We start from the raw sequence: 230,686 nt of genomic DNA, 5'->3' as shown, positions 1-230,686 counted from the left end.
TATCATATCGTACAGACCAGTCAGCTGTGGAAGCGAGGAGCGGTCGAGGCAGCTTTCATCCGCACAAAGTGGGACGAGCCTTGGCAGAGAAGACAATCCATCCTCCAAGGCTGCCGGGACCGGTTGTTCTATGGACGAAACGTCAAGTCGACGGGCGACGGGGAGGATGTCGGCCAGCTGCTTTATGGACCAGCCCTCGTTTGCGTCGACAGTCAGTTGATGACCTGGAACTGCGGACCTGACGGCTTCAAGTCGCTCGCAATCAAGGCCATCCGCACTTCCCAGCTTCAGCTTCAGTCCGGGCGCATCAGCTGCTTCGCGTGCAAACGCAGCCATTCTCTCGGGTGTATCCAGTGCGATGGTTTCAAATACAGCGAAGCTGTCTTCGGTAGCGAGTTCGAGTTCGAGAACATCCCAGATTCGGCGTCCGTCCCTCTTGGCTTTGAGATCCCACAGGGCGCAGTCAATGGCATTGCGCCAAGCCGATCGGGGCAGGATGGCGTTCAAGACAAGCGGATCAAGATGGGACCATGTAGCGTGATCGAGCGACAACACCGAATTCTCCGCGGACCGCGTTATCTCTTCATCAAACTCGTGAGGTTCGCACTCCCCCCGCCCCTTGAAGCCGTCGACTTCAATTGTGACCTCAAGGACGAGATTGTCCGTAAACACATGACGAGAAATCGCGAACGGACGTTTGAGCGGCCACCGGCGGATTTCAGTTTTGATAATGGGGACACTCAAAGCAACTTCCTTTCCAGAATGATTTTTGACCTCCGGGTTTCCGGAGCAAATAGGAGAACCCATCATGTCATCCGCGCAGAATCCTCAATTTCCAATCGGCGCATTAGCAAATCTACTCAAAGGAGAGATCGCTGTCGTAACGGGAGCGGGCAGAGGTAATGGTGCTGCCATTGCCAAAGGTATGGCGCTTGCAGGGGCGCGGGTCTGTATAGTCGATATCGACCGTGAGGCGGCCGACCGGATAGCGCGCGAAATCGATCCAGCGGGCGAGGGTGCAATCGCGATAGGCTGGAACATCGTCGACCCAGCCCAGGGTGAAGAAGCAGCCGATCGCATTCGACGGTCCTTTGGCGCAGCGACCATCCTCGTCAACAACGCCGGGGTCGAGGCTGGCGGCAGGATCGGCGATGATGATTTCGAAGCCTCATGGTCCAGGGTCATGAACGTCAACCTGAACGGTACCCTGCGGGCGGTCGCAGCTCTGCTGCCTGATCTGCGTACAAATCGCGGGAGCATCGTAAATGTCGCCTCCATCCAATCGTTTGTTTCCTACCAGGCAGGCACCAGCGCCTACGCTACTTCCAAGGGCGCTTTGGCCCAGTTGACGCGATCCCTTGCCGCAGATCTTGCGCAAGACGGAATCCGCGTGAATGCAGTCGCTCCTGGTTTCTTCGAAACAGCGATGACCGAGGGCACACGTAGCGATCCTGAGCGCATGTCCCGCTTTCTGGCGCGCACCCCGCTGCAGCGCATGGGGCATCCCAACGAACTGGTCGGACCGGTGGTCTTTCTCAGCTCGAAGCTCTCTACTTATGTGACTGGGACGATTCTGCCAGTGGATGGAGGACTCCTATCCTGCTGAAATGTGATCACCGGTGCTTGCCCGCCTCCCAATCTGTATGAGCCAGGTTTCGCGTGGCCGACTCCATTGGCAGATCTTCCAGGGCGGTGCCCATCGAGTCGTTCCATCGATTCAGGAAACCAAACAATGCGATGACCCCCATTAGTTCCACAACCTCGCCCTCGCTCCAGTGCTTGACCAGTTCGTCACCGAGTTCAGGCGTCACCGAGTTCGGCACCGTAGAAGCAGCATGCGCAAACGACAGGGCGACTTTCTCCGCTTCGGAAAAGTGCGGACTGTCCTCGTAGTTCCAAGCATCTGTCATGCGGGGCGCGGTGGAACCGAACCGCTCTGATGCGAGGATCGTATGGGCTTGGCAGTACCTGCAGCCGGATGCGAAACTGGTTATGTAACCGATCAGTCTCTTGAACTCGGGCGTCAATGCGCCATCGCACTTCATCACTGCAGCGTTCAGCTCGGTGAATGCACGCGCAATTGCAGGACGGCGGGCCATGGTGCGGACGCTGTTCGGGATTACACCCAGCGGACCTTTAAAAAACTGGCACTCCTCTAGCAGCGCCGGCTCGAACTCCTCGTCCGTTAGTGGTTTCAATACGGACATGATATTCTCTTCTGAATTACGTAAAAATGACATGGCCAAGCATCTCGGCGAAGCGGCGATGATGTGAGACATCCCAGTGGATGCCATCCACCGTTTCCAGTTCACCGACATGGGCCGCGTCGAGGAAGCGCCATCCATTGAGGCGCGCTTGTTCGGCAAGAACGGGCGCAAGCTGGCGAGAGCGCGTCAATGCCTCTTCCGTAATGCCAAGTTCGACAACCCGGTGACCCAGAGGAATCGGACTGACCAAGGTGACCACTGGCAATTTACCACCAACCCATCTGTGGCTCTCCAGAGCCGCCAGTACGGTCGCCGCAATCTTCGGCGCAATGATTTCTGGTTGAGACAATGAAGGATATGCAAGATCATTGGTCCCGAGCATCACGACCAGTTCGTCGACAGGCCAGTTGGCAAGGATGACTCCGCGGATATGGTCAATCGCCGCCCGCGAGGTTCCGTCGTCAAATCTCGCGACGCCACTCTCCAACCCACCTACCAGACCGCAGATGCCGTGTTCAACAACGCGAAAGCGGCCAAGCCCAGCCCGTTGGAGAACCATGGGCCAGCGGACGGAGGGGTCGTAGCGCGAATACCGTGTGAGCCCTTCGTCACGTTGCGGGACATACCCCCAGGTGTTGGAGTCGCCGAAAGCCAAGAGAGTCGGCACTTTTGCGCCTGCCTGTCGGCTCGCCTTGCTTCGTTCTTGCGCCTGCGCTTCAGCAGATTCTGTCATCATCGCAGCGCCTCCCGCGATTGCCGCGACAGACGAAAGGAAGTGGCGGCGGGAAGGATGCGAGCGCGGTTGCTTTGCCACAAGCAGGGCGACTTCGTTTATCTCTTCAGGTTTATAATTTCTGGAGTGATCAGGCTGTAACATCAGCTCGCCAGTCATCGCCTACAACCACTCTGGCATAATCGGCCATTTCATCGACATAGACTCGCATTGGTCCCTCGCTGACGCCGCGATCCAGCTCCTTTAGGGGAACGAGTCTTGTAATCTCTTTGCCGCTCGCCCGCTCGGCAACTAGTGCCACAGGGACAAGCTCCAGCTTTGCAACTCGTACGGCTGGTTTTCCGCGATACAAGCCCTTGGCAAAGCCAATGCGGGCGACAAGGCTCAAAGCCATTGCGGGGTGGGACATCAAGGTGGAAAGATTGCCAAGGCTGTACAAGATCGGAACCGCTCGATCCGGATCGTTTGCGGGGCGGTAGATTTCCACAGGCTGAGGGACGTGCGGGTGATGCCCGATCACGAGATCGGCACCCAAGTCCGCAAAGCGATGCGCCCAGCCGACCTGTTGCGGATGGGGGTAGAGTTCGAATTCGAGCCCCCAATGAAGGGCAACAATAACAATCTCGCAGCCATCCTCGCGACAAGCCCGGATCTGCCTTTCGATGAGGCTGATGTCCGGCTGTGACTCAAGATGGAAGGGTGTCATGTTCACGATCCACGGCTTGTCTTCCGGGAAAGGCTTGAAGTTGACACTGAAAGTGTGAGCCACCCAACCGATCCGCAGACCTGCGACTTCGGTAACGCGGGGTTTGTTAGCGTCGCCCTTGGTTCGATTGACGCCTACTTGAGCGATCCCATCCTTATCCAATCTCGCCAGAGTGGTCAGAATACCTTCTTCGCCACAATCAAGAATGTGGTTGTTGGCCAAGTGAACAATATCGAAGCGACGGCCTTTGTGGGAAATGACCGTCTCATATTGCATCGGTGTGAGATTGATCTTGGGCGTGCTTTCCTCTGTGAATTCAGTCGGCCCAACTTCGTCAGTGGTAAGAGTCGATTCAAGATTGGCGTATGAAACATCCGCTCCAAAGATCAGATCATCAACAGACTCGAACAGCCTGTCCTTGGCCCCGTCGAGTCCCGGTGTACACATCAGGTCGCCGGAGGCGCTCATAGTGATTTCGGCTTCAACCGCGAAATCCTCAGGAAGCATCTCGAAGCGGGTCTTCTTGTAGGGTTCAAGTAAAGCCTCGATATCGATCTCCGGCCGTCGCATGCCCTTGGTGACCGGATTGATCGACTTGTAGAGCCAGTGCGCAAGAGATTCGGGGTTCCGAGGGTCAAGCTTTACATCGACCGGCGTGTCCCATCTTCCGTCCGCGGCATTACGCAGCTGTCCCTCGATAGCATCGGCGAGTTCGCCCGAAAACTTCATGATTGGTCGGGCATCGCGTGGCATGCTGACAGGACGAAGCTTTCCGGAGGTGATATCACTCACGATAGACTTCCCTTTATCTTGAGGACCAAATCCATGAACCGCGTGGTAACGGCGAGCTTCCAGTCTGGCTCATCTATGAAGAAGGCATCCTTGAGCGACTGTTTGATCCTGGACGCCTGCTCGCTTGCAGCATCCCCCCGTGCGACAAGCCATGTCTCGGCTCGCAAGGCCTCGAGTGTTTCCGGTATGGGGTAGGTTCCATACTCAAGAGCAATCATCACCAGCCTTTCGGTGCCGACCTCCTCGTGCGCGGCATGAAGCAATGAGCCGCCCACTTGCGCAGACACAGCCTCGCCCCCTCCGGTCCACGTCACTTCCTCTCCGAATAGCGCCTTGGCCTTCATATATTCAGCTTCGGATGTGACACAGATGGCTTCTCCGACTCCTCTTGGTCCGAGCCCTGTATGAATATCGATGCCGATCACCTGCTCGGCGTTTACGCAGTGTTTCCGAAGCAGCTTGCGCCATATCAGGTTGGACCAGGCGGGCGCCTTGCCACCATAGAACAACCCGTCCGGGTGATTGTATTGACCTCCGGTCATTGCAACCTGAAAGGCTCGCAGCCCGCGGTCCGCAATATAAGCGTCTATCGATGCGTCTGCCTCGGTTCGTGCAGGACCGCTCCAATCCCGCGGCACAAGCCAGTCGTGGATTTCGTCGTACCCAGGATTCAAATGTGGGACTGAGTGGTCGACGAAGTTCCGGTTGAGGTCGATGTTGTCTTCGTTGGTCCTGCGAAGCCATGCGAAGCCATAAGGATTCACTGCGTGGACCAATACTACTGCAGTATCGCCCGGTAATCCGTGCAACAAACCGGAGGCAAGCAGCTCAGCCTGACAACCGGATCCGCAAAAGCCCTCGACCCCGTGGGTTCCTGAACTGATCAGGATAACCCGCTTGGCATCCATAGCCCCCAAACGGGCAATATCGCACGCCAAGTTTTCGCCATTTGGCCCTTTCTTCGTCGGATGCGCATGACTTTCAAGCGAGAAGTCAGCGCAGCTCACAAGCTCGCGGAAGCGCTCCCGGGCATCTGCATAGTCAGTGGGGAAAAGCATGCGCCAGATATCTCCGTCCCGGTCCCTCAAATATTGCCGACATAGTGTATACAAAAAGTGCGACCATATCTAGATGAATCTTCCCCGCTAGCTCGGCGAGAGAGTCGTGTCTGCAGATGCCAAAAGAGTTCATGTCGCCTTGGGGCAAGCCGGCAGAGCTCCATCGTCGGTGTGTGCTTCGTCGCTTTCCAACGAAGAAGGCAGAGCGTCTCCCTCGGCATTGCCGCGAACCGCGGTCAGATCTGCACGCGCCTTTGCGTAAAGCGCCTGGCCCGCGTCACGATCGACAGGGATCACCTGATCAAGCGTTGTGCCCCCGGCCGGTTGTAGCTCGGGCGGGAAGATCGCCAGCTTTTGCAGTTTGGCGAGCTTTTCCTCACGCCCTAGACTCAGGTCACGCGCGTTCGTACCAGCACGGGGATGCAGTGCGATGCCGTCGACCACCTCAAGATCGAACCACCATTTCTTCACCGGATTGCGCGCACCATTGCCTTGCAGGTCATCCTCCAGTGCAATTGCTTGCGCCAATTCCGGGTAGTCGATGGACCGCCAAATCATCTCCTGGGCCATCGCCGTGTCCTCACGGTTCCACGGGCAGGTCTTCATGCACCGGCCGCATGCCGAACCCTTTTGCTGGGTGATGCGGTACTTTGCGCACTTTTCAACGTCGGCTTTCCATATCTCATAGCCATTGAACAGGATCTTCGGACCGAATGTGATCGCATTGCACGGACACTCACGCGCGCACTTCCGACAGCTTTCACAGAAGGACTGCAGATTGAAGTCGATCGGCTTATCGACTGCCATCGGAAGGTCAGTGGTTAAGACCACGGATTTGGAGCGTGGACCGATGAAGGGGTTGATCAATGTATCGCCGATCCTGCTCACTTCCCCCAATCCGGACATTAAAATAACCGGGTTGTGAATGACATCCGAATCTGCATTTGTATGCGAACGTGCGGGATAGCCCAGTGTTCGACAATGCGCAGCCATGATCCCGGCAATCTCGGCGCCCCGCATGTAAGCACGCATGGACTGGGAGGCGGAGATCCAGTCATCACCGGACGCCCCCTCCATGGTCTCGTAACCTTGGTCAATCAGCATGCAAACTGCGTACTTGTGATAAGCCTCTATAGGCTGGCCATCCACCGCATCATGCGAATAGTACATCCAAGGCTCCGCTTCGCAGATACCAACAAAGTCGGCCCCAAGGTAGTATCCCAACGCTTTAATGGAATCTGCGTTCCATTGAGAGTCAGAAAGCTCCTCGGCTTTGGCTTCAGTCGCAATCGGCCTTCTGGTACCCTGCAGCGGCACCATGCCCCTGATGAGCGGTGCCATGCCCAACGCATAAGGATGCTTCATCGGAAATCTGGACATTTCCTCCTTGGCTTTCGCACCAAGGTCACCAGCCGCGGCCCGATAGAAGAAATCGCCGCGTTTAGGCACGCGCTGGATGCGGTCGCGCATAACCAGCGTAGTGGGCTCATTGACCCTTGCGATCCGCTCCATGGGATATCGTCCGAGGTGCAGCGGTCGCTTGTCCTGCTCACTTGACCACCAAGCAGGTCGGGTGCCAACTTTTCCCAGTTGGAGGGATGGATCATCGGGCTCGAGTGACCCGTTGCTGGCCAGTGGCAGATCTTCGGCTAATTCATAATCGCAGGTTACCGCGCCAATTCTGAATCCCCGGTGTAAGAATGGAGCGACCAGTTGCCCCAGTTCGGCACGTGCCAGCCCCGCCCGGATCGAGAGTGCTTCAAGGCAGACAGAAGTTGCGCCATGCACATGGCCCATGGCATCGAAGCCCATCCATCGCACATAACCCGCCAGCACAGCCGCGATTTCCGCAGCACGCATGTCCGTGCGGATTGCATTGCTTCCGGCGATCCAAGGTTCGCCCGGATCCCCTGGCCATGGCTCTCGGCCGAATTCAACGAGATAGACCAGCGCATGAGTGTGATTGGGTGGAATGCCCGCACCGACCTCTGGGGTGATGCGGCAAACACCAACAAGTGAGGCATCAAGAAAATAGGCTGAAGCCTTGAGATTGTTCGCTCTCTCCAAAGGGTCGGCACTGATGGGTGCCAGCTCGGACGCGATGGGACCGCGAAGGAGGCTGCGGAACAGATCCAGATACTCACTGATCGCCGGCAGTGCCGAAGTGCTAGGCGCAATTCGCGAATCAGATGGCTGCCGCACCTCCAGATCGGCAGAAACCGATATTGGCTCTTCCGTCCGACGAAGATGCTCCAAGGGATAGGGGCCCAAGTGAACTGGGCGGTCTTTGTGGCTGTAGAGGCGCAAGTTTCAAGCCCTTCGCATTGGCGAATCTGTGAATTCGCAGTCTTATCCGGCCATTCCCGATGCCAGATAGCCGCCGTCGACATAGACTGTCTGACCATTGACCCAGGTTGCCCTAGTCAAAAACAAGGCAACCTCGGCAATCTCGTGCGGTGCGGCAAGACGGCGACCTGGTGTTCTACGGATGATGTCCGCCATCACCTGGCCTTCGCTGCGGCTAGATACCATTTCGCGTGACGTCACGTCCACAGGCCCCGGGCCCACAGCGTTGACGCGGACACCATCTGGCCCCAGCTCAACTGCCAACGCTTGCACCAGGGCTGCTTGTGCCGCCTTTGTTACACAATAGAACGACTCGTTAAGCCAGGCTTGAGCCGCTGCAATCGAAGTGATCACAACAATAGCACCCGCCCCGGCAGCCCGCATCCGACGGCCCGCCGCCTGAGCGACCAGGGCGGTGCCAAGAACGTTCACGTTCAAAAGCTCGGTAATCGCCGCAGGGTTGGCATCGAGAACACTATGCCGACGACTTATGGAAGCCGCAGCGACCATCCAGTCAGGAGCGGCGCCCCCAAAAGCCTCGTCCAACAGTGCGAAAGCCTTTTCGACGCTCGCTGGATCGCTTTGATCACATTGGATGAAATTCGCACCCGGATCCGCCCCGCGGTCTAGAACAAAGACCTCATCGCCGGCCTGCCGAGCTGCTTCCACGATTGCCTGACCGATGCCGCCGGCACCGCCCACTACGATGCCCTTACGCGCCAAGCGCCTTCTCCCGCCTGATGCTGCACACCCTTTGTGGGAGAAGTTCCCGAAAGACGAATGCCGTCAAGCTCCAAAGCATCAACGCAGCCTCGTCTCATCGACGACCAAGCGCGAGAAGCGGCTGGTATGAGCCAACGTATCGGCACGGGTAGCGCTAGAAGGATTGCTGTAGGCTGCTTCGAACGCGGCGCGATCGGCAAACCACTGCTCTGCTATGCCATCCCATTCACAGTCATCGCTGGTTGCGCCCGGTGCACTGTCATCATCGTCTGCTCGGATGTTGACGACATAACCGGAGAGATGAGCCTGTTGGCTGTTGAGCACATCTTGAGCGTGACCCAGCCACCATTCGCGAAACTCTGCCAGCGGCAAGCCTTCTGCCCGCTTTAGAAACCATACGACTTTAATCATTGACCACCTCTTTGCGCCGCAATCGGCACCTGAATCCACTAGTTGCCGACCATTTTAGCCACCACAGCACCATGTATACATGTTGCATACAGGAAGGCAATCTGCAATTGTCGCCGAAACAATCTGCAAAAGGCAGGGATTTGGTCATAGATTGTAGTCATTGTTGTTCTGTCGGCGCGCGACGTATCTACAGGCGCCGATGCTCGGCAACGCGCTACCTACCCGTTGCCAAAGGCAGAAAAGGCCGTTTAACAATGAATACTCAAGACGCTGGGATGGCAGGACGACGACACGGAACAAGCCGGTTCGCGAACGCAGGGCAATGCTCGCGGGGATGAAGCCTGCCCCGTGCGCCGGAAGTTACGTTTTCAGTTCCTCTACAGACCAGACGGTTATCGCTGCCGCAAAGGAAAGGGCTCTTGCTGTTTTTCACGAACAGGAAGGAGTCTCATTCGTGCTTGCAAAGGACCATGCGGTAGAGCTTGGATTCGACGCCTCGATGCCGTTGTCTTGCATTGTCCTCGGTGTCTATTCCGCCCTGGACGGTGTTGGCCTTACCGCAGGTGTTGCAATCGCACTGGCGGAACAAGGCATACCGTGCAACATGATCGCAGCTTACCATCACGACAATGTTTTCGTCCCTGAAGAAATGAAGGAACTAGCCTTGTCGGTCCTCGAAGCACTGCAGGAAGCTTCACGTTCGAGTGAGGACTAAGAACCAGGTCCCAACGAACACCCGGATCGTGTAGCCTATGAACTGTCTTGTTTTTCGCGTGGGCCTTGAGAGCAAATAATGCAGCGATGCTGCGCCGCCGAGCATTATGCATACTCTTTGTCGACAAATATTGCGTGCCGATGACAATGAGGATATCTCAGCTGCATTCGTCTAATTCTCCGGACGCCATGTGACACATTGGAGCTATGTTTGATTGTGACTTTCTATGATGGACAGCTGGTCCGCAACAGCGGCCGAATCGACCTCGGACAAGGCTATGACCTCTACTATGAGGAAAGCGGCAATCCGAATGGATCGCCCGTGCTTTACCTGCACGGCGGACCGGGCGGAGGCATGGAAGCCTCGGCGCGACGCTTCCACGACCCCGCAGCCTTCAATCTCATCATGTATGATCAGAGGGGTGCCGGGTTGTCGCGGCCGACCGGAGGCGTCGAACGCAATAATACGGCACTGCTGATCGAAGATATTGAACGCCTGCGCGAACACCTCGGGATCCGGCAATGGATCGTTTCAGGTGGCTCATGGGGATCTACGCTAGGGCTTGCCTATGCCCAGGCCCACCCTTCTCGGTGCAAGGCACTTGTGCTGCGAGGTATCTTCCTTGGCACGCGCGACGAGATGCATTGGGTCAACCAAGGTATGCGCAAGTTGTTTCCTCTCGAGTGGCTCGAATGTGTCGAGGGTATGAGCGAGGCAGAACAGGATCACCTTCACTCGACTATCCGGGCTCGTTTGTCCGGACAAGACCGAGAAGTGGCGGTCCGGGCCGCCATCGCACTTGCAAAGTTCGAGTGGATAGCGGCAACGGTAAACCCGGACCTGAAGGAGATCGAGGCTGAGCTGACTCCCGAATTCTCGCTCCAGTACTCGCAGATCGTCTGCCACTATGTCATGAATGATTTCTTCATCGATCCGGACCAACTGATCCGGAAGATAGGCAAGATCCATGGAATCCCCGGATACATCGTCCAGGGGACGTGCGATTGGGTCTGCCCGCCATGGTCGGCAGTCAGGCTCCATCGCGCTTGGCCCGGCTCCAAGCTTGAGCTCCTCAAAGGCGCTGGCCATTCATCGGCTGAGCCAGCCGTCGCAAACGCAATACTGGCCATAATGGAGGACCTGAAGGGGCGTGGGCAGTGAATAAGATCGACCGGGTAAGAGAGGCTTTGGCAGGTCGACCTGTCGATCGCGTCCCTGCAAGCTTCTGGACACATTTCGAGCCCGAAGCTGCAAACGGCAAGGAAATGGCGCGGGCCCATATTGAGTTCTATCGATCAACAAACCCAGATTTCCTCAAGGTGATGAACGATAACCCGTTCGAGCTTGTCGGTATAGAGCGCGTTTCCACTCCGTCCGACTGGCTACGCCTGAAACCCAACTCCCGAAAGTCACGAGTTCGACAGGACTATCTGGATGGTCTAAAGGAAATCCTAGACGCCGTAGGGCAGGAGTGCATGGTCATCGTGACCATGTTCAATCCATTCGCGACGGCGAACGACAACATGTCTGGCACTTTGGACTTCAGCGATGCGGGTTTCCAGGCGATCACAAACCATCTTCGCGAAGACTCCCGTTCGACATGTGCAGGGCTTCGGACAATAGCGGAAAGCTTGACCGAGTTCACATCCGACTGCATTGAGCTGGGGGCATCCGGGCTGTTCCTTTCTGCCAACGGTGGTGAGCGCGACAGGTTCAATGCAAGTCAATTCAGCGAATACATTGCGCCGGACGATTGCCAGATACTGCAGGCCGCAATTGATGCGGGGTCCGAATTCAATCTCCTGCATATCTGCGGAAGCAGTTTGAGACTTGAGTCATATGCAAAATACCCCGCGCATGCGGTGAACTGGGCAACTCAGGCGAGCAATCCTAGCTTGAAACAAGGTCGCGAGCTCTTCTCGCAGACCTTGGTCGGAGGTCTAGATCAAGCTGGAGCAATAACTTCGGGTTCATTCGATAATATCGCTTACGAAGTCAGCGTAGCCATCGCCGAAGCTGGCCGTCTCAACTTCATTCTTGGCGCGGGCTGCGCATTGGAGAGCCATGTTCCAGCCGCCAACCTTATTGCCGCCCGTCAGGCGGTCTTGCACGCAGGGTGACGTCCCCGGGACGGCTGACTTTCATCAACGATTTGCCGGCCAGTCGAGAATGCAATCTTCGGTCACTACCATGCGTGACATTGCACTCACATGCTCCATTACATCCGCGCGAGTTTCAGGCGCTGAAGGCAACGAGAAGGCTTGCCTGGCATCTTCCATGGAATCGAACCACTCCTCGGCCACACCATCCCAACCCGGCTCAACGCCAGTGCCGCCCGGTAGTTCATCCGGCGCAGCTACGTTTACGACGTAGCGTGAAATGAGGTGCCCTTGTTTTGCCGCAATCATTGGCGCGTGACCCTGCAGCCACCAGCGTCGAAACTCCTCCATCGACAAATGATCTGCCTTCCGCAGCAACCACATCACCTTCACCATCAGAAGCCTCCTCGAATCCACTACCCGCAACAGGCTCAATCACGTTGACATGTTGTCGACATGCTGCATACAATAGATCTAGACACTCGTGACCTTCAAGTCAATTCGCGTGCGATGGGGGATCTGGAATTTCGGTATGCAGGATGAGATTTTCGAGTGTGACGTCCTGGTTATCGGATCGGGTGCCGCGGGAATGGCGACAGCGGTAACCGCTTCAGTGCTCGGGCTTGATGTCATCCTGACAGAACATGCACCTTATCTCGGTGGAGCCAGCGCGATCTCTGGAGGCGAGATATGGGTCCCGCTCAGCCGTCAGGCAGGCAAAGCACCGAATGATAGCGAAGAAGAAGCCATCCAATATCTTAGAGATGTGATTGGACAAAGCTTCGATCATTCGAGAGGCACAGCTTATGTCAGAAATGCCGCCGCAGCTCTGGCGTTCCTCGAAGACAACAGCCACCTCGAATACGAGCTTCTCGAGACTGTGGTCGACTACTTCACCGACGTCAAAGGCTCGACTCATGGGCTTCGGTCTCTGGGCGCAGTGCCTTTCGATGGTCGTAAGTTAGGCAAGTACTTCAAGACGATACGCTCACCACTTCCCGCATCCATGATCTTTGGCGGAATGTCGTTGGGACGTCTGGATATTCCCCATTTCTCACGGTTCACCCGATCGCTGCCTTCCTTGATCCATGTGTGCAAAATGCTTGCAAATCATCTCCGCGACCGATTGCTCGGCTATCATCGCGGTACCCGCATGGTCATGGGCAACGCCCTCGTCGGGAGGTTGGCTCTCACGCTCGTTGAGCGAAAGGTTACACTTTGGACGAACACGTCAACTATCGAACTGACAAGAAATGATACCAGAGTGACTGGAGCGCTGGTCGCACACCCGAGCGGTTGCAGATTGATACGCGCCCGTCGTGCGGTCGTACTGGCGACCGGCAGTTTCTCAGGTAGCCGGCAAAAGCAATTGGAGTTTTTACCGCATGTCAGAGCTGGTCAGCAGCATCGGTCTCACTTGCCGACCACAAATGACGGGTCTGGACTTGATCTTGTCCGGAAGATGGGCGGAAAGATTGACACAGGCCTTCGGCAACCCGCAGCCTTCACGCCAGTTTCCGTGGTTCCCAGACCCAATGGTTCGGAATGGCTGACTCCTCACTTTGGCGACAGGGCAAAGCCAGGAGTCATCGTTGTAAATACCAGCGGCGAGCGCATTGCCAATGAAGCGATCAACTATCACGATTTTATCGCCGAAATGCTTCGAGACAGCTCAGGCAGAGCCAGTGCTGAGTTCTACCTAGTTACGAGCCACAAACACTTGCGCTGCTATGGTTTGGGACGGGTCCCGGCTGCCCCCGGCCGTATCACTCCGTTCCTTCGCAATGGCTATCTCCTGAAGGGCGAGACGCTGGCTGAACTTGCCGACAAACTGAATATCGATGCGCGTGGCTTGATTGCAACCGTCGAGGCTCATGATGCACACGCGCATTTCGGAAGCGATCCGGTGTTCAAAAAAGGAGGAACAGCATTTGAACGAGCGGCGGGCGACCCAGCGATCAAGCCAAACCCATGCGTCGCCCCTCTCGGTACAGGGCCATTCTATGCCATCCGGATCATCCCTGGCGACATCGGTACGTTTGCGGGGGTGAGCGTAGATGAAATGGGCCGAGTTCTAACTGAGGACGGCACCGTGATACAAGGTTTGTTCGCCGTCGGCACTGTTGCATCGAGCATAATGGGGGGAACATACCCCGCAGCAGGTGCGATGTTAGGTCCGGCGCTCACTTTCGGCTGTTTGGCCGCCAAGACAATTTATGAAGAACAAGAGGGTGAGAGAGCGGACGAGAAACAGCAGAATTTCGAACGGCTGGGCGGTACCCACTTGTCATAAAGCGAAGAAAGGGGAGGAGGCATTGCCCACTGTTAGCCGCCAAATGCAGTTATGCAGTCGCTGCAAACGCATAGCTTGCAATGGTTTGTGACCGACAAGGAATGGCGATGAGAAATTTATTCCCCCCGATTGTGCTTGGAATCCTCGTACCTGCACCAAAAAGCGACAGCAAAAGCCCCACACGAAAGTGTTCCGAAAAACTCCTAAAAAAAAATGCGCGTACTAAAGGCGTGATCGTTCTTCCCGGTATCCAATACCGCATCATAAAAAGTGGCGCTCGTTCAGGCGTCTCGCCAAAATCCGGCGACAAGGTTCTACTTAATTATGAGGGCAAGTTGCCGTCGGGAACGGTCTTCGATTCTTCGTATCAGCGAGGTCGACCAACAAGCTTTTTAGTGCGGGAAGTCATCCCTGGTTGGCAAGTTGTGCTCAAATTGATGCGACCCGGTGACGTTTGGGAGGTCGTTATCCCCTCGGAAATGGCATATGGAAGTGACGTTTCCGGTCCAATCCCGCCGGACAGCGCGCTGATTTTCAAAATTGCGTTGATAGAGATCGAAGTCGACCTTAGCCTGACTTCTGTATAATTCGCGGTCCGCATAAAATCGTGATTTTAGTAAAATACCCAAATTTTCAGTCGACTTAGATCGAATTCCAAGCATTGCTGTCGGGCATGGACCGCAGGCCCTGATATTGCGCACCGCCCCGACTGGCTTAATAAGAGGAGCTGTGGTTGATGGGAGCAGCATAGTGCTGCTGGATATGGCGAAGCACTCACGACAAAGATGTCAACCAGCAAAGCCAAAGCCAGCAACGCATCAAATCCCAAGTCAACCCAGACGTGATCCCCAGCTTTCCAATGAATGTTCGAGGCGCGTCTGACCGTTGCGCTATCCATTTGCGCATCGCCGCGAGCATGCGGACATGCTCTTCGATGCCTTGTTCGCCAAAGCCAACGTAGAGAAAAGCAACATAGACGCTAGACGCACGATAGCATTGAAGCTGCGGCAGAAAACTATCGTCCAGAGGACGCGGCGGCATGCAGGCATGATTGTTCCAAACCAGCGCACATGCGATCAACTGCACCGCGCGGGCTGAGAGCTCATCGCGCGGAGGACATATGACGCCGGACTAAGTAGATAGGGGATTGCGCACTGCAATATCCATTCAATAGCGTCTCGGCGTAGTCGATTATTGGTTTGCCTTCGGACGTCATGCGCGGGCAGCGCGGGCGATTATGGTGCTAACAGTATTTCGTTATGCGCCGCACCTGCTGGCATCATTGGATAACAATTCTCGACTTCCGCAACATGACAATCAACCAGAACGGGATCCGGTGTCGCGCATTGCTTCGAATATTTCCTGCATGGTCGGGGCGCGCGACGCTTCAGCCCTGAAGTTGTTGCAAACCGTGTGCGCTTGAGTAAGGAATTCGGCGTCGCGCTGCAAACCACGCTCCAGACAGCGCGCGTTTACGAATATGATTCTGGGTTGATCCCAGCCTCTGGAGTAAATTTTTCGGATACTCTGGATCCAATTATTCGAATGGCCATGCGCAAAGATTCGGCCTTCATAGAATCCTAGCGCGCCAATGCCGTGCTCATGGCAAGTACCTAAAATGTCTTCAAATATTCATTAGAAATCTGTCAAGCGCTTCATGCTGAAAGAGTGACCCTTTTGCCGGGTCTGACATGTCGGCAAGCGCAATAACTGGAGACTTAAGCTCGCATCGCGAGTACCGAGCCCTCGTGGAATATGGCGTGACGACACCAGTTGACGTTCTAAATGCAGCAATTGTTCGGTCTGCCGAGTACCAATGAGAGGTGACGACTGCTGGAACGATCGAAGAAGGCAAGCTCGTCGATCTGGTGCTGCTCGACGCTGACCCGATGGCCGATATCAACATCACTACCACGATCGACACCGCCATTTGTGTTACCGACAACAGAGTCGTTACGGATTAGTCAGCAGTCGACATTGTCCTCGAAGTTGGGCTCGTGACGTCTGAACTGGTAAAACGGCGATGATCGTCGGCGGCGATCGCGATGAGCTTTGAAGTTCGTCATCTTCGGGCGGCCGAGGTCACGGCCGGTACACTGAGCTTCTCGCAAGCCGCGAAAATACTTTGCGTCAAGCAGTCCGCGCTCAGTCGTCGAGTTCAAGCACTCGAACAGATGCTTGGCGTTCAATTATTCGAGCGAACCAAACGCGGAACGTTCGCAACCGAATTTGACCAAGCCTTCCTGACCGTTCCGAAGCGGATTCTCACCGATATTGACAACCTCCTGACCGCAGCCAAAAATGAGAGCTATGGTAAGCAGGGTTGGCTTGCCATTGGTTTTAGCTCTTCGCTGATGACTGGCAATCTGCGGTTTGCGATCTGCGATTATATTGCGCGCTATCTCGAAGTGCGGTTCGATGGGATCGAAGGCGGCACGGAAAAACCGTTCTCGGGCCAGCAGGCGCGGATGGTCGATGCGGCGATCACGCCCGCGCTGATTGTAGGACCCGGAATTACACGGCACAATCTGTGGACCGATCCACTGTTGGTTGCAGCGCCGCAAGATCATCGCCTGTACTTCGTTCATTTTAACTGTGTGAGTATGCAACTCCCACTCCAACTCTAAGTCCGAGCCATCGCTATCGATTTGAGAATTTGGCTGAAGATCGAGACTATCAATGCGCCGATATGGCACTTATTTCTGTTAGCCTTAAGAACGTACCGTTGGGCGTGGTTTGCGATATTTTTCCTAGATGGGCCACTCATACGGTATACTAAAGAGCGAAAGAAGGCCAAAAATGCTGAATTGTCTTGTGAAATACGATAGTATGGTATACCAGAATGATGTGAGCGTTAAACACGCAACGTCCAACTGGGAAAAAACCAAATGTGCCCCGCCATCTCTGCGGCAAATGCTAACTTTAGAGTTCACTCGGCGGGGGATGCTGTGATGAACGATTCAGAAATCAATGGTGGAAGGGGTGCGGCAACCAATTCCGAACTGCCCAAGGCAGTAGACGTAGCTTACCGGACACTGCGGGAGTGGATATTGCAAGGCCAGCTCGTAGCGGGCCAAAGCCTGCCGGAAGCCGAGCTTGCTGTAAAAATTGGTGTTAGTCGTACTCCAGTAAGAGAAGCTATCGGACGACTTAGCGCTGAGGGCCTAGTTGTCATGGAGCGCTACCGCAAGCATGTTGTAGCCGAATTTAACGAAGCCGACCGTGTGGAAATCATGGAATTGAAAGCAGTAATCGAAGGGCGCGCGGCTGCTCGGGCTGCGACACGGCTTTCTGACTCGCAGGTTTCCTACCTCCGAGACCTTTCAGATCGCATGGAGAGAGCAGTACGTGAGCAAGGCGACGCGGCTCATCCGCTATTCGACGAACTTAACCGTGAATTTCACGCGCTGATCTGGAGGGCCGCCGATAGCCCGCGCGGAGAGCGTATTTTAGAAACGGCCTTGAGCTCGCCATTCAATGTGTTGGGGAGGCTTGATGCAACGCTCGCTCAGTCGATGGAGCGCGCTTGCTGGTATCATCATGAAATAGTTAGCGCATTTGAATCGCGAGATCCCGAAAGGGCGCGAACGCAAATGGTTGCGCATGAACTTTCGCTAATAACAACCCATTTCCCGGAGCGATGATGACCGAACGAAAACTCGAAGGCCTAAAAGTAATTTTGACCGGTGGATCAAAGGGAATTGGCGTCCATTATGCCGGGGCTCTGATAGACGCTGGGGCGCAGGTAGCAATACTGGATGTTGCAGACGGTGCGGAATTGGCATCGCAACTCAATGCGTCACAGCAGCGCGACGCAGCGCGCGCGTTTCACGTCGACGTAAGCGACGAAGCGCAGGTTAAGACGGTTGTCGACGATGTGATATCCTGGATTGGTGATGTAGATGTACTGATAAACAACGCAGCCGTTTTTGCGACTCTAGGCGATGCAAAGGTGACAGACATCGAATCCGCGCTTTGGGATAAGGTCATGGCAGTAAACGTGCGCGGACCGTTCCTCATGGTAAAGCATGTCGCGCCACTCATGATTGCCAAAGGTCGGGGTAAGATTGTCAATATCTCGTCAGGAAGTGCCTATAAAGGCCTTCCATTTATGTCGCACTATGTGACCTCTAAAGGGGCGATGCTTGGTTTCACGAGAGCACTGGCCCGAGAGCTTGGCGCGCATAACATTAACGTGAACACACTAGCTCCAGGTTTGATTCTTTCGGACTCAATTAGTGCCAATCAGGAGCATCTCGATACCAATAGAGACCGAGTAGTCGCTAGTAGAGCGTTGAAACGTGACGGTTTTCCTGAAGATCTTCTTGGAGGTCTGATCTTTCTTTGTTCGTCGGAAAGCGATTTCATGACCGGCCAAACTTTGCTGATTGATGGCGGATCGGTGAATATATGATAGCCGGATTAGAAGGAAGGGTCGCAGTTGTTACCGGAGGTGCTGCCGGGATTGGGCGAGCCATCGCCGACAAATTTTTGGAATCGGGCGCGACTGTTTTGACAGCAGATGTAGCTGGCGCAGCTGACATTCTTTGCGATGTAGCGAACGAACCTCAGGTCGAAGCAATGATCTCGACAGTGATTGGCCGTTACGGCCGTCTAGATATCGCAGTAAACAATGCGGGCATTTTGGGGCCGTTTGGCAAGCTGCTCGAGCAGGTTGAAGAAGCCGAGTGGGACAAAGCGATTGGCGTGAACCTGAAGGGCGTCTTTCTTTGCATGAAGCATGAACTCGCCGCGATGTCCGGGCAACGCCGTGGAGTCATTATCAATCTTTCTTCGGTGATGGGTTTTTTAGCAGCCCCGAAAAATCCAGCCTATTCCGCTGCAAAACATGGCGTACTTGGACTGACAAAGTCCGCTGCAGTTCAATATGCCGGCAAGGGTATACGCATCAATGCGATATGCCCTGGCTTTGTTGAAACGGATATGGGGACCACAATTGGAGCGGACAATTCACTTAGTGATTTTCCGAAACCGTTCATACCCATGGGCCGAAAAGCCAACCCGGTTGAAATAGCGGAAATCGCGGCCTGGTTGGCATCGGACAGCTCTTCCTATCTCACCGGAGAGGCGATTGGTGCCGACGGCGGTTGGCGCATAATATGAGGAAAAAATGAAATTCGATCTGGCGCAAAATTACGTCGCGGGGCAGTGGCACAATGGTCCCGAAACTCTGGAAACGATAAATCCGTCCAATGGAAAACCAGCCAGCGTTTATGAGGTCGGAGATGTCGACATTGCAGATGCAGCCGTTTTAGCCGCGCGGCGAGCGTTCGAAAAAGGTGGTTGGGCCAACAATCCTAGAAGGCGCTCTGCAGTTCTGCTGTCGATGGCTGATGCAATCGAAAAAATCAGGGCTCCATTGGTCGCGTTGGCAGTGGCGGAATGCGGCAAGCGGACACCAGAAATCCAGGGAGAGGTTAATGCAGCAGTCTCCGAATTGCGATACTATGCGGGAGTCGCGAGGACAATTTTCGGGCGCACGCAAGAGGTTGGCGAAGGTCAGCTCTCGATTTTCAGCAGAGAACCGATCGGAGTTGCAGCGATAATCGTTCCTTGGAACGCGCCCATTACTTTACTTATTCGTAGTCTGGGGCCTGCTTTGGCTGCGGGTTGCGCAGTCGTCGTCAAGCCTGCGCCTCAAACCTCCGCAACAAACGCGATGATGATCAAAGCGCTGGTCTCAGTTCCTGAGTTGCCAAACGGTGTTTTAAACTCTGTAAACGAGCGCGGAAATGAAGTTGGCCAGGCATTGGTTGCGCATCGCGAAGTCGACGCGATCAGCTTTACCGGATCGAGACATACAGCTGGGCGAATTTTCGAGGCATCGGCTCCGACATTGAAGCGTCTCAATCTAGAACTGGGAGGCAAAGCGCCCGCGATCGTGTTTGCCGATGCAGACATTGAGCGGGCTTTACCTGAAATCGTCCAAGGCGCGACTGCCGCCGCCGGTCAAATGTGTACCGCTGTGACGCGGGTACTTGTCGAAGAGTCGGCTTACAACCAATTTGCAGATCGGCTGGCTGAGCGCCTAAGAACTCTGAAAGTTCTTCCAGCCGATCACTCGAACTCGGAAATGGGGCCAGTAATCGACCGAAGCAACCGCGATCGGTTGTGTAAAATCCTGCAAGGCGCATCGAATGTGCTGGTCGAAGGTTGCCATCCTGATGATGCACCCTCCTCGGGTTTCTATTTAAGCCCTTGTTTGATCGCGGTCGATGACATCGCTAATCCGCTTGCGCGTGAGGAGTTGTTCGGACCGATAGTAACAATCGAACGATTCCGCAGCGAGGAAGAAGCTGTTCACAGCTCTAATGCCACAGATTATGGCCTCGCTGCCAGTGTCTGGACACAAGACGGTGCCCGCGCACAAAGGATTGCAAGGTCAATCAAGGCTGGAACCGTTTGGATCAATTCCCACAACCGCCTTTTTGCTGAAGCTGAGACAGGGGGATACAAGCAAAGCGGTATCGGTCGACTGCACGGAATGATGGGTCTCGATGTTTTCATGGAGACCAAGCATATCTTTTCGGACGTGGGCTTTGTTCCAGCAACGGTCTTTTGAAGATGGCCTGCAAACCCAACATTCTCTTTATCATGGCTGATCAGCTGCGTGCTGACTATCTATCATGTTATGGCCATCCGGCATTGAAAACGCCTAATCTTGACTGGCTGGCGTCAAGAGGTGTCCGGTTCAGTCGCGCCTATGCCCAGTCGGCTGTATGTGGGCCGGCGCGGATGAGCGTATACACTGGTCGTTACGTCCTATCCCATGGCGCAAGCCTCAATGATACACCTCTGCGGCAAGACGAATGGACTATCGGAGACCATTTGCGTCCATTAGGATATCGTACCGTGTTGGTTGGAAAGACGCATATGCGCGCCGACCTGGAGGGTATGGGAAAGCGCAAAATCGATCCAGCTTCGGTTGAGGGTTCGCTTGTAGCCGAAGCAGGTTTCGAGACATATTCGCGCGAAGAGGGTATTTATCTCGATCATTGGCCTGCCGAGAAACGATTTGGCGCCGACTATAACCGTTACTTGCGTGACCGCGGTTATAGCGGCGCAAATCCTTGGCACGAATGGGTGAATTCGGTTGAGATTGATGGGGAAGTCGTTTCTGGCTGGATGCTTGAGGCATCGCCTTATCCCGCTCGTGTGCGTGAAGAGGACAGCGAAACACCCTATCTAACACACCGCGCCATTGAGTGTATTGATGCAATGGGTGATCAGCCATGGTGCATCCATCTCAGTTACATTAAGCCCCATTGGCCCTACGTTGCACCTGCACCCTATCACGCATTGTTTAATGCAAACGATGTTCTGCCCGCAGTTCGAAGTGCGGACGAACGAATTACACAAAACCCTGTGTTTGCCGGTTTCCAGCGGCGCCGGGTCAGCCGTAGTTTTTCGGACGAGAAAGTCAGAGTTCCGGTTGTTGCTGCATATATGGGTTTGGTTAAACAGCTTGATGACCAATTGGGAGTTCTGTTCGCTGCCTTGAAGGCCCGAGGGCTCTTCGAAAACACTTTGATAGTGTTTACATCGGATCATGGCGATTATCTTGGAGACCATTGGCTTGGTGAAAAAGAGTTTCTCCACGAGCCGGCTATTCGTGTTCCGTTGATTATCGTCGATCCTCGCGAACAATCGGATGCTTCTCGTGGATCGGTAAGTCACGCACTTGTCGAGTCAATTGATCTTTTGCCGACATTTGTCGAACTAGGCGAAGGTGATCCTGCGCATCCTCGTCTCGAAGGCATATCTCTGCTGCCGTTACTGAGCGGCGGCACGATCGAGCGCCGCTACAGTTTTTGCGAATATGATTATGCAACGATGCGGTTTCGCAGGGAACTTGGACAGCCTATCGACAAGACAGGCATAGTTGCTGTTGTAGGCGCGCGTTGGAAGATGATAGCGTGCCCGGGTTTCGAGCCGCTGTTGTTCGATCTCGAAAACGATCCTGGCGAACTTGAAAATCGTTCCCTCGATCCACAATACGCCGCGATCAGGAACGAACTCGAAGCGGCATTGATTGATTGGGCTCTAAGGCCTCGCCGCGTTACCGAAAGTGATGAAAATGTTGAGCGACGGACTGACACCCAGGTGACGCGAGGGATCAAGCTGGGTATCCGCAACGCCAATGAACTCGCGGTCGCTCTGGCTGAAGAGGCCGGGCAGTGAAGGAGATATTCTCATATGTTGGGGGACAATTTTTGCCTGGACCCCGTACTTTTTCTAAGCGCTCACCCGTTGACAACAGCCTTGTCGCTTTAGTTCATGAAGCTGACGAACACGTCGTCAATTTGGCCGTTTCCGCTGCCCGCGAAGCACGACAGGACTGGGAGGAATGGGACCGCATTGATCGCGCGGATCTGCTTGATCGGCTGGCTAGTGCAATCTTAGAACGTGCGGATGATCTTGCACTGGCTGAGGTCGCAGATATTGGTCGCTCGAAGTCAGAGGTTCTCGCCGCGCATGTGGCGCGAACTGTCGAAACCTTTCGACTCTATGCGACGCTTTTGCGAACAGAGAGCAATGACGCATGGCAGGGCAGGGCTTTGTCTCCCAACATTCCCCGAAATCAGGCGCCCCAAACTTTAGCCTATACAAGCCGTCGACCGCTCGGTGTAGTAGCAATAATTGCTCCATGGAACGTTCCGCTTCTTTTGTTGGCGCTCAACTTGGCTCCAGCTTTAGCTGCCGGAAACTGTGTTATAGCCAAACCATCCGAACATTCGCCGTCTTCAGCAGCCTTGCTGGCTGAGATTCTTCATGAAGCCGGGCTTCCGCTAGGTGTATTCAACGTCGTTCACGGATTTGGGGCGAACTCGACTGGAGCCATTCTTGCAGCGCATCCAGGTATCGACGGTTTCGGATTTACCGGTGAAGGCCGAAGCGCAACGGCGATCATGAAATCTGCGGCAGAAGGCCTCCGGCCTGTACTCTTCGAGCTAGGCGGCAAGAATGCAGGATTGGTTTTTGCCGACGCTGATTTGGATAAGGCTGCTCAAGCCTGTGCCACAGCTGCATTTGCGAATAGCGGCCAAGTCTGTTTGTCGATGGAACGTTTGTTTGTCGAGCGATCGGTGTTTGATGCTTTTGTATCGAAACTTGTAGAAAATGCTAACCGACATACGCTCGGTCCTCTCATTTCCCAAGACCATAGGTCGCATGTTCACGAGGCGGTTAAACGCGCCCGTCAGGCCGGCGGTCAGTGCATCATTGGCGGCGAGATACCGGAAGGAGATGGTGCCTATTATCCGGCAACGATCCTAACTGGATTGCCGGATGATGCCGAACTGTCGCGCAAAGAAACATTTGGGCCCATCGTCCATGTGGCACCTTTCGATTCAGAAGCTGAGGCGATCGCACGAGCAAACGACACCGAATTCGGGCTCGCTTCGATGGTGTGGACAAACGATCTGTCACGCGCACATCGAACAGCAGCTGCGCTGAAAGCAGGTATTAACTGGGTCAACTGCTGGCAGGTCCGAGATTTTATAACTCCGTTACAAGGACATGGACGTTCGGGGGTCGGTGTTCAGGGTGGGCGTGAATCTTTGGAATTTTATTCTCAGGTTACAACAACGGTGGTGAGCTTGTGAAACACGACAATCTAAGGCCAAGTCAGGAAAAACTGCTGGCAATGTATGAACGGATGATCCTCATTCGTGAAACCGAAGAATATCTAGGTGCACAATTTCGAGCAGGGGAGTTGCCAGCCGGTGTTCATCTTTACGTCGGTCAGGAAGCTTCGGCTGTTGGCGTTTGCGCACATCTCGGAGACGACGACTGGATCACTAGTACCCACAGGGGGCACGGGCACTTTCTTGCCAAAGGAGGTGACCCATACGCCATGATCGCGGAAATTCACGCTAAGGCTGATGGTGTCTGCGGTGGTTTTGGCGGTACTATGCATGTTGCTGACATTTCGCGCGGGATTTTGGGAGCAAACGGAATCGTTGGCGGTGGACTTGCAATCGCCACCGGTGCTGCATTTGCAGCGAAGCTGGAGCGCAAAGGTAAGGTAGCCGTGTGCTTCTTTGGCGACGGTGCCGCCAATCAGGGAACATTGATGGAGGCGATGAATGTCGCTTCTCTCTGGAAGCTGCCTTTATTGTTAGTGTGCGAACATAATGGCTGGTCAGAATTCACAAGGTCGGAAGTCGCAACCAGCGGTAACATTCTTGATCGAGCCAAGCCCTTTGGAATCCCGGCTCATGAGGTCGATGGAAACGATGTCAGCGCTGTTTGGTGTGTCGCCGGCGAAATGCTCGAGGCGATGCGGGCCGGAGGTGGACCGGGTCTCTTGGTAACGCATACCTACCGCACACGCGGGCATGTTGAAGCCGAGATCAATTTTCTCTCGCAGCCATACCGAAGTGACGAAGAAGTCGCGAGTTGGGTTGCACGTGATCCGCTGGATCGCGCCGCCGCATTGTTAATCGATATCGGATCGACGGCGGACGAGATTGTCGAAATTCGCAAGCGTGTCAGGGCGGCGGTTGACGAAGCGTCAGCGCGCGCGAGGTCAGCACCTGACCCCGATCCCAAATTGGTAAAATCAATGATGTTTTCAGAAGTGGATGCATGGTGATGGCAAAGCGAAGGCTGATCCAAGCCATAAATGAAGCCATGTTTGAGGAAATGGAACGTGATCCTCGTATCATTCTCTTTGGCGAGGATGTCGAAATTTCGATGTTCGGAGACACTAAGGGACTTAGGGATCGTTTTGGGCCGGATCGGGTGCGCGATACACCGATCTGTGAGGCTTTGCTTACGGGTATGGCTGTTGGAATGGCCGCAGCGGGCTGGCGACCGGTGCTGCACATGATGTTTTCCAACTTTATGTATACGGGCTTTGATGCGATTGCCAACCAGATGTCGAAACTGCATCTGATGACTGGCGGTCAAATGAGGCTGCCTATCACGGTGATGGCAGGTTTTGGGGGAGGCCGGTCCACCGCTGCACAACATTCGGATTGTCCATATCCGTTGTTCATGAACCTCGGCGGTATTAACGTTGCTGTCCCATCTAATGCAGGTGATGCAAAGGGGCTGTTTAAAACAGCAGTGCGCAGCAATGATCCAGCAATCTTTCTCGAACCTGGCGGTCGTGGTGGAGAACTGGGAGACGTTCCGGAAGGGGATCACATCGTCCCGTTCGGCAAAGCTGCAATCCGACGCGAAGGACATGATGTTACTATCGTCGCGATTGGTGCGATGGTGAAACTCGCCGATCAAGCTGCGAAGTCACTTGCTGCCCAAGGCATTGAGGCTGAGATTATTGATCCGCGAACGCTGGTGCCGCTTGACGAGGAATCGGTTCTCGCCTCGCTTGCAAAAACCGGAAGATTAGTCGTTGTCGACGAAGCTCGCGATCGTTGCAGTGCGGCAAGCCACATCGCCGCGGTAGCGGCTGACGAGGGATTTGCCTTGCTGAAAGCACCCGTAAAACGCGTGACCGTTCCAAATGTCTGTATGCCTTACGCACCCGTTCTCGAGCACAGCGTCTATCCGAGCGCTGATCGGATCACTTCAGCGGTTACGGCCCTTTTATCAAATTAGGAAAAAGCATGAAGATACAACTTAAGCTGCCGCGTGTTGGCATGAACATGGAAGAGGCGACAATTGTCACATGGCATAAATCGCCCGGTGAAACATTTGCCAGTGGAGACGCACTTTACGATTTTGAGACCGAAAAGGTTACACAATCCTTCGAAGCTAGTGCTGACGGGACTCTTCTCGAAATCCGGATTCCGGAGGGCGAAGAGGCTCAAGTTGGCGATATTGTTTGCGTGGTTGAGGTCGCGCAATGATTGCCGATGAGCGACTGGTTCATGTCGGTATCACTGTCTCTGACATGGACCGTGCGCTCACTTTCCTGTCAAAACTGGGCTTTGTAATTCACTCCCGCTTCGCTCCCTTTGATCCGAATGCGGTCGAAGGGATAACGCGACTTCAAGGAGCTGTCGTGCGCGAGTTGGCATATGTCGAACGCGACGGCTTTCAATTCGAGTTATTAGAATATGTTCAACCTGAGCGCTCGAAAATCGAAAGGCGAGTTTGCGATACCGGCTATTTCCATTTTGCCTTGCAAGTGGACGATATCAGCGCTGTCCAAGCCCAACTTGATGCGGATGCCCCCCCGTATACCGTTCGTCGGGGCCCTGCATCGGGTCAAAGAGCAACTTACATTTACGGACCTGATGGCCTGACAGTTGAACTGATCGAAAAGCGAAAGGACGATCATGCACATCACGATCGGCGTTAACGTAACTGTCGGGAATCGACGTGGGCGAACTTCGGGGCTTGCGCAGCGGAGTAGCGTTTGGTTGTGTATGGTCGTCGGCTTGTTACTCGCATGTGCCCAACCGGCATTTGCCCAGCCGACTTTTGAACGGGAACCCGAACTACAGGCCAATCCAAACCCGCGCGCGCCGCTTGCTGCGGTTCTGTCGTTTAAAGCTTCCGGGCCCGTCACTACAGCAGTCAAAATTGATGACGGTGTAACGCAGAGAATTGTCCATTTCTCACAACGTCATGACCCCGAAAAGGGACTTGCGATCATCGACTTACCAGCCGACCGTTCGGTGACAGTAACCGTCGAAATCTCTGACCCATCAGGCACAACCAAATCGCCCGCAATCCTGTCGATAAAGACTCCAGCTTTGCCCAAAGCCGGTCTGGAATGGCCCACGCTGACGACCAAAATTGCCGATGGCGCAGTGCTGGAACCTGGCTTGCGTTTTTTAAGTATAAGGCGGCGCGCACCGGGGCGGCAAAGCTTCCAGACAAAGTCTCAGCAGGAGTTTTCGAGGGGCTGGGGGCTGATCCTTGCTCTGGACAGTAAGGGAGAGGTGCGCTGGTATTACATCAGCGAGCGTCGTGTCGCAGGGATCAAGCCTTCACCTGACGGAACTCTGATCTTCACCACCGAGGATCAGCGGGTCGTTAAGATCGACATGCTCGGAAACATTCTTCGCCAATGGTATCCAGAAAAACGCCGGCTAGGAGCTGTACCCAGCGGTACGCAGATCTCCGGGTTGCAGACGCTACACCATGAACCTTCGCTGACGCCATGGGGCACATATATCTCTATGTCGGCCAATGGTCGCGAGATTCCCGACTATCCGACAAGCGTCACCGATCCGCAGGCCCCGCGAAAGCCATCCATGGTGATGGGCGACAAAATAGTTGAGTTCGATGCTAGTGGTAAAGTGGTTTGGGAGTGGGATGCATTCGATCATCTCGATCCCAAAATGCTGCATTATCACACCTTTCAGCCTTATTGGGCTGTGAGGGGCTATCCTGGTTATGCAGACTGGACGCATGGTAACGGAATTACGTTTGACGAGAAGCGTGACCTTGTCATTGCGTCTTTCAAGCATCTAGACGCATTGGTTGCGATCGACCGCAAGACGAAAGAGATCCGCTGGATCTTCAGCGATCCGCAAGGTTGGCCGGAAAAGTTTCACTCCCGAATTCTCAAGCCGGTTGGTCTTACGCGGTTCCCCTGGTCGCAGCATCATCCGCACGTCACCCCGTGGGGTACCATCGTCTATTTCGATAACGGGATGTTCCAGGCCCGACCATTCGACGGTCGGCGGATCGTGCCCTTCCACGAAAGCTACAGCCGCGCGGTCGAGGTTAACGTGGATCCGAAAGCTATGACCGTGACAGAGTTGTGGACTTCCGAAAAGGAACAGAAATCCGATAGCTGCATCAACTGGGCGATGGGAGATGCCCACAGATTACCAGCAACAGACAATATGCTCGTCATCCGAAGTTTCTGCCCGCCAATTACCGACCAGCTCAACGATCAGAATGAATATGATCTATCGCGGCGCTTTGTAGATGATGTGCCTTACGCCGGACGGGTAGAGGAATTCTCGCGGACGTCACCAGCGCCCCGGATGTCGCAGATCCGTTTCGACGATCCAAACGAGATCCTTCAGTGGCAGCTTTATGGCGGCTTTCACACACCTTCAATTTACTGGGAAGGCAAGGCGGGATCAGCAAATTGATTTGGCGCTCGAGAACGGACCGCAAACTTTCAGTCAAACAGAGCAAAAATTTACCAAGGACCCTATAATGACAGAGCGATGCAAAATCATGATTGTCGGCGGCGGCATTGGCGGGCTGACAGCCGCAGGGTTGCTTCTGCTCGCAGGGCATGAGGTTGAGCTGTTCGAGCAGGCGCCTGAGCTAGGCGAAGTTGGGGCGGGCATTCAAGTTAGCGCCAACGCTACACATGTGCTGCGCCAACTGGGTGTTCTGGATCGTCTGGCTGCAGTTTCTGTCCGACCGTTGAGAACCGAATTTCGCTTACACGATACGGCGGAAGTTGTTGGCCAGATTCTGTTAGGAGACACGCACGAGGATCGGTTTGGAGCGCCCTATCTTCATGTTTATCGACCTGATATCCTGCGCGTTCTGGAAGAGCGGGTTCGTGAGCTTTCGCCTTCTGCGATCCACCTCAACAAGGCGCTAGAGCGCTATGAGGAGGACGATCAGGGCGTTACTCTGCGCTTTGCCGATGGCACCACGGCACGCGGCGATCTGCTGATCGGTGCCGACGGGATCAAGTCTGTGGTCCGCTCGCAGATGCACGGCTTTGAACCTGCCAACTTCACTGGCAACGTCGCTTGGCGGGGGATGATACCGGCCGACAGGCTGCCAGCGGATTTCCAGCCTCCAATCTTCGTCAACTGGATGGGACCGGACAAGCACATGGTTGTCTACTGGGTCAACGGCGGGAGGCTGCTGAACTTCGTTGGCTGCGTAGAAAAGCCAGAATGGACCCAGGAAGGCTGGGCGATCAAGGCGCCGTGGGATGACCTGAAGACGGATTTCGCCAGCTTCCACCGCGATGTGCAGACCATGATCGATGCGGCAGACAAGGACAATTGCTTCTGCTGGGCGCTTAACAACCGGCCACGCCTGAAGTACTGGAGTACAGACCGTGTGACCCTGCTTGGGGACAGTGCGCATCCAACGTTGCCATACATGGCGCAGGGCGCGGTCATGGCTATAGAGGATGCGGCTGTGCTGATGCGCGCCCTCGACGAGTGCAATGGCCTGGGTGCGGCACTGAAGACCTACGAGCAGGCGCGCATTGACCGGACCGCGAGGATTGTTGACGAAAGCACCGAGCACGCCCGGCTCTTCCATTTCCAGACGCACGCGGAATTCCGCGAGGCCTTTGCCCGCAAGGATCCCGCAACGGACCGCGGCCTGTGGCTTTACAACTACAATCCGCTCACCGTATCGCTGGCCGTTGCTCCGGCCTGACAGGCGCAGCCACGTGCTGAACGAACAAACTAGGAGTTAATCAATGACCGACTTCACCTTTCCGCCACAGCCGCAGTCTGTCGTTCCGGTCGCAGGATCGCTTCAGTCCTTTCCGGTCCGCCGGATTTTTTGCGTGGGCCGCAACTATGGGGAACATACGCGCGAGATGGGATTCGATCCCGATCGTGAGCCGCCGTTCTTTTTTACCAAGCCGGCCGATGCCGTGGTTCATGATGGCGCAACCATTCCCTATCCGCCGCTCACCCAGAACTTCCACCACGAGGCGGAGTTGGTCGTCGCGATCGGGCTAGAAGGCCGCGACCTGCCCGTGGAAGCCTGCCAGTCGCATATCTGGGGCTATGCCGTGGGTAATGATCTGACCCGGCGTGATCAGCAGCTCCAGGCGCGCGACAAGGGGCGTCCCTGGGATTGGGGCAAGGCGTTCGACAATTCGGCCGTTATCGGTCCTATCCACCCAGTCGCCGAAATAGGGCATCCTGCCAGTGGTTCGATCCGCCTTACTGTCAATGGCATCGTCAAACAGGATGCAGATCTTGCCGAACTGATCTGGTCCGTACCAGAAATCGTCTCGTTCCTGTCGCACGCGGTCACGATCAAGCCGGGCGACCTGATAATGACCGGCACCCCCGCCGGGGTCAGTCCGCTTGTGCCTGGAGACGTCTGCGTCGTCTCGATCGATGGCCTTGGCGAGCTGACCACCAAGATCGGTCCACGCGAATGAGGCTTCGCCTGCACAATTTCTATCGCTCGTCCACTTCGACGCGTCTGCGAGCGGCGCTAAACCTCAAAGGGTTGAACTACGAATATCTTGCCTATGCCTTGCGCAAAGGCGATCACCGGAGCGCTGAATTCCTTGCGATAAATCCGGCAGGGCTGGTGCCTGTTCTCGAGCTTGGGGATGGAACGGCCCTGACCCAGTCATTGGCCATCATTGAATGGCTGGATGAGACGTACTCCGAACCACCCTTGCTGCCAGAGGACCCTGCCGCGCGCGCGCGGGTGCGGGCGCTGGCTTATATGGTAGCTTGCGAGATCCACCCGCTCAACAACCTGCGCGTTCTGAACCGACTGGGCATGCAGTTCAACGCGGGTGACGATGCGGTGGCACAATGGTTCGTCCATTGGGTAACGGCGACGTTCGATCCGCTGGAAGCCATGCTGGCCGACAGTCGGGAGACGGGCCGGTTCTGCCATGGCGATGCGCCGACGCTCGCTGATATCTGCCTGTACGCCCAGGTCTGGAACAACCGGCGCTTCTCCATTCCGCTCGAAACCTGGCCGACCATCGCGCGGATCTTCGCCGAGTTGGACGGTCTGCAGGCCTTTCGAGACGCGGCGCCGCAGAACCAGCCCGATGCCGAATGACGAGAACTTTAGGAGAACCATCATGAACGAAGCACTCGATCACACCACTGTCGTCCATGCGATGCAGCCGGATGATACGCCCGAACTGCGCGAACTGTATCGCGGGTTCGAAGAGCAGAGTCTCTTGCCCCTGTGGACCCAGCTGGGCGATCTCATGCCGATTCACCCCAAGTCCAAGGCGGTTCCGCACGTCTGGAGGTGGTCCAAGCTGCTGCCATTGGCGCAGCGTTCGGGCGAATTGGTGCCAGTCGGGCGCGGGGGCGAGCGGCGCGCGATCGGGCTCGGCAATCCAGGGCTGGCCCCGCATGCTTATGTCAGCCCGACCATGTGGGCTGCGATCCAGTACCTGGGACCACGCGAGGTAGCGCCCGAACACCGCCACAGCCAGAACGCCTTTCGCTTCGTAGTCGAAGGCGAGGGGGTCTGGACAGTCGTGAACGGCGATCCGGTCCGGATGAGCCGGGGCGACCTGCTGCTTACACCTGGCGGCAACTGGCACGGTCACCAGAACGTCACCGACCAGCCTATGGCCTGGATAGACGGGCTTGATATGCCGTTCGGCCAGCAGATGGATGTGGGCTTCTTCGAGTTCGGTCCCGATCAGTTGACCTGCCTCGACACGCCGGAATACAGCCGTGGAGAGCGCTTGTGGTGCTATCCGGGGCTGCGCCCGCTTTCGCAATTGAAGGATACTGTCAACTCGCCGATCGGCGCTTATCGCTGGCAATATACCGATGCCGCTCTGAGCCAGCAGCTTGCGCTGGAGGCGGAGGGGTACCCGGCTACGGTGGCGACCGGCCATGCCGCAATCCGCTATGTCAATCCAACGACCGGAGGAGATGTTATGCCGACGATCCGCGCCGAATTCCATCGCCTGCGCGAAGGGACGCAAACCGAAACCCGGCGCGATGTTGGCTCGACTGTTTTCCAGGTCTTCGATGGGCGCGGCGCTGTAGTCATGAACGGTGAAACCCATAGTCTCGAGAGGGGCGATATGTTCGTTGTCCCGTCGTGGATTTCATGGTCGCTGCAAGCCGAAACGCGATTTGACCTGTTCCGCTTTTCGGATGCGCCCATCATGGAGAAACTCAATTTCATGCGAACCGAGATCGAAGTCTAAACGAGAATGCATGCCAATCAATTTCTACTGGACTCTCAAGCCGTCACGATTAACATACAGAAGTGTTTGGAACGCGAAGGGAGTGGAAGTTAGCCGAAGATTTGTCGGCTCAACTCGTATTGTGAAAAACTCGGCTGACATTTTCCTCGCAACGGATGCTTGGAGAGTTTTGCAAGGTAACATTCCATTTTGGAAATTAACTTGAACGCTCTTTCTGATCATATTTGAGATACGAAACCTGGTGATGTGAGATGACTGATCAAACCTACGACTACCATGGCATTGCAGCTGATGTCTTTTCTCAGAGAAGCGCAGGAAGGTTATGCGATTTTAGCGAGATGATTTGGAATTTTCACAGGGACCGTATCGACGCGACGTTCGAAGGCGGTTGGGACAATGCAACGTTTCCGTGGGATCGCAACATGCATGGTTGGTGGAAATACCCTTTGGCATTTGCAACTTACTCGATCCCATCGGTGATCATGGTGGAACCAACTCGCTATGCGGAAGCTGTATCTTGCCTCAAAAAGTCAATACTGTTGTTCAAAGACACGCCACTTTGGCAAGATTGGGTAAAATATGGGCATGGACCTGACCCGATATGCTGCCGCAACATCATGTATAAAGCCCATCTTCAAGTTATGTACGGTTTATATCAACTAATCACTGGCTCTACAGAATTTGAACCAGAGTATAACCAGCTCACCGATATCATAATACGGGAACTGATCGAAAACAGACAAAATGAAGGTTTTGACGGGATAGTTTGCGAGGACGATCAGTATTTCCCTGTCTGCAATTCGCAGATCGTAATAGGGATGACAGTACACGATATGGTTTTCGGTACAAAATACTATGACGAATACGGGAAAAGAGTGTCGGACTTCATTGCGACCAAGATTAGCGATCCGGCTACAAAGATGATATTGTACAAGTATCATCCGTCGCATGATCAGGCTGAAGCCTATCTTTCCGGCGCATGCAACACGTGGGGCCTGACCCAACTCCACTACACTAATCCAACCGACATGCAAACCGGCTACGAAAACTTCAAACGGTTGCTCGTAGCGCAGCAATTGGACGGGGCACTCTATCTAAAAGAATGCGTGCATGCGTCCGATCCGGCAATGGGACTGGAAGAAAGTTTTGGGCTTTTATACGCTCTAGGCTTGGCGCGGGAGTATCAGGATCCTGACCTTTGGGCTGGTTTCATGAAGTATTTGGGTCAGACCTCTGGCCTAGCCTATGTGGATGGCCGAGTTCGGCTTGTAAAAGCAACGAATGGCGAGGAGCACCACGCCAACAGCTACATTCTCTGGGGCGCACTGCACGAATCATGGGATCAAGTCTTTCAATACGATTGGGCATCATTGAGAGATGAGCAAGGCGCAAGATTGTCATGAGCCACAAAGGTACGTTTAACCAAGATATGCGGCCAATGATTGCAGATGGTGGCTTCACGGACCAAATCGAAGCGCATTACCGCACGCTTTTATTTGATCTCGATCTCGCGTGCTACAATAACTGCCATGTCTGCCATGTACCTGGATCGGGGATCGCATTTTACAAAGCCATGGGCTATATGGCTCTGACTTTGCCGTCAGTGGCCTATCTTGACTCGCACAGAACAAGAGAGGTCGAGTACAATCTCAATCTCACGGTAAAAAATATAAGCAACCCGAACCTTTCTAACCCGTTGGATATGTACGATTCCGACAATGTGCGTCTCATCTTGGACGCTTTGTCATGCGAAATGTACCGTTTGGTGAGTGGAAGGAAACAGTTCGACGAAAGGTCAGACGCGCTGGTCGAGAGGATCCGGGAAATATTCGATAGAAATTATCAATCTGCACAGAAAATACTCGCTATCGAAACTGTAACTGGTCGCTTCGAGATGTTTCCCAATTTGCTCGCGATGCTGGTGTTTCAAATCCATGACGAGATTCATGGGACGAAATACTCGAGAGAAAACGACCGAATATTCGATGGTTTGAACGCGTATTTGCGAGACGAAGTGTCGGGGCTATACTTCGAATCCCTTCAGAGTGGCAGTTTTGGGTTTGACGGACAGGCTTTGGACCCGCGTTTTTTTTGGGTCGTCAAGAACATTCGGCCAAGTTCCAATGCGTTAACGCTTAACCTGATGCATTATTTCCGTCCGCAAGAGGCTGAGGCGCTTTGGCCACTTTTCAAAGCACAATTTGGTGAGAAATTGTTGGAAACAAATTTGGACGACTTGAAAGATTGTTCAGGAAAATCTTTCCTGACTCCACTTGGTTTTGCTCAAGAGGATTTTTTTACAAGTCTTTGGCTGGCAAAGGAGATGGACGATATTGAATTTTTTAACCGTCTGCAAGCAAGGCTGCTTGAAGTTTGCAATCCAAAGCGCATCGAAGCGAAAATATTCTATGATCAACTGGAATCTGATGGTCCGTTGGTTTCCTACTTCAGTCTTCTCGCCCAGTGTCACGCTGGTTGGAAGCGGCTGATCGAGAAGGACTGGTCGCAAACCTACCATAAAGATTACAATCTGGTCCGATGATTATACAGCGCGTGTGCTGTTTACCCATTCTCTATCCAAACAATGATTGACGTACCAGGTGCGATAGAAATTTTATTGCTTCAAAGTTTCAAAAAGTGAGCGAAGATCAAACTTTAGCCGGGCACGGCCGAATAAGACCAGCAAGGAACTGGCTCATCGACCAAAGGTCAATGTAACACTAAAACACTCGAGTTCATAAACCCGCTGTTTAGCGCGGTTTTGCAGTATTAAGCAGACCAAAATTAAACTGTCTTCACTCGAACCGAGAAGTCCAGGCCATGGTTTTCCGCACGAAGATACCGTTTGCTGCCGGAAAGCGAAAGTTCCAAGCCGCCATCGACATTACGGCTTTCGACGATTGACTTAAGTTGGTCGATGCGGGCATGCAACGTTGGCCCTGCATCGAAAATATCGACATAACCATCATAAACAAAGCCTTCGGCTTCGAGCATCGCTTTCGCTGGCACTGCCTCAACATGTGGCCGTCCGATTGCAGATTGAGCATTTTCGGGCAAGAGAGCGGTGTATATAGGAAACTTGGGCATCAAATCTGCGATGAACTGATTTCCTTGGGTTGCATTGTAGTGGTCTGCGGCCAGAAATTCGCTGTCAAAGAATTTCCGGCCGACCGCTTCCCAGAACGGCGAGGTGTTACCATTCAGCCATCCGCGCATTTCTGCAACGATTTCAGTCCCGAACCGTTGCCTGTGCTGCGCGATGAACAGGTAGCGGCTTCGTGCGAGAAGTTGCCCCAACCCGCCGGAACGCGCCTGTGGCGCCAGGAAGAGCCCCCCGACTTCGGAGGCATCGTCAAAATCGTTGACCAAGGTCAGGACATGAGTCGAGAAGTGTCGCCCGACGCCGCGGGAAACATGGGACACCCTACTTAGCTTGTAGCTGTAGAATGGCCATCGTACGCCAATCTTGGAGTAGATGTTGGCCGTGCCGACAATCCGGCCATTGGCGGTGTCTTCAAGGACAAACAGATAAAATTCGTCCTGCGGCACCTCGATCTCGATAGCACAGGATTGCTCGCTCCAGGCAACCTTTTCCGCCAGAGCTGACCGATCATGCGGGAAATTTGTCATACCTCCGCCTGTCAGTGCAGCCAGTTCCATTAGGGCATCCAGGTCATTCTTGCGAGCCATCCGCACCTGATGGGGCATGTCAAAGCTCCTCGTCACGAAAGCCAAGCGTTGCCAGCAATGCCTGGCGTGCTGCGCGGCAGGCGGCCCAGAGTTCGGACTTGCCCAGGTCAGAGGCGGCAATTCGATCCGGCCAGTGCGTTTCGATGACCCGTTCCAGCCTGTCACAGGCCGCTTCGTCTACCATGAACCGTTGATCGACCGACGCAATTGCCGCGTCGCTCATGGCAACCCGCAGGCGCAGGCAGGCAGGACCACCGCCATTGCGCATCGATTCGCGCACTTCGATGACCTCGATCCGCGCAATAGCGGTCTGACCAACTATGCTCTCGTTCAGCCAGGCCCAGACAGCAGCATTCTCGCGGCATTCGCTGGGTACGATCAGGGCAGTTTGACCATCCGGCAGGGTGACCAGCTGCGAATTGAACAGATAGGAACTGACTGCATCGGCCAGCGAGACCCGATCGGCGGGCGCCTCGATGATCTGGACCGAAGGCACTCGCCTGCGGATGGAGTCGCAGACCCGCTCGCGATCCTCGAAGGCCTGTGCGTGCGCAAAGAGGACATTCTCGTTGGCTACGGCGACGACGTCGTTGTGAAAGGCCCCTGCCTCGATCGCTGCAGCGCTTTGCTGGACGTGAAGCTGCCCCTCGTCGCTAAGTCCGTGGCGGCGAGCAATCGCCTCGCCGGCCAGGCGGCTCTGGCGGGCAGGGAACTTGCCGCCATTGTCGACACCATAAACAAAGATCTCAAGCCCGCGATCGCTATGGCTGGCGGCAAGCCGCATGGCATTTGCGGCTCCCTCGTCGGTCAATTTCGCGGGCAGCGCATCATGCACTGCAAACAGGCTCCGGTCACGGAAGATCAACCGGAGTTGCTGTGCGGTTTGCCTGGCTTCGATGCTGCGATGGAGCATTGACGAGAGATTGGCCACGGTAACATGGCAGCGCCCGTCGCGCGTGTCCGGTGCGGGTGAAATTGTGGCGGCATTCGCGGTCCACATGGGCGAAGCCGAAACGACATTCGCAAGCAGCGCCGGTTCGTTTGCCCAGGCGGCCGCGCAGACTTCATCGTCGCTGCCGGCAAAGCCGAGCTCGCGCAGCCAGGGCGTGAACGGGCGATCATGCGGGAGCAACAGACCTTGCACCAGCCCCAATCCAAGCATGCGCCGCATCTTGCGGACGCCCTGCAGGGCCGCCTGCCGGGGGCTGGATTCGGCACCGGCATTGCGGGCCGAAGCGACATTGCCGAACGAGAGCCCCGCGTAATTGTGGCTGGGGCCGACCAGCCCGTCGAAATTGACTTCACGCAACACTGGACGGCTCCTCTGAGGCGGTTCGCAATCCGCGAATGTCATCGCTCTGGTCGATCACGGATTCTGCCTCGAAGCTGGCAACCGGATAGGCGCAATAATCCGCCGCGTAATAGGCGCTGGGCCGGTGGTTGCCAGAAGCGCCTAAGCCGCCGAACGGCATGGTCCCTGCGGCACCCGTGGTGGGCCTGTTCCAGTTGCATACGCCGACCCGCGCGCGCCGGGAATAGCGGTTCCACAACGATCGATTAGAAGAGATCAGACCACCTGCAAGCCCGAAGGCTGTGTCGTTGGCAATCCGGATTGCCGCATCGAAATCGGGAACTCGTACCACTTGCAACACTGGGCCGAAGATTTCCTCGTCGGGTACGTGGATTCCGGTGACATCGATTATTGCTGGTTTCAGGAAGGCACGTGAGCGGCCGATAGGGGTCAGCAAAGGCAACACGACGCGTGCGCCGGATGCCACAAGGTTATCGTAGGCGGTGCGAACGCGGTCGGCGGCAGTCTCGGAGACCAGCGGTCCCATGCTCGGCTCTGTGGTGTCATCCCAATTGCCGATCGATAGGCGCCGGGCATAGTCGACGACTGCTGAAAGAAACCCATCGCCAGTACTGCTGTCTGGAATGATCAATCGCCGGGCACAGGAACAGCGTTGTCCTGTTGAGATGAATGCAGAAGCGACAACGATCGAAGCGACTGCCGATGGCTCACCATCCCACGCGATCAATGGGTTATTCCCACCCAGCTCCAGTGCCAGAATGACTTCCGGGCGGTCGACGAACTGACGCCTAAAATGTGCCCCGGTCTTGGCCGAGCCAGTGAACAGAAGCCCATCGATCCAAGCGTCCGCGAGTGCTATGCCAGTGTCGCGTCCACCTTGAACTATGTTGAAGACTCCATGAGGTAAACCCGATTGCTCCATCAGCTCGCCGATCATTTCACCGACGAGTGGACTTTCTTCCGAGGGTTTGAAGACAATCGTGTTGCCGGCCAGTAACGCGGGAACGAAATGCCCATTCGGGAGGTGCCCAGGAAAATTATAGGGTCCAAAAACGGCTATAACGCCGTGGGGTCGATGGCGCAGGATCGACCTTCCAAATGCACAACCCCTTTCGATTTCGCCAGCGCGTTCATGCAAGGCTTGAATCGAAATTTCTACCTTGTTGATCATGGCTGTTACTTCTTGTCGGGCTTCCCAAAGCGGCTTGCCCGTTTCCCTGCTTATGGCCGTCGCGAGTGGATCGGAGCGATCCGTCAGCCTCTGCCGGTATTTTAGTATGTGGTTTATGCGCTCGGTCAACGGTGTTCCGGCCCAGCCATCAAAGGCGTTACGTGCCAACGTGACAGTCGCGTTGACGTCTTCAGGTCCAGCTGTTTTGCCTTGCCACACGAGTTCGCCGGACGCCGGGCAAAAGGATGCCATGGCAGCCATGCCTCAGCCCCCCTCACAATGTATAGGATGATTTTCACACCGTATTTTACTGAAATGCGACGACAGTTTTAAGGTTGGAACACCCCTAATGGTTACGACAATGCACACTTTGAAAGTCCTTTCAGGCACCGGCTCGGAATCGTTCGCAGCTAATCATGACTATTCGGGAAACGTCATCTCGACCTGAAGCGATCAGAAATGTATCGCACAAAGAGACATTTGCGACGTTTCGGGCATATCTGCACGTCATTTGACGTCTCGAGCTCTATCGGAATTCAACGCACTAGTGCGACCGAAGTATATCAGGGGCAGGAGAGCGAAAATCGCGCAGCCCAGTGCTAAGGCTCCGATCTGCTGGTACGTACCACCATTTAGCAGTATCAACCCCGATATAGCCGGTGCTGATGCACTCCCTATGCCTTGGCCGCCGCGCGCTACGGCTGCAAGAGGAGCGCCACCCGATGCAGCGGCGAGTCCCAGAAGATAAGGTAATGTGAAGACATAAGCAGTACCGGAAACACACATGGCAATTGTAAGAATGGTCTGGTCGCCGGCGTGGGTGACCGCATAGGCACCAACTCCGGTGATCAGATAACCTAGCGCGAGCGGGGGTGTCCGCCCGAACCGAGTGCCAAGTCTGTGCGCCAATGCAGGGCCGGCTAGCGCACAGGCGGCCGAAATCGCCATCGCATAGCCCGCTTGAACTTCGGTCACGCCTATTGATTGGGCAATGCCTTCGATGAAGTAGTAATAGCCGTTCGCCAAAATCGCGAGGAGGGCCGCAACCAAGCCAAGCGTAACTGCGTGTGTGCTTATAGAGGAAGTCTTATGGTTCGTCGGCGCATCAACAATTCCGGCCCGAGGCGGGATGTTTTTAAGCATGGGAATTAGAGCAAGAACAACAACGCCTAATGCAACGAATATCCCGCGTGGACCAGCCCAATCGGGCAGGAGAGGAAGCGTGACGAAAAGTATCACTGCCAATGCAACGACAGCAACCCATATCAGCGCAAAGGTCCGGTCCGCATCCTCCGTTTCCGCAGCCACCGCAGCAATAGATGCATATAGAATACCTTCACCAATTCCGCCGATCAAACGCGACATAACCAGGAAATCTGCGCTATGGCTCAATGCCGAGCCTGCATAGCCCAACAACACTAACAAGGCGCCTGCGAAAGCAAGCTTTCGGCGGTCAAGGCGCAACAAATACGGTGCCAATCCTATCGATACCAGCGATGCACAGGCAATCTGTCCGGCAATAATGAAACCGATCCAGCCTTCAGGTATAGCATATGCCTTGACTATCCCGCCAACCACAAAAGGCATCGTATAGCCGCCAATCTCGGCGATCAGGGATCCTGCGAGCATCCCCGAAATTGTGGTGTAGCGCCTAAACAAGCCTTGCCCTCCCAAAATCCAAACACTAGTGTATGGTAACAAGCTTCGGTTCAGAGTCTAGAGAGTTGTTGCAACAGGTTATGAAAACTTACGATGCAATTGTTGTTGGGGGCGGTCACAACGGGCTGACGGCAGCTGCCTATCTTGCAAGTGGTGGGGCCGACGTTCTCGTTCTCGAACGGCGCGCTATTGTCGGAGGTGCTGCGGTGACCGAAGAGGTGATGCCTGAATGCCGCGTATCGTTTTGTTCCTACATCGCCAGCATGCTTACACCTGCTGTAGTCAAGGAGTTGGGCTTAGCCGATCATGGGCTTAAAATGGTTCCATGTGATCCAGCGCTCAACGTGCCAACTTCCAATGAGGGGCTGGTGACGCTTTGGTCCGATCCGCTCCGGACAGCAGCAAGTCTAAGGCCCTACAGTCAAAAAGATGCGGAGAATTTTGTAGTCGTTGAGCATCGGCTCAAGGCGCTAGCCCGTTATCTTCAACCCTTCTTCCTGAAGCCTCCGCCAACGCTCAGCGGAAGTTTGGTGGATCGGGTAGGAGAATTGGCGTCGATAGTCCGACAGTTCTGGGGCATTTCGCGCGATGAAGTTGCGTCGATGACCAAGTTTCTAACCGGTTCCCTTGCCGAGTTTCTCGAACGTCATTTCGAAAGCGAGGAAACGCATCGACTCTTTCTGGCGAACAATGTCTACGGAAAGCATGGTGGTCCGTACGACCCTGGTTCCACCCTCGGTTTACTTTTCCATCTGCTGGGCGGAGGTGATCAAAGCATACAGGGCTTTAGCGGACATGTGATTGGTGGAATGGGTTCGGTCAGCGACGCGCTAGCTAACGCTGCTCAGGGTTTTGGAGCTGAAATCATAACGAATGCCGAGGTGGCGCAGATCCTTATCCGGGACGGGCGCGCCTGCGGTGTCGAGCTGGTCGATGGCCGTACCTTCCAATCAAAGACGGTAGTGTCGAATGCGGATCCGAAGCGAACGTTTCTCGGTCTAGTCAGTTCTGACTGTCTCGATCCGGAATTCCGTTCGGACATTGCCGCCATCAAGATGGCCGGTCCGTCAGCTAAGGTGAACATGGTACTTTGCGAGCCGCCCGCGGTTACCGGTATGTCGCCTGACGCCACGCCGCAGGAGCGCGCGGTGTTCTCCGTCATGGGTGGCATGGCCGCTATGCAACGCTGCTATGACGCTTCGAAATTCGGTGAGGTCGCAGATGAACTCTGGATCGACTGCGTCGTTCCCAGCATGGTGGATCCGACACTGTGTCCAGCAGACCGAACTATGCTGACCTGCTTCGTCCAGTATGTGCCATATAGTTTGCGTGAGGGTGATTGGGATACACGGCGCGAAGCGCTGGGTGATCAGGTTGTGAAACAGATCGGTCAGGTTGCGCCTAATGTGCCGGCCAGCGTTATCGCACGCACGGTCATCACGCCGCTAGATCTGGAACGCACCTACGGGCTAACCGAGGGCAATATTTTCCATGGTGATCTCAATCTCGGCCAGCTGTTCTTCATGCGTCCTCATCCGGATTGGTCGGGCTATCGCACGCCTTTGGCTGGCTTGTATCTTTGTGGTGCTGGGACACACCCTGGTGGGGGTGTAACAGGTGCCCCCGGACGGAATGCAGCGCAAGTCATCCTAAAGGATTTACGCCGATGAGCCGATACTCGGCGTTCGCGCTACTAAGGAATTGGCTCAATGGAAATACGGATTGGGATCCGGTATGGCGCTCGCCTGAACCGGCCAACAATTATGATGTGATTATCATTGGGGCTGGCGGCCATGGCCTCGCAACAGCTTATCATCTAGCTAAATACTACAAGCTTGGAAGAATTGCGGTGCTCGATAAAGGGTGGCTCGGAGGAGGCAATACCGGTCGCAATACTACTATTGTGCGATCGGATTATTTCTACAAGGAAAGCGCTGATTTCTACGACCATTCCCTCCACCTCTATGCCGGCCTTTCGAAAGAACTAAATTTCAACATCATGTATTCTGCCCGGGGGATTCTCAATCTCGCGCACAGTCGCCATGAGGTCGATTTCCAACGCCGAATTGTGAACGCAATGCGCCTGAACGGGATCGATGCAGAACTTTTGGGCCGAGACGAGGTGTTCAAATTCTGCCCTATCCTGAATGCTGATCCCAATGCCAGGTTTCCAATCTATGGGGCCATGCGCCAAAAACGCGGAGGCACCGTCCGTCATGATGCAGTGGCTTGGGGCTACGCAAGGGCCGCCGATGCCTTGGGTGTCGACATCCTGCAAAACACTGAAGTCACCGGGTTCCGCAGAGACCCAAACGGTAGCCTGTTGGGTGTGGAAACGTGCAGGGGTTTCATAGGCGCGCGAAAGGTGGGGATTGCTACGGCAGGTCATTCATCGGTGGTAGCACAGATGGCCGGCTTCAGATTGCCGGTCACAAGTTATGGGCTCCAGGCCTTCGTCTCCGAACCAGTCAAGCCGGTCCTAAATACCGTGATCGGCTCCGCTGTGATCGGGAGCTATTGCAGTCAATCGGACAAGGGTGGAATCGTATGCGGGGGTGGGATCGATCCGTTCCCGTCTTTTGCCCAGCGGGGTAGTGCTGCCATTATGGAAAAGGTGCTCGCCGGCATCATTCAGCTCGTCCCTACTTTCAGCAGTCTGCGCCTTCTACGCCAATGGTCCGGAATTGTGGATTACACCGCCGACAGCTCGCCGATCATCGATCGCAGTCCGGTACAGGGGATATACCTGAACGTAGGGTGGGGCGGTGGAGGGTTCAAGGCGATTCCCGCCGGAGGCGAGGCGTTTGCTCATCTGATAGCAAAAGACGAGCCACACCCGCTCGCCAAAGCGTTCGTGTTGCAACGGTTTAGAGACGGAGCACTCATCGATGAGGCGGCGGCAGCTGGGATTGAACATTGAAATGATGCAAATTGCTTGTCCAAATTGTGGCCTGAGAAACGAACATGAATTTGTTTATGGTGGTGAGGCTCATGTCGAAAGACCTGATTTGACCTGTGAGGATCAAGCGTGGGAGCATTACCTTTTCATGCGCGCAAACACCAAAGGTGAGCATGCAGAGCGCTGGGTCCACGCACACGGGTGCGGGCTTTGGTTCAACATTATTCGACATACAGTTTCACACGAGGTGTTGGAGGTGTATGCGATGGGAGAAGTTCGACCGTGACCGGATATAGACTTCCTCAAAATGGCGACCGAATTGATCGACGAAAACCTATAGGTTTTTTGTTCAACGGCAGGAAGTACCAAGGCTTTTCCGGAGATACATTGGCCTCAGCACTGCTAGCCAATGGAGTTCAACTCGTCGGAAGAAGTTTCAAACTGCATCGTCCCCGAGGGATAATCGGAGCGGGTTGCGAAGAAACGAACGCACTGGTGCAGCTTGTACGAGGCAATTCGTCGATTCCCAATGTGCAAGCAACAATGATCGATCTTGAGGAAGGGCTCGTTGTTGACAGTGTCAACGCTTGGCCCTCTTTAAAATGGGATATCGCTAGTTTGAACAACAGACTTCGAGGTCTGTTCTCGGCTGGTTTCTACTACAAAACGTTCATTTGGCCAAATTGGCATTGGTTCGAGTGGCTGATCAGGCATGCAGCAGGACTGGGCAAGGTGCCGGCGATCCCTGACGCGCGCGATTATGCCGCGCGGTATGTGAATTGCGATTTACTGGTAATCGGTGCCGGTTTCAAAGGGCTTGCTGCAGCGAAAAACGCTTCCAAGAACGGGAAGTCAGTCATTCTCGTAGATTTGCATAGCGGAACGCCCAAGCTGCCGGATGTGTCCGTTTATGAAAAGACCACGGCATTGGGTATTTGGGATCATGGCTTGGTCCTTGCAGCCCAAGATGATCGAATACTGCTGCGCATTCGCGCCGAACGGATTGTTCTGGCAACAGGCAAACAAGAGCGTAGTATTGCTTTTGCAAACAATGACTTGCCGGGAGTGATGCTCGCTGGTGCAATCAAAACCTATCTTCTGGACTATGCGGCATCGCCGGGGAATTCAGGGATTTTTTTCGTCAACAATGATCTGGGTTGGCGAACCGCGATCGAAGTCGCCATAAGTGGCGTAAAAGTGCAAGCCATTGTCGATCCAAGAACATCTGTGTCCCCTGATCTTGTTCGTAAAGCTGCAGCGTGTGGGATTAGTCTGTTTGTTGGGTCGCATGTGCAGACAGCACATGGGCGAGGACGAGTGCAAGGCGTTACGGTTTGCCATCCCGATGGACTGAATAGAATTGCATGCGACTTTGTCGGAGTTTCGGGCGGCTGGAATCCTGTCTCTCAACTCTGGACCATGGCTGGTGGGCAAACGATTTTTGATGAACGCAGCCAAAGTTTCCAGCCTGTCGGGGTACTTCCTCACGTTGAATGGGCTGGTCCTGAGCCCGTTGCGGCCGATCCAATTTGGTATGTCCCGGGAGGAGATGATAAGTCCAAGTTTGTCGACTTCCAAACTGACGTGACCGTTGGTGACATCAAGCTTGCCGTTCACGAAAATTACCGCAGTGTTGAACATCTCAAGCGCTACACGGTGCTAGGGATGGGTGTTGATCAGGGCAAGCTGGGCTCCGTTTCAGGTGCTATGATTCTTGCCGATACTATTGGCGCCGAACAGGGCTCGCTCAATGCGAGCAAGGTTCGTCCTCCTTTCGTACCGACGGCCTTCGGCTTGCTTGGTGCAGATATGCGCGGCGAAATGTATCGTCCTCGCCGATTTCTACCCGCGCACGAATGGCATAAGCGCCAAGGAGCACTTTTTGAAGACTTCGGCTGGGAACGTCCCGCCGCCTATCTTAGAGAGAACGAGGATTTACATTCTGCCGCTCAACGCGAAGCAATGTCAGTGCGTAAAAACGTCGGATTGTTGGACGGTTCTCCATTAGGTAAAATTCTCGTGGCTGGTCCAGATGCAGGCGCCTTTTTGGATCGCGTTTATGTTGGAACGCCTTCAACACTGAAACCGGGACGCATTCGCTACGGTTTGGTTCTCAACGAAAACGGTACGATCGTCGACGATGGTGTTTATGCCCGACTTGGAAATGGGAATTTTTTGCTCAGCCCATCCAGTGCGTTCGCCCAGAAAATGATGCAATTGCTGGAGGACTTGCTCCAGTGCGAATGGCCTATGGATGTAGTCGTTCAGGACGTGACCGAGCAATTTGCAGTCTGGACTGTCGCGGGACCGAAAGCGCGAGATGTTCTAGAAGAGTTGCAACCCGATTTTGATCTTTCACGTGAAGGATTTCCTCACTTGTCCATTCGCGAGGGCATGCTGTGTGACACTGCGGTACGCATTCAACGTGTAAGTTTTTCCGGCGAGCTGAGCTATGAGATCCAGCTACCCGCGGGGCAGGCGGATCGGATGGGGGAGGTTTTACTACAAGCTGGAAAGCGCTTTGATATTGCACCATATGGCATAGAAGCGCTGGAGATATTGCGCATAGAGAAGGGTTATATTCATGTAGGTACAGATACCGACAGCGAGACGCAGCCGGCGGACATCGGTTTCGGCGGCGCTATTGCGAAGAAAACAAGCGACTTTCTAGGGCGGCGCGCTCTGATGCGCCGATCGTCAACTTCTCCCAATCGAAAGCAGCTGGTTGGTCTGACTTCACTTTGCGGCACGACCTTACCAGTCGGTGGTCATGTGCGGGCGACGAATGGTCGTAGCGAAGGCTTCGTTACTAGTAGTGCTTACAGTTCCACACTCGGTCGTGGAATTGCTTTGGCGCTGATTGAGCAAGGGCAGCGACGCCTAGGGGAAGTAATCGAGGTTGTTTCGTTGGGGGCTAAGTGGAGAGCAGAAATCAGTGAAACTGTCTCTTATGATCGCGAGGGGACGTGCATTGACATCTGATCGTCGTATCATTCAGTTAACAGTTGATACAGATCGGCACGCCGATTTGAAGCAAGCTATCGAGGCGATCTTAGATCATCCGCTTCCTGAATTTATGCAGCTCTATAGTAACGACAACGGTTACCTAGCAATCCGCAAAAGTCTTTGCGATTGGCTGCTTATTGGATCCACAGCTGACGTTTCGGCACGTTATGAGGCGCTGAATAAGCTACTTTTCGGTGCCGCTGCCATCGCCTCTGACGTATCGGACAGTTTTGAGGCATTCGAGAATGTCGATCCCGATTCTCTGGTGTCCTGGACCGGTGTGGAGTTGCAAAATGGCCAAGCCAAGCTCCTTATGATCCGCCAGACCAGTGTTGTAGCATTTTGTATCGGCGGGCGGTCCACTGTTCTGGTTCCACGCTCATATCAGACCATTCTGGAATTTTGACTGGCGGACCAGTGGTTGCAAGACATGGGCCGCCGCGTGCGGCGCTGACCCTATCCCACAATTATGGTATACCAAATCGGTGTTATCGGCTTGACAATTGTGGGTGTACGCCATAATCCACTATATAGGTATACCATAAGGGAGGAAATCATGATTTGCGTCCAAGGAAAGATTGGCAAGTTCGGTAGCTTGATGGCGGCCACGATGTTGGCGTTGCCACTCGCTTCGCCAGTTTTCGCTCAATCGGACGACAAAGAAGATGATGCGCCAGCTCTTGGCGAGATTGTTGTTACCGCCACCAAACGACCTGAGCGGTTGCAGGATGTCCCCATATCCGTGCAAGCTGTCACAGGGGATCTTCTGCGAAGCGGTGCAGTCCAGAATTTTGAAGACGTTCAGGTACCCGGATTACGCGTTTCCCGCGGGGGGATGGCAGATACGATCACCGTACGTGGTATTGGATCCGGTCAAAACCTCGGTTTTGAACAATCAGCGCCAATGTATATCGACGGTGTATACTACGGTCGAGCACGGACGCAGCGACTCGGATTTCTTGACATCGACCGGATCGAATTCCTGAAGGGACCACAGCCGACATTTCTAGGAAAAAACGCAATCGCTGGAGCAATCAACGTTACAACTCGTCGGCCCGACGAAGAGTTTGGCGGTGAGGTGGAGTTCAGTTATGAACCGGTAACGAACGAAAAAGCACTGTTTGGTGCAGTCGATATTCCGCTTGGCGACGATTGGGCAACGCGTTTCGCAGTGCGGTATCGTAAATCTGAGGGTTATCTAACTAACACGGTCACCGGTCGTAAAGAACCAGAAATCGAGGACCTTTTGGGACGCATGATTGTCACTGGACAATTGGCAGAAAGGCTCAAGCTGACGGCGATCAGCTATTTCGGGAATAATGATGATCGGGGTCGCAACAATCAGTCGATCATTTGTCAGCCCAATTTCCGCCGCGATATATCGGATGCTGTTCGCGAACCTTGCCTGTTTGATCGCTTCAAAGCGTCGAGCGGTCTGATACCCTCTGCTGCGGAATCAGCACGACCCGATCTGTATACCGATGATAATGGGGGGTCATTTTATAACAGGATGCGTTCAGTAGGGGGCACCCTGCTACTCGACTATGAGTTTGATAGCGGTGTGACCCTAAGTTCAGTTACAGGCTACTACAAATACAAGAATTATCAGTTTATAGATACTGATCAGGGTATCGCCAACTATTCGACCGCGACCTTCACCGAACGTTATAATCAGTTCAGTCAGGAAATTCGCTTAATCTCGCCTAAAGATGGCCCATTTAACTGGTTTCTTGGGGCTTACGTCGACAAGAACAACAACGACGTTGTCAGCACGTCCGACAATGATGCGCGCAACCTATTGCCGCTGGTTGTCCCACCGCCGCCCGGTTCCACCAACCGCACGCCTGCGTTTGTCAACGCGCGGATTATCGGCAGCGTTCAGGACAGTATAGAAGATGCGTCGTCATGGGCGCTGTTTGGCGAGGCAAGTTACGCGCTTGGGCCTGTGACATTGCGTGGCGGGCTGCGTTATGAAGAGGTCAAAAAAGATCTCGAATTTGCCGGATGCGAGTCTACACCATACTCAGGTTGTACCCCGCTGCCTGTTCTTCAGGCAGACCGGAAAGACAAAAAGCTTCAACCAGCTATAACGCTAGAATTTCGCCCAGCAGAAGACGTAATGCTGTATACGAGCTTCAAAAAGGGTTTTAAATCAGGTGGTTTCTCGGGCACCGATGGTGGACCGTTCAATCCGGAAATTGCGAATGCCTATGAAATCGGATTGAAGAGCCGCTTCTTCGACAAGCGTGTGCTACTCAACCTCACCGCGTTCCGTAGCGACTATAAGGACTTACAGGTTTCATCATTCGATCCTGCAACCGCGCTATTCCAAACCACGAATGCGGCATCCGCACGTACGCAAGGACTGGAAGCAGAGCTCCAGTTTGCTGTGACCCGCGACTTCAGACTTTCGACCAATGTTACGTATCTTGACGCGACATATGAGGACTTTACCACCGCTCAATGCTTTGCAGGTCAAACCGCGGCGCTCGGATGTAATACGGCAAACAATACCCAAAACTTGTCCGGAGTGACCACGCCTTATGCGCCAAAATGGTCCGGAACCATTGCTGCAGACTGGTCGCAAGATATTGGAAGCGGCCTTACACTTCGCGCCGGGAGCGATCTTTACTTTACGGGGCGTTTTGCGACCTTGACGGACATAAACCCTAACTCCTTCCAGGAAAAATTCGCAAAGCTAAATGCGAGGCTCGGACTGGCTAGCGACAGTGGCTGGGATTTGTCGCTGGCAGTCCGCAATTTGACCGACAAGCGCACAGCAGCGTTCAAAAACACTATACCGGGCGGCTTCAATTCTATCGCCGCATTCACCGAACCGCCTCGGACATTCACCATCCAGGCGCGCTATAAATTCTGACCTAATGAATTGCAGAGCCGGGCTAGCATTATCAGCCCGGCTCTGTCATTTCATGGCCATACAAGTGTGGAATGAACACCGAACGATTGCCTTCTCTAAAAAGAACTATTGCAGCAATTTGCATGCTGCTTTCGGGCATGGCGGCGCTTGTCTACCAGATAGTGTGGACGCACCAGATGTCGGTTGCAATCGGCACCGCTCAAAGCGCTGTAGCAATTATGCTAGCGAGCTTTTTGGGCGGTCTTGCTCTTGGAGGCTGGATTGCTGCCCGCTGGCTCAATTCCAGTCTTGATGCTGGCAAACGCTATGTCCTTCTTGAGCTATTCATAGCGCTTTGGGCGATTGCCCTGCCATTTGTATTTCCAGCGCTCCAAACGCTAGCGATAAGTCTGCTAGCGAGCGGATCTTTGTTGCCACCTGACGCCGGCTTGCCCCAGTTTGGTGTTTACCTGATTATAGTTATGGTGGCATTCGCACCTCCAACGATCGCAATGGGTGCGACTTTGCCAATTCTAGTTCGTGCCGTTCGCGGTGAAACAGAAGATGTTGCAGGCTTATATGCATTAAACACATTTGGGGCCGCTGCAGGGGCGGTGTTGGCTGGTTTCCTGCTCGTTCCATATATTGGTCTAACTGCCGCGAGCCAATTGGGAGCAGTGGCTAATTTGGCTGCCGCCGCTTTGGCTTGGCGCCATCTGCGTGCCAATAGTCAAAATGCTGAGTGTGGCGAAGGATCAGGTCCTCGGCCAGTTCCCAGGTTGCTGATTGCGGCAGGTCTTGCGGGTATCGCTACCTTTGCGCTCGAGGTTTTTTGGACGAGACTTCTGGCAATACCGTTTGGAGGAACTACCCAAGGTTTTGCGTTTATGCTTGGTCTGTGGCTGGCTGGCCTAGCACTTGGTGGCATCTTCGCAGCTCGGAAAACCGGTAGCGCGGCAATTGCGCTCACAGCAGGTGCAGTCCTTTCGGTGCTCGGCTATATAGCGATATTGGTAACCGGGGCAGCGGCCAAAACAGCGGTGTTGGCTCTATTCCCGGGCGCTGTAGCGTTTGGTATGGCCTACCCGCGTTTCGTTGACGCGGCCGGAGGCGATCCTGCAAGAAGTGCTGCCTTGATCTATGCCTCAAACACTGCAGGAGCAGTGGTTGGTTCCATGTTAGCCGGACACTATCTACTGGAGTCGTTTGGCTTCGGTGGCACTTTACTGGTTGCTGCGTTGCTTCTCTTTCTTGCAGCAGCTGCGGCTTCACCGAACATGAAAGCCGCTTCGGGATTTGCCGGATGCGCTCTAGCTTCTATCGGTGCGCTGCTTCTCGGCATTCCCGAACCTTATTCACTCTTGAAAAATGGTGTAGTCGATAGCGACACAAGCGGCGAACTTCTCTCCCTGAGCGTCGGTCGCGTCGCGACCGTTGAAGTTCGGGATCGTGATGATGGAATCGTCGTTCGCAGCGATGGCCTGCCAGAAGCGCTCGTGCCACGAGCGGGTATGCCGCCTTCTTTGAATGATCAGCATTGGCTGACTGTGTTGCCTGCCTTAGCACGCACAGAGGCCCGGTCGATGATGGTAATCGGCTTGGGTGGTGGCGTCAGTCTCGAGACTGTCCCTTCGTGGGTTCGCCGAATTGATGTAGTCGAAATCGAGCAACGTATAATTGAAGCTAACCGCAACATCGCGTCTCAGCGCGAAGTGAACCCACTCGCCGACTCCAGAATTACACTTGTCCATAATGATGCGCGTAACTCCATGTTGCGAACGAGAAAAAGTTACGACATCATTGTGTCGCAGCCGTCGCATCCCTGGACGGCAGGCTCGGCTAGTCTTTACACGCAGCAGTTTGTCGCGCTTGCAAAATCCCGTTTGGCAGATCGCGGAGTGTTCGTGCAATGGATGAACGCGTCCTTTGTAGATCCACATTTAATGCGATCATTTCTGGCAACGGTTGCATCAGAATTTAAGGTTGTACGGGTCTATGAACCGGTTCCGTTCAATCTTATTATCATCGCATCCGATGCTCCTATTTCACCCGAAAGCGGATTTGTTAGGGTAGGGTCGACCAGCTCTAAATTGTTCAAACGAGCCGGAATTCTGAGTGCTCAGGACTTCGCATGGTCGCTTTTGCTAGACGAGCATTCCGTGCGACAATTGATTAAAGGAGTCGAATTGATCGGCGACGACAGGAACTCGATGGCGTTCGAAACCGGGCCTGGACGTGGAATAATGACCCGCACAGCTTTGGATGCTATTACGAAAAGACCCGCTGAAGTAAGGGCCGACAGTGCCTATTCTAGTTTGCGCCTCGCGCAAGCGGGCTTGCTTCCATTTTCGCGAACTACCGAAAACAGCTTGTTGGCTGCTGCTCGACAAAAAGGTACTGCGGGTGACTATGCAGCGCTTGCTGCAATGGACGAAAATCTCGCATCTCTGATACCAACCGAACCCGGATATGCATCTGCAAATCATCTGCGCGCGGCTTGGCGGCTGGAAAGAATTGGCTCTTTGAGGCCCGACTTGCGAGGGGACATGTCCCGCGAAGCATTGGATATTGTCGATGCTGCCCTTAGCGTCGAAACTACCACTGATCTTCTCATTCAGCGAGCGACTTTGGCTCAACTGATTGGTGATGATGCGATGCTCGCAGAAACGGCACTCGTCTTTGCTCATGTTGTGCGCCAAGGCTCGTCTAGTGAAATTGAAACGCGCAGATCGCAAGCGCTGATCGCTGCACTCCAAAGGCTGCCTTCCACGGTAATCCAAAGGCGGGCATTATCCGCCCTAGCAGGCACTTACTGATACCGAGCTAGAAACGCCAAACTGCCCATGGCCATCTTGTGTCGATACCAAAGGTCACGTAACTTTCGCCTACTTCGCGTTTTTAGTCGAATATGATCGTTCGAGCGCCATTTAGGATGACACGCTTTTCGATATGCCAGCGAACCGCTCGTGAAAGTACGCTAGCTTCGACCTCTTGACCAATTTGGACGAGTTGTTCAGCCGTTCGAGAATGGCTGACCCTTCGTGTATCCTGTTCGATAATCGGGCCTTCATCCAAATCGGTAGTAACATAGTGCGCCGTCGCCCCTATCAATTTTACTCCGCGTGCATGAGCTTGATGATAAGGTTTTGCACCCTTGAAACTTGGGAGAAAGCTGTGATGAATGTTTATGCATCGCTCAGATAAAGCTGCACAAAGACCAGGTGATAGGACCTGCATGTACCTCGCCAAAACGACCAAATCGATATCGTAGTCGTTCGCTAGTTTCAGCAGAACTTCCTCCTGTTCTAATTTGTTTTGCGGTGTGATCGGCAAGTGATGATAAGGAATGCCATTCCATTCGGTAAACGAACGCATGTCGTCATGGTTGGAGACAACTGCAGGGATGTCGACAGCCAACTGCCCCGCGCGCCAACGATGCAGCAGATCGTGCAAGCAGTGACCAAACTTTGAGACCATTATCAAAATTTTGGGTCGCTTGGCGGTATGTGTAAATGCAGCGGTCATACCAAATTGCGACGAAATCGACTTAAAGGACGATTCAATTTGGGCCAAATTCAGGGACGTGTCGCATATTGGAGCGAACACAATACGCATAAAGAAATCGTCCGCATCCTGATGCTGGTGCGATTCGATAATGGTGAAGTTTCGCTCCGCCAGAAAACTTGTGACAGACGCCACCAATCCAGGTCTATCAGCGCAGCGAATAGTGAGAATAATATTGTTCTTCATTTTGTGTTCCCGGCACAAGGTTTTAGGCGGCGTTTCGTTGCCTAGGCAAACCATACACAACTGTATGGTAATAGCAATCGTTGAACTTCGATGAAACGCAGCCTATTGGCGAACACCACCCTCGTTGGACGAATCGCATTTGGGTTCTAAGCCAAACTGAAGGGGATAGCTGGCTGGGGGAGGCGCACATTTGCAGTGCTACGACTATTGGGGGTCTCAAATCCAAGTTTCGCCGTTTCGGTGGGCTGCGGGCGCTTCATGGCATCGTCTCAGCTGATGTTTTGCGGGGCGCAGATTGATGGGGCGTGAAGCTGTTAAGAAAAATAATATGCCGAGCAACGGCAGGCCACAACGGCCATCCTCAGGAAAGACATATCGTAAATCTTCGCGATTGAGTCGCGAAGACTGGATAAGCGCGGCCCGAACCATGTTGGTAGAAAGCGGAATCGATGGAGTGAAGGTCGATTTGCTTGCAAAGCGTATCAACGTGACACGCGGGAGTTTTTATTGGCATTTTGAGGATCGTGACTCTCTTTTGGATGCGCTCCTTCATTTGTGGGAAGCATCCAACACCGAACCAATGCTGGCAGCGATCAAAGCAGCCGGAGCTAGGGGAGAAAGAAGTGATTTTGACAAGACTGTCGGTCGCTTGTGGATCGATGAAACCGACTTTGATCCCGCCTTCGACTCCGCCATTCGTGACTGGGCACGAACAGATTCTTTGGTCGCAGAAGCGGTTCATCGAATTGATGATATAAGAGTTGCTGCCTTCGCTGAGATGTTCAAGTCATATGGTTTTGATGAGGACGAAGCGGAAGTTCGCGGACGGATAACCTATTATCACCAAGTAGGCTATTACACGCTCGGTATTCGTGAAAGCAGTGCTGAAAGAGAGAGGTTGGGAACCATTTACGACAAGGTTTTACTCTATTGATTTATTACATCGTGCCCCAGCCTCTCGCCGAGATATTTGCGAATATCGAGGCTATCATCTTCCATTGGAGCGTACCAGCCGTGTTCAATTCGTCCGACACTCATTCCTTGCTGAACACGCTCGCAAACGGCCCAATCCTGCCGGTTTGTTATATCCCAAAAGTCTATCGCGTCTGACCCATCGAATTCGGGACTCGCGATTTCGTCAGGGGCAAAAAGAAAGCGACATTCGACGATCGTCTTGTCCGCAGAAATGGGCCAAAGTATGAATGCGGCACCATGTTCGGCGCTCATGGACAGCATCATGTTTGGATAAACAAGTTCGCCCTTGTGCCGCACAAGTTCATATTCGTCGAGACCTGCGAAAGGTTTTCGCGTGGTTGTTCCACTAAATGTATAAGTCCATGCTCCTTCGCGATGCGGGACACCATTTTCCCAGTCAAGTTCGAGTCCGCCCTTCTTACGGAAAACCGGCACAATTTCGCAAAGTTCGGGGTGAACACCGCTGCAATGGTAGCATTCGTTATAATTTTCGGCGATGACTTTCCAGTTAGCAGCTACCTCATATTTGATAGAATGAGCTGTCTGCAGCGTCTCCAGCGGATAATTGCCAAGCCGTTTTGGAGCTAGGCCAATGTCGGACACTCCGAGCGTTCGCGGTAGTTCGTCCCCTTCATCCGGCCGCAGTTTCAGAAATATAAAGCCGCCCCACGTTGCTATGCCAACAGCTATCAAACTAAAATCAGACGCGTTGAAATCGTCGGATTTTGTAAGATGCGGTGCATTGATCAATGTACCATCCAACCCATAAGTCCATTGGTGATAGGGACAGCGAATGAAGCCGCGATCAATCCCGCCGTTAAGTGTAACGCCCCATTTGGAGTCCTCACCACACATTTTTGCGCCGCGGTGCCGACAGATATTCTGATGCGCGCGCAAGCTGCCATCCGACAGCCGAGATACAATGATGCTTTCACCTAGAACGGGAATAACGATTGCGGTGCCAGGAGTAGCTACGTCCTCTTCGCGAGCTGCGCAGAACCATTCTTGATGGAAAAGACCCTGGCGCTCGCGTTCAAAAAATTCCGAATCTGTATAGCACCGAAACGGTAAGGACGCCTTCATTGCGGACGATACAAACTGGCTCATCATTACCTCTCACGAATCCAAGCTGAACACTCTTCATATTCCATATTGCCACTGGGTCAACAATTCAATACAGTTCTGTATGGTTTTGATTCGAGAGCGGTGCGCCGTCTGGATTAATGAGGAGGGGTTCGATGAAGCTGAAACTGTCAATTTTGCTGCAAACGGCAAGCATAATGGCATTGATAAATCCGCAACTGGTGCAAGCGCAGGAATCCAGCGACAATGACGCCAATCAAGCAGGTGAAATCGTCGTTACGGCCACTCGGCGTGAGGAGACTGTGTTTGAAATCCCATATAATATCAGCGCTGTATCGGGAGAGTCGCTTGAAAAAGCCAATGTCACTGATCTTGCTGGATTGCGGAACAGCACACCCGGGCTAATTGCGGTTGATTATGGGCCGCGTGCCAACGGCTCGAACAACAATTTCATCATCCGCGGGGTGTCCACTGATGCCATCGGGGGAGGCGGAACCTCGTTTCCCAAGTTGGGAAGTTCGGCAACATCAACCTATATTGACGACATCCCCGTCTTCGCGAACCTGAAGTTAAGTGACATTGCGCGCGTCGAAGTGCTGCGCGGACCGCAGGGCACATTATTCGGTGCAGGATCGGTAGGCGGAACCATCCGTTTGATCCGAAATCGCCCTGACGTCGGCAGCTTTGATTATGAAGTTAATGCGGCTGCGTCGACAACGCGGCATGCCGGCAAAGCAGGATATGATGCCGATGCCATGCTTAACATTCCGGTTGGATCCACGCTGGCCTTGCGCTTGAACGGAGGGTACGAATATCAGGCTGGGGTTATAAATGCCACCAATGCTTATGTTTATGATAAAGACATAAGGTTCAATCCGGATGCACAAGTCGTGCTGGCCAATCCGGCCGATCCGCTCAACAGTCCTGCTGTGACCCGTGCAATTGATGATATCGACTGGGCAAAAATCTGGTTTGGCCGCGCGGCGCTTCGCTGGCAACCATCCGACTCCGTGGATATCGAGGCTAGCTATTTGCATCAGAATACCAAGGCGAACGCCTTTCCTTTCCGCACGGGCGATTCCGGTTATGAAAACCGCCAGCTAATCCCGGTGAGCCCTATCGATACAGATACCGATCTTGCATCACTTACTGGCACAGTCGATTTCGGTTTTGCGACACTGACTTCCGCGACATCCTATTCCCGCAGCCGTTCCGACGACCTGTTCGATAATTCCCAGATCGCCAACGCGTTTATCCAGTATTATGGAAATTACCCACGCGCTTCGACCACAAACTATGACACAGTCAAGGATCGTTCATTTGTGCAGGAGTTGCGCCTGGTTTCGAAAGATAGTGACACCTTCGAATATGTGATTGGCGGATATTACCAGAACCGTAAACAGAGCACATTCGCTTTCTCTACCGTGCCAGGACTTGCTGCCTATTCGACATTGCCAGGAAGTGGTGTTTTCCTTGATACCTATGCCAATGACGTGGTCCTTTACTTCGGAGGGGTTCGGCCTGGCTCGCTGAATCCACCCGACACTTCTTTCACTTTTGATCGTCGAGTACGTTTTGAGGAACTGGCGGGTTTCGGTGAATTTTCTTGGCATGCGACACCAGCCCTTTCATTTACGGGCGGGATTCGTGTATTTAATCAGAAATTCCGGCAGAGCACAGTTCAGACTTTTCCCACATTGGGGTTTTTTGGCGGTGATGGTGCGTCCAGCGATCCCAACTATCTGGCAAACGGTACGTCACAAGGTTCAGGTTCGCGATCGGACACCAAGATTATTGTTAAAGGAAATGCGTCTTACGAATTTGGCGAGCAGTTGGCATATTTTACCTTTAGCCAGGGCTTCCGCTCGGGCGGCGCCAACGCCTATCCCATCGGGCCTCGGTCTTGTCCTGCATGTGATCCAGGTACCTTCCTTAACTATGGTCCAGATAGCGCTAATAACTATGAACTCGGTATCAAAGGGCAGCTGTTAGATCGTGCTGTTAGCTATTCGCTCGCTGCTTTTCGCATTGACTGGAGCGATATCCAGATCGAAATTGGATCGCGGGCCGGTACTCCCACTGTGGTCAACGGTAGCCGTGCCAGATCGCAAGGAATAGAATTCGAGGCTCAGTTGCGCCCGAGCTCGATGGTCACTGCATCGATTTCCTACGCCTATACCGATGCCAAGACAACCGAAGCCATTGGTCCAATTGCCTTTGGTGGGCGCAATTTTACGGCTCCTGTTGGCACCCGACTGCCAGGATCTGCCCGGCATCAAGTCGGGGCGGCCATTGATGTTGCAATTCCGTTGGGCAGTGATCGAGTTCGGACGATAGATATTCACGCTGATGTGAACCTTCGCGGCGATGTGTTGTCAAGCCTCGACCCCAATTCGCCGGGATTTGCCAAACTCGATGGTTTTGCTATGACGAACATGTCGATCGCTTATGACTGGAATTCCGCGATACGCATGCAAATATTTGCAACGAACCTTTTTGACGTTGATGGAATCTCTGCCAAAACCGCGGGAAATAATCTCACGCCGCCAAACATCCGGGCATTGTATCGAGGCGATTATATCGCACGACCTCGTACGGTGGGAATTCGCTTGACGTTACGAAAGTGAGCGCGGAGCGGGCCGTACTGGAGCAGGCGCGCAGCGCCCTAGCCCACGAACGGCCCGATCTGGCCATCGCCTACCTCACGCAATCGTTCGAGATCCTGGCAGCAGACGCGCGGGTAGCAGCGACTGCAGGTGATTTGGCATCGGCTGCTGGCGGTTATAATCTGGCGAATAGCTTTTATGATCAGGCGCTGAGCCATGAACCCGGTTTAATCGGCGTGCGTTTCAATCGCGCGGCGACGGCTCGCTTTCTTGGTGAGCTGGAAGCTGCCGAAAAGGACTATGATGCTGTCATAGCGGTGGACCCTGCAGATAGCGAAGCGTGGTTGAATCGAAGTCATCTCAGACGCCAAACAAGCGTTCGCAATCACGTTGCGCAGATCGAGACAGCACTCGCCGGTGAACACTCGGCTTGGCAGCATCGGATGCGGCTGCTTTATGCGCTTGCGAAAGAGCGGGAAGACCTTGGTCATGTTGCCCAGGCCTTTGCTGCCTTGGACGCAGCCACCAAGTTGCGGCGATGCCATCTGGATTATGACATTGACGATGATCTCGCGGCGCTAGCGGCCATTCGCAGCACCTTTACTAGTTGCGCCTTGGCGTCGATGGGCGAGGGCTTTTCCGGTGCTGCGCCGATCTTTGTACTTGGCCTGCCACGCTCGGGGACGACCCTGATAGAGCGCATTCTTGAAGCTCATCCCCAAGTCGTATCTGGTGGAGAGATGTCGGCCTTCGCGCGCGCGCTGGAGCATTGCGCAAAAGCGAGTGGATTCCGGGGGGGCGGCAAACATGCCTTGATCCCGTTCAGCAAGACGTTGGATCCAGTCATGTTGGGCGAGTTCTATCACGAGCTCGCATCGGCAGGCCGGAACCCGTCACTGCATATTATCGACAAACTGCCGCTCAATTATCTTTACATCGGGCTCATCGCCAAAGCTTTGCCACGTGCGCGCATCGTACATGTCTACAAGCCGCCACTTGCGGTGGGCTGGGGCATGTTCAAGACGCTGTTCGTACAAGGCTATCCTTTTTCCTATGATCAGGTTGAGCTTGGGCGCTACATCGCTGCATTCCATATGCTGATGGACCACTGGAGCCGCGAACTGCCCGGCAGGATTCACCATGTTTTCTATGATGATTTGGTGCGCAATCCGACAACCAGCATCCGCGAACTCGTCGCTGCCTGTGGCCTCGACTGGCATGATGATTGCCTGTCACCGCACAAGGGGGCAACTGCGAACACCTCGCACAGCGCGGCCCAGATCAGGGAGCCCATTCATACGAGAGGGTTGAGCGGATGGCACGATTTTGCTCCCTATCTGGAGCCGATGCGCAAGGCAATGCTGGCAGAAGGCCTCACAACAGAATGATGTCCCGTTTAACGGACGAAGGCAGACGTTAGCTCGCTGTCTTTTGTCAGCTCATGCGGCTTTGATAGCGCAGAAATCGGCTTGATAACAACGTTTGAGAAGTGAGCGATCGAACCTGGTCCGACCCACAGACCAACTCGCCCCGAACGCTCGCCAAGTTTGAGGTTGTTGACGATCAGGTTCGGTTGCTTTGCGTCGTTGACGAATAGGCTGGCGCGCGCACCCACGACCACGATCTTCATGCGAGTCCATCGACCCGGCTCGAGATCCACATAGGACTCAAACTGCCCCGGAGCTTCAATCCGCAACCTGTGCCAAGGGTAGTCTGGATGGGAGATGTACTGGATGGCGCGATTCCGGCGCACCTGATCGTCTGCGCGGCCGTTGGTCGGCCTCAGGTATATGGCTTCGAAACTGTTCCGATCTTCGGCGATGTGGAAAGCAATACCAACAAACCCTCTGGCGGTGGTTTCCGCGGCTACGGGGATTCCCGCCACATCCGCTTCAATTACAAAATCTCTGATCGGTGGATAGGGAAGCACCGCGAAGGTCGCGTCGATATCAGCTGCTTCCGCTTCAGGAGAAACGATGAGTCTAAGGGCTCTGCGGTCCCGATACTCCGTATTCTCAGCGCCGACGTTTTGCAACGTTAGGCGCCTGACGTCTAAAACTGCCTTGGTTCCGCCCGACGCAGCGCCAGCAACTGAGACAGCAACCGTCCCGGCGATCAGGCAGGAGATTGGTCGAAAACTTCTGTGCACTCAACAAACTCCTTCGGATGCGGTGAATACTTGCGGGCGTGGCTTGGTCGTTGCACCGAGACTTTGAGATTTGACGCCAGTGGGAGGCTCTGGATCTGCTCCCCCGGAGATATTGACGATACCCGAATTCATCGCGCTTGGCATTACAGTACAGAACTGTATGGTAGGGTCAAGGCTGCATGATTCGGCCATTCACAGAGCGGAGGACGGACAATGGCGAGAGAAATTGCTGTCTCGGCAAGTGACGGCGATCAGAAGCTACAGAAGCGCGAGATCGAACCGTGCGGGCTGGTTACGGGCAGTTCTCGTAAAATGAGTCTTACAATTCTGGGTTTCGCGGCAGCGTTTGCGGTCCTTACCACGTCCTATGCCAGTGCCAAAGATGCCCCGCAAGCTAGCTTCTTGCGCCAAAAGATTGTGATGAAGGATGGAGTGCAACTGGAAATCTGCGTTGCCAAACCTTCCAAGGCGCATCCGAAGGAGAGATTCCCAGTTCTTCTCACGGTCGATGGATATGCTAGTCCTTGTGGAAGCCACGGACGCCCTTGGTATGCCGACTACGTCAAGGCAGGCTATGTCGTAGCCTATCTCAATCTTCGTGGAACGGGTGTCAGTGAAGGGAAGCTGGCAGACCGGGAATACTCCCAAACCGAGCTTGATGATGCGGCTGAGGCCGTGAACTGGCTGTCGAGCCAGCCTTGGTCAACCGGCCGCATAGGCATGTTTGGGACCTCGTGGAGCGGGTTCACCGCCATGCTGGTGGGTGCCAGGAAACCGGCTGCGCTCAAAGCCATCGTCACATTCATGGCGACCGAAGACACTTACTCCGAAGATGTTCGCTATCCTTCTGGCATCCTTCATTTGGACGACTATACAGTCGCCGCCGACAGCATGCTGTTTGTGACACCGCCGGATCAGGATCCGTTCGATGAGGAAATCCTGCGAAACCGATTCGACCAGCAGCCGATGAGCCTTACATTTCTGCGACAACAGAGGGACGGTGAGTTCTGGCACCGCGGCTTGCGCCGTGATCTTAATCCCTCTGCAGGTGATGTGCCGACAATGATGGTCGGAGCGTGGCATGATCCCTATCGAAACGCGGCCATTCGCGCTTTGGAAAACTCGCGCGGGCCTGTGCGGGCGGTGATCGGCCCCTGGAATCACAGCTCGGATTATCCCGGGCCGACCGCCGATCTTGGACGAGTAACACTCGATTGGTGGGATTACTTCCTGAAAGGCAAGCAGAACGGCGTGCTTGAAAAGCCGCAAGTGAGTGTCTTCATGCGGCGTCCCTACCGCCCGATCATTTCGCGCTCGCAAATCCCTGGCGAGTGGCGTTCGATTGCGCGCTGGAACAATCCGCCCATCCGGCCACAGATCTTCTCTTTGACCGAGAGCCACGCCCTAGCGCCCATTGCGGGGCCGGCTTCGGAACACGGATTGCGCATGATTGCCAGTACGGGAGTCGGCGCAGGATTGGGCTGGATCGATGTGTCTCCGGATCAGCGCGAGGGCGACGCGACAGCGCTCGTTTATGAAAGCTCGCCGCTGACGAGTGAATTGCAGATTCTTGGCTCTCCGGTCGCGTCGCTGCTGTCCTCAGTCGATGTTGATCATGCGAACTGGTTCGTGAAGCTATCCGACGTAGCCCCTGACGGGACAACAACGCTGGTCACGGGCGGGGCGTTGAACGGCGCACAACGCCAATCATCTGTCGAACCGGAGCCACTCGTGCCCGGAACCCGGTATCCCTTGGAAGTGAAACTTCACGCCACCTCATGGATCTTCCAGCCTGGTCACCGCATGCGCATTTCGGTCTCCAATGCCCTGTTCCCGTCCTATTGGCCGTCTGCGAAGCCGCTGGTGATGACGCTCGGCGTGGGGGAGGGCGGCTCGACGCTCGCGCTGCCGGTCATTCCGCCGCAAGCGCCCGAAGCCGCCGAAAAGGCGGCGGCCGACATGGGTAGCCGCAATCTAACAGTGGCTGAAGCGGAAGCAGCAGGCAGCGGCCATGCTGAAACGACCTGGAACGGCCCGGTCAGAAGTCAAATCCTGCGCGACGATCTGAAGCGGACGACGACCGTCACACGCGGTTATCAGTGGGCCAGCCCTGACGGGGAGGACGTATCAGTCGAATTTTCCGTTGCCGATGATGATCCGGCGAAAGCCAGCTTTGTTGGCCGATCGTTCATGAAAAGCAAATGGCAGGGGCATGACGTCGAATGGCGCGGCACGACGGAGCTCAAGAGCGATGCCGAGGCCTTCCATTATCGGCATGTCCGTCAACTATTGAGGGACGGCAAGGTAGTTCGTGAACGCGAATGGAATGAGCGCGTCCCGCGCGATTTTCAATAGTGTGTCAAGTCAGCTTTGTCGCGACGGAGCGTTAATCGAAGCTAGGCATTCGGAGGAGGGGATGGACATGTCGGGATTGAGAAGAAGCAGGAGGGAATTTATCGCGACGGTCGGAGCGTTCTCCGCGATTGGCGGTTGGTACCGACCAGCCTGGGCCGACACAGACGTGTGGGTGCCGCCTGCCGAGCGTAAGATCAGAGTTATAGAAAATACTTGGATAGAAATGCCCGACGGCGTGAAACTGGCCGCACGCATCATCTTGCCCGAAGATGCGGAAACAAAACCTGTAGGGGCCATTCTCGACTATCATGGCTACACCAAGCGAAGAGGGCCGCGGCGCGGCGACGACCGGACGGCCGCATGGTTGGTTCCTCGAGGCTTCGCGCTGGTTAGGGTCGATGTTCGCGGTACGGGTGAATCTGGCGGGATTATTGTCAACGAATATGACCTTCCGGAACAAACCGACGCTGGTCCCGTCATACGGTGGATATCGCAGCAGCCTTGGTGCAATGGCAATGTAGGGATGCGGGGAATATCGTATAGCGCGATTACTGCATATCAGGCCGCAGCAAAAGCTATTCCTGAACTCAAAGCTATTATTGCGGCTATGGGGACGGAAAACGGCTACACCGATGACGTGCACACGCTTGGCGGCTGCATCCTCAACGAAAAGGTCATTTGGGGTACTCTCTGGAAGAGGGTTATGACCAATCCGCCCGATCCCGCCATAGTCGGGGATCGTTGGCAGGAAATGTGGCTCGAAAGGCTGGAGGCTCAAATTCCACTCGTTTCCGAATGGATGCGCCACCAATTGGTGGACGAATATTGGCGCAACCGCATTCTCACCGACTATTCAAAGGTACAATGTGCCGTTTACGCGGTCGGCGGGCTCGAAGATTCATATATCAACACCGTGCCCCGCGTGCTCGAGCGACTCTCAAGTCCGCGCAAGGGAATAATCGGCCCTTGGGGGCACCAATGGCCGCAGGGCGGTGATCCTGGGCCAAAGATCGACTGGGCTGTCGAGGAGACGAGATGGTGGGATCACTGGCTCAACGGTCATGATAACGGAATCATGAACGAACCAATGTTGCGCTCGTACGTAGCCGAGGCGACCACGGCGCAAAGCTATCCCGGCAATATTCCCGGCCGCTGGGTCGCCGACGAGACATGGCCGCCGGCAAGATCGCAAGCAGCCAATTATGTTCTGAGTGCCGACGGCTCGCTGAGCCGCCGCCAAATGCGTCGGGATAAACGCGATGTCCCAGGCGATGTCACAATCGGGACCGGCATTCCGCTGCTTTCGCCGATGGACATGGCATCGCAAGCGCCGAGCGAACAATCGGTTGACGACGATCGCTCGTTAATTTTCGAAACAGCTCCTCTTGCGCAGGACATCGATATCGTCGGACAACCAATGCTCCAGCTGAGGTTTGTCTCAGACAAGGCCGTGGCTAAGATTTCGGCGAGGCTGAACGAAGTCACGCCGGATGGTCGCTCCTGGCTTTTAACCTATGGAGTCCGTAACCTTGCACACAATGCCGACCACACGGCGTTTCTGCCTATCGCACCGGGAGTGGAACATGCACAAGTGTTGGTGCTCAATCACACTTCGCGACGTGTGAAGAAGGGATCGAGAATTCGTCTCTCCGTCTCGCAGAACCAATGGCCAATAGTTTGGCCGACTCCCGAGGCAGTGAACCTGCAAGTGGTTACGGGCATATCGAAACTCGATCTGCCGATCCGTCCCGCGAGAAGTAGCGAAGCGAAAATGCCGATCCCCACTTTGCCGCAGGCTGCGGGTCGGCCGGTCCAAGGGGAGTCCGTGGTTGAACGTCCAACACGCATCAATGGATCGCCGGGCAATCGCCAGGCTGTATTCACGGCTTCGCAGCCGTTGGAGCTTGAACTGCTGGAACCGATTGGAATGCGTATCGGAGATTCGCTCTCGATCGATGCAACTGTCAACGACGGCGATGTCAACTCCTATCGTATCGCCTTCTCTTCCGAAGGAGGCTCCGAGCGTGAGGGCTGGAAAGCTGTAGCCCGCGTCGAAACCACGATGACGAGCACACCTCGCGAATTCATTGTCGAGGAAGGGATCGAAGCGACGCTGAACGGCGAGAAGCTGTTTGCGCGTCGCTGGTTTAACCGGGTGCCGCGCAACGGTAATTGATCAAAGACGCGGCTCGGAAAAGAACAACGGAAGCTATTGACGATAAAGGGTACACATCATGATCAGCCGAGGAATTAAAGGAGTTGGAACGCTCATTTCAGGCGCCATTCTGGCTTTGAGTGCGGGGACGGTCGAGGCAAAATCACCTGATTTAAGGCTCATCCCCAGCCGTTCCATTACATCGGCTGAATGTCCATTCGAACCTGGAGCCGCTATCGCTGGCCGAGTGCAGTGTGGTCAACTTAACGTACCCGAGAACCGCGAGAATTTAGCCGGGAAAAATGTAACCATTTTCTTTGCAGTGGTTCAGCCAGAGCAGCAAATTGCCGATCGAGATCCTATCCTTTTCGTAATGGGAGGTAATGGATCTGGCCTGAAAAATCTTAAACGCCAACCAGCCTTGGCGCATCGGCTCGCGCGAAATAATACTTTAATCTATGTAGATCATCGAGGTTCGACACCTTGGGGCAAACCAGACATGTCCTGTGCTGAGTTTCCGGAAGGTCTGGATGCAGCCGACCCCAAAGCCGATCCAGCAAACGTCGAGAAATGTCGCAACAGTCTTGCTTCCAAGCTCGACATTAACGCATTCGGTGCTTTTGAAGCAGCCCAAGACCTTCGCGACCTCCGGATCGCCTTGGGAATCGACCGTTGGAGCGTCTACGGTGTTTCATATGGTACCACCATTGCTCAGCGACTGAATTTCATCGACGGAGAAGCAATTAAGGCCATCGTGTTTGATGGCATGTCCGGCGTTGAATCCAATTCATTCGGCAAATCCTTTGTTCTTCAGCCGCTCGCTGAACTTCTTGATGAATGTGCTGCCGTGAAGGAATGTGTCTCTGCGTATCCAAAGCTGCAATCCGATCTGGAAAAGGCCGCAAAAGCCTTGCAACGTCGACCGCGAAACATCGGAGGTGAAAGGATCTCAAATGTTGAGTTTCTCGATCAAATCAGGCTGGCATTGGCCAATCCAGATCTTCGTGGCCGAATTCCACTCGCGATCTCACGCGCAGCAAAACAGGATTACGAAGCCTGGCGAAAGCTTGCTAATCCAGAAGCCAATTCCGGAAGTAAAGACCCCGCTTTCACCTGGCCCAGTTCCGTTTGTCGCGACGAATTTCCGCGCATGGAGCGATCCGATTCCAATGGTTTTCCCACGCGGTCCTTTGATGCGGCGGTAGTATCGGGGGCAAGAATGACATCATTCGAGACTTATGATTGGGCTCGTTTTTGTCCCCGTATGGGTTTCACGACGAGCGATCCAGCAACAATAGCCGTTGTAAAATCGGACACGCCGGCTTTGTTCTTTGCGGGACAACTGGATTTGGTAACGCCCACATATCAGAGCATTGAAACCTCAAGGAATTTCAGTTTGTCGACCATAATAGAGTTTCCGCTTACTTGGCACTTCACTTTGATCAACCAGCCTGAATGTGCGGCTGGGATAATGCTTCAGTTCTTTGATCGACCTACTGCTCCTATTGTTCGAACATGCGTTGACGCATTGCCGAAAACAAAGTGGGTGATAGAATGAGGTCCATCGCATCGGATTGCCACCTCGACGATCATATTGGTATACCAATAGACGATATTATCAGGCATTACCGCTTTAAATTGCCTTGATACGTCTATATGGTATACCTTTAATATCACAGTATGTTGGATCAAAGGAGGGGGCATGACGAGTAAGGCGCAGCGTTCGGATGTCGCGGTCGTGTCAGACATTTTAGACAATGCGCAATTCTCGCATTTTCATCTAATCCTTATCTTGCTCTGCACATTGGTGGCCATAGTCGATGGTTTTGATACCACGGCAATGGCGGTCATCGCGCCCACCGTCGCACAGGACTGGGGATTGAGCTTGCCTTCCTTTGCGCCGGCTTTGTCAGCATCGCTTGTCGGCATGGCATTCGGAGGAGCCATAGGTGGTATCCTCGGAGATCGCTACGGGCGTAGGCCGGTCATGATCACGATGTTTTCGGTAGTAACGATAGCATCATTAGCTTCAGGATTCGCCCGCAACATCTTCGAACTCGAAGTCTTGCGTCTGCTAACAGGTTTCGGAATCGGCGGGACGATCCCGTTAGGTGCGGCTTTGGTTGCGGAATATATGCCCAAGAAAATGCGCAGTTTTCTGCTAGTGGTTATGTTTAGCGGTCATGCTTTGGGTGGAACTTTAGCCGGATTGGCGGCCCCGGCGCTTATTGATGGCTTCGGCTGGCAAGGTGTTTTCTTCGCTGGAGGCGTCGCGCCGGCGATCTTGGTTGTAACGCTTCTGATTTCCCTGCCCGAGTCAGCAAGGTTTCTGACAAACCGGGGTGACGATGTATCACGAGCGAAGGCTATTGCTCTTCTTGGCAAAGCCAATCGAGACTGCCAGATCGCAAATGACGCAAAAGTCGTTACTGGCGAACAGGAAGCCGAGCGAGGTTCGGTAAGGGACCTGTTCAAAGGTAGTCGAGCCACTCAAACAATTTTGTTGTGGATCACATTCTTCGCTACCCAATTTGTGCTTTTCGGTCTGGGGAGTTGGCTAACAGGCGTGCTCACCGAGGCAGGGCACAGTCAGGCCCAAGGTGCTTATGCACAAATGCTTCATAATCTTGGTGGAGTTTTCGGGAGCCTCGCTTTCGGTTTATTGAGTGATCGCCTGAGTGCTCGGCCAGTACTGATAGCCGTGAATTTCGGGTCAATAATATTTATTGCGGGACTGGGGATGTTTGCGGCATCTGACTTTGTCCTATTGATGGCACTCTTTTCGGGAGTGTTCGTACTTGCAGCTCAACTGTGTTTGAATGCCTACACGACCGGGCTCTATCCGACTCCCTTGCGCGCAACAGGAGTTGGATGGGCGTTGAGTTTCGGCCGACTAGGCTCAATTCTTAGCCCATTGGTAACCGGAGCCCTCATGGCGCGGGATTGGACGCCAAGCAGCCTATTCTTTGCAATTGCGGCTGTACCATTGATCAGCATCGTCGCGCTCATGTTCATAAAAGGCGCGCGACACGAGACCGACGGAGGCATTGGGGTTCATTGATGGCAAGTATAAGTAGCAATAAGTAACCAAATCTGATGAGTGCTGTTCCGAATGCGATGTATTTCGAAAGTCTATTTCTTATAAGAACTTATCTCGATTTTGTGCGCGCAGCCTTACATATTTAATCGTCGCCAACATTTAGCATTGATCGTCATTTACCAGAGCAAAAGCCTAATAAACCATAACGAGGTCGCTGTATTTAGACTTCCAATGCCGATCTGAGTGGCTCTAACTTTAAAAACTTGAGGAGTGCATCCATGAAGACCCGCGCAGCAGTTGCGTTTGAAGCGAAGAAGCCGCTCGAAATTGTTGAGCTAGATCTTGAAGGACCCAAGGCTGGAGAGGTGCTCGTCGAGATCATGGCAACCGGCATTTGCCACACCGACGCCTACACGCTCGACGGTTTTGACAGCGAGGGGATTTTCCCGAGCGTATTGGGTCACGAAGGCGCAGGTGTGGTTCGGGAAGTCGGTGCGGGTGTAACCTCGGTCAAGCCTGGCGACCATGTGATCCCGCTCTACACCCCAGAATGCCGCCAGTGCAAAAGCTGCCTATCGGGCAAGACCAATTTGTGCACCGCGATCCGCGCGACGCAGGGCAAAGGGCTGATGCCCGATGGCACAACGCGCTTCAGCTATAAGGGCCAGCCGATCTTCCATTATATGGGTTGTTCGACCTTCTCGAACTTCACCGTGCTGCCCGAAATCGCGGTTGCGAAAATCCGAGAAGATGCACCCTTCCAATCGAGCTGCTATATCGGGTGCGGCGTGACCACCGGTGTGGGCGCCGTTATCAACACCGCCAAGGTACAAGTGGGCGACAATGTCGTCGTCTTCGGGCTTGGCGGTATCGGCCTCAACGTCATCCAGGGTGCGCGGCTTGCCGGTGCTAACATGATCATCGGCGTCGACATCAACCCCGACCGCGAAGAATGGGGCCGCAAGTTCGGCATGACCGCTTTCCTCAACTCCAAAGGCATGAGCCGCGAGGATGTGGTCGCGAAGATTGTCGAGATGACCGACGGTGGTGCCGATTACACCTTTGACGCAACCGGCAATACCGAAGTGATGCGCATCGCGCTCGAAGCCTGCCATCGCGGCTGGGGCACCAGCATCATCATCGGTGTCGCCGAAGCCGGCAAGGAAATCGCCACCCGCCCGTTCCAGCTCGTCACCGGGCGCAACTGGCGCGGCACCGCCTTCGGCGGCGCCAAGGGCCGCACCGACGTTCCCAAGATTGTCGACATGTACATGACCGGCAAGATCGAGATCGATCCGATGATCACCCATGTCATGGGTCTTGAAGAGATCAACACCGCGTTCGACCTGATGCATGCGGGCAAGAGCATCCGCAGCGTTGTAGTGTATTAAGACTGACCTTGGTCTGTATGGGGCAAGGCCGGCGGATGAAATCGATGGCGTCGCGTGTTAGGTTTGGCAAGCGCAAAGGCCAACCGACTTGGCTACGCTCGGAGTTGATAAAGCCAGATGGCAAGTGAGCAGTTCGTTCCCGCCGGCGCACACACGTTCTAGTGCATCAATTCCTCTTGAGAACTCATTCTATTCACTATGACTATCACTCTTAACTTGAGCAGCGAATGATCAATATGAAGCCTAAATTGCTCATCAGAAGCGTAGAAGCAGGTCTACCAGCACCGACTCGTCTGATTTTCGTTACCCGGATTGGACGAGGGCTTTTATGAAAATCCGCCTGGCCATTATCTTTAGCGCCAAAAAGCTTCGTGAGGCTTTCGAACTCGAACTGAAAGGTCCAAATGCTAGCCAAGTTCTGATCGACGATGAGGAGGCCGCCGATGTATGATCATGGAGCGCATCTGCTCATCGTGCTAATATCCAGCCTCGCATTGACGGCGCCCGTTCCACCTATGGCGCAGGGTCGCTCAATGTTAGTAGCCACCTGCATGGGTGGGAGCAGCCGAATTGATATTCCGGCCGATCCGTCAACACCCACGGGTCATGAATGCTGCAAAAAAGGCTGCCACGCGGCAAGCATCCGGCGCAAAAAGCAAAAAGGCGGGGATGACGGCGGCTGCTGAAATGTCGAATGGCTCACTCGACCTAAGCTGCCCTACTTGCCTATTGATAGTGTAGCTTTGGCCACTGTAAAACCCGCGACCCGCTCGTTCCAGTTCGTTAACGGGCGCAGCTGGTGCAGAACTGCGTTCGGTGTTGCGCCAATAAATTTCCAGCGAATCATCGAGGCCTCGGTTGGACCGAGTCTTATTGTAAAATGACGACGGTCGGAACGCTCGCTCAGAGTACCTATGCGGTTAAATCACTCGACGATGAACGTCTGACGCGCTCGCTGCTCGATGTGGCGAGTTCGCTGCAGGCATTGGTCTCTACTCAGCTGCTCGGTTTGGGCAGCCTTGCGAAAACTTTGTTGAGCCGGTTCAGTGATTCAGCAACATCTTCGTCCGACATAGTTCCGGAAATGTAAATGCGGCTACCCGCGCCGATCGAAACCCCTTCTTCCATGCAGATTAAGCGGAAGGCGCCGCGGCGGGCAGCATCGGCGGCTTCCAGCTCTGCGGGGGAATGGGCGACCTGCGCCTTCAGGAAGTCGACGTAGATCTGCCCACGCGGTCCTTGCAGGAACAGGTCGTCGTGGCCGTATGCGGCCGCCATTTCGCGTAGTGCCTGCCTGAAGCGGGTCTGGATGCGGTCGACATTGCGGAACCATACCCCGTCGTCTTCGGCCAGCAGGTCGAAGGTTGCGATTGCCGCGGCCATGCCCAGGGGGAAGCAGTTGAATGTGCCCGCTCCCACGACCCGGCGATCGCTGAGAAGGCCCATAACATCGGCTCGGCCAGCTACAGCCGCGAATGGCAGTCCGGCCGCAATCGCCTTCCCATATGTGGCGAGGTCCGGCGTTACGCCGAAGACCTTCTGTGCGCCGCCCAGATCCACCCGGAATCCGGTAATTACCTCATCAAAACAAAGCAGTACGCCGTGACGATTGCACAGTTCGCGAACGGCTTCGAGATAGCCCGGCCTTGGCGGGCAACCGCCGAAGTTGCACATGATGGGTTCCATGTGCACCAAGGCGATCTTGTCGCCGTACCGCTCCAGGACCGCTTCCAGCGCGTCGACATCGTTCCATTCGATCTTGTACTGGTCAAGCAGCGCAACCGGCGAGCGGCCGGCGGTCGAAGTGTTGAAGCCTCCTGCGGTACCAGGCAGGTCGATAGGGTGAGGAGGCAGATTCGGATCGGGGTTGAGCGAGCCGCCCAGGACACTGTCCATCCACCCGTGATAGTGACCGTCGAAGCGCAGCACATAGGGGCGGTTTGTGAAGGCCCGCGCGAGACGAAACACGAGCTGAACGACTTCGGATCCGGAAAGACCGTATTTGACGAGCTCGGCGCAAGGTATTGCGCTGGTCATCCGCTCGCCGAGTTCGACTTCGAGCGGCGAATAAAACTGGCCGGGCAGGGGGGAGGGTAGTTTCAACAATTGTGCCTCGACTGCAGCGATCCAGCGCGGGTTCCCGTGGCCGAAAATGAGCGGACCCATCGTCAGGGCAAGATCGATATAGTCGCGTCCTTCGACATCGAAGATGCGGTGACCGTCAGATCGTTCAGCAAAGATTGGCGTGATTGGTAGGGGCGGAGCAAGGTTGCTCTGCGGTCCAGTCAAGACCTTGCGGGCTCTCTGAGCCCAATGTGCATTACTGCTATCCATTCCGCGTTGTCCTCGTTCAGGTATACGGATAATATTCATCTATCTAAAATAATCAACGATATCCGATGATTTATTTCCTACATAATCACACTTGGTATACCCAACAATCTTATGGGTGTTCTGGAAGCGCATCGGCGGCTACTGGACTTCCCAGGGAAAGCTGTCGAGCCGCTCAACTCCATTGGCTGTCACCAGTACCTGAGTTTCCAGCTTGACGCACTCGCGTCCACCTTGCTCGCCGATTAGGCTTTCAACGCAGAAGACCATGCCTTCCTCGAATTGTCCCGGCAACAGGTCTGCGGGGTCGTTGGCGTAGGGCACACCCGGATATTCATCAGCCATGCCGACACCGTGCAATGCACAGGAGTAGCGGTTGGCCATGAAACGTTCGGGAATCGGCCAAGTCTTTTCCATATACTCCCGGAACTCCATGCCCGGACGGATCAAGTTGGTGTTGTGGAGCAGCTGCTCGAGTGCGGTGCTGTACAGCGTGCTCTGTTCATCGGTCATTCGTGTGTGGCCGATGGTCCAAGATCGCGAAAGATCCGCGCAATAGCCATAGGGTCCGATCATATCGGTGTCGAAAGCTAGCATCTCCCCCAACTTACCGACATGATCGGAACATTCCTGAAACCATGGATTGGTGCGCTCTCCGATAGTCAGGAGTCGGGTTTCCAGCCATTCGCCGCCTGACCGGATATTCTCGAAATGAAGTTCCGCCCAGATTTCCTGCTCGGTCTTGCCGGGGAGCGAGTGCTCATACATCCGCGCCATCCCCGCTTCGCATACCCGAATTGTCCAGCGCATCAGTTCGATCTCATCGAGGCTCTTGATCAACCTGGCCTGCTCGGTCATCTGCTGGCCCTCGACCAGCGTCAGCCCTTGTCGCCGCAGCGCATCGGCGCCTGGAAGTTCAAGCTTATCGGTGCCAAGCCTGAGGTTGCCGCCACCACGCTCGCATACTGCCAAGGCGATTTCCGCAGCCCATTGTTCGGCCCGTTCCTCTAGATAGGGACCGGAATACATATAGAAGAACGGATTGGCGCTGCGGATCTCGTCGACTGTATCGAGCCCTTTCGCGAGATGCTCGGCACCGGGATACTCGAAATCAATCGCGTGGCCATCAGCGAAGACCAGCGCATAGTGGAACGGGTTGTGCGTCGCCCATAACTGCATGTTCGACACATCCAGAGCATAGCGAATGTTGACCGGATCGAAGAGCAAGATGGCCACGCAATCATGCTTGATAACCTGGTCAACCAAGCGCTGCTTGCGATAGGCGCGGGCAGCCTTGAGAGTGTCGAGCGGTACCGGGCTGCGAAGCGGCTTGTCGGCTCCCTCCGGATTTAAATAGGCCGCCTTGCGGGCGTCTTTGAAAACTCGGCTCACGACTTTTTCCTTTAACTCAACGTTCCGCATTCGTTTTGGTGCAGTAAAAAGCAATATCCCGTCGGATCGCGCAACGATGGCGTTCACAAACATTCAGTTCATTACGGCCTTTGGTTGATTGCCATTTGCTCATCGAACGGACCCCTCGGAGGCGGCCAATATGGCGCGCCGGAAGGCCAGCCATACGAGCGGTACCAACATGAGTTCGATGGCCAAGGCGACAGCGATGAAGACGGTGCCAATATCGCTCGACGGATGACCCGCCTGGAGCAGCGACAGCGCCCGCCCGATCCCACCTAGGATGACGATTGCGAAACAAAGCTGGAGGATCGTACTATAGCGGCGCAGGTCGCCAAGGCAGACCAGCTGGATCGCGCCGAGCCCAAGCCAGACCGCGCCGAGGAACCGGACCTGGCTGTCAAGGACCGGATCAAGCGGAACGCTTGCCGCGTTACCGACGCCGATGTTAGCCTGTCCGGCCACTCCTATGACGACGTCCATCGCCCCCGTCAGCAGGGCGAGCGACGACAGGAGAACAGTGATGGCTTTGACAAACTTCATCTTGCTTCCCCCTTCGATGCATCCAATGCTTCGCCAATTGCCCGGTTGAACACGTGGGAACCGGTGAGGTTTTGCCCTCCGTCGACGGCGATGCGCGCACCGGAAATGTAAGAAGCCAGAGGTGTGGCTAGGAAAGCCGCCACATTGGCGACATCCTCAAGCTTGCCCATGCGGCCGAGCGGAGTCATTGCCTTCCAAATGGCTGCGGCATCTGCCCCACCCATCCGGTTCATGCCTTCGGTCCCCTCGATCGGGCCCGGCACTATGCTATTCGCACGGATCCCATAACGCCCCCATTCGAGCGCGAGGTTCGCCATCAAATTGTCGATCCCGGCCTTGGCCGCACCGACATGGGCCTGATATGCAAAAGGCACATAGGATTGGCCACCCGAGACAAACAGCAGGCTCCCGCGCGTCTGACGCAATTGTTCGAAGCAGGCGTGGGCGGCATGGAAAGCCCCCAGGAGATCGATTTCGACCACGGTCCGGAACCCCTTCGGCGAAATCGCCTCTGCCGGCGCGACGAAATTGCCGGCTGCGCCGCACACCGCAAAGCCGATTGGTCCCAGCGCCTCGCCGCAGGCGGAGACGGCATCTTGAACCGCAATTTCATCGCGAACGTCCGCAACAGCTGTGAAGACAGTGGCACCAGCCGCTTCGATTAGCTTGCGGCCTGCATCAAGCCGCTCAGCCGTGCGTCCGCAAATGCCAACATTGGCACCCAATAGCGCAAGCGCCCTGCCAATAGCCAGATTGATCCCGCTGCCGCCGCCGGTAATGAAAGCCACCTGCCCGCGCAGGGCGTGGGGGCTAATAAAGTCAGTGATCATTTGCTGCGAGCATCCTTTCACAATGGTGCTGCTGCCTTGCGCTCGTCCAGCAAGCGCTGGCCCATACTTTTGGCTGGCCAACACCGCACAGCCATCGGTCAGGCGTAATTTCCAACTGCCGCGGCGTGTTGTGGCTGGCTGGCGCAGATGGAGAGGGAAGCGATGCAATTCACACAAGGTCTCGAACGGGCCGTGCAACATCATCCGGAAATGACAGCGACAATTTGTGGTTCACGGAGCCAGACCTTCACTGAACTCTACAAAAGGACAACAAGGCTTGCGGGCTGTCTTGCTTCGAAGGAACTGATCAAGGGTGCGCGCATTGCCGTGCTGGCCCTCAACAGCGATCATTATCTTGAGGTCTATCTGGCAACGGCCTGGGCGGGCGCTGTGATCGTGCCTGCCAACTTCCGCTGGAGCCCGGCGGAGATCGCCTATTCTCTGAACGATGCCGGTTGCCAGGCATTGATTGTCGATCAACAGCATGCCGCACTCGTGCCCATATTGCGCGAGCAATGCCCTGGGCTGAAACATGTGTTCCTAATGGGCGGAACCGAAGATGCGGACGGGCTTCTCGGTCTCGACGCCTTGATTGAGGGTTCAGTGCCTCTTCCCCACTCCGGCGCCGGAGGCAACGACCTGCTCGGAATCTTCTACACTGGCGGTACCACCGGACGGCCCAAAGGCGTGATGCTGAGCCATGCCAATCTGTGTTCGTCCGGCCTGTCGATGCTCGCCGAGGGCGTGTTCAACGAAGGCGGCGTTGGCCTGCATGTGGCGCCGATGTTCCATCTCGCCGACATGCTGATGACCACTTGCCTGGTGCTGCGCGGCTGTACGCATGTCATGCTCCCTGCCTTCAGCCCTGACGCTGTGCTCGATCATGTAGCGCGGTATCGGGTGACCGACACGCTGGTTGTTCCAGCCATGCTTCAGGCCATCACCGACCATCCGTCGATCAGCGATTTCGACACTTCAAGCCTGTGCAACATCCTCTACGGAGCATCACCCGCATCTGAAACGCTGCTGCGGCGGACCATGGCTGCCTTTCCCGGCGTTCGCCTGACCCAAGGCTATGGCATGACCGAGAGTGCGGCCTTCATCTGCGCCTTGCCCTGGCACCAACATGTCGTGGCCGATGGCGGCCCGAACCGGCTGCGCGCTGCCGGGCGATCGACATTCGATGTCCATGTCCGCATCGTCGATTCCAATGACTGCGAAGTTCCTCGCGGCGAGATTGGCGAAATCATCGTCAAGGGGCCAAACGTGATGCAAGGCTATTACAACATGCCCGACGCGACCGCCGAGACCTTGCGTGGCGGCTGGCTGCATACCGGCGACATGGCCTGGATGGATGAGGAAGGGTATGTGTTCATCGTCGACCGGGCGAAGGACATGATCATATCGGGCGGCGAGAACATCTATTCCGCCGAAGTCGAAAATGCCGTCGCCAGCCACCCTGCCGTTGCGGCCAATGCCGTCATCGGTATCCCCCATGAACACATGGGCGAAGCGGTTCACGTCGCCGTCGTCCTGAGGCCGGGGTGCACGCTCGAACTGGACGCTTTGCAGTCCCATTGTCGTACCCTGATTGCCGGGTACAAGGTGCCGCGCAGCATGGAAATCATGCCCAGCCTGCCGCTGTCCGGCGCCGGAAAGATCCTGAAGACCCAACTGCGCGAGCCCTTCTGGAAGGGGCGAGATAGCGCCGTAAGCTAGGCGTTGCTCGTTGAAAATTCCAACAAGCCAAACTTTTGTCGAGGCGCTGATGTCAGCAGACAGGCATTGTGCAGGAAACGCACGATCCAGGAGAGTCTGATGTCAACATCGCCGCAGAGTGCAAATGCACAGTTCAATGCATTACGGTCGTGCCCCAAGGTGGCATGGCCGACAGTGGCGCTCTTCGTTGTGTGTACCAACATTATTGGCGGCGTGTGGTATGCCGCCATCGTACACGGATTTCCGCTTTGGCTAGGCGCGCTGGTGAACGGGATAACGGCCTATTACCTGTTCAGCGTCGTCCATGATTCCTCGCACAATGCCGTCAGCAAGAACAAGTTTGTGAACGAACTGCTCGGCAGGATCGGCCTCGTCTATTTCGCGCCGCTCGCACCGATGGATGTGGCCCGATATATCCACATGGCGCATCACAAATATGCGAACGACCCTGATCGCGATCCGGATGGCTATGCGCACAAGCTGGACATGTGGTTTCCGCTACGCTGGCTGAATTTCGACTATTATTACACCAAATGGTTCTTCCAGAAGGGCGGCGATTTTGCCCGTCGCAAATACCCGGCTCTGTTTGCCTATGTCGCTTTTATCCTTACGAGCTGCGCGCTGATCGTCTGGCTGGGATATGGGATGGAACTGCTGATGTTGTGGTTCATTCCGACCCGGATCAGCTCGTTTCTGTTCGTTCTGGTGTTCAGTTTCCTGACCCATCAGCCATTCGAGACTTATGCCAAGGAAGACGAATACAAGGCGACCGCGCTGCGGATGGGCGGGGAATGGATTCTCTCACCACTGATGGCCAACCACAATTACCATCTGATCCACCACCTCTACCCGACCGCGCCGTTTTACAACTACATCAAGATCATGAAGCTGCGCGGCGATGAGATCCTGGCCAAAGACCCGCTGATGCCGCCAACTTTCGGGCTCTCGCCGCGGACGAGGGAGCGGGTGAACCACTAGCCCCTCTTTGCCGCGCACTGCCGACCGCCCATACAAAAGTATGGGTGGTCGACGAGTCTACCGCTATAACCCACGAAAAAGGGTTGGGATGTGGAGCGCAGGGTAGCTAGCTTGAATTACCCAAGAGGCAAGACGACGCCCCCGGTGTCCGGCAATGATCTGATCAGTAGGGATGCCCTGATTGATCAACTCCTGACGGACGTTCAGTCCAAGGAACTGATCCTTGCGGTGGCACCGGCGGGCTATGGCAAGACAGTCCTGTTGACCTCGCTTTACCAGGCACTTCGATCGGCCCAGAAAGAAGTCTGCTGGTATAACTGCGATCGAACCGACGTTGTCCCGCGCAAGCTGGCCGCATTCTTGCTCGAAGCGAGTGGTGCCGACGGCGGGTTGGCCGATGATGATAGCCTCGGCCTCGAAGCCAGCGCCGCGCTGTTCGCGGGCCTTATCGACGCGGGACTTGAGAATAGCAAAACCCATGTTGCGGTCATCCTGGAAAACTATCATCTGGCCCAGTCGCACGAAACCGACGCGCTGATAGAGGCCCTGCTATCGACCGAATCGCCCTATCTGCACCTCGTCATTTCCTCGCGCGTCAAACCGGGATTTGCGACGCGCAAACGCATGCTTGCCGGTCGCGTCGCCGAACTGCGGGTCCGGGATCTGGCCTTCACCAAGAGTGAGCTGGGGGCACTCGCCAGGTCTGTCATTCCCGATGACTATGGTGTCGATCTGGGCGGTGTGCTGGAAAGGACCGAAGGATGGCCCGTTGCCATTCGTCTGTTCTTGCTCGCCCTGAAGGAAGGGGCCGATACGAAACGCCTTCTGGAGGAAATATCGTCACGCGATGCAGACGTGGCCGAGTATCTTTCAGAGGAAGTTCTTCGTGGTCTGCCGGGCGAGGTCAGGGATTTCCTGGTCGCGACCTGTTTCCTGGAGCAGTTCAATCACGCGTTGTGCGAAGCAGTCGCTCCCAATACCGACGTCGCGTACATGATCGAACAGGTACAGCACAACAACCTGTTCATTGTCAGGCTGGAAAGCGACAGCGGATGGTTCAGATATCATCCGATATTCCGACAATATCTTCTCAATCAGTTCGAGAGCCTTTCCCGGCAAGAGCAGACCAGGATGCGCCGTGCCGCTGGGCATTGGTATGAGGCCAACGATCATTTGGCCGAAGCCATCGACATGGCCCTGCTTTCCGGTGACGCGGATCAGGCGCGTTCACTGCTCGCCAGATTGGCACCGGAACTGGTCTCGGTCCGAGGAGATCTGGCGACGTTCCTGCAGCTATTGTCTCGTTTTCCGCGGGGAATGATCGAGAATGACTCGACACTGCTCTACTGGCAAGCATGGGCCATGTTCTTCGCTAGGCGCTACCGGGAAGCTGCGGGTCTGGTTGCAAGCCTGCATCGCAACACGCAGATTGGAAATGGCGAGGAGATTGACGAGGGTCTGCGCAACCAGATCGGGCTACTCGACACACTGTCGGCAACCTTCATGGATGACATGGTGTCTGCAAGGCGTGCAGCCAGCGATTGGTTGAGCGCCAATCCGGGTGTCGATCCATTCGACCGCGCGACAGTCGCCTGCAGCCTGGTTCTGTCGTCATTGGCCTTCCTTGACCTGCCGACCGCACGCCGCGCCTTCGATCTGGCGCAACGGGCCATTGCCGACAGTGACAGCGCCTACGGGATGGCCTGGGTGTGTGGGATCGGAATGACAATGGACCTTGTCGCGGGCGAGCCACAGCAAGCTCTTGCGCGGCTGGAAGCACTGGGAACGGGCTGGTCCGATACCCCAAAAGCACCAAGCAACATTTCATCCACTCTGGCTTTGCTGGCTGCAGCAGCCCATTACCATCTTGGGCAGGTTGAAAGCGCGGAAGTATTGGTCGGCGAAAACCTGCATATGCTTGCAGAGCACGGTGTCAGCGAAACAGCCGCCTTTGGCCTGGCCGCCTGTTTAAGGGTGACCGCGTTCAAATCAGGGGCTTCGGATGCCTTGACTCTCGCACGCAAGATGGAGTCCGGGCTGACAAAGGCCTACGCACCCCGCCTCGCTTTCACATTGCGTTATGAACGCGTGCTGCTTCTGTTTAGGGCGGGGCGAAACGAAGAGGCAATCGAAGAGGCGTCTAGCATCACTGAAGTCCAACCACTTGGTGAACGACGGGAAGCGGAAGGTGATGCAGATTTGCCCAGCGTCAAGGAGCTTCGCCAGATCGTTTCAGCGCGAGTGGCCATTGCAGACCAGGCATGGAATGAGGCGCAGCGAATATTGACGGGGCTGATTAACACAGCGCGGCATGGCGGACGCAATTTGCGGTTGGTTCAGGCGCTCATTCTCAAGGCGGCGGTCCATTACAATCAGGGCGATAGCGTAAAGGCCGTGCGCACTTTTCTCGACGCTGTGGCCGTGGCGCGCGACCGTGGACTCATTCAGATTTTTGTTGATGATGCCCAGATGTGTCGCCCGCTTGTAGCAGCGGCGGTTGCAGGATTTGACCAGAGTTCGCCAAGTCCGGCCAAGGAACTCGATTTCTTGCAAGGCTTGCAGGAACATCTCGGCCTTGAAAGCCAGATCGCCAAGATTGAAGATGAATTGCATGCCCCCCTTGAACCGCTGACCGCGCGCGAGAAGTTGATGGTCGACCTTCTTCTCGCCGGTCTGCGCAATCGCGAAATTGCCGGACGGCTTTCGATGTCGGAAGCAACAGTGAAATGGCATCTCTATAACCTTTACAGCAAGCTGGGCGTCAACAACCGGACCGCCGCGATCCATCGTGCACGCAGCCTAGGCCTGACGGCAAACTAACCAAGAATAGGGATCAAGTCGGAGATTCCCAAGCGAAAGCCAAACTTTCGGTTGGGAAGTTTAAGCGTTCTAACCGCCAACAGGCACGTTCAGGACAGGATGTGCGAGGCCGCAATGGCAGCTGTGAGAGGGAGTAATACGAAACCGCCATTGGAGCGGATCTCGGTCTTTGGCGCAAATGGCCATATAGGCCGTCCTCTGGCCGACTGGATGCGCGCAAACTCCCCGTCAACTGGTTTGAAGCTTGTCATGCGCAATGAGGACCACCGCGCCGCATTGGCAACTGCATTTCCTCAGGCCGAAATCTGCATAGCAAACTACTATGATCTCGGCTCGCTCGAGTCTGCCCTGTCCGGAGTCCAGGGCGCTTTCATCGTGACGCCGGACTTTCTGGATGAACAGAGGGCGATGACGAATTTCGTCTATGCGGCGCGTACCAACCCTGGCTTGCGCCACATCGTTCGATTGATCGCGGATCCGCCTGGCATGACCGCGGAGAGGGTTCCGGATAGCCTCAAGGCCTTCGGCGGCGGAACCGCCGTGCAACATCTGAGGGCCAAGGCGATCCTTGAGCAGAGCGGCTTGCCGTTCACCTACATCAACATCGCCGCCTACTTCATGCAGAATTTCCTGACTCCGTTCTTCAATGGTCCTATCAGGGCGGAGCGGATCCTTTCTGTGCCACGCAACCGCCGCATGGGGTTCATCGACACGCATGACATCGGGGCCTGCGCCGCTGCGATTCTGCTTTCTGGCAACCAGCGCCACATCGGCCAGACCTACCATCTCGACAATGGCCATGACGTCCTGTGGTTTGATGAAGTAGCGTCGCTGATGTCGGACGTCTTTGACCAGACCATCACCTATGACGGGACCGACGAGACCTTCCTGCGCATCTGCGGGGAGGGCGTGAAGGCCTATATCGGCCGCCCGGACGCAGACCAGTACTACATCAACTACTTCCAGTTCGAGCAAGACAACGAGACGGTCTGGCGCAAGTCGGACATCGTCGAGTTCCTCACTGGAAGGCCCGCAAAAACGCTCCGGCAATGGCTGTCGGAAAACAAACATAACATTCTCGGCCAATAATGAGGGAGATCTACATGCGCCGTTTCAAAAGCCGTCTGGCATTGTGCGCAGGCGTTGCAGCAATTTCAGCTAGCCCTGCCTATGCGCAGGAAGCACAAACAGGCGATGAGGAGGCAGGGATCGGCGATATCGTCGTAACGGCTCAACGTCGCGCAGAAAAATCCCAGGAAACGCCGCTCGCTATTACGGCAATCGGGGGCGACGATTTGCAATCGAAGGGGGTGTTTGAGACGGCCGATCTCAGTGCCGTGGTCCCTAACATGCAGATCATCTCGCCCTACGGACGGGCCCAGCCCAACATCTCGCTGCGCGGGATCTCGGTCGCAAACGAATATAACGCCAACCAGGCATCGCCGATCGGTGTCTATATCGACGACGCCTATATGGCTTCGCGTACCAGCCATGGCATGCAGCTTTACGATCTGGAGCGCGTCGAAGTTCTGCGCGGTCCGCAAGGGACATTATACGGTCGTAACACCACCGGCGGTGCCGTGAATTTCATCACCATGCGACCGCAACTCGATGGGACGTCCGGGTTCCTTGAAGTCGGCTATGGCAAGTTCAACCGTGTGGAAGCATCAGGTGCGCTCGACACCACCCTGGTGCCCGACAAGGTCGGCATCCGTATTGCCGGCAATTACATCAAATCGGACGGTATGGTCGACAACCTCTTCCCGGGCGGAAAGGATCTGCAATCCGAGAACAGCCTTGGCATACGTGTCAGCCTTTTGGCCAAGCCGAGCGAGGACTTCACCGTCTTCGCCAAATTTTATCACGGCAAGGATAAACCCCGGCAGGTCGGCAACCATTTCATCGGCGCCACCCCGACAGGTGTCAGCCCACTGACCGGTTATGGCCGCGGTTCGCTCGGTTTCTACCAGGTGCAGGCCAATGATCCCGGCGTGTTCGAATTTGACGGTACCGGCGGCCTGCTCAACCTGAGCTACAATAGCGGTGACTGGTCGGTGACGAGCATCACGTCCTACGACAGCGGTGGCCGCAAGCTGAAGCACGATGCCGACAACGCGCCTATGGATATTCTGCAGATCTACTGGAACGACCAGTTCAAGCAGTTCAACCAGGAAGTGCGCGTCAATTACGACGCCGATGGCGTAAAGGCGATCCTCGGCGGCTATTATGGCCACGACCGGGTAGACGTGTACAACCAGTTCCAGTTCCTATTCTTCCTGAGGGGCATCGTGCCCTTCGCGCTGCCATTTCCTGCTCCCACCAGCGGATTTGGCGTCGACAGCCGCTATCGGCAAACCCGCGAATCCAAGGCGATTTTCGGCCAGATCGAATATGAGCTGACCGACAGGCTGACCGCCTCGCTGGGGCTGCGTTACACATGGGATAGCCTCAAATATTCGCGCGGCAATGCCAATATCATCGACTATAATCTGACGCCGGTGTTCAATACCATCCCGGCTCCCGGACCGTACAATCCAGCGGTGTTCCTGGATCGATCGGACGATTTCAAGGCGCTATCCGGCAAGTTCGGTCTGGATTACAAACTTTCCGACGATGTGCTGCTCTATGCCAGCTATTCGCGCGGTTACCGGGCGGGGGCCATCAATGGTGGCGGTTATCTCTCGCCCGCCCAGATTGATTTCGTCGCTCCCGAAAAGGTCAATGCCTACGAAGTCGGCCTCAAATCCGATCTGCTGGACCGCAGGCTTCGTTTGAACCTTGCTGGCTTCTACTATGACTATAAAAACCAGCAGTTGCAGGAAGTGATCGGAGCCGTTGCGCTGCTCCGAAGCGCGCCCAAGGCCAAGATTCTGGGCTTCGAAGCCGAGATGACGGTGTTGCTGTCAGACAGCTTCAAGATCAACTCAACATTGGGCATTCTCGACACCAAATATGAAGGTCTGACGCTGTCGGGTATCAACCTTGATGGAAACCGCTTGCCCTTCGCACCAAAGCTAACTTGGAGCGGTGGTGCCGATTGGACTATTGCCGACACGGGCGCAGGGAAAGTCGTGCTCAACGGCAATTTCAGCTACGCCAGCCAGCAATGGTTCTCACCCTTTAACGAAAAGCCATCGTTCGTCGGTGACCCCATCACCAATGTGCGGCAGCAGCAAAAGGGCTATTGGCTTGTCAATGGACAGCTTCGGCTCGACGGCGACACCTTCTACGGATCGCTGTGGGCGAAGAACATCTTCAACAAGGGTTATCATGTCTACGGCCTCGATCTGCGCGCAGCCTTTGCCTATGACTATCTGGCCCTTGGCAGCCCGCGGACCTTCGGCGCGACGGTTGGCGTGAAGTTCTGATGACGCGAACGCCATCCCGAACGGATGGCAGATGAAAGAGGCGGTCGGCTGAACTGGTGCCTGGCGCCAGCAGGCCGGCCGTTTCCGTTTTTGCTTGGGAGACAGAGCCTTGGCCAATGCGACAATCACCAGACTTTGCCCCTTTTGTGAGGCATGTTGCGGGCTGGTCGTCGAATTCAATCCAGCCAGTCGGCAGGTTGTCTCGATAAAGGGCGACAAGGACAATCCGTTCAGTCAGGGCTTCCTATGCCCGAAATCACAAGGGCTGCGATTGCTCGATGAAGACCCCGATAGGCTGCGTCAGCCGCTTGTCCGCCGGGGCCGCGACTTTGTTGAAACGGATCTTGATAGCGCGATTGATGAAGCGGCTTCGGCCATCCGGGCAATCCGCGAGAAACACGGCAATGATGCGCTTGGGCTCTACATCGGCAATCCGGTTGCCCATAACCTCGGGCTCGTAATCTATGGTGGAATCTTCGCGCTGACCCTGCCCAGCAGGAACATGGGTACGGCCGGATCAATTGATCACATCGCCAAAGTGGTCTCTTCGACCGAACTTTTTGGTTCTGAAGCCCTGATCCCGGTTCCCGATATCGACCGGACCGACTTTCTGCTCGTTATCGGCGCCAACCCGATGGTGTCCAACGGCAGCCTCGTAACAGCGCCGGGCTGGCCCCGGCGGCTCGAGGCCTTGAAAGCGCGGGGCGGCAAGCTGGTGGTCATCGACCCGCGCCGGTCGGAAACGGCTGAGGTTGCGGACCGGCACATCGCGATCCAGCCGGGAGGCGATGTGTTCCTGCTTCTTGCGCTTGTGCAAGTGCTCTACGCCGAAAACCTGATCGCGATTGGCGAACTGTCCGACATAGTCGACGGCGTCGATGAGCTGCAAAGCCTGGTCGCGCCCTTTTCACCTGAATCGGTCGCCGGGAGGACCGGTGTAGATTCGGGCGCAATCCGGAAACTGGCGCGCGACATGGCATCGGCGAAGTCAGCCGTGGCCTATGGCCGGATCGGCACGTCCGCCCAGAAATTCGGCACGCTCACTTCCTGGCTGATCGATGTGGTCAACATTCTGACCGGCAACCTCGATCGGGAAGGTGGGGCCATGTTCCCGCTCCCGGTAACCCCGGCGCTGATCTACAACCAGACCTATGTGGATGGTGTCGCGCCCAACAATCGCTGGCGAACGCGGGTCAAGGGCTTGCCCGAAGTATCGGGCTTCAGCCCTGTTGCGACCCTTCCAGACGAAATCCTGACGCCCGGTGAAGGGCAGATCCGCGCGATGCTGACGCTATGCGGCAATCCGGTTCGCTCCAGCCCCAATTCGGCTCGCTACGCGGAGGCATTGGCCAGTCTCAAATTCATGGCGAGTATCGATCTCTATCTCAACGAGACGACGCGTTTCGCCAAGGTCATACTCCCGCCTTCCGGGCATCTCGAGCAGGTCCACTATCCGCCGTTCAGTCCGCCCTATATGGTGCGTTCTTATGCCAAATGGGATTGCGCAGCATTTCCGGCGGAATCGGCCGGAGACGGCGAAATCTTGCTGCAATTGAATGCCAGAATTCTCGGGATCGAGCCGGCGGCACTTGAGGAGCAGGCGCTGCAAGGCATGATCGCGCAAACGCTTGCCGCCGATGGCGAACTGGCCACGCGGTTGAGCGTTGCGGAATGCTTCGACGCAGTCGCCGTCCACCAAGGGCCGGCTCGCTTCATCGACTTGCTGATCCGCACCGGCCCCTTTGGCGATCGCTTTGGGGCGCGGCCCGGCGGCCTGACACTTTCCAAGCTGCAGGAAATGCCGCACGGCATCGATCTGGGGCCAATGGTTCCGCGGCTTCGCAACGCGATTGTCACGCCGGAGCGCAAAATCCGGTTGGTTCCGCCCTTGATGAAACAGGGCATGGCGCCACTCCAAGGAGAATTGGAGCGCAAGGTTGCGCCTTCAACATTGCTGCTAGTGGGGCGGCGGCATTTGCGGTCGAACAACAGCTGGATGCATAATGTTTCCGCGCTTGCAAAAGGCCCGGATCGCAGCTTCCTTGAAATCCATCCGGACGATGCACGCGACCGGCAGATTGCTGATGGGGCCGCGGTCCGCATTTCCTCGCGTAAGGGTGCAATCCAGGTCACGGCGCGGATCACGGACAGCGTCAAGCCAGGTGTAATAACCCTTCCGCATGGCCACGATCATCGTGACAATGGCACCCGAATGACGGTCGCGGCGCGGATGTCCGGCGCAAATTTCAATGCACTTACCGACGAGGATGAGTGGGACAGTCTGTCAGGCATTGCGGTCTTGAACGGGATTCCCGTCGAGGTGGCCCCGCTGCGAGCGGGGGATCGCCTCTCCCCTAAGTAGAGAGGAGAGAGGGGGAGAGGCGAAACTGGTGATCGCTGAATTCTTGGAAATCAAGTGTTTTCAAAATAGTTGTCTTACTTTGCTGCTGGCGTTGGCGGAGCAGCCGTTCGGTACAACGTGTGATTGCAACGTAAATTCTTCAAAGCGCCTCAATGATCGTTACATTGGCGACACCGCCTGCTTCGCACATAGTCTGCAGTCCCCAGCGCTTGCCTCTTGCTCGAAGTGCGTTGATCAGCGTTGCCATCAACTTGGTCCCGGAGGCGCCAAGCGGGTGACCTAGAGCGATAGCGCCGCCATTGACATTAAGTTTCTCATGGTCACCGTCGATCTCTTTGAGCCAGGTTAGCGGCACCTGCGCAAAGGCTTCATTTACTTCGTACAAGTCGATTTCCCCTATCGACATGCCCGCCCGATGCAAGGCCCTGCGTGTTGCTGTGACCGGTTCTTCCAGCATGATGACGGGATCGCCTGCCGTCACGGTCAGATTGTGGATGCGGGCAATGGGTATAAGGTTGAACTGCTTGAGCGCCCGCTCGCTTACGACCAAGGCACCGCTCGCCCCGTCACAAACCTGGCTGGCATTGGCTGCGGAAACTACGCCCCCTTCGCGCAGGAGTTTGACCGATGCGATGCCTTCCAGAGTAGCATCGAACCGAACGCCTTCGTCGACCCTATGCAATTCCCCGCCGACATCTATGGGCACGATTTCGTTGTCGAATGCGCCCGTCTGGATTGCTGCTGCTGCCTTGCGGTGGCTGCCGAGGGCAAAACGGTCGAGCGCCTCGCGGTCGAAGCCGTGCTTTTGCGCGAGCAGCTCTGCCCCTTCGAACTGGCTGAACTGGGTGGTCCGCTGGTACCGCGCCTTGCCTCTTGGGCTTAACGGTCCTGTACCGATCCCTTCCTTTTCATGTAGGGTATAGTTCGAGAACATTGGCACCCGTGTCATGCTTTCGACACCAGCCGCAATCACGACATCCTGGGTCCCCGACATCACCGCCTGAGCCGCGAATTGCAGCGACTGCTGCGATGAGCCGCATTGACGATCGACCGCAACACCAGGAGTAGTTGCGGGCAACTTTGAAGCCAAAATTGCATTGCGCGCAAACGCGAAACACTGTTCGCCGGCTTGCATCACGCAGCCAAGAATAACGTCTTCGATCGCTTCTGGATCAAGCGACGCATTGCGGTCAAGCAGCGCATTAAACACCTCCGCCGCAAGATCGGCAGGATGCCATTCGGCAAGTCTCCCGTTTCGCTTACCACCCGCTGTACGGACGGCATCAACGATGTAGGCTTCTCCCATGTTAGTTCTCCAGTCTTCGGCTTGTGGGCCTATTTGGGCGCCATGCGAATGGCACCATCCAAGCGGATCGTCTCGCCATTGAGCATCGGGTTTGCGATTATGCTTTCGACCATCAGTGCATATTCGTCGGGATGGCCGAGACGTGAAGGGAACGGCACCTGCTGGCCAAGCGAATCCTGTGCATCTTGCGGCAGCGACCCAAGCAGCGGTGTCCAGAAAATCCCGGGCGCGATCGTCATGACGCGAATTCCATATCGTGCAAGCTCGCGGGCAATGGGCAAGGTCATGCCCACAATTCCACCCTTTGAGGCTGCGTAAGCGGCCTGCCCGATCTGGCCATCGAATGCAGCTACCGATGCGGTATTTACGATGACGCCGCGCTCTTCGGCACCAATGGGGTCTGCTTCGTGGATGCGCGCAGCAAACTTCGAGAGGACATTGAAGGTTCCAAGGAGGTTGATATTCACTATTTTGGCAAAATCGCCCAGCGGCACAGCATTTCCGTCGCGGCCGATGACTTTCGCCGGGGGACCGATGCCCGCACAATTCACCAGAATCCGCGCTTTGCCGTTCACTTCTTCCGCCTCGAGAATCGCATTGGCAACTGCCGCTTCGTCGATGACGTTGATTGCGGCAAAGCGGCCGCCGATCTTTTCGGCAAACGCGGTCCCAAGCTCTGCATTCAGGTCGAAAAGCGTAACTTTGGCCCCACGTGAGGCGAGCTGCTGGGCCGTGGCAGCTCCAAGACCAGAGGCGCCCCCGGTGACGATTGCTGCAACTCCTTCTATGTGCATTGATTGTCCTTTTCTATTACCCGATATGATCACAGCGCGCGCGCTATGATCATGCGTTGGATGTCCGAAGTGCCTTCGTAGATTTGGCAAACCCGCACGTCGCGGTAGAGCTTAGCAAGACCAAATTCCTCAAGGTAGCCATACCCGCCAAGCGTCTGGATCGCGCCGGATACGACGGCTTCGGCCATCTCCGATGCGAACAGCTTCGCCATGGATGCTTCTTTTAGCGCCGGTGCCCCAGAATCTCTCAGAGCAGCCGCCGAGAGTACCATAAGCCTGGCTGCCTCAAGCCGCGTTGCAAGGTCCGCCAGCCGAAAACCCACCGCTTGGTGTGCGATGATTGGAATCCCCATCGACACCCGGTCTTTGGCGTATGAAACCGCAATCTCGAGCGCGGCCTGAGCCATGCCTACAGCTTGCGCCGCGATGCCGATGCGGCCCGTTTCGAGATTGGCAAGCGCAATCCGGTATCCGTCACCCGGTGCTCCAAGCACGAGATCATCTTCGATAAAAAGATCGTCGAACCGCAAGGCGCAGGTATCCGATGCTGACTGACCCAGTTTGTGTTCAACCTTGTCGACAACATAACCAATCCGGTCTGTCGGAATAAGAAAAGCTGTCATACCCTTCCGGCCTGCTGCCGGATCGGTAACCGCGATGGCCATCACAACCTTCGCGATCTGCCCTGATGTAATAAACTGTTTGGCTCCGGTCAGTCGCCAGCCGCCGGCCACACGGTCGGCTTTTGTTCGAATTGCTGCAGCGTCTGACCCTGCATCACTCTCGGTCAGTGCAAACGCACCGATCATTCGGCCTGAAATGAGCTCAGGCAGAAACCTCTGCTTCTGATCGGCAGTACCATCTTTGAGCAGGCCGGAAATGAGAATTGAATTCTGGATCGAAACAATAGTCGAAAGCGCACCATCAGCTGCCGCCAGTTCGATCAGCGATAGCGCATAAGAGACATAGTCTGCATCGACACCGCCGTAGGGCGCTGGCGCAATCAATCCGAACAAGCCCAATGAACCCAGCTCTTCGAAGAGATCGTCGGGATATTTGCCTTCGCGCTCGTAGCCTGCCGAATTCGGACGAATCCGGTCCTGGGCAAAGGCGCGAACGCCTTCACGAATTGCAACCTGTGTTTCACTAAGAATCATTAAAACACGCATCCTGTCTGCTTCTGACCGCTCTACAAAACGGCGAACAATAGGATTGGGGCGCTAGATGTGTTGGCAATTGCACGGCCAAGACGAAAGTATGGGAGCGGAAGGCAGTCGAAGTGGAAAAGGAATATGACGACAATACAGGGAGAGTTGAAAATGCAAGGCACGGCCGCAGTTCTGCGTGAACCGAACCAGCCCTATTCCATCGAGCCAATCCGCTTCGATCCACCACGCGCAGGCGAAATACTCGTCCGAATTCATGCTGTGGGCATCTGTCATACCGACATGGTTTTTGCCTCTGGGGCAATGGGCTCGCCTTTCCCACTCATCCTTGGCCATGAAGGCGCCGGCGTGGTCGAGAAAGTCGGTGATGGTGTCACTAAAGTTCGGCCAGGCCAGAAGGTCTTGCTGACTTTCAATTCGTGCGGGCAGTGCAGCCAGTGCCATAGCGGAGACCCCGCCTATTGCCATGACTTCGTTGGACTCAATTTTGCCTGCGTCAGGCCTGATGGAAGCTCGTGCGCGCATGATGATTCAGGGCCGGTCGCCGCAAGATTCTTCGGCCAGTCGTCATTCGCTTCGCACGCGATCGCGCAGGAGCGGAACGTCATCGCATTACCCGATGATGCAGACCTCAATATCCTCGCTCCGCTTGGGTGCGGGGTTCAAACCGGCGTAGGCGCCGTGTTGCGCTCCTTGAATGCGCAAGCAGGCTCCAGCCTGGTCATACTGGGCGGCGGTGCGGTTGGCCTCAGCGCGGTTCTCGGCGGCAAGATCGCCGACTGCGCATCGATCATCATGATTGAGCCGCAGCAAGCCCGTAGGCAACTCGCCCTGGAGTTGGGTGCAGACCATGCCATCGATCCGGCAACGGGAGATGCCGCTGACCAAGTCAGGGCAATTTTGCCGCATGGCGCCAATAATATCGTCGATACCAGCGGCAATGTGGGAGCGATTTTCGCATCCTTGAATATGCTTGCACCGCACGGTGCGCTTGGCTTGGTCGGCGTTCCCGGCAGCTTAGATGCCGTCCTGCCGCTGCCCATCGTACCCGCTATCACCTACGGCTACACGATCAAGGGTATTATCGAGGGGGATAGCGATCCCGAAAACTTCTTGCCCCAACTCATCGCTTTGCATGCCGCCGGCAAACTTCCCATAGAGAAATTCTCGACCATCTATCCGTTCGACCAGATCAACGAAGCGATCGCTGACAGCCACTCGGGAAAGTGTGTCAAGGCGATCCTCGAATTGTCCGCGTGAAGGAACCCAGACCATGACTCACAACACTCTCAGCATGACAATCAACGGCCAGGCGGCGGACTCGCAAAACCGTCTTGAGGTCGTCAATCCCGCCACAGGGGCGGTCATCGCTTCGGTTCCGGATGCAGGCGCACCAGAGCTTGAAACCGCCATTTCCGCGGCCCGCGCTGCCTTTCCAGGCTGGCGCGATACGCCATGGGCGGAACGGGCCGCGATTGTGAACCGGATTGGCGAAACCATTGCAGCCAATGCAGCCGAGCTTGCCACGATGTTGACGCGCGAGCAGGGTAAGCCGGCAGAGCAAGCGCAGTTTGAAGTGATGGCTGCCGCGCAATGGTGTCAGGCAACCGCCACTCTGACTCTGCCGGACCGCGAGATCGAGGCAGGGCCCGGACGCCGGCAGGTCACCCGCTATGTGCCCATCGGAGTAGTAGCCGGCATTTCGCCATGGAATTTCCCCGTCGTGCTGTCGATCTGGAAGATCGCGCCCGCCCTGCTGGCCGGCAATACCCTGGTCCTGAAGCCTTCGCCATTCACGCCGATGACCGTGCTTCGGATCGGCGAGCTGATCCGCGATTTCGTTCCGGCCGGCGTGATCAATGTCATCACAGGGGGCGATGCGCTCGGGCCAATGATGACGGCGCACCCGGGTTTCGACAAGGTCAGTTTCACCGGCTCGACCGCCACCGGACGCAGGGTGATGGAAAGCGCGGCACCGACGCTCAAGCGGCTCACACTCGAGCTGGGCGGCAACGATGCCGCCATCGTCATGCCGGACGTCAACGTGACCGAAACCGCCGAAAAGCTGTTCTGGTCCGCCTTCACCAACAGCGGTCAGGTTTGCGTTGCGACCAAGCGGGCCTATGTCCATAATGACATCTACGATGCGATTCGCGATGAAATGGCAAAACTCGCCAAAGCCGTGCCCATGGGCGACGGCAGCCAGCAAGGCGTCGCGCTCGGCCCCATCCAGAACAAGCCGCAATATGAGCGGGTGAAGGCGTTGCTCGCCGATTGCGAGGCAAATGGCTACGGGCTCTTGCAAGGAGAGGCGCCGCAGGACGGCGGCTTCTTTGTACCGGTGACCTTGGTTGACAATCCGCCTGAAGAAAGTCGCATCGTCCGTGAAGAGCAGTTCGGCCCGATCCTGCCGCTCGTTCGTTTTACCGACGTCGAGGATGCCATTTCCAAGGCGAACAACACCGACATGGGGCTTGCCGGAACGGTCTGGTCCGCCGACACCGAAACCGCCCTGCGGATCGCCGAACGAATGGATACGGGCAGTGTCTGGATCAACGAGGGACTCGCCCTGTCACCTTTCGCGGCCTTCGGCGGGCGCAAACAGTCGGGGGTCGGCGTCGAAAATGGTGTTGAAGGTTTATTGGCTTATACCGAACCGAAGACCTTTGTAGTGGCGGGATAGTTTCGCCGACACCGTCTTCTGGGTACAACGGCTCGATTGGCAAAAGGAACTACCAATGAGCCAATTCCGCTGCTCGGAAACGGTGGTGTGACGGATTTCCCATCCATGCCCTGTTGTGAACCGCGCGGCGGAACCAGTAATTGAGGCCGTACTCCCATGTGTAACCGATGCCGCCATGGGCAGCGATCGCTGCGCGTGTGACGCGGGTGTAGACTTCGCACAGATGCGCCTTGGCCATCGCGGCCGAGCGTGACGCATCCGCCAGCTTGGCGTCCCACGCATAAGCAGCATACCAGACCAGCGCCCGTGCGGGTTCGACATCAAGTGCCATGTGAGCAAGTTGGTGTTTGAGACCCTGGAACTTTCCGATCGGCTGGCCAAATTGCTCGCGCGTTTTGGCATAGTCGACAGAGACGTCTGTGCAGTGCTGCGCGCCCCCGAGCGCATCGGCGGCTATAAGGATCAGCGCAGCGTCAAGGATCCGTTGCACCATTGGATCGCCTGCGGAGAAAAGTGCATGGCTCTTGGCTTCGGTCGAAAAATCCACCCGACTGACTGGACGGCTGCGGTCGGTCGAAGCCTGAGCCTCGATTTTTACTCCCAGTCCAGCTTCGATCAAACGGAGCCCACCGGTTTCATCGTCGGCTAGGAAGAGGTGTGCAGCCCGGGCACATGGCACTAGATCGGTCTCGATCGCCAGAGTGGCGACTTTGGTACCTGAAGCTATCTCCGGGAGCAAAGCAAGTGTTTCTGGATTGGTCGAGGCGGCAACGGCTATGGCTGTGACGATCTGACCGATCAGTGGACCCGGTGCTGCTGCTTCGCCCGCCACTTCACAGACCAAGGCAGCGTCAAGCAGGCCTAGATCGCTGCCGCCAACCGCTTCAGGCAAGGCCAGGCCGCCAATGCCCAGCTCCATTAGCACTTGCCAACTGGTCGTATCGAAATCCAGATCGCTGTCGGCTAGGCGATGGAGGTGCTCTAGCCCCCAACAGTCTGCCAGCGTTCCGCGCACAGCATCCTGGATCGCGACCTGCTCGGACGTGAGATGAAAGCGCATGATCTCTCCTCCGCTTTAGGCTGCCGTATCGCGAGGCAACCCAAGCCCGCGTTCGGCGATGATGTTGCGCTGAATATTGCTGGCTCCTCCCGCAATGGAATTGCCGAGGCTGCCCATGATCTGGTCGAGCCATTTGTTCGGGCCGCGCGGTTCGCGTGTGCCGCGTCCTTTTGCGCTTGCTGGTTCGACCATGCCTTGCTCGCCGATGAGCTCCTGGGCCAGCAGTGCGATGTCATGCCCGATCTCGGTCAGCAGAAGCTTCATCATTAGCTGGATCGGGCCGGGATCTTCGCCAGCAGCCGCGCATGAAAACAGGCGGTAGCTGGAATAGCGATGCGAAAGCACGCGGCCTTCGATTTCTGCCAGTCGATCTCGGATAACCGGGTCGCCGATGCGGCCCATCTCTTTCGCCAAGTCAACCAGCTTGCGGAACTGGTTGCCTAGGCCATCGGCGCTGCCGATACTGGCGCGTTCGTGCTTGAGCGTGGTGCGCGAGACCTGCCAGCCCTGGCCGCGTTCGCCAACCTGCCAAGCCACCGGGGTTTCGACATTGTCGAAGAAGAATTCGCAGAAGGTATGGGCGCCCTGTTCGCCGGTCATCTGCCGGATCGGTCGGCGGGTGATGCCCGGCTGGTTGAGGTCTAGCAGTAGATAGGTGATACCTTCATGCTTGGGCGCTTCAGGTTCGGTCCGCACCAGCATGAACATGTGGGTGCATTGCATGCCCATGCTGGTCCAGATTTTCTGCCCGTTGATGATCCATTTGGTGCCATCAGCCGACAGTTCGGCCTTGGTCCTTACAGAGGCGAGATCGCTACCCGAGCCCGGCTCGGAATAGCCCTGACCCCAAATGAGTTCGCCTTCGATTGTCCTGCGGATGAACATTTCGCGCAACTCTTCAGAACCGCGCTCAAGCAGGGTTGGAACCAGCATATTGACCCCATTACCACCAGCTTCCATCGGTGCACGGACACGGACGAATTCTTCGCGGATAACCTGGGCGCGGATAACATCGACCGGCTGCTCCGATCCGCCAAAGCGCCTGGGCACGGAACGATAGAGGTAACCGCGTTCGATCGCCGCAAGCCGAAAATGCTTGACGAATTCGGTAAGATCCGGGCCGCGGCGTTCGCCCGGCTGCCAGGAATCTTTAAGGAATGCACTTACCTCGCCGCGAAAGCTTTCTGCTGCGGCTCCGTAATTCAGGTCCATCGCATTTGCCTTTCAAGTGCAAGGGCTCTGCCTTGGTGGTTTTTTTGCTGCATTGCGGTCAGATCCAGGTTCGGGACGCCATAATCAATCGAACCGATGGCAGGGCTAGCCAAAAGGCCAGCGCGCTAAGCGGTAGAATTACCAATGAACAGAGCATGAGTGATTGTCCAACTGCCTGGCTGCCACCCAGTGCTTCAGTGACACTGGCCACAAGCAACGGAGCACCTCCAAGCGAAAGGACGCCATTGATCGCGATGAGGACCGATGCTGCCTTGCCGCGCATCTCGGCAGGCATAACGATCTGCAGGATGGTTACCGGCAAGCTGAGATAGCCGGAGACAATTAGGAAATAGAGACCAGTCAGTGCCAGCGAGACGGTCGGGTTCGGGACAAGGAAGATCCCGAGCGCAACCGGAGCGGCCGCGAGAGTGGTGGCAGCGACATAACGCAAATGCGCATCACTCTTGCCCTTGGCAAACCAACGATCAGCGAGCTTGCCGTGCAAGGGCAGGCCGATGATTGTCCCAACAGAAATCGCCAACCCCAAAGATGGCCCGATCTCAGCGGTGGAGAGACCGTGCACACGCTCGTAGAAAGCGGGCATCCAGGCCTGCAGACCAACTGCAACGGTCGTGACCAACAGCAGGCCAAGATGATGCGGTACGACAAATCGCCAGTTTGCCTTCACCATCTGCACGTAATCGCCATAGCCCGCTTTGCGCACCTTCTTGCGCTGGCTGACGCGCGGATCACGTATCGCAAAAGCCAAAAAAGCGAGAAGCAACCCGGGCGTACCGACGATCAGAAAAATCGCCTGCCAGCCCCTTAACGTCGCGAGCCCTAGCACGTCATAGCTAGCGCCCGGCGTTATGAACAGCGTTAGCGCGCCGCCGATCGCAAAGGAAATGCCCGCGCCGACCTTGATGCTTGTCGAGAAGATCGACATCGGGAATCCGAGCCGTTCAGGCGGGAAGAATTCGGGCAGAAGTGACTGCGAGCCGGGGCCCATAACCGCTTCACCGGCGCCGATCGTGGCCCGTGCCGCAAAGAACGACCAGAAGTTCTGCGCCATCCCGCAGGCCATCGTGCCAATGCTCCAGACTGTCACGCCCGCCCAGATCACCAATGGACGACTGTACCGGTCAAGGGCCCAGCCAATCGGCAAGGCACCTAGACAGAAGAACAGGCCGAAGGCGATCCCCATGAGCGCGCCCATCTGGATCTCGCTGAGGCCCAGATCCGCCTGTATCGGAATGACCAGCAGTGAGAGCAGGTTGCGGTCGAGCACGGAAAGTGTGGTCAGAATCGTCAGGATTACGACCGTGAACCAGCCCTGCCTCTCTGGCGGATAGGCCAACCCCGGAACACCAGTCGGAGGTCGATCCTCAGTAGGTGAAGGCTGCGCCACGCCTTACTTCGGTGCCATTCGGATCGCGCCGTCGAGGCGGATGCACTGGCCGTTGAAGTAGGTGTTGCGGTTGAGTTCGGCGACCAGACTGCCGAATTCCTCGGGCTTGCCAAGGCGCTTTGGGAAGGGAACAGCCGCGCCCAAGGCATCGATGACGTTCTGCGGCATGTTGCTGACCAATGGCGTTGCGAAAATACCCGGCATGATCGAGTTACAGCGGATGCCCAGATCCATGAGATCGCGGGCGATCGGCAGAACCAGTCCGTTCACACCGGCCTTGGCCGAGCCGTAGATGACCTGACCGATCTGCGCATCCTGGGCGGCAACCGAAGCGGTCAGGGTGATGCAGCCGCGCTCGCCGTCTTCAAGCGGCTCGAGTTCGCTCATGCCCAGCGCCGAGAGCGAGGCCATGCGGTAGGATGCGACGAGGATGCCCTGGACCCCGAATTCATAGTCTTCGGTGGATGTCCGTTTGAACTTGCCGTTCTCCTTGTCGAAAGACAATGTCTTACCGCGCCGTGATGCCATGGCGCAATGGACCAGGATGCGTTCCTGACCATGTGCCGCGCGTGCCTTGGCGAACCCTTCGACCGCACTTTCCTCGCTCATGATGTTGACGTTGCAGAAGACACCACCGATCGCCTTGGCAACCGCCTCTCCGCGTTCCTCATTGATGTCGAAGATGGCGACCTTCACCCCTTGGGCAGCAAGCGCTTCGGCAGCTGCTTGACCGAGCCCCGAGGCGCCACCTGTGACTACGGCGGAAATCGAATTGTTCAGCTTCATGTTTCTATTCTGCCTTCCTTGAATATGTCCGATTTGCGATTGGCTGGTCGGCGCCTTAAACGATTGTCGTCTGGCCCTTGCCCCAATAGCTGTCGCGAAGGAGCCGCTTATACAGCTTGCCGTTGGGGTGGCGGGGAAGCTCCTGCATGAAATCCAGCCGACGCGGGGTCTTAATATGCGACAGGTTGGCTCTGGCATAAGCCAGCAACTCATCGCGCAGCGCTTGGTCAGCCTCGCTCCAATCCTGTGGTTGGATCACCGCTACCACTTCCTCGCCCATGTCTTCGTTGGGCGCACCGACGACTGCCGCATCGGCAACCTTGGGGTGCAAGATCAAGAGATTTTCTATCTCCTGCGGGTAAATGTTGACTCCGCCCGAGATGATCATGAAGCTCCTCCGGTCGGTGAGATAGAGGTAGCCTTCCTCATCAACCCAGCCCACATCACCCAATGTGGTCCAACCATATTTGTTGCTGTTCTCCGCCACTTTCTCGGGTGCGTTGTGATAGCTCAGCGGTGGACCATCCGAGAAATGGACGACACCTTCGCTGCGCGGGGGCAGGGGCTCTCCATCTTCGTCGCAGATCTGGATCTTCCCCACGATCGCACGGCCGACCGACCCTTTGTGCGCCAGCCATTCCTCAGAAGTGAGATGGCAGAATCCAATGCCCTCCGATCCGGAATAATATTCGTGAATGATCGGCCCGAACCAGTCGATCATCTGTTCCTTGATCGGGATGGGGCAGGGCGCAGCGGCGTGGATCACCGACACAAGGCTTGAGACATCGTATTTCTCTGCTGCGCCAACAGGAAGCTTGAGCATTCGAACGAAATGGGTCGGGACAAATTGGGCGACATCAATCTTATAACGTTCGATGAGCTGAAGGACATGCTCTGGATCGAACTTCTCCATCACAATCACCGTCCCGCCTAAGCGGTGAATTCCTAGCGCCCAACCTAGCGGCGCGGCATGGTAGAGCGGCGCTGGAGAAAGATAAGTGCACCCTTCGCCAATACCGAAAGGTCCCTGAATAAGATGATCGAGGAAAGTCTTGTCGAGGATTGAGCCGCCCGTCAGCGGGCGCTTGATTCCCTTGGGTTTACCAGTGGTGCCAGAGGAGTAGAGAATCGACCCGCCAGCTGTTTCGCCGTCCACACTGGTTGTTGGAAAAGCATCCCGCGCCTCTTCCCAGCTGGTGTAAGGAGCGGCGGTCGTACCGGTCATGAACAGCTTGACGTCACCGGGCAAGGCACTGGGCAGCTGGTTGGCAGCCTCACCGATGCTGGGCGAAACCACAAGGGCACGCGCTCCGCAATCCCGGACGATATAGTCAATCTCCCCCGCCGAGAGCTTGGACGAGATGCAGGCATAATAAAGACCTGAACGCTGCGCGCCCCAGACAACCTCGAAAAATCGAGGATTGTTGTCCATGCAAATAGCAACCACATCGCCCGTTTTCAGACCCAGAGAAAGTAGTAAATGGGCTGCCTGGTTCGACCGATCGTCCAGCTGGCGATAGGTGATCACCTCGCCAGACGTCGCCATAATATATGCGGCTCTATCAGGGTGTGACTTGGCGTGAACAGTCGGATGCATCGAATCTCCGAGGGCGTAATAGTCTCTACGGTGGAGCTGCCCCAGGTGCCAATCCAAGAAAGTGGGCGCCTGTTGTCTGACAGCATCCAATGATCGCTGACGCAATCCCTTTAGGCTTCGCACAGGGAAATACCTCGAAACAAGGCATTCCTGGATTGAGACCCTCGATCAAGTCGTCTTACTCACAAAACTAACGGGTAAGTTTTTCTTGTCAAGTCTGGTGTCATATGGGATTGCGGGAATGGAATATATGGTCGTTAGTGGAGCCGACGAAATGCAATCTGTTACTTCAACGCGAGATGGAGAGGTGCTGATCCTCACGATTGATAATCCTCCGGTAAACGCCTTGAGTTGGCATGTCCGCAATGGGATCGGCGAAGAAATCGGTAAGGCGGTGGCAGACGATAGCGTCAAGGCGATTGTCCTCATCTGCGCGGGCCGCACGTTTATTGCCGGTGCAGACATCTCGGAAATGGGCAATCCGAATATTCCCAGCGGCCTCACATTTCTGGAAGTGTTCGATACCTTCGAGCATGCTAACAAGCCTATTATTGCAGCCATTCACGGGTCGGCGCTGGGTGGTGGATTTGAACTGGCGCTGGTGTGTCACTACCGGATCGCGGTTCCTTCCGCACAACTCGGCCTACCAGAAGTCAAGCTGGGCCTCATTCCTGGCGCTGGAGGAACGCAGCGCCTGCCACGCGTCGTCGGGATCGAGCAGGCGGCAATCATGGTGTCGCTTGGCGAACCGATTTCCGCGGTCGAGGGGCATGAGCGTGGGCTGGTCGACCGGCTGGCCGAAGAGACGAGCCTCAGGGCAGATGCTATCACCTTTGCCCGCGAGTGTATTGCCATGGGGCCGCGATCGACTCGCAATTTACCCGTTACCGGCAATCTCGCCGCGATCGAGAAACTCAAGGCAGAAAACGCTCGCAAGTGGCGAGGCTTTGAAGCGCCTTATGTTGCTCTCAAGTGTGTTGAATTTGCAGCTGGGGTGGAAGACCCCGAGGATGGTTTGCGGTTCGAGCGCGAGGCGTTTGTGCGTCTTCGCGAGGGAACACAGACCAAGGCCCAACGGCACATGTTCTTTGCCGAGCGGCAGGCGGCCAAGGTCGAAGGCCTGCCCAAGGATACGCCGCTGCGTGACATCCGCCGCGTCGGGGTGGTTGGTGCAGGCACCATGGGTGGCGGCATCGCGATGAATTTCCTGCAGAAGGGAATCCCGGTCGCCTTGGTTGAGCAAGCACAGGACAATCTCGACCGTGGTGTCGGACTGATCCGCAAAAACTATGAAGCTTTAGCCGCCAAGGGCAGTTTCAGTGCTGAGCAGGTCGAACAGAATTTGGACCTCTTGAGCCCGTCGCTTGCTCTCGAAGATCTTTCCGACTGCGATCTGGTGATCGAAGCCGTCTATGAGGTGATGGACGTCAAGCAGGAGGTGTTCGCCAAGCTCGACCGGATCTGCAAGCCGGGCGCGATCCTTGCGACCAACACCAGTTATCTTGACGTGAACGAAATCGCTTCGGCGACATCGCGGCCGCAGGACGTGCTGGGAATGCATTTCTTCTCGCCCGCCAACGTCATGAAGCTGCTCGAAGTGGTGCGCGGTGACAAGACTTCGGACGATGCACTCGCGACCGTGATGGCCTTGGCCAAGCGGATCGGCAAGATCGCGGTGGTGGCTGGTGTGTGCCATGGCTTCATCGGCAACCGCATGCTTGCCCAGCGCCAGCATGCGGCGCTGCAACTGCTGCTTGAAGGTGCATCGCCCGAGCAGATCGACCGGGCCCATTTCGCCTTCGGCATGCCGATGGGACCTTTCCAGATGAGCGATCTGGCGGGGCTCGATGTGGGCTGGCACCGCGATCCTTCGCGGGTCGAAACGATCCGCGATGCGCTTTGCGCAGCGGGTCGGCTTGGTCAGAAGAACGGGAAGGGATTCTACGACTACGACGAACGGCGCAATGGCACGCCCTCGCCTGAGACCCTCGCAATCATCGAAGATTTTCGTTCACGATCAAACCTTCCCAAACGCGAAATTACCGACGAGGAGATTATCGAGCGTACGCTATATCCTATGGTCAACGAAGGGCACCTTATGCTCGAAGAGGGCAAGGCCCAGCGCGCGTCGGACATCGATGTGGTTTGGGTTCATGGCTATGGATGGCCCGCCTATCGCGGCGGTCCGATGCACTGGGGCGAACAGGAGGGCGCGAGCAAAATCGCTGCGGCATTGGAGAAGCAGGGCATCCCCGTCGCTGCAAGTCTCAAGGAAAATATAGGATAGGGCGCCTTCGCGTCCGCTCGATCCTTACCACTCCTGCCTTTTGCGATTTGGCCAGCGGAAGCCATCGTTGTGCTCACCGGTAAAATCGGGATCGAGGTAGATGTGCATGCGCTCGATCAGGCCTTCGGGATTTAAGCCGAAAACCGTGCAGAACCTGCCACCTGACGTTTCTCCTCCCCGCCATTCCTTGCCCTTAGCGTCGGCTCCTTCGGTCACACCCTCGACCGTCACAACGGTGCCACTCTCTGCGGTCAGAATATTCTCAATCCGGTGCAACATCCGGCTAATGTTCGTTCGCGTGCCCATCGCAAGTTCGACAAATTCCTCGACGCCCCGGCCAATGCCGAATTTGGGGTAGTGGAACTGGAAGCCGGCCGCGAAAAGATGAAACGGAGGGTTTCCCGCATCGAGCAGGCGATAGAATTCACGGATGGTTTCAGCGTTGTTCGCGTTTGCTGTCTCACTCATCGGCGTAACTCCTAAGTAGCTTGAATCCCCTGGAAGGCTTCTTTCTAACGGTTAAATTCCTTCTGGTAGCGCGGAATGAACTGGTTCTTGCCCTTGATCTTGCTGGTGACCCAGTCTCCGAAGGTCGTGCCGTGCGTTCCCAACGGAAAGACGCTGACACCCAGCTTCGGGCCAAGCGGGACCAAGATTGGCGGGATGCGCCAGCCCTTGTAAGGCGGCAGGCTCTCGATGCTCTTCCCATCGGCGAGCGCCAACAAGGTTTTCTTAAGCCAAGGCACATGTTTGGCCGTGGTAACCACCGTCATGCCGTCGCCGGTTGCCGCAAGATCGCCCATGACAAAGATATTGGGCAGGCTCGACGGGCGCAGCCAGGCATCAACCGCCAATTGCCCGTTGGGCTGGGGCCGGGTGCCGGGCAAGTCATGTGCCGGACTCGAAACAACGCGCGCGCCAATCGCCGGAACAATCAGGCCGGACAACACGGTGCCATCTTTCAGCGTGACCTCTCCTTCGAAAGGCGCATTCGTCTGTTTGAGACCACTCACTGGGCAATTGAGGCGGAGCGTAACTCCGATTGCGGCAAGGCGTTTGGCCAGTTTCTGATGCAGTCGTTCCGTATACATCGGAAACAGTTGCGGCTGATCGCCAACCAAGGTCACGGACTTCCCGGGATAGGCGGTCTTGATTTCTCCGGCGAGTTCTACCCCTACTGCGCCGGTGCCCACGATCACCACATTGTCAGACTCAGCGATCTGCCTCGACGCATTCAAGAGCGCCTCCTTAAAAGCGGCAATGCTGTCGTCCTGGGGCTTGAACGGCGCGGCATACTGCGAGCCTGTGGCAACGACTATGGCTTCGGCTTCGACCCGGGTGCCATCGGCCAACAGGACTCCGCCTTCGTCGACCACAGTTGCGCGCCCGCGCACTACCCGCCCCCTTTTCAGCAACCGATCATAGGGGATGACAATCCTGTCGAGCAGCGCAGGTTCGACCGATACGCGCGGCGTCGCCGGAGTCATCACGAAGGCCTCGCGTGCCTCTATCAATGTCACATCAACATGTGGGTCGAGCTCGCGGGCCAGGGTAAAACCCGCATAGCCGCCGCCCACAATTGCGACCCGGTATTGAAGTGCCACACCCACGCTTCAGGCCTCCGCCACCATGGTGCCTTCGATATGCCCGAGTCCGTCGATCTCGCAGCGCACCACATCGCCGGGCTTGAGGAACTTGGGTGGCAAGTTGGCTACACCGACCCCGGCCGGCGTACCGGTAAAGATGAGGTCGCCCGGCTCCAGTGTCATACCAACCGAAAGGTGTTCAATCTGCGCATCGACCGGAAAGACCATGTCGCTGGTGTTGTTATCCTGACGCAGTTCGCCATTGACGTAACAGCGCATTCCCAGCGCCTGCGGATCGCCCGCTTCATCAGCGGTCACGATCCATGGGCCGATTGGCGCATGGGAATCGAAGCTTTTGCCGAGCGACCATTGCGGGCTAGCAATCTGCCAAGTGCGTTCAGTTACCTCATTGCCCACGCAATAACCGAACACTGCAGCCAGTGCATCCCCCCTTTCAATGTGCTTGCCGCCCTTGCCGATCACCGCAACCAGTTCGATCTCATAATCGGTGCTCGAATCGGCGATGGCGAAAATCGCTTTAAACTTGTCCGGGAAGTGGCTGACGTGGTCGTCGGGTACCTTTGTCCCCTTGGTGATCAGGATCGGATCATAGGGACCATTGATACTGGTCTGGGCCTTGGTGAAAAAGCCCGGACGGCTGGGAACCTGGGTATCGGCCCCAAATTTCCTGCCTTCCTCGATGTGCGAATGATAGTTGAGTGTCGCGCCAAAGATCTTTCCGGGACGCTGGATCGGTGCCTCAAGCTTGACCGAGGAAAGCAGAACGCCGCCGCCCGCTGCAGCTTTTGCTTCGAGGCCCGCCTTGAGGTTGTCCCAGTCGCGAATTAGGTCGATCATGCTTCCTGGAACGCCTGTGTCGATAACCGATTCCCCTACGACAATGCCAGTGCGTGTCTGTCCGTTTGTGGTGAAAGTGCAAAGCTTCATTGGTTGGTTCCTTAGGGTTGTCGAGAGAAACGGCGTTTGGTGCGGACAAACAGTGAAAGCAGCCATGCTATTACGCCAACAGGAATCCTGCCCGTCGGCACCGGCGGCCCCCACTGGGCCGAAAATAGGGTTTGGATTGATTCTCGCGTCGGAGGCTGATCAGCTGTGTATACGTCGCCGTCGGTCCAATGCTCCAGTTCGTTACCGAACGGGTCTTTCCAGTAATCGAAATATTGGCTCCCAAGAACGTGCCGCCCCAGACTCCAGAACGGTGTTCGCTTCTTCAACTTGAGATAGTTGTGCCCCAGCAATAGGTCGTCGACGCTGGGCACTTCGAAAGCGGCATGCAGGTTGCGGCGCCCACCTGGCAACTGGAGCAACGCCAGTGTGTGATGGTCGGTGGGCTGGTCACCCCGATCGCATCGGAGAAACGCACCTAGCGGGACCTCTTTCGCGGCCTCGATTTCGTTCGTGGTCAGAAAACCGAAGCGATCCTTATACCACTTCTCGCTTACCCGGAAGTCACTTACTGCGAGCCCGGTGTGTCCGATCCGGTGCGGGTGGGATGGCCCGGGTGTTAATCGAACCTCTCGGTTGAGCCTCGGCTTGACCGAGGGTGTATTGAACGGTTCGCCTATAAGAGGAAATGTGGGTTCATCATTCGACTGGCCTGCAATGACCTCTACCCGGTAACCATCTGGGTCAAGCAGACGGAGAACTTTGCCGCCACCTGGTTCATGGGAGTCTTCGACCGCCACTCCTTCATACTTGGCGAGAGCCTCTAAATCCTCCTCCGATTTCGCTAGCAGCCCGACGGCAAGAAATTGCGCCTTTCCGGGTTCCGTTACGTGAAAGAATGGTCGGCCATCAGTACCTTTACCATACAAACGCCCTCCCGATTCGAAGCACTGCATGCCAAAATCTTCGAGGAACGAACGCATAGCGGCAAGATCTGGTGCCGCATAACGAACATGTGCGATATCCTGAACGGCTATTACAGGCATGTGAAATTCTCCGAAGGTGATACGCTCCATGATTACGGTGCGATTCCCTTTACACGCTTTGTAAAACTTACCAGTTAGTTTTTGATTGTCAAACCTCTAAGCCGTGATTAGCATTTGCATCTGCAGTATGCCAGCAAGCGGAAATCTGCCGCAGTCGTTAGCGCTTGCTCGCACAGGTGAGGCTGAATCGAAAGGATGTTGGGTGAGCAGTGCGGAAAATATGGTGATCGTTCGGACTTTTATTGACACTTGGCCGAACCTGGATGTCGACAGGATCGTAGAATTTTTTGCCCAAGATGGGGTCTATCACAACATGCCGATGGAGCCGGTGCGAGGCCAAGAAAATTTGCGAACCTTTATAGCCGCGTTTCTGGAGAGCTGGACAGAAACCAGCTGGGAAATCCTGTCAATCGCCAGCACTGGCAATGTTGTTTTCGTCGAACGGATTGATCGGATCATCGCCCATGGAAAAGCGGTAGCCTTGCCTTGTTGCGGAGTATTTGAGCTCGAAAATGGTAAAATCAAGGTGTGGCGCGACTATTTTGACATGGACACATATCGGCGATCGATAGCGGGTTAGCGAAGACCGGAGATGTATTTTTGCGAATAGCCTTCCGACGCTACCCTAGATCGGTGAATTCCTGCAAGCCAAATGGTTGATATGGACCGACAATCAACTGTTCAAAGACACCAAAACCTTCCCCATATCGATCGCTTGTCACCCTGCATGGCAACTGCACATAGTGGTTCTCTAGTTGAGCAGGATCGCATTGAGAGAGATCTATATCTTCCCGCTCGACCGCCAAGGGGCCGTGATAAAGGCCGTGGCCCCATTTGGGTGAACTGTATCCAAGCCCGCGCATCTGGAAGCGGCCCAGCACTTCGAACGTCAGCACTTCCAGACCGTCTTGCCCCTGTACGGTCAACCTGCCCGACTTGGGCCATCGCGTGCCTGGTTGCAAGGAAGCCTCCATTCTGGCTTCGGTTTCGTACATGTCACCGGCCATCGCACCATCGGATGCGATGACGGCACGCGTGTGCACGGGGCGACCATCGGGTTTAGCATTTACGTGGAAGAAGACGCTTCGGTCAGTAAAATTTATTGGAACCCATTGCCAAAAAAATGTGAAGTTGGTTCCGCTTGAATGCGGCTGTTGGTCGCGCGCGCCTATCGGACGGACACCCCAACTACGGTCTCTGGTTCCCATGGTTCCCGTTGGCATTTCAATTTTGACACCATCGATCTCGATCCAGCCGCTGTAAAAGCCGTTTTGTGTCATGCGTGTCAGATCGGTGAAGACGCGTGGGCCGATGCGGATAGTGAAACGTGGTTCCTCGATTGGAAAGGCACGGCCAGTGAAGGTCAGGTCAGCCTTGATCCCTTCTCCATCAATCAGGATGCGCAGCTGGTGGAGCGGCTCCAATACTTCGATTCGGATCGGGCCGCATGTAAGGTCCATCCGCTCCATGTTGAGTTCGCGACTGGCATGGAGGTTATGCTGAATTCCGCCACGAACCGCAGAAAAATGGGCATCTGCGACGTTGAGATGCGGGTACACTCCAAAGGCTGCGGCGAAGAAATCGGAGCCATCTGGCGCATAGCCATGGAAAAAGTACCGATCATAGAAATTACGGTCGGTGCCGGCAAATGCGACGGGTTCAGGTGTCTGGTGTAACGGAAAGTCGTCGCCCTTCGTCAGCACCATGTGCTTGCTCCCATCAGCCGCGCGAGGCTATTGTGCTCCAAAGCTAGCGAGCAACCACCGCGAGCCATGGAAAGAAAACATTCATCGCCGCGTTCACTGCGCTTGACGTTTGCGGTACTAAATACGGCGTTGACGATACCCCGTAGGCTTCCCACTACATAGTCGTCCCAAATCTCGTCACGTGTGAGCGCTACACCGCGCCGGGTCATTTCCGAACAGTAGAGATCGAGTAGTTCAGCTTCGCATTCGCGCCGCAAGCTGGCACCAATGCCAGCGCCCATGAAAAAACCGAGATCGACAAGGCCGTTTCCAATGGCAACGGTCTGCCAGTCGAGCACAGCAATCTCTTCGATACCATCCTTGATTTCGAACAGCATGTTGTCGAGGCGGAAGTCGCCGTGGACAAGTGATTGAGGCCGTGCCTCACGCTCTATCCAAACGCCGATATATTCAACCAATTCTTCGCATAAGTTCATGAACTCTGGTTCAAGCTTATTGGCAAACCGTTCTCGAAACGCGTCTTGAGCTCTTGGATAGAGTTCTGCACGCTTCGCCATGATCGCGGGATTCGGCCGAAGCCAGTCGATGGCAAGCAGTTCGGGATCGTTCCAGCTGGGTGCGTGGAAGGACGCTGCTTGCCGGATCGCGGCGCGAGCGTCGGAAGCGGTGCAGCCGATCAGTTGATCTCCTCCGCGGGCCGGGCCTAAGTCTTCGAACAACAAGATGAAATCCACCCCGTTCGGTGCGATCTTTGCAACATATGTCTGCGGCACTCGTACTTCCAGCTTTGGTGCGATCTCGAGATAGAATTTCACTTCCTTGGCATAAACGCCAAATGCAGAAGCGGTCGCACGGCTGGTTTCGTCGGATGCCGGAAATTTGCCAGCGATCGTTGACGGCAAAGGACCTTCGCGATCGTAAGCAAGAGTGTAGCGAACGCTGTCGCCGACGTTCCCGGTGCCTATTGATTGCCACGAAAGGTTTATAATCGCCGCATTCCCTATAAGGCCGGCATTGCGCAGCTTATCGGTTAGCCAGCAGGGGCTAACTTCGTCGGGATGGGACGGAAATTCCGCCATTGGTTCCACCTTCATAAATCGTGCATGTGACCACGCCATTTGCAAGCTGGCAAATGAAAACTTACCAGTTAGTTTATGCTTGTCAAATACTGAGACAATCGGTAACCGAGGAGCATAAAGTTTCGATGATTTGGAAAACCAATTCAATGAAATCTATAGCCTCGTTCGGCCACCATATGTGCAACTTTCGCAATGAGTGTCCGTCGCCAGTGAGGGTTGGAGAGATATGACGTTACACCAGTCATTAGCCGAAGCGATTGTTGACGGTCGGGCCTATGCGGATGGGGACAGGATAGACGAAGTATTCCGGCGCATCAGATCGGAGGCGCCATTGGATATTGCGGAACCAGACGAATATGACCCCTTCTGGGTAGTGAGCCGACACGCCGATATCAAGGAAATCGAGCGCCAGCCAAATCTGTTCCACAACGGGGACCGAGCGACAGTAGTCCAAACGAAAGCAAACGCGGCAAAGATACGAGAAGTCACGGGTGGCGAAGCGAATATGAGCCGCAGTGTCGTGACGGTCGATGGAAAAGAGCATAAGGACTTGCGAGGAGTATTGTTCCCGCATCTGACGCCGCGATCGGTCCGGCCTATGGAAGATAAGGTTCGCAAGATCGCAAGCGAGTTTGCCGACCAGATGCTCGAACTTGGCGGCGAGTGCGATTTCGCCAAGCAGGTGGCATTTCTCTATCCGCTACGGGTGTTGATGGCATTTATGGGCGTTCCGCGTGAGGACGAGCCGATGATGCTTAAGCTGACCCAGGAGATATTCTCAGCTAACGATCCTGACTTGAACCGTTCTGGCAAGCAACTAACCCCGGAGGAGGCTCTCCAGGCGACTTTAGCAAGCATGGCCGAGATGGAGACCTATTTCCTCGATGTGACTACACGTTTACGTAGCGAGCCGGATGGTGGGCTGAACAGCTTGATCGCCAACGCGCGGATCGATGGAGATTATCTGACCCGCCGGCAGTTGCTCAGCTATTATGTCACTGTCGCGACCGCGGGCCATGATACCACTTCGAACGCAACCGCAGGAATTATGTGGGCTTTGGCAGAAAGGCCGCACCTTTTCGAGCAAATACGGCATGACCGGTCGCTAATCCCGGCGCTTGTCGATGAAGGCGTGCGCTGGGTGACGCCGGTCAAGCACTTCATGCGCGCGGCCACCGCTGATTGCGAATTGGCCGGCCAGAAGATCGCGAAGGGTGACTGGATGATGTTGTGCTACAGTTCTGCCAATCGTGACGATTTGGTCTTCGATGACCCGTACGAATTTAGACTGGATCGTAAGGACAACCCGCAACTCGCCTTTGGGTACGGCGTTCACGTTTGCCTGGGGCAGCACTTGGCGCGGTTGGAAATGCGTGTCCTTTTGGAAGAGTTGTTCGATCGCTTGGCTTCCGTGGAGCTTTCGGGAACGCCAGCCAGGACGATTTCGAACTTTGTATGTGGGCCAAAGCGGGTGCCGATCCGTTTCACGGCGTGTTAAGAAGGCGACGGCGATGAGTAGCTTGTCACGAAAATGGCGGTGTCGGAGCTGCGGCTATATTTACGACGAAGCCTTGGGTTTTCCGGAGGAGGGAATTGAGCCGGGGACGCCCTTCGAAACCATTCCGGAAGATCTTTTCTATTGCCCCGATTGTGGCACGGAAAAGCAGGATTTCGAGCTGATGGACTATTGATCGCTAATCGCAGGAAAGATGAATGCCATGTCCCAGCAGCATGTCCGGGTTGAACGGTTTGGAAGCGTCGAGCGCATAACGCTGGCGCGGCCCGAAAAGCGGAATGCTCAAAACAAAGCAATGCTCGAAGGCCTGGATGCTGGGCTCAAACGCGCAGACGTCGATGACGAGGTTCGAGTTGTTATCCTGGCTGCCGATGGCAGCTGCTTTTCGGCCGGCCATGACAATAAGGAATTGGGCGACGACTATCTACAGCGGCCTACTATTGAGCGATACCAGTTCGAAGATCGCTATTATCTCGAGATTGCGATGGGCATACGGAACCACTCCAAACCTGTGATTGTCCAAGCCCAGGGTGCGTGCATTGCCGGGGGTTTCATGCTCGCAGCGATGGCGGATATTCTGGTAGCGTCGGAGGATGCGTATTTCGCGGATCCTACCGTACTATTGGGTTCAGCCGCAGTTGAAGTCCTGTTCCACCCATGGGCGCTTGGAGACCGGCTGGCGCGCGACATCTTGTTTACAGGGCGCAAACTAACAGCTGAAGAGGCTTACCAACGTGGTTTCGTCACGCGGCTGGTCGCGCGTGACCAACTTGAAGCTGCCGCAATGGAAATTGCAGAGACGATCGGGAAGGCTCCTCCCTTTGCCATGCAGATGATGAAACGCTCGCTCAACCGTAATCTCGATTCCCAAGGCTATAGCGTGATGATGAGCGCGCATTTCGACACCCATCAACTTGTACATACCGCCTCAAAGAGCACAGCCAGTGCCGCTGAGCGGCTTGCAAACTTCAAGAACATCGTGGCCGGCGACTAGCGCGGAAGCGCGTTTGTCGATTTGAAACTGGAGTAAACCGCTTGTCCGATACCATCGATCTCGATCTCCTGGACGAAAGCTTTTCAGAATTACTGGCCACCGAATGGCCGCGCGAACGCTCGGTCGCATACGCCCAATCCGGTGGCTCGATGGCGGTGGATTTGTGGCAGCAGATATCGGAGCTTGGTTGGACTGCCCTTACTGTCCCTGAATCGTTCGGAGGGCTTGGCCTTGGAATTGACGCCGCCTCACGCCTGCATCGGGCTCTCGGTGCGGTGGCGGCACCGGTCCCAATGCTCGGCACGACTTTGACTATTTTGCTTGTCGCGCATGCTGCCAGCGACAGGCAGCGTGCGGCATGGCTCCCCATGCTTGCCAGTGGCTCGATGCGGCCGGCCTTTGCTCAACCATCGGGTGGATGGCTGGAAATCGATGACGAAAGCGTCAGTGGCGTTATCGCTGACATCCTCGACGCCCCTTGTGCAACGCACCTTGTTCTGAACGGGAGGCGTAGAGATAAGGCTTGCTGGATCGTGCTGCCCATTAGTGCTTCCGGTCTGTCTGTAGAAGCCCACCCGCTGAATGACACGAGCCGGACGCTGGGAACTGTGACACTATCCCACGTGTCGATAGTTGAAGATGCAATCGTTCTGCAGCCAGAGGACCGACAGGTTGCCGATCTGCTTGTGCATTCGAGCTGCATTTTACTTGCTTCGGACTCTCTGGGCATCGGCGAAGCCGTGCTTGCTCTCACTATCGAATACCTAAAGATTCGCGAACAGTTCGGAAAGGTGATCGGTAGTTTTCAGGCGCTCAAACATCGGGTGGCAGATCACAAGACTGCTTTGGTTGGTGCGCGTGAACTACTCGCTTATGCATCGTCGCTCGATCCAGTTGATCCGGCCGGTCTGGTTCATGCCATTTCTGCCAAGGCGCACATCACCCGAGTTGTGGCTGAGGTCGCGCGTGATTGCATCCAGTTGCATGGCGGTGTTGGCTTCACTGCAGAGTTCCAACCGCATGTCTTCCTGAAGCGAGCAAAGCTTAATGAAGCACTTTATCTAACCCGCAATGAAGCGCTCGATCGTGTTGCCGATCTGCTGGAGGCGGCGTGATGTCCCGGACTTTCGATATTCTCTCTAAAGTCGGCGACGAGGCAGCCTTTCGGCAGGAAATTCGCGACTGGCTCGCAGTTGCGATGCCCAGGAACTGGCGCAACGAATGGCAGGGACTGGAAAATGAAACCCTCAAGCCCAAGATGGTCGCTTGGCTCGAAGAGCGCAGGAAAGTGGGCCTCGCCACTCCGCACTGGCCGAAGGAATGGGGCGGGCCAGGTCTGCCATTCGGTTACCAGATCATCGTTTATGAGGAGCTGACCCGCGCAGACGCGCCCGAGCTTCACATGTACATGGTTTCGCTGTTCCAGACGCCGGCAACGCTGTTTGAACACGGCAGTCCAACGCAGAAGGAGAAGTACCTTTCGGGGATAACTCACGGCACAGATATCTGGTGCCAGGGCTTCTCTGAACCGGGGGCCGGATCGGATCTCGCGGCGCTACGAACAAGTGCACGCCGCGAAGGCGATCATTATGTAGTCAACGGGCAGAAGATCTGGTCGTCAGGGGCGATGAATGCCCAATTTTGCCTGCTGCTTGCCCGCACGGAGCAGAACGTCAAGCGCAAGCACGAAGGCATTTCTTATTTCATCATGGATATGAAGGCACCCGGCGTCGAAGTTCGGCCGATCCGGTCGATTACCGGTGAGCAGGAATTCTGCGAGATCTTCATGGATGATGTGAAAATCTCGGCGGAGAACCTGATCGGTGCAGAAGGCGACGGTTGGAATATCGCTCAATCCACTCTCTCGGCCGAGAGGGGGCTGCTGATTTTCGGCGGAACGGAACGGCTTGCCCGTTCGTTCGAACGCGACCGGGTCGACGGTAAGGACAGTTGGATGCGCGATTCGCAGATGCGCCGTGAATACGCCGCGTTCCATGCCGAGCTTCAGGTCATCCGGCTGCTGATCCGCAAGCTGCTCAAGGAGCTGGAAGCGAACCCTGACAAGGTTTCGCCAACCCTGCCGACCTTCATTAAACTGACCTGGGGGCCGTTCCTGCAGCGCTATACCGAGTTTCTCGTGCGCGCCGAAGGCATACAAGCACACAAGTGGAAAGCCCCGATCCCCGCTACAGCGCATACGAGCAGGATCAAGTTCACCGACTTCCTCAAGAGCTATGCCTGGACGATCGCCGGGGGATCGAACGAGATCATGCGCAACATCGTCGCTGAGCGATACCTGGGACTGCCGCGCACCTGATAACTCGCCTTTTATTGGCCGGCAATGAGCTCCTGCACTGCCTGTGCAACCGTATCGATCGACCAGTCTGCGACTGAAACGCCTGGCTGAATGGGCTTGGGCTGGGCCACCAAGGACAATTGACCGCTGGCAATCCTGATGATCTGCCCGTTGACATGGGCTGATCGATCAGAAGCGAGAAAGCATACTGTCTCGGCAGTATGCTGCGGGTCCTGGAACGGACGGGGCTGGTCTTGAATGCCCTTGAATTCCTGCATAGCCGCAACCATCCGGGTTGTTGCATTGGGAGAGACCGCGTTCACGCGAACCCCTGAGCCGGTAAGATCCAGCGCCCAGCCATAAGTCATGGAAGAGACCGCACCCTTGGTCGCACCATAGGCACTCATCTCGGCAATGCCGCTGGCGGCACCCGAAGTGACGTTGATGATCGAGCCCTTCCCGGCGGCGCGCATCCTGGGAATGGCGTGCATGGCGCAATGGGCGGTGCCCAGGACATTGACCGCAATCATGGTTTGAAGGTCGGCTGGATTCAGGTCCCAGGCTGGCCCCATTCGGAACAGACCGGCGTTGTTGACCAGTGCATCGATCTGGCCGCGCTCTGCAATGCAAGCCTCGATCAACCTTTCGCAATAATTTGGATCGCTGATATCGCCGCAGTGCGCGATCGCCGACCCACCGAGCTCCTCTATCCTGGCGACCGTTTCGCTGGCCACATCGGCATCGATGTCGTTCACGACAACGAAGGCACCCAAACCGGCTGCTCTCTGCGCGACGACGGCACCGATGCCACGGCCGGCTCCGGTGATCACCATGGCCTTACCGGTGAGACTGTCGGTTCTATTCATGGCTGTGTCTGCGCTCCTGATTGCTACCTAAATGGACCGGCCCATCTTTTCCGCGACCAATGCCTGAAGCTCCGGTTTCTTGACCTTATGCGAATGGGTGCGCGGAATTTCGTCGGCGGACAGGAAAACGAACTCGGATGGGATTTTGTACTGGGATAGTGCCCGTTTTGTAGCTTCGCGCAGCACTTCCGCCGTGACTGATGTCCCGCTTGCCTCGACCACGACCGCAACAACGATCTCTCCGCGTTGTGGGTCGGGTAAGCCTAGAACGATAGCTTCAGAGACGGCCGGATGGCGCATTAGTACGACTTCAATTTCAGCCGGCGAGACATTGGCGCCAGCAGCCTTGATCATGTCGTTACGACGGCCCTTGAAATAGAAAAAGCCGTCCTTATCGATAAGGCCCGTATCACCGGTCTGGAAGAAGCCATCACAGGTCAGAAACTCATGGCGTTCCTTTTTATAATAGTCACGCATCAGGGTGTATCCACGCACCCAAAGTTCGCCGACTTCGCCCGAAGGAAGGGGGGTTCCAGTTTCCGGATCGACTATGAGGCGCTCCACGCCGGGCAGGTTTCGGCCCAGATTGCCACCCTTTCCGTGGGGCGCGGGCGTTCCGTACCGATTGATGCTGTGAGGGCCGAAGGTTTCGGTCATGCCAATCCAGCTCTGGATCCGCTCAGACGGGATTGGATTCCCAGTAACATTGTCGACCGGTGGTGCCAGACCCGAGATGTGCGAAACATCCAGGCCTTCCATCGCTGCCGCCTGACGTAGTTCGGCGCCTTGGGTTGACCAAGCCGAGAAGCGGGTGATGCCTTCTTCCTTAACAACCCTGAAAAGCTCGGCGGAGGTGGGATTTTCGGGGAAGCACAGGGTCCCGCCGACATGCAGCGCGGGCATCAGGTTGAAATTGATTCCACCCAGCCAGAACAGATTCATGACGTGCAGGGTGCGGTTGCCCGGCTTCGCGTCGAAATAATCCAGAAAGTTGAACGTGGCCCGCACAACTGTGCCGTGGGTGTGAACCACTGATTTGGGGCGTGCGGTGCTGCCCGATGTGCAGATCACCAACGCCGGGTCCGACGGGTGGACCGATTCCTCAACCTTGGCGAGGAAGCTTCCATCGATCTGGGGTTTGGCAGCCGCCGCATCCATCACCTGCTGCGGCCCTGTCAACGCCCAGCTCCGGTCATGGTCTCCCCAGATGATGATCCTGCGAAGGTAGGGGTGTTCAGAAAGATATAGTTCCGGTGTCAACTGTCCGGTCAGGCCTGGCAACGCAACTTCAACTCGCTCGACATAGTGGTTCTTGAGATAGCGGGGCTCGATGATCAGCGTATCGAGGTCATGGAACTCGACCGCCCAGTCGACCTCGGGGGGCTGATAGAAGGTGCTCATCGTGACGACGAGAGCCCCGATCCTGGTTGCGGCCAGGAAAATGACTACCCAGTCGGGCTTGTTGGACATCAGCAAACCGACGCGGGTTCCCTTGCCTATGCCCATGGCCAACAGCCCCTTTGCCAGCGCAGCCGATTCCTCTTCCGCTTGCCGAAAGGTCAGCCGCCGCGAACCCTGGACCAAAAATTCAGTGTCGGGAAAGCGTTCGACGGCAGACTTCAGCGTGTTTACAAGCGTCGGAACATAGGCTGGGCCGGGGATTTGCACGTCCATCATATCCGGTCCTCCCTATGCTGCCTCGCCGCTCGTTCTGAACCGGCTAGGTGTCGATTAATTTGTGCGCGCGTCAAACTTAAGCGGTAACGATTTGAGCGAGCCCAGCTGACCGGAATAGGGCAGGGTCACGAGAGGTCCGTTGAACCGGACATTCTCGAGCCGTTCGGTCAGCACCCGCAAGGCCTCGATCATCTCGGTCTTGGCCAGGACATGGCCAAGACAGTGGTGAATGCCGTGCCCAAAAGCTGTGTTGTAGCTCTCGATCGGTCGGGTGGTGTCGTAGGTGTTCGGGTTGTCGAAGCGTTCGGGGTCACGGCTGGCCGATAGCGTATTGAGGTAGATCAGCTGGCCGGGTTCGGCCAAGAACCCCTCGAATTCAACCGGATTGCGTACCACACGCCGGTTAGCCTGAACGGTGGGATAGTAACGGATCGATTCGTGCATCACGAAGGGAATCCGGTCGTGATTGTCCCTAATATCATCCCAGACACCCGGATGTTCAAGAATAGCCCTCACGCAGTTTGCCAGCTGACTGCGCGTTGTGTCATGGCCGGCGAAGAGCAGGTTGGCGAGACCCCAGATAACCTCCTCCTTGCTAAGCTTACCTTGGGTCTTCTGCGCTTCAACCAGCGCTGAAATAAAGTCTTCTTTGGGTTCGTTCGTCCGGCTTTCCACCAATGGTTCGAGATAGTCCCAAAGCGTTTGAAGTGCGGCCTCGATTGCTGGAACGTGCGGTGCCAGAGGATTCGAAAACATGTGCATCATGGTCGCCGTGGCATTCTGGAACGATGGTACATCCTTGATGTCCACCCCGAACAAGAGGCATGCCACGGTGATTGAATAGTGGTGGGTAAAGTCTGCAATAAAATCACACTCGCCGCGATCGACGAACTTGTCGATCAGGTTGTTCGCCACTTCGGCCATCAGATCCCGCCTTTCGCCGATCCGGCGCAGAGCGAAGGCCTGGCCCATCACCCGGCGAATTCGGGCATGCTGCTCACGGGGTAGGGCAGGCAAGCGACCGTGGCGATCGAAGGATTCTTGAAGCGGTCCACAGCCCAAACTCACGTTGAGATCGGCGGTGGGAATATCAAACTCATCAGCCTTGAGCATCCAATTGAGCGTTTCATAACGCAGCACTTCAAAGCCACGTTGGCTCTTGGCGACCGGAGACTGGTTGCGCAGCCTTTCTAGCAACTGATAGGGGTTACTGTTATACTCTTCGCCGTGGAGGTCGAACTCGGGAAGATCGGCAAGGCTGAGTTTTTGGGCATCCATGGGCTGTCTCCAGATAACTTTACTTACCAGTTAGTTTAGCTGATCAAACAGGGTTCGGCAAGCCGCTTTCCAATGAAGAATTTGCATTGCAAAGTTCGCAATAACCCATGCTCGACTGATCGGGCGGCGATAGCCGGTTATTGCCCCCGCTTGGCATCTGCCACCTTCTGCAATAGGGGCTTCAGTTCCTTCTTCACAATTTTGCCATTCGGGTTGAGCGGCAAGGCTTCAAGAATCAGCAGCGTGCGTGGGATCTTGTTGTCGGCCAGATGTTCTCGGCAAAATCCGGTGATATCGTCAGGCGATGCTGTGCAACCAGGACGCAATGACACTGCCGCTGCGATATCCTCGCCTAAAACCGGATGATCAACTCCAACGACCGCCGCCTGCTGCACGGCAGGGTGCTGGAAAAGCACGGTTTCGATTTCCAGCGGGGTGATGTTGTAACCGCCGCGAATGATCAGCTCCTTGGAACGGCCGGAGATGATAAGGTCGCCATCATCGTCGACAAAGCCCAAGTCACCGGTCTTCGTCCAACCTCCAATGAAACTAGCTGCGGTTGCCTCTGGATCGTTCCAGTAACGACGTGGATGTTTCTGGATTCCGTAGATTTCGCCAATTACTCCGGGTTCGGTAATCACCACGCCGGTTTCGTCACGAAGTTGCATATGTTCGGGCATCCTGCCGACACAGCCTGGCTTGAGTGCTTGGGCCGCGCTGGTGGTACCAACCACGACGCCGCCTTCGGACATACCATAATTGTTACGAATCCTGAGGTGCGGCCAGTTGGCCATGGCCCGAACCACCGAGTCATGCGGAAGGGGCGCGGTCCCAGTCATGAGATACTTCACGCCAGCAAAATCATAGTTTCCTGCATCAGGATGATCGAGGATTAGCCGCAACATTGAAGGAACAAGATAAACCAAATCCGGCCGCTTCTCTTTTACCAGTTCCAGGAAACCTTTGGGATCGAACTTGCGCTGCGTAATCGCAGTCGCCCCGCCACGGACTGGCAGCATGACTATCCCGAGATTTCCACCGGAACCGGTCAGCGGTAGGGCATTCAACGTGGACCGGGTACTATCCATATTGGTCCCGGTGACTCCCCGGGAAATCAGATCAGGATGGCTGACAACAACGCCCTTGATTTTCCCAGTGGTACCACTCGTTCCCAGGATTTCTGCATCTGCGTCGGCTTCTAGGCCGTCTTGATCTGGTAATGCCGAGATGTCTCGCGGCATCTGATCGACTGTCCAGCACCCATCAAAGCTCAGATTTTCCACGAGGTCTGGAACATCGGTAATGCACCAGCGCGGCCCGCAAAGATCCTTATAGTCCGACACTTCAGTAGGGCTGAGCCGCGGGTTGATCGGACAGACAATACCTCCCGCGCGGAAAATCGCAAAAACGGCAATTGCCATTTCGACTGCATGATCATTACTGATCGGCAAGAATACCCGATCACCCGGCTGCAACCCTGCAGCTGCCAGACCGCCGCCAATCTCATCGGCCTCATCATCCCACTCGGCGAAAGTTAACTGGCGGCGTGTATCGTCATGGGCAATCTGGTCGCGCTGATGCTCAGCGCGTATTTTCAAGGCGTCGCTTATCCTTCGCACTTCGGCCATGCCAGGGCTCCGTTGATCAAACCTCTTGAGAATTGATGGCCTCTTCTCACAAGGCGTCGAGCTTGACAAGAAAAACTTACGGGTTAGTTTTATTATATCGCAAGGAGTGGTGCCATCATGCCCAAGAAGTCCGACATTAAGCAAAGCGAAGAATGGCAGAAAGCCACGTCCTATGAGATTTTGGACAGCGACATAGAGAGGCAGCGCAAACTAATCGGATACTGGGAGGCAATGAGGAGAGCCGATTATGTCCAGACGGCTTCAGAAGACTCAATTCGCAACTGGGCCTATGGCAGCGGCGACGACAATCCGTTGTTCACCGACCCTGCTTATGCTCGGAAAACCCGATGGGGCGGCGTGATCGCCCCGGGCATGATGGTAGGGCAGATCAGCAAGCCGATGCTGGGCGATCCGCCTTCGGATGAGATCCGAGCGCTGCGCAAGAGCCTGTTCAAGGGCATACATGTCTTCGTTTCTGGTGCGGACTTCACCTTTTATCGGCCGGTCCGACCAGGGGATTCGATCTATGCCTACGAAGGCGAGGTTTCGTGTGAGGTCAAACAGTCGGAATTTGCCGGTAGGTCGGTGGTCAACGTCACCCGCCGGGTCAAGGTCAATCAGCGGGGCGAGGTGGTTGCCACCTACGATCTACTGCGGATTCTCACCGAGCGCAAAGCTGCGGCCAAAAAGGGCAAGAACGCGGCGATCGAACCTGCGACCTACACCGATGAGGAAATGCAGGCGATCGAAGACATCTACGCCGCCGAAAAGGTGCAAGGCGCCGAGAAGCGATGGTTTGAAAGTGTCGAAGTGGGCGACAGTTTGGGCCTACAGGCCAAGGGGCCGCTTGCTGTGACTGACATCATTTGCTTTCACGCAGCGGGCTATGGCTTCACCCCCTACGCCCCGACGACCAACCGACGCGCGCACAAGAACCGGCAGCGGATTCCGGCTTTCTACATCAAGAATGAACAGGGCATTCCCGATGTTGCGCAGCGTTTACACTGGGATCCGGTTTGGGCTCAGGCGATCGGCAACCCGATGGCCTATGACTATGGAGTGATGCGTGAAAACTATCTTTGGCACTATCTCAACGACTGGGTGGGCGACGACGGTATCATCATCCAGCTACACGACGAGGTGCGCAAATTTGCCTATATGGGCGACGTGCAGCGTGTGACCGGTGAGGTTCTTGGCAAGCGGGTCGAAAACGGTCAAAATCTGGTGGACGTAGCAGTCAAGTTCGTGAACCAGCGCGACGAGGAAACGGTTCGCGGCACGGCTACCATTGCCTTACCCAGCAAGGACAAACCGCTGCCGATGTATCCGCCCGTTCCGGAGGACATTGCGGAAACCGCAGCACGAATGATGGCGCGGCACTGGGAACTGGGAGGCAGCTGATGAGCGATCTTGTCCTGACCGAAGACGATGAAGGTGTCAGGATCATCACTCTGAACCGACCTGACAGGTTGAATGCACTAACGACCGAGTTGATGGCCGCCCTAGCCGATGCAGTCGCTGACGCCGCACGGGATGTCTCGGTTGGCTGCGTCGTGGTCACGGGCGCAGGCCGTGGCTTTTGTGCAGGGGGTGACATCAAGGATGGAGGAAGTGTCGTCGTTGCGCCCAATTCGCAAGTCGGCAGCCGCGTCGAACAGCGTTTTACTGGTCTGCGCGGAAACATGGAAACGTCAAGGCTGCTGCATGAAATGCCCAAGCCGACCATCGCGATGGTCAACGGGCCGGTGGCTGGTGCCGGGGTCGGGATCGCCGGCGCCTGCGATCTGCGCTTTGCTGGGCGATCTGCCACATTCATTACCGCCTTCGACAAGATCGGCGCGAGCGGTGACTTCGGAAGCAGCTGGTTTCTCTCGAAGATTGTCGGAACGGCCGTCGCGCGCGAACTTTTTCTGCTCGGCGAAAAGCTGTCGGCCGAAGATGCCTTTGCCAAAGGAATCTACACCCGCCTCCTCGATGACGATACCCTGCGTGCAGAAACATTGAAGGCGGCGCATAGGTTGGCCGACGGACCGAGAATGGCGTATCGCTATATGAAGCAGAACCTCAACAACGCTGAAGACTGGTCATTCGAGGCACAGTTTGACACTGAGGCGCTAAACATGGGCCTGTCGACGCAGGCAAGCGCTGTGATCCGGCGCGAGCAGCAGTAGGAAGGTTGCCATGCGTGCGCTTTGTGGCAGAACGGCGAATATGAGTATCCATGTCAAATTGCTGGCCGTTTTATCGGCCTGCTTCTTCTCCGCCTCTGCCTCCGCCTGGTCGGAAGAAACGCATATGACGACCGGTGCGATCGCTTTTGACGATCTCGCGGCAAATGACCCTGACGTGATAGCGGAGCTCGAGCAGATTTTGCCTGCCCATCCCCATTATCACGAACTGGCGGCAAGGGCGGCCGGGCTGACCGGCAGGAACCGTACGCGCAAGATATTCGAATGGCTGGCGCGCTGGCCCGACGATATCAATGGCACCGAATATGAACATCGCGACTGGCATTATGAGCTGCGCGTTGTTTCTGGTCGCACATGGCTTTGGCCATTTCGCAACGGCAATGCGAGCTATGCCTTCAATCTCAATTACGACTCACTCGCAGATAGAAATGCTCCGGCACGTGACCGGGCGATCGCGATTGGCTGGCTAATCCACATCATTGGCGACATTCAGCAGCCCCTGCATGCTGGCCATCAGATGACCGGCGATTTCTGGTTAACCGACGAGGCAGGCAGCCTAGCCTTTGTGCGGAAGGCGGAAGGCGGGGAGCCCACCAATCTGCACAATTATTGGGACCAGATACTCGATATCCCTAATGCCGACGGGAAGGTTGAGGGAGACAGGACCTCGCAATATTGGTCAAACAGGCTCGTAACGCTCTGGCCGCGGGAGAGGTTCGGCTGGCCGGTTTATTCCGGAACCCCACAGGAACAGTTTGGACAATGGCTCGATGAAAGCCTGCATCTGGCCAGGCTAGTCGGTTATACGGGAAACTATCTGATGGCGAGTTCGGAGGCTGAAAATGCCCCGTTGGTTAGCGCGCAAGAAATCCATGTAGCCCGCGAACTCGCCAAGTCCCGCGTGACAACAGGCGGGTACCGGATCGCCGATGTGCTGCGAATGGCGGTCGGATCGGGCGAAACGAAACTGTCTACGTCCTCTACAAGCTGAAATGACATCGCTAATCGAGCGTCGTTGACTTAATGAAAACTTACCAGTAAGTTTTTCATATCGGTCGCGGTCACCTTTTCGCGCGGCGACAGATGTGGGTTTGGATTTTCAGGAGTAAGCAGCGTGCCCGGAATTCTGCAAGGTATCAAGGTCGTCGATTTCGGGAAGTACATTGCCGGGCCGCTGTGTGCCGGGATGCTGGCGGACCTGGGCGCTGACGTAGTACGTGTAGAAAAACCGGGCGGTGGCGATGACCGCTATGTAGCGCCAGCCACCGATAGCGGTGAAGGCTCGCTTTTCCTTTACGGTAATCGGGGCAAGCGGTCTCTGACCCTTGATACCAGCAAGCCTGAAGGTCTGGCGGTTCTGCATCGCATGATCGCCAAGGCTGACGTGGTCGTTGCCAACCTCTCGCCGAGTGCGCTCGCGCATTTCGGTTTGGACTATGAATCGGTCAAGGCGCTGCGCGACGACATCATCCTGGTCACCTCGAGCACTTTTCCGTCCAATACACCGATGCGCGATGCGTTGGGGCTCGACAGTATCGGCCAGGTAGTAAGCGGCGGGGTTTATCTTACGGGGGAGGCAGGGCAACCCTACAAGTCGGCAACCGCCTATGTTGATTTCGGCACGGCCGTCTCGTCGGCCTATGCGGCAATGGCTGCGCTGTTCAATCGGGAGCGGACTGGAAAGGGCATGCATGTCGAATCCTCGCTGGTCGGCACTGCGCTCAATGTCATGGCTCCGATCCTGATGGAACACGCCTATGGAAAGGCACCGAGAAGACCGACCGGAAATCGCTCACCCATCGGAGGACCTTCGGACATCATCAGAACACGGGATGGCTGGTTCGTCGTGTCGGTGCTTGGTAACAAACTATTCGCGCGCTGGGCCAAATTTATCGGGAGGCCCGAATTGGTCGAAGATCCCCGATTCTCGGATGACGCCCTGCGCGGCGTAAACGGCGATGCGTTAAGCGAGGTCATGTCGGAATGGGCCAAGGACAAGTCCACTGACGATTGCATAAAAGAACTGGTGCAGATCGGACTTCCGGCTGGGCCGGTCTTATCGCCCGACGATATCATGGGCGGCGCAATGAGCCTACGGGAAAGCTTTTTCCAGCAAGGGTCTTTTGGATCCGAAACCATAATGCAGATGCCGACCCCGATCCGCTTTTCTGGAGCGCCGACCAGGGAAAATATCACTGCACCAGAACTGGGCAAACATAGCCGCGAAGTGCTTGATGACTATGGTTTTTCGAAGGACGAAATCGAAATGTTGATCGAACGGAACCTGGTCTGAGCGCTAATGACAGAGTCAAGGCTGTTCGATAAGCGGCCGAAAGAGAGGTAGTAGTAGTTATGACGACAATCGTCTTTTTCGAACCAGACGGAACGCGACGTGAAGTGACGGCCAATCCGGGCGAAACTGCCATGGAAGTGGCAGTGCGCCATGGCGTCGAAGGAGTTGATGCTGATTGTGGCGGCGTCTGCGCCTGCGCAACCTGCCATGGTTACATCGATGGCGCGTTCTTCGACCGCTTGACGGAGATGAACGAAACTGAAGACGCCATGCTCGAACTGGTCGAAGATCAAAGAGCGGACAATTCGCGGTTATTGTGCCAAGTAAAGATTGGACCCGAGTTGGATGGTATTGTCATAAAACTTCCAGGCGTGCGTCGATAATCTATCGCCTGCGATCTCCGATCGTCCAAGGCCAAGCAGGAGAAAGCCGCGAGCAATGCAGCACGACCAACCGGTGAGGTCTCGACGGACGGCCTGGGATAGTGGATTGCGCTGGACGGCCCTCTTGATCCTTGGGGCAGTGGTCCTGGTTGGGCCTGTCTATTTTGCGGCCGAGATCGAGCGGATTGCGAACCTCGCTGTCGAGTCCGCGCAGACCAGTCCTCTGCTGGTAGCAGGGGCAATCATTCTGGCCCTAGCTCTAGACATATTCCTGCCGGTTCCCAATGGAGTGACTAATACGCTTGCTGGCGCGATCTTCGGATTCGCGCTGGGTTCGGTGGTGATCTGGGTCGGCCTGATGGTAGCCAGCCTGTTAGGTTATACCGTTGGAGTTCTGGCGGCGCGGCCGCTCGCGCTCAAACTGCTCGGCGAGCAGGAACTTATCCGGGCACACCGTTTTACAACTGGTATGGGACCGCTTGTGCTGATCTTCTCCAGGCCGGTGCCGGTTTTTGCCGAACTCGCGACTATTGCATCCGGGATGGCTGGAATGAGACTCGGACAATTCGTGATCATCACAGGGCTTGCCAACCTTTCGGTTGCAATGGTCTTTGCTGCTATCGGCTCTGCTGCTCTTGCCGACCAATCCGGATTGCTCGCCATAACCGGCAGCGTTTTCCTTCCGCTGATTGCATGGCTTGGATTCCGTCGCTGGCACGCAAAGCAAAATTCATAGCTACGGGCGCTATGAGACCCTAATTTCAAACCGAGCCTTGGCAAATTTGAGGAGGAACATGCCGCATTTTGATGTTTTGATCGTGGGAGGTGGCCAGGGTGGCGCCTATGCGGCGATCCAGCTTCGGCAGCAAGGTTTTGCTGGTACCGTCGCCATTGTCGGGCGCGAGAACGAGCTGCCCTATGAACGACCTCCTCTTTCCAAGGAATATCTGCTTGGCGAAAAGGAATGGGAGCGTCTGCTGATCCGCCCTGCCGCCTTCTGGCAGGAAAAAGGTATTGCATTGCTCCTTGGACTTGAGGTGACCGCAGTCCAACCAACAGCGCGGCAAGTAACCATGCACGATGGCAGCAGTATGGGATATGGTAAACTAATCTGGGCAACTGGCGGAGAGCCTCGCTGGCTGGCTTGCCCCGGCACGGATTTAGAGGGGGTTCACGTCGTTAGAACGCGGGCCGATGCCGATGCGATCCTGGGCCGACTTTCTCATGTAAGTCGCGCGGTGATCGTGGGTGGCGGCTACATTGGGCTCGAGGCCGCAGCCGTGCTCCGGAAGCTTGGCAAGGAGGTAACGCTCCTAGAGGCTTTGCCGCGAGTACTCGCTAGGGTGGCTGGCGAGGATGTTTCGTCATTCTACGAAGCCGAGCACCGCGCGCAAGGTGTTGATCTCAGGACGTCAGCTGCCTTGCGTTCGGTTGATGGTTTGGAGCGGGTGAGCGGAGTGCGTCTCGCTGATGGCAGCCTGATCGAATGCCAGATGGTGATTGTTGGAATCGGAATTGTCCCTTCGGTGGAGCCTTTGCTCGCTGCGGGAATCAAAGGTGGAAATGGTGTGGAGGTCGATGCCTTCTGCCGCACCAGCGACGATAACATCTACGCCATCGGCGATTGCGCCGCACAGGCCAACCGCTTTGCTGGCGGTGCAGTGCTGCGGGTCGAAAGCGTCCAGAATGCCAATGATCAGGCCGCATGCGCAGTAAAGGCTATCCTGGGTGATGCACAATCCTATGCCGCAACACCATGGTTCTGGTCCAACCAGTATGATCTGAAGCTACAGACCGTCGGGATTTCGTCAGGGTATGACACTGCGATCCTGCGCGGCGATCGTGCAGCGCGCAGTTTTTCGGTACTCTACCTTAAGGCAGGGCGCCTGATCGCTGTCGATGCGATCAACGCGACTAGGGATTATGTCCAGGCCCGCAAACTGATTGAGGAAGGAGCAATGATCGCGCCTGAAGACCTAGCCAACACGAGCCTTCCACTGAAGGATCTGCCTAGGCACTAGGCGCGATCTGAAACGACCCTAAGTCAGCCGTTCTATGATGATCGCCGGTGCCATGCCGCCGCCCGCGCACATTGTGACCAGGCCATAGCGGCCATCGGTGCGTTCCAATTCGTCCAATATTGTACCAATCAACATCGCACCTGTTGCTCCGATGGGATGCCCTAGCGCGATTGAGCCGCCGTTGACGTTCACTTTTTCGCGGTCGAGCTTGAGGTCGCGAATGAACTTTTCAGCCACCACCGCAAAAGCTTCGTTTATCTCCCACAGGTCGATATCGTCGACTGTCAGGCCGGCCTTTTGCAGCACTTTTCTGGCTGCTGGCACTGGCGCATTGAGCATCAGAGTGGGGCAATCGCCAAGATTGGCATAGGCTACGATCCGCGCACGCGGCTTTAGGCCATGCTTCTCGGCATAGTCTTTGCTGGTCAGCAGGATCGCACCTGCACCATCGACCACGCCCGAGCTGTTGCCGGGATGGTGTACAGCCTCGAACTGGAGATCGCTGTAAACCCGCTGAATCTGCTTGCGCCAGGTCCGACCGTTGCCAAGATCGACATCAGCAACGACTTGGAACGAAGGTTTGAGCGAAGATAGGCCTTCGGCAGTGGTTTCAGGACGCGGAAACTCCTCATGATCGAGAGCAAGCGAACCGTCGGGGTTATATACCGGCACCACCGATCGGTCGAATCGCCCTTCGCGGATCGCGCGATCTGCCCGGCGCTGACTTTCCAGTGCCAGCGCGTCGAGATCCTCCCGGCCAATTCCTTCTATCGCTGCGATCGCATCGGCGCAAACACCCTGGTTGGATTGGGGATGCAGCGCATCTAGCACTTCATTGTGCGAGCCAATAACGCGTGGTTCTATGCCAAATTCGGCACGTTGGGCGGCCAGGATCTGCTGGTAGCTCATCAGTTCGGTGCCGCCAGCAACTACGCAGTCTTCCATCCCCGAAAGCACTGAACCGGCGGCAAGATTGACAGCTGTTATACCGCCGCCGCAAAAACGATCGAGTGTCGTTCCTGACGCTCTCACATCATATCCCGCAACGAGTGCTGCCATCCTACCCAAGTCGGCAGCCTGCTTGCCCTCCTGTGTGCTGGTCGACCAGATGATGTCGTCGACAGTTGAGGTGTCGAGATTGTTGCGTTCCTTGAGTGCCTTCAGGACAGTTGCACCAACATTCTGTGGATGCATGTGGGATAGTGCCCCTTTGCCTGGCTTGCCAATCCCGCGGGGTGTGCGGCAGGTGTCGATTATATATGCTTCGCGCATCGTTAAACTCCTTTGTTTGTCAGCCTAACATGCCAGTAAGCCGAATGCGGATGATGTTTTCGGCATCGGCAACAATTCGGTTTACGAGCTCCTGGCAGGTGGGAATGTCGTGAATAAGACCCTGGACCATACCCGCCCAGAAAACCCCTTGCGAAAGATCACCAGATTTTAGCAGTTCCTTGCCTGCCACTCCGGAAACCAGTTCGCGCACGTCTTCGAACACGGCATCTGGGCTCGAAAGCCGGCGGACAACTTCTTCCGATACCGCACTTTTTCCTACCCTCGCGGTGTTCTTGAACGCGCGGAAAATCAGAAAGCTGCCCCGTTCGTCGTTGTCGAGATAGGCCTGCTTTACATTGTCGTGGATCGGCGCTTCTTGCGTTGCGCAGAAGCGCGTTCCCATATTGATACCGTCTGCACCTAGCGCCAAAGCGGCGGCAAGACCGCGGCCATCCCCGAAGCCGCCGGATGCAAGCATCGGGATTTTCACCCTGTCAGCTGCAGCCGGAATCAGGACCAAGCCTGGAATGTCGTCTTCGCCGGGGTGCCCGGCGCATTCGAAGCCGTCGATCGAAATAATGTCGCATCCGGCTTTCTCTGCAGATAGAGCATGACGAACCGCCGTGCATTTGTGGAGAATTGTCACTCCGTGCGGACGGAGCATCTCCCAGATTTCGCGAACCGCTTGGGTGCCGGCTGTCTCGACGATGGTAATCCCGCCGTCGATGATCGCCTGCGCGTAAGCTTTGTAGTCGGGGGAGTTGACGGTCGGGAAGATCGTCATGTTCACGCCGAATGGTTTCGTGGTCATCGCTTTCGTGCGTTCGATTTCCTCGCGAAGCGCCTGGGGAGAGGGTTGGGTTAGCGCGGTGATGATGCCCAATCCGCCAGCGTTCGAAACCGCTGATGCAAGCTCGGCATAACCGACATTCATCATTCCGCCCTGAACTATTGGGTGCTCGATCCCGAGCCGCTCGGTAATTCGCGTACGCAGAGCCATCAGGAAATTTCACTCCTCTAGACGGGTTGGGCTTTGATGCGATCGATCGGCCGCGGTTGCCAATTCGCAGCCGCCATCAATAGTCAATAAAACTAACGGGTAAGTTTTTCTTGTCAAGCACTGTCGTTCGTGGAAGAGAGAGCTGAGACGGTGATCGGGCATGCGCGAAATCCTGATCCGACAAGAATGGGTGACAGCGTAACGATGCAGATTTTTCCGATCCGAGCATTTGATCCCCCCGGCGATGTCACATGTCTTCGTGAGCAGGTGCGCGAGATCATACGCCAACACGACCATCGCTGGACGCCGGAAGAGCGATGCAATCCGTGGCTCAAATGCGATGCAGGATTCTCGCGCGCGCTGGGCGATGCGGGACTGCTCGGATTGACATGGCCACGGCAATATGGCGGACAGGAACGTTCGGTGCTTGAACGCTATGTGGTGCTCGAAGAGCTTCTGGCCCACGGTGCACCTTGCGGGTGCCACTGGATCGCCGATCGCCAGACCGGGCCACTGCTGTTGCGTTACGGTAATGAGCTTCTGCGCGAGAAATACCTGCCTGGAATGGCTCGTGGTGAGGTCTTTGCCTGTATCGGTTTGTCTGAGCCGAACGCCGGTTCAGATCTGGCGAGCGTTCGCAGTCAAGCGCGCCGGACACCCGATGGATGGGTGCTCAACGGGCAAAAGATCTGGACCAGTAACGCCCATGAATGTCAGGCGATGTTGACCTTGGTGCGGACCGATCCCGCGTCGGAGCGTCAGGCTGGTCTATCGCAGCTGATGATCGATCTTGACCTGCCGGGTGTTACCATACGGCCTATAATCGACATGACGGGCGAGCATCATTTCAACGAAGTATTTTTCGATGACGTACTGATCCCTCTCGACTCGCTCGTGGGTGCCGAGGGCGAAGGTTGGAAGCAGGCGATGGCTGAACTGGCTTATGAGCGCTCCGGACCAGAAAGATACCTTTCAACCTATATGCTATTTGTACAACTGGTCGATGCGATCGGCGCTGATCCGCCCGAACCGTTAGCCGGATTGACCGGTAGACTAGCAGCCGAAATCTGGACGTTACGCCAGATGTCGATGTCGACTGCCGCCAAACTTGCTGCAGGCGAAGACCCAGTGATCGAAGCGTCGATCGTAAAGGATCTTGGTAACGCCTTTGAACAGGCCATGCCCAGAATGATCCAGTCGTCTGTCGATGCCGATTTGCTTGAACGTGGAACCTTGGAACGGATGTTGACTCATGTGCTTGTTGCATCACCCAGCTTTTCACTGCGCGGCGGCACTCCGGAGGTTCTTAGGGGCATAATTGCAAAGGGTTTGGGGCTACGATGAGGAGCGATTGGACATGAGCGAGTTCAGGCAGTTGCTATGCAACATGGCGGAGGGACTGTTCGCGGATTTAGCTGATGCCGACTTTAATGCCATCTGGCCCAGGATTGAAGAAGCGGGCTTCGCGTCATTGTTGATCCCTGAGGACATGGGTGGATTTGGCGGTGATTGGGGTGACGTTTATGCCGTGTTGCGGATTGCGGGGCGGCATGCACTATCTGCGCCTTTGGGTGACACCATAATCGCGCACCGGCTTTTGATCGATGCCGGGATAACACCGCCTGCTGGTCCTATCGGATTAGTAAGAACCAAAGGCAAAGTTAGTTTCGGACGATATTGCAGCGGCGTCATCTTCGTAGACGATTACGAACTCAGGCTCATCGAAGTGGCCGCGAGCGAGGTCATCGAAGGCAACTCTCTCGCAGGAGAACCATTCGACATAATTCGTCCGATTGGCGTACCAATAGCGAGCGCACAGTGCAATGCAGATCTAGCCGCATTGGGTGCCTTTGCCCTTGTGGCACAGTCGGCCGGTGCGCTCGAATCGGCGTTCGAGTTGACGCTTGAGCACGTCAACACGCGAGTCCAGTTTGGCAAGGCGCTGGGGCGTTTCCAGGCCGTGCAGCAGGCCATGGCAGAATTTTCGGTCGAAGCAGCGGCGATCAATGTGGCCGGGCAGGCAATGGCTGCGGCGCTCGACAAAGGCGATGTGCTCGATGATGGTGCTGTATTCGAAATTGCCGCTTCAAAACTGCGGGCGAATATGGCGATCGAGAAGTGCTTCCCTATAGCTCATCGACTGCACGGCGCAATTGGCTTTACCATGGAATATGCGCTCAACCACTATACGCGCCGGCTCATGGACTGGCGCGGGGATTGCGGTAACGACGCCTATTGGGCAAGCCAACTCGGTCGGCACGTTTCGAGGCTAGGTGGCACCGGCTTTTGGCCGGAAATCACCCGCCGGTCCGATGCCGCAGCACCGGTAGCGTAAGCCCTAAAGGAAGGATACACGGTATGAACGACTATGTTGCGTGGTAATCCGTCGTCATAACCGGGGCCGGTGGTGGTTTCGGCGAGCTCGTCGCACGAAAGGCTGCGGCGCGTGGTGCGCGGGTCACACTGGGGGACGTGAATATCGAAGGGGCTGAAGCCGTCGCGGCCCAGATCTGCGAAGCAGGTGGCGAAGCCCTGGCCAAGCAGGTCGACTTGACCGAGCTTGATGCCGACAAGGCCCCGGTCTCTGCCGCAGTGAACGCGTTAGGTCAGGTCGATGTGATGATCAACAACGGCGGAATTATGCCGCTGGCATTTTTCAGCGATCACGAAACCGCCCATGTGGCTTGGCATCGCGTGATCGATGTCAACATCAAGGGTGTGCTCAACGGCATGATTGCCGCACATGATCCGATGATGGAAAAAGGCAGTGGGCAGATCGTCAATATCAGTTCGATTTACGGCAATTTCCCAGTTGTCGGCGCGGCCGTCTATGGTGCGACCAAGACCGCGGTCAATTTTCTTTCCGAGAGCTTTCGGGTTGAAACGAGGGGCAAGATCAAAGTCTCCGTAGTGAAGCCCACCGGAGTTCCTGGAACGGGTTTAACCGGATCAGTTATCAACCGTGCTGCAGGCGTTGGGATCGTGGGTCAAAATGCCGGAGAGCTCGCAGAAATGTTATTAGCAGTCGAAGAGGGTAGGGGAGACTATCTTAATGGATTCCCAAGGGATTTCCTATGCCCGCCTCTCGCCCGACTATATCGCCGACGCGATACTGCACGTCATCGACCAGCCGCTGGGCGTGTCAATTGGCGACATAACGGTTCGGGCTTCTGGTGATCAGTTCATCCTGTAAAGCCAGCTTCGAATTGTATGCCGCTCTGTTGTGCACTGGTCCTTCTGCTCGGGAACCGGCTGGTCCATTTTTTGGTGGAACCTCCGCGGATAATCCCTAAACCTCTGTTTTGACCTTAGCAAAGGCCTTGGAATGAACCGGGTGTGCGGTGCCAAGGTTGCCTTCCAAAGGTGCAAGCTGCTTGACGTAGCTAAACTTACGGGTTAGTTTCATTTTGTGAATGAGGAATAGTTATGGGACGGAGCCGACAAGAGGAATTGACTGATTCAGTCCTTGAGGCTGCAAGCAACCTTTTCGCTGAGAAGGGCTTTCATGAGACCAGTACGGACGAATTGGCCAACCGCCTCGGTATTTCCAAACCGACGCTCTACAAATACGGTTCAAGCAAAGCCGCAATCCTGCAGGCGATTGTCCGGCGTAACCACGAACGCGCCCTTGACGAAGCGCGGCGGATCGCCGCTGGAAAGGCTGCATCGCTCGATCAGCTACGCGAACTGTTCCGCTTTCATACGCATTTTGCGATTGAGCACCGTCACGAGGTCAGGATTATCGATGGAGAACGTCACCGGTTAACCGATCGTGACGAAATTGATCGTTTAGCTGGAGAATATCTTTCTTTTATCAAATCATTGATCACCGATGCGCAAAAGTCGGGTGAACTACGCGATGACATTCCATTGGAGTTGATTGCCCGGTCATTCATCGCTCTTGCTCTCGGTCCGAGCAAATGGTTTGTAGAGAAAAAGAAAGGTTTGTCTGAAGAAGAAGTTATTGAAGCCAATTGGTCTTTATTTATGCGCGGTTCTACTCGTTCAAAAAAATAGGGGCCATCATCCCTTTTGAGACACTTAGACTGCGTGTGCATTGACTCAAACTTGAAGTCTCGGAGTAAGTCTAGTGTCATTACCCAACGCAAGGCCACGCCTTGTCCCAAACGTTTATTTTTTTCGAGATGGAGAGAAATTCGTTCCAACCGATTTGGCGCGTAGTCCTTGGCATGGCGACAAATGGATTGCCGGAGGCCCGACAAGCTGTCTGCTGGCATCCTGCGCGGAAGATTCCGATCTCAACGAAAGGTTCGCAATCGCGCGATTCCAACTTGATATCTTTGGGAAGGTTCCCAATTTGCCGCTGTCCCGCTCGATCAAGGTCTTGCGTGACGGGGCGCAAACCAAACTTCACTGCATCAGCCTGCTGGCTAATGGCGAGGTCGTAGCACAAGCTCATGTTTTGCGCGTCCGCCGTCTGACGACTCCTGATTTTGCTATGCCTTCAAACTATCCCAAGCCGGAGGACATGCCATCGGGGAAAGTACCGGAGCTTGCGCAAATGGGCGGTTCGGTTACCTTTCGGCGCGTCAGCGGCGATCCGGGTGTGCCCGGGCGGGCTGTGTGGTGGATGACCATGACCGACGGCGAAGTGATTTCTGGGGAAACGCCGTCGAACTTTGTAAAAGCGTGTTTGTTCGCCGATTTCGGCCATGGCTTTGGTAATGCGCTGCGCCCGACGGAATGGGCCATGCCCAATCTCGATATCACAGTTCAGTTCATGAGGATGCCGGTCGGCGATTGGTTCCTGCTTGACGCCGAAACCCACACGGCGGGCAACGGCCACGGGACCGCACATACGCTGTTTGCTGATGAAAAGGGGGTTTACGCAAGGGGTTTGCAAACTGTTTTCATCGCTCCGAGGTAACCAAAACGATCTGCTCGGTGCCCAAAAACTAGAGAGAAACCGCCTATGGTAATGCTGCACGACAGTGATGTGCTGACCAAGGAAGTGCTGGACTGGCGAGGGTTGCACTTGTTTCACTTCCAGGGTTCGTCCTGCTCGCAGAAGGTCCGGATTTTCCTGCGCCTTAAGGGCATTGACTGGACCTCGCACCACATCAGCCTTGCCAAAGGGGAGCATGTCACGCCTTGGTACATGGGGATCAACCCAAGGGGCCTTGTGCCGGCGTTGGTGCATGATGGCAAGGTGATCGTGGAGAGCAACGATATCCTCGAATACCTGGAAGAAGCATTTCCCGAGCCAGTGCTGATTCCAGCAGATCGCAAGGAAGAGATGCACCGCTTGCTGCGCGAGGAGGACAATCTACACCTGGACATCAGGGCCCTGACGATGCGGTTCGTCGTGCCGTCGTTCCTCGCGAAAAAGCCCGAAAGTGAGATCCGCAAGTATGAAGGTCTGGGCTCTGGCAGTGTCCAAGGCGCGGTCGATCCGGACAAGGCGCGCGAAGCCGAATTCTGGCGCGAGATGATCAGGAACAACGGGGTAAGCGACGAGCGCGCTCGGCTGGCATTCGATCGGTTTCGGTGCGTGCTCGAACAGTTTGACGGTCGACTCGAAGGCCAGTATTTCCTACTCGGCAACCAGCTGACGCTGCTCGACATAGCCTGGTACATCTACGTCAGGCGCTTGTGCGAGGCATCCTATCCTCTGCATCACCTGCATCCACGTATGGGCGAATGGTTCGATGCGCTCGATGCTCGGAAGGATCTGAGTGGAGAAGTGCGCTGGCCGCGTGGAGTCGGTTTGATCACGAAGCTGTTGCACGCGGTGCAACGGCTACGTGGCACCGACCTTGTACAGGTGGTAGGGCTGGACCGTGCGTCTGATTACCGGTCGCGAATGGGAAATCTGCCAGGAGCTACGCAGTGACCCAGGTCCTGATCGTGGGCGCAGGCCCGACCGGCCTCGTGCTGGGGATCGAACTGCTGCGGCGCGGCGTTGAGATCAGGCTGGTCGAAAAAGGCAGTGCTGCTTTCGAGGGATCGCGCGGCAAAGGGGTTCAGCCGCGCACGCTCGAGATCTTCGACCTCATTGGCGTTGCCGAAGACATGGTGGCCTCGAGCAGGCTGTATCCCCGCTTCAAGCTCCATGCTGGTCCGCTTGGCCTGCCGCTGTTCTCGATTGGCAGCCGCCACCAGGCAACAGTCGACCGTCCCTTTCCCAACATGCTCATGATCCCGCAATGGCGGACCAACGAGATCCTGCTCACCCGATTCACCGAACTTGGTGGCCGGGTCGAGTATGATTCCGCCCTCGTCGGCATTGCCCAGTCTCCCGAGGGGGTGACCGCCGAGCTTGCCACCGGCGAGACCATCAAGGCCGACTACATCGTGGGCTGTGATGGTGGGCGCAGCACCTTGCGAAGTCTTCTGGGGGTTGAGATGTTCGGCACCTCGCTCGACAGCAAGACCATGGTTGTCGCCGACCTCGAGATCGAAGACCTAGATCGCGAGTTCTGGCATGTCTGGCCGCTCAACCGCACTGGACCGGCCTTGCTGTGTCCGCTGCCGGTGAGCAACCTGTTCCAGCTGGCATCGTCCAGCAGGATCGCCGAGGCCGGGCTGGAAGCCGGCGTGCGACGTACCACAGGCCAGCGCGTGACCCGTGTCGCCTGGCAATCCGAATACCGTCACCAGACACGCATGGTCGATCGGTACCGCGTCGGCAGGGCGTTTCTCTCCGGCGATGCCGCCCATATCCATCCGCCTTCGGGCGCGCAGGGGTTGAACACCAGTGTGCAGGATGCCTGGAATCTCGGCTGGAAGCTGGCCGCATCGATCCGGACCGGCGATGACGGTCTGCTTGACACCTACCAGAAGGAGCGGCTGCCGATTGCGGCGGCCATGCTCAAGCTCACCGGCGCGCTCCATGTCAACGCCTCGCTCAAGCGTGGCGATCTGACCAATCATCTCTCGCTTGGCTACCCCGACAGTCCGTTGAATGTCGGCGAAGCGGATGATGGGCTTGCCCCTGGCGACCGGATCGCCGACCGCTTGCTGCCCGATGGTTCGCGGCTGTTCGATCATTTGCGCCACACCGGCGCGACCCAGCTTGTCCGCCGGAACTCTCCCCACATCCTCATCCGACCCGATGCCTATGTGGCCGAAATCGGGCGACGCGAAGTGGCCAGCTATTTTGGCGAAGCGGTTCGCAAGGTAGAAATCGACTGAGCCGGGAAATGGCAATCGGAAGTGCAAAATCAGAACGCCGCAAGCGGAGCATCAATTTCTCGAGCCCAGCAGAAGGTGCTGGCGCAAACCAAGTCAGGATCGACGAAAAATGACTGATCTCGTTCTCAAGGAGCAAATTGGACCGGTCCTCAAGGTGACGCTCAACGCGCCCGAAAGGAGGAATCCCATTTCCGACATCGAAATGATCGACGCGCTGGCGCAAGCGATGATCGACGCCGACGCGACTCCCTCCGTGCGAGCCGTGATTTTGACCGGCGCCGGGTCGGCCTTTTCGTCGGGCGGCGACGTCAAGAAGATGGCACCGGGACAGGGATTGCGGGACGAGGCTCCCGTCAACACCCGAACGAACTATATGCGCGGCATCCAGCGGTTGCCGATGTTGTTTGAAGCGCTGGAGGTGCCCGTCGTCGCGGCAGTCAACGGCCCTGCTATTGGCGCAGGCTGCGATCTTGCGTGCATGTGCGATGTCCGGATTGCGTCGGAGAAGGCAGTCTTCGCTGAGAGTTTCGTAAAGGTTGGCCTCGTCCCTGGCGACGGTGGTGCATGGCTCCTGCCAAGGATCGTGGGCTTTTCAAAGGCATGTGAGATGGCGTTGACCGGCGAGGTTCTGAGCGCAGCTCAAGCGCTCGCTTGCGGCCTGGTGTCGAGGGTCGTCGGTCCCGACGACCTGCTTTCCGAGGCGATCGACATCGCCAATATGATCGCGGGCAACCCGAGGCACGCGGTCCGGATGACAAAACGCCTGCTGCGCAAGGCCCATGGCACGACGCTAGCCGACACGCTCGAACTATCAGCCGCGATGCAGGCCCTGGCGCACACGACGCCTGATCATGAGGAGGCTGTGTCGGCCTTTACTGAGCGTCGCGGTCCAAGTTTTTCGGACTAGGCGTGAACCCGTCAATGCATTGCGAATGAAGAGCGGTCGTGCTTTTCGCTGTTGAGTTAAAGAGGGAGATGATGAGCCGTGACCCTTGGAAAACATCCGGCTAATAAGTGGGCTTTGGAAGGCTGTCTGATGACAATGCCCAACTCTGCCACGCCACGAAGCCCGTGTGCAAGTAGGAAGATCGCGGCAATTTCTCTGGCATCCAGCGCCAGTCGGCTTCAACACTTCAGGCTGATACCATGACCGAAATCGAAGAAATCGAAGCTCGTCGCCGCGCCGCGATGGTTGCGTGTGATCTCACCGCGCTAGATGAGTTGATCGACGACGAGGCGCTCTATGTTCACACCAACGGGCTGCTCGAAACTAAGGCTGAATATCTAGCACGTGTCCGCGACAGGACCTATCGATATCAGGCAGTGACCCAGCCCGAAATGGCGGTGCGGATGCTTTCCGAGAACGTCGCCGTCGTGACTGGCCGTATCATCCTCCAAGTCGTTGTCCCAGGTGGGAACATTCAATCCGCCGAAGGACGCAGCATAGTCCTATGGGCGCGGCGCGACGGCGGTTGGAAAATGCAGCACTACCAAGGTACGCGTTTGTGACTGATAGCCAATGTGATGCGGCAATTGTGCGCCGCTGGTGCAAGTGTACTCGATGCCTTGCGGCGGCCCAATAGCGGGATCGTGCCAAATAGTTGTGGCTGCGCGTTTATGAGCCTGCAGACGGGCCTCCGACTCCGCGAACTGATTCGCCTATTTGCCCGGAAGCCTGGGCGTCTCGAGTCCCTCGGCCTGATCGACAAGGGTTCTGGGCACGGCGGGCATCGGCTTCTGCATTTGTGCCGACCAGGCAAGGGTCCGCGCCTTCAGATCGGCGAACACGGCCGGGTTCCTGGTCTTGAAATTGGCATGTTCGGTCGGATCCTCGTCGAGATTGTAGAGATATTCGAGCGTGCCGTTGCGCATGAATTTCCAAGGATAGGATAATGCGGCCAGACGGTCGCCCGGCGTCATCCAGAACAGCGTCCGCTCGATCGGAGGGGCGCCGAAGAGCTGCGGCGAAAGATCGATTCCATCGGGTGGAAAAGAGGGATCGGTCGAAATTCCGGCGAGCGCAGCCATTGTCGGCAGAAAGTCCATCGAGATCGCTATCTGACGAGAAACCGTGCCAGCTTCAATCCGGCCTGGCCAGCTTACGATCAGCGGAACCCGTGTACCGCCCTCCCAGAGATCGCCCTTTCCGCCCCGCAGCGGCCACATCTTGGAGAATCGCTCGCCGCCATTGTCGCTGGTGAAGATGATCACGGTATCGCGATCAAGGCGGTGCTTGCGCAGGGTATCGAGCACCCGGCCAATGCCCTGATCCATCGCCAAAACCATGTCGCGGTAGATCGCGGGGGAGCCGCCTTCATAGTGCATGTCAGTCATTCGCGGCGACCCGCGTTCGGTTCGTGTCTGCCAGGGCCAATGCGGGGCGGTGTAGTGCAGCGACAGCATAAAAGGCTGCTTGGCGTTGCGCATTATGAAATCAGAGGCCCGGTCTGAAAAGAGGTCCGTCGAATAGCCATCCAGTTTGACCGGGGTTTCGTTATCATAAAGATCTGGGTGCCGCGGACCCGGCGTCAGCGGGTCGAGGAAATCGTGCGACCAATAGTCGATCCCACCGCCCATAAGCCCGAAGAACTCGTCATAACCGCTCTTGCGAGGCCCATAGTCCGGAAGTTCGCCGATGCCCCATTTCCCGACCAACCCCGTGCGATAGCCTGCTGCCTTAAACATACCGGGCAGCGAAGGGAGATCGCCGGAATATCCGATTTTCCCCCTAGTATATCCGCCACCTTCGCCCGAGCCTGCCAAGAGGCGGTTCTGGTAGCGACCAGAAATTAGTCCAACCCGGGTTGGTGCGCAGGAACTAGAACTTGCATAGCCACGATCGAAACGCATCCCATTGCGGGCGATGCTGTCGATATATGGGGTTCGATAGTCCTCGCGACCGTAACATGACAAGTCAAATGCACCTAGATCGTCAGCCAGAATGAAAACGAAGTTCGGTTTTCGCCGCTGCCTGACCCGCCCGGAAGCAGAGCCTGCCGCCGTCAGTGTAGCCAACGTAATGGCGCTAGAAATGAGTCCGCGTCTGGAAACTCTCATGCCGAACTTCTCCTCTTTGGTCCGCCTTGGAGACATCGCATCGACGGGAACGGTTAAGTGACTTGATGCCACTTGACAACTAAAACTTACTGGTTAGTTTCCATCGATATCGAAGCCACGCCAGCTTGGAACGGCAATGGGCGATGGGAGGGAGAATAGAGATGAAATCGAGACAGAGGATCGCAATGCTTGCTTCGGCATGCAGCTTGGCGCTTTCTGCACCGTCCTTTGCGCAGCAAACAGCCCAATCAAGTTCAGACAGTACGACAGATGGCGAAGAGATCATCGTGACTGCGACTCTGCGCGAGGCGAGCGTGCAGGACATTCCTGTCGCCGTCACTGCAGTTTCGCCGGTTGCTCTGGAGCGACAAGGTGTCGCGGACGTCAAACTCTTGAGCACGATCACGCCGAGCTTTGCCGTTCAATCGTCTCAGAGCGAAACTGGTGGCGTCGGGATACGGATTCGTGGTGTCGGTACCACCGGCAACAATCCGGGACTCGAAACTTCTGTAGGAATCTTTATCGACGGTGTCTATCAATCGCGGCCAACCGTCGCTTTTGGCGAACTCGTCGACATAGAGCGCGTGGAGGTGCTGCGCGGCCCGCAGGGCACGCTGTTCGGCCGCAACACTTCGGCTGGTGCGATCAGCATTGTCACGAAGAAACCCAGCCTTACCGAATTCAGGGGTTTCGCCAATGCGACCTATGGCAATTATGACCTTTTCAACCTGCAGGGCGGCGTCAGCGGTCCTATCGCGGAGAATGTCGGCTTTGGCATCGCGGGTTCGTGGCGTAAACGCGACGGCGTCATCAAAAGTGCTACCGGGGCAACCAGCAATGACAAGGATCGCTGGCTGCTGCGCGGTCAGCTCTACTTTGAGCCGAGTGATGCTTTGAGTATACGCATCCTCGGAGATTATTCCAAAATCGATGAAAAATGCTGTGATGGTATCATCCTTCAGGAAACCGGCCTAGCGACCCAGGCCCGCGCTGCGATCAATGGCCTGCCCAACACGGGCGTCACCTTTTCGGGCCCATCCGCTCTCAACAATCTGAGGTCGAACAGCTTCCAGTTCCGCAACGGTGCGGATCAATGGGGTATCTCGGGCGAGCTGAACTATGACTTCGGCGGCGCGAAGCTCACTTACATTGGCGGCTATCGCGATTTTGAGTCGTTCCAGACTTCGGAAACTGGCCTGACGAGCTTCAGGATGTTTACGCAGGGGCTTGGCGGACAAGCGCAAACCCCCGGGCAGCCCAAAATGGGCGACCGGATCAAGACCCTTACCCAAGAGCTCCGCCTGCAAGGCGGTGCTCTTGATGGCAAGCTCGACTGGCTGCTTGGCGCCTATTATAGTGATGAAGACCTCTCAAGCGTTCAGACTGCCACACTCGGCCCTGACTTCCAGCGCGCTCTTGCCGCTTTTGGTATCCCCTCGCCATTCGGTGCTCCCCCGGCCTTGCCGCCCAATCCGGCGTTCGTTTTCACGGCTTTCGGCAATGGCGGCATTCCGGTCACTGCGGCTGGTGCCAATGCGGCAAACCTGTTTACTCAGAGCGGGAAAAGCTACTCGATCTTTACCCACAATGTTTTCAATCTGACCGACAAGCTCAGCGTCACCGTCGGCGCTCGCTATGTCGATGAGCGCAAGGAAGGCGGTTTCAGCCAGCTTCAGGGCAGCAATGCGGCCTGTGCGGCTGCGGTTCGCGCGGTCCTGACCAATGCCCTGCCGAACCCTGCACTTGCCCCTCTTGCGCTAGGAAACTGCTTTCCAATTGCGACTCCCGTCAACCTGTCCGGCCCCGGAGGCATCGGCCGAGCTAGTTCCTTCCTGCCGCTTGTCCGCGAATATTCCGCAGTCTTCAAGGACGACGCGCTGACTTACACCGCGCAACTGGCCTACAAACCGAACGCCGATATGCTGCTCTACGGCAGTTTCAGCCATGGTTTCAAATCGGGCGGGATCAATCTCGATGCCACCGCAGGCGGACTGCTGAATTCGACGGCTGTGCTGACGACCGGCGCTGCGCCGCAATTTGCGGATCCGCGCATACGTTCTGAAAAGGTCGATGCCTATGAGCTGGGGCTTAAGGCGACCTTCGGACGAATCAATGCCAACGTCGCGTTGTTCCATATGGATATGACCGACTACCAGGTGCTAGAGTTCGATGGCGTTCGGTTCACGACATTTAACGTTCCGAGTGTGAAGTCGACAGGACTTGAGGTAGAAGTCTTCGGCAAACTGGCTGACCATTTTTCTATGAATCTGGCTGGCACCTTCCTTAATACGCGCGCTCCTAACGATTGTGCGGTCGGCGCGCCGGCCGCCCAGCTTGCAACCATTTCGGTCTTCTGTGGAAATAAGCTCAATCTCTCACCCAGCTTCTCGAGCGTCGCAGGACTCACCTATGATGGCCCGATGGGCGGGTCGGGCTGGGGCTTGGTTGCGAATGTGAACCTTCAGTACTCCGACAGTTATCGCACATCGCAGCGGCCGGTTGATACAAATGGCTTGCCGATCGCGACAGATATTCAGGAAAACTTTGTCAAGGTGAACGCGCGGCTCGGTTTCACGACGCCGAACGAACGATTCACCTTCGAAGTTTGGGGTCTCAACCTAACCAACGAAATCACAAAGCGGCTGACAGGAAACGTTCCTGGGCGCGGTGTGGCCGGGGATCGCGCCAGAGCCGCCTTTCCCGAAGAGCCTCGGACCTATGGCATAACCGTGCGAACCAGGTTCTGATCGGAAGAATGCGGCCGCCCTCGCCATCCGGGGGTAAGCCGCTTGGGTGGGGAAGGCAAAGGAGAGCGGAAATGAAATCAAGTCACCGGATCGCGTTGGTTGCATCGGTATGCAGTTTGGCCTTTGCAACGCAGGCAATGGCTCAATCGGGCCAAGCCGATGCCGACGAGGCGTCGGACAATGAAGAAATCATTGTCACGGCCACTCTGCGCGAAGCGAGTGTCCAAGACATTCCTGTCGCGGTTACAGCAATCGCTCCCGCTACGCTCGAGCGGCAGGGCGTGGTTGATGTCAAGTTGCTAAGCACGATCTCGCCCAGTTTCTCTTATCAGTCGACCTCTACCGAAACTTCGGGCAGCGCGATCCGCATTCGTGGTGTTGGCACGACCGGCAACAACCCGGGCCTTGAAAGCTCGGTCGGTTTCTTCATCGATGGCGTCTACCAGTCGAGACCCGGTGTCGCATTTGGCGAGTTGGTCGACGTCGAGCGTTTGGAAGTCCTTCGCGGTCCGCAAGGCACGCTGTTCGGCCGTAACACCTCGGCCGGTGCGATCAGCGTCATCACCAAGAAGCCTAGCCTGACCGAGTTCGAGGGCTTCGCCAACGCGACCTATGGGAACTACGACCTGTTCAATCTCCAGGCCGGTGTTGGCGGTCCCATTTCCGAAAACGTTGGATTTCGTGTTTCGGGTTCATGGCGGCAACGCGATGGCGTTGCGAAGAGTGCAACCGGCGCAACCAGCAACAACAAGGATCGATGGTTGTTGCGCGGTCAGCTTTACTTCGAGCCCAGCAAAGACCTGAGCATCCGGATCCTGGCAGACTATTCCAAGATCGATGAGAAATGCTGCGATGCCGTCATCATCGCCGATACCACTCTGGCAACTCAGGCTAACGCCACCTTTCATGGATTGCCGAATACCGGCGTTTCCAACATCGGCCCCACGGCGTTCCGCAATCTGCGAACCAATGGAAAGCAATCGTTCAACGGTGCCGACAATTGGGGTGTGTCGGGCGAACTGAAATATGATTTTGGAGGCGCGCGACTGACTTACATCGGCGCCTATCGCGATTTTGATTCATTCCAGACTACCGAAGTTGATCTGACCGGGCTCAAAATCCTGACCCAGGGAGCAGGGGGTGTTTCGCAAACACCTGGGCAACCCAAGATGGGTGACCGGATCAAGACCCTGACGCAAGAACTGCGGCTGCAAGGCGATGGTTTTGATGGTAAACTCGATTGGCTCGTCGGTGCATTTTACGGCGACGAAGATCTAACGAGCGTTGCCACGGCTACCCTTGGCGCAGATTACCAACGGGCGGCAGCGGCTTTCCAAATCGGCACTGCGGCAGGTCCAAACCCGCTGTTCACGCTTACCGCATTTGGAAATGGTGGAGTACCAGTGAGTGCAACTGGAGCACATGCAGCAAATCAGTTCACCCAAAGTGGTAAGACAATTTCGATTTTCACGCACAATGTGTTTAGCCTGACCGACAAGCTGAGCCTGACTCTCGGCGCGCGCTATGTTGACGAACGAAAGGAGGCTGCTTTCAACCAGTTGCAAGCAAACAACCCGGCCTGCCAAGCAAGCGTCAACGGAGTATTGACCGGTTCAGTGCCAGCGGCATTCCGCAATACTCTCGTCGCTCTGAACTGCGGACGGGCATTTCCCGTAAACACGACGGCTCCGGCATCTGTCGGCGGTGGACTGGCAAGCAACTTTCTGAATCAGCCGCGCGAGTTCGCTGGTGTCTTCAAGGATGATGCTCTGACATATACGGGGCAGCTCGCGTTCAAACCAAATTCGGACATCCTGCTCTACGCAAGCTTTAGCCATGGATTTAAGTCAGGCGGCTTCAACCTCGATCAAAGCTCGGCAGTGCTAGTCAATTCTGCAGCTGTTCTTGCGGGGTTGGCTGCAGGGACGCCGGTCGCTCCGCAGTTTGCTGATCCGCGCCTGCGTTCTGAGAAAGTAGATGCTTATGAGTTGGGGCTTAAGGCGGCCTTGGGCAGACTAAATGTTAACATCGCCTTGTTCCATATGGACATGACCGATTTCCAGTTGTTGGAATTCGATGGATTACGTTTCCGCACCTTCAATGTACCAAGCGTAAAGTCAACGGGAGCCGAAATCGAAGTATTCGGTAAACTACATGACTATGTGTCGATCAATTTGGCAGGCACCTATGCTGACACGCGTTTTCCAAATGATTGTGCAATAGGGCTTTCTACTGCCGAATTTCCGACAGTGTCGACCCTTTGCGGCTCTTCCCTTCCGCGCTCGCCCAAATTTACGGCTGCTGCGGGTATGACCTATGACGGTCCCTTAGGCGGCTCGGGTTGGCAACTACTGACAAACGTCAATATCCAATATTCGGACAGCTATCGCAGCACTGTACAACCCCGTGACACAAACGCCGCGCGTACGCCATTCCCGTTCGGAATTCAGGAGAATTTTTTCAAAGTAAATGCCCGCGTTGGTTTCACGACGCCTGACGACCGATTCACTTTTGAATTTTGGGGTCTCAATTTGAGTAATGAAGTTACACAGACTCTGACAGGAAATGTCCCTTTACGCGGTGTCCCAGGAAATCGCGCCAGGGCGGCCTTCTTTGAGGAACCACGAACCTATGGTTTAACCGTGCGAACGAAGTTCTGATCGAGATATCCACCCGACTGTTTCATCACCTGACGAACAAGCGAAACTTAGCGATGGGAGGAGTCAGACGTTCAACCTTCACGTATCCAACAGTTGGACGTCTTCGGTGAATCAAATTAGGCATCGTCAACGATGCTGAAAATTTCTGGGCACACCGCAATCCGAACATGAATCGGTTGAACAATGAGACATTCTGTTCATAGCCATTCGGAGGAGCCCACGAGTTTAATTCAAGTGAGCCGCTTGTTCCCCGTTACCTAGCCCGTTACCTAGGAGCTCAAGCTGAAAACCTGAGGCGCATCGCTGCCATGTAAACAATTGTTATTAAAGAAGAAAATGGTAGACGCTGAGGGGTTCGAACCCACGACCCGCTGATTAAGAGTCAGCTGCTCTACCAACTGAGCTAAGCGTCCCCATTTCGATACGGCCAAATTGCCCTGCATCGTTTGGAGCGCCGCCTTTGATGGGATTCGGCGCTGTTGTCAAGCTTGAGCTGCGCGTTTTAGCTAAATTGCCCGCGCTTTGCACCGGGGTGGCGTTCGATCGACATGATGATGCCGACGCAGATCATCATGGTCAGCATGGAGGAACCGCCATGGCTAACGAAGGGAAGGGGGATGCCGGCGACCGGAGCGAGGCCGACGACCATCAGCAGATTGATCATGATGTAGAAGAAGATGGTGCAGGTCAGGCCCGCCGCAACGAGCTGCCCATAGCGGGTCTTGCTCTGCATTGCGACCCCCAGGCCCCAGCGCATCAGGAGGACATAGAGCCCCAAGATGAAGAACCCGCCGACAATGCCCCATTCTTCGGCCATGGTGGCAAAGACGAAATCGGTGTGGCCTTCGGGCAGATAGTCGAGGTGGCTTTGGGTGCCGTTGCCAAACCCTTTGCCGAATATCCCGCCCGACCCGATGGCGATCTTGGACTGGGTGATATGGTAGCCTGCGCCGAGCGGGTCATTTTCCGGGTTTAGGAAGATGAGGACGCGGTCTTGCTGGTACGGCTTCATCCCGAAAAAATAGACGAGCGGGGCGAATATGGCGACCGCCGCGGCTGCACCGATGAAGTAGATCAGCGGCAACCCGGCAAGAAAGGCAACTACACCCAGGCCGAAGGCATAGGCGATGGCGGCATCGAAATCGGGCTGAATGATGACAAGGGCACTGGGAATGACGAGCAAGGCCGCGACTGGCCAGATAGCGTCGATGCCGCTGATCCGGTTGGGCGGAAGGCGGTCGAAGAACCACGCGGCGGCCAGCACCATGACGGGTTTCATAAGTTCGGACGGCTGTAGCGTGATGATGCCAAGGTTGATCCAGCGCTGGCTGCCGCCGCCGACAAAGCCCAGAAATTCGACAACGATCAGCAGAAAGATCAAGGCCAGATAGAGCGGAAAAGTAATGGATTTCCAGAACTCCATGCGGAGACGGGACATCACAATCGCCATGGCGAGTAGAACCAAGAAGCGGGCGACATGCTTGCCGGCCCATGGCTCCAAATGGCCACCGGCGGTAGAGTAGAGGACTGTCGCACCAAACCCGACAAGGGCCATCAAAATGAAGATGACCCGCCAGGGAAGCGTGGCAATGGGTGCCGGGACAATGCCGTTCATGCCGTAGGATCCAGCGGAGGAGGGTCGGCAGGCTGTCCCTGGAAGGCGGCATATTTGGCGGCCATTCGCTGTTCGATATTCCCACCCCAGCCTGCTTCGAGTGCTTCCAGCGAGGCCATTGCCTGTTCGCGGTCGTAGAGAAAGGTGAGAACATCCTTGGCAATCGGCGCAGCGGCACGGGCGCCGCCCAAGCCATGTTCGATCACCACAGCAGCGCCATAGCGGGGCTGTTCAACGGGGGCAAAGCAGACGAACAGGCCGTGGTCGCGATATTTCCATGCGCCAGACTGGCCACGCTGCGCACCCTCGATCCGGCGTACCTGCGCAGTACCAGTCTTCCCCGCCATTGCTACATTTTCGAGCTGCAGGCGGCTGCGCACGGCTGTTCCGGCGCCGTTGACCACAAGATCCATGCCCTTCCGGACCACATCGAGATGCTCCTGCGGAAAGGAGAGCAAGTTCGGCGCAGCGCGGTTTTTCTTGATGATCTCGGGCAACAGATTGTGCCCCGACGCAATTCGTGCGGCCATCAGGCCAAGTTGAAAGGGGCTCGCGATGATATAGCCTTGGCCTATGACGGCGTTCAATGTGTCGGATTCGGTCCACTTCTGCCCGAACTTGCGCATTTTCCATTCGCTGTCGGGAACCGTTCCATAGCGCTGGGAAGGAAAGGGAAGGGGAAATTCCTGCCCAAGTCCGAGTTCGCGAGCAATCGGAGCGATGTTATCATAGCCGACCCGACGCCCCATCGAATAGAAATAGGTGTTACAGCTTTTCATGATGGCGGTCGGCATATTTACCGGACCATGGCGGCCGAGGCATTTGAACACTCGGTTACCAAGCCGGTAGCCACCGCCGCATGTAACGGTTTCTTCCGGATCGACGCCATGTTTCAGCATCGCCAATCCGGCCATGGGTTTCAAGGTGGAGCCCGGAGGGTAGAGACCTTGCAGCGCCTTGTTGAGCATCGGAATATGGTCGTCCGAGTTCAACATCTTCCATTCGATGCGGCCGATGCCGTCGGAGAAGCTGTTGGGGTCATAGCACGGCATTGACGCCATCGTCAGAATGTCGCCGGTCAGGCAGTCGAACACAACGACAGATCCAGACTCCAGACCAAGCCTTCGGGCGGCATAATTGTGCAGATCAATATCGATGGTCAGCTGGACCGGTTTCCCCGGTGTGTCAGGACGTGTCGTCAGTTCGCGGACGATCTTTCCACGAGCGGTTACCTCGGTGCGCTTGGCACCCGGTTCCCCTTGCAGTTTGTCCTCCAGCGTTTTTTCAAGACCGTCTTTGCCGACCTTGAAGCCCGGAGTGATGAGCAGGGGGTTCTTGTTCTTCTGATATTCTTCCGCCGATACGGTGCCGACATAGCCGATGAGATGGCCGACTGCAGCGCCGCTGGGATAGAAGCGGGAATAGCCTTGGCGCGGGCTGACGCCGGGCAAATCCGGAAGCCGGACACTGACCGCCGCGAAACGCTCATAGTCGAGGCCGTCGGCCACTTGTACAGGTTGAAACCCTTGCGCCTGCTTGAGTTCGCGATTGATCCGGTCCACATCATCGCTGGACAAGGCGAGCAGATTGGCGAGTGTCGCAATCGTTTCCTCTTTACGAACGAGGCGGTCCGGGATGATATCCACGCGGAAATCGGCGCGATTGGTGGCAATCGGTTTGCCATACCTGTCGATAAACCAGCCACGGCGCGGCGGAATAATCGTCAAATTGACGCGATTGCTTTCGGCGAGAAGCTTGTACTTTTCGTTATCCGCAACGGCGATGTAGGACATGCGCGCGGCAACAGTGGCACCGATAGCCGCCTGCACACCACCCACGAATACGGCGCGGCGGGTGAATGTGAAATCAAGCTGTCCTGATGTGACCTGCTTTTCGACTTTCATGTTGCCAATCGCCAGCTATCCAACCGTGCACATATTCGCACGACTAGAGGATATAGCAATATCGACAGCAACATTTGCGGTAATAGGACGACGGGGTCCGGCGCTGCGTGTGCCATTCCGGCTATCCATAGACCGCCAAGCAGGACTGCTATGATCAAGAGAGATGCGATTAGCCAATCCTGCATATAATCGCGCCAGATCGCGCGGGAGTCGATGATTTCGACAGCCAGCATCGCAAGCGACCATAAAAGCCCGGCGCTGCCGAACGGCTGGCCGCTAAACATATCATCCACCAGTCCGAACGGGACACCAGACCAGACGGGTAACAAACCCGGACGCATCAAGCGCCAAGCGAGAAACATCAACAATCCAAAAGGCGGCAAAAGCGGTTGGGATGTCATAAATGGTAAAGTGGTTACCATTGATGCCATCACAATCGAGGCAATTGGAATCGCCAGCATTTTCAGCAATGACTGTTCCCGGTCAAAGCGGCTTTCATATTCGCGACCCGGGCGTAACGGGAGCCGGATGGCGGTAACTGGATTTTTCACTCCGCTACCTCTTTGGCTTTACCGTCCGGGGCGATTGCCTGTTGTACAGCTCGTGCTTCGGCCTGATAGGCTTTCATGACAATGGCGTAGGGACTGTTCGAAGGGTCTGCCAAAGGCTTGGCCAGCGCACCGTCATTGGTTTTCCGGATAACCCGGGCAAAGGGTATATTGGGTTGATACAGGCCGCCATTACCGGAGGTAACGATGATGTCGCCAACCTTGAAGGGACTCTCACCGAGGTTAAGCGGCTTTATAACGACTAAACCATTGCCGAGGCCGGTCGAAAACGCAGGCAAGCCATCGCCTAAGCGCATTACGGGTACCAGATTTTCAGCATCGGTGACGAGCAATATGCGTGCCGTTGTCGGGCCTGTTTCAATGACACGTCCAATGAGACCCGATGGGCCTCGAACCGGTTGCGCACGCTCGATTCCGTAGTTGGAACCGATAGAGAGCGTTGCAACCCGGCGGGTACTTGAAGCTGTTGAGCTGATCAGCCGCCCTACGGCGACCTGTTCACCGGATTCATCTCTCAGCTTTAGCAAGCCACGCAACCGCGCGTTTTCGACCTTCAACGCGCGCGCCTCAATCAACTTGGTGCGGTTCGCCTTCACTTCTTTGGTGAGCGCGGCATTTTTGGAAGCCGCATCAAAATAGGCGGACAAATTGCCACCCATATCGTTGCCCGTTCGCCGGATGCTGTTGAAGAAACGCGCCACAGGTGCCGTGATTTCAGCCCCCGCAGCACGCAATGCCGCAAAACCTGTCGGATCAGCGACCGATATTATCAGCAACAAGGCAGCCACCACCGTTCCTGCGATCGCGATTACATAAGTCGCGAACAGGCCATATTGCGCCTTCCGGGAAAATCCGGGGCGCCGATGGGGTGGCGGCGCCATGCTGAAATCCTAGATCAGGCTGTCAGCAGGACGCCGCGGAAGATCGGATCTTCCATTGCTCTGCCTGTACCTATGGCCACGCAAGTGAGAGGATCTTCGGCGACTGTTACCGGAAGACCGGTTTCATCACGCAGATATTCATCCAGACCCTGCATCAACGCGCCGCCGCCCGTCAAGACAATGCCTTGGTCGACGATGTCCGCTGCCAATTCGGGGGCGGTGTTTTCAAGCGCGATACGCACGCCTTCCAGAATTGTGCCGATGGGTTCGGAAAGCGCTTCTGCAATCTGCCCCTGATTGATGGAGATTTCCTTCGGAACCCCATTCACCAGATCGCGGCCCTTAATGTGCAAGGTATGGCCGATTCCGTCTGCAGGTGGGCGAGCGGTGCCGAAGTCTTTCTTGATACGCTCGGCCGTGGCTTCGCCGATCAACAGGTTATGGTGTCGTCGCACATAGGAGACAATTGATTCGTCCATCTTGTCACCTCCGGTGCGAACCGAGGTTGTGTACGCAAGGCCACGAAGCGAAAGAACGGCAACTTCGGTCGTGCCGCCACCGATGTCGACGACCATCGAGCCAATGGGTTCGGTGACGGGCATGTCGGCACCAATGGCCGCTGCCATCGGTTCTTCAATCAGGAAAACTTCCGAAGCACCGGCATTGGATGCCGCGTCACGAATAGCGCGGCGTTCAACCGAGGTCGAACCGGAGGGCACGCAAATTACGATTTCGGGATAGCTGAACATCCGGCGCTTGCCGTGCACCTTATGAATGAAGTGCTTGATCATTTGTTCGGCCACATCGATGTCGGCAATAACGCCGTCACGCAGAGGCCGGATCGCCTCGATGCTGTCGGGAGTCTTGCCCATCATGAGCTTTGCGTCATCGCCTACTGCCTTGACGCGCTTGATCCCGTTAAGGGTCTCAATCGCGACAACGGAAGGTTCATTCAGAACAATGCCCTGGCCACGCACATAAACCACGGTGTTTGCCGTGCCGAGGTCGATTGCCATATCTTGCGATGCGAAACGGAAAAACTTGCCAAAAACCATTTAATGTCCACCCAATCCAAGTCTGGTGAGAATCCTTTTGAGCGCGCCCAAAACAATCGCGCGGTCCTAGCGGAATTTGCTGTTTTTAAAAACAGGTATTTGGCTGGATTGCGAACGATTAAGGAGTCGCCTGCACGGGCCGCTTGGGCTAGGAATGCCGACATGTCAATAAGAAGACTTCCGGAAAATTTGGTCAACCGCATCGCTGCCGGTGAAGTGGTAGAAAGACCAGCCAGTGCGTTGAAGGAACTGGTTGAAAATGCCATAGATTCCGGTGCGCGCAATATTGCAGTCCGTCTTGGTGCCGGCGGCATTGATTTGATTGAGGTGACCGACAATGGATGCGGCATGTCTCCGGCTGATATGGCCTTGGCACTGGAGCGGCATGCGACATCCAAATTACCGGATGAGGATATAGAACTAGTATCCACTCTTGGCTTTCGTGGGGAAGCGTTGCCTTCAATCGCCAGTGTGTCGATGCTTACCTTGGAAAGCCGCGTCGGCAATGCGGAGGGATGGCGTCGCGTCGTCGATCACGGCGTGCTGACCGGGGAAGGTCCCGCGGCTTTGCCATCAGGAACACGGGTGCGCGTGGAAAATCTGTTCGGCAAGATCCCGGCGCGCCGGAAATTTTTAAGAAGTCCGCGAGCGGAATATGCCGCAGCACTGGACACGATAAAACGGCTCGCGATGGCAAGGTCCGATATCGGGTTCACGGTCGAACATGATGGTCGCCGGGTGTTGTCGGTACAGCCAGATATGGAACGTCCTGAGCGGGTAGCGTCGCTAACGAGTGCGGAACTCATCGACAACAGTGTCGGCCTTGATTTTCAGCGCGAGGGCGTGCGTTTGGGCGGCATCGCAAGCTTGCCCACCTATAACCGTGGTGTTGCCGACCATCAGTTTCTGTTCGTCAATGGTCGTCCGGTAAAAGACAAGCTTCTGATCGGAGCGGTTCGTGGTGCCTATGCAGAAATGCTGGCACGGGACCGTCATGCCGTTGTGGCCTTGTTTCTCGACCTGCCGCCAACCGAAGTAGACGTCAACGTTCATCCGGCAAAAACCGAGGTTCGCTTTCGCGAACCTTCTCTCATTCGCGGTATGATTGTCTCGGGACTGCGCCATGCCTTGGACCAGTCAGGCTTTCGCGCCGTCCAACATCCCGCTGCCGATGCGCTGGCGGCATGGCAGCAAGAACCGGTGCGCACGTCGCAGGGGGATATTTTCGCCAACCCGCGCACTGCGTATCAGAATTATTACGCGACTGCCTACCCGTCTTTAGCCGAAAAGCGGAATAGTTTCGGGGATTTGGGCCAAATCGAGCGTGAAGATCTCGCCCCCCTGATGGGCCGCGCGGCAACAGCGACCGAAGCGGTACCGGAAAGCCGGCAACACCCGCTCGGCGTTGCCCGTGGGCAGGTGGCAAATACTTACATCGTGGCAGAGGCGGAAGACGGCCTTGTCATCGTCGATCAGCACGCAGCGCATGAGCGTCTGGTGCTGGAACGCATGCGCAAGGCCATGGCCCAAGCAGGCGGCGCGGTACCCTCTCAGGCATTGCTTCTTCCGCAGGTGGTCGAACTGGATGAACCTGCATGCGACCGGCTGGAGGCTCGACTTGAAGAGCTGTCGGCCTTTGGTCTTGAACTGGAACGCTTCGGTCCAGGCGCGATGCTGGTCCGCGCAACACCGGCAATGCTCGGCGGCGGGGATGCTAAAGCCCTGATCGAAGATTTAGCCGATGATCTGGCTGCTTATGACCAGGCACTATCGCTGAAGGAGCGGATCGACCATGTCGCAGCCACCATGGCCTGCCATGGCTCCGTCCGCGCGGGGCGTGTGCTATCGGTTCCGGAAATGAATGCGTTGCTACGCGAAATGGAAGTCACGCCGCATTCGGGGCAGTGCAATCATGGTCGGCCGACTTGGGTGAAGTTGGCATTGGGTGATGTGGAAAAGCTGTTCGGCCGCAAGTGACCGAACAGCTTATCATTTCAATGTCCTAGCGATAATTTCGCAAATAGCGTGAAGCCTACCGGGCTTTTGCCATAAGCGGTGTCAAAGGTGTCGGGCTTCAGAAATTTTGCGACAGAGCCACCGAGGGCCAAGTTCACCGGTCCGCTCAGTGGTAAGCGATAGGCATAGCCGGCCTGCAGTTTGCTGACGCGGAACGGCACCTCGTGCAAAACGTCACTATGATCCGGAAACAGCTCGTCATTTTTGACATTTTCGAACCGGCCAAACAGGCTGTGATGGTCGTCAATGTCCCAGTTAACTTCGACAAGATAGGCGGTAAGCGTCGGACCCGGATCGCGGTTTTTAGCCGAAAAGGCGGCGGTGGCCGTCAAACCGTTGCCGTTGGCAAAATGCGCCGACGCTGTGGTACGATGCTCGTTTTCGTCCGGATGGATCGTGAATTCCGGCTGTTTTAAAAAGCCATGGCTCACCTGCAAAGCCCAGTTGGGCGAAGGGCTAAACGTCGCGCGGAGCGACCAGCTGTCGAATCTTGGTTTTTCAATGTTCCAACGATCCTCATCTGGCTCTCGGCCGGTAAAAATAGATCCTTCCACCTGGAATTTCCGCGATGAAAAACCAAGCGTCGCGACACCATAGGTAATATGACTGCTGTCGAACCAGTGGTGGGTGATCGGCGCTTCGGGGTTCAGTTTGGCCGACCCGCGATGCATAAACGCCGACGGCCCTAAAGCGGGTTCGCCGACGGGTCCGCCATAGAGAAACAGGCTGCTTCCTTCGGCGACGTCGAAATCTATCCGCGCGGCCAGTTCCATGAACAAGTCATGGGGGTGCTGCCGGTCGACCAAGGGTTCGCCGCCCGCTGTTTCTCCGGTGGCGAATAAATTCGGGTAGCCGCGATTGGACATTAGCGGTTCGAAGCTCAACATCGATTTGAACTGGAAACGCCCCCCTTCGAAGGACCGTTCCGCGGTCAGCATTGCCATCGATTGTGCATATGCCTTGTCGTCACCGCGCGGGCCGGACTGGTCAGTGTAAACACCCCACACATAACCATGCGCCATGATCATCCAATCGTCCGCAATGTCGAGATGTAATCCGTGCATCCCGCCTTCATTTCTGGGCAGCCGTGCAGTGCCAGAACCTTCTGCCGAAGATTCAATATTCAGGTCGGCGATCACTACTTCGTCCGCCATGGTGGCCATGTCATGACCAATATGTGCGTGATCTTGCGCAGAGACCGGCGCGGTGTGAAGGGCAAGCGCGCAGGCGCTCGCCATCAAAAGTTTCATTTTCATGATTTTATCCTGATATTTGAGAGACTAGTTCGTCGGCTCAAATTTCAGGTTCGCGGTGGCGGAATTGTCGGGCGCGCAATCGTGCCGGTCAGCGCTTGTTCGGTCCCGATGGCTTCGTCCGGAGCAAGTGCCTTATACAACAGCACGACATATGCAGGCGCTATGGGCGCGATACAGCCGATGCAGCCATGCAGGCGCATATCGGAACCGTCTTGCGCTGGAGCATGATGACCGTTCATCGGCGCAGGAGTTCCGTGGCAATCCGCCGTCATTGTTACCTTATGCGTCTCTGCCGGGACAGGCTGGCCCATCGCCACAGCCGGTAGGGCCAGCGCAAAGAGGAATAGCAGGGCGATCATGTTCCGGAACATGATGACCTCTTACCGCCAATTTCAGTGGCTGTCACCCTTGCCAGCATTGGCAGCCATGGCCTTGGACATGCTGGCAAAGGCCGCCACCATATTATCGACAAAGTCTGGATCGGACGGGATGGTGTCTTTCGCCGCCTGCTGCATGGCGAGCACCCATTGGGTGGCGGTCGCATAGTTCATACCTTCAAGCGCGCGATGCGCCGACATGACACAGGCGCCGGGCCGCTTTTCAAACCAGTCCCGCGGCCCGCCCATCCATGCCATCAGAAAATCGGTCAGCGATTCCCGCATCGGCGAAAGGTCTGCCGCATGCATCGCCCGAAGCTCCGCGAAATCGGGTTCGCTTTCCATCAGATCGTAAAAACGGTCCACCATGCGCTGGATAGGTTCACGCCCCCCAATGCGGTCAAAGGGCAAAACAGGTTTGGCTGTGCTTTCAATCTTATCCATCAAACTGCCTTTGCCGTGAAGCGTGGCATTCGTCTTTGCGCGAGATCAAATGTCAGACGTTGAACCGGAACAGCATGATGTCGCCATCTTTTACGAGATATTCCTTACCTTCCGAACGCCACTTACCGGCCTCTTTGGCGCCTGCTTCACCATTATATTGGACATAATCCTCATAGGCCATGGTCTCCGCGCGGATGAAGCCTTTTTCAAAATCGCTATGGATGACACCGGCTGCATTGGGTGCCGTGGCGCCTTTGGTCACTGTCCACGCGCGAGCCTCTTTGGGCCCCACGGTGAAAAAGGTGATGAGGTCCAGCAGCGCATAGCCCGAACGGATAACCCGCGCGAGCCCGGTTTCGGTCAGGCCCAGGTCTTCAAGGAACACTTCGCGGTCTTCAGCAGGCATGGTTGAAATTTCGGCTTCGATAGCGGCCGACACGACAACCGCCTCTGCCCCTTCCGCCTTGGCTTTTTCAAAAACCTTTGCCGAAAGCGCATTGCCATTTGCGGCGCTCGATTCTTCCACGTTGCAGACATAAAGCACGGGCTTGGCCGTCAACAATTGCGCGGTGTCAAACAGGCGCTGTTCTTCAGGATCAGTTGGAACGACGAGCCGCGCAGGCTTGCCATCGCGGAGCAAATCCAGCGCACGCCCGAGCACGGCGGCAGCCGCCTTGGCTTCCTTGTCGCCTTGTGCTGCCTTTTTGGCGAAGTTGGGAACGCGCTTTTCCAAGGATTCCAGATCAGACAGCATCAATTCGGTTTCAACCGTTTCGGCATCCGAGATCGGGTCAATCTTGTTGTCGACATGCTGGATGTCATCATTCTCAAAGCAGCGCAGAACATGGACGATGGCATCGACTTCACGGATATTGCCCAGAAACTGGTTGCCTAGTCCTTCACCTTTTGAGGCACCGCGCACAAGGCCGGCGATGTCGACAAAACCCAATTGTGTCTCGATGATTTTCTGGCTTCCGCCGATTTTGGCAATGGTCTGCAAGCGCGGGTCCGGCACCGCGACATTACCGATATTCGGCTCGATCGTGCAGAAAGGATAGTTGGCGGCCTGCGCTGCGGCGGTCTCCGTCAGTGCATTGAACAGCGTGGACTTGCCCACATTGGGGAGCCCGACAATACCGCATTTGAAACCCATGATGACCTACTCTTGACTTGAACTGGAGGAGCGCCTTTAGCGCCAGAATTCCGAAAAGGGGAGCAAAATGGAACAGCTTTGGTCAGGCCTTGGTATCTTTCTCGATTTTGCGACGATAATCGCATCGGCTTTGGCCGCCTGGTTCTGGTATTTGGCCAGTATTCAGACGATCCACCGCGTGCATGCAACAGAGACATTCGATTATCATGATTTGAACAGGATCATCGTTGCCATAAACCGCAATTCCATTCGGAACCGCAGAGGTGCGCTGGCCAGCGCTTTGGCCGCGGCGCTTCTCGCAATTGACCTCGCCGTGAGTGGCTAGATAATATCAGTCGTGAACGGCTTTAATCCAGGGTCCGAACGGTGTGTTGCCAAGCATCGCGACCTGTGTTTCTGCTGATACCTTGTTGATCGCCTCTTGAGGCTTGGGTCCTGGATGAACCGCCTTGCGCAACGGACGGGTTCCGGCTGGCATAGCGATGATTTCTCCAATGGCGCGCGGAACGTCCATCGGATCGGCACTGCGTCCCGATCCATCTTCCAGACCCATGCGTGATACGAGTGCGGGATAGGCAGCCGCTTGATCTTCTGTAATGCGGCCTTTCAGTTCTTTGGCCAGAACGTTGCGGTTGACCCACACTTTGGTCGGGTAGCCGCCCGGCTGGATCACGCAGACTTCGATATTGTGAGGCACCAGTTCATAAGCCATCGCTTCGCTCATCGCTTCGAGTGCAAATTTTGTAGGCGAATAATGTCCGGCGGAAGGGACTATGACGCGACCAAGTTGCGACGAAATATTGAAGATCAAGCCGCGCTTGGCCTTGCGCATGGCCGGTAAAACGGCGCGCGCCATGCGATGCGGGCCGTAGACATTGGTGTCGAAGATTAGCTTCGTCGCTTCCATATCCTGCAACTCGATCGGGCCTGCATAACCGACACCCGCATTATTGATAAGGACATCAAGCGCACCACCGGCAAGGCGTTCGGCCTCGGCAACGCCTTTTGTGACCTGTTCATCGGAAGTCACGTCAATCTCGATGATACTGATGTCGAGCTTCTCCTTGGCCGCTGCCGCTTTCAGCGTATCCGCCTCGGCCCTTGGAAGATTGCGCATCGACGCAATCACTTTCGCACCAGCCCGCGCATAATGCAGAGCGCCGTCATAACCAAAGCCGGACGAACTGCCCGTAATCAGGATGGATTTCCCTTTAAGGCTCAATGTTGCGCTCTGTGCATCCGATGATGCGCTGATGGTGGTTGCTGCAGTAACAGCCACGACACCGCCAAGCAAAGTTCTGCGATCAATATCGGACGGAATAGGCATTGGGGGGATCCTCTCAGTTAGCGATTGCTTCCACCCTAATATAATCCCGGCTTAAAGCGAGTCCAACCAGCGGTCCAATTCTTGGGGGGACTGAAGACGGATGATCTTTGCCTCATGGCCCTTTAACTGCGTCTCTGTCCGGATGCGGGGGCCGCTGTTCCAGCGCATCAGATAGAACAGAAATGCCAGATCGAACCGTTCGGGGCAGCCTTCAGTCATGTCGGGACGGCTTTGCCCCCGATATTTCCAGATCCGCCGCAACAGGCGCAGGACGCAAAGGCGGATCGGATAGTCGAGATAAACAATGGTATCGGCGTGCTCGAGCCGTACCGCCAACGTGCCGCCGTAATTGCCGTCAATCAGCCAGCGGTCAGTGACCACGATGTCCGCGAGTCTGGCGCGAATTTCATCCTTGCTGCTTTCTATCCAGCCCGGACGCCAGTTGAGCTGGTCCATGTGAAATACCGGCAAATCAAGTTTTTTGCCGAGCACTGTGGATAGCGTAGATTTACCCGCGCCACAGGGACCGATCACGAGCAGGCGCTGCATGGACTTAATCCTGTAGCCGCAAGGCCACGTCGTTCATAAAGCGCACATCGTCGCCTTTTGCGAGCCAATCCGCTTCGGCGGAAAGGGCACCGAGGAGGTCCGCCAGATCATCGATTTCACTCTTATGGAAATTGCCGAGCACATAGCCCGTGACCCGGTCCTTGTGTCCCGGATGGCCAATGCCCAACCGCACACGTCGGAATTCAGCGCCGATATGATCAATGGTGGATCTTATGCCATTATGGCCAGCGGCACCGCCGCCGGTCTTTACCTTTACCTTGAAAGGGGCGAGATCGAGTTCGTCGTAAAAGACGGTGACGTCCTTTGGCTCCAGCTTATAAAAATCCATGGCGGCACGGATGCTGCGGCCGCTTTCGTTCATGAACGTGGCGGGTTTCAGCAATATGATCTTTTCGGAGCCAAGCCGCAACTCCTGCACCCAGCCCTGAAATTTCTTGGCAGGCAATGGCAGGTCGTGGATTTCGGCCAGGGCATCAATCGCCATGAAGCCGATATTATGCCGGTGCATGGCATAGGTGGGTCCGGGATTACCAAGGCCTACCCAAAGCTGCATCGCGGTGTTTCCTCGCGGGAATATCCGGGGCGGACCGAAGTCCGCCCACAGGAAAAAACATTAAGCTTCAGCGCCACCGTCAACGGTGGTGTCGCCATCACTCGACTTGAGTGCGGACGGAGCAACGATCGTTGCGATCGTGAAGTCACGGTCGGTGATCTTGCTCTCCGAACCAGCGGGAAGCTTTACATGGCTGATGTGGATTGAATCGCCGACGTCGAAACCGGTAACATCGATCTTGATGTCGTCAGGGATCTTGTCGTTTTCGCACACGAGCTCAAGCTCATGACGAACAATGTTCAAAACGCCGCCACGCTTCAGACCAGGCGATGCGTCTTCGTTGACGAATACAACCGGCACTTCCACGTCGACCTTGGCGCCCTTGACGATGCGCAGGAAGTCAACATGGGTAGGGCGATCGGAAACCGGATGGAAAGCAACATCCTTCGGGATGGTGATTTGCTTTTTACCACCAAGGTCGATCTCGACCACGCTGTTCGAGAAGTGGCCGGTCATCAACAATTTGACGAGTGCCTTTTCCTCAACATGGATGAGTTCGGGGTCTTGCTTGTTGCCGTAAATGACGGCGGGAATCCGGTTTTGACGACGCAATTCGCGGGAGGCTCCCTTGCCAGCCCGATCGCGCGTCTCGGCCGACAATGTCAGCTGATCGCTCATGATAAATCTCCAATAAAGTTACACTTGCCGTCACGCCTCCAGGGATGACCACGAACGGCAAGCGCGCGCCTATATGCGGGCTTTACGCCAAATGCAAGCTTTGTCCTAGCTGAGCGCCTTGTACAGGCTGAACATGCTCGTTGCGATCAGGACAATGCTGACGGCGAAAAGCAAGCGGCGTGGTTCAATGCGCTTGGCGACATAAGCCCCCAGTGGTGCAGCGAGCAAACCACCAATCAACAGACCACCCGTCACAACTGTGAAGGCTTGAAGGCCGATGGTCATGATGAACGTCATCGAAATGGCGAATGTCAGGCAGAATTCGGCCGTGTTCACCGTTCCGATGGTCTTGCGCGGATCAGTCCCTTGAATCAGCAGATTGGACGTAACGACCGGACCCCAGCCGCCTCCACCCGAAGCATCGAGGAAACCGCCAATCAAGCCAAGAGGTACGGTAACCTTGGGGTCGCGGGTTTTATGTTCCTGCGAAAAGGTCAATGCCTTGTAGAAAAGGTAGAAACCGATCACGGTCAGGTACAGCATAACCAACGGTCGTGCGGCCTCTGTATGAATGCTGGCAAGCAAATAGGCTCCTGTACAGCCGCCGATGACGCCCGGGATGGCGATGCGGCTAAAGAGCTTCCAGTCCACATTCTTGTGCAAGATATGACTGATCCCCGACGCGCCTGTGGTGAACATTTCCACGAAATGGACCCCTGCCGACGCACGCGCAGGTGCGACGCCCATGACGCTGACCAGCAAGGTGCTGCAAATAACGCCAAATGCCATGCCAAGAGCGCCGTCAACAAGCTGCGCTGCAAATCCAACCGCTATATAGGGCCATATGGCACCCCAATCGAGGTTAAGAATGAAGTCGAGCATGTGGCGTTCCTTTGCCTGGCGAAGGTTCTCGCGTGCGGATATTGGTCGGCTTAATCACTGCAAATTTTATTTGCTACCGCATTAACCCTAATAGCCCGGCTTTCGCCAAAATTGCCGCAAATCCAGCCGATTTGCAGTCTTTTTTGATTCTGAAGGGGTAATGAAGGAGTAGATTGCACAGCAACGAGCCAATAAACTCAACTAATTTGATTGACAATATGATTCGGTGAAAGATTTCGCTTTTAGCGGCGAAAGGTTCTGTTTGTGCGTTATTGGGACAGGTCGGCTTACTCTGCAGCCAGCAAATAGGCGTCCGCTTCGACATTGTCGGACAGATTGATCGAATCGAGCAGGTGCGCTGTCTTGTCGCGGACCTGAAGCATTAGCGCGCGCGTGCGGCAATTTTCTTCTTCAACACAGTTTTGGCAGGTTTCATGTGCGTAGCGACTGGCGCATGGCACAAGTGCCAAGGACCCGCGCATGATGCGGATGAGGTCCCCATAGCTGATGTCAATCGGCGGGACGCCAAGCCAGTAACCGCCATCTTTGCCTCTTTGTGAAGCGACCAGTCCTGACCGCGCCAATTCCGACAATATGACGGTCAGGAATTTAGGCGGGATCTTTTGCACCTCGGCAATATCGGCCAGTTGCACAGGTCCTTTGCCGTAATGATCAGCAAGGTGTTGCATGGCGCGAATGGCGTATCGGGTTTTCTGCGACAGCATAAAGTATCTTTGCGCCGAAATTTTCTAATTTTCAACCCCGCGAGTAGACAAACAGCAGCGCTGCAATCGATGTCACCTAAAGCGACGAAATTACATTAACCTAGTTGCATTGGCGAAGTTGCGAGAATAGCCTCTGCTTCGAACCAGACTCAGGAAAAATTTCCGGGTTGTTTTCCAAAAAGGGGGAAAAACATGAAGTTCACTAAATCGATTTCGTTACTCGCCGCGACATGCCTGACATTTCCTGCATTTGCCCAAGAAACGCCAGCATCGGCCGAGCCGCAGGCGGAAGAGGCAGCCGCCATCATCGTGACCGGTTCGCGCATCAAGCGTGATCCCACCGACAGCTCGCTGCCGCTACAGATCATAAATACCGAAGAATTGTCCCGCGAAGGTATCAATAGCCCGGAACAGCTTATCTCCTACCTGTCTTCAAACGGAAATGGTGCCGACAATCTCGCGTCCAACGCGGATGTTACAAGCGGCGCGCAACGCGGTACGAACGGTTTGTCTGCGGCCAACCTGCGCGGGCAGGGATCGGCATCGACTCTTGTGCTTTTGAATGGCCGCCGTGTTGCTGCGCACGGACTTACAGGGTCGGCGGTCGACGTGAACCAGATCCCCATCGCGGCTTTGGAACGGGTTGAAGTTCTGAAAGACGGGGCGTCGGCCATTTATGGAACGGACGCCATCGGCGGGGTTATCAACTTCATCACCAAAACCAATTTCCAGGGCCTTACGCTCAATGCGTTCACGGATATTACAGAAGCGGGCGGCGGGAATATCTACCGGCTTTCAGCGACTGGCGGTTATGGCGACCTCGACGAGCAGGGCTTTAACATCATGGGCGCGATCAGCCGCAGCGTGAACAATGTGCTCAACGGATCGGATCGTTCCTTTGTAAATGGTAATCAGCCCAATCGCGGCCTGTCGATCGACACGCGTGGTACACCCATCGCCACGGCCTTTCCAACGGGTGCCAATGCCATCTTCGCGCCTACCGGTTCGCTGTTGAGCGGGGTAACGCTGTTGGAGGCGGGAGCCACTGTGCCGGCAACTGGCGGTATCAACATCCTGGATTTGCCGGGTGGTGCAGGATGCGCATCGGTCGACGGCGGGTTGGCGTATGACGAACAATTGTGGGCTATTCCTTCCGCCCGTTTCGCGTGCGCGTGGGATACGGGCCGTGCCGCAGTGCTGCAACAGCCGCTCAACACGCTGACCTATTATGGCCGTGCTACCGTCAAGGCTGGCGATCACCAGTTCTTTGCGGAAATTACCGGTTCGGATGCGGATTCGGCCAAGCGTTTTTCGAACAACCAATATTCGGGCAATGCCACCACATTGCCGCTCTATTACCCTCTAAATCCGACGACAGCAGCGACATATAATGATGTCTATAACCGCTTGGTCGCTGTTTTCCCTCAGATTGCTGCAAATTACGGCAGGCCGATTTCCTATCGCTGGCGCTGCATTGCGTGCGGAACGCGCGAGTATGAAACAAACACCAAAACCTTGCGTGCCGCACTTGGTGCCGAAGGTCCGCTTTTCGGTGACTGGGATTATCGCGCAGGGGCATCCTATGCCCGAAGCGAATCCTCATCTGTGCTGGGCGATGGCTATCACTATCGTGGCACTTTCTCATCGGCGGCTGCCGCTGCAGCCTCCGGTGTACCAGGCGCAGTATCGGGCGGCATCGATCCACGCGCGCCCACTGCACCAGGTGCCACACGTCCGGGCATTGTGGGCCTCCTCAACAGCGGCATTCTCAATCCGTTTTCGGTCACACAGTCGGCCGCCGCGCTTGCCGGTCTGAATGCAATTTCGGCGAAGGGCGTCACGCTTTACGGCGGCAAATATGAGGTGAAGCAACTCGACGCGTCGATTTCCGGGTCGCTGTTCGAACTGCCGGGCGGATCGGTGCAGGTTGCCCTTGGTGTCGACTATCGGCGGGAGACCTATAGCTTTAATGGATCGCCCGCGGCCGTCACCGGCACACCGGATATCTTCAATGTGGCATTCGACAACATCAACGCGTTGACGCCGAAAAACCGCGATGTGAAGGCGGCCTATGCCGAAGTCCTTTTCCCCATATTCGATATGCTGGAAGTGACAGGGGCTGTTCGTCTGGACGATTATACCGGCTTCGGCTCGACGATTAACCCGAAGATTTCGGCCAAGTTCCGGCCCTTCGACTGGTTCATGGTTCGCGGTTCGTACAACACCGGTTTCCGCGTTCCTGCATTCAACCAGATTTTCAATGGCGTGACCCAGTCACCCAATCCGGGCAATACGCTGGTCGATCCGACCACATGTCCCACAGGCACGGTCAGCCTCCTTCCCGGATGCGCAGCGATCACGCCGGACACATTGACCGGCGGCAACCTGAATCTGGGGCCTGAAACATCCGAGCAATATAGCGTGGGCGTCGTTCTCCAGCCGTCCAGCCGATTTAGCGCGTCGGTCGATTTCTGGTCGATTGCGGTAGATGACACGATCGGCGCGCTGACCTTGCGCCAGTTACTGGACAATATCGCCTTCTTCCCGGACCGGGTCATTCGGACCAATGGTATTATTACCCTGATCGACTTGCGCGCCGACAATATCGGTTCGCGCCGGACAGAAGGTCTTGAAGTCTCCTTGCGCGGGGGTACCGATTTGGCAGGTGGCGTACTCACCGCCGGTCTGGATGGTACCTATTTGCTGAAAAAGCGGGAAAAGTTCCTGCCGTCGGCACCTTTTGGCCCAAGCCTGATTGGCGTGTTTACCTTCGCCGGTGATTTGGGGCTGAAGTGGAAGCATAATGCCTTCCTGACCTATACCAAGGATGACCTGACGTTCAGCATCTCGCAAATCTATCGGGATGGATATAAGAACCAGGCCTTGCCGGGGATTGCAAATGGCACGGTGACACGCCCGGATTTCAACCCGCGTGTGAAACCCTATATCACCTACAACACCTCGATCAGCCTTGATATCCAGGAACAGTTCCGGCTGACATTGGGCGTCAAAAACCTGTTCGACAAGGATCCGCCATTTGCGATTACCTACGACAGTAACACAGGTGCGGGCAGCAGCTGGGAGCCGCGCGTGGCCGACCCTCGTGGACGCTCGTTCACCTTGGCGGTTGAAACAAAGTTCTAAAGCACAGGTCGCCGGAGGATAATATGGAAGCTTCACGGCGACAGATCATGGCGGGGCTGGCGGCAATGCTGTCGGCCCCACCCGTTATGGCGATGCAGACGAACGCCCGTGGCGCGCCTGTCCATCGCAAGCCTGCCCGCCTGAAAAAGGGCGATACGGTAGGGCTTATCGAACCCGCCTCTGCCAGCGACGAGCCATTCCAGATCCAGTTGGTCGAAGAAGCTATTACGGCGATGGGACTGGTTCCCAAACGCGCGCCGCACATATTGGATCGTTATGGCTATCTGGCGGGACGGGATAAAGACCGGGCGTCCGATATCAATGCGATGTTCGTCGACAAGGATGTGAAAGCCATTTTCGCAGTCCGCGGCGGTTGGGGAAGTGCACGGCTGCTGCCCTATCTGGACTGGGATGTCATTCGCGCAAACCCTAAATTGCTCACTGGCTTCAGCGATATTACGGCTCTGCACATGGCTATTGCCGCAAAAGCTGGCTTTACGACATTGCATGGTCCGAACGCGGGAAGTGCGTGGGGCAAGGCTTCATGGGATGCCTTTTACCCCATAGCCTTTGACGGCGCGACGCCTACCTTGGTCAATCCCGAGGGTGGGGAAGACCGATTGACGCAGCGTCGGTGGCGGACACAGACGATTACCGCAGGTAAGGCAAAGGGCCGTCTGTTGGGCGGCAATTTGACCGTCCTCTCGGCATTGTCTGGCAGCAGCTATCTGCCCGATTTCAATGGGGCGATCCTCTTCCTCGAAGATGTGGATGAAGCCGAATACCGGATTGACCGCATGCTCACCCAATTGGGGCTTGCGGGTGTTCTCAAAAATCTGGCGGGTGCGGTATTTGGCCAATGCACCAATTGTACAGGCAGCAGCAGCGGTGTGTATGGCGGCTTCACGCTGAACGATGTCCTCCGCCAGCATCTGGGGTCACTGGGTGTCCCCGTTTATACCGGCGCGTGGTTCGGCCATATCACCGACCAATTTACACTGGCGCAGGGCGTGATGACCGAAATCGACGCCGACGCAGGAACGCTGCGGATGCTGGAGCCGGCCGTCGCCTAAACCATCGATTGGGTTAAAAGCAGTGCGGCGGAATTGTTCAGCATATGCAATATTATGTTGGTGCGTAGGGAACCTGTGCGGTGATACAGATACCCGAAGGCAATGCTGAGCGACATCAGGCCCGGGATGGCATAAGGTTGCCCATGGACTGCGGCGAATACGAACGAAGCTAGCAGGATTGCCGCCCAGATGGGAATGAAGCGTGCGAGCGCATTCTGCAACAATCCACGAAACAGAAGCTCCTCCACTATCGGTGCGGCCACGGCGATCGCAAAGAATCCCAAAGAAATATTCAGCGGAGTGCGCGGAATTTCAGCCAGCATTTTTGCCATGTCCGCCTGCATCCCGATACCGGGGATGACGTAGGTCGCGTATATGAAATTGGCGATCATGGCGGTCAAAATCAGCACGAATGCCAGACTTGCGGTCTGGGCAAAGGACATGTTCCCGAAACTGTCGAGCCCGATCCGGTGATAACGGTCGTCTTTTCTCAGGTAGAAGACAATCAGTCCGATCTGAATAATCGCCGAAACAACCAGACCCCAAAGAACGGCAACGCCTTTCGTGTCGCCATTCGCTGCGCCTGCCAAACTGCCTCCGCCTACACCAGCCGCTATAAGAACCGCCGTGCACAGTAACTGTAGCACGAAGTAAAGTACAATCCAGCCAAGGCTCGGCAATATGCCGAGCACAAATTGCAGCAATTTCTTACGAAAACCGATCTTTGACGGACGCTCTTCGGGCAGTGGTGAAACTTCAGTGCTGTCCATTAATCCCCCAAAATGGATGAAGGCCCGCAACGCGCGAGCCTTCTCCAAATGACAGGCAAATCGTTAATAAGCTACTCTTACCGCACTAAGCCCATAGGCTGGCAGAAGATTTTGCACACTTGTCGGGCCAGCCAGATGTCCGGCACCCACGGCCATGAAGGTCGTGCCCGGCTTGTCCATTTCGGCCTTGATCCATTTTGCCCAATTGGCGTTACGGCGCGTCAGCAACGCATCGTACAGCGCGCGGCTGGTCAGGCCTTCGTTCATAAGCTGTCCCAGACCATCGGGGTCGGGGGTACCCCAAAGCTCGACCATTTTGTCCATCATATTGGACGGGCTTTCGACGACCTTTGCGGTCTCGACGAGAAAGCGGATCTGCTCGCTTTCCGGCATGCTGTCGAAGACGCCCAGTTGGAACTCCATCGTTTCAACGCCGCCGATAGGCTTTTTCGCTGCATTTGCGGCGGCGGTTAGCTGCTTTTCAGCGCCGCTGTTTATGTCGAAACCTTGCTTCTGCATCGAGATTACCGAGAGTGTGACGGCCGCCGCCCAGGGATCAAAGGGATCGAGTGCTTCGGCAGGGAGACCTGTTTTCGTCATAGCGGTTTCATAAATGGCCCGGTCCGCATCGCTCATTTTGGAGCGCAGCGTCTTGCCGCTTTTGTCGATCGCAAGCTTGCCAAAGAGGGCCTGGCTTTCCGCCGCGGTAGGCTCGACCATCTCCAGCACCAACCGGTCCGATCCTTCGAACGCCTGCTTCACGCCTTCGTCAAACCAGCTGAGATTGGGCTTCAGGATGTGGACGGTGCCGAACAGATAAATCGTCGTGTCCTCGTCTTTGACAACCCAAAGCGCGGGATCGACATCTTTGACGACGGCAGGTGCAGCTTTGACGGGGTCGAGTGCTTCGACGGCTGCCGGGGCTTCGGTCGGCGCATTTTGCGCAAGGCAGGCCGGGGAGAATGTGAGGGCCGCGGAGATCAGTAGTGCTTTATATTTGGGGGACATGGGTAACTCCTGTTTGGCTAATGTTGTTCTATGCTAAATTTCGGGAAGTCAGCGATATTTTTTCCAATACCAGACGGCGGACCAGATGCTGGTGAACAGCAGGAAGATAACTACGCCATTGGGTTCGGGTACAAGTCCACCGCGCCACAGGAACCACCATGTCGGCGCACCCATCAGAAAGGCATATGCCGCATAATAGCCCCCATCGCGGTAGGCGCTGGCCTCCTGCTCATCGATGGCACTTTTGTGCCAGACCCATGAAATGACGGGCATTATGACGCCCCAGATGAATGCTAGAAACAATGCCGCGATGGGCGGAATGGCCGAGCTGACGAAGAGATCAATCGCGTCGGAGTCGGGCGAGGCGGTGAGCGCGCTGTTGAGAGAGACCGTAAGTCCCACAATGCCTCCGCCAATACCGCAGCCAAGCAGGATGTTCCTGTTGAGTCTCTCCCGCTTTGTAAGAGGCTCGTTACTCGCCCTCAACTTTTGGCTGTTTGTCCAGATAGCGTAGCCGAGGCCTGCGATAAGCGCTGCGAAGACGCTGAAAGTCACGATTCCGGCTGTTCCCAACGGACCCCCGCCTTGCGCATTATGCTCCGCCATGTAGCCCGCGATCGCGCCGGCCACCATGACGATGCCCAGGCTCGACAGGATAATCCACATGATGCGGCGGCCATTGGATTGGGTGATGTCATCACTGTCCGGCATCGGTGCCTCCGTTAAATTCGTCATCGAAAATCTCCTCAATCGGGCGCCCGAACAGGCGGGCAATTTTGAACGCCAGCGGAAGCGACGGGTCATATTTGCCCGTTTCAATCGCGTTCACCGCCTGCCTCGATACGTCCAGTTGTTCGCCCAACTCGGCCTGACTCCAGTCACGCATGGCACGCAAAATCTTAAGCTGGTTTTTCATGTCAGGTTAGGCTGTCGTTCTGTCATGTTTACCTTACTATACCGATTCGCCGTTGATGTCAATAAGACCTTACATAATGCTATGCGAGGCTGACAAAATCGCTTCGCGCCGTCCAGAACCTTGATTTAGCGCCACATCTCGGCCAAGGGGCTGGAAATGTCTGAGGTGGCACCATTAAGTTTTCAGGACCTGATCCTGACTCTCCATGATTATTGGGGTAAGCAGGGCTGCATCATTTTGCAGCCTTACGACATGCGCGTCGGGGCAGGGACTTTCCATCCTGCCACCACGTTAAGAGCGCTGGGTCCGGATAGCTGGAACGCCGCCTATGTGCAGCCCAGCCGCCGCCCCACCGACGGGCGTTACGGCGAAAACCCCAACCGGTTGCAGCATTATTACCAATATCAGGTCATCATGAAGCCGAGCCCCGCCAATCTGCAGGAGCTGTATCTGGGCTCGCTCGACGCCATCGGTATTGACCCGTTGAAGCACGATATCCGCTTTGTCGAAGATGATTGGGAAAGCCCGACTTTGGGTGCCTGGGGTCTGGGCTGGGAAGTCTGGTGCGACGGCATGGAAGTGACGCAGTTCACCTATTTCCAGCAAATGGGCGGCTTTGATTGCAAGCCTGTTGCGGGCGAACTCACCTACGGCCTTGAACGTCTCGCCATGTATATCCAGGGCGTCGACAGCGTCTATGACCTGAAGTTCAACAATCATGGCGTCACCTACGGCGATGTCTTTCACAAGAATGAAGTTGAATTTTCGACCTATAATTTCGAGGTCGCCGACACCGCCGCGCTGTTCGACGGCTTTGCCAAGGCCGAGGCGGAGTGCCAGCGGTGCATCGCGGCGAACATCCCGCTCGCGGCCTATGACCAGGCGATCGAGGCCAGCCATCTGTTCAACCTGCTGCAGGCACGCGGCGTTATTTCCGTGCAGGAACGCGCATCCTATATGGGCCGTGTCCGCGATCTCGCCAAAGGCAGTTGTCAGGCGTGGATGGAAAAGAATGGATGGGCGGAATAATGGCCGACTTCCTTCTCGAACTTCTCAGCGAAGAAATTCCCGCGCGGATGCAGGCCAAGGCCAAGGAAGATCTGGCGCGCCTGTTTAATGATGCGCTTTCCAAGGCGGGTCTTGCCGCGCAATCGGTCGAAACCTTCGCCACGCCCCGCCGTCTGGCGCTGATTGCCAAAGGTCTGCCGCTTGCGACCGAGGCGGTTTCCGAGGAAACCAAGGGGCCAAAGGTCGGCGCGCCGCCACAGGCGATGGAAGGTTTCTTGCGCAAAACCGGCCTGACACAGGACCAATTGGTGGAGCGCGATGGCATTTATTTCGCCATCGTTGAAAAGCCCGGCCGCAACACGGCCGATGTGCTGGGCGAAGCCATACCTGCAATCATCCGCGCATTCCCATGGCCCAAGTCGCAACGCTGGGGCGCGGCGTCGAGTTCGACCGAGAGCCTGCGCTGGGTTCGTCCGTTGCAGGGCATTATCGCCTTGCTGGGTAACGATATCGTGCCCTGCGTCATTGATGGCATCGAAAGCGGCCGCCACAGCATGGGCCACCGGTTCCATTCGCGCGGCCCCATCGAAATTGCCAATGCCGACGCCTATGTCGAGGCGTTGCGCGCGGCGCATGTGATCGTCCACTTTTCCGAACGCTGCACGCTGATCCGCGATGGGGCAAAGGCCGCGGCTGAGGCCGCCGGTCTTGTGCTGGTGGATGATGAAGGGCTGGTTGCCGAAAATGCCGGACTGACCGAATGGCCGGTGCCGATGCTCGGCCGGTTCGATCCCGCCTTTCTGGAGGTTCCGCAAGAGGTCATCCAGCTCACCGCGCGGGTGAACCAAAAATATTTTGTCTGCCATGACCGCGACGGCAAACTTGCCAACGCCTTTGTCTGCACCGTGAACATCGTCGCAAACGATGGCGGGGCCGCGATTGTTGCGGGTAATGAAAAGGTATTGGCCGCACGGTTGAGCGACGCGAAGTTCTTCTGGGAACAGGACCTGAAGGTTCCGCTCGATGAACAGGCCAAGAAACTGGCGCAGATCACCTTCCACGAAAAACTGGGGACGGTTGCCGACAAGGTCGAGCGCGTCGCCAAGCTGGCGCGCTGGTTGGCCGAAGAGGGTATTGTTATAGGCGCCAATGCCGACGAAGCCGAACGCTCAGCGCGTTTGTGCAAGGCAGACCTTGTGACCGGCATGGTCGGCGAGTTTCCGGAATTGCAGGGCTTGATGGGCGGCTATTATGCCCGCGCACAGGGCGAAACCGACGCTGTCGCCGATGCTGTGCGCGACCATTACAAGCCGGTAGGGCAGGGAGATGATGTGCCGACGGCACCCGTGACGGTGGCGGTCAGTTTGGCGGATAAGCTGGATACGTTGGTCGGGTTTTTCCAATTTGATGAAAAGCCTACAGGGTCCAAAGACCCGTTTGCATTGCGGCGTGCTGCTATCGGCATATTGTCCCTCATTCTGGACAACAATCTTCGTGTCTCGATGCGCGATTTGATAACGGCAGCGGCGCATTCCGGTGGATCGAATGCCGGGATCGACGTCGCCAATTTCCTGATCGACCGGTTGAAAGTCCAACAAAGAGAAGCGGGAATCCGGCATGACATGATTGATGCCGTTGTTTCGGTCACCCACGGCGGTGACAATGTCCTGATGGTCAAGCGCGTGAAAGCGCTGCAAGGTTTCGTGACAACGGACGAAGGCGCGAACCTTCTCGCCGGTTACAAGCGTGCGGCCAATATCCTGAAGCAATCGGGCGATGACAAAAACAGCCGTCACCCTGAACTTGTTTCAGGGTCTGATTCTGCGGACGGCGAAGATACTAGGATGCTGAAACAAGTTCAGCATGACGGTTTGGGAGAGGCAGAGGCGTTGTTGCTCACCGCCCTCGACGCCGCCGAGCCAAAAGCCGCCGCTGCGATCGAGGCCGAGGATTTCGAAGGCGCCATGACGGCTTTGGCCAGCCTGCGTGCGCCGATCGACGCCTTTTTTGAAGGCGTGATGGTCAACGATCCTGATCCCGCCGTTCGGGCTTTCCGTCTGGGACTGCTTGCGCGGTTCCGCGACGCCGTACATCGGGTCGCCGATTTCTCGAAAATCGAGGGCTAACCAACGAAATATATATTTGCGGGCGTTGATCTTTATCAATGCCCGCATACCCGAATGCGCCTCTGGTGGGTTACCTCTCCAAAGGAAACTCCTCCCATGGCCGTGTTACACCGCATCCGCATCTTTCATGCATTCCTCGCGCTCACCGTTTTGGCGGCCTATTTCTCGGCAGAGATGGGGCTGATCCACGCATGGCTTGGCTATGGCGTCGCGGCCCTTGTCGTTTTCCGCCTGATATGGGCGTTAAGTGGCGCCCCCCAATTGGGGCTTGAGCGCTTCTACCCCTCGTTCAAGGATTTGCATCTGAAAGGTTTCATGACACATCCCGCGATCAGCCGGACGTTGCTGGCGGGGATAGCGCTTTCGGTCATTGGTGCGACGGGGACGGGGTTGATCATGGATAATGGCCGCGCGCTACAACCCACATCGCTCAGTTCCTTTTCCTTTTCGGGGGAAAGCGAAGAACGTGAAGGCGCGGGGCGCGAAGATGAGTCCGGTGAAGCTTATGAAGAAGCGCATGAGCTCTTGGCTAATCTCGCGATCGCCTTTGTCATTTTGCACATTCTATACCTTCTGAGCTTTAAACGTCCGCTCGCGCGTTTCATGCTCTTTGCAAATAAAACATCAAAGTAACCACCTTCTGCACTTGACTCTATCGTGCTGCACTGCACTACGGCGCACGAAAGTTTTAGCCAGAATAGAGGGATGGCTTCGGCATGCCCAATATGTGTAGCGTTTCAATGGCGGGGTTGGGAATGATGACCCATGTTCCAAACAGTTCGCTCTCCCATTTCCCGGGCGCTGTCCGCCCTATGGCCGATGTCCCGACAATAGAAGGTTAGTCGGCCACTATCCTTTTGAAGAGATTCCCCCCCTTTATTGCCTTTGCCAAGACGCCCCAGTTTTGGCACGGGCAAGATAGAAGACAAGTTTTGGAGGCAGTATGACCCAATATGTGTTTCGGTTCGGTGGGGGCGTATCTGACGGCGACGAAACCGTTCGTGGCAACAAAAACCTGTTGGGGGGCAAGGGCGCCAATCTCGATGGCATGGCATCAATCGGCCTGCCGGTCCCTCCTGGCTTCACCATCACGACCGAAATGTGCACGGCCTATTATGCCAATGGCCAGACCTTTCCGGAAAGCGTCCGTGCGGAAGTCGCAGGCGGCATCGCGCATATTGAACAGGTAACCGGCAAGAGCTTTGGTGATCCTGCCAACCCGTTGCTTGTTTCGGTCCGTTCCGGTGCGCGTGTATCGATGCCCGGGATGATGGACACCGTCCTCAACCTTGGCCTGAACGATGCTACGGTCGAAGGTCTCGCCACCTCTTCGGGCGATGCGCGCTTCGCATGGGACAGCTATCGCCGCTTCATCCAAATGTATGCCGATGTCGTTCTCGAACTCGACCATGGTGCTTTTGAAGAGGCTTTGGAAGTCGCGAAGGAAGATCAGGGCTATTATCTCGATACCGAATTATCCGCCGATGATCTGAAGGCATTGGTTGCCGCATATAAGAAACTGGTCGAGGCCGAATGGGGCAAGCCCTTTCCGCAAGATGTGCATGACCAGCTTTGGGGTGCCGTCGGCGCCGTCTTTGGTTCGTGGGAATCGGACCGTGCCAAGGTCTATCGCCGCCTCAATAACATCCCCGGCGACTGGGGCACTGCGGTCAATGTGCAGGCCATGGTCTTCGGCAATATGGGCGAAACATCGGCCACAGGTGTTGCCTTCACCCGCGATCCCGCCACGGGCGAGAATGCCTATTATGGCGAATATCTGATCAATGCGCAGGGTGAGGATGTCGTGGCCGGTATCCGCACGCCGCAATATCTGACCAAGGCCGCACGCGAACGTGCCGGAGCCAAGCCGCTATCCATGGAAGAGGCGATGCCGTCGGTCTATGCCGAACTGGCGCGGGTCTTTGAAATCCTCGAAAACCATTATCGCGATATGCAGGATATCGAGTTCACTGTTGAGCGCGAGAAATTGTGGATGCTGCAAACCCGGTCGGGCAAGCGCACCGCAAAGGCCGCGCTCAAAATCGCAGTGGATATGGCGGAAGCCGGTTTGATTAGCACGGACGAGGCGGTGTTGCGGGTCGATCCGATGGCGCTCGACCAATTGCTGCACCCGACACTGGATCCCAACGCACCGCGCGATGTGTTGACGTCGGGCCTGCCCGCGTCCCCGGGCGCTGCATCGGGCAAGATCGTGTTCGACGCCGACACGGCGGAACGCTTCAACGATATGGGCGAGGCGGTCATTCTGGTCCGCATCGAAACCAGCCCTGAAGATATTCACGGCATGCATGCCGCCAAGGGCATACTGACCGCACGCGGCGGGATGACCAGCCATGCGGCGGTTGTTGCGCGCGGCATGGGGCGTCCCTGTGTTTCCGGCGCGGGTAGCCTGCAAATTGATGCCGCAGGACGCGTCCTTCGCATCGCTGGCCGCACCTTGACCGAAGGCGACATATTGACGCTCGACGGATCAACCGGCGAAGTGATGGCGGGCGAGGTTCCGACCCTGCAGCCGGAACTGGTGGGTGATTTCGGCACATTGATGGTGTGGGCCGATGCCGGCCGCCGCATGAAAGTGCGCGCAAATGCCGAAACGCCGTTGGATGCGCAGACAGCGCGGGATTTTGGCGCGGAGGGCATTGGCCTGTGCCGGACCGAGCATATGTTCTTCGATGCCAGCCGCATCACCGCCGTGCGCCAGATGATTTTGGCTGAGGATGAAAAGGGCCGCCGTGTGGCGCTCGACAAATTGCTGCCCGAGCAGCGCAAGGACTTTACCGCAATTTTCGAAGTGATGGCCGGGCTTCCCGTCACCATTCGCTTGCTCGATCCCCCCTTGCACGAATTCCTTCCACATCAGGAAAGCGAATTCGCCGAAGTTGCGGAGGCCGCAGGTGTAGGTATTGAGGTGCTCAAACAGCGCGCGGCAGAATTGCATGAATTCAACCCCATGCTGGGCCATCGCGGTTGCCGGTTGGGCGTCACTTATCCGGAAATCTACGAAATGCAGGCGCGTGCGATTTTCGAGGCAGCCTGTTCGCTCGAAGTTGCGCCAGTGCCTGAAATCATGATCCCGCTGGTTGGTACCAAGCGCGAACTGGAATTGATGAAGGACGTCGTGGACAAGGCAGCGGAAGAGGTTTTTGCCGAGCAAGGCAAGCGCATCGACTATCTGGTCGGCACGATGATCGAACTGCCGCGCGCCGCACTCATGGCCGATGAAATCGCCGAAGTCGGCAGCTTCTTCAGCTTCGGCACCAATGATTTGACCCAGACGACTTTGGGCGTCAGCCGCGACGACGCGGCCCGCTTCCTGACGCATTATGTCGACAAGGGCATTTATGCCCGCGATCCGTTCGTCAGCCTCGATGTCGAAGGCGTCGGGCAATTGATCGAAATAGCCGCCACCAAGGGCAAGGCCACCCGTCCCGATATCAAGCTTGGTATCTGCGGCGAACATGGCGGCGATCCGGCATCCATTGCCTTTTGCGAAAAGGTTGGCCTCGATTATGTCAGCGCCTCGCCTTATCGCGTGCCCATCGCGCGGCTGGCGGCGGCGCAGGCGGCACTTGCCAAGAAGTAGGTGACATGCTTAGTCTCCTCCAAAAAGGGGGAGAGGCATGAAAAGCTGGCATCGTTTTGCCATTTGCGTGACGCTTGGTCTGATCGGAGGTACGGCCTTTGCTGTGCACCAGGTGCGCGGTGGGCTTGGCGACGGCACAGTCGCCATCGGCCCGTGGACGACCGGCAAAAGTTTCGGAACGGCAGAAGCCTCGGCACTCACACGCGCCAAAGTTGCATTGTCGGGTTTGCTTGCGCTGCCCGCGAAAGAGGCGATGTATTTTACCGCCAAAGTCGACAGCGATGGCAAGGCACTCGACGGGCGCTGCACCTATTTGGTCAGCGGTGGAAAGCTGGATGGCCGTTGGTGGAGCGTGACGCTCTATGAAGGCGAAGGCTGGCTCGTGAAAAATAGCGCCAACCGCTGGTCCATTCCGGCGCATGCGGCAACGCAAGGGGAAGATGGCATCTGGTCCTTCACCGTCGCGCCCGACACGCAAAGCGGGTCTTGGTTGCCCACCGGCGGGGTCAAGGCCTTTGACCTGACGTTGCGGCTCTACCATCCGTCGGCCACGCTAATAAGTGATCCGGCAAAGGCATCGCTTCCAGCGATCAAGCGATTGGGGTGCATATGATGCGGCGGTGGTTATTTCCTTTGGTGGCGGGTGCTTTGGTGGCTGGCGGCGCTTATCAAGCCACCTTGCTGGCGACGCCCTATGTCTTGATGAACGCGGCCATGAAAAAAATTGGCGCACGCGGTCCTGAAAACCGCTTTGCCTTTGGTGATATGGCAACCGCCGACAACCAGCCGATTGTGCGGCCCAGTCCGGACCTGTCCTATTCGACCTGCGTCTTCAATCTGGCGAAAGGGCCCGTGCTGATCGATATCGAACCGGTGCCCGACCATTATTGGTCGGTCAGCATCTTCGACGCCCGCACCGACGTTGCCGCCGTTCGCAGCGATCGTGACACAGGCGGCAAAGCGGCACGGCTCGCATTGGTCAAGGCAGGCCAAAAGGCGCCTGCGGGGTATGAACCGGTCCGGTTGGAGCATGATCGCGGGATCGCATTGATCCGGATATTGCTTGCTGATCCGGCGGAATTCCCTGTCATTGACGCCATTCGCCGGAAATCGACCTGCAAGGTGCTTTAAGGCGAAATTAGGTGTTGCACATGGGCAGCGACCTCCCTAATAGCGGCGCTCCACGCACCCGTAGCTCAGCTGGATAGAGCATCAGACTACGAATCTGAGGGTCGGGCGTTCGAATCGCTCCGGGTGCACCATTTTCCTCTCTGTACTGAGAGATGCTTTCACAATGACCGATAACAGCAAATCCGCCATCGTCCTTTTGTCCGGTGGCCTCGACTCTATGGTCGTCGCCGGGCTGGCGCGGGAGGCGGGCTATGCTCTGGTGGCGCTGACCATCGATTATAACCAGCGGCACCGTGTCGAACTGGAATCGGCGACCCGGATTGCTGCCCATCTCGGCGCGATCGAGCATATCATCCTGCCGCTGGATCTGACCCGCTTTGGCGGCTCTGCCCTGACTGCGGATATTGATGTGCCCAAGGACGGTGTCGAGGATGATGCCATTCCGGTCACCTATGTGCCCGCCCGCAATACCATTTTTCTGTCGCTATGCCTGGGGCTTGCCGAGGCCCGTGGTGCGCGCGATCTGTGGATTGGCGTCAATGCGCTGGATTATTCGGGCTATCCGGATTGCCGCCCCGAATTTATCCGTTCGTTTGAAGCCATGGCCAATCTGGCGACGAAGGCCGGGGTGGAGGGGGATGCGTTCACCGTCCACACGCCACTGCTGCACATGAGCAAGGCGCAAATTGCGACCGAAGCGGCCCGGCTAGGGCTCGATGCGGGTATGAGCTGGTCCTGCTATGATCCGACGCCCGATCACAAGGCATGTGGCAAGTGCGACAGTTGTCGCCTGCGCGCCAAGGGCTTTGCCGATGCGGGGCTGGTCGATCCGACCGTCTACGCATGAGCTACGGGGTCAAAGAGATTTTCCTGACGCTTCAGGGCGAAGGCGTACACGCCGGACGCAGGGCCGTATTCCTGCGCTTTACCGGATGCAATTTGTGGACCGGCCGCGAAGAAGATCGCGCACACGCCATCTGCCAATTTTGCGATACGGATTTTGTCGGCATGGATGGCGAAAATGGCGGGCGTTATTCGGCCGATGATCTTGCAACCAAGGTCGCAGAGCTATGGGGTGAGGGAAATTCCGACCGCTATGTCGTGCTCACCGGCGGTGAACCCATGTTGCAGGTCGACGACGCGCTGGTCGATGGGCTTCATGCGCGGGGCTTTACCATCGCTATCGAGAGCAATGGCACGATTGAAACACATCCCAGGATTGACTGGGTCTGTATCAGCCCGAAAGCAGGGTCCGATGTGGTCCAGCGCAGGGGGGACGAACTTAAGCTCGTTTGGCCGCAAACCGGCAGCGATACCGACGCAATGGCAGGCTGGAATTTTGCCAACTTCCTGATCCAGCCGATGGATAGCGGGGATAGTTCCGCGAATCAGGCGAATGTGGAATCGGCCACCAGCTTTGTAATGGCGCATCCCAACTGGCGCTTGTCATTGCAAAACCACAAGATTTTGGGCCTCCCTTAAAAGTTGGTAAATAAGCTTGAAATGCGGCCTGTAAGGTGACAGTCTTCTTCCCGGAGAGATAAGGGGAGAGCTGCAATGGCAAGAGCCGAGCACGCAACCATCAGGCTGCAAAGAAGCTATTCGAAACGTATGTCCGATCATGTCGCCTTTGCACTGGTCGTGTACACATTGGCGCTGATCTTTTTGGTGACGCCGCGAATGGAAAGCGACGGTACGTCGATATTCCCCTATTTCCTGCTTGTGCTTTTGGTCGCACTCGTCATTGCGCCGTGCCGCAATCTTGAACGCCGCTGGCAAGCGCTTCAAGCCACAGACAATGGTGATGGTAGCCTGGATCGCCGTTTCAATGCGGATCGTGCCATGCTCTGGATCGCAGCGGTTGCCTTACCGGCAGTGTTTGCGCTCATTTGCCACATAATTGCGGGCGTCGCCTGATTGACGCTCTTGCGCCCCGCGCCTAAGCGGGGACTATGCTAAAGCCACATGAAGCGCTCGACCGCGCAGAGAATCTTGTTTCCCAAGCTATTAAAGCAGGCGCCGACGCCGCCGATGCCGTCTATGTCTGCGATGCGTCCACAGAGGTGCAGGTGCGCCTCGGCGCGCTCGAAGATGTCGCGCGTTCGGAAGGTGAGGAAATCGGCCTGCGGGTTTTCGTCGGGCAGCGGTCGGCAACCATTTCTTCGTCGAGCCTCAATCCCTCGATCTTGGCAAATCTGGTGTCCCGTGCCATCGACATGGCAAAGGAAGCGCCCGAGGATCAATATGCAGGGCTGGCCCCGCAAGACCGTTTGCTCAAAGGCGATGTTCCCGATCTGGATGTCGATGACGGGCAAGACCCCGACCCGGCCTTGCTCCGCGCCGCGGCGCTGGAATGCGAAGATGCGGCACGCGCCGTTGCCGGTGTCACCAACAGCGAAGGCGCAGGTGCAAGCGCCGCACGCTCCATCTTCGCCTTGGCGACGAGCCATGGTTTCGCCGGTGTGAAATCCTCGACCGGCTATGGCCTGTCTGCAAGCGTGCTCGCGGGCGAGGGGGATGCCAAGGAGCGTGACTATGACTGGCGGTCGGCACGTTATCTGGCCGACCTCGACAGCGCGGCAGCGATCGGACGGAGGGCTGGCGAGCGCGCGGTCAAGCGGGTCAACCCCGGATCGGTAAAGAGCGGTTCAATGCCCGTTGTGTTCGATCCGCGCGTCGGCAGCTCGTTGGTGGGCCATTTGCTGGGTGCGATTTCGGGCTCCTCGATCGCGCGCAAGACAAGCTTCCTGCTCGACGCCAATGGCACAGCTTTGTTTGACAGCAGCCTGTCGGTGATCGACGACCCCTTGCGCCCGCGTGGCTTGTCCAGCCGTGGTTTTGATGGCGAAGGACTGCCGACCGCACGGCGCTCCATCATCGAAAACGGGGTGCTGACCGGATGGCTCATGGAAAGTGCCTCCGCACGGCAGTTGGGCCTGCAACCGACAGGCCATGCAAGCCGCGGCGTCAGCGGCGCACCCGGGGTCAGCACGTCCAACCTGCATTTGGAAGGCGGGTCGGGCAGCGTTGCCGACCTGATCCGCGACATCAAATATGGCGTTTATGTGCATGAACTGGTGGGACAAGGCGTCAACCTGGTCACGGGCGATTACAGCCGCGGCGCCGCAGGATTCCTGATTGTAGATGGCGAGATTGCGGGGCCGGTCAGCGAGTTTACGATCGCGGGTAACCTGAAAGATATGTTCGCCGCTATGGTCGCCGCTGACGATCTCGAATTCATCCGCAGCAGCAATGTGCCGACATTGCGTATTGACGGAATGATGATCGCGAGTGCCTGAGCAGTTGGTTGACCGTGCTGCGGTGATTGCCGCGGTCGAGGCGGCCGCTGCATTGGCGATGACCAGTTGGCGCGACGGCGCAGCGCCCGACACGCGGGTCTGGTCAAAAAGCAACGACAGCCCGGTCAGCGATATCGATATGGAGGTAGATGCTCTGCTGAAAGAGCGCCTCACCGGAATCCTGCCCGAGGCCGCTTGGCTGTCGGAAGAAACTGCGGACGACGCAGCGCGTCTGGAATCGCGTTTACTGTGGCTTGTCGACCCAATTGACGGCACGCGCGATTATGTCGGGGGGCGCGATGGTTGGTGCGTTTCGGTCGCACTTGTCGCTGACGGCCAGCCGTACTTCGCTATCATGGCAGCACCTGCCCAGCAAAAATTATGGGTCGCGGCGCATGGGGAAGGGGTCACTTGCAATGGCGACCGCCTCACCGGAAGTGTGCGGCAGGAATTTGCAGGCGCGCGTGTCCCTGCCGATGAGTTGCCGAAGATCGACCATGATCTGGTGACAGTGACCAAGCCCAACAGCATCGCGATGCGCATGACGATGGTCGCGTGCGACCGCGCCGATCTGGTCGCGACGCTGCGCTGGGGCCATGAATGGGACGTGGCAGCAGCGCATCTGGTAGCGCAAGAGGCTGGCGCGGTGGTGACCGATGCGCTGGGCCTGCCGCTGTCCTATAACAAGCGTGATCCACGGGATTTTGGCCTGATCTGCTGTGCACCCGGAATTCACGAAGCGGCGGTTCAGCGGCTCGAGGACCGGGCGCGCAAATATATGGCGCCCTGAACCTAATCCCTTGGCCGGGTCCAGAGGCCGCTTCGGTCCATGGGACGGGGGTTGTTGGCGACAGCATCGGCGAATGCCGTTTTGACCCAGCGGAATTTCTCGGGGCGGCTGGTATATATCCGCTGATCCCACGCATGTTCGCCTGCGCTGCGCACTTGCCGGGCGATATCGCCATAGATGCCGGCCGCGGACAATACTGCCCAGCGCGCGCGAAAGGGTAGCTCTACGGCCCCGATGCGCGCCGACGCCTCATATTGCTCTGCCTCATCGGCAAGCCAGCGGCCCATTAAAGCGAGCTTTTTCCGGTTATGTGGCCGCATATGCTCGCCGGGACCGATATCCAGTGTCGCCAGCCAGTCGTCCGGCAGGTAACACCGCCCCGCTGCATCATCCTCGGCAATATCGCGCGCAATATTGGCCAATTGGAAGGCAAGGCCGAGGTCGCATGCGCGATCAAGTGTTGCTTCCTCGTCCGGGGATACGCCCATCACCACGGCCATCATGACGCCGACTGCGCCTGCGACATGGTAGCAATAGCGGTAAAGATCATTTTCCCGCCGCGGGTGCCAGTCGGCGGCATCCAGCGCAAAGCCCTCAATCACATCCTCGGCCATTTTTGCGGTTAATCCGCACTCCTGCGCGACAATACCCAAGCAATCAAATGCAGGCTCGCCAGTCGGTATGCCTTCCAATGCCTTGGCTGTCAGGTCGCGAATCATCGCAAGCCGCTCCAGCGGGTCATCGACGACCGCCATCGCCCCGCCATGATCTTGTCCGTCGGCCATGTCATCGCATTTGCGGCACCAGGCATAGAGCAACCACACCCGCTCACGCGTCGTCCGGTCGAACAGACGGCTGGCAAAACGGAAGGATTTGGAACCGCGCGCTATGCTTTCCTGCGCGAAAGCGACGAGCGCGGCGCGGTCTCTCACAAATCGTCCGCTTTCATCTGGAAGATCGTCTTGTGCGGGACATAGGCCGCCATTTTGCCGAGCAGGCCATCGAGCGTTTCATCGACGATCATGATCCCTGCATGCTGCGGCCGGATGAACCCTACATCGATCATCTTCGCGTTAAACGCGATCAGCTGGTCGTAAAAGCCCGCCACATTCAAGACACCCACGGGTTTTTGATGATAGCCCAATTGCGACCAGCTTATCGCTTCCCACAATTCATCCATCGTGCCGACGCCGCCCGGAATAGTGATGAACCCGTCGGACAAATCGGTGAAGCGCGCCTTGCGTTCATGCATTCCCGATACAACGTGCAATTCGGTGCAGCCTTTATGTGCGACTTCGGCACCGACCAACGCTTCCGGAATGATACCGATCACTTCGCCGCCCGCCGCCAAGGCCGAATCGGCAACCGCGCCCATCAACCCCAACCGGCCACCGCCATAGACGACACCAATGCCGCGTTCCGCAAGCATGCGTCCGACCGTGCGGGCTGTCTCGATATAGATCGGGTCTTCAGGTGTTGCCGAACCACAATAAACCGCAAGTCGCTTCACTACTTCAATTCCTCCAACATCAGCTCCGACGTTGCCTTGGCACTGCCTACAACGCCCGGAATTCCGGCACCCGGATGCGTGCCTGCGCCCACAAAGTACAGGTTGGAAATGGCATCATCGCGGTTATGCGCGCGCATATAGGCCGATTGCCACAGCACAGGCTCCAGACTGAAGGCGCTGCCCAGATGCGCAGACAGGTCACGCCCGAAATCGGCGGGCGTATAATGGAACTGGGTCATGATCCGCGAGCGAATGTCGGGGATCAAGCGGCGCTCCAGCTCGTCCAGAATCCGTTCGGTCATGGCCTCGCCAACATCGCCATCCCAATCGAGTGGCGCTTTGCCCATATGGGCGACAGGGGCAAGGACGTAAAAGGTCGAGCAACCTTCGGGTGCAAGGCTCGGGTCCGTAACCGTTGGATGGTGCAGATAGAGCGAGAAGTCCTTAGGCAAGACACCGTTTTTATAAATGTCGTCCAGCAGCCCTTTGTAACGTGGACCGAAGAGGATCATATGGTGCGGAATTCCGGGCCATGTGCCTTTGATGCCGAGATGGAGCACGAACAGCGAAGGTGACCAGCTTTTGCGGTTCAGCGATTTTGCTGCCCGCTCGCCGCGCTTGTTGCTTGTCAGCAGATCCTTGTAGGTGTGCATCAAGTCGCCATTGGACGCGAGCATGTCGCAATCCATCCGCCAACCCGATTTGGTCCGCACGCCGGTCACCTTGTCACCGCGCGTTTCGATCTCTTCAACCGGATCGGCAAGGCGCAGCGTGCCGCCCAGACGTTCGAAATGCGTGACCATGGCGGCGACCAGTCTATTGGTCCCGCCCTTGGCGAACCAGACGCCGCCATCCTTTTCAATCGTGTGGATCAGGGCGTAAATCGCGCTGGTCGACATGGGGTTGCCGCCGACCAAAAGCGTATGAAAGGACAATGCCTCGCGCAGCTTTTCGTCCTTCACATAGGACGAGACAATGGAATAGACCGACCGCCATGCCTGATATTTCATCAGCGCAGGGGCGGCTTTGATCATCGATGCGAAATCGAGAAAGGCAACCGTGCCGAGCTTTTGATAGCCTTCCTTGTAAACGCCCTTCGAATATTCGAGGAACTTGCGATATCCTTCGACATCATCCGGGTTCAGTTTCTCGATCTCGGCCTTCAACCCCGGGGCGTCGTTGGAATAATCGAAATTGGTGCCGTCGGACCAGTTCAGCCGGTAGAAGGGGAAGACCGGCATCAATTCAATGTCGTCCGCCATCTTGTGGCCGGACAAGGCCCATAATTCTTCTAGGCAGGGCGGGTCGGTAATGACAGTGGGTCCGCCATCAAAGGTAAAGCCGTCTTTTTCCCAATAATAGCCGCGGCCGCCGGGCTTGTCCCGGGCTTCGATTATGGTGGTGGCGACGCCAGCGGACTGCAAACGGATGGCGAGCGCAAGTCCCCCAAATCCGGCACCTATGATTGCTGCGGTTTTCATTTCTTTTTGCTCCGGATCGCGGTGATGGCTTTCCCGATGGGAATGGGCGGCTTGCCAGACAATATGCGCGCCTTGTCACCGGGGCTCGTCTTTCCCGCATAGAAGCGTTCGATCAATCCGGGCTTTAACCTGTAGAAGCGCTCCAGAATTTTATAGCGATCGGAAACATCGGCACCGCGGAACAGCATGCGGTTCAACATGCGGTAGAATTTCCCATTCTGCCAATGCTCCTGCGCGCGCTGGCGCATCACCATGTTCAGCTTGTCGCCGTCCAGGTCCGGCTGTTCGGCAATGAAGATGGCATTGCGCACGGCGTCGGGCAGGGAATAGCTGGTCACGGCCTGGAAAAATGCCCCACGCGCGCCGGCCTTGGCGGTCCGCCCGCTGCCGCTTGCCCAATAATTTTCAAGGTCGCCGCCCATCACGACGGGCAAGACACCATTTTCTTCGCGCACCACGCGCTCGACCTTCCAGCCCTTGGTATCGGCATATTCGGCAATCCGTTGCCGGTAGCGGCGGGGATCGTGGGCGGGCGTGTCGCTATAATAGGTGTCTTCGACAAATATCTTGTCCATGCCAAAGGGCAGGACATAGACGAAGCGGTAGCCGTCAAACTGTTCCACCGTGGCGTCCATGACGATCGGCTTGGTCAGATTATGCGGTTCGGACAGCTGCATCAGCTGCCCAGTAAATTTCTGCCATCCGCAATCCAGATGGTTGAGATCGCCCGCACCACGCACGTCGATGACACCACCGGCGTTGATCCGCTGCGCCCCGTCGAGCACGACCAGACGGGGCGATACGGCCTTCACTTCGCGGCCCAACATCAGCGCCGAGGCAGGCAGGCTGTTCCGCAAAACCCAGTCGAGCCGCTCCGACTCAATGGTGTAATAAATATTGTCTAGCGACCGGCTATGCGCGGGGAAACGCACTTCATATCCGGACCAGCCATAGGTGACGAGCGGTGCCGTCAGCCAGCGATGTTCGGGCAAGATGTCGCTCGCAAAATAGCTCCAGATATGGTTGCCACCAAAGCTGTCGCCCTGTTCGATGAGCACGATTTTCAATTCGGGCCGCATTTTGGCAAGCGCAAGCGCAATCAGTCCACCGGCAAGACCGCCGCCGACTATCGCAAAATCACATTTTATATTTTCTCGGTTCACCCCCCGGCCCTAGCGCAGCCGTTTTACAAGGGGAAGGGTTGTCCCAAGGAAATACACAGCTTTCTGCGCTGTTGACATTGATCCTGGGGGGAGAGAGCAAGGAGCTATGACGCATAAAGCAAAAGTGATTGCGATTTACAGCCTGAAGGGCGGCGTTGGGAAAACCACGCTGGCGGTCAATCTTGCTGCGGAAGCGGCGCTGCGTCGCGGGCGGAAAACCCTGCTGTGGGATTTGGATCCCCAGTCGGCGGCAAGCTTTCTCTTGCGCCACGAACCTGAGAAAAAGGCGAAGGCCCGCTCGGTCTTTGAGCGCGATATCGAGCCGGGCGAACTGATTGTACCGACCCAGATCAAAGGGCTCGACCTGTTACCGGCCGATATTTCGTTGCGGGGACTGGACAGTTTCTTCCATGCGCTGGGAAAGAAAAAGCGGCTGGCCAAGATTGTCGAGGCGATCAGCGGCAAATATGACCGCATTTTTCTCGATTGCCCGCCCGGCCTCACCGAAACCAGTGAACAGATGATGCGGGCCGCCGATATCATCTTGGTGCCCGTTATTCCGTCACCCCTGTCGCGGCGGGCACTGGACGAGGTTGTCGCGCATCTGCACGCGCATCATAAGGGCCATGCGCCGCTGCTGCCGGTCTTTTCGATGGTCGACCGCAGACGGAACCTGCATGGAACGGCGCTGTCTTCCGACCCCGACTGGCCGCGTGTTCCCATGGCCAGCGCGGTCGAGCAAATGGCGCTGCACCGTGCGCCTGTAGGTCTTTTTGCGCACCGATCCCCCGCCGGTGAAGCTTTCCATATGCTTTCCGGTGCTATTGAGCGTAAGCTGGCAAAAATGCAGGGATGAGATAATTTTCCTAAGGAGGGGATATGCGTAAGAATTGGCTTTGGGCGCTGCTCGGGGTGGCAGCGTTGGTGGGTGCGGTCGGCTATGTGAAGCGCGACACCATCGCCATGAACCTTCTCAATCGCGGTGCCGATGCCGCCATGGCGCGTAATGTGCTGGCGGATTTGCCGAAGGACCAACTGCACGTCGCCTTCTGCGGAACAGGCTCTCCGCTTCCGAGCCGCGACCGCGCCGCGGCCTGTACGGCCGTCATCGCCGACGGACGGATTTTCATATTCGACATGGGCGAAGGTTCGGGCGAAACCTTGTCGCTGATGGGCATGCCTCTCGACAAGATCCAGGGCGTCTGGCTGACCCATTTGCACAGCGACCATTTCGAAGGCTTAGGTCCCTTCACCCTGCAACGCTGGGCAGGAAGCAGCGCCGCGACGCCGCTTGCGGTATCCGGACCCGAAGGGGTGCTGGAGATTACGGAGGGCTATAACGCCGTCTACCGCATCGATTCCACGTACCGCATCGCGCATCATGGCGCCGATGTGGTGAAGCCTGAAGGCTTTGGCATGGCAGGCAAAGCCATTGCGCCGGGACCCGTTTACGATAACGGCGGCGTCCGGATTACTGCCTTTGCCGTGGACCATGACCCGATCAAACCCGCCTTCGGCTATCGCGTCGACTGGAAAGGTCGCAGCGTCACGATCAGCGGCGATACCGCGTTCACCCCGGCACTTGCCGCGGCCGCCAAGGGGTCGGACCTGTATGTCAGCGAACTCCTGTCGCCGCGTATGGTCAAGATTTTGGAGAATAGCGCGCGCAAGGCCGGTAACGCGAACAGGGCCAAAATCTTCAGCGATATCCAGAATTATCATATCAGCCCCGAACAGGCCGCCGATGTCGCAAAAACTGCGGGCGTCGGTATGCTCGCCTTCACGCATATCGTGCCGTCCGTGCCCAAGCCGCTGGAATTTGCATTGACCGGCACGGCGTCGGAGCATTTTGCAGGGCCAATCAAGGTCATGCATGATGGCGATGTCATCAGCATTTCGGGCAAGGACAAATTCAAAACTCAGAATTTGCTAAGTCGCTAAGTGCCGGAGTAAAGGGGGCTATGGAATATAGCCTCCCCATATTGCTTTCCGCGCTGGCGATGACCCTGATCGTGGGCGTTCGCTATCTTCTGGTCAGCGGGGCCTTTGCGTGGGCAACGCGGGTCAGATATCCGAAACTATACGCAGGGCTGGAACCCCAGATGCGCCGCGAAATCGGCTGGAGCCTTGCGAGCGCCGCCATTTACGGCATTCCAGCCGGCATTGTGGCATGGGGCTGGGACAGCCAGGGTTGGACGCTGATCTACCGCAATTGGGCGGACTATCCGCTCTGGTATGTGCCTGTGTCGATATTTCTCTATCTGTTTGCGCATGATACCTGGTTCTATTGGACCCACCGGCTGATGCACCGCCCATGGTGGTTTAAAAAGGCGCATGCTGTCCACCATGAAAGCCGCCCGCCGACCGCGTGGGCGGCGATGTCCTTCCACCCGTGGGAGGCGCTGACCGGCGCGCTTGTTATCCCTATTCTGGTGTTCATCATTCCCATTCATGTTGGCGCAATTGGCGTTGTGCTCTCAGTGATGACGGTTATGGGTGTAACCAACCATATGGGGTGGGAATTGTTTCCCCGATTCATGGTTAACGGGAAATTAGGGAATTGGCTGATAACAGCAACGCATCACCAGAAACATCACGATGCGTATCGGGGGAACTATGGGCTTTACTTTAGGTTTTGGGACAAAATGTGCGGCACCGATCTCGGTCTTGGGGATTGGGGCAGCAGCCCTTCTCGCCGGAACAGCGCTTAACGCCACCGCAACGACCTCCACATTGGATGTGAATGTGCATGGCCTGCGCAGCATGAAGGGCAATGTCCTTGTCTGCGTGACCGCCAACCCGAAATTTTTCCCCGACTGCAGCAAAGACCCCAAAAGCTATCGCGCCAAGGTAGCGGCGCGCGATTCTGAAAATGTCAGCTTTCAGGGCTTGGCCAAAGGCACCTATGCCGTCGCGCTGATCCACGACGAAAATGCCAATAGCAAAATGGACATGGCGGTCTTTCTGCCCAAAGAAGGCTTCGGCTTTTCGCGCAATCCTGCGGTCGTCACCGGCCCGCCCAAATTCAAGGCTGCTGCCTTTGCCGTGGATGCGGATGAAGTCAGCCAGCGGGTTAAAATGAAATATATGCTCTAAGGCCGGTCTCATGCGATAAGCATGGAACCAATTAAGGGGACGGGGTGTTTGTCGCCTTGATAACCGCGGGAGCATTTCATGCCAATTTCCAAGATACTAGCCACGACCTGTGCCCTTTTTGCCTTTGGCCTTAGCCAGGCGGCTTTCGCGCAGGCGCAGGAGGCGGAAAGTTCAAAGGCGGATGCCCCTGATCGTGGCGTTTTTGCCGGAGACTGGCTGACCATCGGTATCGGTGGTGGCTATGGCCCCAGCTACGAAGGTTCCGATGATTATATCCTGTTCCCCGCACCTCTGGCGCAAGGCAGTGTCGGCGGATTTGATTTCGGTGCGCGGGGTCCCGGCCTTTATGTCGATCTGGTGCGTGACACCAATGCCGAAGGAAATGTAAAATTCCTCGCTGGACCGCTGTTCCGGGTGCGTACCGACCGCAATAACAACATCAAGGATAGCGTTGTCCGGTCGCTGGGCAAAGAAGATGTGGCCATCGAAGTCGGCGCAACGGCGGGCGTGTCCTTTTCCAAAGTGCTCAATCCCTATGACAGCCTGTCGCTGTCCACCGATATCCAATGGGACGTCGCCAAGGCACATCGCGGCCGTTTGATCAGCCCGAACATCAGCTATTCCACGCCGCTATCCACCGCGATTTTCACCAACCTCAGCGTGTCGGCGACACATGTCGACGGCAACTACGCCGATACCTATTTCAGCATTGATGCAGCGGGCAGCGCGGCAAGCGGCCTGCCGACATTTGATGCCAAGGGTGGCTGGAAAAGCTACGGCGCATCCCTGCTTGGCGGTGTCGATCTGTCCGGGGACGCGCGCGATGGCGGCTGGGGTGTGTTCGGCCTCGTCAGCTATTCAAAGCTGACGGGTGATGCGAAACGGTCCCCCGTAACATCCATCCGCGGTGATGCGGACCAGTGGTTTCTGGCCGGCGGCATCAGCTACACATTCTGAAACGGGCTTTAACCAGTTGGAAATGGTGATTGGGGCATAGTGCAGCCAAATAAAAAGGGGCTCGCACATGATCCACGAACGCCAAGAAAACCTGCGGACCGACGCCAAAGCTGTCGGATACAGCCGTGAAAGCCGCGCAAGCTGGATAGGATCCAAGCTAGCCCAGACCACGGGAATCGGTATCGACCAGCTCGATGCTGTCCACAATTATATGTGGCTGCGCATCCTGCAAAACAACGCCGCCACCCCCACGGCCACCAATGAGGCAGACCATCTGGCGATGCACATCGTCAAGCTTGCCCTGCTGGCCGAAACCGCAGCAGCCGATGGCGGCCCCAAAGCCGCAATGGCCGCGGTCATGGAAGCAAGTGGAACCGAAGTTGATCCCCTGTTGGCCCAGAATTTCCTGCGGCTGGCCAGTTCCTCCATCTTCTGGATGGCACTGGATTCCGCAGGAAGTGCGCGGGCCGCGTAAGGCGGTCCTTAACCCAGATCCTCCAGATCTTCGTCGATCTCTTCTGCTTCCACCACTTTCGGTTTAGCCGGTCGGCGGCCCTTGGCCTTTGGTAGTTCCGCTTCGTCGGCCATCGCGTCATCTTGCGCAGCCTGATAACCGGTGCCACCCGAAACGAGCTTATCGAGAGATGAGCCATCAAGCCCAAGCTCTTTCATAAGGCCATCGATGACAGGTGCCTGTGCCCGATAGGATAAGGCCGCTGCAACGGCGTCTGTTGCGAGATTCCCGCTGCTGCCATTGCCGGACGCGCCAGAACGTCCGCCGCCATTTTGCGTGATGCCGTCGACCTGTACGATCTTGATCGAATCGATCGCTTCGAGCGGCTTTGCGGATTCGCGAACAACTTCGGGGAGAACCTTGAGCAGGGCCATTTTCGTCTGCAGGGATATCTGGTTAGAAGACAAGATATTGGCGGCTTCGTTGATTGCACGTTGACCGGCGGCCTCCACTTCAAAACGAATGCGAGCGGCTTCTGCACGCAGCTTTTCGGCTTCCGCCTCGCCCTCGGCCGCCATGCGGACAGCTTCGGCGCGGTTCGCGGCCGCTTCTCTTTCGGCTTCGGCTTCGACCTTCACGCTGATCGCCTGACGTTCGGCCTCTTTTGATGCCTCGATCAGTTCGATACGCTTACCGCGCTCGGCGATCTCTGTTTCGCGGGCTGTGGTGACCTGTTCTTCCGCTGCAACAGCCTTTGCTCGAGCATCGTCTGCATCCGCACGGGCCTGGCTTTCTTCGCGCGACTTGTTCTGGACGGCGATCTGTTGCTCCTGACGGGCGATTTCCAAAGCCTGTTCCTGCGCAATCTGCGCTTCCTGCACGGCCCGGTCTGCCTCGATCTGCGCTGAATCAATCTGCTGCTTGGATTTGATCTGGGCGTCCTGCGCCTCTTGGTCGCGCAGTGCTTTTTCACGGGCAACTTCCGAAGCCTGCATCGCGCGGCGGACTTCGACTTCGCGTTCCTGCTCAAGTCGCGCAAATTCATTGTCGCGGCTGATTTCAAAGGAGCGCTTGTCGGCTTCGAGATTTTTGGTCTCGATCTGGACGCGGGTGTCCTGCTCAATGTCGTTACGCGCCTTTTTGCGCAGTTCGATCTGCTCGGTCAGTTTGGTCAGACCTTCGGCGTCAAACGCATTATTGGCGTTGAAATGTTCAATGCTGGTCTGGTCCAAACCGGTCAGCGAGACCGATTCAAGCTCAAGCCCGTTCATGGCCAGATCGCTGGATGAGGCCTGCTGCACCTTCTGCACAAAATCCGCGCGCTGTTCGTGCAGCTCGTTCATGGTCATACCAGCGGCGACCGAGCGCAGGGCGTCAACAAATTTGCCTTCGACCAAGTCCTTCAGCAATTCGGGTTGCATGGTGCGCAAGCCGAGCGTCTGTGCGGCCATCGCCAGTGACTGCGCATCGGGAGCAACGCGCACATAGAATTCCGCCTTCACGTCAATGCGCAACCGGTCGAGCGTGATGAGCGCATCGACATTGTTGCGTTCGACCGCCAACCGGACGGTATTCATATTCACAGGCATTGTTTCATGGAGAACGGGCAACACCAGCGCACCGCCATTCATCACCACTTTTTCGCCGCCCAAGCCTGTCCGGATAAAGGCAATTTCCTTGGTCGCCCGCTTGTACAGGCGGGTGATGACCAGTCCGAAAACGATCAACGTTACCAGAACCATGCCGGCATAAATCAGGGTCGAAATCAAACTCTCGGTCATTATCTTTTATCCTTCCAATCGGGGCAAATGCTGCCCGCCCTGTGAAATTGCTTTAAACAAATCGCCCTCGCGCCGAACAAGCAGCAGCTTTTCACCCGAGGTGAATTGCTGTCCTTCATTGTCCGGTTCAACCATCACAAAATGCGGATGGCCGTGAACATCCAGCACCTTTGCGCGGGCAGGGGAGCCCTTTTTGGCCGTTCCCAAATCCAGAACGGCAAAGCGGCCAACAAGACTGTCGATTGAAACAGCCGTCGTTTCGTCCTTCGGCATGATCCGTCCCAATGGCCGCGCAAGAATTGCCGTAGCGGGCAACGCCGCGAGCGCCGCAGCAGGTGTCGCCAGCCAAGGTGAGAGCAGCATGCCCGTCAGGCCCTGGACAATTTGCTGTCCGGCAAAGCCAATGAGCATGAACATCAAAAGCAGCAGCGCCAGCCAGATCATCAACGGCAAACGCCCCAGTCCCAGAAAGCTGAGCAAGCCGTCAGCAACGCCCGCACCATCCACATCGCCGTCCATATCGCTATCAAGATCGGGGGCGAAATCGGTGAGGCCACTGAACTGCAGGATCATGAGGCCGATCAGCAGAAAGCCCGCCCCGACAAAGGGGAGGTTTTCACTAGCGAACCAAAAATCAAACACTTGCAACCCCTGTTGCCGCGAGATGCGGCCAGAGGATATTGATAGCGGGTCCAGATTCGGTCAATCGGAATCGGAAAGCCGGAGTCCGATTTTGGATCACGCGCCGATCAGGAACATGTTGATCGTCAGACGCCCCTTGTGCGGGTCGGGTGACAGGATGGACGGGTCGGGGATGATGCCCGAGTGCAATTGCCGTCCGCGATAGAGGACCAGCCGGTCCGGCACGGCTTCCACCTCGTCAATCAGTTCGAACCAATCGGTATCGCCATAGCAATAGCGTGCCGGTGGCATGCCATAGGCGCGCTCGTCCTGGGCGAGTGCGGCGTTATAATGGTCCTCCCGCTGGGGCGTTATTGTCTCAAAGCCTGTCCGCCGGTGGCGGTAAAAGGCGGTGCCGCCGCTTTCAGGACCCATCAGATAGTGCATGATCGCGATGACCTCGCCGCCCGCATGATCATAATGGGGGATACGCTGCAACGGGGACAGTTCTGCCTCGTCCTGCGTGACAAGTGAAAAGGTCGAGGCGTCCAGCCGTACGCCTTGGGTAAAGCCGAACACCCGCTGCATGATCTGCATCATCAGGTCGCGCCGCCGGTCGAGATAGCTGGGGTCGGCCCAGGATCGTATGCCGGGATAGGATGCGCCGGCATGCTGGTAGGCCGCGGCATAGCCTGCCTGCAGCAATTCGTCGGCGATCCCGCTAAAGCTGTCGATGACGACCAGCGGCTCACCTTCGCGTCCCATGGCGCGGACGCTGATCTTTGGTTCGGGAAGTTCCATGCCGACGACACATGGGGGAGCAGACGGGTGTTCGTCAACAGCCACCTCTCGACAGCCGGATGGAGAAGGCCTATCACCCCACCATCCCCGGGGAGTCGTGTGACTGAGAGGCAGGTGTAACGCCCTGCGACCCGCTGAACCTGATCCGGTTGACACCGGCGGAGGGAGGGAGCGGTTTCACCCGATGCCGCCCTCGCTCCGGCTTTATGGAGTGAGAGACATGGCAGACATCCCCGCACGCACAGAAATCGGCGTTACCACTGGCCCTATTCGCGGCAGCAAGAAAATCTATGTTGGCGAGCGCCGCGTGGCGATGCGCGAAATCCATCTGGAACCGTCCAGCGGGGAGCAGCCCGTACGTGTGTATGACACCAGCGGTCCCTATACGGACCCCAACGCCCTTATCGACATCAGCGCCGGTCTCCCGGAAATCCGCAAGGATTGGATCCGCGCCCGGGGCGATGTCGAGGAAGTCACCCAACGCGAAGTGCGCCCCGAAGATAATGGCCAACTCGGCCCCGACCGCAGCGGCGGCGTCGCGCCTTTCCCCAATGTCCGCAAGCAGGTGCTGCGCGCCAAGCCGGGCATGAATGTTAGCCAGATGCACTATGCCCGTCGCGGCATCATCACGCCCGAGATGGAATATGTGGCGGAACGCGAAAATCTCGGCCGTGCGCGCCTTGCCGAATATATCCGCGATGGTGAGAGCTTCGGCGCGGAAATCCCCGACTATGTCACCCCCGAATTTGTACGGGACGAAGTGGCACGCGGGCGGGCGATCATCCCCAACAATATCAACCATCCCGAAAGCGAGCCGATGGCCATTGGCCGCAACTTTCTGGTCAAGATCAACGCCAATATCGGCAACAGCGCCGTTGCGTCCGACGTGGCGACCGAGGTGGACAAGATGGTCTGGTCGATCCGCTGGGGCGCGGACACGGTGATGGACCTGTCCACGGGCCGCAATATCCACGACACCCGCGAATGGATCATCCGCAACAGCCCCGTGCCGATCGGCACCGTGCCCATCTATCAGGCGCTGGAAAAGGTCGGCGGCATTGCGGAGGACCTGACCTGGGATATCTTCCGCGATACACTGATCGAACAGGCAGAGCAGGGCGTCGATTATTTCACCATCCACGCAGGGGTCCGCCTGCCTTACGTCCCGCTCGCCGCCAAGCGCGTGACCGGCATCGTGTCGCGCGGCGGCTCCATCATGGCGAAATGGTGCCTTGCCCATCATAAGGAAAGCTTCCTCTACGAACATTTCGACGAGATCACCGAGATCATGAAGGCCTATGACATCGCCTACAGCCTCGGCGACGGGCTGCGTCCCGGATCCATCGCCGACGCCAATGACGAAGCGCAATTTGCCGAGCTCTACACGCTGGGCGAACTCACCCACCGCGCGTGGAAGGAAGACGTGCAGGTCATGATCGAAGGGCCGGGCCATGTGCCCATGCACAAGATCAAGGAGAATATGACCAAGCAGCTCGAAGTCTGCGGCGAGGCACCCTTCTACACATTGGGACCGCTCACCACCGATATCGCGCCGGGCTATGACCATATCACCAGCGGCATCGGCGCCGCGATGATCGGCTGGTACGGCACCGCCATGCTCTGCTACGTCACGCCCAAGGAGCATCTGGGCCTGCCCGACCGCGACGATGTGAAGGTCGGCGTCGTCACCTACAAGCTCGCCGCCCACGCCGCCGACCTCGCCAAGGGCCACCCCGCCGCGAAGGTTCGCGACGATGCGCTCAGCAAGGCGCGGTTTGAGTTCCGCTGGCGCGACCAGTTCAACCTCAGCCTCGACCCCGACACGGCGGAGCAATATCACGACCAGACGCTACCAGCCGAAGGCGCAAAGACCGCGCATTTCTGCAGCATGTGCGGGCCCAAATTCTGCTCGATGAAGATCAGCCAGGAAGTGCGGGAGTTTGCCCGCCTGCAAAACCAACCCGCCACCGAATTCGTCGCGGCCGAAGAGGCCGAGGCCGGCATGGCGGAAATGAGCAAGGTCTATGACGAGACCGGACGCGAACTCTATATGGGCGCTGGGGACAGGGAGCACGACTAGGCCAGCCTAAGCCAGCCGCCCGTAGCTGTTACATCGACAGTTGCAGGCGGTTGCGGCCGGCGTTCTTCGCGGCGTAGAGCGCCATGTCGGCGCGGCTGAGCAGGGTGTCGAGCGTTTCGTCCGGGCGGCTGATGGCAAGCCCGAAGCTCGCCGTCACATGGATCAGCCCCTGCGGCGTGATGAGCGGCATGGCCTCCAGCTGCAGGCGCATCGCCTCGATATGCGCCTTGGCCGCCGTGGCCGCCGCGCCGCGCTCATCGTGGGGGATCGCGAAGAGCAAGCCGAACTCCTCCCCGCCCAAACGGGCGAGCAGGGCCTCTTTGGGGGCGGCACTGCGCAGCACCTCGGCGGCGTGCTTCAACGCATTGTCGCCCCCTGCATGGCCGATCCGGTCGTTGATCTTCTTGAAATGGTCGATGTCGATCATGGCGAGCATATGGCTGCTGCCCGTGCCCAGCCGCGCGGTGGCGGCATCGACAAAGGACCGGCGGTTATGGAGCGCCGTCAACGGATCAAGATGCGCCAGCTTGTCGAGCCGCTCATTCGCCTTTTTCAGCTTCCAGCTTAAAAAAGCGACAAAGCCGTAGGAGGGCGGGGCCACCAGCATCGGAATGATGAACGCCACCATCATGGTCGTGGCATAATCGGCGGTGCCACTGATCTGGAAACTGATATGCGTGGCAACCAGCGACGCGATGACGGAAAAGGCAACGACGCCTATCCCCGTCAAAACCAGCCTCACCTTGGTCGCCGCGATATTCATCTCATCCATAGCACCACTAAACGACCGCCCGTCCCTATCTTTGATAGGGGAGGCGGATGTTTATGATGCAGGGGGAATGATTAAGATTTTGGGTGGTTGGTTGGGGGTGGGGTGGAGGAGGCCGAGGCCGGTACGCTCTAATTTGGAATCCTTATCACGTAATTCGTCGTCAGTATGAGAAAGGCAAAGTGCCAGATCGCTTCTGGAATGCACTTATAATGCATGCAGCGGAAATTGGGGCGCCAGATCTCGAAGAAGATATGCCTGACTTGCCAAGTAGTTGGAAAAAGATAAAAAAGTGATTACGAGGTCGGTATCGGGCAAAGTGAGTTAGAGAAATGTACTTGATGTATGTAGACGAAAGCGGCGACACTGGGCTGGTAAATTCACCGTCGCCTTTTTTCTGTCTTAGCGGAATAGTCGTTCATGAAAAGAGATGGCGAGATTTTGTCAATCGCCTCATTGCGTTCAGGAAAACGCTCAATTCAGTTTATGGACTGCCCGTACGAACGGAACTGCACGCATCGGAGTACATCCGTAGCCCAATCCATGGCCTTGCTAAATTCGACCGTTTGTCGATCTTGCGTAATACAATCGATGAGCTGGCGAAGACGCCAGACATTCTCATTACCAACGTGGTTGTCGATAAAAGTTCCAAGACGGCAGGCTATGACGTGTTCCAGAACGCTTGGGGAACATTGTTTCAGCGCTTTGAAAATACGTTGCTGCATGGAAACTTTCCTGGCGGATTTAAAGACGACTATGGCTTGGTGCTAACGGACGCGACTGCAGGTGAAAAGCTGTCTCGTATGGTTCGCCGAATGGCCGTTTACAATCCAATCCCGAGTTCTTTTGGCGCAGCTGCGAGGAATATCCCAATTGTCCGCGTCATCGAAGATCCTCACGGTAAAGATTCTAAAAGCTCTCTACCTGTCCAAATGGCAGATGTTTGCGCCTATTTTCTCCATCAACGCTTCAGACCGAACTCTTACGTTAAAAGAAAAAAGGCTGATCGATATTTCGACCGCCTGATGCCGGTTCTCAATGTGAGTGCTAGTAGGTTCGACCCTCTGGGAATCGTCAAGTTGTGAGTGATAAAAACAATTAGGGCGGGCGGCTTTCGCCACCCGCCGGGTCAGTCCTAATCCATGGTTGAGCCATGTTTCAGACCGTGTCTAATATGGCTTATATTTCCCAAGAAGTCAAGGTTGCAAGCATGTCGGCTGCAAACTGCAGGGGCTTGCCACTAATCACCAACCCCAAGGCACCAACTTCTCCACTAACCGCTGCGGCTCGCCCGCTGTCGTGTGCTCCGCGACCACCTCATGATGGCTGGTGTCTGCTCCCAAGCAGCACGCGCCTCTCACCGCGTCCCTTAAATTCCTGGGACAGCACACTAATCAGACCCTCACCCCAACCGCACCAACGCCTCATCCAACGCCTGCAAAAATCGTGACCGGTCCGCTTTGGCAAACGGCGCCGGGCCTCCGGTGATGCCGTCCATTCCGGCGCGCAGGTCGGCCATGATGGCGCGGGTGGCGATGGCGCTGCCGATGGAGGCGCTGGTGAACGGCTTGCCATTATTGCCGATGACGACCGCCCCTGCCTTCAGGCAGCGGTCCGCCAGCAATATGTCGGCGGTGATCACGATGCTCCGCCCGTCCGCCTGCTCCGCAATCCAGTCATCCGCCGCGTCGAAACTGTCTGATACGATATGCCGGGTAATCAGCGGATGGTCGGGCATGCGAAAGCGCGCGTTGCTGACCAGCACGACGGGCACATTGCGACGCCAGGCGACCTTGTAAATCTCCTCCTTCACCGGACAGGCGTCGGCATCGACCAATATGCGGGGCGATAAGGGCGGGGAGCTATGGGGCAGGGGATTGGGGCTATCGGACGTCATGTGCTGTTCGGGGGGTATATAGCAATTACGTCCCCGGCACCACGGGTGCGTTCGGGTTGGTTGGTGGGCAGGGTGGCGGAGCGCGCGCACTCCCCCTCTCCACTTCGTCTAACGGCTGAAGCCGTAAGACTTCGTACCTCTCCCCTGAAGGGGAGAGGATACGGAGCCTTGGCCGACAGGCCTAGGCGGAGTTGGAGAGGGGCTTGGCGGTGAGGGGAAAAAGCAAAAAGGCGCTTCCCAAATGATTTTTCCTGCGGCTATGTTTTGCGCCGAACTTGGCAATGCAATGGGGGTTGCAGGATGAAGGGGTATGTTTGGGCAGGGGTTTTGGCGTTGGGCGTTTTGGGCTCGACGCCGTCTGCTGTGGCACAGGGGCGCAGTTTCTATCTGATGCAGTATAATTCCACCGTCACCGAAATGAACAGGGTGGTCGACCGGATCAATTCGCTGAAAACCGATATCAAGACGGAGAAGGATTTCACCCGCGGCTGCTCGATGCTCGGCAGCCTGATCTCCGATATGAAAGAGGCGCAGATTCTGACCGAACGGCTGGCGGACTATGCTTATCAGCTCGACGATATGGACGGCCACCGGCAGGCTGTGGACCGGCATAATGCCTATCTGGAAGAGCGGCATTATTGGGAAGAGCAGCGGGACCGGATGTGTAAATAGGGGTGAGGGCGTGGGGCGCGTGACGCGTTACTGATAGAAATCCGCCATCAACACCGTCACCCTGAGCTTGTTTCAGGGTCTTAGTCAGCGACGTCGAAAATTAAGACCCTGAAACAAGTTCAGGGTGACGGGGATGTTCCCGGTGGCGGAGTTGGAGAGGGGTTCGGCGGTGAAGGAGCGCACTACCTCCCCCGCCCAATACCAGTCCATTTTGGTTTCATCTCCGCTTGCCAACAATATCTATGCCTATAACTTTGAGTCGACCACTACGTCTGGGGGAAGACAGTTAGATGGAAAATCGCATTGTCGAGATTGCGCGTAAAAAGGCGCAGAAAAACACGGGTAAAGGTCGGCAGGCCGACTGGAAAAGCCGAGACACCAATCCCGCTTTCTTTGTCCGCGCCGATGCCATTCGTCCGCCCACTTTTCCACCTGATATCAAGCTTGAACGGCGCTCTCTTCCGACCGATTCCGGAACCGCGCTGATCATCCCTCTGCCTTTGCGGGCCGTCACATCTTCGGCCGTCGCGCTGAAACCCGCAAAGCCTGCGTCCAAGTCCAAAAAGACGCGCACCGCCGCCAAATCCAAATCTACCGCCGCAAAGCCCAGGGTCGCAAAACCTGCGGTACACAAGAAGACAGCCAAAAAGGCTGCCCCCCGAAAACCCCGCGCGAAGAAAACGGATGAACTTCGCGCGGGGGCAGAACCCCTTGTCATGGCGATCACGCCGCCCGCCACCGCAATCGCTGCGCCTGCGGTTGCCGATATGGCTTTACCGCTCCCGCAGCCCGTGGCGATGCCGGATGACCGGACCCCGCTGCCCCGTGCACGGGCGGTTGCGGTCTACCGGAAAAACAATTTGCTGGATGTTGTCGGCTATTGGATGCGGACACGGGTGTCGGACATCGCCAAGATGTTCGCGCCGCGCCCGAAAACGCGCAAGCGCGTGCCCAAAATGGCGGATCTGATCGCGGAAAACACCGCGCTACGTCAGGAAATCGCCCGCCTGCGCGCGCTGCAATAACGCCCCTTCAGGACGTTACCAGCCCCATGGCGTGGGCGGCGCATCGACCGTCTGCGTCAGGTCGAACTCCACCCGGAACAGACGCGCCGTCGGCCCCGCCGGACGGCGCAGCTCATAGACGAAAACGGGTTTGGCGTCGCGCGCGTCGCTGACCTCCACGCTCCACACATTGGTCACCGAACGGTCCAGTCCGATGGCGCGGAAATTTGCGATGCTTTCGGCGTCGACGGGAAAATCCTGCCGCCCCGCTGTTCCGCTTGCCGCCGTGTCGCCGCCATACATCGTGACTTTGTCGGCGCTGCCATCTTCATGCCGGTGGTCATGCTTCAGCCGCAGGCCCGTGCCTGTGCGGGTTATGACCCAGGTGCGGCTGCGGTCGGTGCCGACATGGAAGGGGATTTCGATCCGGTCGCGGGCGCAGCTGCGCACATGCATGACAAGCGGCTTGCCCGCCATATCGGCGTCCGCCCCGGCGGGTTCGCTGCCCATGATGCGTCCGGCAAAGGCCTTGCCGCACAGCGCCGACAGGCGTTCCATGAACGCAGCCTGCGAGTCGGGCGCGGCTGCAGGGGTGGTGGCGCATCCGGCAAGCAGGGCGGTGGCGATGGCAGGGGCAAGGATTTTATGAAGCATGGCGCATCCTAACGCCGCACGGGCGCGGCGCAAGCGGGGATGGGGGGCGCACCAACTTCCAATTACAACTTTCCTACATGGGTATTTCTGTGGCTTTCTGGGGGCCTATGGAACAGGATACTTCACCCCAAAACGGGCCGGATGAAACCGGCGACCGTTTCGACTTCACCCCCGTACCTTTGCAGCGCAGCCGTTATGACGGCTGGACGCCACTGGTGCAGAAACGTTTCATCCATGCGCTGTCGGTCATGGGCTCGGTCGGGGCTGCGTGCCGGGCGGTGGGCAGGGGGCGGGTGTCGGCCTATCGCTTGCGCGAACGCGAGGGCGCGGAAAGCTTTGCCGATGCGTGGGATGCGGCGCTGGAGGCCGGGCAGGACCGGCAGTATAATTATCTGCTCGACCGGGCGGTCAACGGCGTGACGACGGTGCGCGTGCTGCGCGGCGGGTCGGTGTCGGTGGAGGGCGGGCCGGACATGGCGCTGCTGCGCGGGGCGCTTGCGCGTTAATTTAAAGATACAAAGGATACAGTTTCAGTGCCGTTTTGCGTGTCTTTTGTATCTTTAGATAAAGCTTCTTGCCCCCCAAGGGGTAGAGGGTCATAAAGGCAAACAATCATTGGAAAGTTCAACAGGTACCATGCGCAAGAAAAATAATCCCAACTGGTTCAGTATTGGAATGGACGCATGGGCACTGGCGGCGGAATCGAACATGGTCATCGCAATGCGCATGGGCGCGCTCGCCTTTGGCGGACCTTCTGCGGTTAAAGAGGCAGAGCGTATGGTGGCCGAGAAGGTGTCTGCCAATATGGCACTCGGCGCGGACTTGCTGACCGGAAAGCTTGGCACCAGCCCTGAACAGATCGTCAGCGGCAGTATCGCCCATTATTCGCGGCGGGTCACGGCGAACCGGCGGCGTTTGGGCTGGTAAGCGGGTGGCGCGCCGTTGCCGACGCGCCCACCATTATCAGCCGAGTTTGGCAAGCAGGCGCTCGGCCGCCTCTTCCGAAGAGGCCGGGTTCTGACCGGTGATCAGCAGGCCGTCTTCAACGACATGCACCGCCCAGTCATCGCCGCGGCTATATTCGCCGCCCTGTTCTTTCAGGGTGTCTTCCAACAGGAAGGGGACAATATCGCTCAGGCCGACGGCGTCTTCCTCACTGTTTGAAAAGCCGGTGACGCTTTTGCCCTTCACCAATGGTGTGCCATCGGCGTTTTTGACATTCTTCAACGCGGCCGGGGCATGGCAAACGGCGGCAACAGGCTTGTTGGCGGCAAGGGCGTCCTGGATCAGAGCGATCGAGTCGCTGTCATTCGCCAGGTCCCACATCGGGCCATGACCACCGGGATAGAAGACGCCGTCATAGGCCGAAATGTCGATCTCGGAAAGCTTTTGGGTCGCGGCAAGCTGCGCATTGGCCTCGAGATCAGCCTTGAAGCGTTCGGTCGCCGGCGTCTGCGCATCGGGCGCATCGCTCTTGGGATCCAGCGGCGGCTGCCCGCCTTTGGGAGAGGCGAGGGTAATCGTCGCTCCAGCGTCGCGGAACACATAATAAGGCGCGGCGAACTCTTCCAGCCAGAAGCCAGTCTTCTTGCCCGTATCGCCCAGTTGATCGTGGGAGGTCAGTATCATTAGGATATTCATAAGCTCGTGTCTTTCATCCAAGGGGAAAGGATGCGCGGATTAACCGGCTTCGGGAGCAACTTGCGGCGGTTGGTTTGGTTCCCTCGCGCCGCCGGGTGGATGGCAAACTCAATGCTTCGTCAGGCGAACCAGTGACCAGTCATAACCGAGATCCTGAACCCGCGCCTTCAACAGAGCGGTCGTGCGTTCATCGGGTTTGGGCGTCCGGGTCAGCATCCACAAATAGCGACCGCTGGGTTCGCCGACGATCGACCAGCTATAGTCATCGGCATGGTCAAGCACCCAATAGTCGCCGTAAAACGGACCGAAGAAGGAGACCTTGAGCTTTGCGCCGCGGCTGTTTTCAACGACCTTGGCCTTACCCTCTGCCCTGGAGAGCTTTCCGTCGACCGCACCTTTGTGGCAGCTGTTCAAAACGCTCACTGCGCCATCGGGACGCAGGGCATATTCGGCGGTGACCGCTTCGCAGCCTTTCTGGAAACCGGCTTCATAGCGGCCATATTCAAACCAACGGCCAAGATAGCGGTCCAGTTCGACCGATTTGGCGGGTTCGGGAACGGCTTTGTTACCCACCGGCCCCCGCTGCATTGCTGCGCACCCTGCCAAGAGGAGGGCTCCGCCGACCAGCGCGAGGCTGACCGGGATCAACCTTGAGGAGGTTGCAGGCATGGCGGACGAATTTTTCTTGGTCATAGCGGGTCTCCGACGAAGGATTGAAGTGTTCGACTTTTGCATCATTTTATCAAGGCCGGGGGCTCTGTCCGGCATCGCGGCGGAGTTTGGCGGCCCGTTTTCTTTGCAGCATCACTAAACCGAGAATTGCGAAGGACGCCATGAGCGCGATGAGCGCATAGGCAATTATCAAGCGGGTTTCCATTGGATGTTTCCTGAAGCGACTTACCCCAAGACATAGAGGAGCGCAGTGTAATGAATACAAGTTACACGCACCAACTCCTCCGTCGTTGCAATAGTTCCATTTTGTCCGCCCAAATGCCGAAATCACCCATTTAGGCGATAGACCTGAAAGCAAATCCGATGCAGTTTAACCCCCTGTTGTCTTCATGGAGGTAGTTTGGATATGGCACGCATATTGGGCCTAGGGGGCCTCTTTTTCAAATCGGCCGATCCGGCCTCAATGCGCGAATGGTATTCCCGCGTTCTGGGTATGCCGGTCGATGAATGGGGTGCATTTTTCACGCCGGATGCCGCCGCGGCGCATCCCGGAGCCGGGACGGTTTTCTCGCCTTTTGGGGCTGATACGGACTATTTTGCACCATCGGAAAAAGAGTTCATGTTCAACCTGATGGTGGACGATCTGGATGGCGTTCTGGCCCGTTGCGCCGAACACGGGGTTACTCCGGTCAAAACCTTTCCAGAGGAAGCCAATGGGCGTTTTGCACACATCATGGACCCAGAGGGCCGAAAGGTCGAGCTGTGGGAACCAAAGCCCATGGAGTAAATGGAACTCGGGAACCCGGGAGCGATTTCAGCGTTATGTCGGAAATCCAACGGGAGGCCTGAATGACCGACATCTTTTCCATATTAAAATCCGATCATGATCTGCATCGTGCCATGCTTGCGAAAATCGCGGAAACCAGTGGCGATACGGCGGAGCGGCGCGATCTTTTTGAAGCTTTCCGAATTGAGGTAACCGCGCATGCTGCGGCAGAAGAGCAGTCGCTATACGCCACGATGCTAGGCGACCCTGATCTTCAGGATGACGGCCGCCATTCGGTTGCTGAGCATAAGGAGATCGACGATCTTCTGGGCGAATTGCAGGATACGGACATGGCGACCGGAGCATGGCTGACCAAGTTTAAGGAAATGCGCCACCGGTATGAGCATCATATCGAGGAAGAGGAAGAAGAGATGTTTCCTGCGGCGCAGGAGCAGTTAAGCAAGGCCAAAGCAAAAGAGTTGGGGGCCAAATTCGACCGCCGCAAACCCGCCGAGCTCGAAGTGGCCGAAGCCAGCAATAATGGCGATGATAAGGATTAGTTTGGGTTTTGGACGGTTCCGGTTTGCTAAATAGCGGAAAAGAGCGTATGTGAAGGTTTGCTATCGTCGACCGCGACGGAATTTGAGGCGCGTGTCTGGCGATTTAGTTGGCTCCGCGCAAACGCTTTCCTACCACGACTTGGCTTCCCATGTGGCGCTGTTGCGACATGGTCACCTGTTTCGTGAAAGGAACATCAATATGCCTACTGGCACCGTAAAATTCTTCAATGCCGACAAAGGCTATGGCTTTATTGCTCCCGATGGTGGCGGCGATGACAGCTTCGTGCACATCTCGGCTGTTCAGGCTGCCGGCATGCACTCGCTCGATAAAGAGCAGCGCGTAAATTACGAAGTCGAAGTCGGCCGCAATGGCAAGGCATCGGCTGTGAACCTGTCGCAAGCCGATTGATTTCACACAAGATTGAACGAAAAAGGGCCGCTTTAAAGCGGCCCTTTTTTTGTGATCAGTTCAAGATCGCGCCGGTCATCCACATGAATGACAAGGCAATTATCGCCAAAAACAAAGAGATGGCTAGGACATAGCGAACCCCTTGGTTCTTGATTCCGCCGCTGGCTTCTTCTGCGGTCACATCGATTTTATCGCCATCTTTGTGCATGAATATAACTCCTGCTCTGGCTAGTCAGCATCATCGCTGCTGTCCGAGAAGGGTATAACACAAAAACGGGTCAGCTTGTTTCACGAAATGGCCAATTAATGACCGCGCCTACCCACAGCGCGAGCCAGATGAACACCGGTTGGAATGCAAGCCGTGGTCCATGATAAGCCCAACTCATATGGGTCCCGCCGATGGCGATATCGTTCAGGGCATGGTTGAAATTGGCTGGCCAGACGCACAGCGCATAAAGCGCCAAGCCAATTCCGGCGGCCTTGCGGAATCTAGGAATTAAAAGGCCCAAAGCACCGGCAATCTCTGCCACGCCGGTCAGGAATACAACCATTGCGGGGAAGGGCACCCAAGCGGGCGTAATGGCCAAAAACCCGGTCGGAGACCGTAGGTGCGCGACGCCAGCGGCAAAGTAAAAGAGTGCCACGATGATACGAAGCGCCGTCCGGATTTTTGCCGTGCGGCTCATCTTTTGCGGACAAACTCGGCACGCAGAACCAAGCCCTTAATGCCCTCGAACTTGCAATCAATTTCCTGCGGGTCGCCTGTCAGCCGTATCGACTTGATTAGTGTCCCGCGCTTCAGCGTTTGTCCGGCGCCTTTGACCGTCAGATCCTTTATCAGTGTAACCTGATCACCATCCGCCAATATATTCCCGACGGCATCACGCACTTCCACTGCACCGCTGGTGGCGGCGCGCTCACGGGCGTCAGCCGCGCTTATCCATTCGCCCGATGCTTCGTCATAAACATAATCTTCGTCGTCGCTCATGTGCCGATCCTGCCTTGTAGCGCCGCCGTAATATTTCGGCGGAGCGCATTAATGTCCTTTGCAATTTGCAACCATGTAAGTAAGATTTTCTACAAGAGCGGAGAGATGAGGATGGCGCAAGTGGAAACAACCGTAGATGTATTGATCGTAGGCGCAGGTTTATCAGGTATCGGCGCCGCGGCGCATTTGACGATGCAGTGCCCGAACAAGAGCTATGCGATTGTGGAGCAGCGCCAGGATATGGGTGGGACATGGGACTTGTTCCGCTATCCCGGCATTCGTTCCGACTCTGACATGCACACGCTTGGTTATCGGTTCAAACCATGGCTACATGAAAAGACGATTGCCGACGGTCCGTCCATCCACGAATATATCCATGAAACCGCAGCTGAATTCGGGATCACGCCCCAAATCCATTTTGGCCATCGGGTCCTTTCCGCCAATTGGTCGAGCGCCGATGGACGCTGGCATGTAACTGCCAAAGCCGTCGATGGCAGTGCCGAGCGTCATTTTGCGGCGCGCTTCTTGTTCATGTGCGCCGGCTATTATGATTATGACGAGGGATACCGTCCCGAATTTCCCGGCGAGAAAAACTTCAAAGGCCAGATCATCCATCCGCAACATTGGCCCGAGGGTCTTGAATATGCGGGGAAGAAGGTCGTCGTAATCGGCTCTGGTGCAACGGCGGTCACCATCGTTCCGGTCATGGCGGAAGAGGGTGCCGACGTAACGATGTTGCAGCGTTCTCCCACCTATATGGTGTCGCGCCCGGCGCGGGACCCCTTTGCCAATAACTTAAGGAAATTCCTGCCGGAAAAGCTGGCCTATGCCATCACCCGGTGGAAGAATATCAACCATCAGCGGTTCACCTATTGGTATGCCCGCCGTAGTCCGGCGAAACTGGGCGAAAAACTTGTGGACATGGCCCGGCAGGAACTGCCGGAAACCATTGATGTCGATAAGCACTTCGTTCCAAAATATGGTCCTTGGGAACAGCGTCTTTGCCTCGTGCCGGACAGTGACATGTTTAAAGCCATTTCATCCGGCAAGGCGAAGGTTGTGACCGACCATATCGACAAGTTCACCAAGACCGGTATCCAGTTGAAGTCGGGCGAGCATCTCGACGCCGACATCATCGTGACGGCTACGGGTCTTAATCTTGTGACCATGGGTAAAACGGCGATCAGCATTGACGGTGCGCCAGTCAATTTTGGCGAGCATTTCAACTACAAGGGCGTGATGTTCAACGACATTCCCAATCTCGCCAGTGTATTCGGCTATATCAATGCGTCCTGGACGCTGAAGACCGATATCGTCGCGGACTATGTCTGCCGTCTTTTGTGGAAAATGGACGACAAGAATATGACGGTCGCGACTCCGCATCTGGACGATGCGAATATGCCGCGGTTGCCATTCGTATCCGATTTCAGCTCAGGCTATTTTGCCCGCTCGTTCGACAAATTGCCGAAAAATGGGGATCGCCATCCGTGGCGAGTGCTGCAGGATTATAAGGCAGAGAAAAAGATACTTTCCGAAGACCCTGTCGACGATGGTGTCATGGTGTTTTCAAACCCTGCCGCTGCCGCCCGCAAAGAGGAGCCGGAAACACTACTCGCTGCCGAATGACGGTTAGTCCGCGTCGCGGACAGTTGAAGCGACACGGCGTGTTTCCTGCACCGCATCCGGTGCAATCAAATGCGTGCGCCGCTTCACGATCCAGATCAGCAGCGCAAGGCCGAGCAATGCGCTTATGGTAATGGCGACCATCAGCCAGTTGGTAAAAGTACGCATTTGCTTTGCGTGGGCCAGCAGGGGCGGTGGTTCCTTAGCTTCCTTTACATCCCAATATTCAATTTCGAATGCCCCGCGCTCGGGCCGGTACATACGGATTTCGGCGCTAACCCATTTTTTGCCATCCTGCGCGATATAGGTCACGCTAATCTCATCCTTGTTCGGGCCAAAGGTTTCCTGTTTGGGGACATAAAGGGCAGGCACCAGAGGCGGCGCCTTTTTCAAAAGTGCCGACATCTCGGCAAATTGCACACGGCTGTCGTCGACGAAGGCGGGCGCGATATGCTTTTCGGCCATTTTCTGGTCGCCACGTTTGACGGCTGCAATCAGGGGATCGGAAATCGCTGCCACGTCGGTGGGAAGATTTACCTTGTCGATGTCATCGGACATGCAGGACGTTAGCCCGAAAAAAGACGCTACCAGCGCGACGGCAAGAAAAATGCGAGCCATTTCTGAAAATTCTCCCCTTCATACCCCTTTGCCGCTAACGGGGATGTCATGCGTTATGACGATTTGATCCAGCCTGACAACGGCCAACCTGCCATCCCCATCCAATTAATCGAAAAGACCGGCTTCGAGACTTGGATTGCCGCGCAACCCGATGCTGTTCGCACCGCAACCAAAGCGCAGAAATTCGATGGCAGCACAGGCGATATCGCCATTTTGCCCGGCGAGAAACCCGGGGAATGGTCTGTAGTGGCAGGCGTAGCGGACACCCGGAAAATGGCGTTGTGGTCGTTGGCCAAGCTCGCGGACAGCCTGCCCGAGGGGACGTATCGTTTAACCGATGTAGACGCGGGCGACGCCATGGTGGGCTGGATGCTCGGCCACTACCGGTATCAGGAATATTTGAGCGATCCTAAAATCACTGGCGTGCGGGTGTTGCTGGTGAAAGAGCCGGGGCGCATTGCGGGCGCGGCCTTGCAAGCAGCGGCCACCGCACTGGTTCGCGACCTTATCAACCGGCCGGCGGCAGATATGGGGCCCAGCGCGCTCGAAGCCGAGGCCAGAAGGGTCGGCAAAGCATATAAGGCCGATATTACCGTGACATCCGGGGATGCGCTGGAGTCCGGCTATCCGCTTATTCATGCCGTCGGCAAAGCGGCGATGCGGGAACATGCACCGCGTCTGATCGAGCTTAGCTGGGGAGATGACCGGCATCCCCGTATCGCGATTGTCGGCAAGGGAATCACATTCGACAGTGGTGGGTTGGACATCAAACCTGCCAGCGGCATGCGGATCATGAAAAAGGACATGGGGGGCGCTGCACATGCCTTGGCGCTTGCCGAAATGGTTATGGCAGCGCATCTTCCGGTCCGGTTGCACATGCTGATCGCTGCTGCGGAAAACAGCATTTCGGGTAATGCTTTTCGCCCCGGTGATGTTATCAAAAGCCGTAAGGGGATTACCGTCGAGATTGACAACACGGATGCCGAAGGCCGGCTGGTGCTTGCCGATGCCTTGACCAAGGCGATCGAGGACAAACCGGAGTTCATCGTCGATTTCGCGACACTGACCGGAGCCGCACGGACAGCATTGGGGCCTGATTTGCCCGCCATGTTCAGCAATCAGGACGATGTTGCAGACAATCTGCTTTCGGCATCCAAGGCCGTCCATGATCCACTATGGCGTATGCCATTATGGGCGCCCTATTCGGAAATGCTCGACAGCGACATTGCCGATACCGCCAATAGCGGCGGCAGCTTTGCAGGGGCGGTGACAGCCGCATTGTTCATGCAGAAGTTCATTCCCGATGATACACCCTGGGTGCATCTGGATACCTTCGCCTGGCGGCCAACAAGCAAGCCGGGGCGGCCGAAAGGTGGCGAGGCCTTAGGGTTGCGGGCGGTGTTTCGTTATTTGACGGACACTTATCCCGTCCGCTAAGAGCAGTGCTGCAATAACATTGTCGCGTTGGCACATGCCAGCGCCCGTTTCGTTGACCGACATGTACCGGGAAACGCAATAGACCCAGTTCAGGCTGGTGTGACGCAGTCGGGGAATGATCATTGGTAAGCAATACGACAGGTGATCGGCGAATTTATAAGCTGACGGGGCACAGTCTGGTTGGCGACAAGCGGACGACGCCGATCCGAGGCGATCTTGCGGATATCAGCTTGGCAGGCAAGCTGTTCGCCCCGCATTATGCGGTGCCTATGCTGCGCACCGGAATTGCGCCCGTAACCGAAATTCACGCTGAACCGCATGCTACCGCGATGCCGGTAAGCGCGTTGATGCACGGCGAGGGATTTGCCGTACTGGACGTCGCTGGCGACTGGGCATGGGGCTATTGCCTGCACGACAATTATCTCGGCTATTTGCGCTTTGCGGAACTTGGTGCAGATTTTGACGCGACGCATATCGTCAGCGCGCCCGCGACCTTGGTTGTAGCATCGCCCTCGACCAAGGCCCCTGTTGTGGCACGTTATCCCATGGGTGCCCAATTGGCCTGCGGCGAAGCAAGCGAGTGCGGCACCTATCTGGCCTGTGAAAATGGCTTCGTACCCGCAGCCCATCTGTCGGAAATAGGCGAAGTGGAAGCGTCGCCAGCAGATCTGGCGGAAAGGCTAATCGGGACGCCCTATAGCTGGGGTGGACGCAGTGGTGATGCTATCGACTGTTCGGGTCTGGTGCAGCTTGTCTTTGGCCTTAAGGGCGTCCTTGCGCCGCGCGATGCAGATATGCAGCAGGCCGAATTCGGTGAAGACCTGCCTGAGGATGTCCCCTTGGCTCGTGGCGATCTTGTGTTTTTCCCGGGACATGTGGGCATTATGGCCGATGCGGAAAACATTATACATGCTAATGGAACCGCGATGGCTGTCAGCGTCGAGTCTCTGGCTTCCGCAACGGCGCGATTTGCGGAACATGACCAACCCATAATTGCACGCAAAAGAGTAGCGATGTGATCAGCCGGGAGGTGGGGATCACCTTTTTGAAGGCTTGAAGTTATGACCCATAGTGTTTTCATTGATGGCGCCGCCGGAACCACCGGTCTGGAAATTGCCGATCGGCTGGCGGGGCGTAGCGAATTTTCGTTGATCACGCTCGACGAAGACAAGCGCAAGGATTTTGAAGCCCGTCGTCAGGCCTTGAACGATGCGGATTTCGTCATCCTTTGTTTGCCGGATGATGCCGCGAAGGAAGCGGTAGCGATGACGAACTCTGCCAAAACGCGGATCATTGATGCGTCGACCGCGCACCGGGTGGACCAAAACTGGACCTATGGCTTTCCGGAATACCGCAAGGGCCAGCATGAACGTATCGCTTCGGCACGGCTGGTCAGCAACCCCGGTTGCTATCCAACCGGCTTTCTAGGGCTGGTGGCGCCGTTGGTTGCCGCGGGTCTGATACCGGAAGACTGGCCGTATACCGTGAACGCTGTGTCCGGCTATTCGGGCGGCGGGAAAGCGTTGATCGAGCGCTTTGAAAGCAGCGACGGCGCGGACATCGGGTTTCGTACCTATGGCTTGGATTTGAGCCATAAGCATGTTCCCGAGATGCAGACTCATGCCGGCCTTGGTCTCGCGCCGATATTTTCACCGGCGGTCGTTCGCGCCTTTCGCGGGATGATGGTCGAGGTGCCTTTGCCGATTTCGGTCATGCCGGGCAGCGATAGTCCCGAAGAAATGCGCGCCTGCCTTGCCAACCATTATGCAGGGTCGCCCGTTGTTACGGTCCATGAGCAACTGGCGCCGTCGGAGTTGCTGATCCTGAACACGCAGGAGCCTTCGGATCGGCTTGATCTTTATGTGTTGGGGTCACCCGATAACACGCAAGTCCGGCTTATGGCGATGCTCGACAATCTGGGTAAAGGTGCCAGCGGGGCTGCAGTGCAGAATTTGAATATCATGGCTGGACTGGACGAAACGGCTGGCCTGCGGCTTTGATGGCGCGCGCTGCGAAAGCCGTTCCCTGAGGTTGACTTGGGTCCAATGTCCATTTATATGACCCTAATAAGGTCAAATTATTGGACACAACATGGTTGCATCGTCCCCGAATAAACTACGCGAAATGCCTGCGGCCTTCCGTGGACTGCCAAATTTCCTGCCCTTTGATGGCAATGGGTATCTGGGAGCCTATTTCACCAAGGCCGGGGATGTCGATATCGGGCAATTGGCCGACCTGTTCCGTATGTCTAAGGCACAATTGGCTGAAACGGTCGGGCTTCCGCTAGCGACTGTTACCAAATCAGACCGTATGAAAGCGCCCAAGGCGCAAGGCAGGATGACCGAAATGCTGGAAATCATCGCACGCATCAAAGATTGGGCAGGCAGCGAAGCGCAAGCCATGGCGTGGTACCGGTCGCAACCGATCCCGGCGTTGGATGGCCGTACAGCTGAATCGCTCGTGAAATCAGGCGATGCCGGCGCGGTACGCGACTATCTCGACCATATGGCATTGGGTGGTTTTGCTTGAATTTTACCGGCCGCGCTTATCGCGCGCATGATCCACGATGGTCTTTCGACCCCATTTCGGGGCAAGGAGCCGTAATTTCCGGAGGGCGGTTCAATATTAGGGGGCAGGCCGCACTCTACCTGTCGCTCGAACCCATCACCGCGCTAGCCGAATGCACACAGGGATTCGCCCACCGGATGCTGCCGCTGACCTTGTGCGAATATGACATTGATTGCGCAGATGTCGCAGATCTGACCGATGCGGACACGCGGCAAGCACTCGGGATTGCTGAAAAGGATATGGCCTGTCCATGGCTGGTCTTTCAGCGAAGTGGCAAAATCGCACCGTCCCAAAAACTGGCGCAGCACCTTGTGTCCAAGGGGTTCAACGGCGCTTTGGTACCCAGCTATGTCCCGGCAATTCATCCAGGCGCAACAAATCTGGTTCTCTGGAACTGGAGCGACACCCACCCATATAAGGTGAATGTATATGATCCCGAGGGACGGTTGCCGTCGGGATCACGCGTGCCTCAGTAAGGCGGCTTGTCAAAACCTTTGGGGCTTGCGGTAAAAATCTCGCAACCTGTTTCCGTGATGCCGATGCTATGTTCGAATTGCGCCGACAGGCTCCGGTCGCGGGTAACCGCCGTCCAGCCGTCTTCCAGCACTTTGCCCGCAGCTTTGCCGATGTTGATCATCGGCTCGATCGTGAAAATCATGCCGGGGCGCAGTTCGGGGCCGGTACCGGGACGTCCGACATGGACAATCTCGGGTGCGTCGTGAAACAATTGGCCAAGACCATGGCCGCAAAAGTCGCGGACGACACCGTAGCGGTGCTTTTCGGCGTGAGTCTGGATGGCGTAGCCAATGTCCCCGACATGGTTGCCGGGCTTCGCCTGCTCAATGCCCAGCATCAAACATTCATAGGTCACGTCGACGAGGCGCTTGGCTTTCACCGGGACATCGCCGACGAGGAACATGCGGCTGGTGTCGCCGTGCCAACCGTCAAGCATCGGCGTGACATCGATATTGACGATATCGCCGTCCTTCAGGCGCTTATCCGACGGAATGCCGTGGCAAATAACATGGTTGATGCTGGTGCAGCAGCTATGCGTATAGCCGCGATAGCCGAGCGTTGCGGGCACACCGCCGCCGCGTAACGTCATCTGCCGGACAATGTCGTCCAGTTCTTCGGTCGTCACGCCGGGCACAACATGCGGCACAAGGGCGTCGAGGATTTCGGCGGCAAGGCGACCGGCCTTGCGCATGCCTTCAAAGCCCTCGGCTCCATGCAATTTGATGACCCCGTCGCGGGTCAGACCGGCCTCGGCGGGCGTGACTTCTACATAATGATCCATGCCGACGATATAGAGCGTTATTCCTCACTTTGCGAGAGGGGTATTTATGCTATCGCAGTCGCATGACAGAATCCCGCATCTATACCGCCGCACTTATAATCATCGGCGACGAAATCCTTTCCGGCCGGACACAGGACAAAAATGTCAGCCAAATTGCACTTTGGTTGAATATTCAGGGTATCCGCCTGAAAGAGGTGCGCGTGGTGGCAGACGACATGGATGCGATCATCGAGGCGGTGAACTTGTTACGGGCGCGCAACGATTATCTGTTCACGACTGGCGGTATTGGACCGACGCATGATGACATCACCGTTGATGCGATTGCTGCGGCACTGGGCGTGGACGTGGTCATCCATCCCGAGGCGAGCGCCGTTCTACATAAATATTATGAGACGCGCGGCGGCATCAATCCAGGAAGGTTACGGATGGCGCGGGTTCCTGACGGTGCTGACCTCATTCCCAACAAAATGTCGGGCGCACCTGGCATACGCCACGGAAATATCTTCATCATGGCGGGCGTGCCGCACATTACGGCCGGTATGCTTGATGCTCTGACAGGAACGCTGGAGGGCGGCGCACCGCTGCTTTCCCATCAAGTGGGATGCTGGGTCGCCGAAAGCGAAGTTGCCAAGCTGCTCGGCGACACAGAAAAGCATCATGAAGGATGCCAGATCGGCAGCTATCCATTCTTCCGTGAAGGAAAGGTCGGAGCCAATTTCGTGGTCCGCACCACCGACGCACATAAATTGAACGAGTGCGTCGAAGCGCTGATACTCGGCCTTCGCGGTTTGGGTTATGACAGCGTTGATGGTGGAATATAAAAGGCGTTTCGTCGGCTCGTTCATCTGTCGTCAACCGTCACCTAGGATAGTGAGGCCGTAATGCGTAAATTCTCCCAAGCTCTCGCCCTCGCAGCCTTGCTGCTATCCTCCACCGCTTATGCTCAAACTGCCGCACCCGTTGCAGCATCGGCCGCAAAACCTGCCAAGCAACCCTGGCTATACGAAGGTAGCGACGTCCCAGTTGACGAGAGCTGGACCTTCGGCGTTTTGCCCAACGGCCTGCGCTATGCGGTCAAAAAGAATGATGTTCCCGCAGGGCAAGTGTCGATCCGTGTTCGGATCGATGCGGGTGCCCTGCATGAAAATAACGAAGAACAGGGTTTTGCGCATCTCATCGAGCATTTGTCCTTCCGGGGCTCGACCTTTGTTCCAGACGGCGAGGCAAAGCGGATCTGGCAACGTTTTGGCGTGACATTTGGCAGCGACAGCAACGCGCAGACTACCCCTACACAGACCGTGTATAAACTCGATCTGCCGAATGCGACGCCTGAAAAACTGGACGAGTCGGTCAAAATCATTTCCGGCATGATCCGCAACCCCCGGATCTCGGACACGGCTCTCAATGCCGAACGGTCAATCGTGCTCGCTGAACTGCGCGAAAATAGTGGCGCGCAGCTTATATACAGCGATGCTCTGCGCCAGCATGCTTTTCAGGGGCAGCGGCTTGCCAACAGGTCTACGATCGGAACTCCCGAAACTCTGCACGCGGCAAGTGCGCAGGCGCTGAATGCCTTCCACGACCGTTGGTATCGCCCGGAAAACGCCGTGATTGTAATGGCGGGGGACATGGAGCCAACTCAGCTCGCTAATCTCGTCCAGAAATATTTCTATGATTGGAAAGGCACAGGACCACGCGCGCCCGAACCTGAATTTGGGGACCCGACTCCAACAGGAACCCCCACACGTGTCCTAGTAGAGGCGACACTTCCGACGACTGTAAGCATCGCCTATCTGCGTCCCTGGCGTAAAGTCGACGATACGATCGCCTATAACCAGCAATTATTGGTCGACGCGTTAGCTTTGCAGATCATCAATCGCCGTCTGGAAGTGCAAGCTCGCGGCGGCGGCAATTTCCTGTTCGCCGAGGTGGCGCAGGAAGATATTTCGCGCACCGCCGATGCCACGCTTGTATCGGTGACACCCGTAGGCGATCGCTGGGAAGCCGCGACAAAGGATGTGCGCGCCGTCATCGCGGACGCCGTCGCAACGCCACCGTCGAAAGCGGACATTGATCGCGAGTTGGTTCTGTTTGGCAATGCGCTACGCACCATGCTCGACAGTTACCCGTTCGAAGCGGCTGCAAAGCAGGCCGATGACATTGTCAATGCCGTCGATATTCGCGAAACCGTGGCAGCGCCCAAGACCGTAGTCGAAGTTTTTGAAGGCATGAAAGACAAGTTCACGCCTGAGTGGCTGCTCGCTTCCACGCAGGCTCTGTTCAAGGCGGACGCGACGCGTCTGATGCTTTCATCTCCAGCAGCGGTTGCCAATGCCGATAACCGGGCGCTTGCCGCGCTGCAGGGGCCAGTTGCTGCGAACACAGGTGCGCGGTTGGCGAATAATGCGCTGGGTTTTGATGCGTTGCCAAAACTTGGGGCGCCGGGAAAGCTCGTCAGCGAAGAAACTATTTCCCGATTAGAAATGACAAAGCTTGAACTGTCGAACGGTGTTCGCGGTTTGCTTTACCCCAACAAGGCCGAAAGCGGACAAATCCGCGTCCTAGTCCGTTTCGGTAAAGGGTATCAGTCCGTAACTCCGACGAACGGCCGACTTCTGTGGGCTGGACCTTATGTTTTGCCAGAAAACGGCATTGGAAGGTTAAAGCGGACGGACATCGACCAGATGGTCAACGGTCGTCGCATTGAGCTAAACTTTGCTATTGATGACGATGCTTTCGAATTTGCGGCAAACACGCGGCCCGATGATCTGGCCGATCAACTGACCCTGATCGCAACAAAGCTGGAGCATCCGGGTTGGGATACCGCTCCTGTTGAGCGGGCAAAGGCGCTTGCAACGTCCGGTTATGACAGCTTTGAAATGTCGGCAACTTCGGTTTTGCAACGGGACTTGGAATATCTGCTACGCAGCAAAGATCCGAGATGGAAGGCTGCAGCGCCTGCTGAGATTGCCAAAATAGACCCGGCATCCTTTCAGGCCTATTGGGCACCACTGATGTCGCAGGGCCCGATTGAAGTGATGTTGTTCGGGGACTTTGATAAAGCAACCGCGGTAGCCGCGCTGGAAAAAAGCTTCGGCGCATTGCGCCCACGCGCACCGGTTGCGGTGGCCCCTGCCGCAAAAACCGTGAATTTCCCCGCGCCAATCGAAGCGCCCGTTCGTCTGACTCACAAGGGATCGTCGGATCAGGCCGCGGCTGTCATGGCCTGGCCAACTGGCGGCGGCATTGCGGGCATTACCGAAGGGCGGCAACTCGAGATTTTGGCGGCCGTTTTCCGGGATCGCCTATTTGAGAAATTCCGGGCGGAGCAGGCAGCTAGTTACAGCCCCGACATGGCGGCAAGCTGGCCAAAGGACTTCACTAGTGGTGGCTATTTAATGGCTTACACACAAGTGAAGCCGGCAGATGTCGAACGCTTTTTCGATTTCGCCAATGAGGTTGCTGCCGATCTATCGACCAATCCGGTCAGTGCCGACGAATTGCAACGTGCGGTGGAACCTATGAAGCAGGCCGTCGAACGTGCAGCTTCAGGGAACACCTTTTGGCTAAACCAGCTCAAAGGTGCCACTTATGATCCGACCCGATTTGTCGCGCTCGGTCGACTTTACAGCGACTACACCGAAGTCACCCCCGACCAATTGCAAATTCTAGCCAAACGTTATTTCGTAAAAGAAAAATCATGGAAGTTAGTAGTCGGCCCGCAAAGCGGCGGCACCGCTCAGGCGGTATCGCGATAAGCGGACTATTCCGGGAATCGATCGAACTTCGGCAGGTTTTCCAGTTCTAAAGTCCATTTCAGTTGTTCTGCCGCCTGCACGTGTAAGTGCGGCGTCAGAGCTTCGGGATTGTCCAATGTGCAGGTCTGGATGTCGACCAACCCCGGCAACGCATCTTCGTTCACATAGTAAAGACCAGTCCCGCACCGCGCGCAAAAATGGCGGACGGCGTGGGTTGAAGACATATAAGTCTTTATGTCGCCCCTGAATTCAAAATCAGTGGACGAGAAAGCCGCCCAACTGACAAAAGGTGCACCTGCGCATTTTCTGCAATCATCGCAATGGCAGACGGAAACATGCTGCGGCGAGCCACTAGCCTTATACCGTGAAGCGCCGCAATGGCATCCTCCTTCATAGACCATGCTCTTTCTCCTTCAGATTGCCAGAAAGCTAGCAAATCCGAAAGAACATTTAAAGAACATATTTCGAAAGATCAGTGTCTTTCGCGATACCCGAAAGCTGCTTGGCAACATAATCGGCGTCGATGGTCAGTGTTTCGCCCTTGCGATCCTCCGCCTCAAAGCTGATTTCTTCGAGAAGCTTTTCCATTACTGTCTGCAGCCGACGCGCGCCGATATTTTCGACGGTCGCGTTCACGTCGACAGCAATCCGCGCAATCGCGTCGATGGCATCGTCGGTGAAAAGCAGGGAAACTTCTTCCGTTGCCATCAGGGCTTTGTATTGCTGCGGAAGATTTGCCCGGGTTTCGGAAAGGATCCGTACAAAATCGGCATGCTCCAGCGCCCGCAATTCGACCCGGATGGGCAGGCGTCCCTGCAATTCCGGAAGCATATCGCTCGGTTTCGAGACGTGAAATGCGCCCGACGCAATGAAGAGTACGTGGTCGGTCTTCATTGGCCCATATTTGGTAGCGACGGTGGTGCCTTCAATCAGTGGCAGTAAATCGCGCTGCACGCCTTCACGGCTCACCGAACCGCCACGAACATCGGATACAGCAATTTTGTCGATTTCATCGAGAAAGACGATGCCATTTGCCTCCGCATCCGCCAGCGCGACCCGGTTCACATCATCCTGATCGAGGCGCTTTTCAGATTCTTCTTCGACAAGTTTGGTCCATGCGTCGGGGACCTTCATTTTGCGACGCTTCAGATTGTTCTGGCCAAAAGCCTTACCCATCATCTCGCTCAGATTGATCATGCCAACATTGCCGCCCATTCCTGGGATATCCATAGGCATTGAGGGGGCATCGGACACTTCGATTTCAATCTCGACATCATCCATATGACGTTCGCGAATCCGCTGGCGGAAGGCTTCACGCGTGGCCTCGCTGGCCGTTTCGCCCGCAAGGGGCTTCAGGATGCGTTCCATAGCCGCGGCTTCAGCAGCTTCGCGCACATTCCCGCGGCGCCGGTCTTTTTCAAGGCGCACGGCCTCTTCCGCCAGATCGCGCGCAATTTGTTCCACGTCGCGACCGACATAGCCGACCTCGGTAAATTTTGTCGCCTCGACCTTGATGAAGGGGGCGTCGGCGAGCTTCGCCAAGCGGCGGCTGATTTCGGTTTTACCGCAGCCCGTGGGGCCGATCATAAGAATGTTTTTCGGCGTGACTTCGTCGCGCAAATCGGCGCCCAGCCGTTGGCGCCGCCAACGGTTACGCAGCGCGACAGCGACGGCTTTTTTGGCGTCGGCCTGACCGATGATATGCTCGTCAAGAGCAGCCACAATGGCTTTAGGTGTTAAATTCTGGCTCATTTGTGATGGTTCCAAAGGAAATGTTTAAGCGATCGAGTCCATGACTTCGACGGTCAGTTGGTCATTGGTGTAGACGCAAATTTCGGCTGCGATTTTCATGGCATGGCGGGCCAAAGTCTCGGCATCCGCCTCATAATCCACCAACGCGCGGGCGGCGGAAAGCGCGAAATTCCCACCGGATCCAATTGCGGCAATACCATCATTGGGTTCAAGAACATCGCCATTACCGGTCAGGATCAGCGTGACCTCTTTGTCGGCGACGATCATCATCGCCTCCAAATTGCGGAGATATTTGTCGGTGCGCCAATCTTTGGCGAGATCGACCGCTGCGCGCATCAACTGGCCGCGATGCTGCTCAAGCTTACGCTCCAGTCGTTCGAACAAGGTGAAGGCATCCGCCGTAGCGCCGGCAAATCCACCGATGACCGAGCCATCGTGCAATTGGCGCACTTTGCGCGCATTGGGTTTCATGACGGTTTGACCCATCGACACCTGACCGTCGCCGGCGATGACGACCTTGCCATTTTTACGGACCGACAAAATCGTCGTACCATACCATGTCGTGGGGTTGTTATGTGCGTGATTATCCATGGGCCGGATATGGTGTCGCCCAAGGCAGTGTTCAAGCAGAGATTGGATTAGCCCCGGCGCTCATCCAACTGACGTTCCCAAGCCAGTGCGTGCTGCACGATTGTATCCAGATCGTCATATTTGGGCTGCCAGCCAAAGCGGCTGATGATGCCGCGGTTGTCGGAGATGAGTGAATCGGGGTCGCCCGCGCGGCGGCCCTCCAGATTGCGCACCAATTTGATGTTGGTCACCCGGTCAACGGCATCGAGAACCTGCAGCACCGAATAACCGTGGCCATAGCCGCAATTCAGCGTGTGGCTTGTCTTGGGGTCAGCAAGCAGCGCCTCCAGCGCGATGACATGCGCTGCGGCAAGGTCGGCGACGTGGATGTAATCGCGCACGCCCGTACCGTCTTCCGTATCATAGTCGGTACCATAGACGCCGACGCTGGCGCGTTTGCCAAGCGCGGCTTCGACCGCGATCTTGATCAGATGGGTCGCGCCAACGGTAGATTGGCCGCTGCGTCCTTTGGGGTCGGCGCCTGCAACATTGAAGTAACGCAACGCGCAATAGTTGAAATCATGGACGGCTGCGACATCGCGCAGCATGAATTCGGTCATTAGCTTGGATGTGCCATAGGGATTGATAGGCAGGGTCGGCATATCCTCCCGCACCGGGCTTTCCTTCGGAATACCATACGTCGCGGCCGTCGACGAAAAGATCATGTGCCGAATTCCGGCGTTGATAACCGATTCGATCAACGACCGGGTTTTGGCGGTGTTGTTGTGATAGTATTTGAGCGGATTTTCGACTGATTCCGGAACGACGATCGAACCCGCGAAATGCATAACCGCCTGGATGCCTTCTTTTTCAAAGATTTCCGCGACCAAATCCTGATCGGATATGTCGCCTTCGTAAAAGGGGGTGCCCTCAGCTACTGCCCAGCGGAAACCGGTGACAAGATTGTCGATTACGACCGGACGATGTCCCGCATCCAATAATGCCAGAACGGCATGGCTGCCAATATATCCTGCGCCACCGGTCACCAGTACATTCAGCTTTTCGCTCATCAATCATTCCTTCTGGCTACGCGCGCGTTTTCAATGCCTTGGCATTAGCTAAATTGTTTAAACGGCAGGTAAAAAAAAGGCGACCCGAAGGCCGCCTTTTCTAAATCCAAAACCTGAAGAACTCAGGGGCTGGTTGGTGCGTCGTCGTCGTTGCCAGCAGCAATTACGATGCCGCCTACAACTGCAACAGCAGCCAGAACAGCGACGATAACGCCACTGCCACCGCCGAGCTTGCTTTCTTCCTTGGTTGCGGCGCCAGCGCGCTTTACCTTGGAAGCTGCAACCGCCTTAACGGAAGGCGAAAGTGATTCAGCCATTACAGGGGCGCTTGCAAGTGCAGCGGCCGCAACAGCAGCGAGGGAAATCTTACCGAAACGCATTATTGTGCTCCTTTTTTTGCGAAGTGCAGTGCACTCGGCAGTGTCATTTGCACAAAGTACCCCCAAATTCAAGCATTGAATTGGTGCGCGCCGTAAAAATGTCTCAATTTATCGGACTGTTGCATATTTCATACAATATAGGCGACTAGTACATCAGAGATGATATTAACCACCTTGTTCTTGTGTTTAAGTTGTCGAGCAAAGGAAAACCCATGAAAATCGCTGTTCATCAGATGTGCAGTGGTATCGACCCGCTCGGCAATGCCGGAAAAATGGAGCAGGGCATTTACCATGCAGCTGCGTGCAATGCGGTCATGTATTTCGCGCCGGAAATGGCGATACTTTTGGATCGGGATCGAAAGCGTGCCGCATCGCACATTGTTTCCGAATCAGAGAGTTCCGCCTTGCAGCGTGTGTGTTCTGCGGCTCGTGCATCCGGGATTTGGGTGCATGCAGGTTCTCTGCCGGTATTGACTGATGATCGATCAAGATATGCGAACAGGTCTGTCGTGATCGACCCGGACGGTCATATCCGGGCGCGTTACGACAAAATGCATTTGTTCGATGTGGATCTGTCTACCGGAGAAAGCTGGCGTGAATCGGCTGCCTACGCTGCAGGTTCAGGGCCAGTGGCGGTCCAGACACCCCTAGGGTTGCTTGGCCTCACCATTTGTTACGACCTTCGTTTCCCGGATTTATATAGCGCCTATTCCAAAGCATCCGTCGACATCCTTGCGGTGCCGGCAGCCTTTACTGTTCCTACTGGTCTGGCACATTGGCACACAATGCTGCGGGCACGAGCGATTGAAACACAGACGTTTGTAGTTGCAGCGGCGCAAGCCGGAACACATGAGGACGGAAGGAAAACCTATGGCCATTCGCTGGTGTTCGATCCATGGGGCGAAACCCTATTGGATATGGGCGAAGCCGAGGGAGTAGGCTTTGCTACGCTAGACAAGCATCGCATTACGGAGGTGCGTGCGCAAATCCCGGTTCACGCGAATAGGCGCGTCATCGATATGCAGGTGGATATGCAATCCTAGCCTTGACCATCCTCTTCCTGCACACCACATGCCGCGCATGGCATGGTTTGCGTCCACATTTGAGGGTCTTCAATTCTGGACGTGGGCGTCTATCTTTTCCGCGTTGGTCGTGGTGATTAGCAGTTTTGCGGACTGGAAGCGGACGCGACGTCAAGACATCAATGCGGTCGGCTTTATGCCATGGACCACGATTACGCTCTTCGCCGTGTTGGCGTCCGTGATTTCAGCCGCCTTGGCCCTTAAAGGGCTTTAGCCGAGGCAAGCCTCAAGGAAGGGCTGGTCGAATCCGAACTGGCGCGCTTTTTCAAGGGTATAGGGACGCACACCGCCAGCGACCCATTCGCCGTGGATCTTACCGTCCGCATCTTCATCGCGATATTCGAATTTGAACAAATCCTGCGTCACGATGACGTCGCCTTCCATGCCGATCACTTCGGTGATCTGGGTGGTACGGCGTGAGCCGTCGCGCAGACGCTTAACCTGGACGATCATATCGACCGATTCGGCGATCTGACGCGAAATGGCTTCTTTCGGGATTTTGATGTCGCCCATCAGAATCATGTTTTCCATACGGCCAAGGCACTCGCGTGGATTGTTGGCGTGAAGCGTACACATGGATCCATCGTGGCCGGTGTTCATCGCGGCGAGAAGGTCGAAACACTCCGCGCCACGAATTTCGCCGAGGATGATGCGGTCAGGACGCATACGCAGGGCGTTCTTCACAAGGTCACCAATGGTAATCGCGCCTTCGCCTTCGAGATTTGGCGGGCGGGTTTCCAGCGGGAGCCAGTGCGGCTGCTGCAAGCGCAATTCGGCGGCGTCTTCAATCGTCAGCACGCGCTCGCCGGGGTCGATCATTTTCGACAGGGCGTTCAGCATGGTCGTTTTACCCGAACCTGTACCGCCGGAGATAACGATATTCATCCGCGAAGCGCCCGCGATTTTCAGCGCCGTAGCCATCGGCTCCGACATAGAACCGAAGCCCTTGAGCATATCGATGGTGATCGGCTTTTCGGAAAACTTACGAATCGAGATAGCGGTGCCGCGTAACGAGAGTGGCGGTACAATGACGTTCACGCGGCTGCCGTCTTTCAAACGGGCGTCGGCAAGCGGTGTGGTCTGGTCGACGCGGCGGCCGACCTGGTTCACGATGCGCTGGGCGATCTGGAACAGATGCTCTTCATCACGGAACTGGATCGGCGCAATCTGCAGCTTGCCCTTTTTTTCGATATAGGTCTGCAGCGGGCCGTTGACCATGATATCGGAAATATCCGGATCCCCGAGCAACTCTTCGAGCGGACCAAAGCCGAGCAGTTCGTCCACCAACACTTTTTCAAGCGCAAATTGCTCGCGCCGGTTCAGCGTCAGCTTCAGCTCGGCCAGAACTTCAAGAATGATAGGCCGGAACTCTTCGGTCAGTTCTTCTTTGTTCAGCGAGGCAGCGGCTTCGGGATCAACGCGCTCCAGCAAGCGTGGGAGCACCTGCTCCTTGATCTTGTGAACCGAGGCTTCGAAGCCTTGTGGGCCTTCATCGACTGGCGCGACCGATGTCGCACGTTCCGATAGACGCGACATGGCGTCCTGCATGGGTGTTTGGGGGGTAGGGGTGCTACCCGGCAAATCCACGGAATGCAGCGGCGGAAATTGTTCTCCGCCTTCGGGAAGCTGGGGCTCGGGTATGGGAGCCGGAGTAGGCTGCGGTTGTTGATTCGTGGGGGACGACCCGCCGCCCGTCATGGGCCGCGCAACGCCGAAAGATGGGCGTCCCGGTGTTAGGCCTGGTTTCTTGCCAAATGCACTCACAGCTTTACCGCTCCGATTTATTCCAGTTGCAACGTAAATGGTTGCTACCTGCAAATGGTGAATAAATCGGTAATGCTATCGGTCAGCCACGATTTCTTTCGCTCCTTCATTGCCCTTTTCAATGCCCCACATGCGCACTAAGGCGGCAACCTGATTAGGGAATTTTCCGTGCATACTCATTCGGCCAGATCCGGCCTTCTCTTCGCTTTATGCGGCTTTGCCTTATTGTCCTGTGGTGACGCTGTGATCAAATCGATCGCCGGTGCATGGCCGGGCACAGCCGTTGCCGCGCTGCGATATTCGGTCGGTGCGACCGGGCTTGGTGTGTTCCTTTTTATAAAGGAAGGGCGGCGTGGCTTTGCGTTGCCGCACCCATACATCCAACTAATGCGCGGCGCCGCAGTGGCTGCGGCGACGATCCTGTTCTTTTCTTCTATTTTCCTCATGCCCTTGGCGGAAGCGACTGCCATCGGTTTTACCACGCCCATGATAACCGCATTGTTGAGCGCAGTTTTCCTGAAAGAGCGGACCAGCAAGGCAACATGGATTGCATCGCTCGGAGCCTTCGCAGGTGTTCTTATCATCTTGCGGCCGAATGTAGCGGCGTTGGGTTGGGTTGCGCTCATGCCACTTGCGGCGGCGGTGTGTATGTCGCTGATGATGATGGGGAACCGCGCCGTTGCCGGAAAAGGCTCCCCTTTGTTGATGCAATTTCTTGTGGCATCCATTGCCGTACCCTTCGTGGTCAGCGCTGCAGCCATAGGCCATTTTTCGGGCTTTGCCCCGCTTCATATCGGTATGCCGGACTGGACGATCGTTGTTCGGGCCTGCATCGTGGCGGTCTCTGCCAGTTTTGCCCATTGGCTGATTTTCATGGGAACAACGCGTGCATCTGCCGCCGAAATAGCGCCGATGACGTATGTGCAATTGCTGATCGCAATGGCGCTGGGAATCCTGCTGTTTGGTGACTGGCCGGATTTAACGTCGCTTTTGGGGTCGGCGATCATCATTGGCGCGGGGTTATTTCTGTGGCATCAAAAGCCCTCCTGAAGGAGAGGTGAGATGCGAAAACTTTTCGGTTTCGCGATGCTGTTGCTGATGTTTATGCCTGTCGGGGCGGCTGCTGAAGAGACAGAACTGCCAAGTTGGATGACCGGCGCCTGGGCACGAAGTGACGGTGAAAGCTGGGCCGACGAATATTGGACCCCGCCACGCGCAGGCATCATGATTGGCGCCAGCCGTTCAGGGAAGGGCGAGGTCCTTCAATTTTGGGAGCATATGCGCATCGTGCGGGAGGCCGATAGCACATTGGCTTTCTGGGCAATTTCAGCCGATCAGAAACCAGTGCGCTTTGTCGCAACAAAAAAGTCGCCCGAAGAAATCATCTTCGAAAATGCGGAACATGATTATCCGCAACGCATTCGTTACTGGCGGGAAGGCAAGCTGTTAAAGGCACGGATTTCGTTGCTGGATGGAAGCAAGCCGGTCGATTTCCAGTTCCGTATGATGGGGCAATAGGCACCCGATCGCGGTTCACCTTTGTCACAGCCGCCTATGTGGATATGGCAATGAGGGTCGGTTACGCCGATGCCGCGACCCACAGATAGACGGCAACAGCCAGACCCGACAATATCGTTCGAAGGCCGTGCAGTCGGTTCCAGCGTTCCAGCATTGCCCTCGATTCCGGCCCAGCATTTTCTAAAGCGATTGCGTTCAACTGGTTATTGAGGGGTAGAATGCCAAATATGGTATACGGCCAGTTTGCGATCATAAGCGCGGCGCCGATGGCCCACTTCCAATCGCCTGTGAACCAAGCAGACGCACAACCTGCCAACCCGCTTAAGACAGCAAGCCCACCCTGCAAATTAAAGGCGCGGGCATAGCTTGGCGACCATTGCGCCAGTGCATTGCGATCGTCGAGCAGCATCCGAGCCGGATGCTCGGCTACATTGATGTAAAGCGCAGCGCCAAAGAACGCGGCGGCGAGAGTGAGTGCAATTAGACCTGAAAGCATTGGAAGTCCCCCCTAGGCCCATCGTGGCAGAAGCAACACCGTCAGGCAAAGTCGAAATAATCTTCCGCGAACCTCGTCAGGGGTCGCTTTGAGGATCAAGCCACGGTCACGAAAACCTCAATGCTGTGCCCTTCATCGCGGACCATCTGCGGCCCGCTGACTTCGGTTGCCTGTTCCTTGAAACGGGTTGGTGCCTCTGCGGCAAGGGCCGGTGCCAGTAGAAGGCCGGCCAGCATGCCGCTTAGGCAGCCTCGACCACCCGTTCAGCCAGGACCGTCAGTCCCTTTTCATTCACCTCAGCAAAACCGCCAGCAATTGTCAGCTTTTCAGGGGTTGCGCCCTGCGAAGCATAGATTTCCAGCGCTGCATCGCTGCGCAATGTGCTCATCATGGGGCTGTGGCCCTCCAGAACGCCGAAATCGCCTTCGGTGCCGGGAACGACAACCATATAGACATCGTCCGAGCGGTAAAGCTTCTCAGGTGTTACGAGTTCAAATTTGAGTGCCATCTGCATTTCCCAACCTTCCCCTCTCCTTTGGGAGAGGGTTGTGAAGACTTGGCAGCTTGCTGCCTAGTCGTAGCTGGGTGAGGGGATGGTCCCTGCCGACAGGGCGGGGCCCCTCATCCAACTTCGCCTAAGCTGCTGCGCAGCAAAGGCTTCGTATCCTTCTCCCACCGGGAGAAGGGAATTATGCTGCTTCGGCTGCCAGCTTGGCTGCCTTGGCAACTGCTTCCTCAATGCCACCAACCATGTAGAAGGCTGCTTCGGGAAGGTGGTCATATTCGCCGTCGACGACTGCCTTGAACGATTTCACGGTGTCTTCAACCTGTACGAACTTGCCGGGGATGCCGGTGAACACTTCAGCCACGTGGAACGGCTGCGACAGGAAGCGCTGGATCTTACGAGCGCGGGTCACGGTCAATTTGTCGTCTTCCGACAGTTCGTCCATACCCAAAATCGCAATGATGTCCTGCAGCGACTTGTACTTCTGCAGCGTTTCCTGAACGCGGCGGGCGGTGTCATAATGCTCCTGACCGACAACGGCAGGGGTCAACACGCGGCTGACCGAGTCGAGCGGGTCAACAGCGGGATAGATGCCGAGTTCGGAAATTGCGCGGTTCAGCGTCGTCGTCGCGTCCAAGTGGGCGAACGACGTAGCTGGTGCTGGGTCGGTCAAGTCATCTGCGGGAACGTAAATGGCCTGAACCGAGGTAATCGAACCCTTGGTGGTCGAGGTAATGCGTTCCTGCAACTGGCCCATGTCGGTCGCCAGTGTCGGCTGGTAACCCACAGCCGAAGGAATACGGCCAAGAAGTGCGGACACTTCGGACCCAGCCTGCGTGAAGCGGAAGATGTTGTCGACGAAGAACAGAACGTCCTGGCCTTCTTCATCGCGGAAATATTCCGCCATTGTCAGACCCGACAATGCAACGCGGGCGCGCGCACCGGGAGGCTCGTTCATCTGGCCGAACACCAGAGCAACCTTCGAACCATCGGGGGTCGGGTTGCCATCGGCGTCCTTGGCGATAACGCCAGCGTCGAGGAATTCGTGATACAGATCGTTTCCTTCGCGGGTACGTTCACCCACGCCCGCAAACACCGAAACGCCGCCATGGCCCTTTGCGATGTTGTTGATCAGTTCCTGAATAAGAACGGTCTTGCCAACGCCGGCACCGCCGAACAGACCGATCTTACCGCCCTTTGCATAAGGTGCGAGCAAGTCGATGACCTTAATGCCGGTGACCAGAATTTCGGCTTCGGTCGACTGGTCGGTGAACAAAGGAGCTTCGGCATGGATCGGGTTCGACTTTGCAGCGCCAACGGGGCCACGTTCGTCGATTGGCTCACCGATAACGTTCATGATGCGGCCAAGGGTCATCGGACCAACGGGCACAGAAATCTGCGCGCCGGTGTCACGGACAGGCTGACCGCGGGTCAAGCCTTCGGTTGCGTCCATAGCGATGGTACGGACGGTGTTTTCGCCCAGATGCTGCGCAACTTCGAGCACGAGGCGGTTGCCGTTATTGTCGGTTTCAAGCGCCGAAAGAATGGCGGGCAGTGTGCCGGTGAAGGTCACGTCGACAACAGCGCCGATGACCTGGCTGATGCGGCCGGTTGCGCCAGCAACGTTGATCTTGGTCTGGCCAGCGCCTGCCTTGGGGGCAGGGGCCTTGCTTGCAGCTTTCGGTGCAGCAGCCTTGGTCGCAGGAGCCTTTGCAGCAGCGGCCTTAGGTGCGGCTGCCTTGGGTGCAGCGGCCTTAGGAGCGGCGGTTTTCTTCGGGGCGGTTGCCATTTGCTTCTTCCTTGCCTTGGGATGTCGTTAGAGCGCTTCTGCGCCCGCGATGATTTCAATAAGTTCGGTGGTAATCGCTGCCTGACGGGTCCGGTTATACTGGATCGTCAGCTTGTTGATCATGTCGCCGGCGTTGCGGGTTGCATTGTCCATGGCGGTCATTTTTGAACCCTGTTCCGATGCCGCATTTTCGCGGTTGGCGCGCAGCAACTGCACAGCAACGTTGCGTGGCAACAGGTCAGCGAGGATTTCTTCCTCGTCGGGTTCATATTCGACCGAGGCCGATACCGAAACCGCCGCACCTTCGCCAGCCGCCACCGCAACGGGCATCAACTGGATGGCGGTTGGTTCCTGTGTCAGGACGGTGACAAATTTCGAAAAGAGCAGGTGCGCAACGTCAAACTCGCCAGCTTCGAAACGGGCGGTCAGATCTTCGGCCCAGGTCTGCACATCAGCAAAGCTTAGCTTGCCGAGATCGCCTGGTTCGATGCTGTGGATGATGTCGTTACGGAAGGTCCGGCTGAGCTGGTCCTTGCCCTTTTTACCGATGGTGTAGAATTTTACGGTCTTGCCCGCAGCTTTCAACTCTTCAGCTTTTTTGCGGGCGAGACGAACGATGTTGGTGTTAAACGCGCCAGCCAGACCCTTGTCCGATGTGGCAACGACGAGCAAATGGACGCCGTCCTTGCCGGTTCCGGCCAGCAATTTTGGCGATTGCGGGCCGACGGTGACCTTCGACGCGATGCTGGACACCACGGTTTCAAGACGTTCGGCATAGGGACGCGACGCCTCGGCTGCCTCGGTCGCCCGACGCAGTTTTGCCGCAGCGACCATCTTCATCGCCTTGGTGATCTTCTGGGTCGATTTGACCGAGTTGATCCGGATTTTAAGGGCCTTAAGGCTCGCCATTCTGGTTTCCGATTATGCGAAGTTTTTCGTGAACTTATCGAGTGCAGCAACCAGCGCCTTCTTGCTGTCGTCGCTGAAGTCGCGGCTATCGCGAATGCCCTTCAGAACGTCGGCATGGTTGGCGCGAAGATCGGCGAGCATTGCATCTTCGTAACGGTTGACGTCTGATACGGGGATGCCGTCCAGATAGCCGTTGGTACCAGCGAAGATCGACGCGGTCTGCTCTTCGAAAGGAAGCGGGCTGAACTGCTTCTGCTTCAGCAGTTCGGTCAAACGAGCACCACGGTTCAGAAGCTTCTGGGTCGAGGCATCAAGGTCCGAACCGAACTGCGCGAAAGCAGCCATTTCGCGATATTGTGCGAGTTCGAGCTTAATCGAGCCCGAAACCTTCTTCATCGCCTTGGTCTGTGCGGCCGAACCAACGCGGCTCACCGAGAGACCCACGTTAATTGCAGGACGGATGCCCTGGAAGAACAGGTCGGTTTCGAGGAAGATCTGGCCATCGGTGATCGAAATCACGTTGGTCGGAATATAGGCCGACACGTCGCCTGCCTGCGTTTCGATGATCGGCAGTGCAGTCAGCGAACCGCCGCCATTTGCGTCGGACATCTTTGCGGCGCGCTCAAGCAAGCGGCTGTGAAGATAGAAAACGTCACCGGGATAAGCTTCACGGCCGGGAGGACGACGCAGCAGAAGCGACATCTGGCGGTATGCAACGGCCTGCTTCGACAAATCGTCATAGACGATCACGGCGTGCATGCCATTGTCGCGGAAATATTCACCCATCGCAACGCCGGTATAAGGCGCGAGATACTGCAGAGGAGCAGGCTCGGACGCGGTCGCGGCAACAACGATCGAATATTCCATCGCGCCTTGCTCTTCCAATGCGCGGACGATCTGCGCAACGGTCGAACGCTTTTGGCCGACGGCGACATAGATGCAGTAAAGCTTCTTCGATTCGTCGGTGCCCTTGTTGACTTCCTTCTGGTTGATGAAGGTGTCGATGGCGACGGCGGTCTTACCGGTCTGACGGTCACCAATGATCAATTCGCGCTGGCCACGGCCAACAGGCACGAGGGCGTCGAGCGCCTTGAGGCCGGTCTGCACAGGTTCCGAAACCGACTGGCGCGGGATGATACCGGGGGCTTTGACTTCAACGCGGCTGCGTTGTGTTGTTTTGAGTGGGCCCTTGCCGTCGATTGGATTGCCGAGGCCGTCCACAACGCGTCCGAGCAGTTCCTTGCCGACGGGAACGTCCACAATGGTGCCGGTCCGCTTGACGACGTCGCCTTCACGAATTTCGCTGTCGGTACCGAAAATAACGACACCGACATTGTCGGCTTCGAGGTTCAGCGCCATGCCCTGAATTCCGTTGGAGAATTCGACCATCTCACCAGCCTGCACGTTGTCGAGGCCGTGGATACGGGCGATACCGTCACCCACCGACAGCACGCTGCCTACTTCCGAAACCTTAGCTTCGGTGCCGAAATTGGCGATCTGGTCTTTAATGACCTTTGAGATTTCTGCGGCACGGATATCCATGATCTGTACTTAGCCTTTCATCGCAGCTGCGAGGGTGTTGAGACGGGTTTTGATACTATTGTCGATCATCTGGCTGCCGATACGGACAGTCAGGCCACCCAAAAGGGAAGGATCGACTTTGGTTTGAATGGCAACGTCGCTTCCGACGCGAGCCTTTAGCTTTGCCGACAGCGCCTTCATCTGCGCGGCGCTGAGTGTATGGGCCGAGGTTACTTCGGCCGTTACTTCGCCGCGATGCGCAGCAGCAAGGGCGGTGTAGGCGCGGGCCACGGCAACGGTTTCGCCAAGACGCCGGTTATCGGCAAGCACGCCCAGGGTCTTTGCCGAAAGCGGATCGAGCTTCATCGCCTTTGCGACAGCAGCGATTGCCTTTTTGGCATCGGTGCGGGTCAGAACAGGGTTGGTGGTCAGCGCCTTCAGGTCAGCCGATTCGCCGACGGCTTTTGCCACCGCGGACATGCTTTTTTCGACGGCATCAATCGCCTTGGAATCGCGCGCCAGTTCGAACAACGCAGTCGCGTAACGCCCAGCTAAACTGGCCTGAATATTAGCAGATGTGCCGCCGGAATGATCCACGCGTGAAAGTCCTCGAATGTGAGACTGAAGAAATGTGCTGACCGGGCCGAAAGGTTGCCCTTTCACTGAAGTCGACGCGCGCCTAGCAGGGGTTTTGTTGCGATGCAAGATGGGGATTTCCAGAAACTCCCTGTTGCCAGCGCCTTTCCATTGGCCACCCTCTTTTCAACGGCGTGCCCAATGCGCAATGTAGGGGAAGAAGAGGAGCACCATATGGGTAAAATGATTCGCATGACGATGGACGACGGCGCTGAAATCGCGGCCTACCACGTCGAGCCGGAGGGAGAGCGTCGCGGCGGACTGGTTCTGGTGCAGGAGATATTCGGCGTTACCGACCATATCCGCGAACTGTGCGACGAATATGCCGCCGATGGATATGAAGTATTGTCACCATCGATCTTCGACCGCGAACATCCCGGTTTCGAAGCCGAATATACCGGGCCTGATTTTGAACGTGCGGTTCAACTCGCGCGTGAACTGCATCCCTTTATGAAAAGCCTGGACGATGCGCAGGTCTGCATCAACGCGCTGAAGGATAAAGGGCCGGTTTTTATCACGGGCTATTGTTATGGCGGCTCGGTCGCTTGGGCGATGGCCGGCATCAGCGATGATCTGGCCGCCGCGTCCTGCTACTATGGCAGCCTGATTCCAACGCTTTACGCCGACAAGGCGCCGAAATGCGCAACGATCGCCCATTTTGGCCGCTTCGATCAGGGCATCCCTATGGAGGGAGTCGAAGCGCTGATTGCCAAAGACCATCCAACTGCGCAGATTTTTGTCTACGACGCCAATCACGGTTTCAATTCTGACCGCCGAAAGGATTATCACGAGCCGAGTGCCGATCTGGCGCGCGAGCGGACGTTGGCCTTATTCAGGGCCTGCGGCGGCTAATCTGCTTTGAAAGCAAGTTTCGGGACGCCGATGGTATACGCGCCATCTATTCTGGACCCCATCAACAAGGAGCCGGAATATGAGCTATCGAATTACAGGATTGGACAGTGAGCCCTTCGCGGAATTGTTCGACATGAATGATACAGCGTTAGCTGAAAGAGGCGCGGTGCGCGTGACCGCCGCTGCCGACAAGGGCTGGCCCTGCCGGATCAGTCTGGAGGATGCCAAGGCAGGCGAGGAGTTGATTTTACTCAATCACCTCAGCCATGATGTGGCGACGCCTTATCGCTCATCTTATGCGATATATGTTCGCAGGGCCGCCAGCATGGCTGCTGAATTTGTCGATGAAACGCCTCCTGTATTTGAAGGTCGCCCCATGGCGTTCCGCGCATTCGACACCGATGGCATGCTCCGTAATGCCGCCCTCGCGCTACCCGGACAGGCGGATGATAAAATCCGCGAACTGTTCGAAAGCGAAAGCATCGCGTATATCCATGCGCATAATGCTGCGCATGGCTGTTTTTCGGCGCGGATCGAACGGGCGTAATGTTGGTGATAAAAGTGGACAGTCAGAGCGAAGTAGATCCCGATTGGGCTTATGATGCCTTTGACCGACGCGACCGCTCGCTCGACGGGCAGTTCGTCGGTGCCGTGAAAACGACCGGCATTTACTGCAAACCGAGCTGTCCGGCGCGCCGGCCCCTGCGCGAAAATGTCGAGTTTTTCTGGAAAGCCGGGGATGCGCGGAAGGCAGGGTACAGGGCATGTTTACGCTGCAAGCCCGACGAAGTAGGGCGTGATCGAGAGGCGGTGGCCATGGCGCTGGAGTTGATCGGGCAGTCCGAAGATGCCTTGTCATTGGAAGCAATTGCCGATGCAGTCGGGTATGCGCCACATCATTTCCACAGGCTGTTCAAACGCGAAACGGGCGTTACGCCTGCGGTCTACGCGCGTTCACTACGTGCGAAGCGGGCGGCTGAGGCGCTTGACGGCGAAGGAAGTGTAACAGATGCTATTTACGATTCGGGTTATTCCGGCCCCAGCCGCTTTTACGCCAATACAAAGGGGCATTTGGGTATGACACCAAGCGCATGGAAAAATGGCGGGGCAGGGGTGACGATCCGTTGGGCTGTCGTGCCAACCGCCTTAGGGCAAATGCTGCTCGCTGCGACAGACAAGGGCATATGCCGTCTTTCGTTTGATGAGGATGAAACCGCGTTGCTGAAAAGATTCCCAAAGGCTTTGATCATCGCAGGAGGAAAGGCGCTGGAAGATTTGGTAGCCGGAGCCGTCGCTGCGATTAATCATCCCTCGCTAATGCCAGATCTTCCTTTGGACGTTTCAGGCACAGCATTTCAGCAAGCCATTTGGAAGGAACTGCAGCGAATTCCGCCGGGCGAAACCCGGACTTATGCCGAAATTGCCGCAGCCGTGGGCAAACCCAAGGCGGTGCGCGCCGCCGGAAGCGCCAATGGCGCGAATAATGTCGCTGTCCTGATACCCTGCCACCGCGTTATCCGCACCGATGGGGGCTTGGGTGGTTACGCTTACGGGGTCGCGCGCAAAGAGAAATTACTTGAGACCGAGAGGAAGAACGCATGAACGATAAGATCAAGCATTTTGGTGATTTGCACGTTCCCGGCGATCCGCTCATCCTTTACAATATCTGGGACGCGGGCAGTGCCAAGGCCGTGAGCGAAGCCGGGGCAAAGGCCATAGCCACAGGAAGCTGGGGTGTGGCCTGCTCGCTGGGCTTCAAGGATGGCGAAACTTTGCCGATTGATGCGGCGCTCGCGAATCTGGAGCGCATATTATCGGTCACCGATCTGCCGGTGACCATCGATATGGAGGCGGGCTATGGCGCCGATCCGGCGGCTGTCGGCGCGTCGGTTGCGCGCGCGGCTGCGGCTGGCGCGGTTGGCATTAACATTGAAGACAAGGACCCGGTGACACGGAAATTATTCGAAACGCCTGATGCTGCAGCTCGCATCAAGGCGGCCGCAGCGTCAGGGCTGTGGGTCAATGCCCGGGCTGACCTCTTCATTCTGACCCCGAAGGAGCAGCATGACGCGGCTGTGGTAGATGCCGTCGTCGAACGCGCCAAAGCCTATGCCGATGCAGGCGCAAGCAGTCTGTTCGTGCCGTTCATTTATGAAGCGGTCTTGATCGGACGGCTGTGCGAAAAATCGCCCTTGCCGGTAAACATCCTCGTTGGTGAAGCTATCCCGGATATCAAAACCCTTGCAGGCTTGGGCGTTGCGCGGATCAGCCACGGCCATGGTCCATGGGCAAAGGCCATGCAGGATTTAGGTGAAGCTGCGAGAGCGGCCATGGCGTCGCTCAATCAAGGTTAAGGCGTCGGCGTGATTGGCGCATAAAGATTTGCGGATACTGTTGTACCCAAACGGGACGACACTGATTTTACATCACAAAACTGGTTAATACTAACGGTATGTTCACCCTTTTTCTCCATAGCGAAGTCCAATCTGCGAGAGTTGCAGGTCCGTCAATAGGGGCGTGACCATCTGATTCGTCGCAGGTTCAGAAGGACTGGCGATGAAGAACGCATTGAAAATCAGACTGATGCTGGCGCTTGGCGCAATGGCCACGGTGGTGACGGGATGCAGTTCTGTGTCCGGCGGTCCGGAGCTGCCGCAGGCCCCGACCGTTTCGGTTCGCGAAGGTCCGGGCGAAGATTATATGATTGGTCCGCTCGATCAGCTGACTGTTTTTGTCTGGCGGAACCCGGAACTGGGCGCAAAAGTGCAGGTTCGACCCGATGGCCGGATCACGACCCCGCTGATTACCGATATGCCCGCCGTTGGCAAAACGCCGACGATGCTGGCGCAAGACATCAAGCTTCAACTGTCCCAATATATCAACGATCCCATCGTTTCGGTCATTGTGAACGAATTTGCCGGAACCACTTCGCAACAGGTCCGCATCGTCGGCGCGACCGAGAAGCCTGCTTCGATCCCCTACCGGGCCAATATGACCGTCCTGGATGCCATGATAGCCGTAGGTGGTCTGTCGGAATATGCCGCCGGGAATAAGGCGCGTTTGATCCGGCACAACAAGGGTACCGGCGTTCAGAAGGAATATTCCCTCCGCCTGGGCGACTTGCTGAAGCGCGGCGACAGCAAGGCCAATGTTCTGCTCGAACCGGGCGATGTCATCATCATCCCCGAAAGCATGTTCTGAAATCTATTGGACCGAAGAAAGCCAATCCACTGATATGAACAGCCTCTACGACGAATTCCGAATTGCCGTGCACAGCGTGTGGAACCGCCGCTGGCTTGCGCTGGCCGTTGCGTGGGGCATTTGTATCTTGGGATGGCTGGTTATCGCCATGATCCCCAACAAATATGAATCCAAGGCGCAAATCCAGGTGCGCACCCAATCCATTTTGTCGGATCAGGTCGGCATCACGCCGCAGGATCAGCGCCGTAACATCCAGCAATTGGAGCAAACACTGATTTCATCCGAAAACCTCGCCAAAGTTGTGCGCGGGACGGATCTCGGCGCTTCAGTCGCTACCGATCAGGAACTGGCCGGTAAGGTCGAAAGTCTGCGTACCAATATTGAGGTGAAGGCAGAGCAAGACGACTTCTTCGCCATCAGCGCCAAATTGCCAAGCGGAAAACTTGCCCGCGATGTGGTTCAAAAGCTTATCGATGTCGCCGAAGAAGACAATATTGCCGGTGACCGCAAAACCACCAGCCAGACATTGCGCTTCCTCGATGCCCAGATTGAAGGGCGGCAAAAGGAATTGGCCGATGCCGAGGCCAAGCGTGTTGCATATGAAACGCAGAATCTCGGCTTGCTACCGGGCGTGGGCTCTGTGTCGCAGCGCATGGAAGCGTCGCGGGCAGAGTTAAGCCAGATTGACTCGCAACTTATTCAGGCGCGCAGTGCGCTGGCTGCCCTCAATGGTCAGTTGGCGGGAACGCCTGCAACGCTGAACACCCCTTCTGCCGGTGGCGGTTCGCCGTCGGCCTTGGGTCAGGCACAGGGTGAACTGGCTTCTATGCGGGCCCGTGGTTTTACCGACAGCCATCCCGATGTGGTGGCGATACGCAACCAGATTGCAAATCTACGCGCTCAGGGCGGCGGTGGTGCCGGGGCTGGTGGCTATAGAACACCAAATCCAGCCTATAGTTCGCTCCAGTCGATGCGTGCCGAACGCGAAGCTTCGGTTACAGCGTTGCAGGCGCGTAAGAGCGCACTCCAGTCCGATATGGCACAACTGGCTGCAAAACAGACTGCCGAACCGGGTGTCGCAGCCGAATATCAGCGCATCAACCGCGACTATGAAGTGCTCAAAGCGCAATATGACAAGCTCGTCACCGAACGCGACCAGATCCGTTTACGTGGTCAGGTGGAAACGCAGACGGATGCCGTGCAGTTTCGGGTCGTCAAGGAACCATCCTTGTCCAATGTTCCCGCCGCCCCTAACCGGCCGTTGCTGCTCGCTGCAGTCCTGATCGCGGGCGTAGGCGCTGGCGTTGGTGCTGCTTTTGCCCTCGGCCAGTTGCAGACCAGCTTTCCCACTGCCGCCAAGCTGGAGCGGGCGAGCGGACTGCCGGTCATCGGCTCGATTTCGCAAATGCTGGGCAGTGAAGAGCGCGCACAGCGCAAGCAGAAAATGAAGTTGTTCTATGGAGCATCGGGCGGACTTGTCTGTGTCTTTGCGCTGCTGCTGGTCGCGGAATTTGTCCAGCGCGGCCTGACGGCGTGAGGGAGCGGGAAAAATGAACAAGCATAGCTCAATCAAATCGTCGGGTTCGCTGCTCGAGCGGGCATCCGAACTATATGACTTTGGCGCCGCGCTGCGTGGTGGAGCGGCTCCTGCAACTGTTCCGCCGGTTGTCGAAACAGAACAGCCGGTAGTTGAGCAGCCCAAAGCAGAGCAGCCCAAAGCAGAGCAGCCCGTGCCCGTGGCACAGGCACCTGTCGTTGCGCCGGTCCGGTCGGCCATGGCGCCAGCACCTGTCAGCCGCACACAAGTGACGATCAGCCGCGAGCGGCTGGCCGCGCATAATTTCATTGTGCCGGACGGCCCGGTCACCGGGCTTTCCGAAGAATTCCGCATTGTGAAACGGCAGCTTCTTCTGGCGGCGCGGGGCGGCAAAGGTTTTGACGCTTTGCCCCATGGCGAACGCATTCTGATTTGCTCGGCTAATCCCGACGAAGGCAAGACCTACTGTGCGATCAATCTCGCCCTTTCCATGGCCAGTGAGAAAGATAACCGTGTCCTGCTTGTCGATGCGGACTTTGCCAAACCTAGCGTTCTGTCCACGCTCGGAATTGAAAAGCATCGTGGTTTCATGGATGCCCTTGCCGATCCCGCTTGCGATGCGGAATCGCTTGTTCTGCAAACCGATATTGATGGCCTGTCCATCCTTCCGGCCGGAAGCCAGACCAACCAGGATACCGAATATCTTGCGGCTTCCCGCACCGCGGAAATCATAGACCAGCTGACCCGGAACGATCCGGCGCGGATCATCATTTTTGACTCGCCGCCTGCGCTTGCCGCTTCTCCGGCATCTGTTCTGGCCTTGCATGTCGGACAGACCCTCATGGTCGTCCACGCAGATGTGACCACCGAGAGCGCATTGCGGGATGCCCTCAGCCTTTTGAGCGGCTGCGAACATATCCAGCTTTTGCTCAACCG

The 230,686-nt window shown here is 56.4% G+C and carries 213 protein-coding genes, 2 tRNA genes and 1 riboswitch (2 of these 216 cut by a window edge); of the genes, 123 read left to right on the top strand and 92 right to left on the bottom strand.

What is annotated here, in order from left to right; all coding sequences use genetic code 11:
- Nucleotides 1-744: the 5' portion of a dipeptide epimerase gene (locus EUU25_RS08920; RefSeq protein ID WP_222848782.1), read on the bottom strand. Its footprint begins 252 nt before the window's first position; 744 of the gene's 996 nt are visible here — the first part of the coding sequence; the start codon lies at nucleotides 742-744; its stop codon lies off the left edge, out of view.
- Nucleotides 745-808: 64 nt separating this feature from the next.
- Between EUU25_RS08920 and EUU25_RS08915 the strand changes: the two genes are divergently transcribed.
- A complete protein-coding gene (locus EUU25_RS08915; protein ID WP_158900223.1) occupies nucleotides 809-1,606 on the top strand; it encodes an SDR family NAD(P)-dependent oxidoreductase in 798 nt (265 codons plus the stop codon).
- Nucleotides 1,607-1,613: 7 nt separating this feature from the next.
- On the opposite strand, the gene EUU25_RS08910 is transcribed toward EUU25_RS08915, so the two are convergent.
- The 7 genes from EUU25_RS08910 to EUU25_RS08880 all read right to left on the bottom strand — a co-directional run bounded on the left by EUU25_RS08910 (nucleotide 1,614) and on the right by EUU25_RS08880 (nucleotide 8,976).
- Nucleotides 1,614-2,240, bottom strand: coding sequence for a carboxymuconolactone decarboxylase family protein (locus EUU25_RS08910; RefSeq protein ID WP_222848781.1), 627 nt, complete (start codon nucleotides 2,238-2,240; stop codon nucleotides 1,614-1,616).
- Nucleotides 2,224-2,943 (bottom strand): GDSL-type esterase/lipase family protein, encoded by a 720-nt coding sequence (locus EUU25_RS08905; RefSeq protein WP_158900219.1) that lies wholly within the window; start codon nucleotides 2,941-2,943, stop codon nucleotides 2,224-2,226. Before EUU25_RS08905 ends, EUU25_RS08910 begins: the two co-directional genes overlap by 17 nt.
- 127 nt (nucleotides 2,944-3,070) lie before the next feature.
- On the bottom strand, nucleotides 3,071-4,438 hold the full coding sequence (locus tag EUU25_RS08900) for a CapA family protein (RefSeq protein WP_158900217.1): 1,368 nt from the start codon (nucleotides 4,436-4,438) through the stop codon (nucleotides 3,071-3,073).
- The gene (locus tag EUU25_RS08895) at nucleotides 4,435-5,496 is read right to left on the bottom strand and encodes a M14 family metallopeptidase (protein ID WP_158900215.1); all 1,062 of its coding nucleotides are present in this window, start codon (nucleotides 5,494-5,496) and stop codon (nucleotides 4,435-4,437) included. Before EUU25_RS08895 ends, EUU25_RS08900 begins: the two co-directional genes overlap by 4 nt.
- 129 nt (nucleotides 5,497-5,625) lie before the next feature.
- Nucleotides 5,626-7,752 carry a 4Fe-4S dicluster domain-containing protein gene (locus EUU25_RS08890; RefSeq protein WP_222848780.1) on the bottom strand — a complete coding sequence of 709 codons (2,127 nt, stop codon included), beginning with the start codon at nucleotides 7,750-7,752 and terminating at the stop codon, nucleotides 5,626-5,628.
- 93 nt (nucleotides 7,753-7,845) lie between these two features.
- Nucleotides 7,846-8,565 (bottom strand): SDR family NAD(P)-dependent oxidoreductase, encoded by a 720-nt coding sequence (locus EUU25_RS08885; RefSeq protein ID WP_158900211.1) that lies wholly within the window; start codon nucleotides 8,563-8,565, stop codon nucleotides 7,846-7,848.
- A 78-nt stretch (nucleotides 8,566-8,643) separates the two neighbouring features.
- The gene (locus tag EUU25_RS08880) at nucleotides 8,644-8,976 is read right to left on the bottom strand and encodes an EthD domain-containing protein (protein ID WP_158900209.1); all 333 of its coding nucleotides are present in this window, start codon (nucleotides 8,974-8,976) and stop codon (nucleotides 8,644-8,646) included.
- A 199-nt stretch (nucleotides 8,977-9,175) separates the two neighbouring features.
- Between EUU25_RS08880 and EUU25_RS16560 the strand changes: the two genes are divergently transcribed.
- From EUU25_RS16560 to EUU25_RS08865, 3 genes are all read left to right on the top strand, one after another.
- The gene (locus tag EUU25_RS16560; RefSeq protein WP_187351261.1) at nucleotides 9,176-9,691 is read left to right on the top strand and encodes an ACT domain-containing protein; all 516 of its coding nucleotides are present in this window, start codon (nucleotides 9,176-9,178) and stop codon (nucleotides 9,689-9,691) included.
- A 216-nt stretch (nucleotides 9,692-9,907) separates the two neighbouring features.
- On the top strand, nucleotides 9,908-10,852 hold the full coding sequence (gene pip / locus EUU25_RS08870) for a prolyl aminopeptidase (protein ID WP_158900207.1): 945 nt from the start codon (nucleotides 9,908-9,910) through the stop codon (nucleotides 10,850-10,852).
- Nucleotides 10,849-11,811: a uroporphyrinogen decarboxylase family protein gene (locus EUU25_RS08865; RefSeq protein WP_158900205.1), complete on the top strand. Its 963-nt coding sequence runs from the start codon at nucleotides 10,849-10,851 to the stop codon at nucleotides 11,809-11,811. Before pip ends, EUU25_RS08865 begins: the two co-directional genes overlap by 4 nt.
- Nucleotides 11,812-11,835: 24 nt before the next feature.
- Here the strand turns inward: EUU25_RS08865 and EUU25_RS08860 are convergent, their stop codons facing one another.
- Entirely contained in the window at nucleotides 11,836-12,186 is a 351-nt protein-coding gene (locus EUU25_RS08860) for an EthD domain-containing protein (RefSeq protein ID WP_158900204.1), read from the bottom strand.
- 136 nt (nucleotides 12,187-12,322) lie between these two features.
- On the opposite strand from EUU25_RS08860, the gene EUU25_RS08855 reads away from it, so the two are divergent.
- The 21 genes from EUU25_RS08855 to EUU25_RS08755 all read left to right on the top strand — a co-directional run bounded on the left by EUU25_RS08855 (nucleotide 12,323) and on the right by EUU25_RS08755 (nucleotide 34,446).
- Nucleotides 12,323-14,083 carry an FAD-dependent oxidoreductase gene (locus tag EUU25_RS08855; protein ID WP_158900202.1) on the top strand — a complete coding sequence of 587 codons (1,761 nt, stop codon included), beginning with the start codon at nucleotides 12,323-12,325 and terminating at the stop codon, nucleotides 14,081-14,083.
- A gap of 107 nt (nucleotides 14,084-14,190) precedes the next feature.
- Nucleotides 14,191-14,670 carry an FKBP-type peptidyl-prolyl cis-trans isomerase gene (locus EUU25_RS08850; protein WP_158900200.1) on the top strand — a complete coding sequence of 160 codons (480 nt, stop codon included), beginning with the start codon at nucleotides 14,191-14,193 and terminating at the stop codon, nucleotides 14,668-14,670.
- Between the two features lie 1,236 nt (nucleotides 14,671-15,906).
- Complete coding sequence (locus EUU25_RS08845) at nucleotides 15,907-16,047, top strand: hypothetical protein (protein ID WP_158900198.1); 141 nt, start codon at nucleotides 15,907-15,909, stop codon at nucleotides 16,045-16,047.
- Between the two features lie 81 nt (nucleotides 16,048-16,128).
- Nucleotides 16,129-16,710: a LysR family transcriptional regulator gene (locus EUU25_RS08840; RefSeq protein ID WP_158900196.1), complete on the top strand. Its 582-nt coding sequence runs from the start codon at nucleotides 16,129-16,131 to the stop codon at nucleotides 16,708-16,710.
- 324 nt (nucleotides 16,711-17,034) lie between these two features.
- Complete coding sequence (locus tag EUU25_RS08835; protein WP_158900194.1) at nucleotides 17,035-17,727, top strand: GntR family transcriptional regulator; 693 nt, start codon at nucleotides 17,035-17,037, stop codon at nucleotides 17,725-17,727.
- Nucleotides 17,724-18,497 carry an SDR family NAD(P)-dependent oxidoreductase gene (locus tag EUU25_RS08830; protein WP_222848779.1) on the top strand — a complete coding sequence of 258 codons (774 nt, stop codon included), beginning with the start codon at nucleotides 17,724-17,726 and terminating at the stop codon, nucleotides 18,495-18,497. Before EUU25_RS08835 ends, EUU25_RS08830 begins: the two co-directional genes overlap by 4 nt.
- On the top strand, nucleotides 18,494-19,207 hold the full coding sequence (locus EUU25_RS08825; RefSeq protein WP_158900192.1) for an SDR family NAD(P)-dependent oxidoreductase: 714 nt from the start codon (nucleotides 18,494-18,496) through the stop codon (nucleotides 19,205-19,207). The genes EUU25_RS08830 and EUU25_RS08825 overlap by 4 nt, the downstream gene beginning before the upstream one ends.
- A gap of 7 nt (nucleotides 19,208-19,214) precedes the next feature.
- Nucleotides 19,215-20,666: an aldehyde dehydrogenase family protein gene (locus EUU25_RS08820; protein ID WP_158900190.1), complete on the top strand. Its 1,452-nt coding sequence runs from the start codon at nucleotides 19,215-19,217 to the stop codon at nucleotides 20,664-20,666.
- Between the two features lie 2 nt (nucleotides 20,667-20,668).
- On the top strand, nucleotides 20,669-22,285 hold the full coding sequence (locus tag EUU25_RS08815) for a sulfatase-like hydrolase/transferase (protein ID WP_158900188.1): 1,617 nt from the start codon (nucleotides 20,669-20,671) through the stop codon (nucleotides 22,283-22,285).
- Nucleotides 22,282-23,709: an aldehyde dehydrogenase family protein gene (locus EUU25_RS08810; RefSeq protein WP_158900186.1), complete on the top strand. Its 1,428-nt coding sequence runs from the start codon at nucleotides 22,282-22,284 to the stop codon at nucleotides 23,707-23,709. Before EUU25_RS08815 ends, EUU25_RS08810 begins: the two co-directional genes overlap by 4 nt.
- Nucleotides 23,706-24,701, top strand: coding sequence for a thiamine pyrophosphate-dependent dehydrogenase E1 component subunit alpha (locus EUU25_RS08805; RefSeq protein ID WP_246162623.1), 996 nt, complete (start codon nucleotides 23,706-23,708; stop codon nucleotides 24,699-24,701). The genes EUU25_RS08810 and EUU25_RS08805 overlap by 4 nt, the downstream gene beginning before the upstream one ends.
- Nucleotides 24,695-25,672 (top strand): alpha-ketoacid dehydrogenase subunit beta, encoded by a 978-nt coding sequence (locus EUU25_RS08800; protein WP_246162622.1) that lies wholly within the window; start codon nucleotides 24,695-24,697, stop codon nucleotides 25,670-25,672. The genes EUU25_RS08805 and EUU25_RS08800 overlap by 7 nt, the downstream gene beginning before the upstream one ends.
- An 8-nt stretch (nucleotides 25,673-25,680) precedes the next feature.
- Nucleotides 25,681-25,923: a biotin/lipoyl-containing protein gene (locus EUU25_RS08795; RefSeq protein ID WP_158900184.1), complete on the top strand. Its 243-nt coding sequence runs from the start codon at nucleotides 25,681-25,683 to the stop codon at nucleotides 25,921-25,923.
- Nucleotides 25,920-26,378, top strand: a complete 459-nt coding sequence (locus EUU25_RS08790) for a VOC family protein (RefSeq protein WP_158900182.1) — start codon at nucleotides 25,920-25,922, stop codon at nucleotides 26,376-26,378. Before EUU25_RS08795 ends, EUU25_RS08790 begins: the two co-directional genes overlap by 4 nt.
- Nucleotides 26,356-28,131, top strand: coding sequence for an aryl-sulfate sulfotransferase (locus EUU25_RS08785; RefSeq protein ID WP_158900180.1), 1,776 nt, complete (start codon nucleotides 26,356-26,358; stop codon nucleotides 28,129-28,131). The genes EUU25_RS08790 and EUU25_RS08785 overlap by 23 nt, the downstream gene beginning before the upstream one ends.
- A gap of 67 nt (nucleotides 28,132-28,198) precedes the next feature.
- Nucleotides 28,199-29,398 carry an FAD-dependent monooxygenase gene (locus tag EUU25_RS08780; RefSeq protein WP_222848777.1) on the top strand — a complete coding sequence of 400 codons (1,200 nt, stop codon included), beginning with the start codon at nucleotides 28,199-28,201 and terminating at the stop codon, nucleotides 29,396-29,398.
- A 43-nt stretch (nucleotides 29,399-29,441) separates the two neighbouring features.
- Nucleotides 29,442-30,140, top strand: coding sequence for a fumarylacetoacetate hydrolase family protein (locus EUU25_RS08775; protein WP_158900176.1), 699 nt, complete (start codon nucleotides 29,442-29,444; stop codon nucleotides 30,138-30,140).
- Complete coding sequence (gene maiA / locus EUU25_RS08770) at nucleotides 30,137-30,784, top strand: maleylacetoacetate isomerase (protein WP_158900174.1); 648 nt, start codon at nucleotides 30,137-30,139, stop codon at nucleotides 30,782-30,784. The genes EUU25_RS08775 and maiA overlap by 4 nt, the downstream gene beginning before the upstream one ends.
- 22 nt (nucleotides 30,785-30,806) lie before the next feature.
- Nucleotides 30,807-31,904 (top strand): cupin domain-containing protein, encoded by a 1,098-nt coding sequence (locus tag EUU25_RS08765; protein ID WP_158900172.1) that lies wholly within the window; start codon nucleotides 30,807-30,809, stop codon nucleotides 31,902-31,904.
- 251 nt (nucleotides 31,905-32,155) lie between these two features.
- Nucleotides 32,156-33,307 (top strand): linalool dehydratase/isomerase domain-containing protein, encoded by a 1,152-nt coding sequence (locus EUU25_RS08760; protein ID WP_158900170.1) that lies wholly within the window; start codon nucleotides 32,156-32,158, stop codon nucleotides 33,305-33,307.
- Nucleotides 33,304-34,446, top strand: coding sequence for a hypothetical protein (locus EUU25_RS08755; RefSeq protein ID WP_158900168.1), 1,143 nt, complete (start codon nucleotides 33,304-33,306; stop codon nucleotides 34,444-34,446). Before EUU25_RS08760 ends, EUU25_RS08755 begins: the two co-directional genes overlap by 4 nt.
- 242 nt (nucleotides 34,447-34,688) lie before the next feature.
- Here the strand turns inward: EUU25_RS08755 and EUU25_RS08750 are convergent, their stop codons facing one another.
- The 4 genes from EUU25_RS08750 to EUU25_RS08735 form a co-directional block, all read right to left on the bottom strand.
- The gene (locus tag EUU25_RS08750) at nucleotides 34,689-35,612 is read right to left on the bottom strand and encodes an arginine N-succinyltransferase (protein ID WP_158900166.1); all 924 of its coding nucleotides are present in this window, start codon (nucleotides 35,610-35,612) and stop codon (nucleotides 34,689-34,691) included.
- Between the two features lies 1 nt (nucleotide 35,613).
- Nucleotides 35,614-36,906, bottom strand: coding sequence for an N-succinylarginine dihydrolase (locus EUU25_RS08745; protein ID WP_246162620.1), 1,293 nt, complete (start codon nucleotides 36,904-36,906; stop codon nucleotides 35,614-35,616).
- Entirely contained in the window at nucleotides 36,896-38,338 is a 1,443-nt protein-coding gene (astD, locus tag EUU25_RS08740; RefSeq protein ID WP_158900162.1) for a succinylglutamate-semialdehyde dehydrogenase, read from the bottom strand. Before astD ends, EUU25_RS08745 begins: the two co-directional genes overlap by 11 nt.
- 246 nt (nucleotides 38,339-38,584) lie before the next feature.
- Nucleotides 38,585-39,736 carry an MFS transporter gene (locus EUU25_RS08735; RefSeq protein ID WP_158900160.1) on the bottom strand — a complete coding sequence of 384 codons (1,152 nt, stop codon included), beginning with the start codon at nucleotides 39,734-39,736 and terminating at the stop codon, nucleotides 38,585-38,587.
- An 80-nt stretch (nucleotides 39,737-39,816) separates the two neighbouring features.
- Between EUU25_RS08735 and EUU25_RS08730 the strand changes: the two genes are divergently transcribed.
- From EUU25_RS08730 to EUU25_RS08700, 7 genes are all read left to right on the top strand, one after another.
- Complete coding sequence (locus EUU25_RS08730; RefSeq protein ID WP_158900158.1) at nucleotides 39,817-41,406, top strand: phytoene desaturase family protein; 1,590 nt, start codon at nucleotides 39,817-39,819, stop codon at nucleotides 41,404-41,406.
- Entirely contained in the window at nucleotides 41,403-42,656 is a 1,254-nt protein-coding gene (locus EUU25_RS08725; RefSeq protein ID WP_158900156.1) for a sarcosine oxidase subunit beta family protein, read from the top strand. Before EUU25_RS08730 ends, EUU25_RS08725 begins: the two co-directional genes overlap by 4 nt.
- Nucleotides 42,625-42,921 carry a sarcosine oxidase subunit delta gene (locus EUU25_RS08720; RefSeq protein WP_343032360.1) on the top strand — a complete coding sequence of 99 codons (297 nt, stop codon included), beginning with the start codon at nucleotides 42,625-42,627 and terminating at the stop codon, nucleotides 42,919-42,921. Before EUU25_RS08725 ends, EUU25_RS08720 begins: the two co-directional genes overlap by 32 nt.
- Nucleotides 42,918-45,617, top strand: a complete 2,700-nt coding sequence (locus EUU25_RS08715) for a 2Fe-2S iron-sulfur cluster-binding protein (RefSeq protein ID WP_158900154.1) — start codon at nucleotides 42,918-42,920, stop codon at nucleotides 45,615-45,617. The genes EUU25_RS08720 and EUU25_RS08715 overlap by 4 nt, the downstream gene beginning before the upstream one ends.
- On the top strand, nucleotides 45,607-46,047 hold the full coding sequence (locus EUU25_RS08710) for a hypothetical protein (RefSeq protein WP_158900152.1): 441 nt from the start codon (nucleotides 45,607-45,609) through the stop codon (nucleotides 46,045-46,047). Before EUU25_RS08715 ends, EUU25_RS08710 begins: the two co-directional genes overlap by 11 nt.
- A gap of 150 nt (nucleotides 46,048-46,197) precedes the next feature.
- A complete protein-coding gene (locus EUU25_RS08705) occupies nucleotides 46,198-48,519 on the top strand; it encodes a TonB-dependent receptor (RefSeq protein ID WP_158900150.1) in 2,322 nt (773 codons plus the stop codon).
- Between the two features lie 71 nt (nucleotides 48,520-48,590).
- Complete coding sequence (locus tag EUU25_RS08700) at nucleotides 48,591-51,314, top strand: fused MFS/spermidine synthase (protein WP_158900148.1); 2,724 nt, start codon at nucleotides 48,591-48,593, stop codon at nucleotides 51,312-51,314.
- 82 nt (nucleotides 51,315-51,396) lie between these two features.
- Here the strand turns inward: EUU25_RS08700 and purU are convergent, their stop codons facing one another.
- Entirely contained in the window at nucleotides 51,397-52,248 is an 852-nt protein-coding gene (gene purU / locus EUU25_RS08695) for a formyltetrahydrofolate deformylase (protein ID WP_158900146.1), read from the bottom strand.
- Nucleotides 52,249-52,546: 298 nt separating this feature from the next.
- Between purU and EUU25_RS08690 the strand changes: the two genes are divergently transcribed.
- Complete coding sequence (locus EUU25_RS08690) at nucleotides 52,547-53,182, top strand: TetR/AcrR family transcriptional regulator (RefSeq protein WP_158900144.1); 636 nt, start codon at nucleotides 52,547-52,549, stop codon at nucleotides 53,180-53,182.
- Here the strand turns inward: EUU25_RS08690 and EUU25_RS08685 are convergent.
- Nucleotides 53,176-54,306, bottom strand: coding sequence for an aromatic ring-hydroxylating oxygenase subunit alpha (locus EUU25_RS08685; RefSeq protein WP_158903251.1), 1,131 nt, complete (start codon nucleotides 54,304-54,306; stop codon nucleotides 53,176-53,178). The genes EUU25_RS08690 and EUU25_RS08685 overlap by 7 nt on opposite strands.
- 221 nt (nucleotides 54,307-54,527) lie before the next feature.
- Here EUU25_RS08685 and EUU25_RS08680 point away from each other — a divergent pair, with 221 nt between their 5' ends.
- Both EUU25_RS08680 and EUU25_RS08675 read left to right on the top strand, forming a co-directional pair.
- Nucleotides 54,528-56,933 (top strand): TonB-dependent receptor, encoded by a 2,406-nt coding sequence (locus tag EUU25_RS08680; protein ID WP_222848775.1) that lies wholly within the window; start codon nucleotides 54,528-54,530, stop codon nucleotides 56,931-56,933.
- Complete coding sequence (locus tag EUU25_RS08675) at nucleotides 56,930-58,300, top strand: sulfotransferase family protein (RefSeq protein WP_158900140.1); 1,371 nt, start codon at nucleotides 56,930-56,932, stop codon at nucleotides 58,298-58,300. The genes EUU25_RS08680 and EUU25_RS08675 overlap by 4 nt, the downstream gene beginning before the upstream one ends.
- Nucleotides 58,301-58,308: 8 nt before the next feature.
- Here EUU25_RS08675 and EUU25_RS08670 read toward each other — a convergent pair whose 3' ends face one another.
- Entirely contained in the window at nucleotides 58,309-59,061 is a 753-nt protein-coding gene (locus EUU25_RS08670; RefSeq protein WP_158900138.1) for a LamG domain-containing protein, read from the bottom strand.
- Nucleotides 59,062-59,274: 213 nt separating this feature from the next.
- On the opposite strand from EUU25_RS08670, the gene EUU25_RS08665 reads away from it, so the two are divergent.
- The 6 genes from EUU25_RS08665 (at nucleotide 59,275) to EUU25_RS16635 (ending at nucleotide 68,453) form a co-directional block, all read left to right on the top strand.
- Complete coding sequence (locus tag EUU25_RS08665) at nucleotides 59,275-61,416, top strand: CocE/NonD family hydrolase (RefSeq protein WP_158900136.1); 2,142 nt, start codon at nucleotides 59,275-59,277, stop codon at nucleotides 61,414-61,416.
- 67 nt (nucleotides 61,417-61,483) lie between these two features.
- The gene (locus tag EUU25_RS08660) at nucleotides 61,484-63,592 is read left to right on the top strand and encodes a CocE/NonD family hydrolase (RefSeq protein ID WP_158900134.1); all 2,109 of its coding nucleotides are present in this window, start codon (nucleotides 61,484-61,486) and stop codon (nucleotides 63,590-63,592) included.
- Between the two features lie 58 nt (nucleotides 63,593-63,650).
- Nucleotides 63,651-65,129 (top strand): alpha/beta fold hydrolase, encoded by a 1,479-nt coding sequence (locus tag EUU25_RS08655; RefSeq protein ID WP_158900132.1) that lies wholly within the window; start codon nucleotides 63,651-63,653, stop codon nucleotides 65,127-65,129.
- Between the two features lie 144 nt (nucleotides 65,130-65,273).
- Nucleotides 65,274-66,632 carry an MFS transporter gene (locus EUU25_RS08650; RefSeq protein WP_158900130.1) on the top strand — a complete coding sequence of 453 codons (1,359 nt, stop codon included), beginning with the start codon at nucleotides 65,274-65,276 and terminating at the stop codon, nucleotides 66,630-66,632.
- A 257-nt stretch (nucleotides 66,633-66,889) separates the two neighbouring features.
- A complete protein-coding gene (locus tag EUU25_RS08645) occupies nucleotides 66,890-68,002 on the top strand; it encodes an S-(hydroxymethyl)glutathione dehydrogenase/class III alcohol dehydrogenase (protein ID WP_158900128.1) in 1,113 nt (370 codons plus the stop codon).
- A gap of 328 nt (nucleotides 68,003-68,330) precedes the next feature.
- Nucleotides 68,331-68,453 carry a hypothetical protein gene (locus EUU25_RS16635; protein ID WP_281346990.1) on the top strand — a complete coding sequence of 41 codons (123 nt, stop codon included), beginning with the start codon at nucleotides 68,331-68,333 and terminating at the stop codon, nucleotides 68,451-68,453.
- 545 nt (nucleotides 68,454-68,998) lie between these two features.
- On the opposite strand, the gene EUU25_RS08640 is transcribed toward EUU25_RS16635, so the two are convergent.
- From EUU25_RS08640 to EUU25_RS08625, 4 genes are all read right to left on the bottom strand, one after another.
- The gene (locus EUU25_RS08640; RefSeq protein WP_158900126.1) at nucleotides 68,999-70,336 is read right to left on the bottom strand and encodes an aspartate aminotransferase family protein; all 1,338 of its coding nucleotides are present in this window, start codon (nucleotides 70,334-70,336) and stop codon (nucleotides 68,999-69,001) included.
- A gap of 138 nt (nucleotides 70,337-70,474) precedes the next feature.
- On the bottom strand, nucleotides 70,475-71,818 hold the full coding sequence (locus EUU25_RS08635; RefSeq protein ID WP_222848774.1) for a M24 family metallopeptidase: 1,344 nt from the start codon (nucleotides 71,816-71,818) through the stop codon (nucleotides 70,475-70,477).
- A gap of 36 nt (nucleotides 71,819-71,854) precedes the next feature.
- A complete protein-coding gene (locus EUU25_RS08630) occupies nucleotides 71,855-72,286 on the bottom strand; it encodes a DUF4345 domain-containing protein (protein WP_158900124.1) in 432 nt (143 codons plus the stop codon).
- Entirely contained in the window at nucleotides 72,283-73,116 is an 834-nt protein-coding gene (locus EUU25_RS08625; RefSeq protein ID WP_158900122.1) for an SDR family oxidoreductase, read from the bottom strand. Before EUU25_RS08625 ends, EUU25_RS08630 begins: the two co-directional genes overlap by 4 nt.
- Nucleotides 73,117-73,263: 147 nt before the next feature.
- On the opposite strand from EUU25_RS08625, the gene EUU25_RS08620 reads away from it, so the two are divergent.
- The 6 genes from EUU25_RS08620 to EUU25_RS08595 all read left to right on the top strand — a co-directional run bounded on the left by EUU25_RS08620 (nucleotide 73,264) and on the right by EUU25_RS08595 (nucleotide 84,363).
- On the top strand, nucleotides 73,264-74,835 hold the full coding sequence (locus tag EUU25_RS08620) for a class I adenylate-forming enzyme family protein (protein ID WP_281346989.1): 1,572 nt from the start codon (nucleotides 73,264-73,266) through the stop codon (nucleotides 74,833-74,835).
- A gap of 99 nt (nucleotides 74,836-74,934) precedes the next feature.
- A complete protein-coding gene (locus EUU25_RS08615; RefSeq protein WP_158900118.1) occupies nucleotides 74,935-75,813 on the top strand; it encodes a fatty acid desaturase in 879 nt (292 codons plus the stop codon).
- Between the two features lie 111 nt (nucleotides 75,814-75,924).
- Nucleotides 75,925-78,633, top strand: coding sequence for a winged helix-turn-helix domain-containing protein (locus EUU25_RS08610; RefSeq protein ID WP_158900116.1), 2,709 nt, complete (start codon nucleotides 75,925-75,927; stop codon nucleotides 78,631-78,633).
- Between the two features lie 150 nt (nucleotides 78,634-78,783).
- Nucleotides 78,784-79,722, top strand: coding sequence for an NmrA family NAD(P)-binding protein (locus EUU25_RS08605; RefSeq protein ID WP_158900114.1), 939 nt, complete (start codon nucleotides 78,784-78,786; stop codon nucleotides 79,720-79,722).
- A 14-nt stretch (nucleotides 79,723-79,736) separates the two neighbouring features.
- The gene (locus EUU25_RS08600) at nucleotides 79,737-82,001 is read left to right on the top strand and encodes a TonB-dependent receptor (RefSeq protein WP_158900112.1); all 2,265 of its coding nucleotides are present in this window, start codon (nucleotides 79,737-79,739) and stop codon (nucleotides 81,999-82,001) included.
- Nucleotides 82,002-82,110: 109 nt separating this feature from the next.
- On the top strand, nucleotides 82,111-84,363 hold the full coding sequence (locus tag EUU25_RS08595; RefSeq protein WP_158900110.1) for a molybdopterin-dependent oxidoreductase: 2,253 nt from the start codon (nucleotides 82,111-82,113) through the stop codon (nucleotides 84,361-84,363).
- A gap of 139 nt (nucleotides 84,364-84,502) precedes the next feature.
- On the opposite strand, the gene EUU25_RS08590 is transcribed toward EUU25_RS08595, so the two are convergent.
- Genes EUU25_RS08590 through EUU25_RS08580 form a run of 3 tightly spaced genes read right to left on the bottom strand, consistent with a single transcriptional unit; the run spans nucleotide 84,503 to nucleotide 87,620 of the window.
- Nucleotides 84,503-85,669: an acetyl-CoA C-acetyltransferase gene (locus EUU25_RS08590; protein ID WP_158900108.1), complete on the bottom strand. Its 1,167-nt coding sequence runs from the start codon at nucleotides 85,667-85,669 to the stop codon at nucleotides 84,503-84,505.
- Nucleotides 85,670-85,698: 29 nt separating this feature from the next.
- Nucleotides 85,699-86,463 (bottom strand): SDR family NAD(P)-dependent oxidoreductase, encoded by a 765-nt coding sequence (locus tag EUU25_RS08585; protein WP_158900106.1) that lies wholly within the window; start codon nucleotides 86,461-86,463, stop codon nucleotides 85,699-85,701.
- A 29-nt stretch (nucleotides 86,464-86,492) separates the two neighbouring features.
- Complete coding sequence (locus tag EUU25_RS08580) at nucleotides 86,493-87,620, bottom strand: acyl-CoA dehydrogenase family protein (protein WP_158900104.1); 1,128 nt, start codon at nucleotides 87,618-87,620, stop codon at nucleotides 86,493-86,495.
- A 135-nt stretch (nucleotides 87,621-87,755) separates the two neighbouring features.
- On the opposite strand from EUU25_RS08580, the gene EUU25_RS08575 reads away from it, so the two are divergent.
- Complete coding sequence (locus EUU25_RS08575) at nucleotides 87,756-88,889, top strand: NAD(P)-dependent alcohol dehydrogenase (protein WP_246162616.1); 1,134 nt, start codon at nucleotides 87,756-87,758, stop codon at nucleotides 88,887-88,889.
- 13 nt (nucleotides 88,890-88,902) lie between these two features.
- Nucleotides 88,903-90,312, top strand: coding sequence for an aldehyde dehydrogenase family protein (locus EUU25_RS08570; RefSeq protein ID WP_158900102.1), 1,410 nt, complete (start codon nucleotides 88,903-88,905; stop codon nucleotides 90,310-90,312).
- Between the two features lie 49 nt (nucleotides 90,313-90,361).
- On the opposite strand, the gene EUU25_RS08565 is transcribed toward EUU25_RS08570, so the two are convergent.
- Genes EUU25_RS08565 through EUU25_RS08545 form a run of 5 tightly spaced genes read right to left on the bottom strand, consistent with a single transcriptional unit; the run spans nucleotide 90,362 to nucleotide 96,375 of the window.
- Entirely contained in the window at nucleotides 90,362-91,372 is a 1,011-nt protein-coding gene (locus EUU25_RS08565; RefSeq protein WP_158900100.1) for an acyl-CoA dehydrogenase family protein, read from the bottom strand.
- Between the two features lie 15 nt (nucleotides 91,373-91,387).
- Nucleotides 91,388-92,584 carry an acyl-CoA dehydrogenase family protein gene (locus tag EUU25_RS08560; RefSeq protein ID WP_158900098.1) on the bottom strand — a complete coding sequence of 399 codons (1,197 nt, stop codon included), beginning with the start codon at nucleotides 92,582-92,584 and terminating at the stop codon, nucleotides 91,388-91,390.
- Nucleotides 92,585-92,642: 58 nt separating this feature from the next.
- On the bottom strand, nucleotides 92,643-93,992 hold the full coding sequence (locus EUU25_RS08555; RefSeq protein ID WP_158900096.1) for an MFS transporter: 1,350 nt from the start codon (nucleotides 93,990-93,992) through the stop codon (nucleotides 92,643-92,645).
- Nucleotides 93,993-93,995: 3 nt separating this feature from the next.
- A complete protein-coding gene (locus EUU25_RS08550; RefSeq protein WP_158900094.1) occupies nucleotides 93,996-94,778 on the bottom strand; it encodes an SDR family oxidoreductase in 783 nt (260 codons plus the stop codon).
- A 55-nt stretch (nucleotides 94,779-94,833) separates the two neighbouring features.
- Nucleotides 94,834-96,375, bottom strand: a complete 1,542-nt coding sequence (locus tag EUU25_RS08545; protein WP_158900092.1) for an acyl-CoA synthetase — start codon at nucleotides 96,373-96,375, stop codon at nucleotides 94,834-94,836.
- A gap of 241 nt (nucleotides 96,376-96,616) precedes the next feature.
- Between EUU25_RS08545 and EUU25_RS08540 the strand changes: the two genes are divergently transcribed.
- Nucleotides 96,617-98,662 carry a 3-hydroxyacyl-CoA dehydrogenase NAD-binding domain-containing protein gene (locus tag EUU25_RS08540; RefSeq protein ID WP_425505175.1) on the top strand — a complete coding sequence of 682 codons (2,046 nt, stop codon included), beginning with the start codon at nucleotides 96,617-96,619 and terminating at the stop codon, nucleotides 98,660-98,662.
- Between the two features lie 24 nt (nucleotides 98,663-98,686).
- Here EUU25_RS08540 and EUU25_RS08535 read toward each other — a convergent pair whose 3' ends face one another.
- The 4 genes from EUU25_RS08535 to EUU25_RS08520 are packed head-to-tail and all read right to left on the bottom strand — an operon-like array spanning nucleotide 98,687 to nucleotide 102,230.
- Nucleotides 98,687-99,130 (bottom strand): nuclear transport factor 2 family protein, encoded by a 444-nt coding sequence (locus EUU25_RS08535; RefSeq protein ID WP_158900090.1) that lies wholly within the window; start codon nucleotides 99,128-99,130, stop codon nucleotides 98,687-98,689.
- A 44-nt stretch (nucleotides 99,131-99,174) separates the two neighbouring features.
- Nucleotides 99,175-100,272: an NAD(P)/FAD-dependent oxidoreductase gene (locus EUU25_RS08530; protein WP_158900088.1), complete on the bottom strand. Its 1,098-nt coding sequence runs from the start codon at nucleotides 100,270-100,272 to the stop codon at nucleotides 99,175-99,177.
- Between the two features lie 3 nt (nucleotides 100,273-100,275).
- A complete protein-coding gene (locus tag EUU25_RS08525; RefSeq protein ID WP_158900086.1) occupies nucleotides 100,276-101,196 on the bottom strand; it encodes a fumarylacetoacetate hydrolase family protein in 921 nt (306 codons plus the stop codon).
- Nucleotides 101,197-101,207: 11 nt separating this feature from the next.
- A complete protein-coding gene (locus EUU25_RS08520) occupies nucleotides 101,208-102,230 on the bottom strand; it encodes a VOC family protein (protein ID WP_246162615.1) in 1,023 nt (340 codons plus the stop codon).
- 172 nt (nucleotides 102,231-102,402) lie between these two features.
- On the opposite strand from EUU25_RS08520, the gene EUU25_RS08515 reads away from it, so the two are divergent.
- Complete coding sequence (locus EUU25_RS08515) at nucleotides 102,403-102,780, top strand: limonene-1,2-epoxide hydrolase family protein (protein WP_222848773.1); 378 nt, start codon at nucleotides 102,403-102,405, stop codon at nucleotides 102,778-102,780.
- Between the two features lie 40 nt (nucleotides 102,781-102,820).
- Here the strand turns inward: EUU25_RS08515 and EUU25_RS08510 are convergent, their stop codons facing one another.
- Nucleotides 102,821-103,906: an Rv3169 family protein gene (locus EUU25_RS08510; protein ID WP_158900084.1), complete on the bottom strand. Its 1,086-nt coding sequence runs from the start codon at nucleotides 103,904-103,906 to the stop codon at nucleotides 102,821-102,823.
- Entirely contained in the window at nucleotides 103,897-104,985 is a 1,089-nt protein-coding gene (locus EUU25_RS08505; RefSeq protein ID WP_158900082.1) for a phosphotransferase family protein, read from the bottom strand. Before EUU25_RS08505 ends, EUU25_RS08510 begins: the two co-directional genes overlap by 10 nt.
- 226 nt (nucleotides 104,986-105,211) lie before the next feature.
- Between EUU25_RS08505 and EUU25_RS08500 the strand changes: the two genes are divergently transcribed.
- From EUU25_RS08500 to EUU25_RS08480, 5 genes are read left to right on the top strand one after another with little or no spacing between them, the layout of a single operon-like run.
- Nucleotides 105,212-106,483 (top strand): cytochrome P450, encoded by a 1,272-nt coding sequence (locus EUU25_RS08500; protein WP_158900080.1) that lies wholly within the window; start codon nucleotides 105,212-105,214, stop codon nucleotides 106,481-106,483.
- 13 nt (nucleotides 106,484-106,496) lie between these two features.
- The gene (locus EUU25_RS08495; RefSeq protein WP_158900078.1) at nucleotides 106,497-106,676 is read left to right on the top strand and encodes a rubredoxin; all 180 of its coding nucleotides are present in this window, start codon (nucleotides 106,497-106,499) and stop codon (nucleotides 106,674-106,676) included.
- Nucleotides 106,677-106,703: 27 nt separating this feature from the next.
- Nucleotides 106,704-107,495: an enoyl-CoA hydratase gene (locus EUU25_RS08490; protein ID WP_158900076.1), complete on the top strand. Its 792-nt coding sequence runs from the start codon at nucleotides 106,704-106,706 to the stop codon at nucleotides 107,493-107,495.
- Between the two features lie 41 nt (nucleotides 107,496-107,536).
- Nucleotides 107,537-108,610: an acyl-CoA dehydrogenase family protein gene (locus tag EUU25_RS08485; RefSeq protein WP_158900074.1), complete on the top strand. Its 1,074-nt coding sequence runs from the start codon at nucleotides 107,537-107,539 to the stop codon at nucleotides 108,608-108,610.
- Entirely contained in the window at nucleotides 108,610-109,812 is a 1,203-nt protein-coding gene (locus tag EUU25_RS08480; RefSeq protein WP_158900072.1) for an acyl-CoA dehydrogenase family protein, read from the top strand. The genes EUU25_RS08485 and EUU25_RS08480 overlap by 1 nt, the downstream gene beginning before the upstream one ends.
- 11 nt (nucleotides 109,813-109,823) lie before the next feature.
- On the opposite strand, the gene EUU25_RS08475 is transcribed toward EUU25_RS08480, so the two are convergent.
- The 4 genes from EUU25_RS08475 to EUU25_RS08460 form a co-directional block, all read right to left on the bottom strand.
- Nucleotides 109,824-110,657, bottom strand: coding sequence for an SDR family NAD(P)-dependent oxidoreductase (locus EUU25_RS08475; RefSeq protein ID WP_158900070.1), 834 nt, complete (start codon nucleotides 110,655-110,657; stop codon nucleotides 109,824-109,826).
- A 27-nt stretch (nucleotides 110,658-110,684) separates the two neighbouring features.
- A complete protein-coding gene (locus EUU25_RS08470; RefSeq protein ID WP_158900068.1) occupies nucleotides 110,685-112,334 on the bottom strand; it encodes a class I adenylate-forming enzyme family protein in 1,650 nt (549 codons plus the stop codon).
- 54 nt (nucleotides 112,335-112,388) lie between these two features.
- Entirely contained in the window at nucleotides 112,389-113,612 is a 1,224-nt protein-coding gene (locus EUU25_RS08465) for a cytochrome P450 (RefSeq protein ID WP_158900066.1), read from the bottom strand.
- 137 nt (nucleotides 113,613-113,749) lie between these two features.
- On the bottom strand, nucleotides 113,750-115,240 hold the full coding sequence (locus EUU25_RS08460; RefSeq protein WP_158900064.1) for a class I adenylate-forming enzyme family protein: 1,491 nt from the start codon (nucleotides 115,238-115,240) through the stop codon (nucleotides 113,750-113,752).
- Between the two features lie 117 nt (nucleotides 115,241-115,357).
- Between EUU25_RS08460 and EUU25_RS08455 the strand changes: the two genes are divergently transcribed.
- The 7 genes from EUU25_RS08455 (at nucleotide 115,358) to EUU25_RS08425 (ending at nucleotide 122,126) form a co-directional block, all read left to right on the top strand.
- On the top strand, nucleotides 115,358-116,641 hold the full coding sequence (locus tag EUU25_RS08455; RefSeq protein ID WP_158900062.1) for an FAS1-like dehydratase domain-containing protein: 1,284 nt from the start codon (nucleotides 115,358-115,360) through the stop codon (nucleotides 116,639-116,641).
- The gene (locus tag EUU25_RS08450; protein ID WP_158900060.1) at nucleotides 116,641-117,411 is read left to right on the top strand and encodes an enoyl-CoA hydratase-related protein; all 771 of its coding nucleotides are present in this window, start codon (nucleotides 116,641-116,643) and stop codon (nucleotides 117,409-117,411) included. The genes EUU25_RS08455 and EUU25_RS08450 overlap by 1 nt, the downstream gene beginning before the upstream one ends.
- 40 nt (nucleotides 117,412-117,451) lie before the next feature.
- Nucleotides 117,452-118,420, top strand: a complete 969-nt coding sequence (locus EUU25_RS08445; RefSeq protein ID WP_158900058.1) for a S1/P1 nuclease — start codon at nucleotides 117,452-117,454, stop codon at nucleotides 118,418-118,420.
- Nucleotides 118,421-118,543: 123 nt separating this feature from the next.
- Nucleotides 118,544-119,722, top strand: a complete 1,179-nt coding sequence (locus tag EUU25_RS08440; protein ID WP_158900056.1) for a CaiB/BaiF CoA transferase family protein — start codon at nucleotides 118,544-118,546, stop codon at nucleotides 119,720-119,722.
- Nucleotides 119,723-119,781: 59 nt separating this feature from the next.
- Nucleotides 119,782-120,105: a 2Fe-2S iron-sulfur cluster-binding protein gene (locus tag EUU25_RS08435; RefSeq protein WP_158900054.1), complete on the top strand. Its 324-nt coding sequence runs from the start codon at nucleotides 119,782-119,784 to the stop codon at nucleotides 120,103-120,105.
- Between the two features lie 106 nt (nucleotides 120,106-120,211).
- Nucleotides 120,212-120,841: a TVP38/TMEM64 family protein gene (locus tag EUU25_RS08430; RefSeq protein ID WP_158900052.1), complete on the top strand. Its 630-nt coding sequence runs from the start codon at nucleotides 120,212-120,214 to the stop codon at nucleotides 120,839-120,841.
- Nucleotides 120,842-120,899: 58 nt separating this feature from the next.
- A complete protein-coding gene (locus tag EUU25_RS08425; protein ID WP_158900050.1) occupies nucleotides 120,900-122,126 on the top strand; it encodes an NAD(P)/FAD-dependent oxidoreductase in 1,227 nt (408 codons plus the stop codon).
- Nucleotides 122,127-122,144: 18 nt separating this feature from the next.
- Here EUU25_RS08425 and EUU25_RS08420 read toward each other — a convergent pair whose 3' ends face one another.
- Together EUU25_RS08420 and EUU25_RS08415 are read right to left on the bottom strand one after the other, a co-directional pair.
- Nucleotides 122,145-123,398: an acetyl-CoA C-acetyltransferase gene (locus EUU25_RS08420; RefSeq protein ID WP_158900048.1), complete on the bottom strand. Its 1,254-nt coding sequence runs from the start codon at nucleotides 123,396-123,398 to the stop codon at nucleotides 122,145-122,147.
- 19 nt (nucleotides 123,399-123,417) lie between these two features.
- On the bottom strand, nucleotides 123,418-124,398 hold the full coding sequence (locus EUU25_RS08415; RefSeq protein ID WP_158900046.1) for an NAD(P)H-dependent flavin oxidoreductase: 981 nt from the start codon (nucleotides 124,396-124,398) through the stop codon (nucleotides 123,418-123,420).
- Between the two features lie 186 nt (nucleotides 124,399-124,584).
- Between EUU25_RS08415 and EUU25_RS08410 the strand changes: the two genes are divergently transcribed.
- The 9 genes from EUU25_RS08410 (at nucleotide 124,585) to EUU25_RS08370 (ending at nucleotide 133,062) form a co-directional block, all read left to right on the top strand.
- On the top strand, nucleotides 124,585-125,742 hold the full coding sequence (locus tag EUU25_RS08410; RefSeq protein ID WP_222848772.1) for an acyl-CoA dehydrogenase family protein: 1,158 nt from the start codon (nucleotides 124,585-124,587) through the stop codon (nucleotides 125,740-125,742).
- Nucleotides 125,743-125,755: 13 nt separating this feature from the next.
- Nucleotides 125,756-126,733, top strand: coding sequence for an acyl-CoA dehydrogenase family protein (locus EUU25_RS08405; RefSeq protein WP_158900044.1), 978 nt, complete (start codon nucleotides 125,756-125,758; stop codon nucleotides 126,731-126,733).
- Between the two features lie 56 nt (nucleotides 126,734-126,789).
- Complete coding sequence (locus EUU25_RS08400; protein WP_222848849.1) at nucleotides 126,790-127,575, top strand: SDR family oxidoreductase; 786 nt, start codon at nucleotides 126,790-126,792, stop codon at nucleotides 127,573-127,575.
- Between the two features lie 273 nt (nucleotides 127,576-127,848).
- Nucleotides 127,849-128,415, top strand: a complete 567-nt coding sequence (locus EUU25_RS08395; RefSeq protein ID WP_158900042.1) for a TetR/AcrR family transcriptional regulator — start codon at nucleotides 127,849-127,851, stop codon at nucleotides 128,413-128,415.
- A 73-nt stretch (nucleotides 128,416-128,488) separates the two neighbouring features.
- A complete protein-coding gene (locus EUU25_RS08390; protein ID WP_158900040.1) occupies nucleotides 128,489-129,286 on the top strand; it encodes a thioesterase family protein in 798 nt (265 codons plus the stop codon).
- 45 nt (nucleotides 129,287-129,331) lie between these two features.
- A complete protein-coding gene (locus EUU25_RS08385) occupies nucleotides 129,332-130,252 on the top strand; it encodes a glutathione S-transferase family protein (RefSeq protein WP_158900038.1) in 921 nt (306 codons plus the stop codon).
- The gene (locus EUU25_RS08380) at nucleotides 130,249-131,553 is read left to right on the top strand and encodes an FAD-dependent monooxygenase (protein ID WP_158900036.1); all 1,305 of its coding nucleotides are present in this window, start codon (nucleotides 130,249-130,251) and stop codon (nucleotides 131,551-131,553) included. Before EUU25_RS08385 ends, EUU25_RS08380 begins: the two co-directional genes overlap by 4 nt.
- A 109-nt stretch (nucleotides 131,554-131,662) precedes the next feature.
- A complete protein-coding gene (locus EUU25_RS08375; protein ID WP_158900034.1) occupies nucleotides 131,663-132,460 on the top strand; it encodes a crotonase/enoyl-CoA hydratase family protein in 798 nt (265 codons plus the stop codon).
- A 239-nt stretch (nucleotides 132,461-132,699) separates the two neighbouring features.
- Nucleotides 132,700-133,062 carry a nuclear transport factor 2 family protein gene (locus tag EUU25_RS08370; protein WP_158900032.1) on the top strand — a complete coding sequence of 121 codons (363 nt, stop codon included), beginning with the start codon at nucleotides 132,700-132,702 and terminating at the stop codon, nucleotides 133,060-133,062.
- 150 nt (nucleotides 133,063-133,212) lie between these two features.
- Here EUU25_RS08370 and EUU25_RS08365 read toward each other — a convergent pair whose 3' ends face one another.
- Nucleotides 133,213-134,610, bottom strand: a complete 1,398-nt coding sequence (locus EUU25_RS08365) for a sulfatase-like hydrolase/transferase (RefSeq protein WP_158900030.1) — start codon at nucleotides 134,608-134,610, stop codon at nucleotides 133,213-133,215.
- Nucleotides 134,611-134,771: 161 nt separating this feature from the next.
- On the opposite strand from EUU25_RS08365, the gene EUU25_RS08360 reads away from it, so the two are divergent.
- Both EUU25_RS08360 and EUU25_RS08355 read left to right on the top strand, forming a co-directional pair.
- Nucleotides 134,772-137,357, top strand: coding sequence for a TonB-dependent receptor (locus tag EUU25_RS08360; protein WP_158900028.1), 2,586 nt, complete (start codon nucleotides 134,772-134,774; stop codon nucleotides 137,355-137,357).
- A 71-nt stretch (nucleotides 137,358-137,428) separates the two neighbouring features.
- Nucleotides 137,429-140,017 (top strand): TonB-dependent receptor, encoded by a 2,589-nt coding sequence (locus tag EUU25_RS08355; protein ID WP_158900026.1) that lies wholly within the window; start codon nucleotides 137,429-137,431, stop codon nucleotides 140,015-140,017.
- A 337-nt stretch (nucleotides 140,018-140,354) separates the two neighbouring features.
- On the opposite strand, the gene EUU25_RS08350 is transcribed toward EUU25_RS08355, so the two are convergent.
- The 6 genes from EUU25_RS08350 to EUU25_RS08325 form a co-directional block, all read right to left on the bottom strand.
- A tRNA-Lys gene (locus EUU25_RS08350) sits at nucleotides 140,355-140,430 on the bottom strand.
- Nucleotides 140,431-140,519: 89 nt separating this feature from the next.
- Nucleotides 140,520-141,632, bottom strand: coding sequence for a rod shape-determining protein RodA (gene rodA, locus EUU25_RS08345; protein WP_158900024.1), 1,113 nt, complete (start codon nucleotides 141,630-141,632; stop codon nucleotides 140,520-140,522).
- Nucleotides 141,629-143,536 (bottom strand): penicillin-binding protein 2, encoded by a 1,908-nt coding sequence (gene mrdA / locus EUU25_RS08340; RefSeq protein ID WP_158900022.1) that lies wholly within the window; start codon nucleotides 143,534-143,536, stop codon nucleotides 141,629-141,631. The genes rodA and mrdA overlap by 4 nt, the downstream gene beginning before the upstream one ends.
- A complete protein-coding gene (gene mreD, locus EUU25_RS08335; RefSeq protein WP_246162613.1) occupies nucleotides 143,533-144,087 on the bottom strand; it encodes a rod shape-determining protein MreD in 555 nt (184 codons plus the stop codon). Before mreD ends, mrdA begins: the two co-directional genes overlap by 4 nt.
- Nucleotides 144,084-144,986, bottom strand: coding sequence for a rod shape-determining protein MreC (locus EUU25_RS08330; RefSeq protein ID WP_158900020.1), 903 nt, complete (start codon nucleotides 144,984-144,986; stop codon nucleotides 144,084-144,086). The genes mreD and EUU25_RS08330 overlap by 4 nt, the downstream gene beginning before the upstream one ends.
- Before the next feature lie 14 nt (nucleotides 144,987-145,000).
- Nucleotides 145,001-146,041, bottom strand: a complete 1,041-nt coding sequence (locus EUU25_RS08325; RefSeq protein WP_143774861.1) for a rod shape-determining protein — start codon at nucleotides 146,039-146,041, stop codon at nucleotides 145,001-145,003.
- Nucleotides 146,042-146,203: 162 nt separating this feature from the next.
- Here EUU25_RS08325 and mutL point away from each other — a divergent pair, with 162 nt between their 5' ends.
- Nucleotides 146,204-148,018: a DNA mismatch repair endonuclease MutL gene (gene mutL / locus EUU25_RS08320; protein ID WP_158900018.1), complete on the top strand. Its 1,815-nt coding sequence runs from the start codon at nucleotides 146,204-146,206 to the stop codon at nucleotides 148,016-148,018.
- A gap of 17 nt (nucleotides 148,019-148,035) precedes the next feature.
- Here the strand turns inward: mutL and EUU25_RS08315 are convergent, their stop codons facing one another.
- From EUU25_RS08315 to ychF, 4 genes are read right to left on the bottom strand one after another with little or no spacing between them, the layout of a single operon-like run.
- Nucleotides 148,036-149,313: a hypothetical protein gene (locus tag EUU25_RS08315; RefSeq protein WP_158900016.1), complete on the bottom strand. Its 1,278-nt coding sequence runs from the start codon at nucleotides 149,311-149,313 to the stop codon at nucleotides 148,036-148,038.
- 44 nt (nucleotides 149,314-149,357) lie between these two features.
- Complete coding sequence (locus EUU25_RS08310) at nucleotides 149,358-149,684, bottom strand: hypothetical protein (protein ID WP_158900014.1); 327 nt, start codon at nucleotides 149,682-149,684, stop codon at nucleotides 149,358-149,360.
- Nucleotides 149,685-149,705: 21 nt separating this feature from the next.
- Nucleotides 149,706-150,134, bottom strand: coding sequence for a group II truncated hemoglobin (locus tag EUU25_RS08305; RefSeq protein ID WP_158900012.1), 429 nt, complete (start codon nucleotides 150,132-150,134; stop codon nucleotides 149,706-149,708).
- 52 nt (nucleotides 150,135-150,186) lie between these two features.
- A complete protein-coding gene (gene ychF / locus EUU25_RS08300; protein ID WP_158900010.1) occupies nucleotides 150,187-151,287 on the bottom strand; it encodes a redox-regulated ATPase YchF in 1,101 nt (366 codons plus the stop codon).
- A 67-nt stretch (nucleotides 151,288-151,354) separates the two neighbouring features.
- Between ychF and EUU25_RS08295 the strand changes: the two genes are divergently transcribed.
- A complete protein-coding gene (locus EUU25_RS08295) occupies nucleotides 151,355-151,612 on the top strand; it encodes a hypothetical protein (protein ID WP_158900008.1) in 258 nt (85 codons plus the stop codon).
- Nucleotides 151,613-151,618: 6 nt separating this feature from the next.
- On the opposite strand, the gene EUU25_RS08290 is transcribed toward EUU25_RS08295, so the two are convergent.
- The 6 genes from EUU25_RS08290 to EUU25_RS08265 all read right to left on the bottom strand — a co-directional run bounded on the left by EUU25_RS08290 (nucleotide 151,619) and on the right by EUU25_RS08265 (nucleotide 156,022).
- Entirely contained in the window at nucleotides 151,619-152,614 is a 996-nt protein-coding gene (locus EUU25_RS08290; RefSeq protein WP_158900006.1) for an SDR family oxidoreductase, read from the bottom strand.
- Between the two features lie 51 nt (nucleotides 152,615-152,665).
- On the bottom strand, nucleotides 152,666-153,163 hold the full coding sequence (locus tag EUU25_RS08285; RefSeq protein ID WP_158900004.1) for a P-loop NTPase family protein: 498 nt from the start codon (nucleotides 153,161-153,163) through the stop codon (nucleotides 152,666-152,668).
- Nucleotides 153,164-153,167: 4 nt separating this feature from the next.
- Nucleotides 153,168-153,737, bottom strand: coding sequence for an aminoacyl-tRNA hydrolase (gene pth / locus EUU25_RS08280; protein ID WP_158900002.1), 570 nt, complete (start codon nucleotides 153,735-153,737; stop codon nucleotides 153,168-153,170).
- A 60-nt stretch (nucleotides 153,738-153,797) separates the two neighbouring features.
- Complete coding sequence (locus tag EUU25_RS08275) at nucleotides 153,798-154,415, bottom strand: 50S ribosomal protein L25/general stress protein Ctc (protein WP_158900000.1); 618 nt, start codon at nucleotides 154,413-154,415, stop codon at nucleotides 153,798-153,800.
- A 105-nt stretch (nucleotides 154,416-154,520) separates the two neighbouring features.
- Nucleotides 154,521-155,297, bottom strand: coding sequence for a sulfite exporter TauE/SafE family protein (locus tag EUU25_RS08270; RefSeq protein ID WP_158899998.1), 777 nt, complete (start codon nucleotides 155,295-155,297; stop codon nucleotides 154,521-154,523).
- A gap of 287 nt (nucleotides 155,298-155,584) precedes the next feature.
- The gene (locus tag EUU25_RS08265; protein ID WP_158899996.1) at nucleotides 155,585-156,022 is read right to left on the bottom strand and encodes an RrF2 family transcriptional regulator; all 438 of its coding nucleotides are present in this window, start codon (nucleotides 156,020-156,022) and stop codon (nucleotides 155,585-155,587) included.
- A 192-nt stretch (nucleotides 156,023-156,214) separates the two neighbouring features.
- Between EUU25_RS08265 and EUU25_RS08260 the strand changes: the two genes are divergently transcribed.
- Nucleotides 156,215-159,166: a TonB-dependent receptor domain-containing protein gene (locus EUU25_RS08260; RefSeq protein ID WP_158899994.1), complete on the top strand. Its 2,952-nt coding sequence runs from the start codon at nucleotides 156,215-156,217 to the stop codon at nucleotides 159,164-159,166.
- A gap of 23 nt (nucleotides 159,167-159,189) precedes the next feature.
- Entirely contained in the window at nucleotides 159,190-160,239 is a 1,050-nt protein-coding gene (locus EUU25_RS08255; protein ID WP_158899992.1) for a S66 peptidase family protein, read from the top strand.
- On the opposite strand, the gene EUU25_RS08250 is transcribed toward EUU25_RS08255, so the two are convergent.
- The 4 genes from EUU25_RS08250 to EUU25_RS08235 form a co-directional block, all read right to left on the bottom strand.
- Nucleotides 160,236-161,009: a CPBP family intramembrane glutamic endopeptidase gene (locus EUU25_RS08250; protein ID WP_158899990.1), complete on the bottom strand. Its 774-nt coding sequence runs from the start codon at nucleotides 161,007-161,009 to the stop codon at nucleotides 160,236-160,238. The genes EUU25_RS08255 and EUU25_RS08250 overlap by 4 nt on opposite strands.
- Before the next feature lie 63 nt (nucleotides 161,010-161,072).
- Nucleotides 161,073-162,017, bottom strand: coding sequence for a TraB/GumN family protein (locus EUU25_RS08245; protein WP_158899988.1), 945 nt, complete (start codon nucleotides 162,015-162,017; stop codon nucleotides 161,073-161,075).
- A gap of 48 nt (nucleotides 162,018-162,065) precedes the next feature.
- Entirely contained in the window at nucleotides 162,066-162,752 is a 687-nt protein-coding gene (locus EUU25_RS08240) for a hypothetical protein (protein WP_158899986.1), read from the bottom strand.
- A complete protein-coding gene (locus tag EUU25_RS08235) occupies nucleotides 162,715-162,933 on the bottom strand; it encodes a helix-turn-helix transcriptional regulator (protein WP_158899984.1) in 219 nt (72 codons plus the stop codon). Before EUU25_RS08235 ends, EUU25_RS08240 begins: the two co-directional genes overlap by 38 nt.
- 156 nt (nucleotides 162,934-163,089) lie before the next feature.
- Between EUU25_RS08235 and EUU25_RS08230 the strand changes: the two genes are divergently transcribed.
- The 12 genes from EUU25_RS08230 (at nucleotide 163,090) to EUU25_RS08175 (ending at nucleotide 174,891) form a co-directional block, all read left to right on the top strand.
- Nucleotides 163,090-163,962, top strand: a complete 873-nt coding sequence (locus tag EUU25_RS08230) for a glycine--tRNA ligase subunit alpha (protein WP_158899982.1) — start codon at nucleotides 163,090-163,092, stop codon at nucleotides 163,960-163,962.
- Nucleotides 163,962-166,067 carry a glycine--tRNA ligase subunit beta gene (gene glyS / locus EUU25_RS08225; RefSeq protein ID WP_158899980.1) on the top strand — a complete coding sequence of 702 codons (2,106 nt, stop codon included), beginning with the start codon at nucleotides 163,962-163,964 and terminating at the stop codon, nucleotides 166,065-166,067. Before EUU25_RS08230 ends, glyS begins: the two co-directional genes overlap by 1 nt.
- A 96-nt stretch (nucleotides 166,068-166,163) precedes the next feature.
- Nucleotides 166,164-166,700 (top strand): cytochrome b/b6 domain-containing protein, encoded by a 537-nt coding sequence (locus tag EUU25_RS08220; RefSeq protein WP_158899978.1) that lies wholly within the window; start codon nucleotides 166,164-166,166, stop codon nucleotides 166,698-166,700.
- A gap of 310 nt (nucleotides 166,701-167,010) precedes the next feature.
- Nucleotides 167,011-169,671: a pyruvate, phosphate dikinase gene (ppdK, locus tag EUU25_RS08215; RefSeq protein ID WP_158899976.1), complete on the top strand. Its 2,661-nt coding sequence runs from the start codon at nucleotides 167,011-167,013 to the stop codon at nucleotides 169,669-169,671.
- A gap of 37 nt (nucleotides 169,672-169,708) precedes the next feature.
- Nucleotides 169,709-170,284, top strand: coding sequence for a DUF1214 domain-containing protein (locus tag EUU25_RS08210; RefSeq protein ID WP_158899974.1), 576 nt, complete (start codon nucleotides 169,709-169,711; stop codon nucleotides 170,282-170,284).
- The gene (locus tag EUU25_RS08205; protein ID WP_158899972.1) at nucleotides 170,281-170,802 is read left to right on the top strand and encodes a DUF1254 domain-containing protein; all 522 of its coding nucleotides are present in this window, start codon (nucleotides 170,281-170,283) and stop codon (nucleotides 170,800-170,802) included. Before EUU25_RS08210 ends, EUU25_RS08205 begins: the two co-directional genes overlap by 4 nt.
- A 54-nt stretch (nucleotides 170,803-170,856) precedes the next feature.
- A tRNA-Arg gene (locus tag EUU25_RS08200) sits at nucleotides 170,857-170,933 on the top strand.
- 32 nt (nucleotides 170,934-170,965) lie between these two features.
- On the top strand, nucleotides 170,966-171,649 hold the full coding sequence (gene queC / locus EUU25_RS08195) for a 7-cyano-7-deazaguanine synthase QueC (RefSeq protein WP_158899970.1): 684 nt from the start codon (nucleotides 170,966-170,968) through the stop codon (nucleotides 171,647-171,649).
- On the top strand, nucleotides 171,646-172,284 hold the full coding sequence (queE, locus tag EUU25_RS08190; protein WP_158899968.1) for a 7-carboxy-7-deazaguanine synthase: 639 nt from the start codon (nucleotides 171,646-171,648) through the stop codon (nucleotides 172,282-172,284). The genes queC and queE overlap by 4 nt, the downstream gene beginning before the upstream one ends.
- Nucleotides 172,285-172,359: 75 nt before the next feature.
- Complete coding sequence (locus EUU25_RS08185; RefSeq protein WP_158899966.1) at nucleotides 172,360-172,719, top strand: hypothetical protein; 360 nt, start codon at nucleotides 172,360-172,362, stop codon at nucleotides 172,717-172,719.
- A gap of 35 nt (nucleotides 172,720-172,754) precedes the next feature.
- Nucleotides 172,755-174,101 (top strand): TldD/PmbA family protein, encoded by a 1,347-nt coding sequence (locus EUU25_RS08180; protein WP_158899964.1) that lies wholly within the window; start codon nucleotides 172,755-172,757, stop codon nucleotides 174,099-174,101.
- Nucleotides 174,094-174,891, top strand: a complete 798-nt coding sequence (locus tag EUU25_RS08175; RefSeq protein ID WP_158899963.1) for a 3'(2'),5'-bisphosphate nucleotidase CysQ — start codon at nucleotides 174,094-174,096, stop codon at nucleotides 174,889-174,891. Before EUU25_RS08180 ends, EUU25_RS08175 begins: the two co-directional genes overlap by 8 nt.
- A gap of 2 nt (nucleotides 174,892-174,893) precedes the next feature.
- Here EUU25_RS08175 and EUU25_RS08170 read toward each other — a convergent pair whose 3' ends face one another.
- From EUU25_RS08170 to crtY, 4 genes are read right to left on the bottom strand one after another with little or no spacing between them, the layout of a single operon-like run.
- The gene (locus EUU25_RS08170) at nucleotides 174,894-175,823 is read right to left on the bottom strand and encodes a phytoene/squalene synthase family protein (protein ID WP_158899960.1); all 930 of its coding nucleotides are present in this window, start codon (nucleotides 175,821-175,823) and stop codon (nucleotides 174,894-174,896) included.
- Nucleotides 175,820-176,401, bottom strand: coding sequence for an LOG family protein (locus EUU25_RS08165; protein ID WP_158899958.1), 582 nt, complete (start codon nucleotides 176,399-176,401; stop codon nucleotides 175,820-175,822). The genes EUU25_RS08170 and EUU25_RS08165 overlap by 4 nt, the downstream gene beginning before the upstream one ends.
- Entirely contained in the window at nucleotides 176,401-177,882 is a 1,482-nt protein-coding gene (locus tag EUU25_RS08160; RefSeq protein WP_158899956.1) for a phytoene desaturase, read from the bottom strand. The genes EUU25_RS08165 and EUU25_RS08160 overlap by 1 nt, the downstream gene beginning before the upstream one ends.
- Entirely contained in the window at nucleotides 177,879-179,045 is a 1,167-nt protein-coding gene (gene crtY, locus EUU25_RS08155) for a lycopene beta-cyclase CrtY (RefSeq protein ID WP_187351302.1), read from the bottom strand. The genes EUU25_RS08160 and crtY overlap by 4 nt, the downstream gene beginning before the upstream one ends.
- A gap of 106 nt (nucleotides 179,046-179,151) precedes the next feature.
- Here crtY and EUU25_RS08150 point away from each other — a divergent pair, with 106 nt between their 5' ends.
- The 6 genes from EUU25_RS08150 (at nucleotide 179,152) to EUU25_RS08125 (ending at nucleotide 183,573) form a co-directional block, all read left to right on the top strand.
- Nucleotides 179,152-179,901 carry a ParA family protein gene (locus tag EUU25_RS08150; protein ID WP_158899954.1) on the top strand — a complete coding sequence of 250 codons (750 nt, stop codon included), beginning with the start codon at nucleotides 179,152-179,154 and terminating at the stop codon, nucleotides 179,899-179,901.
- A gap of 23 nt (nucleotides 179,902-179,924) precedes the next feature.
- A complete protein-coding gene (locus tag EUU25_RS08145) occupies nucleotides 179,925-180,986 on the top strand; it encodes an MBL fold metallo-hydrolase (RefSeq protein ID WP_158899952.1) in 1,062 nt (353 codons plus the stop codon).
- A 20-nt stretch (nucleotides 180,987-181,006) separates the two neighbouring features.
- Entirely contained in the window at nucleotides 181,007-181,756 is a 750-nt protein-coding gene (locus EUU25_RS08140) for a sterol desaturase family protein (protein WP_158899950.1), read from the top strand.
- Entirely contained in the window at nucleotides 181,713-182,141 is a 429-nt protein-coding gene (locus EUU25_RS08135; protein WP_246162967.1) for a DUF2141 domain-containing protein, read from the top strand. Before EUU25_RS08140 ends, EUU25_RS08135 begins: the two co-directional genes overlap by 44 nt.
- 78 nt (nucleotides 182,142-182,219) lie before the next feature.
- On the top strand, nucleotides 182,220-183,098 hold the full coding sequence (locus EUU25_RS08130; RefSeq protein ID WP_158899946.1) for a MipA/OmpV family protein: 879 nt from the start codon (nucleotides 182,220-182,222) through the stop codon (nucleotides 183,096-183,098).
- A 67-nt stretch (nucleotides 183,099-183,165) separates the two neighbouring features.
- Complete coding sequence (locus EUU25_RS08125) at nucleotides 183,166-183,573, top strand: hypothetical protein (RefSeq protein WP_158899944.1); 408 nt, start codon at nucleotides 183,166-183,168, stop codon at nucleotides 183,571-183,573.
- Nucleotides 183,574-183,581: 8 nt separating this feature from the next.
- Here EUU25_RS08125 and EUU25_RS08120 read toward each other — a convergent pair whose 3' ends face one another.
- From EUU25_RS08120 to EUU25_RS08110, 3 genes are all read right to left on the bottom strand, one after another.
- Entirely contained in the window at nucleotides 183,582-185,333 is a 1,752-nt protein-coding gene (locus EUU25_RS08120) for a flotillin family protein (protein WP_158899942.1), read from the bottom strand.
- 6 nt (nucleotides 185,334-185,339) lie between these two features.
- Complete coding sequence (locus EUU25_RS08115; RefSeq protein WP_246162966.1) at nucleotides 185,340-185,975, bottom strand: YqiJ family protein; 636 nt, start codon at nucleotides 185,973-185,975, stop codon at nucleotides 185,340-185,342.
- Nucleotides 185,976-186,071: 96 nt separating this feature from the next.
- On the bottom strand, nucleotides 186,072-186,755 hold the full coding sequence (locus EUU25_RS08110; RefSeq protein WP_158899940.1) for a DUF6445 family protein: 684 nt from the start codon (nucleotides 186,753-186,755) through the stop codon (nucleotides 186,072-186,074).
- 78 nt (nucleotides 186,756-186,833) lie between these two features.
- Nucleotides 186,834-186,939: riboswitch (TPP riboswitch) on the top strand.
- 36 nt (nucleotides 186,940-186,975) lie between these two features.
- Here EUU25_RS08110 and thiC point away from each other — a divergent pair.
- Nucleotides 186,976-188,835 (top strand): phosphomethylpyrimidine synthase ThiC, encoded by a 1,860-nt coding sequence (gene thiC / locus EUU25_RS08105; RefSeq protein ID WP_158899938.1) that lies wholly within the window; start codon nucleotides 186,976-186,978, stop codon nucleotides 188,833-188,835.
- 28 nt (nucleotides 188,836-188,863) lie between these two features.
- On the opposite strand, the gene EUU25_RS08100 is transcribed toward thiC, so the two are convergent.
- On the bottom strand, nucleotides 188,864-189,607 hold the full coding sequence (locus tag EUU25_RS08100) for a GGDEF domain-containing protein (protein ID WP_158899936.1): 744 nt from the start codon (nucleotides 189,605-189,607) through the stop codon (nucleotides 188,864-188,866).
- Between the two features lie 329 nt (nucleotides 189,608-189,936).
- On the opposite strand from EUU25_RS08100, the gene EUU25_RS08095 reads away from it, so the two are divergent.
- Nucleotides 189,937-190,689, top strand: coding sequence for a DUF3800 domain-containing protein (locus EUU25_RS08095; RefSeq protein WP_158899928.1), 753 nt, complete (start codon nucleotides 189,937-189,939; stop codon nucleotides 190,687-190,689).
- A 317-nt stretch (nucleotides 190,690-191,006) separates the two neighbouring features.
- On the opposite strand, the gene EUU25_RS08090 is transcribed toward EUU25_RS08095, so the two are convergent.
- Nucleotides 191,007-191,501 carry a YaiI/YqxD family protein gene (locus tag EUU25_RS08090; protein WP_158899926.1) on the bottom strand — a complete coding sequence of 165 codons (495 nt, stop codon included), beginning with the start codon at nucleotides 191,499-191,501 and terminating at the stop codon, nucleotides 191,007-191,009.
- 300 nt (nucleotides 191,502-191,801) lie between these two features.
- Here EUU25_RS08090 and EUU25_RS08085 point away from each other — a divergent pair, with 300 nt between their 5' ends.
- Both EUU25_RS08085 and EUU25_RS16630 read left to right on the top strand, forming a co-directional pair.
- The gene (locus tag EUU25_RS08085; RefSeq protein WP_158899924.1) at nucleotides 191,802-192,173 is read left to right on the top strand and encodes a hypothetical protein; all 372 of its coding nucleotides are present in this window, start codon (nucleotides 191,802-191,804) and stop codon (nucleotides 192,171-192,173) included.
- 290 nt (nucleotides 192,174-192,463) lie between these two features.
- Nucleotides 192,464-193,198, top strand: coding sequence for a hypothetical protein (locus tag EUU25_RS16630; protein ID WP_158899922.1), 735 nt, complete (start codon nucleotides 192,464-192,466; stop codon nucleotides 193,196-193,198).
- Between the two features lie 15 nt (nucleotides 193,199-193,213).
- Here the strand turns inward: EUU25_RS16630 and EUU25_RS08075 are convergent, their stop codons facing one another.
- On the bottom strand, nucleotides 193,214-193,831 hold the full coding sequence (locus tag EUU25_RS08075; RefSeq protein ID WP_158899920.1) for a hypothetical protein: 618 nt from the start codon (nucleotides 193,829-193,831) through the stop codon (nucleotides 193,214-193,216).
- Between the two features lie 107 nt (nucleotides 193,832-193,938).
- On the opposite strand from EUU25_RS08075, the gene EUU25_RS08070 reads away from it, so the two are divergent.
- The gene (locus EUU25_RS08070) at nucleotides 193,939-194,337 is read left to right on the top strand and encodes a hypothetical protein (protein ID WP_158899918.1); all 399 of its coding nucleotides are present in this window, start codon (nucleotides 193,939-193,941) and stop codon (nucleotides 194,335-194,337) included.
- Nucleotides 194,338-194,467: 130 nt separating this feature from the next.
- Nucleotides 194,468-194,758 carry a hypothetical protein gene (locus EUU25_RS08065; RefSeq protein WP_158899916.1) on the top strand — a complete coding sequence of 97 codons (291 nt, stop codon included), beginning with the start codon at nucleotides 194,468-194,470 and terminating at the stop codon, nucleotides 194,756-194,758.
- Nucleotides 194,759-194,794: 36 nt separating this feature from the next.
- On the opposite strand, the gene EUU25_RS08060 is transcribed toward EUU25_RS08065, so the two are convergent.
- From EUU25_RS08060 to EUU25_RS16625, 3 genes are all read right to left on the bottom strand, one after another.
- Nucleotides 194,795-195,472 (bottom strand): type 1 glutamine amidotransferase domain-containing protein, encoded by a 678-nt coding sequence (locus tag EUU25_RS08060; RefSeq protein WP_158899914.1) that lies wholly within the window; start codon nucleotides 195,470-195,472, stop codon nucleotides 194,795-194,797.
- Between the two features lie 108 nt (nucleotides 195,473-195,580).
- Nucleotides 195,581-196,165, bottom strand: a complete 585-nt coding sequence (locus EUU25_RS08055) for a lipocalin family protein (protein ID WP_246162963.1) — start codon at nucleotides 196,163-196,165, stop codon at nucleotides 195,581-195,583.
- A gap of 49 nt (nucleotides 196,166-196,214) precedes the next feature.
- A complete protein-coding gene (locus EUU25_RS16625) occupies nucleotides 196,215-196,349 on the bottom strand; it encodes a hypothetical protein (RefSeq protein WP_281347009.1) in 135 nt (44 codons plus the stop codon).
- Between the two features lie 201 nt (nucleotides 196,350-196,550).
- Here EUU25_RS16625 and EUU25_RS08050 point away from each other — a divergent pair, with 201 nt between their 5' ends.
- The 3 genes from EUU25_RS08050 to EUU25_RS08040 all read left to right on the top strand — a co-directional run bounded on the left by EUU25_RS08050 (nucleotide 196,551) and on the right by EUU25_RS08040 (nucleotide 197,879).
- Complete coding sequence (locus EUU25_RS08050; RefSeq protein ID WP_158899912.1) at nucleotides 196,551-196,931, top strand: VOC family protein; 381 nt, start codon at nucleotides 196,551-196,553, stop codon at nucleotides 196,929-196,931.
- A gap of 62 nt (nucleotides 196,932-196,993) precedes the next feature.
- Nucleotides 196,994-197,470, top strand: a complete 477-nt coding sequence (locus EUU25_RS08045; RefSeq protein ID WP_158899911.1) for a hemerythrin domain-containing protein — start codon at nucleotides 196,994-196,996, stop codon at nucleotides 197,468-197,470.
- Between the two features lie 199 nt (nucleotides 197,471-197,669).
- Complete coding sequence (locus EUU25_RS08040; RefSeq protein WP_143774912.1) at nucleotides 197,670-197,879, top strand: cold-shock protein; 210 nt, start codon at nucleotides 197,670-197,672, stop codon at nucleotides 197,877-197,879.
- A gap of 55 nt (nucleotides 197,880-197,934) precedes the next feature.
- Here EUU25_RS08040 and EUU25_RS08035 read toward each other — a convergent pair whose 3' ends face one another.
- From EUU25_RS08035 to EUU25_RS08025, 3 genes are all read right to left on the bottom strand, one after another.
- A complete protein-coding gene (locus tag EUU25_RS08035) occupies nucleotides 197,935-198,087 on the bottom strand; it encodes a hypothetical protein (RefSeq protein WP_158899910.1) in 153 nt (50 codons plus the stop codon).
- A gap of 70 nt (nucleotides 198,088-198,157) precedes the next feature.
- Entirely contained in the window at nucleotides 198,158-198,565 is a 408-nt protein-coding gene (locus tag EUU25_RS08030; RefSeq protein WP_158899909.1) for a DoxX family protein, read from the bottom strand.
- Nucleotides 198,562-198,867: an alkylphosphonate utilization protein gene (locus EUU25_RS08025; RefSeq protein ID WP_158899908.1), complete on the bottom strand. Its 306-nt coding sequence runs from the start codon at nucleotides 198,865-198,867 to the stop codon at nucleotides 198,562-198,564. Before EUU25_RS08025 ends, EUU25_RS08030 begins: the two co-directional genes overlap by 4 nt.
- A gap of 51 nt (nucleotides 198,868-198,918) precedes the next feature.
- On the opposite strand from EUU25_RS08025, the gene EUU25_RS08020 reads away from it, so the two are divergent.
- Nucleotides 198,919-200,493 carry a flavin-containing monooxygenase gene (locus tag EUU25_RS08020; RefSeq protein WP_343032389.1) on the top strand — a complete coding sequence of 525 codons (1,575 nt, stop codon included), beginning with the start codon at nucleotides 198,919-198,921 and terminating at the stop codon, nucleotides 200,491-200,493.
- Between the two features lie 3 nt (nucleotides 200,494-200,496).
- Here EUU25_RS08020 and EUU25_RS08015 read toward each other — a convergent pair whose 3' ends face one another.
- Entirely contained in the window at nucleotides 200,497-201,108 is a 612-nt protein-coding gene (locus EUU25_RS08015; RefSeq protein WP_158899907.1) for a hypothetical protein, read from the bottom strand.
- A gap of 48 nt (nucleotides 201,109-201,156) precedes the next feature.
- On the opposite strand from EUU25_RS08015, the gene EUU25_RS08010 reads away from it, so the two are divergent.
- From EUU25_RS08010 to EUU25_RS07990, 5 genes are all read left to right on the top strand, one after another.
- Nucleotides 201,157-202,545, top strand: coding sequence for a leucyl aminopeptidase family protein (locus EUU25_RS08010; RefSeq protein ID WP_158899906.1), 1,389 nt, complete (start codon nucleotides 201,157-201,159; stop codon nucleotides 202,543-202,545).
- A 122-nt stretch (nucleotides 202,546-202,667) separates the two neighbouring features.
- On the top strand, nucleotides 202,668-203,564 hold the full coding sequence (locus EUU25_RS08005) for a C40 family peptidase (protein ID WP_246162962.1): 897 nt from the start codon (nucleotides 202,668-202,670) through the stop codon (nucleotides 203,562-203,564).
- Nucleotides 203,565-203,606: 42 nt separating this feature from the next.
- Entirely contained in the window at nucleotides 203,607-204,545 is a 939-nt protein-coding gene (gene argC, locus EUU25_RS08000) for an N-acetyl-gamma-glutamyl-phosphate reductase (RefSeq protein WP_158899905.1), read from the top strand.
- Nucleotides 204,546-204,636: 91 nt separating this feature from the next.
- A complete protein-coding gene (locus EUU25_RS07995; protein ID WP_222848837.1) occupies nucleotides 204,637-205,074 on the top strand; it encodes an antitoxin Xre/MbcA/ParS toxin-binding domain-containing protein in 438 nt (145 codons plus the stop codon).
- Nucleotides 205,071-205,589, top strand: a complete 519-nt coding sequence (locus EUU25_RS07990) for an RES family NAD+ phosphorylase (protein ID WP_158899904.1) — start codon at nucleotides 205,071-205,073, stop codon at nucleotides 205,587-205,589. Before EUU25_RS07995 ends, EUU25_RS07990 begins: the two co-directional genes overlap by 4 nt.
- Here the strand turns inward: EUU25_RS07990 and map are convergent.
- Entirely contained in the window at nucleotides 205,583-206,410 is an 828-nt protein-coding gene (gene map, locus EUU25_RS07985; RefSeq protein ID WP_158899903.1) for a type I methionyl aminopeptidase, read from the bottom strand. The two genes, EUU25_RS07990 and map, sit on opposite strands and share 7 nt — an antisense overlap.
- A 62-nt stretch (nucleotides 206,411-206,472) precedes the next feature.
- On the opposite strand from map, the gene EUU25_RS07980 reads away from it, so the two are divergent.
- Entirely contained in the window at nucleotides 206,473-207,231 is a 759-nt protein-coding gene (locus tag EUU25_RS07980; RefSeq protein WP_158899902.1) for a competence/damage-inducible protein A, read from the top strand.
- A 60-nt stretch (nucleotides 207,232-207,291) separates the two neighbouring features.
- Entirely contained in the window at nucleotides 207,292-210,168 is a 2,877-nt protein-coding gene (locus EUU25_RS07975; protein ID WP_158899901.1) for a M16 family metallopeptidase, read from the top strand.
- Nucleotides 210,169-210,173: 5 nt separating this feature from the next.
- Here EUU25_RS07975 and EUU25_RS07970 read toward each other — a convergent pair whose 3' ends face one another.
- The 5 genes from EUU25_RS07970 to EUU25_RS07950 form a co-directional block, all read right to left on the bottom strand.
- Complete coding sequence (locus tag EUU25_RS07970) at nucleotides 210,174-210,569, bottom strand: GFA family protein (RefSeq protein ID WP_158899900.1); 396 nt, start codon at nucleotides 210,567-210,569, stop codon at nucleotides 210,174-210,176.
- Nucleotides 210,570-210,618: 49 nt separating this feature from the next.
- Nucleotides 210,619-211,920, bottom strand: coding sequence for an ATP-dependent protease ATPase subunit HslU (hslU, locus tag EUU25_RS07965; protein WP_158899898.1), 1,302 nt, complete (start codon nucleotides 211,918-211,920; stop codon nucleotides 210,619-210,621).
- A 24-nt stretch (nucleotides 211,921-211,944) separates the two neighbouring features.
- A complete protein-coding gene (hslV, locus tag EUU25_RS07960) occupies nucleotides 211,945-212,511 on the bottom strand; it encodes an ATP-dependent protease subunit HslV (RefSeq protein ID WP_158899896.1) in 567 nt (188 codons plus the stop codon).
- A gap of 47 nt (nucleotides 212,512-212,558) precedes the next feature.
- Complete coding sequence (gene galE / locus EUU25_RS07955) at nucleotides 212,559-213,560, bottom strand: UDP-glucose 4-epimerase GalE (RefSeq protein WP_158899894.1); 1,002 nt, start codon at nucleotides 213,558-213,560, stop codon at nucleotides 212,559-212,561.
- A 122-nt stretch (nucleotides 213,561-213,682) separates the two neighbouring features.
- The gene (locus EUU25_RS07950) at nucleotides 213,683-213,940 is read right to left on the bottom strand and encodes a hypothetical protein (RefSeq protein WP_246087107.1); all 258 of its coding nucleotides are present in this window, start codon (nucleotides 213,938-213,940) and stop codon (nucleotides 213,683-213,685) included.
- Nucleotides 213,941-214,152: 212 nt separating this feature from the next.
- Between EUU25_RS07950 and EUU25_RS07945 the strand changes: the two genes are divergently transcribed.
- Nucleotides 214,153-214,983 carry a carbon-nitrogen hydrolase family protein gene (locus EUU25_RS07945; RefSeq protein WP_158899892.1) on the top strand — a complete coding sequence of 277 codons (831 nt, stop codon included), beginning with the start codon at nucleotides 214,153-214,155 and terminating at the stop codon, nucleotides 214,981-214,983.
- Nucleotides 214,984-215,232: 249 nt separating this feature from the next.
- Here the strand turns inward: EUU25_RS07945 and EUU25_RS07940 are convergent, their stop codons facing one another.
- Nucleotides 215,233-216,786, bottom strand: coding sequence for a TadA family conjugal transfer-associated ATPase (locus tag EUU25_RS07940; protein ID WP_158899890.1), 1,554 nt, complete (start codon nucleotides 216,784-216,786; stop codon nucleotides 215,233-215,235).
- Nucleotides 216,787-216,954: 168 nt separating this feature from the next.
- Between EUU25_RS07940 and EUU25_RS07935 the strand changes: the two genes are divergently transcribed.
- Together EUU25_RS07935 and EUU25_RS07930 are read left to right on the top strand one after the other, a co-directional pair.
- Nucleotides 216,955-217,836 carry a DMT family transporter gene (locus tag EUU25_RS07935; protein WP_158899888.1) on the top strand — a complete coding sequence of 294 codons (882 nt, stop codon included), beginning with the start codon at nucleotides 216,955-216,957 and terminating at the stop codon, nucleotides 217,834-217,836.
- Between the two features lie 12 nt (nucleotides 217,837-217,848).
- Nucleotides 217,849-218,304: a DUF6265 family protein gene (locus tag EUU25_RS07930; protein ID WP_246162960.1), complete on the top strand. Its 456-nt coding sequence runs from the start codon at nucleotides 217,849-217,851 to the stop codon at nucleotides 218,302-218,304.
- Between the two features lie 61 nt (nucleotides 218,305-218,365).
- Here the strand turns inward: EUU25_RS07930 and EUU25_RS07925 are convergent, their stop codons facing one another.
- From EUU25_RS07925 to EUU25_RS07895, 7 genes are all read right to left on the bottom strand, one after another.
- Complete coding sequence (locus EUU25_RS07925; protein ID WP_158899886.1) at nucleotides 218,366-218,800, bottom strand: anthrone oxygenase family protein; 435 nt, start codon at nucleotides 218,798-218,800, stop codon at nucleotides 218,366-218,368.
- 95 nt (nucleotides 218,801-218,895) lie between these two features.
- On the bottom strand, nucleotides 218,896-219,036 hold the full coding sequence (locus EUU25_RS07920) for a hypothetical protein (protein WP_158899884.1): 141 nt from the start codon (nucleotides 219,034-219,036) through the stop codon (nucleotides 218,896-218,898).
- A gap of 5 nt (nucleotides 219,037-219,041) precedes the next feature.
- Nucleotides 219,042-219,308 (bottom strand): ATP synthase F1 subunit epsilon, encoded by a 267-nt coding sequence (locus EUU25_RS07915; RefSeq protein ID WP_158899882.1) that lies wholly within the window; start codon nucleotides 219,306-219,308, stop codon nucleotides 219,042-219,044.
- A 181-nt stretch (nucleotides 219,309-219,489) separates the two neighbouring features.
- Nucleotides 219,490-221,094 carry a F0F1 ATP synthase subunit beta gene (gene atpD / locus EUU25_RS07910; RefSeq protein WP_187351301.1) on the bottom strand — a complete coding sequence of 535 codons (1,605 nt, stop codon included), beginning with the start codon at nucleotides 221,092-221,094 and terminating at the stop codon, nucleotides 219,490-219,492.
- A 27-nt stretch (nucleotides 221,095-221,121) separates the two neighbouring features.
- On the bottom strand, nucleotides 221,122-222,003 hold the full coding sequence (locus EUU25_RS07905; protein WP_158899880.1) for a F0F1 ATP synthase subunit gamma: 882 nt from the start codon (nucleotides 222,001-222,003) through the stop codon (nucleotides 221,122-221,124).
- 12 nt (nucleotides 222,004-222,015) lie between these two features.
- Nucleotides 222,016-223,545 (bottom strand): F0F1 ATP synthase subunit alpha, encoded by a 1,530-nt coding sequence (atpA, locus tag EUU25_RS07900; RefSeq protein WP_158899878.1) that lies wholly within the window; start codon nucleotides 223,543-223,545, stop codon nucleotides 222,016-222,018.
- Nucleotides 223,546-223,554: 9 nt separating this feature from the next.
- A complete protein-coding gene (locus tag EUU25_RS07895) occupies nucleotides 223,555-224,121 on the bottom strand; it encodes a F0F1 ATP synthase subunit delta (protein WP_158899876.1) in 567 nt (188 codons plus the stop codon).
- Between the two features lie 213 nt (nucleotides 224,122-224,334).
- Here EUU25_RS07895 and EUU25_RS07890 point away from each other — a divergent pair, with 213 nt between their 5' ends.
- The 7 genes from EUU25_RS07890 to EUU25_RS07860 all read left to right on the top strand — a co-directional run.
- Complete coding sequence (locus EUU25_RS07890; protein WP_158899874.1) at nucleotides 224,335-225,012, top strand: dienelactone hydrolase family protein; 678 nt, start codon at nucleotides 224,335-224,337, stop codon at nucleotides 225,010-225,012.
- Between the two features lie 79 nt (nucleotides 225,013-225,091).
- Complete coding sequence (locus EUU25_RS07885) at nucleotides 225,092-225,559, top strand: DUF1203 domain-containing protein (RefSeq protein WP_158899872.1); 468 nt, start codon at nucleotides 225,092-225,094, stop codon at nucleotides 225,557-225,559.
- Nucleotides 225,559-226,614, top strand: a complete 1,056-nt coding sequence (gene ada, locus EUU25_RS07880; RefSeq protein WP_158899870.1) for a bifunctional DNA-binding transcriptional regulator/O6-methylguanine-DNA methyltransferase Ada — start codon at nucleotides 225,559-225,561, stop codon at nucleotides 226,612-226,614. Before EUU25_RS07885 ends, ada begins: the two co-directional genes overlap by 1 nt.
- Nucleotides 226,611-227,366: an isocitrate lyase/PEP mutase family protein gene (locus EUU25_RS07875; protein WP_158899868.1), complete on the top strand. Its 756-nt coding sequence runs from the start codon at nucleotides 226,611-226,613 to the stop codon at nucleotides 227,364-227,366. The genes ada and EUU25_RS07875 overlap by 4 nt, the downstream gene beginning before the upstream one ends.
- Before the next feature lie 229 nt (nucleotides 227,367-227,595).
- Nucleotides 227,596-228,213, top strand: coding sequence for an XrtA/PEP-CTERM system exopolysaccharide export protein (locus tag EUU25_RS07870; RefSeq protein ID WP_373473757.1), 618 nt, complete (start codon nucleotides 227,596-227,598; stop codon nucleotides 228,211-228,213).
- A gap of 34 nt (nucleotides 228,214-228,247) precedes the next feature.
- Nucleotides 228,248-229,750, top strand: coding sequence for an XrtA system polysaccharide chain length determinant (locus EUU25_RS07865; RefSeq protein ID WP_158903219.1), 1,503 nt, complete (start codon nucleotides 228,248-228,250; stop codon nucleotides 229,748-229,750).
- Nucleotides 229,751-229,763: 13 nt separating this feature from the next.
- Nucleotides 229,764-230,686, top strand: partial view of an AAA family ATPase gene (locus tag EUU25_RS07860; protein WP_158899864.1) — the 5' portion only. 61 nt of this gene lie beyond the right edge of the window; the window shows 923 of its 984 coding nt (coding positions 1-923); its start codon is at nucleotides 229,764-229,766; its stop codon lies off the right edge, out of view.

The organism is Sphingorhabdus lacus, assembly GCF_009768975.1.
Lineage (GTDB): Bacteria > Pseudomonadota > Alphaproteobacteria > Sphingomonadales > Sphingomonadaceae > Sphingorhabdus_B > Sphingorhabdus_B lacus.
The sequence above is the reverse complement of the archived record's forward strand: the minus strand, read 5'-3'. Positions and strand labels throughout refer to the sequence as shown.

Coding starts and splice junctions, on each gene's coding strand:
- EUU25_RS08145 (WP_158899952.1), top strand. CDS start 179,925: ATGCGTAAGAATTGGCTTTGGGCGCTGCTCGGGGTGGCAGCGTTGGTG.
- EUU25_RS08085 (WP_158899924.1), top strand. CDS start 191,802: ATGAAGGGGTATGTTTGGGCAGGGGTTTTGGCGTTGGGCGTTTTGGGC.
- EUU25_RS08795 (WP_158900184.1), top strand. CDS start 25,681: ATGAAGATACAACTTAAGCTGCCGCGTGTTGGCATGAACATGGAAGAG.
- EUU25_RS08330 (WP_158900020.1), bottom strand. CDS start 144,986: ATGGCGCCGCCACCCCATCGGCGCCCCGGATTTTCCCGGAAGGCGCAA.
- EUU25_RS08230 (WP_158899982.1), top strand. CDS start 163,090: ATGTCTGAGGTGGCACCATTAAGTTTTCAGGACCTGATCCTGACTCTC.
- EUU25_RS07925 (WP_158899886.1), bottom strand. CDS start 218,800: ATGCTTTCAGGTCTAATTGCACTCACTCTCGCCGCCGCGTTCTTTGGC.
- EUU25_RS08235 (WP_158899984.1), bottom strand. CDS start 162,933: ATGAAAAACCAGCTTAAGATTTTGCGTGCCATGCGTGACTGGAGTCAG.
- EUU25_RS08070 (WP_158899918.1), top strand. CDS start 193,939: ATGGAACAGGATACTTCACCCCAAAACGGGCCGGATGAAACCGGCGAC.
- EUU25_RS08685 (WP_158903251.1), bottom strand. CDS start 54,306: ATGAAGGCGTCCTTACCGTTTCGGTGCTATACAGATTCGGAATTTTTT.
- EUU25_RS07950 (WP_246087107.1), bottom strand. CDS start 213,940: ATGCGTTTCGGTAAGATTTCCCTCGCTGCTGTTGCGGCCGCTGCACTT.
- EUU25_RS08020 (WP_343032389.1), top strand. CDS start 198,919: ATGTCCTTTGCAATTTGCAACCATGTAAGTAAGATTTTCTACAAGAGC.
- EUU25_RS08525 (WP_158900086.1), bottom strand. CDS start 101,196: ATGAAGCTTTGCACTTTCACCACAAACGGACAGACACGCACTGGCATT.
- EUU25_RS08355 (WP_158900026.1), top strand. CDS start 137,429: ATGAAATCAAGTCACCGGATCGCGTTGGTTGCATCGGTATGCAGTTTG.
- EUU25_RS08765 (WP_158900172.1), top strand. CDS start 30,807: ATGAACGAAGCACTCGATCACACCACTGTCGTCCATGCGATGCAGCCG.
- EUU25_RS08435 (WP_158900054.1), top strand. CDS start 119,782: ATGACGACAATCGTCTTTTTCGAACCAGACGGAACGCGACGTGAAGTG.
- maiA (WP_158900174.1), top strand. CDS start 30,137: ATGAGGCTTCGCCTGCACAATTTCTATCGCTCGTCCACTTCGACGCGT.
- EUU25_RS07975 (WP_158899901.1), top strand. CDS start 207,292: ATGCGTAAATTCTCCCAAGCTCTCGCCCTCGCAGCCTTGCTGCTATCC.
- EUU25_RS07890 (WP_158899874.1), top strand. CDS start 224,335: ATGGGTAAAATGATTCGCATGACGATGGACGACGGCGCTGAAATCGCG.
- EUU25_RS08100 (WP_158899936.1), bottom strand. CDS start 189,607: ATGGATGAGATGAATATCGCGGCGACCAAGGTGAGGCTGGTTTTGACG.
- EUU25_RS08040 (WP_143774912.1), top strand. CDS start 197,670: ATGCCTACTGGCACCGTAAAATTCTTCAATGCCGACAAAGGCTATGGC.
- EUU25_RS08055 (WP_246162963.1), bottom strand. CDS start 196,165: ATGACCAAGAAAAATTCGTCCGCCATGCCTGCAACCTCCTCAAGGTTG.
- EUU25_RS08130 (WP_158899946.1), top strand. CDS start 182,220: ATGCCAATTTCCAAGATACTAGCCACGACCTGTGCCCTTTTTGCCTTT.
- EUU25_RS08850 (WP_158900200.1), top strand. CDS start 14,191: ATGAGAAATTTATTCCCCCCGATTGTGCTTGGAATCCTCGTACCTGCA.
- EUU25_RS08445 (WP_158900058.1), top strand. CDS start 117,452: ATGAGTATCCATGTCAAATTGCTGGCCGTTTTATCGGCCTGCTTCTTC.
- map (WP_158899903.1), bottom strand. CDS start 206,410: ATGGATCATTATGTAGAAGTCACGCCCGCCGAGGCCGGTCTGACCCGC.
- EUU25_RS08065 (WP_158899916.1), top strand. CDS start 194,468: ATGCGCAAGAAAAATAATCCCAACTGGTTCAGTATTGGAATGGACGCA.
- thiC (WP_158899938.1), top strand. CDS start 186,976: ATGGCAGACATCCCCGCACGCACAGAAATCGGCGTTACCACTGGCCCT.
- EUU25_RS08465 (WP_158900066.1), bottom strand. CDS start 113,612: ATGGATGCCCAAAAACTCAGCCTTGCCGATCTTCCCGAGTTCGACCTC.
- EUU25_RS08210 (WP_158899974.1), top strand. CDS start 169,709: ATGAAAAGCTGGCATCGTTTTGCCATTTGCGTGACGCTTGGTCTGATC.
- EUU25_RS08700 (WP_158900148.1), top strand. CDS start 48,591: ATGAACACCGAACGATTGCCTTCTCTAAAAAGAACTATTGCAGCAATT.
- ada (WP_158899870.1), top strand. CDS start 225,559: ATGTTGGTGATAAAAGTGGACAGTCAGAGCGAAGTAGATCCCGATTGG.
- EUU25_RS08620 (WP_281346989.1), top strand. CDS start 73,264: ATGGAGAGGGAAGCGATGCAATTCACACAAGGTCTCGAACGGGCCGTG.
- EUU25_RS08030 (WP_158899909.1), bottom strand. CDS start 198,565: ATGAGCCGCACGGCAAAAATCCGGACGGCGCTTCGTATCATCGTGGCA.
- EUU25_RS08510 (WP_158900084.1), bottom strand. CDS start 103,906: ATGGTGCTGACGAAGGGCGACGACTTTCCGTTACACCAGACACCTGAA.
- queE (WP_158899968.1), top strand. CDS start 171,646: ATGAGCTACGGGGTCAAAGAGATTTTCCTGACGCTTCAGGGCGAAGGC.
- EUU25_RS08285 (WP_158900004.1), bottom strand. CDS start 153,163: ATGCAGCGCCTGCTCGTGATCGGTCCCTGTGGCGCGGGTAAATCTACG.
- EUU25_RS08015 (WP_158899907.1), bottom strand. CDS start 201,108: ATGGCTCGCATTTTTCTTGCCGTCGCGCTGGTAGCGTCTTTTTTCGGG.
- EUU25_RS08615 (WP_158900118.1), top strand. CDS start 74,935: ATGTCAACATCGCCGCAGAGTGCAAATGCACAGTTCAATGCATTACGG.
- EUU25_RS08240 (WP_158899986.1), bottom strand. CDS start 162,752: ATGACGAATTTAACGGAGGCACCGATGCCGGACAGTGATGACATCACC.
- EUU25_RS08120 (WP_158899942.1), bottom strand. CDS start 185,333: ATGACCGAGAGTTTGATTTCGACCCTGATTTATGCCGGCATGGTTCTG.
- EUU25_RS08245 (WP_158899988.1), bottom strand. CDS start 162,017: ATGTCCCCCAAATATAAAGCACTACTGATCTCCGCGGCCCTCACATTC.
- ppdK (WP_158899976.1), top strand. CDS start 167,011: ATGACCCAATATGTGTTTCGGTTCGGTGGGGGCGTATCTGACGGCGAC.
- astD (WP_158900162.1), bottom strand. CDS start 38,338: ATGGCTGCCATGGCATCCTTTTGCCCGGCGTCCGGCGAACTCGTGTGG.
- EUU25_RS08815 (WP_158900188.1), top strand. CDS start 20,669: ATGGCCTGCAAACCCAACATTCTCTTTATCATGGCTGATCAGCTGCGT.
- EUU25_RS08910 (WP_222848781.1), bottom strand. CDS start 2,240: ATGTCATTTTTACGTAATTCAGAAGAGAATATCATGTCCGTATTGAAA.
- EUU25_RS08630 (WP_158900124.1), bottom strand. CDS start 72,286: ATGAAGTTTGTCAAAGCCATCACTGTTCTCCTGTCGTCGCTCGCCCTG.
- EUU25_RS08655 (WP_158900132.1), top strand. CDS start 63,651: ATGATCAGCCGAGGAATTAAAGGAGTTGGAACGCTCATTTCAGGCGCC.
- EUU25_RS08780 (WP_222848777.1), top strand. CDS start 28,199: ATGACAGAGCGATGCAAAATCATGATTGTCGGCGGCGGCATTGGCGGG.
- EUU25_RS08760 (WP_158900170.1), top strand. CDS start 32,156: ATGACTGATCAAACCTACGACTACCATGGCATTGCAGCTGATGTCTTT.
- EUU25_RS08290 (WP_158900006.1), bottom strand. CDS start 152,614: ATGCCTATTCCGTCCGATATTGATCGCAGAACTTTGCTTGGCGGTGTC.
- EUU25_RS08540 (WP_425505175.1), top strand. CDS start 96,617: ATGGAATATATGGTCGTTAGTGGAGCCGACGAAATGCAATCTGTTACT.
- queC (WP_158899970.1), top strand. CDS start 170,966: ATGACCGATAACAGCAAATCCGCCATCGTCCTTTTGTCCGGTGGCCTC.
- EUU25_RS08150 (WP_158899954.1), top strand. CDS start 179,152: ATGACGCATAAAGCAAAAGTGATTGCGATTTACAGCCTGAAGGGCGGC.
- EUU25_RS08060 (WP_158899914.1), bottom strand. CDS start 195,472: ATGAATATCCTAATGATACTGACCTCCCACGATCAACTGGGCGATACG.
- EUU25_RS08855 (WP_158900202.1), top strand. CDS start 12,323: ATGCAGGATGAGATTTTCGAGTGTGACGTCCTGGTTATCGGATCGGGT.
- EUU25_RS08110 (WP_158899940.1), bottom strand. CDS start 186,755: ATGGAACTTCCCGAACCAAAGATCAGCGTCCGCGCCATGGGACGCGAA.
- EUU25_RS08755 (WP_158900168.1), top strand. CDS start 33,304: ATGAGCCACAAAGGTACGTTTAACCAAGATATGCGGCCAATGATTGCA.
- hslU (WP_158899898.1), bottom strand. CDS start 211,920: ATGAGCCAGAATTTAACACCTAAAGCCATTGTGGCTGCTCTTGACGAG.
- rodA (WP_158900024.1), bottom strand. CDS start 141,632: ATGAACGGCATTGTCCCGGCACCCATTGCCACGCTTCCCTGGCGGGTC.
- EUU25_RS08325 (WP_143774861.1), bottom strand. CDS start 146,041: ATGGTTTTTGGCAAGTTTTTCCGTTTCGCATCGCAAGATATGGCAATC.
- EUU25_RS08775 (WP_158900176.1), top strand. CDS start 29,442: ATGACCGACTTCACCTTTCCGCCACAGCCGCAGTCTGTCGTTCCGGTC.
- EUU25_RS07905 (WP_158899880.1), bottom strand. CDS start 222,003: ATGGCGAGCCTTAAGGCCCTTAAAATCCGGATCAACTCGGTCAAATCG.
- EUU25_RS08840 (WP_158900196.1), top strand. CDS start 16,129: ATGAGCTTTGAAGTTCGTCATCTTCGGGCGGCCGAGGTCACGGCCGGT.
- glyS (WP_158899980.1), top strand. CDS start 163,962: ATGGCCGACTTCCTTCTCGAACTTCTCAGCGAAGAAATTCCCGCGCGG.
- EUU25_RS07995 (WP_222848837.1), top strand. CDS start 204,637: ATGGTTGCATCGTCCCCGAATAAACTACGCGAAATGCCTGCGGCCTTC.
- EUU25_RS07885 (WP_158899872.1), top strand. CDS start 225,092: ATGAGCTATCGAATTACAGGATTGGACAGTGAGCCCTTCGCGGAATTG.
- EUU25_RS08560 (WP_158900098.1), bottom strand. CDS start 92,584: ATGGACCTGAATTACGGAGCCGCAGCAGAAAGCTTTCGCGGCGAGGTA.
- EUU25_RS08185 (WP_158899966.1), top strand. CDS start 172,360: ATGGCAAGAGCCGAGCACGCAACCATCAGGCTGCAAAGAAGCTATTCG.
- EUU25_RS07945 (WP_158899892.1), top strand. CDS start 214,153: ATGAAAATCGCTGTTCATCAGATGTGCAGTGGTATCGACCCGCTCGGC.
- EUU25_RS08480 (WP_158900072.1), top strand. CDS start 108,610: ATGTCCCGGACTTTCGATATTCTCTCTAAAGTCGGCGACGAGGCAGCC.
- EUU25_RS08050 (WP_158899912.1), top strand. CDS start 196,551: ATGGCACGCATATTGGGCCTAGGGGGCCTCTTTTTCAAATCGGCCGAT.
- EUU25_RS08315 (WP_158900016.1), bottom strand. CDS start 149,313: ATGAAAATGAAACTTTTGATGGCGAGCGCCTGCGCGCTTGCCCTTCAC.
- EUU25_RS08625 (WP_158900122.1), bottom strand. CDS start 73,116: ATGATCACTGACTTTATTAGCCCCCACGCCCTGCGCGGGCAGGTGGCT.
- mrdA (WP_158900022.1), bottom strand. CDS start 143,536: ATGAAAGTCGAAAAGCAGGTCACATCAGGACAGCTTGATTTCACATTC.
- galE (WP_158899894.1), bottom strand. CDS start 213,560: ATGAGCGAAAAGCTGAATGTACTGGTGACCGGTGGCGCAGGATATATT.
- EUU25_RS08045 (WP_158899911.1), top strand. CDS start 196,994: ATGACCGACATCTTTTCCATATTAAAATCCGATCATGATCTGCATCGT.
- EUU25_RS08520 (WP_246162615.1), bottom strand. CDS start 102,230: ATGGAGCGTATCACCTTCGGAGAATTTCACATGCCTGTAATAGCCGTT.
- EUU25_RS08690 (WP_158900144.1), top strand. CDS start 52,547: ATGGGGCGTGAAGCTGTTAAGAAAAATAATATGCCGAGCAACGGCAGG.
- atpD (WP_187351301.1), bottom strand. CDS start 221,094: ATGGCAACCGCCCCGAAGAAAACCGCCGCTCCTAAGGCCGCTGCACCC.
- pth (WP_158900002.1), bottom strand. CDS start 153,737: ATGCAGCTTTGGGTAGGCCTTGGTAATCCCGGACCCACCTATGCCATG.
- EUU25_RS08590 (WP_158900108.1), bottom strand. CDS start 85,669: ATGGGAGAAGCCTACATCGTTGATGCCGTCCGTACAGCGGGTGGTAAG.
- EUU25_RS08205 (WP_158899972.1), top strand. CDS start 170,281: ATGATGCGGCGGTGGTTATTTCCTTTGGTGGCGGGTGCTTTGGTGGCT.
- EUU25_RS08570 (WP_158900102.1), top strand. CDS start 88,903: ATGACTCACAACACTCTCAGCATGACAATCAACGGCCAGGCGGCGGAC.
- EUU25_RS07865 (WP_158903219.1), top strand. CDS start 228,248: ATGAACAGCCTCTACGACGAATTCCGAATTGCCGTGCACAGCGTGTGG.
- EUU25_RS08460 (WP_158900064.1), bottom strand. CDS start 115,240: ATGGCCGAAGTGCGAAGGATAAGCGACGCCTTGAAAATACGCGCTGAG.
- EUU25_RS08725 (WP_158900156.1), top strand. CDS start 41,403: ATGAGCCGATACTCGGCGTTCGCGCTACTAAGGAATTGGCTCAATGGA.
- EUU25_RS08730 (WP_158900158.1), top strand. CDS start 39,817: ATGAAAACTTACGATGCAATTGTTGTTGGGGGCGGTCACAACGGGCTG.
- EUU25_RS07930 (WP_246162960.1), top strand. CDS start 217,849: ATGCGAAAACTTTTCGGTTTCGCGATGCTGTTGCTGATGTTTATGCCT.
- EUU25_RS08415 (WP_158900046.1), bottom strand. CDS start 124,398: ATGGCTCTGCGTACGCGAATTACCGAGCGGCTCGGGATCGAGCACCCA.
- EUU25_RS08500 (WP_158900080.1), top strand. CDS start 105,212: ATGACGTTACACCAGTCATTAGCCGAAGCGATTGTTGACGGTCGGGCC.
- EUU25_RS08125 (WP_158899944.1), top strand. CDS start 183,166: ATGATCCACGAACGCCAAGAAAACCTGCGGACCGACGCCAAAGCTGTC.
- EUU25_RS07875 (WP_158899868.1), top strand. CDS start 226,611: ATGAACGATAAGATCAAGCATTTTGGTGATTTGCACGTTCCCGGCGAT.
- EUU25_RS08640 (WP_158900126.1), bottom strand. CDS start 70,336: ATGGATAGCAGTAATGCACATTGGGCTCAGAGAGCCCGCAAGGTCTTG.
- EUU25_RS08895 (WP_158900215.1), bottom strand. CDS start 5,496: ATGCTTTTCCCCACTGACTATGCAGATGCCCGGGAGCGCTTCCGCGAG.
- EUU25_RS08495 (WP_158900078.1), top strand. CDS start 106,497: ATGAGTAGCTTGTCACGAAAATGGCGGTGTCGGAGCTGCGGCTATATT.
- EUU25_RS08410 (WP_222848772.1), top strand. CDS start 124,585: ATGGGTGACAGCGTAACGATGCAGATTTTTCCGATCCGAGCATTTGAT.
- EUU25_RS08220 (WP_158899978.1), top strand. CDS start 166,164: ATGGCCGTGTTACACCGCATCCGCATCTTTCATGCATTCCTCGCGCTC.
- EUU25_RS08305 (WP_158900012.1), bottom strand. CDS start 150,134: ATGGATAAGATTGAAAGCACAGCCAAACCTGTTTTGCCCTTTGACCGC.
- EUU25_RS16630 (WP_158899922.1), top strand. CDS start 192,464: ATGGAAAATCGCATTGTCGAGATTGCGCGTAAAAAGGCGCAGAAAAAC.
- EUU25_RS16560 (WP_187351261.1), top strand. CDS start 9,176: ATGCTCGGCAACGCGCTACCTACCCGTTGCCAAAGGCAGAAAAGGCCG.
- EUU25_RS08095 (WP_158899928.1), top strand. CDS start 189,937: ATGTACTTGATGTATGTAGACGAAAGCGGCGACACTGGGCTGGTAAAT.
- EUU25_RS08880 (WP_158900209.1), bottom strand. CDS start 8,976: ATGATTAAAGTCGTATGGTTTCTAAAGCGGGCAGAAGGCTTGCCGCTG.
- EUU25_RS08585 (WP_158900106.1), bottom strand. CDS start 86,463: ATGCACATAGAAGGAGTTGCAGCAATCGTCACCGGGGGCGCCTCTGGT.
- EUU25_RS08790 (WP_158900182.1), top strand. CDS start 25,920: ATGATTGCCGATGAGCGACTGGTTCATGTCGGTATCACTGTCTCTGAC.
- ychF (WP_158900010.1), bottom strand. CDS start 151,287: ATGGGTTTCAAATGCGGTATTGTCGGGCTCCCCAATGTGGGCAAGTCC.
- EUU25_RS08650 (WP_158900130.1), top strand. CDS start 65,274: ATGACGAGTAAGGCGCAGCGTTCGGATGTCGCGGTCGTGTCAGACATT.
- EUU25_RS08575 (WP_246162616.1), top strand. CDS start 87,756: ATGACGACAATACAGGGAGAGTTGAAAATGCAAGGCACGGCCGCAGTT.
- argC (WP_158899905.1), top strand. CDS start 203,607: ATGACCCATAGTGTTTTCATTGATGGCGCCGCCGGAACCACCGGTCTG.
- EUU25_RS08580 (WP_158900104.1), bottom strand. CDS start 87,620: ATGATTCTTAGTGAAACACAGGTTGCAATTCGTGAAGGCGTTCGCGCC.
- EUU25_RS08490 (WP_158900076.1), top strand. CDS start 106,704: ATGTCCCAGCAGCATGTCCGGGTTGAACGGTTTGGAAGCGTCGAGCGC.
- EUU25_RS07980 (WP_158899902.1), top strand. CDS start 206,473: ATGACAGAATCCCGCATCTATACCGCCGCACTTATAATCATCGGCGAC.
- purU (WP_158900146.1), bottom strand. CDS start 52,248: ATGAAGAACAATATTATTCTCACTATTCGCTGCGCTGATAGACCTGGA.
- EUU25_RS08450 (WP_158900060.1), top strand. CDS start 116,641: ATGAGCGATCTTGTCCTGACCGAAGACGATGAAGGTGTCAGGATCATC.
- EUU25_RS08385 (WP_158900038.1), top strand. CDS start 129,332: ATGGTAATGCTGCACGACAGTGATGTGCTGACCAAGGAAGTGCTGGAC.
- EUU25_RS08785 (WP_158900180.1), top strand. CDS start 26,356: ATGCACATCACGATCGGCGTTAACGTAACTGTCGGGAATCGACGTGGG.
- EUU25_RS08545 (WP_158900092.1), bottom strand. CDS start 96,375: ATGCATCCGACTGTTCACGCCAAGTCACACCCTGATAGAGCCGCATAT.
- EUU25_RS08010 (WP_158899906.1), top strand. CDS start 201,157: ATGCGTTATGACGATTTGATCCAGCCTGACAACGGCCAACCTGCCATC.
- EUU25_RS08665 (WP_158900136.1), top strand. CDS start 59,275: ATGGCGAGAGAAATTGCTGTCTCGGCAAGTGACGGCGATCAGAAGCTA.
- EUU25_RS16625 (WP_281347009.1), bottom strand. CDS start 196,349: ATGGAAACCCGCTTGATAATTGCCTATGCGCTCATCGCGCTCATGGCG.
- EUU25_RS08180 (WP_158899964.1), top strand. CDS start 172,755: ATGCTAAAGCCACATGAAGCGCTCGACCGCGCAGAGAATCTTGTTTCC.
- EUU25_RS08660 (WP_158900134.1), top strand. CDS start 61,484: ATGTCGGGATTGAGAAGAAGCAGGAGGGAATTTATCGCGACGGTCGGA.
- EUU25_RS08565 (WP_158900100.1), bottom strand. CDS start 91,372: ATGCGCTTTCATCTCACGTCCGAGCAGGTCGCGATCCAGGATGCTGTG.
- EUU25_RS08800 (WP_246162622.1), top strand. CDS start 24,695: ATGGTGATGGCAAAGCGAAGGCTGATCCAAGCCATAAATGAAGCCATG.
- EUU25_RS08915 (WP_158900223.1), top strand. CDS start 809: ATGTCATCCGCGCAGAATCCTCAATTTCCAATCGGCGCATTAGCAAAT.
- EUU25_RS08360 (WP_158900028.1), top strand. CDS start 134,772: ATGAAATCGAGACAGAGGATCGCAATGCTTGCTTCGGCATGCAGCTTG.
- EUU25_RS08310 (WP_158900014.1), bottom strand. CDS start 149,684: ATGTTCCGGAACATGATCGCCCTGCTATTCCTCTTTGCGCTGGCCCTA.
- EUU25_RS08475 (WP_158900070.1), bottom strand. CDS start 110,657: ATGAATAGAACCGACAGTCTCACCGGTAAGGCCATGGTGATCACCGGA.
- EUU25_RS08835 (WP_158900194.1), top strand. CDS start 17,035: ATGAACGATTCAGAAATCAATGGTGGAAGGGGTGCGGCAACCAATTCC.
- EUU25_RS08035 (WP_158899910.1), bottom strand. CDS start 198,087: ATGCACAAAGATGGCGATAAAATCGATGTGACCGCAGAAGAAGCCAGC.
- EUU25_RS08470 (WP_158900068.1), bottom strand. CDS start 112,334: ATGATGGACGTGCAAATCCCCGGCCCAGCCTATGTTCCGACGCTTGTA.
- atpA (WP_158899878.1), bottom strand. CDS start 223,545: ATGGATATCCGTGCCGCAGAAATCTCAAAGGTCATTAAAGACCAGATC.
- EUU25_RS08645 (WP_158900128.1), top strand. CDS start 66,890: ATGAAGACCCGCGCAGCAGTTGCGTTTGAAGCGAAGAAGCCGCTCGAA.
- EUU25_RS07915 (WP_158899882.1), bottom strand. CDS start 219,308: ATGGCACTCAAATTTGAACTCGTAACACCTGAGAAGCTTTACCGCTCG.
- EUU25_RS08720 (WP_343032360.1), top strand. CDS start 42,625: ATGAGGCGGCGGCAGCTGGGATTGAACATTGAAATGATGCAAATTGCT.
- EUU25_RS08420 (WP_158900048.1), bottom strand. CDS start 123,398: ATGCGCGAAGCATATATAATCGACACCTGCCGCACACCCCGCGGGATT.
- EUU25_RS08550 (WP_158900094.1), bottom strand. CDS start 94,778: ATGAAGCTGAACAATTCGATTTCCGCCGTAGTCACAGGTGGCGCCTCG.
- EUU25_RS08265 (WP_158899996.1), bottom strand. CDS start 156,022: ATGCTGTCGCAGAAAACCCGATACGCCATTCGCGCCATGCAACACCTT.
- EUU25_RS08905 (WP_158900219.1), bottom strand. CDS start 2,943: ATGATGACAGAATCTGCTGAAGCGCAGGCGCAAGAACGAAGCAAGGCG.
- EUU25_RS08600 (WP_158900112.1), top strand. CDS start 79,737: ATGCGCCGTTTCAAAAGCCGTCTGGCATTGTGCGCAGGCGTTGCAGCA.
- EUU25_RS08365 (WP_158900030.1), bottom strand. CDS start 134,610: ATGAGAGTTTCCAGACGCGGACTCATTTCTAGCGCCATTACGTTGGCT.
- hslV (WP_158899896.1), bottom strand. CDS start 212,511: ATGGATAATCACGCACATAACAACCCCACGACATGGTATGGTACGACG.
- EUU25_RS08425 (WP_158900050.1), top strand. CDS start 120,900: ATGCCGCATTTTGATGTTTTGATCGTGGGAGGTGGCCAGGGTGGCGCC.
- EUU25_RS08160 (WP_158899956.1), bottom strand. CDS start 177,882: ATGAAAACCGCAGCAATCATAGGTGCCGGATTTGGGGGACTTGCGCTC.
- EUU25_RS08270 (WP_158899998.1), bottom strand. CDS start 155,297: ATGCTCGACTTCATTCTTAACCTCGATTGGGGTGCCATATGGCCCTAT.
- EUU25_RS07920 (WP_158899884.1), bottom strand. CDS start 219,036: ATGCTGGCCGGCCTTCTACTGGCACCGGCCCTTGCCGCAGAGGCACCA.
- EUU25_RS08140 (WP_158899950.1), top strand. CDS start 181,007: ATGGAATATAGCCTCCCCATATTGCTTTCCGCGCTGGCGATGACCCTG.
- EUU25_RS08830 (WP_222848779.1), top strand. CDS start 17,724: ATGATGACCGAACGAAAACTCGAAGGCCTAAAAGTAATTTTGACCGGT.
- EUU25_RS08255 (WP_158899992.1), top strand. CDS start 159,190: ATGGAAGCTTCACGGCGACAGATCATGGCGGGGCTGGCGGCAATGCTG.
- EUU25_RS08275 (WP_158900000.1), bottom strand. CDS start 154,415: ATGAGCGATCAGCTGACATTGTCGGCCGAGACGCGCGATCGGGCTGGC.
- EUU25_RS08250 (WP_158899990.1), bottom strand. CDS start 161,009: ATGGACAGCACTGAAGTTTCACCACTGCCCGAAGAGCGTCCGTCAAAG.
- EUU25_RS08370 (WP_158900032.1), top strand. CDS start 132,700: ATGACCGAAATCGAAGAAATCGAAGCTCGTCGCCGCGCCGCGATGGTT.
- EUU25_RS08825 (WP_158900192.1), top strand. CDS start 18,494: ATGATAGCCGGATTAGAAGGAAGGGTCGCAGTTGTTACCGGAGGTGCT.
- EUU25_RS08455 (WP_158900062.1), top strand. CDS start 115,358: ATGCCCAAGAAGTCCGACATTAAGCAAAGCGAAGAATGGCAGAAAGCC.
- EUU25_RS08375 (WP_158900034.1), top strand. CDS start 131,663: ATGACTGATCTCGTTCTCAAGGAGCAAATTGGACCGGTCCTCAAGGTG.
- EUU25_RS08705 (WP_158900150.1), top strand. CDS start 46,198: ATGATTTGCGTCCAAGGAAAGATTGGCAAGTTCGGTAGCTTGATGGCG.
- EUU25_RS08535 (WP_158900090.1), bottom strand. CDS start 99,130: ATGAGTGAGACAGCAAACGCGAACAACGCTGAAACCATCCGTGAATTC.
- EUU25_RS08505 (WP_158900082.1), bottom strand. CDS start 104,985: ATGGCGGAATTTCCGTCCCATCCCGACGAAGTTAGCCCCTGCTGGCTA.
- EUU25_RS08090 (WP_158899926.1), bottom strand. CDS start 191,501: ATGACGTCCGATAGCCCCAATCCCCTGCCCCATAGCTCCCCGCCCTTA.
- EUU25_RS08635 (WP_222848774.1), bottom strand. CDS start 71,818: ATGTTTGTGAACGCCATCGTTGCGCGATCCGACGGGATATTGCTTTTT.
- mutL (WP_158900018.1), top strand. CDS start 146,204: ATGTCAATAAGAAGACTTCCGGAAAATTTGGTCAACCGCATCGCTGCC.
- EUU25_RS07870 (WP_373473757.1), top strand. CDS start 227,596: ATGCTGGCGCTTGGCGCAATGGCCACGGTGGTGACGGGATGCAGTTCT.
- EUU25_RS08820 (WP_158900190.1), top strand. CDS start 19,215: ATGAAATTCGATCTGGCGCAAAATTACGTCGCGGGGCAGTGGCACAAT.
- EUU25_RS07970 (WP_158899900.1), bottom strand. CDS start 210,569: ATGGTCTATGAAGGAGGATGCCATTGCGGCGCTTCACGGTATAAGGCT.
- EUU25_RS08025 (WP_158899908.1), bottom strand. CDS start 198,867: ATGAGCGACGACGAAGATTATGTTTATGACGAAGCATCGGGCGAATGG.
- EUU25_RS08075 (WP_158899920.1), bottom strand. CDS start 193,831: ATGCTTCATAAAATCCTTGCCCCTGCCATCGCCACCGCCCTGCTTGCC.
- EUU25_RS08860 (WP_158900204.1), bottom strand. CDS start 12,186: ATGGTGAAGGTGATGTGGTTGCTGCGGAAGGCAGATCATTTGTCGATG.
- EUU25_RS08405 (WP_158900044.1), top strand. CDS start 125,756: ATGAGCGAGTTCAGGCAGTTGCTATGCAACATGGCGGAGGGACTGTTC.
- EUU25_RS08295 (WP_158900008.1), top strand. CDS start 151,355: ATGGAACAGCTTTGGTCAGGCCTTGGTATCTTTCTCGATTTTGCGACG.
- EUU25_RS16635 (WP_281346990.1), top strand. CDS start 68,331: ATGAAAATCCGCCTGGCCATTATCTTTAGCGCCAAAAAGCTTCGTGAG.
- EUU25_RS08750 (WP_158900166.1), bottom strand. CDS start 35,612: ATGCCCCATCAGGTGCGGATGGCTCGCAAGAATGACCTGGATGCCCTA.
- EUU25_RS08260 (WP_158899994.1), top strand. CDS start 156,215: ATGAAGTTCACTAAATCGATTTCGTTACTCGCCGCGACATGCCTGACA.